The organism is Undibacterium sp. Rencai35W (genome assembly GCF_049340185.1).
Classification (GTDB): Bacteria; Pseudomonadota; Gammaproteobacteria; order Burkholderiales; family Burkholderiaceae_D; genus Undibacterium.
The window spans coordinates 230,686-461,371 of record NZ_JBMPPC010000003.1; the positions used below are offsets into that span (position 1 = coordinate 230,686).

The 230,686-nt window shown below is 49.0% G+C and carries 206 protein-coding genes, 5 tRNA genes, 1 other RNA gene and 1 riboswitch (1 of these 213 cut by a window edge); of the genes, 116 read left to right on the plus strand and 96 right to left on the minus strand.

What is annotated here, in order from left to right:
* Positions 1–9 precede the first annotated feature (9 nt).
* On the plus strand, positions 10–906 hold the full coding sequence (locus ACO0K3_RS08085) for an AraC family transcriptional regulator (protein WP_422983527.1): 897 nt from the start codon (positions 10–12) through the stop codon (positions 904–906).
* 38 nt (positions 907–944) lie between these two features.
* Here ACO0K3_RS08085 and ACO0K3_RS08090 read toward each other — a convergent pair whose 3' ends face one another.
* Together ACO0K3_RS08090 and rarD are read right to left on the minus strand one after the other, a co-directional pair.
* Complete coding sequence (locus ACO0K3_RS08090; RefSeq protein WP_422983529.1) at positions 945–3,074, minus strand: TonB-dependent siderophore receptor; 2,130 nt, start codon at positions 3,072–3,074, stop codon at positions 945–947.
* A gap of 47 nt (positions 3,075–3,121) precedes the next feature.
* Positions 3,122–3,241, minus strand: a riboswitch (TPP riboswitch).
* A gap of 107 nt (positions 3,242–3,348) precedes the next feature.
* Positions 3,349–4,227, minus strand: coding sequence for an EamA family transporter RarD (gene rarD / locus ACO0K3_RS08095; protein ID WP_422983531.1), 879 nt, complete (start codon positions 4,225–4,227; stop codon positions 3,349–3,351).
* Between the two features lie 266 nt (positions 4,228–4,493).
* On the opposite strand from rarD, the gene ACO0K3_RS08100 reads away from it, so the two are divergent.
* Entirely contained in the window at positions 4,494–5,315 is an 822-nt protein-coding gene (locus ACO0K3_RS08100; RefSeq protein WP_422983533.1) for a zinc-dependent peptidase, read from the plus strand.
* 95 nt (positions 5,316–5,410) lie between these two features.
* On the opposite strand, the gene ACO0K3_RS08105 is transcribed toward ACO0K3_RS08100, so the two are convergent.
* The 10 genes from ACO0K3_RS08105 to ACO0K3_RS08150 all read right to left on the minus strand — a co-directional run bounded on the left by ACO0K3_RS08105 (position 5,411) and on the right by ACO0K3_RS08150 (position 11,929).
* On the minus strand, positions 5,411–6,304 hold the full coding sequence (locus tag ACO0K3_RS08105) for a cobalamin-binding protein (protein WP_422983535.1): 894 nt from the start codon (positions 6,302–6,304) through the stop codon (positions 5,411–5,413).
* Entirely contained in the window at positions 6,304–7,143 is an 840-nt protein-coding gene (gene panC, locus ACO0K3_RS08110) for a pantoate--beta-alanine ligase (protein ID WP_422983537.1), read from the minus strand. Before panC ends, ACO0K3_RS08105 begins: the two co-directional genes overlap by 1 nt.
* Before the next feature lie 52 nt (positions 7,144–7,195).
* Positions 7,196–8,053: a segregation and condensation protein A gene (locus tag ACO0K3_RS08115; protein WP_422960347.1), complete on the minus strand. Its 858-nt coding sequence runs from the start codon at positions 8,051–8,053 to the stop codon at positions 7,196–7,198.
* Positions 8,054–8,068: 15 nt separating this feature from the next.
* Positions 8,069–8,278 carry a DUF3460 family protein gene (locus ACO0K3_RS08120; protein WP_422960348.1) on the minus strand — a complete coding sequence of 70 codons (210 nt, stop codon included), beginning with the start codon at positions 8,276–8,278 and terminating at the stop codon, positions 8,069–8,071.
* Positions 8,279–8,385: 107 nt separating this feature from the next.
* A complete protein-coding gene (locus ACO0K3_RS08125; RefSeq protein WP_422984039.1) occupies positions 8,386–8,967 on the minus strand; it encodes a TIGR00730 family Rossman fold protein in 582 nt (193 codons plus the stop codon).
* Between the two features lie 4 nt (positions 8,968–8,971).
* Entirely contained in the window at positions 8,972–9,640 is a 669-nt protein-coding gene (locus ACO0K3_RS08130; RefSeq protein WP_262835865.1) for a TetR/AcrR family transcriptional regulator, read from the minus strand.
* Between the two features lie 84 nt (positions 9,641–9,724).
* A complete protein-coding gene (locus ACO0K3_RS08135; RefSeq protein WP_422983539.1) occupies positions 9,725–10,258 on the minus strand; it encodes an RDD family protein in 534 nt (177 codons plus the stop codon).
* Positions 10,259–10,260: 2 nt separating this feature from the next.
* Positions 10,261–10,941, minus strand: a complete 681-nt coding sequence (locus tag ACO0K3_RS08140) for a DUF3106 domain-containing protein (protein WP_422983541.1) — start codon at positions 10,939–10,941, stop codon at positions 10,261–10,263.
* 2 nt (positions 10,942–10,943) lie between these two features.
* Positions 10,944–11,360 (minus strand): DUF3619 family protein, encoded by a 417-nt coding sequence (locus tag ACO0K3_RS08145; protein ID WP_422983543.1) that lies wholly within the window; start codon positions 11,358–11,360, stop codon positions 10,944–10,946.
* Entirely contained in the window at positions 11,357–11,929 is a 573-nt protein-coding gene (locus tag ACO0K3_RS08150; protein ID WP_422956071.1) for an RNA polymerase sigma factor, read from the minus strand. Before ACO0K3_RS08150 ends, ACO0K3_RS08145 begins: the two co-directional genes overlap by 4 nt.
* Before the next feature lie 552 nt (positions 11,930–12,481).
* Between ACO0K3_RS08150 and ACO0K3_RS08155 the strand changes: the two genes are divergently transcribed.
* From ACO0K3_RS08155 to ACO0K3_RS08310, 32 genes are all read left to right on the plus strand, one after another.
* Positions 12,482–14,209, plus strand: a complete 1,728-nt coding sequence (locus ACO0K3_RS08155) for an acetolactate synthase 3 catalytic subunit (protein WP_422956070.1) — start codon at positions 12,482–12,484, stop codon at positions 14,207–14,209.
* A 1-nt stretch (position 14,210) separates the two neighbouring features.
* Positions 14,211–14,702 carry an acetolactate synthase small subunit gene (gene ilvN / locus ACO0K3_RS08160; protein ID WP_422956069.1) on the plus strand — a complete coding sequence of 164 codons (492 nt, stop codon included), beginning with the start codon at positions 14,211–14,213 and terminating at the stop codon, positions 14,700–14,702.
* Positions 14,703–14,830: 128 nt separating this feature from the next.
* Positions 14,831–15,847, plus strand: a complete 1,017-nt coding sequence (gene ilvC / locus ACO0K3_RS08165) for a ketol-acid reductoisomerase (protein ID WP_422983545.1) — start codon at positions 14,831–14,833, stop codon at positions 15,845–15,847.
* A gap of 401 nt (positions 15,848–16,248) precedes the next feature.
* Complete coding sequence (gene pssA / locus ACO0K3_RS08170) at positions 16,249–17,109, plus strand: CDP-diacylglycerol--serine O-phosphatidyltransferase (RefSeq protein ID WP_422983547.1); 861 nt, start codon at positions 16,249–16,251, stop codon at positions 17,107–17,109.
* 385 nt (positions 17,110–17,494) lie between these two features.
* Positions 17,495–19,033 carry a 2-isopropylmalate synthase gene (locus ACO0K3_RS08175; protein ID WP_422983549.1) on the plus strand — a complete coding sequence of 513 codons (1,539 nt, stop codon included), beginning with the start codon at positions 17,495–17,497 and terminating at the stop codon, positions 19,031–19,033.
* Positions 19,034–19,192: 159 nt separating this feature from the next.
* A complete protein-coding gene (gene rpsO, locus ACO0K3_RS08180) occupies positions 19,193–19,462 on the plus strand; it encodes a 30S ribosomal protein S15 (RefSeq protein WP_422960357.1) in 270 nt (89 codons plus the stop codon).
* 206 nt (positions 19,463–19,668) lie between these two features.
* A complete protein-coding gene (gene pnp / locus ACO0K3_RS08185) occupies positions 19,669–21,801 on the plus strand; it encodes a polyribonucleotide nucleotidyltransferase (protein ID WP_422983551.1) in 2,133 nt (710 codons plus the stop codon).
* A 130-nt stretch (positions 21,802–21,931) separates the two neighbouring features.
* Entirely contained in the window at positions 21,932–22,918 is a 987-nt protein-coding gene (locus tag ACO0K3_RS08190; RefSeq protein ID WP_422983553.1) for an NAD(P)H-quinone oxidoreductase, read from the plus strand.
* Between the two features lie 256 nt (positions 22,919–23,174).
* Positions 23,175–23,924 carry a triose-phosphate isomerase gene (gene tpiA, locus ACO0K3_RS08195; RefSeq protein WP_422983555.1) on the plus strand — a complete coding sequence of 250 codons (750 nt, stop codon included), beginning with the start codon at positions 23,175–23,177 and terminating at the stop codon, positions 23,922–23,924.
* A 110-nt stretch (positions 23,925–24,034) separates the two neighbouring features.
* Positions 24,035–24,406, plus strand: a complete 372-nt coding sequence (gene secG / locus ACO0K3_RS08200) for a preprotein translocase subunit SecG (protein ID WP_422983557.1) — start codon at positions 24,035–24,037, stop codon at positions 24,404–24,406.
* Between the two features lie 85 nt (positions 24,407–24,491).
* A tRNA-Leu gene (locus tag ACO0K3_RS08205) sits at positions 24,492–24,576 on the plus strand.
* A gap of 111 nt (positions 24,577–24,687) precedes the next feature.
* The gene (locus tag ACO0K3_RS08210) at positions 24,688–25,047 is read left to right on the plus strand and encodes an NADH-quinone oxidoreductase subunit A (protein ID WP_422983559.1); all 360 of its coding nucleotides are present in this window, start codon (positions 24,688–24,690) and stop codon (positions 25,045–25,047) included.
* 6 nt (positions 25,048–25,053) lie between these two features.
* On the plus strand, positions 25,054–25,530 hold the full coding sequence (locus tag ACO0K3_RS08215) for a NuoB/complex I 20 kDa subunit family protein (protein WP_262835880.1): 477 nt from the start codon (positions 25,054–25,056) through the stop codon (positions 25,528–25,530).
* Positions 25,531–25,569: 39 nt separating this feature from the next.
* Positions 25,570–26,166, plus strand: a complete 597-nt coding sequence (locus tag ACO0K3_RS08220; protein ID WP_422983561.1) for an NADH-quinone oxidoreductase subunit C — start codon at positions 25,570–25,572, stop codon at positions 26,164–26,166.
* Complete coding sequence (locus ACO0K3_RS08225) at positions 26,166–27,419, plus strand: NADH-quinone oxidoreductase subunit D (RefSeq protein WP_422956059.1); 1,254 nt, start codon at positions 26,166–26,168, stop codon at positions 27,417–27,419. Before ACO0K3_RS08220 ends, ACO0K3_RS08225 begins: the two co-directional genes overlap by 1 nt.
* A gap of 40 nt (positions 27,420–27,459) precedes the next feature.
* Complete coding sequence (gene nuoE / locus ACO0K3_RS08230; RefSeq protein ID WP_422983563.1) at positions 27,460–27,948, plus strand: NADH-quinone oxidoreductase subunit NuoE; 489 nt, start codon at positions 27,460–27,462, stop codon at positions 27,946–27,948.
* Complete coding sequence (gene nuoF / locus ACO0K3_RS08235) at positions 27,948–29,243, plus strand: NADH-quinone oxidoreductase subunit NuoF (RefSeq protein WP_422960365.1); 1,296 nt, start codon at positions 27,948–27,950, stop codon at positions 29,241–29,243. The genes nuoE and nuoF overlap by 1 nt, the downstream gene beginning before the upstream one ends.
* A gap of 32 nt (positions 29,244–29,275) precedes the next feature.
* Positions 29,276–31,603 carry an NADH-quinone oxidoreductase subunit NuoG gene (nuoG, locus tag ACO0K3_RS08240; protein WP_422983565.1) on the plus strand — a complete coding sequence of 776 codons (2,328 nt, stop codon included), beginning with the start codon at positions 29,276–29,278 and terminating at the stop codon, positions 31,601–31,603.
* Positions 31,603–32,667: an NADH-quinone oxidoreductase subunit NuoH gene (gene nuoH / locus ACO0K3_RS08245; RefSeq protein WP_422983567.1), complete on the plus strand. Its 1,065-nt coding sequence runs from the start codon at positions 31,603–31,605 to the stop codon at positions 32,665–32,667. The genes nuoG and nuoH overlap by 1 nt, the downstream gene beginning before the upstream one ends.
* Before the next feature lie 12 nt (positions 32,668–32,679).
* On the plus strand, positions 32,680–33,168 hold the full coding sequence (nuoI, locus tag ACO0K3_RS08250; protein WP_422983569.1) for an NADH-quinone oxidoreductase subunit NuoI: 489 nt from the start codon (positions 32,680–32,682) through the stop codon (positions 33,166–33,168).
* Between the two features lie 27 nt (positions 33,169–33,195).
* Positions 33,196–33,843: an NADH-quinone oxidoreductase subunit J gene (locus tag ACO0K3_RS08255; protein WP_422983571.1), complete on the plus strand. Its 648-nt coding sequence runs from the start codon at positions 33,196–33,198 to the stop codon at positions 33,841–33,843.
* A complete protein-coding gene (nuoK, locus tag ACO0K3_RS08260) occupies positions 33,844–34,152 on the plus strand; it encodes an NADH-quinone oxidoreductase subunit NuoK (RefSeq protein WP_262835889.1) in 309 nt (102 codons plus the stop codon).
* A gap of 101 nt (positions 34,153–34,253) precedes the next feature.
* On the plus strand, positions 34,254–36,305 hold the full coding sequence (gene nuoL, locus ACO0K3_RS08265; RefSeq protein WP_422983573.1) for an NADH-quinone oxidoreductase subunit L: 2,052 nt from the start codon (positions 34,254–34,256) through the stop codon (positions 36,303–36,305).
* A 21-nt stretch (positions 36,306–36,326) separates the two neighbouring features.
* Positions 36,327–37,820, plus strand: a complete 1,494-nt coding sequence (locus ACO0K3_RS08270; protein WP_422983575.1) for an NADH-quinone oxidoreductase subunit M — start codon at positions 36,327–36,329, stop codon at positions 37,818–37,820.
* 158 nt (positions 37,821–37,978) lie between these two features.
* Positions 37,979–39,454: an NADH-quinone oxidoreductase subunit NuoN gene (nuoN, locus tag ACO0K3_RS08275; protein ID WP_422983577.1), complete on the plus strand. Its 1,476-nt coding sequence runs from the start codon at positions 37,979–37,981 to the stop codon at positions 39,452–39,454.
* 22 nt (positions 39,455–39,476) lie between these two features.
* On the plus strand, positions 39,477–39,785 hold the full coding sequence (locus tag ACO0K3_RS08280; protein ID WP_422983579.1) for a DUF2818 family protein: 309 nt from the start codon (positions 39,477–39,479) through the stop codon (positions 39,783–39,785).
* Complete coding sequence (locus ACO0K3_RS08285; protein WP_422983581.1) at positions 39,778–40,353, plus strand: NUDIX domain-containing protein; 576 nt, start codon at positions 39,778–39,780, stop codon at positions 40,351–40,353. The genes ACO0K3_RS08280 and ACO0K3_RS08285 overlap by 8 nt, the downstream gene beginning before the upstream one ends.
* Before the next feature lie 393 nt (positions 40,354–40,746).
* Complete coding sequence (locus ACO0K3_RS08290) at positions 40,747–41,001, plus strand: hypothetical protein (protein ID WP_422983583.1); 255 nt, start codon at positions 40,747–40,749, stop codon at positions 40,999–41,001.
* Positions 41,002–41,092: 91 nt separating this feature from the next.
* Complete coding sequence (gene dapA / locus ACO0K3_RS08295; RefSeq protein ID WP_422983585.1) at positions 41,093–42,100, plus strand: 4-hydroxy-tetrahydrodipicolinate synthase; 1,008 nt, start codon at positions 41,093–41,095, stop codon at positions 42,098–42,100.
* Between the two features lie 37 nt (positions 42,101–42,137).
* Positions 42,138–42,806 (plus strand): hypothetical protein, encoded by a 669-nt coding sequence (locus tag ACO0K3_RS08300; protein WP_422983587.1) that lies wholly within the window; start codon positions 42,138–42,140, stop codon positions 42,804–42,806.
* Positions 42,807–42,825: 19 nt separating this feature from the next.
* Complete coding sequence (locus ACO0K3_RS08305) at positions 42,826–43,485, plus strand: MarC family protein (RefSeq protein WP_422983589.1); 660 nt, start codon at positions 42,826–42,828, stop codon at positions 43,483–43,485.
* 10 nt (positions 43,486–43,495) lie between these two features.
* Positions 43,496–44,068, plus strand: coding sequence for a hypothetical protein (locus tag ACO0K3_RS08310; protein WP_422983591.1), 573 nt, complete (start codon positions 43,496–43,498; stop codon positions 44,066–44,068).
* A gap of 293 nt (positions 44,069–44,361) precedes the next feature.
* Here the strand turns inward: ACO0K3_RS08310 and ACO0K3_RS08315 are convergent, their stop codons facing one another.
* On the minus strand, positions 44,362–45,984 hold the full coding sequence (locus tag ACO0K3_RS08315) for an electron transfer flavoprotein-ubiquinone oxidoreductase (protein ID WP_422984041.1): 1,623 nt from the start codon (positions 45,982–45,984) through the stop codon (positions 44,362–44,364).
* A gap of 395 nt (positions 45,985–46,379) precedes the next feature.
* Here ACO0K3_RS08315 and ACO0K3_RS08320 point away from each other — a divergent pair, with 395 nt between their 5' ends.
* The gene (locus tag ACO0K3_RS08320) at positions 46,380–47,156 is read left to right on the plus strand and encodes an SDR family oxidoreductase (protein WP_422956042.1); all 777 of its coding nucleotides are present in this window, start codon (positions 46,380–46,382) and stop codon (positions 47,154–47,156) included.
* Positions 47,153–47,617 (plus strand): acyl-CoA thioesterase, encoded by a 465-nt coding sequence (locus ACO0K3_RS08325; protein WP_422983593.1) that lies wholly within the window; start codon positions 47,153–47,155, stop codon positions 47,615–47,617. Before ACO0K3_RS08320 ends, ACO0K3_RS08325 begins: the two co-directional genes overlap by 4 nt.
* 40 nt (positions 47,618–47,657) lie before the next feature.
* Here ACO0K3_RS08325 and ACO0K3_RS08330 read toward each other — a convergent pair whose 3' ends face one another.
* The gene (locus ACO0K3_RS08330; protein ID WP_422960469.1) at positions 47,658–48,218 is read right to left on the minus strand and encodes a LuxR C-terminal-related transcriptional regulator; all 561 of its coding nucleotides are present in this window, start codon (positions 48,216–48,218) and stop codon (positions 47,658–47,660) included.
* 270 nt (positions 48,219–48,488) lie between these two features.
* Between ACO0K3_RS08330 and ACO0K3_RS08335 the strand changes: the two genes are divergently transcribed.
* Positions 48,489–49,190 (plus strand): CoA transferase subunit A, encoded by a 702-nt coding sequence (locus tag ACO0K3_RS08335; RefSeq protein ID WP_422960375.1) that lies wholly within the window; start codon positions 48,489–48,491, stop codon positions 49,188–49,190.
* Positions 49,191–49,200: 10 nt separating this feature from the next.
* The gene (locus ACO0K3_RS08340; RefSeq protein ID WP_422983595.1) at positions 49,201–49,842 is read left to right on the plus strand and encodes a CoA transferase subunit B; all 642 of its coding nucleotides are present in this window, start codon (positions 49,201–49,203) and stop codon (positions 49,840–49,842) included.
* 222 nt (positions 49,843–50,064) lie between these two features.
* Here the strand turns inward: ACO0K3_RS08340 and ACO0K3_RS08345 are convergent, their stop codons facing one another.
* Together ACO0K3_RS08345 and ACO0K3_RS08350 are read right to left on the minus strand one after the other, a co-directional pair.
* Positions 50,065–50,616, minus strand: a complete 552-nt coding sequence (locus ACO0K3_RS08345; RefSeq protein WP_422983597.1) for a DUF3617 domain-containing protein — start codon at positions 50,614–50,616, stop codon at positions 50,065–50,067.
* A gap of 392 nt (positions 50,617–51,008) precedes the next feature.
* Positions 51,009–51,803: a 3-hydroxybutyrate dehydrogenase gene (locus ACO0K3_RS08350; RefSeq protein ID WP_422983599.1), complete on the minus strand. Its 795-nt coding sequence runs from the start codon at positions 51,801–51,803 to the stop codon at positions 51,009–51,011.
* A gap of 240 nt (positions 51,804–52,043) precedes the next feature.
* Between ACO0K3_RS08350 and ACO0K3_RS08355 the strand changes: the two genes are divergently transcribed.
* The 3 genes from ACO0K3_RS08355 to ACO0K3_RS08365 all read left to right on the plus strand — a co-directional run bounded on the left by ACO0K3_RS08355 (position 52,044) and on the right by ACO0K3_RS08365 (position 55,564).
* Positions 52,044–52,907, plus strand: a complete 864-nt coding sequence (locus ACO0K3_RS08355) for an alpha/beta fold hydrolase (RefSeq protein ID WP_422983601.1) — start codon at positions 52,044–52,046, stop codon at positions 52,905–52,907.
* 64 nt (positions 52,908–52,971) lie between these two features.
* The gene (locus ACO0K3_RS08360) at positions 52,972–53,322 is read left to right on the plus strand and encodes a RidA family protein (protein WP_422983603.1); all 351 of its coding nucleotides are present in this window, start codon (positions 52,972–52,974) and stop codon (positions 53,320–53,322) included.
* A 4-nt stretch (positions 53,323–53,326) separates the two neighbouring features.
* Positions 53,327–55,564, plus strand: a complete 2,238-nt coding sequence (locus tag ACO0K3_RS08365) for a RelA/SpoT family protein (protein ID WP_422983605.1) — start codon at positions 53,327–53,329, stop codon at positions 55,562–55,564.
* 206 nt (positions 55,565–55,770) lie between these two features.
* On the opposite strand, the gene ACO0K3_RS08370 is transcribed toward ACO0K3_RS08365, so the two are convergent.
* Entirely contained in the window at positions 55,771–56,721 is a 951-nt protein-coding gene (locus ACO0K3_RS08370; protein ID WP_422983607.1) for a cation diffusion facilitator family transporter, read from the minus strand.
* Positions 56,722–56,929: 208 nt separating this feature from the next.
* On the opposite strand from ACO0K3_RS08370, the gene ACO0K3_RS08375 reads away from it, so the two are divergent.
* The 10 genes from ACO0K3_RS08375 to ACO0K3_RS08420 all read left to right on the plus strand — a co-directional run bounded on the left by ACO0K3_RS08375 (position 56,930) and on the right by ACO0K3_RS08420 (position 66,405).
* A tRNA-Val gene (locus ACO0K3_RS08375) sits at positions 56,930–57,006 on the plus strand.
* A 238-nt stretch (positions 57,007–57,244) separates the two neighbouring features.
* Positions 57,245–59,155, plus strand: coding sequence for a threonine--tRNA ligase (gene thrS, locus ACO0K3_RS08380; RefSeq protein WP_422983609.1), 1,911 nt, complete (start codon positions 57,245–57,247; stop codon positions 59,153–59,155).
* 43 nt (positions 59,156–59,198) lie between these two features.
* Positions 59,199–59,735, plus strand: coding sequence for a translation initiation factor IF-3 (gene infC / locus ACO0K3_RS08385; protein ID WP_262835906.1), 537 nt, complete (start codon positions 59,199–59,201; stop codon positions 59,733–59,735).
* 157 nt (positions 59,736–59,892) lie between these two features.
* Positions 59,893–60,090, plus strand: coding sequence for a 50S ribosomal protein L35 (gene rpmI, locus ACO0K3_RS08390; protein WP_262835907.1), 198 nt, complete (start codon positions 59,893–59,895; stop codon positions 60,088–60,090).
* Positions 60,091–60,117: 27 nt separating this feature from the next.
* Positions 60,118–60,477: a 50S ribosomal protein L20 gene (rplT, locus tag ACO0K3_RS08395; protein ID WP_262835908.1), complete on the plus strand. Its 360-nt coding sequence runs from the start codon at positions 60,118–60,120 to the stop codon at positions 60,475–60,477.
* A 130-nt stretch (positions 60,478–60,607) separates the two neighbouring features.
* Entirely contained in the window at positions 60,608–61,624 is a 1,017-nt protein-coding gene (gene pheS, locus ACO0K3_RS08400) for a phenylalanine--tRNA ligase subunit alpha (RefSeq protein ID WP_422983611.1), read from the plus strand.
* Between the two features lie 191 nt (positions 61,625–61,815).
* Positions 61,816–64,242, plus strand: a complete 2,427-nt coding sequence (gene pheT / locus ACO0K3_RS08405) for a phenylalanine--tRNA ligase subunit beta (protein WP_422983613.1) — start codon at positions 61,816–61,818, stop codon at positions 64,240–64,242.
* Positions 64,243–64,347: 105 nt separating this feature from the next.
* Entirely contained in the window at positions 64,348–64,761 is a 414-nt protein-coding gene (locus ACO0K3_RS08410; protein ID WP_422956028.1) for an integration host factor subunit alpha, read from the plus strand.
* Positions 64,762–64,769: 8 nt separating this feature from the next.
* Complete coding sequence (locus tag ACO0K3_RS08415) at positions 64,770–65,141, plus strand: MerR family transcriptional regulator (RefSeq protein WP_422983615.1); 372 nt, start codon at positions 64,770–64,772, stop codon at positions 65,139–65,141.
* A gap of 403 nt (positions 65,142–65,544) precedes the next feature.
* Positions 65,545–66,405, plus strand: coding sequence for a class I SAM-dependent methyltransferase (locus tag ACO0K3_RS08420; RefSeq protein ID WP_422983617.1), 861 nt, complete (start codon positions 65,545–65,547; stop codon positions 66,403–66,405).
* A 149-nt stretch (positions 66,406–66,554) separates the two neighbouring features.
* Here ACO0K3_RS08420 and ACO0K3_RS08425 read toward each other — a convergent pair.
* The 3 genes from ACO0K3_RS08425 to ACO0K3_RS08435 form a co-directional block, all read right to left on the minus strand.
* Positions 66,555–66,630 (minus strand) — tRNA-Asn (locus tag ACO0K3_RS08425).
* Positions 66,631–66,694: 64 nt separating this feature from the next.
* Positions 66,695–66,770 (minus strand) — tRNA-Asn (locus tag ACO0K3_RS08430).
* 130 nt (positions 66,771–66,900) lie between these two features.
* Positions 66,901–68,115 carry an aromatic amino acid transaminase gene (locus tag ACO0K3_RS08435; RefSeq protein WP_422983619.1) on the minus strand — a complete coding sequence of 405 codons (1,215 nt, stop codon included), beginning with the start codon at positions 68,113–68,115 and terminating at the stop codon, positions 66,901–66,903.
* 121 nt (positions 68,116–68,236) lie between these two features.
* Between ACO0K3_RS08435 and uvrB the strand changes: the two genes are divergently transcribed.
* Positions 68,237–70,351: an excinuclease ABC subunit UvrB gene (gene uvrB / locus ACO0K3_RS08440; RefSeq protein WP_422983621.1), complete on the plus strand. Its 2,115-nt coding sequence runs from the start codon at positions 68,237–68,239 to the stop codon at positions 70,349–70,351.
* Positions 70,352–70,709: 358 nt separating this feature from the next.
* Here uvrB and ACO0K3_RS08445 read toward each other — a convergent pair whose 3' ends face one another.
* The 7 genes from ACO0K3_RS08445 to ACO0K3_RS08475 form a co-directional block, all read right to left on the minus strand.
* Positions 70,710–71,921, minus strand: coding sequence for a hypothetical protein (locus ACO0K3_RS08445; RefSeq protein WP_422983623.1), 1,212 nt, complete (start codon positions 71,919–71,921; stop codon positions 70,710–70,712).
* A gap of 54 nt (positions 71,922–71,975) precedes the next feature.
* Entirely contained in the window at positions 71,976–72,743 is a 768-nt protein-coding gene (locus ACO0K3_RS08450) for a hypothetical protein (RefSeq protein WP_422983625.1), read from the minus strand.
* Between the two features lie 5 nt (positions 72,744–72,748).
* Positions 72,749–73,327, minus strand: coding sequence for a hypothetical protein (locus ACO0K3_RS08455; RefSeq protein WP_422983627.1), 579 nt, complete (start codon positions 73,325–73,327; stop codon positions 72,749–72,751).
* Positions 73,324–73,602: a DnaJ domain-containing protein gene (locus tag ACO0K3_RS08460; protein WP_422956020.1), complete on the minus strand. Its 279-nt coding sequence runs from the start codon at positions 73,600–73,602 to the stop codon at positions 73,324–73,326. Before ACO0K3_RS08460 ends, ACO0K3_RS08455 begins: the two co-directional genes overlap by 4 nt.
* A 169-nt stretch (positions 73,603–73,771) precedes the next feature.
* Complete coding sequence (gene pcp, locus ACO0K3_RS08465) at positions 73,772–74,485, minus strand: pyroglutamyl-peptidase I (protein WP_422983629.1); 714 nt, start codon at positions 74,483–74,485, stop codon at positions 73,772–73,774.
* A 416-nt stretch (positions 74,486–74,901) separates the two neighbouring features.
* A complete protein-coding gene (locus tag ACO0K3_RS08470; RefSeq protein WP_422983631.1) occupies positions 74,902–77,166 on the minus strand; it encodes an OPT family oligopeptide transporter in 2,265 nt (754 codons plus the stop codon).
* Between the two features lie 182 nt (positions 77,167–77,348).
* Entirely contained in the window at positions 77,349–78,626 is a 1,278-nt protein-coding gene (locus ACO0K3_RS08475; protein ID WP_422983633.1) for an MFS transporter, read from the minus strand.
* A gap of 303 nt (positions 78,627–78,929) precedes the next feature.
* Between ACO0K3_RS08475 and ACO0K3_RS08480 the strand changes: the two genes are divergently transcribed.
* From ACO0K3_RS08480 to dcd, 5 genes are all read left to right on the plus strand, one after another.
* Complete coding sequence (locus tag ACO0K3_RS08480) at positions 78,930–79,811, plus strand: DUF1653 domain-containing protein (protein WP_422983635.1); 882 nt, start codon at positions 78,930–78,932, stop codon at positions 79,809–79,811.
* Positions 79,812–80,375: 564 nt separating this feature from the next.
* Positions 80,376–80,843 carry a (2Fe-2S)-binding protein gene (locus ACO0K3_RS08485; RefSeq protein WP_422983637.1) on the plus strand — a complete coding sequence of 156 codons (468 nt, stop codon included), beginning with the start codon at positions 80,376–80,378 and terminating at the stop codon, positions 80,841–80,843.
* 10 nt (positions 80,844–80,853) lie between these two features.
* Entirely contained in the window at positions 80,854–82,992 is a 2,139-nt protein-coding gene (locus ACO0K3_RS08490) for a molybdopterin cofactor-binding domain-containing protein (protein WP_422983639.1), read from the plus strand.
* 169 nt (positions 82,993–83,161) lie between these two features.
* Positions 83,162–84,190 (plus strand): XdhC family protein, encoded by a 1,029-nt coding sequence (locus tag ACO0K3_RS08495; protein ID WP_422983641.1) that lies wholly within the window; start codon positions 83,162–83,164, stop codon positions 84,188–84,190.
* Positions 84,191–84,328: 138 nt separating this feature from the next.
* Entirely contained in the window at positions 84,329–84,895 is a 567-nt protein-coding gene (gene dcd, locus ACO0K3_RS08500; RefSeq protein ID WP_422983643.1) for a dCTP deaminase, read from the plus strand.
* Between the two features lie 67 nt (positions 84,896–84,962).
* Here dcd and ACO0K3_RS08505 read toward each other — a convergent pair whose 3' ends face one another.
* Both ACO0K3_RS08505 and ACO0K3_RS08510 read right to left on the minus strand, forming a co-directional pair.
* On the minus strand, positions 84,963–85,661 hold the full coding sequence (locus ACO0K3_RS08505; protein ID WP_422983645.1) for a substrate-binding periplasmic protein: 699 nt from the start codon (positions 85,659–85,661) through the stop codon (positions 84,963–84,965).
* Positions 85,662–85,708: 47 nt separating this feature from the next.
* Positions 85,709–86,422: a hypothetical protein gene (locus ACO0K3_RS08510; RefSeq protein ID WP_422983647.1), complete on the minus strand. Its 714-nt coding sequence runs from the start codon at positions 86,420–86,422 to the stop codon at positions 85,709–85,711.
* A 192-nt stretch (positions 86,423–86,614) separates the two neighbouring features.
* Here ACO0K3_RS08510 and ACO0K3_RS08515 point away from each other — a divergent pair, with 192 nt between their 5' ends.
* Entirely contained in the window at positions 86,615–87,547 is a 933-nt protein-coding gene (locus ACO0K3_RS08515; RefSeq protein ID WP_422983649.1) for a glutaminase, read from the plus strand.
* A gap of 54 nt (positions 87,548–87,601) precedes the next feature.
* Here the strand turns inward: ACO0K3_RS08515 and ACO0K3_RS08520 are convergent, their stop codons facing one another.
* The 23 genes from ACO0K3_RS08520 to ACO0K3_RS08630 form a co-directional block, all read right to left on the minus strand.
* Positions 87,602–89,047, minus strand: coding sequence for a DUF1501 domain-containing protein (locus tag ACO0K3_RS08520; protein ID WP_422983651.1), 1,446 nt, complete (start codon positions 89,045–89,047; stop codon positions 87,602–87,604).
* 13 nt (positions 89,048–89,060) lie between these two features.
* A complete protein-coding gene (locus tag ACO0K3_RS08525) occupies positions 89,061–90,830 on the minus strand; it encodes a DUF1800 domain-containing protein (protein WP_422983653.1) in 1,770 nt (589 codons plus the stop codon).
* A 226-nt stretch (positions 90,831–91,056) separates the two neighbouring features.
* Positions 91,057–91,980 carry a flagellar brake protein gene (locus tag ACO0K3_RS08530; RefSeq protein ID WP_422983655.1) on the minus strand — a complete coding sequence of 308 codons (924 nt, stop codon included), beginning with the start codon at positions 91,978–91,980 and terminating at the stop codon, positions 91,057–91,059.
* Between the two features lie 182 nt (positions 91,981–92,162).
* The gene (locus ACO0K3_RS08535) at positions 92,163–94,433 is read right to left on the minus strand and encodes an Orn/Lys/Arg decarboxylase N-terminal domain-containing protein (RefSeq protein ID WP_422983657.1); all 2,271 of its coding nucleotides are present in this window, start codon (positions 94,431–94,433) and stop codon (positions 92,163–92,165) included.
* Between the two features lie 225 nt (positions 94,434–94,658).
* Complete coding sequence (locus ACO0K3_RS08540) at positions 94,659–95,447, minus strand: MipA/OmpV family protein (RefSeq protein ID WP_422983659.1); 789 nt, start codon at positions 95,445–95,447, stop codon at positions 94,659–94,661.
* Positions 95,448–95,468: 21 nt separating this feature from the next.
* The gene (locus ACO0K3_RS08545) at positions 95,469–96,038 is read right to left on the minus strand and encodes a DUF4337 domain-containing protein (RefSeq protein WP_422960409.1); all 570 of its coding nucleotides are present in this window, start codon (positions 96,036–96,038) and stop codon (positions 95,469–95,471) included.
* Positions 96,039–96,127: 89 nt separating this feature from the next.
* Positions 96,128–96,610, minus strand: coding sequence for a dihydrofolate reductase (locus ACO0K3_RS08550; RefSeq protein ID WP_422983661.1), 483 nt, complete (start codon positions 96,608–96,610; stop codon positions 96,128–96,130).
* Positions 96,611–96,651: 41 nt separating this feature from the next.
* Positions 96,652–97,446 (minus strand): thymidylate synthase, encoded by a 795-nt coding sequence (locus tag ACO0K3_RS08555; protein ID WP_422983663.1) that lies wholly within the window; start codon positions 97,444–97,446, stop codon positions 96,652–96,654.
* Between the two features lie 256 nt (positions 97,447–97,702).
* Positions 97,703–99,313, minus strand: coding sequence for a sensor histidine kinase (locus tag ACO0K3_RS08560; protein ID WP_422983665.1), 1,611 nt, complete (start codon positions 99,311–99,313; stop codon positions 97,703–97,705).
* 249 nt (positions 99,314–99,562) lie between these two features.
* A complete protein-coding gene (iscX, locus tag ACO0K3_RS08565) occupies positions 99,563–99,757 on the minus strand; it encodes a Fe-S cluster assembly protein IscX (RefSeq protein ID WP_422983667.1) in 195 nt (64 codons plus the stop codon).
* Positions 99,758–99,792: 35 nt separating this feature from the next.
* The gene (gene fdx / locus ACO0K3_RS08570; protein ID WP_422960414.1) at positions 99,793–100,131 is read right to left on the minus strand and encodes an ISC system 2Fe-2S type ferredoxin; all 339 of its coding nucleotides are present in this window, start codon (positions 100,129–100,131) and stop codon (positions 99,793–99,795) included.
* A gap of 137 nt (positions 100,132–100,268) precedes the next feature.
* Positions 100,269–102,131: a Fe-S protein assembly chaperone HscA gene (gene hscA / locus ACO0K3_RS08575; protein ID WP_422983669.1), complete on the minus strand. Its 1,863-nt coding sequence runs from the start codon at positions 102,129–102,131 to the stop codon at positions 100,269–100,271.
* Between the two features lie 169 nt (positions 102,132–102,300).
* Positions 102,301–102,813, minus strand: a complete 513-nt coding sequence (hscB, locus tag ACO0K3_RS08580) for a Fe-S protein assembly co-chaperone HscB (protein ID WP_422983671.1) — start codon at positions 102,811–102,813, stop codon at positions 102,301–102,303.
* A gap of 38 nt (positions 102,814–102,851) precedes the next feature.
* Positions 102,852–103,175, minus strand: coding sequence for an iron-sulfur cluster assembly protein IscA (iscA, locus tag ACO0K3_RS08585; RefSeq protein WP_422955995.1), 324 nt, complete (start codon positions 103,173–103,175; stop codon positions 102,852–102,854).
* Between the two features lie 26 nt (positions 103,176–103,201).
* Positions 103,202–103,597 carry a Fe-S cluster assembly scaffold IscU gene (iscU, locus tag ACO0K3_RS08590; protein WP_262836631.1) on the minus strand — a complete coding sequence of 132 codons (396 nt, stop codon included), beginning with the start codon at positions 103,595–103,597 and terminating at the stop codon, positions 103,202–103,204.
* Between the two features lie 104 nt (positions 103,598–103,701).
* On the minus strand, positions 103,702–104,955 hold the full coding sequence (locus ACO0K3_RS08595; RefSeq protein ID WP_422983673.1) for an IscS subfamily cysteine desulfurase: 1,254 nt from the start codon (positions 104,953–104,955) through the stop codon (positions 103,702–103,704).
* Positions 104,956–104,994: 39 nt separating this feature from the next.
* Positions 104,995–105,483: a Fe-S cluster assembly transcriptional regulator IscR gene (gene iscR / locus ACO0K3_RS08600; protein WP_422955992.1), complete on the minus strand. Its 489-nt coding sequence runs from the start codon at positions 105,481–105,483 to the stop codon at positions 104,995–104,997.
* A gap of 290 nt (positions 105,484–105,773) precedes the next feature.
* Positions 105,774–105,995, minus strand: coding sequence for a VF530 family DNA-binding protein (locus tag ACO0K3_RS08605; RefSeq protein ID WP_422983675.1), 222 nt, complete (start codon positions 105,993–105,995; stop codon positions 105,774–105,776).
* Positions 105,992–106,612: a glutathione S-transferase family protein gene (locus tag ACO0K3_RS08610; protein WP_422983677.1), complete on the minus strand. Its 621-nt coding sequence runs from the start codon at positions 106,610–106,612 to the stop codon at positions 105,992–105,994. The genes ACO0K3_RS08605 and ACO0K3_RS08610 overlap by 4 nt, the downstream gene beginning before the upstream one ends.
* Positions 106,609–106,902: a helix-hairpin-helix domain-containing protein gene (locus ACO0K3_RS08615; protein WP_422983679.1), complete on the minus strand. Its 294-nt coding sequence runs from the start codon at positions 106,900–106,902 to the stop codon at positions 106,609–106,611. Before ACO0K3_RS08615 ends, ACO0K3_RS08610 begins: the two co-directional genes overlap by 4 nt.
* Positions 106,903–106,939: 37 nt before the next feature.
* Positions 106,940–107,773: a substrate-binding periplasmic protein gene (locus tag ACO0K3_RS08620; protein ID WP_422983681.1), complete on the minus strand. Its 834-nt coding sequence runs from the start codon at positions 107,771–107,773 to the stop codon at positions 106,940–106,942.
* 275 nt (positions 107,774–108,048) lie between these two features.
* Positions 108,049–109,551, minus strand: a complete 1,503-nt coding sequence (locus tag ACO0K3_RS08625; protein ID WP_422984043.1) for an aldehyde dehydrogenase family protein — start codon at positions 109,549–109,551, stop codon at positions 108,049–108,051.
* 274 nt (positions 109,552–109,825) lie between these two features.
* On the minus strand, positions 109,826–110,917 hold the full coding sequence (locus tag ACO0K3_RS08630) for a saccharopine dehydrogenase family protein (RefSeq protein ID WP_422983683.1): 1,092 nt from the start codon (positions 110,915–110,917) through the stop codon (positions 109,826–109,828).
* Between the two features lie 158 nt (positions 110,918–111,075).
* On the opposite strand from ACO0K3_RS08630, the gene ACO0K3_RS08635 reads away from it, so the two are divergent.
* Positions 111,076–111,522, plus strand: coding sequence for an Lrp/AsnC family transcriptional regulator (locus ACO0K3_RS08635; protein ID WP_422955986.1), 447 nt, complete (start codon positions 111,076–111,078; stop codon positions 111,520–111,522).
* A 177-nt stretch (positions 111,523–111,699) separates the two neighbouring features.
* Here the strand turns inward: ACO0K3_RS08635 and ACO0K3_RS08640 are convergent, their stop codons facing one another.
* Both ACO0K3_RS08640 and ACO0K3_RS08645 read right to left on the minus strand, forming a co-directional pair.
* Positions 111,700–112,011, minus strand: a complete 312-nt coding sequence (locus tag ACO0K3_RS08640; RefSeq protein WP_422983685.1) for a hypothetical protein — start codon at positions 112,009–112,011, stop codon at positions 111,700–111,702.
* A gap of 94 nt (positions 112,012–112,105) precedes the next feature.
* Positions 112,106–112,435 carry a hypothetical protein gene (locus tag ACO0K3_RS08645; protein ID WP_422983687.1) on the minus strand — a complete coding sequence of 110 codons (330 nt, stop codon included), beginning with the start codon at positions 112,433–112,435 and terminating at the stop codon, positions 112,106–112,108.
* A gap of 496 nt (positions 112,436–112,931) precedes the next feature.
* Between ACO0K3_RS08645 and ACO0K3_RS08650 the strand changes: the two genes are divergently transcribed.
* The 3 genes from ACO0K3_RS08650 (at position 112,932) to otnI (ending at position 117,098) form a co-directional block, all read left to right on the plus strand.
* Positions 112,932–115,076, plus strand: a complete 2,145-nt coding sequence (locus ACO0K3_RS08650) for a TonB-dependent receptor (protein WP_422983689.1) — start codon at positions 112,932–112,934, stop codon at positions 115,074–115,076.
* A gap of 223 nt (positions 115,077–115,299) precedes the next feature.
* The gene (locus tag ACO0K3_RS08655; protein WP_422983691.1) at positions 115,300–116,301 is read left to right on the plus strand and encodes a bile acid:sodium symporter family protein; all 1,002 of its coding nucleotides are present in this window, start codon (positions 115,300–115,302) and stop codon (positions 116,299–116,301) included.
* A 2-nt stretch (positions 116,302–116,303) separates the two neighbouring features.
* Positions 116,304–117,098: a 2-oxo-tetronate isomerase gene (otnI, locus tag ACO0K3_RS08660; RefSeq protein WP_422983693.1), complete on the plus strand. Its 795-nt coding sequence runs from the start codon at positions 116,304–116,306 to the stop codon at positions 117,096–117,098.
* A 100-nt stretch (positions 117,099–117,198) separates the two neighbouring features.
* On the opposite strand, the gene ACO0K3_RS08665 is transcribed toward otnI, so the two are convergent.
* On the minus strand, positions 117,199–118,227 hold the full coding sequence (locus ACO0K3_RS08665; RefSeq protein WP_422983695.1) for an NADP-dependent oxidoreductase: 1,029 nt from the start codon (positions 118,225–118,227) through the stop codon (positions 117,199–117,201).
* A 354-nt stretch (positions 118,228–118,581) separates the two neighbouring features.
* On the opposite strand from ACO0K3_RS08665, the gene purU reads away from it, so the two are divergent.
* The 3 genes from purU (at position 118,582) to ACO0K3_RS08680 (ending at position 121,124) form a co-directional block, all read left to right on the plus strand.
* The gene (gene purU, locus ACO0K3_RS08670; protein ID WP_422984045.1) at positions 118,582–119,451 is read left to right on the plus strand and encodes a formyltetrahydrofolate deformylase; all 870 of its coding nucleotides are present in this window, start codon (positions 118,582–118,584) and stop codon (positions 119,449–119,451) included.
* Positions 119,452–119,825: 374 nt separating this feature from the next.
* The gene (locus ACO0K3_RS08675) at positions 119,826–120,365 is read left to right on the plus strand and encodes a YaeQ family protein (RefSeq protein ID WP_422960430.1); all 540 of its coding nucleotides are present in this window, start codon (positions 119,826–119,828) and stop codon (positions 120,363–120,365) included.
* Positions 120,366–120,380: 15 nt separating this feature from the next.
* The gene (locus ACO0K3_RS08680; RefSeq protein WP_422983697.1) at positions 120,381–121,124 is read left to right on the plus strand and encodes a spermidine synthase; all 744 of its coding nucleotides are present in this window, start codon (positions 120,381–120,383) and stop codon (positions 121,122–121,124) included.
* Positions 121,125–121,160: 36 nt separating this feature from the next.
* Here ACO0K3_RS08680 and ACO0K3_RS08685 read toward each other — a convergent pair whose 3' ends face one another.
* The 4 genes from ACO0K3_RS08685 to yjgA all read right to left on the minus strand — a co-directional run bounded on the left by ACO0K3_RS08685 (position 121,161) and on the right by yjgA (position 124,266).
* The gene (locus ACO0K3_RS08685; RefSeq protein WP_422983699.1) at positions 121,161–121,823 is read right to left on the minus strand and encodes an esterase/lipase family protein; all 663 of its coding nucleotides are present in this window, start codon (positions 121,821–121,823) and stop codon (positions 121,161–121,163) included.
* A gap of 180 nt (positions 121,824–122,003) precedes the next feature.
* Complete coding sequence (locus ACO0K3_RS08690; protein ID WP_422984047.1) at positions 122,004–122,675, minus strand: alpha/beta hydrolase; 672 nt, start codon at positions 122,673–122,675, stop codon at positions 122,004–122,006.
* A 315-nt stretch (positions 122,676–122,990) separates the two neighbouring features.
* Positions 122,991–123,626 carry a molybdopterin adenylyltransferase gene (gene mog, locus ACO0K3_RS08695; RefSeq protein ID WP_422984049.1) on the minus strand — a complete coding sequence of 212 codons (636 nt, stop codon included), beginning with the start codon at positions 123,624–123,626 and terminating at the stop codon, positions 122,991–122,993.
* Positions 123,616–124,266, minus strand: coding sequence for a ribosome biogenesis factor YjgA (yjgA, locus tag ACO0K3_RS08700; RefSeq protein WP_422955975.1), 651 nt, complete (start codon positions 124,264–124,266; stop codon positions 123,616–123,618). Before yjgA ends, mog begins: the two co-directional genes overlap by 11 nt.
* An 83-nt stretch (positions 124,267–124,349) precedes the next feature.
* On the opposite strand from yjgA, the gene pmbA reads away from it, so the two are divergent.
* Positions 124,350–125,702, plus strand: coding sequence for a metalloprotease PmbA (gene pmbA / locus ACO0K3_RS08705; protein WP_422983701.1), 1,353 nt, complete (start codon positions 124,350–124,352; stop codon positions 125,700–125,702).
* Positions 125,703–125,929: 227 nt separating this feature from the next.
* On the opposite strand, the gene ACO0K3_RS08710 is transcribed toward pmbA, so the two are convergent.
* The 5 genes from ACO0K3_RS08710 to ACO0K3_RS08730 form a co-directional block, all read right to left on the minus strand.
* Positions 125,930–126,526: a phosphatase PAP2 family protein gene (locus ACO0K3_RS08710; RefSeq protein WP_422983703.1), complete on the minus strand. Its 597-nt coding sequence runs from the start codon at positions 126,524–126,526 to the stop codon at positions 125,930–125,932.
* A gap of 134 nt (positions 126,527–126,660) precedes the next feature.
* Entirely contained in the window at positions 126,661–127,578 is a 918-nt protein-coding gene (locus ACO0K3_RS08715) for a CopD family protein (RefSeq protein ID WP_422983705.1), read from the minus strand.
* Between the two features lie 2 nt (positions 127,579–127,580).
* Positions 127,581–127,931, minus strand: a complete 351-nt coding sequence (locus ACO0K3_RS08720) for a copper resistance CopC family protein (RefSeq protein WP_422983707.1) — start codon at positions 127,929–127,931, stop codon at positions 127,581–127,583.
* 241 nt (positions 127,932–128,172) lie between these two features.
* Complete coding sequence (locus ACO0K3_RS08725; protein WP_422983709.1) at positions 128,173–129,222, minus strand: DMT family transporter; 1,050 nt, start codon at positions 129,220–129,222, stop codon at positions 128,173–128,175.
* A gap of 65 nt (positions 129,223–129,287) precedes the next feature.
* Positions 129,288–129,716 (minus strand): DUF4440 domain-containing protein, encoded by a 429-nt coding sequence (locus ACO0K3_RS08730; protein WP_422983711.1) that lies wholly within the window; start codon positions 129,714–129,716, stop codon positions 129,288–129,290.
* A 530-nt stretch (positions 129,717–130,246) separates the two neighbouring features.
* On the opposite strand from ACO0K3_RS08730, the gene ACO0K3_RS08735 reads away from it, so the two are divergent.
* Positions 130,247–131,332: a TRAP transporter substrate-binding protein gene (locus ACO0K3_RS08735; protein ID WP_422955965.1), complete on the plus strand. Its 1,086-nt coding sequence runs from the start codon at positions 130,247–130,249 to the stop codon at positions 131,330–131,332.
* Between the two features lie 84 nt (positions 131,333–131,416).
* On the opposite strand, the gene ACO0K3_RS08740 is transcribed toward ACO0K3_RS08735, so the two are convergent.
* The 5 genes from ACO0K3_RS08740 to argH all read right to left on the minus strand — a co-directional run bounded on the left by ACO0K3_RS08740 (position 131,417) and on the right by argH (position 138,644).
* Entirely contained in the window at positions 131,417–131,926 is a 510-nt protein-coding gene (locus ACO0K3_RS08740; RefSeq protein WP_422983713.1) for a lipocalin family protein, read from the minus strand.
* Between the two features lie 37 nt (positions 131,927–131,963).
* Positions 131,964–134,240 carry an ATP-binding protein gene (locus ACO0K3_RS08745; RefSeq protein ID WP_422983715.1) on the minus strand — a complete coding sequence of 759 codons (2,277 nt, stop codon included), beginning with the start codon at positions 134,238–134,240 and terminating at the stop codon, positions 131,964–131,966.
* A 282-nt stretch (positions 134,241–134,522) separates the two neighbouring features.
* On the minus strand, positions 134,523–136,190 hold the full coding sequence (locus tag ACO0K3_RS08750; protein WP_422983717.1) for a TRAP transporter large permease: 1,668 nt from the start codon (positions 136,188–136,190) through the stop codon (positions 134,523–134,525).
* A 25-nt stretch (positions 136,191–136,215) separates the two neighbouring features.
* A complete protein-coding gene (locus ACO0K3_RS08755; RefSeq protein WP_422983719.1) occupies positions 136,216–136,800 on the minus strand; it encodes a TRAP transporter small permease subunit in 585 nt (194 codons plus the stop codon).
* A 437-nt stretch (positions 136,801–137,237) separates the two neighbouring features.
* Positions 137,238–138,644, minus strand: a complete 1,407-nt coding sequence (gene argH / locus ACO0K3_RS08760; protein ID WP_422983721.1) for an argininosuccinate lyase — start codon at positions 138,642–138,644, stop codon at positions 137,238–137,240.
* A 186-nt stretch (positions 138,645–138,830) separates the two neighbouring features.
* Here argH and ACO0K3_RS08765 point away from each other — a divergent pair, with 186 nt between their 5' ends.
* The gene (locus ACO0K3_RS08765) at positions 138,831–139,880 is read left to right on the plus strand and encodes a sensor histidine kinase (protein WP_422983723.1); all 1,050 of its coding nucleotides are present in this window, start codon (positions 138,831–138,833) and stop codon (positions 139,878–139,880) included.
* Positions 139,877–140,716 carry a LytR/AlgR family response regulator transcription factor gene (locus ACO0K3_RS08770; RefSeq protein ID WP_422983726.1) on the plus strand — a complete coding sequence of 280 codons (840 nt, stop codon included), beginning with the start codon at positions 139,877–139,879 and terminating at the stop codon, positions 140,714–140,716. The genes ACO0K3_RS08765 and ACO0K3_RS08770 overlap by 4 nt, the downstream gene beginning before the upstream one ends.
* Before the next feature lie 108 nt (positions 140,717–140,824).
* Here the strand turns inward: ACO0K3_RS08770 and ACO0K3_RS08775 are convergent, their stop codons facing one another.
* The 3 genes from ACO0K3_RS08775 to trpS all read right to left on the minus strand — a co-directional run bounded on the left by ACO0K3_RS08775 (position 140,825) and on the right by trpS (position 144,178).
* On the minus strand, positions 140,825–141,709 hold the full coding sequence (locus ACO0K3_RS08775) for a dienelactone hydrolase family protein (protein WP_422983728.1): 885 nt from the start codon (positions 141,707–141,709) through the stop codon (positions 140,825–140,827).
* A 43-nt stretch (positions 141,710–141,752) separates the two neighbouring features.
* Entirely contained in the window at positions 141,753–142,988 is a 1,236-nt protein-coding gene (locus ACO0K3_RS08780; protein ID WP_422984051.1) for a winged helix-turn-helix domain-containing protein, read from the minus strand.
* Positions 142,989–143,122: 134 nt separating this feature from the next.
* On the minus strand, positions 143,123–144,178 hold the full coding sequence (trpS, locus tag ACO0K3_RS08785) for a tryptophan--tRNA ligase (RefSeq protein ID WP_422955950.1): 1,056 nt from the start codon (positions 144,176–144,178) through the stop codon (positions 143,123–143,125).
* 425 nt (positions 144,179–144,603) lie between these two features.
* Between trpS and hemC the strand changes: the two genes are divergently transcribed.
* The 5 genes from hemC to ppa all read left to right on the plus strand — a co-directional run bounded on the left by hemC (position 144,604) and on the right by ppa (position 149,436).
* Entirely contained in the window at positions 144,604–145,608 is a 1,005-nt protein-coding gene (hemC, locus tag ACO0K3_RS08790) for a hydroxymethylbilane synthase (protein ID WP_422983730.1), read from the plus strand.
* Positions 145,592–146,428, plus strand: a complete 837-nt coding sequence (locus tag ACO0K3_RS08795; protein ID WP_422983732.1) for a uroporphyrinogen-III synthase — start codon at positions 145,592–145,594, stop codon at positions 146,426–146,428. The genes hemC and ACO0K3_RS08795 overlap by 17 nt, the downstream gene beginning before the upstream one ends.
* Positions 146,425–147,588, plus strand: a complete 1,164-nt coding sequence (locus ACO0K3_RS08800) for a uroporphyrinogen-III C-methyltransferase (protein WP_422983734.1) — start codon at positions 146,425–146,427, stop codon at positions 147,586–147,588. The genes ACO0K3_RS08795 and ACO0K3_RS08800 overlap by 4 nt, the downstream gene beginning before the upstream one ends.
* A gap of 14 nt (positions 147,589–147,602) precedes the next feature.
* Positions 147,603–148,799: a heme biosynthesis protein HemY gene (locus tag ACO0K3_RS08805; RefSeq protein WP_422983736.1), complete on the plus strand. Its 1,197-nt coding sequence runs from the start codon at positions 147,603–147,605 to the stop codon at positions 148,797–148,799.
* 109 nt (positions 148,800–148,908) lie between these two features.
* Positions 148,909–149,436, plus strand: coding sequence for an inorganic diphosphatase (gene ppa / locus ACO0K3_RS08810; protein ID WP_422960453.1), 528 nt, complete (start codon positions 148,909–148,911; stop codon positions 149,434–149,436).
* Positions 149,437–149,550: 114 nt separating this feature from the next.
* Here the strand turns inward: ppa and ACO0K3_RS08815 are convergent, their stop codons facing one another.
* Positions 149,551–150,588 carry a serine/threonine protein kinase gene (locus ACO0K3_RS08815; RefSeq protein WP_422983738.1) on the minus strand — a complete coding sequence of 346 codons (1,038 nt, stop codon included), beginning with the start codon at positions 150,586–150,588 and terminating at the stop codon, positions 149,551–149,553.
* A gap of 65 nt (positions 150,589–150,653) precedes the next feature.
* Entirely contained in the window at positions 150,654–151,820 is a 1,167-nt protein-coding gene (locus ACO0K3_RS08820) for a GNAT family N-acetyltransferase (protein WP_422983740.1), read from the minus strand.
* 82 nt (positions 151,821–151,902) lie between these two features.
* Here ACO0K3_RS08820 and ACO0K3_RS08825 point away from each other — a divergent pair, with 82 nt between their 5' ends.
* The 3 genes from ACO0K3_RS08825 to ACO0K3_RS08835 are packed head-to-tail and all read left to right on the plus strand — an operon-like array spanning position 151,903 to position 155,097.
* Complete coding sequence (locus ACO0K3_RS08825; RefSeq protein WP_422983742.1) at positions 151,903–153,531, plus strand: NAD+ synthase; 1,629 nt, start codon at positions 151,903–151,905, stop codon at positions 153,529–153,531.
* A 54-nt stretch (positions 153,532–153,585) separates the two neighbouring features.
* A complete protein-coding gene (locus ACO0K3_RS08830; protein ID WP_422955941.1) occupies positions 153,586–153,924 on the plus strand; it encodes a P-II family nitrogen regulator in 339 nt (112 codons plus the stop codon).
* Between the two features lie 21 nt (positions 153,925–153,945).
* Positions 153,946–155,097 carry an ABC transporter substrate-binding protein gene (locus ACO0K3_RS08835; protein ID WP_422983744.1) on the plus strand — a complete coding sequence of 384 codons (1,152 nt, stop codon included), beginning with the start codon at positions 153,946–153,948 and terminating at the stop codon, positions 155,095–155,097.
* A 60-nt stretch (positions 155,098–155,157) separates the two neighbouring features.
* On the opposite strand, the gene ACO0K3_RS08840 is transcribed toward ACO0K3_RS08835, so the two are convergent.
* On the minus strand, positions 155,158–155,799 hold the full coding sequence (locus ACO0K3_RS08840) for a Smr/MutS family protein (protein ID WP_422983746.1): 642 nt from the start codon (positions 155,797–155,799) through the stop codon (positions 155,158–155,160).
* A 21-nt stretch (positions 155,800–155,820) separates the two neighbouring features.
* Positions 155,821–156,774: a thioredoxin-disulfide reductase gene (gene trxB / locus ACO0K3_RS08845; RefSeq protein ID WP_422983748.1), complete on the minus strand. Its 954-nt coding sequence runs from the start codon at positions 156,772–156,774 to the stop codon at positions 155,821–155,823.
* A 386-nt stretch (positions 156,775–157,160) separates the two neighbouring features.
* Between trxB and ACO0K3_RS08850 the strand changes: the two genes are divergently transcribed.
* The 3 genes from ACO0K3_RS08850 to ACO0K3_RS08860 all read left to right on the plus strand — a co-directional run bounded on the left by ACO0K3_RS08850 (position 157,161) and on the right by ACO0K3_RS08860 (position 161,554).
* Positions 157,161–159,494 carry a DNA translocase FtsK gene (locus tag ACO0K3_RS08850; protein WP_422983750.1) on the plus strand — a complete coding sequence of 778 codons (2,334 nt, stop codon included), beginning with the start codon at positions 157,161–157,163 and terminating at the stop codon, positions 159,492–159,494.
* Between the two features lie 84 nt (positions 159,495–159,578).
* Complete coding sequence (gene lolA, locus ACO0K3_RS08855; protein ID WP_422983752.1) at positions 159,579–160,253, plus strand: outer membrane lipoprotein chaperone LolA; 675 nt, start codon at positions 159,579–159,581, stop codon at positions 160,251–160,253.
* Complete coding sequence (locus tag ACO0K3_RS08860) at positions 160,250–161,554, plus strand: replication-associated recombination protein A (RefSeq protein ID WP_422983754.1); 1,305 nt, start codon at positions 160,250–160,252, stop codon at positions 161,552–161,554. The genes lolA and ACO0K3_RS08860 overlap by 4 nt, the downstream gene beginning before the upstream one ends.
* A gap of 180 nt (positions 161,555–161,734) precedes the next feature.
* Here ACO0K3_RS08860 and ACO0K3_RS08865 read toward each other — a convergent pair whose 3' ends face one another.
* Positions 161,735–162,538, minus strand: coding sequence for a DUF2145 domain-containing protein (locus ACO0K3_RS08865; protein ID WP_422983756.1), 804 nt, complete (start codon positions 162,536–162,538; stop codon positions 161,735–161,737).
* 87 nt (positions 162,539–162,625) lie between these two features.
* Entirely contained in the window at positions 162,626–163,084 is a 459-nt protein-coding gene (locus ACO0K3_RS08870; protein WP_422983758.1) for a hypothetical protein, read from the minus strand.
* 414 nt (positions 163,085–163,498) lie between these two features.
* Between ACO0K3_RS08870 and serS the strand changes: the two genes are divergently transcribed.
* The 4 genes from serS to ACO0K3_RS08890 all read left to right on the plus strand — a co-directional run bounded on the left by serS (position 163,499) and on the right by ACO0K3_RS08890 (position 167,783).
* Positions 163,499–164,797 (plus strand): serine--tRNA ligase, encoded by a 1,299-nt coding sequence (serS, locus tag ACO0K3_RS08875; RefSeq protein ID WP_422983760.1) that lies wholly within the window; start codon positions 163,499–163,501, stop codon positions 164,795–164,797.
* Positions 164,798–165,303: 506 nt separating this feature from the next.
* The gene (locus ACO0K3_RS08880; protein ID WP_422983762.1) at positions 165,304–166,191 is read left to right on the plus strand and encodes a hypothetical protein; all 888 of its coding nucleotides are present in this window, start codon (positions 165,304–165,306) and stop codon (positions 166,189–166,191) included.
* A gap of 179 nt (positions 166,192–166,370) precedes the next feature.
* A complete protein-coding gene (locus ACO0K3_RS08885; protein WP_422983764.1) occupies positions 166,371–167,615 on the plus strand; it encodes a hypothetical protein in 1,245 nt (414 codons plus the stop codon).
* A gap of 78 nt (positions 167,616–167,693) precedes the next feature.
* Positions 167,694–167,783 (plus strand) — tRNA-Ser (locus ACO0K3_RS08890).
* Positions 167,784–167,891: 108 nt separating this feature from the next.
* Here ACO0K3_RS08890 and ACO0K3_RS08895 read toward each other — a convergent pair.
* Both ACO0K3_RS08895 and ACO0K3_RS08900 read right to left on the minus strand, forming a co-directional pair.
* A complete protein-coding gene (locus tag ACO0K3_RS08895; protein ID WP_422983766.1) occupies positions 167,892–168,218 on the minus strand; it encodes a hypothetical protein in 327 nt (108 codons plus the stop codon).
* Between the two features lie 711 nt (positions 168,219–168,929).
* A complete protein-coding gene (locus ACO0K3_RS08900) occupies positions 168,930–169,355 on the minus strand; it encodes a DUF4148 domain-containing protein (RefSeq protein ID WP_422983768.1) in 426 nt (141 codons plus the stop codon).
* A gap of 396 nt (positions 169,356–169,751) precedes the next feature.
* Between ACO0K3_RS08900 and ACO0K3_RS08905 the strand changes: the two genes are divergently transcribed.
* A complete protein-coding gene (locus tag ACO0K3_RS08905) occupies positions 169,752–171,944 on the plus strand; it encodes a protein kinase domain-containing protein (RefSeq protein ID WP_422983770.1) in 2,193 nt (730 codons plus the stop codon).
* 27 nt (positions 171,945–171,971) lie between these two features.
* A complete protein-coding gene (locus ACO0K3_RS08910) occupies positions 171,972–172,367 on the plus strand; it encodes a hypothetical protein (RefSeq protein WP_422983772.1) in 396 nt (131 codons plus the stop codon).
* 255 nt (positions 172,368–172,622) lie between these two features.
* Here ACO0K3_RS08910 and ACO0K3_RS08915 read toward each other — a convergent pair whose 3' ends face one another.
* Positions 172,623–174,155, minus strand: a complete 1,533-nt coding sequence (locus ACO0K3_RS08915; RefSeq protein ID WP_422983774.1) for a sigma-54-dependent transcriptional regulator — start codon at positions 174,153–174,155, stop codon at positions 172,623–172,625.
* Between the two features lie 352 nt (positions 174,156–174,507).
* Here ACO0K3_RS08915 and ACO0K3_RS08920 point away from each other — a divergent pair, with 352 nt between their 5' ends.
* The 3 genes from ACO0K3_RS08920 to ACO0K3_RS08930 all read left to right on the plus strand — a co-directional run bounded on the left by ACO0K3_RS08920 (position 174,508) and on the right by ACO0K3_RS08930 (position 178,063).
* Positions 174,508–176,508, plus strand: coding sequence for a PatA/PatG family cyanobactin maturation protease (locus ACO0K3_RS08920; RefSeq protein WP_422983776.1), 2,001 nt, complete (start codon positions 174,508–174,510; stop codon positions 176,506–176,508).
* A 524-nt stretch (positions 176,509–177,032) separates the two neighbouring features.
* The gene (locus ACO0K3_RS08925) at positions 177,033–177,545 is read left to right on the plus strand and encodes a hypothetical protein (protein ID WP_422983778.1); all 513 of its coding nucleotides are present in this window, start codon (positions 177,033–177,035) and stop codon (positions 177,543–177,545) included.
* Positions 177,546–177,805: 260 nt separating this feature from the next.
* Positions 177,806–178,063 carry a hypothetical protein gene (locus ACO0K3_RS08930; RefSeq protein ID WP_422983780.1) on the plus strand — a complete coding sequence of 86 codons (258 nt, stop codon included), beginning with the start codon at positions 177,806–177,808 and terminating at the stop codon, positions 178,061–178,063.
* Positions 178,064–178,275: 212 nt separating this feature from the next.
* On the opposite strand, the gene ACO0K3_RS08935 is transcribed toward ACO0K3_RS08930, so the two are convergent.
* Positions 178,276–180,111, minus strand: coding sequence for an AMP-dependent synthetase/ligase (locus tag ACO0K3_RS08935; protein ID WP_422983782.1), 1,836 nt, complete (start codon positions 180,109–180,111; stop codon positions 178,276–178,278).
* A gap of 528 nt (positions 180,112–180,639) precedes the next feature.
* On the opposite strand from ACO0K3_RS08935, the gene ACO0K3_RS08940 reads away from it, so the two are divergent.
* Positions 180,640–183,927 (plus strand): amidohydrolase family protein, encoded by a 3,288-nt coding sequence (locus ACO0K3_RS08940; protein ID WP_422983784.1) that lies wholly within the window; start codon positions 180,640–180,642, stop codon positions 183,925–183,927.
* Between the two features lie 171 nt (positions 183,928–184,098).
* On the opposite strand, the gene ACO0K3_RS08945 is transcribed toward ACO0K3_RS08940, so the two are convergent.
* The gene (locus ACO0K3_RS08945; RefSeq protein ID WP_422983786.1) at positions 184,099–184,833 is read right to left on the minus strand and encodes an energy transducer TonB; all 735 of its coding nucleotides are present in this window, start codon (positions 184,831–184,833) and stop codon (positions 184,099–184,101) included.
* A 599-nt stretch (positions 184,834–185,432) separates the two neighbouring features.
* Between ACO0K3_RS08945 and ribBA the strand changes: the two genes are divergently transcribed.
* From ribBA to ACO0K3_RS08965, 4 genes are all read left to right on the plus strand, one after another.
* Positions 185,433–186,539: a bifunctional 3,4-dihydroxy-2-butanone-4-phosphate synthase/GTP cyclohydrolase II gene (ribBA, locus tag ACO0K3_RS08950; protein ID WP_422983788.1), complete on the plus strand. Its 1,107-nt coding sequence runs from the start codon at positions 185,433–185,435 to the stop codon at positions 186,537–186,539.
* 119 nt (positions 186,540–186,658) lie between these two features.
* Entirely contained in the window at positions 186,659–187,156 is a 498-nt protein-coding gene (gene ribH / locus ACO0K3_RS08955; RefSeq protein ID WP_422983790.1) for a 6,7-dimethyl-8-ribityllumazine synthase, read from the plus strand.
* Between the two features lie 29 nt (positions 187,157–187,185).
* The gene (nusB, locus tag ACO0K3_RS08960; protein ID WP_422983792.1) at positions 187,186–187,650 is read left to right on the plus strand and encodes a transcription antitermination factor NusB; all 465 of its coding nucleotides are present in this window, start codon (positions 187,186–187,188) and stop codon (positions 187,648–187,650) included.
* A 169-nt stretch (positions 187,651–187,819) separates the two neighbouring features.
* A complete protein-coding gene (locus ACO0K3_RS08965; RefSeq protein ID WP_422983794.1) occupies positions 187,820–188,992 on the plus strand; it encodes a pyridoxal phosphate-dependent aminotransferase in 1,173 nt (390 codons plus the stop codon).
* A gap of 106 nt (positions 188,993–189,098) precedes the next feature.
* Here the strand turns inward: ACO0K3_RS08965 and ACO0K3_RS08970 are convergent, their stop codons facing one another.
* Positions 189,099–189,485, minus strand: coding sequence for a DUF3224 domain-containing protein (locus tag ACO0K3_RS08970; RefSeq protein WP_422983796.1), 387 nt, complete (start codon positions 189,483–189,485; stop codon positions 189,099–189,101).
* 604 nt (positions 189,486–190,089) lie between these two features.
* Between ACO0K3_RS08970 and ACO0K3_RS08975 the strand changes: the two genes are divergently transcribed.
* The gene (locus ACO0K3_RS08975) at positions 190,090–190,998 is read left to right on the plus strand and encodes a LysR substrate-binding domain-containing protein (protein ID WP_422983798.1); all 909 of its coding nucleotides are present in this window, start codon (positions 190,090–190,092) and stop codon (positions 190,996–190,998) included.
* A 95-nt stretch (positions 190,999–191,093) separates the two neighbouring features.
* Here ACO0K3_RS08975 and ACO0K3_RS08980 read toward each other — a convergent pair whose 3' ends face one another.
* Entirely contained in the window at positions 191,094–192,038 is a 945-nt protein-coding gene (locus ACO0K3_RS08980) for a transglycosylase SLT domain-containing protein (protein ID WP_422983800.1), read from the minus strand.
* Between the two features lie 494 nt (positions 192,039–192,532).
* On the opposite strand from ACO0K3_RS08980, the gene ubiD reads away from it, so the two are divergent.
* Positions 192,533–194,017, plus strand: a complete 1,485-nt coding sequence (gene ubiD, locus ACO0K3_RS08985; protein WP_422983802.1) for a 4-hydroxy-3-polyprenylbenzoate decarboxylase — start codon at positions 192,533–192,535, stop codon at positions 194,015–194,017.
* A 334-nt stretch (positions 194,018–194,351) separates the two neighbouring features.
* Here the strand turns inward: ubiD and ACO0K3_RS08990 are convergent, their stop codons facing one another.
* The gene (locus ACO0K3_RS08990) at positions 194,352–194,924 is read right to left on the minus strand and encodes a hypothetical protein (protein ID WP_422983804.1); all 573 of its coding nucleotides are present in this window, start codon (positions 194,922–194,924) and stop codon (positions 194,352–194,354) included.
* Between the two features lie 130 nt (positions 194,925–195,054).
* Between ACO0K3_RS08990 and ACO0K3_RS08995 the strand changes: the two genes are divergently transcribed.
* Entirely contained in the window at positions 195,055–195,711 is a 657-nt protein-coding gene (locus ACO0K3_RS08995; protein WP_422983806.1) for a glutathione S-transferase, read from the plus strand.
* Positions 195,712–195,762: 51 nt separating this feature from the next.
* Here ACO0K3_RS08995 and ACO0K3_RS09000 read toward each other — a convergent pair whose 3' ends face one another.
* From ACO0K3_RS09000 to ACO0K3_RS09015, 4 genes are all read right to left on the minus strand, one after another.
* A complete protein-coding gene (locus tag ACO0K3_RS09000) occupies positions 195,763–196,038 on the minus strand; it encodes a barstar family protein (protein WP_422983808.1) in 276 nt (91 codons plus the stop codon).
* A gap of 415 nt (positions 196,039–196,453) precedes the next feature.
* Entirely contained in the window at positions 196,454–197,038 is a 585-nt protein-coding gene (locus ACO0K3_RS09005) for a LysE family translocator (RefSeq protein ID WP_422984053.1), read from the minus strand.
* Positions 197,039–197,303: 265 nt separating this feature from the next.
* Positions 197,304–200,873, minus strand: a complete 3,570-nt coding sequence (locus ACO0K3_RS09010; RefSeq protein WP_422983810.1) for an ABC transporter permease/M1 family aminopeptidase — start codon at positions 200,871–200,873, stop codon at positions 197,304–197,306.
* Positions 200,874–200,882: 9 nt separating this feature from the next.
* The gene (locus ACO0K3_RS09015) at positions 200,883–201,797 is read right to left on the minus strand and encodes an ABC transporter ATP-binding protein (RefSeq protein WP_422983812.1); all 915 of its coding nucleotides are present in this window, start codon (positions 201,795–201,797) and stop codon (positions 200,883–200,885) included.
* Positions 201,798–202,249: 452 nt separating this feature from the next.
* Between ACO0K3_RS09015 and ffs the strand changes: the two genes are divergently transcribed.
* From ffs to ACO0K3_RS09040, 5 genes are all read left to right on the plus strand, one after another.
* Positions 202,250–202,348: signal recognition particle sRNA small type (ffs, locus tag ACO0K3_RS09020), an RNA gene on the plus strand.
* Between the two features lie 194 nt (positions 202,349–202,542).
* Positions 202,543–203,004: a cache domain-containing protein gene (locus ACO0K3_RS09025; RefSeq protein WP_422983814.1), complete on the plus strand. Its 462-nt coding sequence runs from the start codon at positions 202,543–202,545 to the stop codon at positions 203,002–203,004.
* Between the two features lie 431 nt (positions 203,005–203,435).
* Positions 203,436–204,671: an MGDG synthase family glycosyltransferase gene (locus tag ACO0K3_RS09030; RefSeq protein ID WP_422983815.1), complete on the plus strand. Its 1,236-nt coding sequence runs from the start codon at positions 203,436–203,438 to the stop codon at positions 204,669–204,671.
* Complete coding sequence (locus tag ACO0K3_RS09035; protein WP_422983817.1) at positions 204,668–205,231, plus strand: hypothetical protein; 564 nt, start codon at positions 204,668–204,670, stop codon at positions 205,229–205,231. The genes ACO0K3_RS09030 and ACO0K3_RS09035 overlap by 4 nt, the downstream gene beginning before the upstream one ends.
* A gap of 458 nt (positions 205,232–205,689) precedes the next feature.
* Positions 205,690–207,480, plus strand: coding sequence for a diguanylate cyclase domain-containing protein (locus tag ACO0K3_RS09040; RefSeq protein WP_422983819.1), 1,791 nt, complete (start codon positions 205,690–205,692; stop codon positions 207,478–207,480).
* Positions 207,481–207,643: 163 nt separating this feature from the next.
* Here the strand turns inward: ACO0K3_RS09040 and ACO0K3_RS09045 are convergent, their stop codons facing one another.
* Complete coding sequence (locus ACO0K3_RS09045) at positions 207,644–208,522, minus strand: MBL fold metallo-hydrolase (protein WP_422983821.1); 879 nt, start codon at positions 208,520–208,522, stop codon at positions 207,644–207,646.
* Positions 208,523–208,587: 65 nt separating this feature from the next.
* Entirely contained in the window at positions 208,588–209,235 is a 648-nt protein-coding gene (locus ACO0K3_RS09050; protein WP_422983823.1) for a DsbA family protein, read from the minus strand.
* Positions 209,236–209,369: 134 nt separating this feature from the next.
* On the opposite strand from ACO0K3_RS09050, the gene ACO0K3_RS09055 reads away from it, so the two are divergent.
* Positions 209,370–210,269 carry a LysR substrate-binding domain-containing protein gene (locus ACO0K3_RS09055; RefSeq protein WP_422983825.1) on the plus strand — a complete coding sequence of 300 codons (900 nt, stop codon included), beginning with the start codon at positions 209,370–209,372 and terminating at the stop codon, positions 210,267–210,269.
* A 337-nt stretch (positions 210,270–210,606) separates the two neighbouring features.
* Here ACO0K3_RS09055 and ACO0K3_RS09060 read toward each other — a convergent pair whose 3' ends face one another.
* Positions 210,607–211,392 (minus strand): AraC family transcriptional regulator, encoded by a 786-nt coding sequence (locus ACO0K3_RS09060; RefSeq protein ID WP_422983827.1) that lies wholly within the window; start codon positions 211,390–211,392, stop codon positions 210,607–210,609.
* Positions 211,393–211,852: 460 nt separating this feature from the next.
* Here ACO0K3_RS09060 and ACO0K3_RS09065 point away from each other — a divergent pair, with 460 nt between their 5' ends.
* Together ACO0K3_RS09065 and rraA are read left to right on the plus strand one after the other, a co-directional pair.
* Complete coding sequence (locus ACO0K3_RS09065) at positions 211,853–213,121, plus strand: MFS transporter (protein ID WP_422983829.1); 1,269 nt, start codon at positions 211,853–211,855, stop codon at positions 213,119–213,121.
* Between the two features lie 294 nt (positions 213,122–213,415).
* Positions 213,416–213,910 (plus strand): ribonuclease E activity regulator RraA, encoded by a 495-nt coding sequence (gene rraA, locus ACO0K3_RS09070; RefSeq protein WP_422983831.1) that lies wholly within the window; start codon positions 213,416–213,418, stop codon positions 213,908–213,910.
* Positions 213,911–213,992: 82 nt separating this feature from the next.
* Here rraA and ACO0K3_RS09075 read toward each other — a convergent pair whose 3' ends face one another.
* Entirely contained in the window at positions 213,993–214,913 is a 921-nt protein-coding gene (locus ACO0K3_RS09075) for a LysR substrate-binding domain-containing protein (protein ID WP_422958647.1), read from the minus strand.
* 111 nt (positions 214,914–215,024) lie between these two features.
* Between ACO0K3_RS09075 and metE the strand changes: the two genes are divergently transcribed.
* The 9 genes from metE (at position 215,025) to ftsB (ending at position 227,789) form a co-directional block, all read left to right on the plus strand.
* A complete protein-coding gene (metE, locus tag ACO0K3_RS09080) occupies positions 215,025–217,322 on the plus strand; it encodes a 5-methyltetrahydropteroyltriglutamate--homocysteine S-methyltransferase (protein WP_422983833.1) in 2,298 nt (765 codons plus the stop codon).
* Between the two features lie 572 nt (positions 217,323–217,894).
* A complete protein-coding gene (locus ACO0K3_RS09085; RefSeq protein WP_422983835.1) occupies positions 217,895–218,701 on the plus strand; it encodes a TatD family hydrolase in 807 nt (268 codons plus the stop codon).
* Positions 218,702–218,704: 3 nt separating this feature from the next.
* Positions 218,705–221,269: a DNA internalization-related competence protein ComEC/Rec2 gene (locus ACO0K3_RS09090; protein ID WP_422983837.1), complete on the plus strand. Its 2,565-nt coding sequence runs from the start codon at positions 218,705–218,707 to the stop codon at positions 221,267–221,269.
* A 103-nt stretch (positions 221,270–221,372) separates the two neighbouring features.
* Entirely contained in the window at positions 221,373–222,200 is an 828-nt protein-coding gene (locus ACO0K3_RS09095; RefSeq protein ID WP_422983839.1) for an alpha/beta fold hydrolase, read from the plus strand.
* A gap of 14 nt (positions 222,201–222,214) precedes the next feature.
* Positions 222,215–223,159, plus strand: a complete 945-nt coding sequence (locus ACO0K3_RS09100) for a lipid A deacylase LpxR family protein (protein ID WP_422983841.1) — start codon at positions 222,215–222,217, stop codon at positions 223,157–223,159.
* Positions 223,160–223,275: 116 nt separating this feature from the next.
* Positions 223,276–224,925, plus strand: a complete 1,650-nt coding sequence (locus ACO0K3_RS09105; RefSeq protein WP_422958641.1) for a CTP synthase — start codon at positions 223,276–223,278, stop codon at positions 224,923–224,925.
* A 10-nt stretch (positions 224,926–224,935) separates the two neighbouring features.
* Positions 224,936–225,790: a 3-deoxy-8-phosphooctulonate synthase gene (gene kdsA / locus ACO0K3_RS09110; protein ID WP_422958640.1), complete on the plus strand. Its 855-nt coding sequence runs from the start codon at positions 224,936–224,938 to the stop codon at positions 225,788–225,790.
* Positions 225,791–226,099: 309 nt separating this feature from the next.
* Positions 226,100–227,383 carry a phosphopyruvate hydratase gene (eno, locus tag ACO0K3_RS09115; protein ID WP_262838444.1) on the plus strand — a complete coding sequence of 428 codons (1,284 nt, stop codon included), beginning with the start codon at positions 226,100–226,102 and terminating at the stop codon, positions 227,381–227,383.
* A 70-nt stretch (positions 227,384–227,453) separates the two neighbouring features.
* A complete protein-coding gene (gene ftsB, locus ACO0K3_RS09120; protein ID WP_422956272.1) occupies positions 227,454–227,789 on the plus strand; it encodes a cell division protein FtsB in 336 nt (111 codons plus the stop codon).
* 100 nt (positions 227,790–227,889) lie between these two features.
* On the opposite strand, the gene hslO is transcribed toward ftsB, so the two are convergent.
* Together hslO and ACO0K3_RS09130 are read right to left on the minus strand one after the other, a co-directional pair.
* Entirely contained in the window at positions 227,890–228,816 is a 927-nt protein-coding gene (gene hslO, locus ACO0K3_RS09125) for an Hsp33 family molecular chaperone HslO (RefSeq protein ID WP_422983843.1), read from the minus strand.
* A 66-nt stretch (positions 228,817–228,882) separates the two neighbouring features.
* Positions 228,883–229,407 carry a gamma carbonic anhydrase family protein gene (locus tag ACO0K3_RS09130; RefSeq protein WP_422983845.1) on the minus strand — a complete coding sequence of 175 codons (525 nt, stop codon included), beginning with the start codon at positions 229,405–229,407 and terminating at the stop codon, positions 228,883–228,885.
* 69 nt (positions 229,408–229,476) lie between these two features.
* Between ACO0K3_RS09130 and ACO0K3_RS09135 the strand changes: the two genes are divergently transcribed.
* Both ACO0K3_RS09135 and ACO0K3_RS09140 read left to right on the plus strand, forming a co-directional pair.
* Positions 229,477–230,337: a ferritin-like domain-containing protein gene (locus tag ACO0K3_RS09135; RefSeq protein ID WP_422983847.1), complete on the plus strand. Its 861-nt coding sequence runs from the start codon at positions 229,477–229,479 to the stop codon at positions 230,335–230,337.
* Between the two features lie 92 nt (positions 230,338–230,429).
* Positions 230,430–230,686 carry the 5' end (the start) of a flagella assembly protein FlgT middle domain-containing protein gene (locus tag ACO0K3_RS09140; protein ID WP_422983849.1) on the plus strand. Its footprint extends 703 nt past the window's final position, so 257 of the gene's 960 nt are visible here — the first part of the coding sequence; its start codon is at positions 230,430–230,432; its stop codon lies off the right edge, out of view.

The window sequence follows — 230,686 nt, forward strand, 5'->3', positions numbered from 1 at the left end:
TACATATTAATGAACGTGATGAACAAGGCTGCTGAGACAAAATATTTATCGCGATTTCGTCAGGTGTTTGATTATATTGATCAGCATCTGGATGAAGATTTGTCCATCGAAATATTGAGTGCGGTTGCTGTATTTTCTCAGTATCATTTCCACAGACAATTTTCAGAAATATTTGGCATCAGCGTACATAAATATGTGCAGCTGGTTCGTCTGAAACGCGCGACTCATACGTTGGCTTTTCGGGATCACGGGCGCATCATTGATCTGGCTCTGGCGTGCGGATATGAGGGGCCGGAGGCTTTTTCTCGTGCTTTCAAAAAGATGCTGGGGCAATCACCCTCTGCCTTTAAAGACGATCCGCTGTGGACTTCCTGGCACTCAAGCTATCAAGCAGTTCACACTATAAGGATCAAGCATATGCAACCCGAACATACTATAGAGCGCGTCCAGATTCTCGATGTAGCGCCAATCAAAATCGCGGTACTGGAACATCATGGCGCACCAGATCGTATCAGCCATTCTATACGGCAGTTTATAGACTGGCGCAGGCAGCATCGCTTACCACCTGGCGTGAGTGCGACATTCAATATTTTTTATTCAGATCCACACCAGACGCATCCCGCCGATTACCGGCTCGATCTGTGTGCCGCAGTGAAGTATGAGATTGCAGAAGATAATGAGTTTGGTATTGTGAACAAGACGATACCGGGCGGTCGCTGCGCGGTATTACGGCATATTGGTTCTGATGATAATCTGGAGCAGACGATCCGGTTTATTTATGCAGAATGGTTACCTCAGAGCGGAGAGGAGTTAAGAGATTTTCCCCTCTATGTTCAGCGAGTCAAATTTTTCCCTGATGTAGCCGAACATGAGGCGATCATTGATGTTTTCCTCCCCATTCAATAGAGCGCGTGAGCGCATTGAATGGGGGGAGGTGATACTGATTAGAAATCAAACTGAGCAGAGACTTTGACTACTCTAGGTGCACCTGGGAACAGATAGCCTCCCAATGATTGGGTGACATCGCGCCAGTAGAATTTATCAGTCACGTTATCAATGTTTATGCGCAATGTCGTGATAACACCGGCTACTCTGGTGTTGTAGCGTGCCCCTAGGTTGAATACACTATATCCGGGCACCATCACGCTATTATCCGGCTGAAATGCTTTATTTCCTGCGTAATTCCAGCTTCCGTTCACACTTAGTCCGGGTAAATCAGCGACCATATAATCGAGGTACACAACAGACTTTAGTGCGGGGACATTGGTGACACGTTGATCGTCAAGACCGCTGACGCCAGTACCGGATTGACGCGCATCGAGCGCCGTGAGGCTGACGCCGGATGATAATGCCGGTATCAGGCGAGCCTGGAGTGTTAATTCCAGTCCCTTGTGTATGGCGGTGCCATTGCTCACATAAACATTGCCGGTGTTCGTGTATTCGAGTGGTTTCTTGATGCGGAAGACTGCGGCGCTGATGCTGAAATCACGGGTCAGATCGGCTTTGATACCGACTTCGACTTGTTTAGATGTAGCCGGATTCAACATTTGGTTTTCATTGACTGTGCCAAATGGAGCGATGCCGCCATGTTCCAGACCTTCGCTGAAAGATCCGTAGATACTGATCGTGGATTGCGGTTTAAATACCAATGCCAGACTCGGTAACTCATAGCTGCGATCATAGCCGGGATTGTCAGCCTGGTGACGCTGGATAGCGACGTGACGCAGGCCTGCATGGAGCTTCCACGCATCGTTGATATCAATAATGTCTTGCGCAAATAAGGACCATTCTTTATCCGTTCTGCGCACCGATACCGGTCCGGTCACATTGCTGGATGGCGGTACGACGACGGGATGAAATACATTACTGGCACCTGCATAGTCATAGACGTAATCACCAAAGCGATCGCGTCTCTGGAAGCTTGAAAAACCCAGGGCAAGATGATGCAGTACAGCGCCGGTCGTCAATTTACCGTTCAGTATCGCTTGTGTGGCAACCGGTGATTTCGATTCATTCACGCTCTGGTAGTCGTACACATCATAGTCACCGTTTGCGCAATAGCCAGGATAGAGGTTGGCAGCAGAGCAGCCATACGGAAATGCGGTGTAATCATCACGTTTGAAATCATGACGGTTCGCAGAAAAGCTCGCACGCCAGTCGTCATTGAACTGATACTCAAAACGCAAGCCGATATTGCTGCTCCGTGTAAATACGGGTTTTGCCCAGGGCTGGTCGTTGAGCATCGTATCAGGATTAATCCCGCGCGGTAGGTCGGTGCCGTTAAATAGCTGATAGCCAGGAACTGTGAGTTGCGATTTGCGCTGGTAGTCGAGATCGAGTTGAAGCAGCGCTTTAGATGTGATGTGCCAGTCAAATGCACCTGAGATGAATTGACGATCACCATCTGCACCATTGACGTAAGAGCGGATTTTTTCTGCAGCGGCATTGATGCGGTAACCAAATTGTCCGTCGTCCGACTGACCACCCAGATCCACTGTGCCATATAAGGTACCGCGTTCACTAGCCTCGACGGTGACTGAATGTAATGGCGTCACAGTAGGGCGCTTTATGACGTAATTAATAATGCCACCTGGCGTAGCGAAGCCTGCCTGGAAACCCGCTAAACCTTTAAGAATTTCGATGCGCTCTTTATTTTCTAGCGGAATCGAGGCATCACCCGGGATCGCCAGCCCGTCTTTACGGTAGCTGCTGGTGTTATCAAGAGCAAAGCCGCGAATCGAAAATTGCTCTGCATAACCAACAGCGTTATACGCATCATTGACACTCGCATCAAACTTCATTGCATCTGTGCTGCTGCGGATACGTAAGTCTTGGATTTGCTGCTGAGAGAATACGGTAACCGCGACTGGTGTGTCCTGCAGCGGTGCATCGACAAATCCTGCAACCGTATTAGTAAGCGGTTTTTCTTTCAACTGTTTATTGGCGCTGATAACGACCTCAGGCAATACTCTGTCGTTGCTTTGCGCATAGGCTGAGGGTATGGAGATACAGGTCTGCGCGATTGCTGATGCAATTAGTGTCAGGCGCAGGGAAGGTGATGTTAATTTTTGCATAGTTTGCTCTTTTTTGCGAAGTCAGCGCAGGAGCAAACAAAGAGACGGAAGGAGACTTTGCGCTTCCCTACGCTGGCATTATCCAGATCAGGTTCAAGGGTATTTCTCACCTGCAAGGGACGATATGAGCATGTCATTGTCGTCAAGCAGGACCCCTAGCGAGGTCACCATTTTACTACGAATCCCGATAGTCGCCGGATTCAGGCACCGGCCAGCATGCTGATTCCAGTTTTTTGCGCACTTTGAGGTGTGCAATCCAGATAGCAGGCGGCTGTCAGGCGGGTTGTCGTTTGAAGGTATGACGTAATCCTTCGATGGAATACACGACCAAGGCAGTCCAGATCACAATAAAGCCAATTAATCTGTCACCGCTGAACGGTTCATGATAAAGATAGACGCCGAGCACCAATTGAATTGACGGCGCGATGTACTGCAATAAACCCAGAGTTGCCATCGGTATGCGGCGTGCACCAGCAGCAAACATCAGGAGAGGAATCGCCGTAATTGGCCCTGCGGCCAGTAATAAGGATTGAGTGCTTGTTGTACCACTGATAAAAGCGTTATGCCCTTGCAGGGTCAGGTAGCTAAGATAAGCAAATGCAAACGGAAATAGAATAAAAGTTTCCAGAGATAATCCCTCTAGCGCGCCTAGCGCAGCGGTCTTGCGCAATAAGCCATAAATACCAAAACTGATTGCCAGAGACAAACCGATAACCGGTGGATGCCCTGCCTGCACCGTCAGCCAGATGACGCCGCAGGCAGCGAGTGCAACGGCGACCCATTGACCTATACGAAGCCGCTCACGCAGCAGTACAAAGCCGAGTAAGACATTCACTAAAGGTGTCATGAAATACCCGAGGCTGGCATCGACGACTCTGTCGTTATTGATTGCCCATATGTAGATAAGCCAGTTCACGGAGAGCAGTAATGCACTTGCCGCAAATCCTGCAATCAGTTTTGGCTGGCTCAATAAATTGTTGAGCCATGACCATTGTTTGCGAATTGCCAGTACCGTGACGAGAAATACTAAAGACCATAGCATCCGGTGCAATAGGATTTCCATTGCAGGAACGCCATGTAACGATTTGAAATAAACCGGAAATAAGCCCCAGACGATATAAGCGGATGCTGCTAAGAGTATGCCTTTACGCATGAATGTACGATCAAGAGAAGAGATTGCAGTGTCGAAAACCAGAAGGCAGAGCGCTGCAGTATCCAATTCTATGGACAATTGCGATGACGCCGAAGAGTTGACATTATCGCAGCAATTCGGGGAGTGTGTCCTGATCTCAGCCAATTCAGCGGTCTACCCTTGCGTTTACTCGCTTTGTCCCAAATTGGAAGGTAGTTAAAAATCACTATGTTGGTGAATCGCTGCTGCCGGATCCTTTATGGCACTGCGCTATCAGGAGTCCTGTTATGAATGCCTTACCTTTAATCCTTTTCCTGGCGTTGCTGGCTATTGCCATATTAGCCGCAGTATATTTGCCTGCGTATTTGTTAAAGCGTGCAATACAGCAGCCATTTCCATCCCATTACGCGAAGATTTTACGTAAAAATATCCCGGTGTATTCGCGTATGCCGGCTGATATCCAATTGCAATTGAAGCGACTGATTAAGCAATTTTTATATCAGAAAAAATTTATTGCCTGTGATGGCTTGCAAATGTCGGACGAGATTAAAGTTACGATAGCGGGCAGGGCGTGCATGCTGCTGCTTAATCGCACGACGGCAGTCTATCCGGCATTAAAAACAGTACTGGTTTATCCTAGTCCGTTTGTCGTACCTCGACTCGAAACGGGTATTGGTGGTGTGGTCACCCATGCGCACCAAAGCTTATCGGGAGAGTCGTGGAGTGATGGACGCGTGATTGTGGCGTGGGATCATGTACAGCGTCGCGGAGGTGAGCAGGCCGAAGGTCACGATGTCGTACTGCATGAATTTGCACATCAGCTCGATAGCGAGACAGGGGTAACGAATGGGGCTCCTGCTCTGGGCAGCAAGGCTAAATATCAGCGATGGTCAAGAATTTTGTCTGAAGAATTTGCTGCTTTACAGCAGGTGCTTGCGTTGGGTGAGGATACGGTGATTGATCCCTATGGTGCAACTAATCCAGCCGAATTTTTTGCGGTCGTTACGGAAACATTTTTTGAAAAGCCTTGGGCCATGGCACGTCGGCATACGGCTTTATTTGAACAGTTCAGGGCGTATTATCAGGTTGATCCGCGCGACTGGAGTTAAGTGCGTGTGATGAAGTTTGTGTCGACGCATATCTCCGCTTTGCATGCTGTTCACTTAACAGGAGTGCCGGTGAGCAGAGAGTTTGCAGCAGAAATTTATTTTGCTCGGGCCGTCGCCAGATGTTTGCAGAGCATTTCGGTGCCATCCAGAATGCGCGGACCTGAGCGATTCAGCCAGTCGCCTTTGACTGTAAATAAATGCTCCTTCTTGATGGCGGTCATATTGCTAAATTGACGCCAGTCTGCAAACACATCCTGCTTGTCGCTACTACCGGTAATGATGACATCGGGATTCGCAACCAGTACAGCCTCAGCAGTGACGGTAGGACTGATTTCTTTGAGTGAGCCAAAAATATTTTGTCCTCCGCATAAGCGGATTGCTGCCGACACCATATGCTGATCATTGAGTGTCATCAGCGGCTTTCGGGCGATCTGGTAAAACACACTGACGGGTTTTTGTTTGTCCGTGAGCAGATAAGTTTGACGTAGTTTTTCCAGTCTATTTCTAAATTTTTCTGCTGCGTTTTTTCCGGTTTCTGCATTACCTGTCAGGATTGCCAGACGTTCTATCGAGCTGGCGATATCTTCATAATGATGTGGTTCGCTTTCAAATACCGGTATGGCGGTGTCACGTAGTTTATTTGCTAGCGTCTTTGCGTTGCCAGTGCCCCATATCACGATCAGGTCAGGCTTTAAGGCAATGATACGTTCCAGATCGAGTGCAAATACATTGCCGATAGGCGCAATCTTTTTTGCGGCCTCCGGATAGTCGCTGTAGTCACTGACGCCGACTATTAATGCGCCTGCACCTGCTTCAAATAGTAATTCTGTTGTGTGTGGCGCCAGACTGATGATGCGTTGAGCTGGTTTGGTCAGCGTAATTTTGCGTTGAGCATCATCCGTTACACTTACTGCGGCATGGCTGAGCTGTGCGGTCAGCAATACTGTAAATACAGCGATTTTGCAGAGGCTCCAGTTTGCTCTGGACATCAGACTTCCAGATTATCAATTAAGCGCGTGTTGCCCAGTTTAGCGGCAGCTATGACGACTAATTCGGCTTTTTGTGCAATGTCACCTGCAGATGGGGGTTGTAAGTCGGCACGTTTACGCACAGAGATGTAATCAGGTTTCCAGTGGCGATTCGCCAGTTTTGCCATTGCTTGTTTCTCTAGTTCAAAAATATCTAGGTGACCCGCACGGATTTCCTGAGCAACCTCATTTAGCGTTTGATACAAAACCGGTGCTTCGGCACGTTCTGGTTCTGATAGATAACCATTGCGTGAAGATAGTGCGAGGCCATCTTCGGCACGCCAGGTTTCGGCAGCGATGATTTCTGTCGGTAATGCAAATTGCTTCGCCATATTGCGGATGATCATCAATTGCTGATAATCTTTTTTACCGAAAACGGCAACACGCGGCTGTACACAAGAAAATAGTTTCAGAACGACCGTGGTTACACCGGTAAAAAAGCCCGGACGGAATTCGCCCTCAAGAATATTGCCCAAGTCGTCTGGCGGACGCACGCGATATTCTTGCGGCTCTGGATACAAATCTCTTTCAGTAGGCGCGAATAAAACATAGACCCCTTCTTTTTCCAGCTTTTCTACGTCAGCTTGAAATGTTCTGGGGTATTTATCAAAATCTTCGTTTGGACCAAATTGCAAACGATTTACAAAAATAGAGGCTACAACCGGATCACCATGTTTTTTCGCCAGGCGCATCAGTGACAAATGACCTTCGTGCAAATTGCCCATCGTCGGAACGAAAGCAGTACGTAATTGGCCGCGCAGCTGATCGCGTAATTCTTCAATGGAGGAGATGATTTTCATTGGATGAAGATGTGTATGAGGTGTGAGATGTCTGGATTCTTACCCGTGCTGATTAGGCGGGAGAGTACGATAGACGGACATAAATTGGCGCAAATGCTTCCGCTTGCGTGATTTCGATCAGGGTTTCTTTCGCTAATTCGAGAAGCGCAACAAAGTTGACAACCAATACCGGTGCACCTTTTGCAGGATCAAATAATTCTGAAAACTCAACAAATTTAGCTGACTGGAGTTTACGTAAAATTCCCGTCATGTGCTCGCGCACGGATAGTTCTTCACGACTGATTTTATGATGCGCAACCAGCGTCGCCCGTTTGAGTACGTCAGCCCAGGCAGCTTGCAGATCGGCGACTTCCACATGCGGCCAGTGCAGCACAGTATTTTGCTCAATAAATACTTGCGCATGCAAAAAGTCACGACCTAGCTGGGGTACCGCATTCAGATCATAAGCGGCTAGTTTCATTTGTTCGTATTCAAGCAGGCGCCTTACCAACTCTGCACGCGGATCTTCGGCCTCTTCACCTTGCTGGCTCTTGGTACTTGGCAGCAGCATGCGGGATTTGATCTCGATCAGCATTGCCGCCATCAACAGATATTCTGCTGCCAGTTCCAGATTATGTTTGCGGATTTGTTCTACGTATTCCAGATATTGCAGTGTGACTTGCGCCATCGGAATATCGAGAATGTTGAAATTTTGTTTGCGTATTAAATACAGCAATAAATCCAGCGGCCCTTCGAAGGCCTCTAAAAAAATCTCAAGCGCATCGGGCGGGATATACAGATCGTTGGGCAGCTTAAACAGTGGCTCACCATACAATTTAGCAAACGCGAGACCGTCAACGACATTGGGCGTGCTGTCATTGTTGCCTACGAGAGGTAAATCGGTTGCAGGTAATGTGGCGCTTGCTGTCACAGCATGTCGGGCTTGTTAGCCCTTGTTTTGGTAAACGTAAGCTTGTTGCTCTACGCGCGATTCTTTGCTGCGTTGCTGCGTATCTAGGTCTGTCGGTGCTTTATCCCATAGCAGGGCGCGGCCATCACGCTGGCTCTGCTCTAAAGCAGGATTTGCTTGTTTCAGGCTTTTGATGAATTGCGTAGCTTCGGATTCGTAGAGCGAAAATTGTTTGGAAAACTTCATGATGTCGCGATCAGCAGGTAAATGAACAATCAAAACCGCATTTTACCCTGTAATCAGGGCGAATTTTGCTTGTTGCGTTGGAATAAGCGGTGATTCTTACTGACGCATTAAAGATCGTCTTGATTGATCCATTTTGTTAAATGCGGAGGGTGTGCTTGCTGGAGTGCGTCCAGCAATGTCAACGGATCAGCCTCATTGTGCAGCAGAGCGAGATGTTCTTGCTTTAAAAAGCCGGCATTTACGGTGTGCTGCAAAAAATCGACTAAGCTGTCATAGAACCCATGGATATTTAGCAGGCCTAGCGGTTTTTCATGGAAGCCCAACTGTGACCAGGTGAACATTTCAAAAAGCTCTTCGAGAGTGCCGATGCCACCGGGCATGGCGACAAAGCCATCGGACAGTTCAGCCATCATCGCTTTGCGCTCATGCATATTACTGACAATATGCAATTGACTCAAACCTGTATGCCCGACTTCCTTGTCCATCAGGGCCTGCGGAATGACGCCGGTAACGTTGCCGCCCAGACGTAGCACTTCATCTGCAATGATGCCCATCAACCCGACATTGCCGCCACCATAGACCAGTGCAATGTTGCGAGCCACCATCGCTGCGGCTAATTGCTTTGCCCCTTTTGCATACTCATCCGTCATCCCGGCGGATGAGCCGCAATAAACGCATAAGGACTGGATCGATCTAGGCATTAATTTTTTTCAGATATTCTTGCGAAAGTTTTTCAAAAACATTTTTGGTTTCACCGCGCAGATAGGGGCTGATCAGTACGATTACTTGATAGCATCCGCGTGCCAGTGACTCAGACATGGTCTGCAATTCCGTATATTTGCGGGGGTTGCGTACGTATTCGTAAGATAGCCAATAGGTCGCAACTACCACCATATTCGTAGCGAGAGCATCAATTTCTATGTCACCGGCTTCAAACTCACCGTCCGCACGTAAACCGTAACAAAGTTCAGTTGCCACCTTGATTTTATGCGTCAGAATTTGTTTGAAATTTAACTCTAATTTTCGATTTCTTGATAGCAGATCATTCAGATCACGATAGAAAAAACGGTAGCGCCAGACGAGTTCAAACGTCAGGTGCAAATAGGTCCAGATATCCTGAATATTGGCTTTGCGTCCTTCGGGGAAGGCAAGTTTCTTATTAATTTCTTCTTCAAACTGGACGAAAATCGAGTTGACAATGTCGTCTTTATTGCGGAAGTGATAATACAGATTGCCCGGAGAGATATTCATCTCTTCAGCAATGACCGTCGTGGTGATATTGGGCTCGCCAAATTCATTGAATAAGCGCAGTGATAAATCCAGGATGCGTTCCCGGGTGCGACGAGGAGCTTTGTGTTGCATGCCGACTCTCTAAAATTATTTTTTAATAGAATAACATTGAACCGGCAAAGCACAAAAAAATGCGTCAGATTTCTCTATGGGAAATTAATTAGCCTGTCGGGTGTCGGTACTTAATTTGACTTCCACATGAACCAAGCGTGTTTTTGCAAGCTTGTCATGCAGAAACTGCCCATCTTTATCTAGTTTGGTTGTTAGCGCCCATAGAATCACATTGATTGTGACTGCAGCAACTGCGTACCAGGCTTTCAGCTCAAATTGATAGGCAATAGCTAAACCAGGTAAAAACCACATCCATGCCAGGCAATAGCGTACGATTGCTTTTGTCACCGGTAGCTTTGGCCGTGTATCGTCGATGACTTTGATGCTCCAGGTTTTCATGGCTAGAGTCTGGCCGCTTCTTGACCAGAAAAACACAAAATATATACCCAGAACAAAAAACAGCCAGGTTTCCCGGGCATGTCGCAGGGTCAGTGCATGTCTGCTTTGAGTCCAGACGTCAAAGATCATCCCAGCTACAAACACTACGCCAAACAGCAGCATCGCTTCATATACCATACAGATGAGGCGACGACGCAGTGCCGGGGCTGCGGTGGCAGCGGTAAAATTTTGCTGAACCACTTTTACTTAATCGCAGCTTGAGATGCAGGAGCGCTTGTTGCTGGAGCTGGCGCAGCCTGACTGATGGCTTGTGCGGCTGGCGGAACTATGGCTACTGGCTGCGGCAAGATCGTTGGTGCTGGCTTCTGAATGGCTTTGATCGGTGCCAGGGTAGGCGCTTTTCTTTGTGCTTCAGGAGGCAGATTGGTGACGCTCTTTTTCTTGTTTGCTTCGGCAGCCAATTGTTTTTTCTGCTCTTCGCTGAGTTGCTGATATTGCTGCCATTGAGCGGATTTTTGCTCTGGCTTTAATTGTGTTGTACGAGCAAAGTTCTCTCGCGCTTCCATCCGCTGTTCTGGGGATAATTTAACCCAGGCGCGCATGCGCTCTTGTACGCGAACCTGTTCATCTGGCTTCATGAGGGCATACTTATTCGCGATTTCCAGCCATTTCTTTTTGCCTGCTTCGCTCATCTTCGACCACTCAGGTGATAGCGGCGCCAGAGCTGTTTTTTGTGCTGGAGTGAGTTCTTGCCATGCGGGTTTGCTAGTCGCTACCGCTGCCGGTGCTGTCACTTTATTCGCAGTGGCGGGTGGGGTACTTGTAATGGATGCACCGCCAGCTAAGGCCAGCGGTGACAATATTGCTAATACAAAGGTAAATAGCGACAATTTTTTTGAAACAACTACAGCGGAAAAAGACACTACTACTCCTCCGCTTTGTTTAAATAGGCGCTAAAGCCGGTATCCAGATAAGCATCGGGAGGCAGCTCATCTGCCAGCACGGCAACATCGATGTCGGCGAGATCGCTGATGCGACGTTGTTGCTCATATTCATAGATGCCCATTAAACCTGCAATCAGTACCAGCATCGGTAAAGCAACACCGAGTTTGCCTAACCAGGAATTAGGACCGCCGAATGAAAATCCGTGAGCACCTGCTAAAACGCCGCCAAAAGCCAATACGGCACTTGGAGAAGATTGCTTTTTACGTGACATAGCAATTTTTCGCGCATTTGCCAGCCGGTCTAAGGTAGGTGCCGGGAGTCGTTCTGCGGATTCGTTTAATGCATGCCTTACTTTGTAGGCAAAATCCAGATCCTGGGCTTCTCTAGAGTAGTTCATAATGTTATTCCTTTTGCCTTGAGCGATGCTGCCAGTGCATGTGTTGCACGCGAACAGTGCGTTTTTACACTGCCTTCCGAGCAGCCCATTGCGGCTGCCGTTTCTGCTACATCCATATCTTCCCAATAACGCATGAGGAAGGCTTCTCGTTGACGTGCTGGAAGTTTTTGTATTTCACCATCGATTAAGTTGAGAACTTGCTCACGCTCTATTTTATCAGCACTGGACTCAGATGCCTCTGTTCCTTCTTCGGATGCGTAGCTTTCTAGCAAGTCAAAATTATCATCATCCTGATTATTATTTGGTGTAATGCTCGAAAACAGGCTGACCCAGGTGTTTCGTACTTTTTCCCTGCGGAAAAAATCGAGGATAGTATTTTGCAGAATACGCTGGAATAAAAGGGGAAGTTCGGCAGCAGGTTTGTCGCCGTATTTTTCGGCAAGCTTGATCATCGACTCTTGTACGATGTCTAGTGCAGATTCTTCGTTACGCACTGTATACACTGCGTGTTTGTAAGCGCGACGTTCTACGCCTTCAAGAAAACTCGATAATTCTTTGTCTGTGGCCATTTCTTGGCAGTAATGATAGGTAACTTTGATAAGGTGGTGCTATGACAAAGGAAATTCCTGTGGCAATCTGTTCTTAATTTGGGAAAATGCCGTGAAGTAGTGCGGTTTTTCTCTTTAAAAGTGCGCCCATGCTAGCAAAAAACCTTTTCCATGTCCTGCTATTTTGTAGGAAACCTCTGATTTGCAAGCATTTTATGCTCAAAAACATGGAATTTGTCTTGACCAAAATGGTGCGACGCAGTACCGTATCAGTCCGCCTCACGATCTCGAGGCAATCAATACCTGTTCGAACCGGCTCACAATGCCGTCCTCAACAGGTGCTCTAATGAAGCTGTTTGTTCTGACCCATGCCACAAGCGTGAGAAGTTGTCGTAGTAAAGCCTAAACACTGACTGAACGAGTGCCATAAGCCTCATCTGGAAATATATCCAACGGATGTACCAAGGATGGTGTGACCGCACAAAAAGGAATGCCAGCTTAAAGCCTAGCCTCGCAAGTTCGACAGGAAAGAACATCCGATCAATCTCCTATGGACCTTGAAAGGAAACGAAAATGAGTTCAGAAACAAATGCAGAAATAACCGGTGCAGAGATATTAGTTAAATGTCTGGCCGAAGAGGGTGTTGAGCATGTGTTCGGATATCCGGGCGGTGCTGTACTCTATATCTACGATGCAATTTTTAATCAGGACAAGTTTCAACATATTCTTGTTCGTCATGAGCAGGCGGCGATTCACGCAGCTGATGCTTATTCCCGATCCTCGCAAAAAGTCGGTGTTGCGCTTGTGACATCTGGCCCTGGCGTTACCAATGCGGTAACTGGCCTGGCGACGGCTTACATGGATTCGATCCCTATGGTGATCATTTCCGGCCAAGTCCCAAGTCACGCAATTGGTCAGGATGCTTTCCAAGAATGCGATACCGTTGGTATTACACGTCCTTGCGTCAAGCACAATTTTTTGGTGAAAGATGTCAGAGATTTAGCGACGACCATTAAAAAGGCGTTTTTTATCGCTACAACGGGTCGTCCTGGTCCAGTGTTGGTCGATATCCCTAAAGATATCAGCATGCATAAGACCACCTACTTCTATCCAAAAGAAGTTGAAATGCGCTCCTACAAGCCTGTAGACAAAGGCCACTCTGGCCAGATCCGCAAGGCGGTACAGCTATTGCTGCAAGCAGAGCGGCCGATGATTTATACCGGCGGTGGCGTAATTCTGGCCAACGCTGCGCCAGAACTAAACAAACTGGTGAATCATCTCGGCTTCCCTTGCACTAACACGCTGATGGGCTTGGGTGCTTTCCCTGCTTCGGATGAAAAATTTGTCGGTATGCCGGGTATGCACGGCACTTACGAAGCCAATATGGCGATGCAGCACTGCGACGTGCTGATTGCGATCGGCGCACGCTTTGATGATCGTGTGATTGGTAACCCAAAGCATTTTGCGTCAAATCCACGCAAGATCATCCATATTGATATCGACCCCTCGTCGATTTCTAAACGCGTCAAAGTTGATATTCCCATCGTCGGTAATGTCAAAGACGTATTGCAAGAGTTCCTGTCGCAACTCAGCACGGTCGAAACCAAGTCAAACCCCAAAGCGCTGGCCGACTGGTGGAAGCAGATTAATGAGTGGCGTAAGCGCGAATGCCTGAAGTTCCCGACCTCAACTGAGCTCATCAAGCCGCAGTCAGTTGTGCAAAAAGTTTGGGAAATCACCAAAGGAGACGCTTTCATTACGTCCGATGTTGGTCAGCATCAAATGTGGGCTGCACAGTATTACGGATTTGATAAACCGCGTCGCTGGATCAATTCTGGTGGTCTGGGCACTATGGGTGTTGGTTTGCCTTATGCAATGGGTGTGCAAATGGCGAACCCCGATGCGACTGTTGCCTGTATTACCGGTGAGGCGTCGATACAAATGTGTATCCAGGAGCTCGCAACTTGTAAGCAATATCATTTGACACCAAAAATTATTTTGCTGAATAACCGCTTCCTTGGCATGGTCAGGCAGTGGCAGCAAATTGATTATGGTTCACGTTACTCCGAGTCTTACATGGATTCCTTGCCTGACTTTACCAAACTGGTTGAGTCGTATGGTCATGTCGGTATGAAGATAGAAAATCCGGCAGATATCGATGGCGCATTGAAAGACGCATTCGCCATGAAAGATCGCTTGGTATTTATGAACTTCATTACGGATCAGACCGAAAACGTCTGGCCTATGGTCAAGGCGGGCGCTGGCCTGACTGAAATGTTGCTCGGTTCGGAGGATCTCTAACATGAGACATATCATTTCTGTTTTGCTGGAAAATGAAGCCGGTGCCCTGTCGCGCGTAGTGGGTTTGTTTTCAGCCCGTGGCTACAACATTGAAACCTTGACGGTAGCGCCGACGGAAGATGCGACCCTGTCGCGTATGACGATCGTCACTACTGGTTCCGATGACATCATCGAACAAATTACCAAGCATCTGAATCGCCTCATCGAAGTCGTTAAGGTCGTTGATCTGACCGAGGGGGCGCACATCGAACGCGAACTGATGCTGATCAAAGTCAGGGCAGTGGGTAAAGAACGTGAAGAGATGAAGCGCACAGCAGATATTTTCCGTGGACGCATCATTGATGTCACTGAAAAAACTTACACCATCGAACTGACCGGCAATAAAGGCAAGCTGGATGCTTTTATCGACTCCATCGACCGTACGGCAATCTTGGAAACGGTACGTACCGGTGGTTCAGGTATCGGTCGTGGTGAACGAATTTTAAAAGTCTAAAGCATCAAAAAATAAAGTAACACGCAATATCCACGGGCTTTTCCGGGCGAAAACGTGCCACAAGGCGCATGAATAGTGCGGATGCTGTTTCAAATAACTGAATTAAATTAAATAATTAAGGATACAAAATGAAAGTTTTCTACGATAAAGATTGCGATCTGTCCCTTATCAAAGGCAAAAACGTAGCCATCATCGGCTACGGCTCACAAGGCCACGCGCATGCGCAAAATTTGAATGACTCCGGCTGTAAAGTGACCGTCGCTTTGCGTAAGGGCGGCGCTTCATGGGATAAGGCAAAAAATGCTGGTCTGAACGTGGCTGAAGTGAATGACGCAGTCAAAGTCGCTGACGTCATCATGATCTTGCTGCCAGATGAAAACATTGCTCAGGTTTACGCTGAAAATGTAGCGCCGCATGCCAAGCAAGGTGCTGTACTGGCATTCGCGCATGGCTTCAACGTTCACTACGGTCAAGTCGTACCACGCGCTGATCTGGACGTCATCATGATCGCTCCGAAAGCGCCGGGTCACACAGTACGCGGTACATATTCTCAAGGTGGTGGCGTTCCTCACCTGATCGCTGTGTATCAAGATAAATCCGGCTCTGCCCGTGACATCGCTTTGTCATACGCAATGGCAAACGGTGGCGGCCGTGCTGGCATCATTGAAACTAACTTCCGCGAAGAAACTGAAACGGATCTGTTCGGCGAGCAAGCAGTATTGTGCGGCGGTGCAGTTGAACTGATCAAAGCAGGTTTCGAGACCTTGGTCGAAGCTGGTTATGCGCCAGAAATGGCCTACTTTGAATGTCTGCACGAATTAAAATTGATCGTCGATCTGATCTATGAAGGCGGTATCGCCAACATGAATTATTCGATCTCCAACAATGCAGAATATGGCGAATATGTGACTGGTCCTAAGGTTGTAACATCCGCAACCAAAGATGCAATGCGCCAATGCCTGAAAGATATCCAAACAGGCGAATACGCAAAGAGCTTCATCCTGGAAAACAAAGCGGGCGCACCTACTTTAATTTCTCGCCGTCGTTTGACAGCAGAGCATCAGATCGAAGAAGTCGGCGCGAAATTGCGTGCCATGATGCCTTGGATTGCTAAAAACAAACTGGTTGATCAATCCAAGAACTGATCTTTCGGATTGACGGGCACCATACTGCGTGCGCTGGTAAGTATACGTAGCTCGAAAACAAAAAATCGCCCGCAGGGGCGATTTTTTTATTTCTTCAAATTTATCTCAATCGAGAAAATTTACTTGGACGATTTATTTTGGAGCGTGTTGACATCCCGGATGTTACTTAGCAGGCTCGTGTTAGCGTGCAATTTAAAAATCGTCCGGCAATTCGGTTTGGGTGACTTTCTATAGCCTGACGCCGTTGAATTTCTAGCCAATAGCGGGATTCTCTACGTAATAGCTGACCTGAAAGTGGAGTAAGTCCAGAGGAAGGCTGGATTTTGGCAGCATGAAATGGATTTAATTGAGGTCTAATCGCGGTTATACTTTCAGCTTACTTTTATTTTATCGATTAACGCATGTCCTCTTTTAAACGACGTAAGCCCAAGGGTAGTTTTAAGCTTTTTCCACGTGGCGCACGCAAAAATCAACAAACAGAGTCGGGCGGGGCAGAGCAGTCCTATCCTGTTAAAAGAAGGCGTGGCATCTATCTGCTGCCCAATGCTTTTACGACGGCGGCTTTATTCTGCGGTTTTTATGCCATTGTGATGGCGATGAATTTACGCTTTGATCAATCTGCATTCGCTATTTTTGCCGCTATGGTGCTGGATAGTCTTGACGGTCGCGTAGCGAGGATGACGAACACACAAAGTGAATTCGGTGCCCAGTACGACAGTTTGTCCGACATGATTTCTTTCGGCGCAGCCCCTGCGCTGGTGGCGTATGAATGGTCACTCAGGGGGATGGGTAAACTTGGCTGGCTCGCCGCTTTTGTTTATTGTGCCGGTGCTGCTTTGCGTCTGGCTCGCTTTAACACCAATATAGCCGTTGTGGACAAGCGCTATTTTCAGGGTTTGCCAAGCCCTGCTGCCGCAGCATTGGTAGCGGGATTTGTATTGCTGATGACGGACTTGAATTTCAAAGGAAGTGATTTGAGCTGGAGTGCCTGGTGCATTACTTTGTTTGCCGGATTGACGATGGTGACGAATGTACCTTTTTACAGTTTTAAGGATGTCAATTTACGCCGCTCAGTGCCATTCATTGCGCCATTTCTGATCGTTCTGGCGTATGTTGCTGTTGTCAGTGACCCGCCTAAAGTGTTGTTTGGTTTGTTTGTTCTGTATGGATTGTCTGGTTATGTGGTCTTATTATGGCGCTGGCGTAAAGGGCGTCCTGTGAGTTTGGTGCAGACCACCGTTGAGACTCACGAGGAAAAATAAATCAGGATGTAAATAGGGAAGAAATACGGTGGAAATAGGGAAGAAATAGGTGAGCTGCGCGGTAAGAATACTGCGCAGCTTTTTTCATTTTTACCGAGAGAAGCGCTAAGAATTTTTAAAAAAATAGGAATCATAAAATCTTGCGCTTTGAGGTAATCGCGCTTATAGTCATTCGCAGGTATTTACTGCTCAAATTTTTAGCAATGTGGTCTCTTGCGGATCTATCAGATTTGCCAGCTTCATGACTGGTACGCTGACACCATGGCGTACTTATAACTCCACCTCACAATTTGCGTAGCTCTCACCCATGTGCACGGCAAGGGTGGACGAAAAGCATTGGCAGTATTGAAATCAAATAATCACATTTAAAAATCAGGAGCAGATCATGGGCGATAAGCTGATCATATTTGACACAACTTTGCGTGACGGCGAACAGTCACCCGGCGCGTCGATGACTAAGGATGAAAAAATTCGTATTGCACGGCAATTGGAACGTTTAAGAGTTGATGTGATTGAGGCTGGTTTTGCAGCAGCATCACAGGGTGACTTTGAGGCGATTCAGGCAATTTCTGCCGCGGTCAGGGAACCGATCATCTGTTCTTTGTCGCGTGCTAATGATAGAGATATTTCTCGCGCAGCAGAGGCGCTAAAGGATGCGCAAAGAAAACGGATTCACACCTTCATTGCGACCTCACCTTTGCACATGGAAAAGAAGCTGCGTATGACTCCGGATCAGGTGTTTGAGCAAGCGAAACAGGCAGTGCGTTTTGCGCGTCAATTTACTGATGACGTTGAATTTAGTCCGGAAGATGGTAGTCGTTCGGATATGGATTTTTTATGTCGCGTGATTGAAGCGGTGATCAATGAGGGAGCGACGACGATTAATTTTGCTGATACGGTTGGCTATGGTGTTCCGGGCTTGTACGGCAATATGCTGAAGTCTCTGCGTGAGCGTATTCCTAATTCCGACAAAGCGATCTGGTCGGTACATTGTCATAACGATCTTGGCATGGCGGTAGCGAATTCGCTGGCCGGTGTGATGATTGGCGGTGCGCGTCAGGTGGAATGTACGATCAATGGTCTGGGTGAGCGCGCAGGCAATACTGCGCTTGAAGAAATCGTCATGGCGGTGAAAACCCGTCGCGACCATTTCAATCTGGATTTTGGCATCGATACAACGCAGATCGTGGCAACCTCTAAGCTGGTATCGCAAATCACCGGATTTGCCGTGCAGCCGAACAAGGCTGTCGTCGGCGCAAACGCATTTGCACATGCCTCTGGCATTCATCAAGACGGTATCTTAAAAGCCCGTGATACTTACGAAATCATGCGTGCGGAAGATGTAGGCTGGAGCGCGAATAAGATCGTTCTGGGTAAATTATCCGGTCGTAATGCATTTAAGCAGCGTCTTGAGGAGCTCGGTATCAAACTCGATTCTGAGGCGGATATCAATGCCGCATTTGCGCGCTTCAAGGAATTGGCTGATCGTAAATCTGAAATTTTTGACGAAGACATCATGTCGCTCGTATCGGACGAGGAGCATGCTCACGATAATGAATACTATCGTTTCGTTTCTCTGGCGCAGCATTCTGAGACAGGGGAGAGACCTGCGGCAAAAATCGTATTTGCGATTGATTCCAAGGAGGTTACTTGCGACGGACATGGCAATGGCCCGGTTGATGCCATCGTTAACGCAATCGAGTCGAAAACCCAGAGCGGTTCCGAATTGTTGCTGTTTTCGGTCAATGCAATTACGACCGGAACGCAGTCGCAAGGCGAGGTCACGATGCGCCTCTCCAAGGCTGGACGTATTGTGAATGGTGTGGGAGCTGACCCGGATATCGTTGTGGCGTCGGCAAAGGCGTATTTGTCTGCCTTGAATAAGCTGCATTCCAAAGTGGAAAAACTGAATCCTCAGATTTAAGCTACGGTTTTGTCTAGTTTTATCCGGTTTTGCCATTAAGCACAGTTTTGATTGCAGGATAAATCTGTGCTATAGTCACGCGTCTTACCATTTTGGTGAGATTATTGTTATCACGATGCTAAGGGTTAGTTCTCTTTGCATCGCATGTTAAGGAAAATCATGTCTTTCGAAAAAAGTACTAAAGCCGCTATCGTTGCGGACAATGCCCGTGGCGCAAATGACACTGGCTCCCCAGAAGTGCAAGTCGCTTTGTTGACTGCACGTATCAATGACTTGAACGGTCACTTCAAGGCACATGCTAAAGATCACCACTCACGTCGTGGTTTGATCATGATGGTTAACCGTCGTAAAAGCTTGTTGTCCTACCTGAAGGGTAAAGACTTGAACCGTTATCGTTCACTGATCGAAAAACTCGGCTTGCGTAAGTAATTCATTGCTATATATTTATTACATAGCAAAAGTGTTGTAGCAGAAAGCCTGCCTCAGTTCGCTGTCGCAGGCTTTTTGTTGTTTGTAGCCGTTGTTTTGAAAATTTTTAGTAGTTGCAACTTGTAGTAAAGCGAATGAATTATTCGCTCGCGGTGAGGTGAACGACAGCGCCTGAAAATCTGTCGGCAAAATAGAAAGGACACATTGTGTTTAATAAAGTTACGAAAACCTTCCAGTATGGTCAACATCAAGTGACACTGGAAACAGGCGAGATCGCTCGTCAAGCTTCTGGTGCGGTCATGGTATCGATTGAAGATACTGTCGTACTGGCAACCGTTGTTGCAAAAAAAGATGCAAAACCCGGTCAAGATTTCTTTCCATTGACTGTTGACTACCTCGAAAAAACCTATGCTGCCGGCCGTATTCCCGGTGGTTTTTTCAAGCGTGAAGGTCGTCCATCTGAAAAAGAAACACTGACTTCCCGTTTGATCGACAGACCTATCCGTCCTTTGTTTCCAGAAGGTTATCTGAACGAAGTGCAGGTCATTGTGCATGTTTTGTCCGTTAATCCTGAAATTGATCCAGATATCGCTGCCATGATCGGCGCATCGGCTGCGATCTGTGTTTCCGGTATTCCATTCAGCGGTCCTGTCGGTGCGGCGCGCGTTGGTTACATCGAGGGTCAATACGTACTGAATCCAACGGCAACTCAGTTAAAAACGTCGGCAATGGATCTGGTTGTTGCTGGTACTGAGCAAGCTGTTTTGATGGTCGAATCTGAAGCGCAGCAGTTGTCTGAAGAAGTTATGCTGGGCGCCGTAGTGTACGGCCACGAGCAAATGAAGGCTGTGATTGACGCAATTCACGAATTAGTCCGTGATGGTGGCAAGCCTGAAGTTGAATGGGTGCCAGCTGCTAAGAATGAGCCTTTGATTGCTGCTGTCAGCGCAGTCGCAGAACCATTATTGCGTGCTGCCTATCAGACCAAAGAAAAACAAGCACGTACCCAATTGCTGAAAGATGCGACAACAACAGTGAATGCTTCTTTGGCTGAGCAAGCTGCAGCTAAGGGTGAGTCCGCTCCTGACTCATCTGAAGTTGGCAATATCTTGTTCGATCTGGAAGCGAAAATCGTTCGTTCCCAGATCCTCGACGGCGAGCCTCGTATCGACGGTCGTGATACCCGCACAGTGCGTCCTATCTCGATCCGTACCGGCGTACTCCCGCGTACTCATGGCACGGCTTTGTTCACCCGCGGTGAAACACAAGCATTGGTGATTGCTACTTTGGGTACGGCACGTGATGAGCAAAAAATTGATGCGTTGATGGGTGAGTACTCAGATCGCTTCATGCTGCATTACAATATGCCTCCGTTTGCTACTGGCGAAACAGGTCGTGTCGGTACGCCTAAGCGTCGTGAAATTGGTCACGGTCGTTTGGCGAAACGCGCATTGCAAGCAGCATTGCCGTCACCGGAAGATTTTAGCTACTCCGTACGTCTGGTGTCTGAAATTACAGAATCCAATGGGTCTTCTTCCATGGCGTCGGTATGTGGCGGCTGCCTGGCTTTGCTGGATGCAGGTGTGCCGATGAAGGCGCATGTTGCCGGTATCGCGATGGGTTTGATTAAAGACGGCAATAAATTTGCCGTGCTGACCGATATTCTGGGTGATGAAGATCACCTCGGCGATATGGACTTCAAAGTGGCTGGTACTGCTGAAGGTATTACTGCCTTGCAAATGGACATCAAAATCCAAGGTATTACAAAAGAAATCATGCAGGTCGCTTTGGCGCAAGCTAAAGAAGGTCGCGTACATATCCTGGCAAAAATGCAAGAGGCTGTGCCTCACGGTAAGGCTGAATTGTCCGACTTCGCACCACGTCTGATTACAGTCAAAATCAATCCTGAAAAAATTCGTGATGTCATCGGTAAGGGCGGTGCGGTAATTCGTGCCCTGACTGAAGAGACAGGTACGCAAATCGATATCAGTGATGAAGGCGTCGTTACTATCGCTTCCGTAGATGCAGCAGCAGGTCAAGAAGCCAAGCGTCGCATTGAAGAATTGACGGCAGAAGTTGAGGTTGGTAAGGTCTATGACGGCACAGTGTTGAAACTGTTGGATTTTGGCGCGATCGTTCAGATCATGCCAGGTAAAGACGGTCTGCTGCACATCAGTCAGATCGCCAATGAGCGTGTGAACGCAGTTGCTGATTACCTCAAAGAAGGTCAGCAAGTGCGCGTTAAAGTGCTGGAGACGGATGATCGTGGTCGTTTCAAATTGTCCATGAAAGCCGCCGTTGCTGAGGGTGAGCAGCCGCAACAGCAGCAACAGCAATAAATTAGTCAAACTCGTTTGACCTGCAAAAAAGCCTGTGTGAAAACGCAGGCTTTTTTTATCGGCTTACAATCATGCATCATGCAATTACACGAATTTTAAGTCAGCCAAATTTCACGCGAATGGAGTAGTCATGCGAGCAATTCAAATTACGCAATATGGCAAGCCAGAAGTATTGCAGTTATGCGAGAGACCTGTTCCGGAGCCGAAGACCGGTGAGGTGTTGATCCGCGTAAAGGCCGCAGGTATTAATCGTCCTGATGTGTTGCAACGCCTTGGCCACTATCCGGTGCCAGCGGGAGCTTCTGATTTGCCGGGACTGGAAGTTGCCGGAGAGATCATAGGTGGGAATTTGCAGAACTCAGGTTTTGTTATCGGTGATAGCGTGTGTGCGCTGGTGCAGGGCGGCGGTTACGCAGAATACTGTATTGCGCCCGTTTTGCAGTGCTTGCCTCTGCCTGCCGGGTTAAGTCCCGTTGAGGCCGCATCATTGCCTGAAACTTATTTTACGGTCTGGAGCAATGTATTTGATCGTGCCAGATTAAATGAGGGTGAGAGTTTGTTGGTTCAGGGAGGTACGTCGGGCATCGGTGTGACGGCGATACAGATGGCCGTCGCCCTGGGGCGCCGGGTATTCGCCACGGCTGGCTCGGATGATAAATGCAGGGCTACGGAGCAGTTAGGTGCCGAGAGGGGGATTAATTATCGTAGCGAAGACTTTGTAGAGATACTGAAATCTTTGACTGCTGGCCGCGGTGTGGACGTCATTCTGGATATGGTGGCAGGGGATTATGTCCCGCGCGAGATTAATTGTCTTGCTGATGATGGTCGTCTGGCAATCATCGCCTTGCTTGGTGGTGCCAAAGCTGAAGTGGATCTGGCTCAGGTGCTGCGGCGCCGGTTGACTATAACGGGATCTACGCTGCGTCCGCGTTCTGTGGCATTTAAGGGGGCAATTGCTGCTAGTCTGCGGGAAAAAATCTGGCCTTTGCTGGAATCTGGTCAAATAAAACCTGTCATTCATCAGATTTTCCCTCTCTCTGATGCTGCTGCGGCACATGCTTTAATGGAGACCAGTTCGCATGTGGGGAAAATTATGCTGCAAGTTTCAGATTCCTAATATTTCTGATATGTAGGGGCAAGATACTCCCGGTATTTTTAATAAAAACCTGGCTGAATGCGCTTAATAGTCAGGTGAGTTAGAAAAATACTGATGGGTAGTATCTATTTAGTGTGTGACTTAGAGGGGTGTTGACGGTGTTACTTTGTAGCTCCTCGAGAAATTTAATGTTGTAGTCCTGATTTGTCTCGGTAGGGGTTTGCCCCTTGTGCATAGAAGGGCTACAATAGACGGTTTATTAAATTTTTGGGCTGCTATGCGACGTAAATTGATTGCTGGTAACTGGAAAATGAATGGCAGTTTCGCTTCTAATGAAGCGCTGTTGTCTGAATTGCGTGCTGGTTTAAGTGCTGGCGCGGCTTGCGATGTTTTGGTTTGCGCGCCGTCACCATATTTGATGCAATGTGCGAATTTGTTATCTGGTAGTGATATTGGCTGGGGTGCGCAGGATGTTTCTGTGCATCTTTCGGGAGCTTATACTGGTGAGGTTTCTGCGCCGATGCTGTCAGACTGCTCTTGTACTTATGCAATCGTTGGTCACTCTGAGCGTCGTGCTTATCATGGCGAAACGGATGAGCTGGTGGCGCAAAAAACCTTGAGGTTGCTTGCGTCCGGCTTGAAGCCGATTGTTTGTGTTGGTGAGACGCTGGAGCAGCGGGAGTTGGGGCAAACCAATTCCGTCGTTTCTGCACAATTGCGGGCGGTGTTGGATGTCATTGATGTGGATGCGCTGACAAATCTGGTAGTTGCCTATGAGCCAGTCTGGGCAATTGGTACAGGTAAGACGGCGACGCCGCAAATGGCGCAGGATGTTCATGCGGTGTTGCGTCAGCAATTGGCGTTGAAAAATCCTCCGGTAGCGGAAAAAGTGCAGATTCTGTATGGCGGCAGTATGAAGCCTGAAAATGCGCAAGAGTTGCTGGCGATGCCGGATATCGATGGCGGCTTGATTGGTGGTGCTGCTTTAAAGGCGGCAGATTTCCTGGCAATTATTCAAGCAGCTTAATTTTTTTGCGACTTGTCATGGTAGGTTCGTTGGTTGATGTGATTAATGATGGGCCGGCATTTTTACTGGCTTATATTTAGTTTTAAAATTAATTAATTTAGGTGTTTTGAATGCATACTTTGTTTACGGTAGTTGTGGTTATTCAGGTTTTGTCCGCGCTGGCAATTATTGGTCTGGTGCTTTTGCAGCACGGCAAGGGCGCTGATATGGGCGCTTCATTTGGCTCAGGTGCTTCCGGTAGTTTATTTGGCGCGACGGGCTCGTCTAACTTTTTATCTAAATCGACAGGCATCGCCGCCGCAGTATTTTTTGGCGCGACCCTCGCTCTGGCATTCATAGGTGGCAATCGCACTAGCACTGGTGGTGTGCTGGATAATTTGCCTACGGCGGCAAAAGTAGTACCGGCGTCGGCAGCTGCTTCGGCCAGCTCGGTTGCTGCTCCTGCTAATGCAGCGGGTCAAGCTAATCAAATACCGAAATAAAACGGTTTTACTCTGCAAAAAACGTTGAATGTCTGCAATTGTGCGTTGAACAATTGCGCTAGACATAGTAGAATGCAGGGCTTAAGCCGACGTGGTGAAATTGGTAGACACGCTATCTTGAGGGGGTAGTGGCGAAAGCTGTACGAGTTCGAGTCTCGTCGTCGGCACCAAAAAAATACGACCAGTTTTCTTGCTGGTCTGGTCGGAGGGGTGGTGGTAATGCTCCTCTTGCTTTTAGAGTGAATCACTTCAATGTGGCGTTCAAATACAGGTAGCCTAACGTGAACCTCGAAAATTATTTCCCTGTTCTTCTCTTCATTCTGGTTGGTATTGCGGTTGGTGTAGTTCCGCAAATTCTTGGTCGCATTCTTGCTCCATTTAAACCGGATAGTCAAAAAACATCTCCATACGAATGTGGCTTTGAAGCCTTCGAAGACGCACGTATGAAATTTGATGTGCGTTATTACCTGGTTGCGATTCTGTTTATCCTGTTTGATCTTGAGACAGCTTTCTTTTTTCCTTGGGGCGTAGCAATGCGTGACCTGGGTTGGTCTGGTTTCTTGATAATGCTGGGTTTTGTCCTGGAATTCGCAGTTGGTTTTTGGTACATCTGGAAAAAGGGCGCCCTGGATTGGGAGTGATCGATTATGGCAATTGAAGGTGTATTGAGCGAAGGCTTCGTCACTACGACGGCTGATAAGCTAATTAACTGGACGCGCACAGGCTCGATGTGGCCAATGACTTTTGGTCTGGCTTGTTGTGCGGTCGAAATGATGCATGCAGGTGCGTCGCGATATGATCTGGATCGTTTCGGTGTGGTGTTTCGTCCATCGCCGCGCCAGTCGGATGTGATGATTGTGGCCGGAACGCTGTGCAATAAAATGGCGCCCGCTTTGCGTAAAGTGTACGACCAGATGGCCGAGCCTCGTTGGGTTATTTCCATGGGATCGTGTGCCAATGGTGGTGGTTATTATCACTACTCTTACTCCGTGGTGCGTGGTTGTGATCGTATTGTGCCAGTTGATATTTATGTGCCAGGTTGTCCGCCAACTGCAGAGGCTCTGTTGTACGGCATTATTCAGTTGCAAAACAAGATCAAACGCACCAATACGATTGCGCGCTAATCTGTTCAGTTCAAGCGAATTTAGGGCGGCACTTACACTATGACTACAAAATTAGAAATCCTCGAGGCAGCGGTAAAAGATGTCTTGGGCGATCGTTTGCTGCAATCCACTATGGCTTTGGGTGAGCTGACCGTTGTGGTCGCGCCTCAGGTCTATTTGCAGGTCATGCAGGATCTGCGTGATCACTCTTCCACTGCTTTCGAGGAATTGATTGATTTGTGTGGCGTTGATTATTCAGCATATGGCGATGGTGAATGGACTGGCGCACGTTTTGCTGCAGTGTCTCACTTGCTGTCGATTAAGCATAACTGGCGTTTGCGCGTCCGGGTATTTGCTGCTGACGATGAAATGCCAGTTTTGCCATCCGTAATCGACGTCTGGAATGCCGCAAACTGGTATGAGCGCGAAGCATTTGATTTCTTTGGTATTTTGTTCGACGGTCATAATGATTTGCGTCGCATTTTGACTGATTATGGTTTTATCGGTCATCCTTTTCGCAAAGATTTTCCTGTATCTGGTTATGTTGAAATGCGTTATGACTCTGAACAAAAGCGCGTTGTCTATCAGCCCGTTACGATAGATCCGCGTGAAAATGTGCCGCGTATCATTCGCGAAGAGCACTACGGAGTGAAATAATGGCTGAGATTAAAAATTACACACTGAACTTTGGTCCCCAACATCCCGCTGCCCACGGTGTCCTACGTCTGGTGCTGGAGTTGGATGGCGAGGTGATTCAGCGTGCCGATCCGCATATCGGTCTGTTGCATCGTGCGACCGAGAAGTTAGCTGAGCAAAAAACTTTCCTGCAATCGGTTCCATACATGGATCGTCTTGACTATGTGTCGATGATGGCCAATGAGCACGCCTACGTCATGGCAATTGAAAAAATGCTTGGCTTGGAAGTGCCTTTGCGCGCGCAATACATCCGCGTAATGTTCGACGAAATTACACGTTTGCTGAATCATTTGCTGTGGATAGGTGCGCATGCATTGGACGTCGGTGCGATGGCAGTATTTTTATACGCATTTCGCGAGCGTGAAGATTTGATGGACTGCTATGAGGCAGTGTCTGGCGCGCGTCTGCATGCTGCTTACTATCGTCCAGGTGGTGTATATCGCGATTTGCCAGAGCAAATGCCGAAGTTTACAACATCGCAATTAAAGAACGACAAAGCAATGCGTGCCCTGAACGAAAATCGTCAGGGTTCTCTGCTCGATTTTATCGAAGATTTTACAAATCGCTTTCCGACCTATGTTGACGAGTATGAGACTTTGCTGACGGACAATCGTATCTGGAAGCAACGACTGGTTGGTATCGGTGTCGTTTCTCCTGAGCGTGCTAAAGCAATGGGCTTTACTGGTCCGATGTTACGTGGTTCCGGCATTGAGTGGGATCTGCGCAAAAAACAGCCGTATGAAGTTTACGACTTATTGGATTTCGATATTCCCGTTGGTGTTAACGGCGATAGTTATGATCGTTATCTGGTACGCGTAGAAGAGATGCGTCAGTCAAACCGTATCATCAAGCAATGTGTCGAATGGCTGCGTAATAATGCTGGTCCGGTGATTACAACAAATCACAAAGTCGCACCGCCTTCACGTGTAAATATGAAGTCCAATATGGAAGAATTGATCCATCACTTCAAATTATTCACTGAAGGCTTTCATGTTCCGGCTGGCGAAGCTTATGCTGCGGTAGAGCATCCAAAAGGCGAGTTCGGTATTTACCTCATGTCTGACGGCGCGAACAAGCCGTATCGCTTGAAAATCCGTGCTCCTGGATTCGCACACTTGCAAGGACTGGATGAGATGGCAAAGGGTCATATGATTGCCGATGCGGTGACGATTATCGGTACGCAAGATATTGTGTTTGGTGAGATTGACCGCTAGATTACTCAATCAAAGCGTGTCAACAATAGAGGCAAAAGCTATGGTGTTATCAGAGCAGGCATTTAAAAAAATTGACCGGGAATTGGCAAAATTTCCAGGTGACCAACGTCAGTCTGCCGTCATGGCGGCTTTGGCGATTGCACAGGATGAAACTGGTTGGATCTCGCCGGAAGTGATGCAAACTTTGGCTGATTACATCGGTATGCCTGCAGTTGCAGTACAGGAAGTTGCAACCTTTTACAATATGTACAATACCAAGCCAGTTGGTAAATTCAAAATTTCAGTTTGTACGAACTTGCCATGCGCCTTGTCTGGTGGTGAGCGCGCAGCGCATCATCTGAAGGCAAAATTAGGTCTTGATTATAAAGATACCAGTCCTGATGGTTTGTTCACGCTTGTTGAGGGGGAATGCATGGGTGCATGCGGTGATGCGCCAGTCATGCTCGTCAATAACAAGCGTATGTGCAGCTTCATGTCGAATGATAAAATCGACTCACTGGTTACGGAACTCACAGAGGCGGGCAAATAATGACGAGTCTGCATAATCGCCATATTAATCCTTTAATTCTTGCCGGCTTGGACGGCAAAAACTGGCATCTGCAAGACTATGTTGCACGCGGTGGCTACCAGTCCTTAAAACGCATTCTTGATGAAAAAATTCCGCCAGAGCAGGTAATCGCTGAGCTGAAGGCATCTTCTTTGCGCGGTCGCGGCGGTGCAGGTTTTCCTACGGGTTTGAAGTGGAGCTTCATGCCACGTCAATATCCCGGGCAAAAATATCTGGTCTGCAATACCGATGAAGGCGAGCCCGGTACGTTCAAAGATCGCGATATTATCCGCTACAACCCACATGCATTGATTGAGGGTATGGCAATCGGTGCCTACGCTATGGGCATTACGGTCGGTTATAACTACATCCACGGTGAAATTTTCGCTGACTATGATCGCTTTGAAGAAGCGATTGAAGAGGCACGCGCCGCCGGTATGCTCGGTGACAAGATTCACGGTTCTGAATTTTCTTTCCAGTTGCACGCATTCCATGGTTATGGTGCGTATATATGTGGTGAAGAGACGGCCTTGCTGGAATCTTTAGAGGGTAAAAAAGGTCAGCCACGCTTTAAGCCGCCTTTCCCTGCGAGCTTTGGCCTGTATGGCAAACCAACCACCATCAATAACACCGAAACGTTTGCAGCAGTCCCGTTTGTCTTTGCCATGGGCGGTGAAAAATACGCAGCTCTAGGTAAGCCAAACAATGGCGGCACTAAGATTTTCTCCATGTCTGGCGATGTGGCTAAACCGGGTAACTACGAAGTTCCGCTTGGTACACCGTTTGCGACTTTGCTGGAGCTCGCGGGTGGCATGCGTGATGGAAAGAAAATTAAAGCAGTTATTCCTGGTGGCTCATCCATGCCAGTATTGACCGGCGACGTGATGATGGCAACAGATATGGACTATGATTCGATCGCTAAAGCAGGTTCGATGCTGGGTTCCGGTGCTGTGATTGTGATGGATGAAACCCGTTGCATGGTCAAGTCGTTACTGCGTTTGTCTTACTTCTATTTTGAAGAGTCTTGCGGTCAATGCACACCTTGTCGTGAGGGTACGGGCTGGCTCTATCGTATGGTGCATCGCATCGAACACGGGCAGGGCAGGGCAGATGATCTCGACATGCTGAATTCGATTGCGGACAATATTCAGGGACGTACTATTTGTGCCTTGGGTGATGCTGCTGCGATGCCAGTACGTGCCTTCATCAAGAATTTCCGCGAAGAATTTGAATATCACATCGAGCATAAACATTGCTTGGTTCCCGCTTACATTTAAGCCAGCTCAGGTAGCGTACTTCAGAGTAAACCATGGTTGAAATCGAAATAGACGGCAAAAAAGTTGAAGTGCAAGAAGGCAGCATGGTAATGGATGCTGCCAACAAACTTGGCACATATATTCCGCATTTTTGCTATCACAAAAAATTATCCATTGCGGCGAACTGCCGTATGTGTCTGGTCGAAGTGGAGAAGGCGCCTAAGCCTTTGCCTGCTTGCGCGACTCCTGTAACTGCCGGCATGATCGTGCGCTCTAACAGCGATAAGGCGGTTAAAGCACAAAAAGGCGTGATGGAATTCCTATTGATTAATCACCCTCTGGATTGTCCGATTTGCGATCAGGGTGGCGAATGTCAATTGCAGGATCTGGCAGTAGGATATGGTTCCACTAGTTCACGTTATGAAGAGGAAAAACGGGTAGTTTTTCATAAGAATGTCGGTTCATTGATTTCTATGGAAGAAATGAGCCGTTGCATTCACTGTACCCGATGTGTTCGTTTTGGTCAGGAAATTGCCGGTGTGATGGAGCTGGGCATGTTGGGTCGCGGTGAGCATTCCGAGATCACTTCTTTCGTTGGCAAGACCGTTGATTCCGAGTTGTCCGGCAACATGATTGATCTTTGTCCGGTTGGCGCATTGACATCCAAGCCTTTCCGTTATTCAGCACGCACCTGGGAATTATCCCGTCGTAAGTCGATTAGCGCACATGATGGACTAGGGGCCAATTTGATTGTTCAGGTGAAGAACAACAAAGTGATGCGTGTCGTACCTTTGGAAAACGAAGCGGTCAATGAATGCTGGATTTCCGACAAGGATCGCTTTGCTTATGAAGGTTTGAATAGCGAAGAACGCCTGACTAAGCCAATGATTAAACAAGGTGGCCAGTGGCAGGAAACTGACTGGCAAACAGCCTTGGAATATGTAGCGCATGGCTTGCGTAACATCAAACATGAACACGGCACTGCGGCTATTGCGGCAGCAGCCACGCCAAGTTCGACCTTGGAAGAGCTCAGTTTGCTACAAAAGCTTGTTCGTGGTCTGGGTTCTGATAGTGTGGACTTCCGCTTGCGCCAGTCTGATTTCTCGTTAGAGAGCAAAGTAGTACCTTGGCTGGGTATGTCGATTGTTGATTTTGCGCAATTGAAGAATATTTTTGTCATTGGTTCCTTCTTGCGTAAGGACCATCCTTTGCTAGCGGCACGTTTGCGTCAGTCGGTCAAAATGGGTGCTAAGTTGAGTGTCCTGCATGCGACAGACGATGAGTTGCTGATTAAATTGGCAAACAATGCCGTGCTCGCGCCGTCTGCCTGGTTGAATTTCCTCGCTGAGATTGCAGTTGCTGTCGCTGTTAAAAAGGAAATCGCAAAACCGACTGGCTTTGAGCAAGTCCAAGCTTCTGAAAAAGCAGCATTGATTGCTGATGGTATCTTGAAAGCTAATGCGGGCGTATTCTTGGGCAACGCTGCTGCACAGCATCCTGATGCGGCAAAGCTACACGCTTTGTCACAATGGATTGCGCAGAATGCTGGTGCAAGTTTCGGTTATCTGACCGAAGCCGCGAATACGGTTGGCGGATATCTTGCCGGAGCTGTGCCAAATAATGCGGCGAATGCGCAAAACTTATTTGCACAAGCAAAAAAAGCATATGTGCTTTTGCATGCAGAACCTGAATTAGATTGTGCTAATCCTCAGCAAGCAAGGTCTGCCTTGGATCAGGCTGAAATGGTTGTTTCTTTGTCTGCCTACAAACACGGTTTAGATTACGCTGATGTATTGCTGCCAGTATCGCCCTTTACGGAAACTGCCGGTACTTTCATTAATTGTGAAGGTCGCGTACAAAGTTTCCATGGCGTTGTGAAGCCGCTGGGTGATACCCGTCCGGCTTGGAAAGTATTGCGCGTGCTCGGCAATCTGCTTGACTTGCCTGAGTTTGAGTTCGAAACTTCCGAGGCAATTCGCGATGCTTTGCTGGGCAAGGATGTCGCGACGGTAGTGACAAGCCTCAATAATATGGGTACTGCTGGCGTTCCTGTGCTGGCGGGTGATGCTATTTCTCAGGGCCTGGAACGTATTGCCGACGTGTCGATTTACAGTACGGACGCCATTGTCAGAAGATCTGAGTCCTTGCAAAAAACCAGAGATGCAAAGACGCCTGAAGTTCATCTGAGTGCGGCGCAGTTTGCAAAGTTAAGTTTAAAAGACGGCGATTACGTTAAGATCACTCAAGGTCAAGGTTCTGCAGTATTGCCAGCGGTTTTGGGTAAAAACTTACCTGATAATGTAGTCCGCCTTGCTGCAGGTCATATCTTGACTAAGTCATTAGGTCCAATGTTTGGTGCAGTTACTGTGGAGCGTGCGTAATGAACTTATTACTCACTATTCAGACATACGGACAGCAATATCTGGGTGCCTTATGGCCTCTGGTATGGACTCTCGTGAAGATAGTCTGCATCACTTTACCTGTAATGGGCTGTGTTGCTTACCTGACCTTATGGGAACGTAAGATGATAGGCTGGATGCATATCCGTCTTGGCCCGAATCGTGTGGGTCCCGCTGGCTTATTGCAACCAATCGCTGACGCACTGAAATTATTGCTTAAGGAAATCATCGTTCCTGCCAAAGCCAATAAAGTATTATTTATTCTGGCTCCGATCATGACGATTATGCCGGCATTGGCTGCTTGGTCAGTGATTCCATTCGGACCGGAAACAGTACTGGCAAACGTTAATGCCGGTCTTTTGCTAGTAATGGCGATTACTTCGATGGAAGTCTACGGCATCATTATTGCTGGCTGGGCATCCAACTCAAAGTATGCTTTTCTCGGTGCGATGCGGGCGTCTGCGCAAATGGTTTCGTATGAAATTGCGATGGGCTTTGTACTGGTCATCGTACTGATGGTCTCTGGCAGTTTAAATTTGACAGATATCGTGAATAGTCAAACTCATGGCTTTGCTGCCAGCCACGGGTTGAATATTTTTTCATGGAACTGGTTGCCTTTATTGCCAGTATTCGTAGTCTATGTCATTTCAGGTATTGCTGAAACGAACCGTCATCCGTTCGACGTGGTTGAGGGTGAGTCAGAGATTGTTGCTGGTCATATGGTGGAATATTCAGGGATGTCATTTGCAATGTTTTTCCTTGCTGAATATGCAAACATGATCTTGATTTCTGCAATGGCCTCTCTGATGTTCCTTGGTGGCTGGTCTGCACCGCTAGGTTTCTTGGATTTCATTCCAGGCTGGATCTGGCTTGGCATCAAGACTTTCATCGTAGTTTCCATGTTTATCTGGGCACGCGCATCTTTCCCTCGCTATCGCTATGATCAGATCATGCGTCTGGGCTGGAAAGTATTTATTCCGCTAACCCTAGTGTATCTGGTGATTGTCGCAGCATGGATGCAAACTCCATGGAATATTTGGAAGTAAGAGGCTAAAAAAATGGAAGCAATCAAGGATTTTTTTGGCAGCCTGATGCTGCGCGAATTACTAAAGGGACTGGCTTTGACTGGTCGCTATATGTTCGCACGCAAAATTACAGTGCAATTCCCAGAAGAAAAAACACCGCAATCCCCACGTTTTCGTGGCTTACATGCCTTACGTCGTTATCCGAACGGAGAAGAGCGTTGTATCGCCTGTAAGTTGTGTGAAGCAGTTTGTCCAGCAATGGCAATTACGATTGAATCTGACCAACGGGAAGATGGTTCACGTCGTACGACGCGTTACGATATCGATTTAACTAAATGCATTTTTTGCGGATTTTGCGAAGAATCATGTCCGGTAGATTCGATTGTAGAAACTCACGTATTGGAATATCACGGTGAAAAGCGTGGTGATTTATATTTCACCAAAGAAATGCTGTTGGCTGTAGGTGATCGCTACGAGACAGAAATCGCTGCCGCCCGCGCCGCTGATGCGGCTTACCGTTAATTCGGTATAACTAGGATTTAGCTCGCTATGGAATTTACCACTGCTTTATTTTATGTGTTTGCTGCGATTCTGATTTTCGCATCGATTCAAGTTATTACCGCACGAAGTCCGGTACATGCTGCATTGTTTTTAGTTCTCGCTTTTTTTACTGCTGCAGGTATCTGGTTGTTGTTGAAAGCTGAATTTTTGGCGATTGTACTGGTTCTGGTGTACGTTGGTGCTGTGATGGTGTTGTTCCTGTTTGTTGTGATGATGCTTGACATTAATATGGATAAGTTACGTCAGGGCTTCTGGAGTCATTTCCCTCTTGCTGCTTGTGTGGGTGTAGCTATTGTTCTGGAAATGTCAGCAGTGTTATGGCGCGGATTTTTGCGCCCTGATAATCATGTTCCTGCTGCATCAGACAATATTGGCAATACCAAGTCATTAGGTATAGAAATCTTTACTCATTATATGTTCGCTTTTGAGGTTGCTGCTGCGATCCTTTTGCTAGCGATCGTAGCCGCAGTCGCGCTGACTTTACGTCGTCGTAAAGATAGTAAATATTTTGATCCTGCCGAAGCCGTCAAAGTTAAGCGTAATGACCGTGTTCGCATGGTCAGTATGGTTGCCGATTCTGACCGTGCCCGCGACAGAGCTGGTTTGGGCGTAACAACAGAACAGACAGAGGCGTAAATGACTTTAACATTGACACATTACCTGATATTAGGTGCGATTTTATTCGCGATCTCTATCGTCGGTATTTTTCTGAATCGCAAAAATATTATCGTTCTATTGATGGCAATCGAGTTGATGCTGCTTGCTGTTAACATGAATTTCATCGCGTTCTCGCATTATCTTGGTGATGCAGCAGGACAGATTTTTGTATTTTTTATTCTGACCGTGGCTGCTGCAGAATCTGCGATTGGTCTGGCTATCCTAGTGGTGATGTTCCGCAATATGGATACCATTGATGTAGAAGATCTGGATGCGCTCAAAGGATAACGAGTTTTGCCGGTTGCCTTGTTGTGATCTTTGGACACAACGACAACCAGATTAAACTCACTGGCGATTTAAAAAAAGTAATAAGCTAACAAAGGGTCATCATGGCGGGGCAACTTAACCCACATTTACTACTGGCTGTACCATTGGCACCTCTTGCGGGTTCTGCCATTGCGGGTCTGTTAGGTACAAAATTTTTTGGCAATCTGGTAGGTCGTAAGGTATCTCATACTGCGACTATTTCAGGCGTGTTGATTGCGTTCATTATTTCTTGCATGACTTTGTCAGCAGTGGCGGATGGCGCAACTTATAACGGTACTTTATATCAGTGGATGCAAGTCGCAGGTTTGAAGTTGGAAGTCGGATTTTTAGTCGATAGTCTGACTGCGATGATGATGTGTGTCGTCACTTTCGTTTCTTTGATGGTTCACATCTACACAATTGGTTATATGCAGGATGACGAGGGCTATAACCGCTTCTTTTCATATATTTCCTTATTTACGTTCTCGATGCTGATGCTGGTCATGAGCAATAACTTCCTGCAGTTATTCTTCGGCTGGGAAGCGGTTGGTCTGGTCTCTTACTTGCTGATCGGTTTTTGGTATACCAAACCAACTGCGATTTACGCAAATATGAAAGCCTTCCTGGTGAATCGCGTCGGCGACTTTGGTTTCATTTTGGGAATTGGTTTGTTGTTAGCCTATGCAGGTTCGATGAACTATGCGGAAGTGTTTGCTAAAAAAGAAGAACTGGCGAAGGTTTTATTGCCGGGAACAGATTGGATGCTGATTACTGTTGCGTGTATCTGCTTGTTTATCGGTGCAATGGGTAAATCTGCGCAATTTCCTTTGCATGTATGGTTGCCAGATTCCATGGAAGGTCCCACGCCAATTTCTGCCTTGATTCACGCTGCAACGATGGTGACGGCAGGTATTTTCATGGTATCGCGCATGTCGCCGTTGTTTGAATTGTCTGATACCGCCTTATCCTTTATTTTGGTCATCGGCTCGATTACCGCGTTGTTCATGGGATTCCTGGGTATCATCCAGAATGACATCAAACGCGTCGTGGCGTATTCAACTCTGTCGCAGCTAGGCTATATGACCGTTGCTCTGGGTGCTTCCGCTTACTCCGTAGCTGTATTTCACCTGATGACTCATGCGTTTTTTAAAGCGTTATTGTTCTTAGCCGCCGGTTCCGTGATTATTGGTATGCACCATGATCAGGATATCCGCAACATGGGTGGCTTGCGTAAATATATGCCAATTACCTGGATTACCTCTTTGCTTGGTTCCTTAGCATTGATTGGGACACCGTTTTTCTCTGGTTTCTATTCCAAAGATAGCATTATTGAAGCGGTACAGGCATCCCATTTGCCAGGTGCAAGCTTTGCGCAATTTGCGGTACTTGCCGGTGTGTTCGTGACCGCTTTTTATTCTTTCCGTATGTATTTCCTGGTGTTCCACGGGAAAGAGAATTTTGGTCATGTGCATCATCATGACGATCATGAGGCAGATGCGCATGATGACCATGATCATCATCACGGTTTGGCGCCGGGTCAAAAACCACATGAGTCACCAATGGTTGTCTGGTTGCCCCTAGTCTTGCTGGCTATTCCCTCTGTCCTGATAGGTTTCCTCGCGATAGAGCCAATGTTGTTTGGTGAGTTCTTCAAGGGCGTTATTTTTGTTGATGAAGCGCATCATGCGATGGAAGAGCTTAAACACGAATTCCATGGCCCGGTAGCAATGGCAATACATGCACTGACATCTCTGCCATTCTGGTTGGCTCTGGCTGGCGTGGTGACTTCTTATGTGTTTTATATGGTTAAGCCATCAATTCCTACGGCGATTAAAAAGAACGTCGGTCCAATCTACGCTCTGCTTGACAATAAATATTACATGGACAGATTCAATGAGATCGTCTTTGCTGGTGGCGCACGCTTACTGGGTGGTGGTTTGTGGAATGTCGGCGATAAAAGCTTGATTGATGGTCTAGTCGTTAACGGCAGTGCCAAACTGGTTGGATGGTTGTCTAAGGGAGTGCGTTTGTTGCAGACTGGTTATCTGTACCACTATGCGTTTGTGATGATTCTTGGAGTATTAGGCTTCTTGTCTTACTTCATGTTTCCCTTCATGTTCCCGTTAGCTAAATAAGTAATTCATAAAAAAGAACTCATGATGCAGTCAACTTCTTACTTACTCAGCCTCGCAATCTGGTGTCCCATTATTTTTGGACTCTTTGTGCTGGCATTTGGTCGCGATAGCAATCCCGGACTGACACGTGGTGTCTCGTTAATCGGCTCGCTAGCCAGTTTGCTGGTAACCATCCCTCTAATTGAGCGCTTTGATAACGCAGCGCATGGTATGCAGTTCGTGGAAAAGAGTGCCTGGATAGAGCGCCTGAACGTCTTCTATGCATTAGGCGTTGACGGTATTTCATTATGGCTGGTGCCATTGACTGCCTTCATTACGGTAATTGTTGTGATTGCTGCCTGGGAAGTCATTGAAAAACAAGTTGCGCAATATATGGGGGCTTTCCTGATATTGTCCGGCCTAATGATTGGTGTTTTCTGCGCCACGGACGGATTGCTGTTTTATGTATTCTTTGAGGCGACTCTGATACCGATGTTTATCATCGTTGGTGTCTGGGGTGGTCCAAATCGTGTGTATGCCGCATTCAAGTTTTTCCTCTATACGTTGATGGGTTCTCTGTTAACTTTGGTCGCGATTATCTACTTGTATTTTAAGGCAGGGAACAGCTTCGATATTTTGGCCTGGCACCAGTTGCCATTGCCATTGTCAACACAGATTATGATTTTCCTGGCTTTCCTGATGGCGTTTGCGGTCAAAGTGCCAATGTGGCCAGTGCATACGTGGCTGCCTGATGCTCACGTAGAAGCGCCAACCGGTGGTTCGGTTGTTCTGGCAGCCATCATGTTGAAATTGGGTGCCTATGGTTTCTTGCGTTTTTCTCTGCCGATTGCACCGGATGCGAGTCATTACTTATCTGGCTTTATTATTACCTTGTCCCTGATTGCCGTTATCTACATTGGTTTAGTGGCACTGGTACAGGCAGATATGAAAAAACTGGTGGCGTATTCTTCGATCGCTCATATGGGTTTTGTCACACTAGGTTTCTTCATGTTTAACGACATGTCGGTACAAGGTGCGATTGTTCAGATGATTTCACACGGCTTTATTTCCGGAGCAATGTTCTTGTGTATCGGTGTCTTGTACGATCGCGTGCATTCTCGTCAGATCGTTGATTACGGTGGCGTTGTGAATACGATGCCTAAGTTTGCTGCTTTATTCGTTCTCTTCTCAATGGCAAATTGCGGCTTACCGGCGACATCGGGATTCGTTGGCGAATTCATGGTGATCCTTGGTGCGGTCCAGTTTAATTTCTGGATTGGTATGCTAGCGGCGACCGCGCTGATCTTCGGTGCTGCTTACTCTCTCTGGATGGTGAAGCGGGTTGTGTTCGGTGCGATTGTGCATGAGCATGTCGCACAGTTGGCAGATCTTAATAAACGCGAATTTTTCATGTTGGGTGTTTTAGCGATCGCGGTCATTGCAATGGGTTTGTACCCAGCGCCATTCACTGATGCAATGCAGGTTTCTGTTGCAGACTTATTAAAGCATGTCGCAGCGACAAAAATCACACCCTGAGTACGTTGAATAATTAGCTGGACAATGAATTGAGCGATTAACTGAGCAATAAGCCGGATGATACGCTTAGAAATAACAAAAGACTGAATTGTGAGCGGGCATACAAAATGCTCGTGCAACTACAGATCGATGCTAGTACTTAGTACAAACGAAACTATATGAACCTGATACCACTTTATCCTGAAATCTTTTTGCTCCTGGCGATCTGCGTGATTTTGTTGATCGACATGTTTTTAGCAGATGATAAACGTAACGTGACATACGCACTGAGTATCTTGACTCTGGCGATATGTGGCGTGTTGACGGTGATGAATCCTAGCGGAGATATTTCGGTTTACCTAAGTAATAAAATGTTTGTGTCCGACCCGATGTCGAATTTGCTTAAATTATTTTCCTATATCGCAGTCGGTTTGACATTGATTTATGGCCGTCAATATGCGGCTGATCGTGGCATGACAAATGACAAATTAGGTGGTGAGTTCTATGTACTTGCCCTGTTTTCATTGCTTGGTCAGATGGTAATGATTTCGGGGAATAATTTCCTGGTCATTTATCTTGGTCTGGAATTGATGTCTCTGTCTCTTTATGCCTTGGTTGCATTGCGCAGAGACCATACTGTATCAACAGAAGCGGCGATGAAGTATTTCATTCTTGGCGCTCTAGCATCCGGTTTCCTGTTGTACGGTATATCCATGTTGTACGGTGCAACTGGATCGCTGGATCTGGCAGAAGTAGCTAAGGCTGCTGCTTCGCCTGCTGCAAACAAGCAGATTCTAGTATTCGGTATTGTCTTCCTGGTCGCTGGTCTGGCATTTAAACTCGGTGTTGTACCGTTCCATATGTGGGTGCCTGACGTTTATCAGGGATCTCCTACCGCAGTCACGCTCTTGCTGGGTGGTGCGCCGAAGCTCGCTGCTTTTGCTATCTGTTTTCGCTTGCTCGTTGAAGGACTTTTCCCACAAGCGATAGACTGGCAGCAAATGCTGGTCGTATTAGCTGTGATGTCCATGGCCATTGGTAATATTACAGCGATCGCTCAGACAAATCTGAAGCGCATGCTTGCTTACTCAACGATCTCCCAGATGGGATTTATGCTATTGGGCTTGTTGTCAGGCGTGGTGGGTCACAATACAAGTTTTGCTGCCGAAGCTTATAGTGCCTCTATGTTCTACAGCATCACTTACGTGTTGACGACACTGGGTACTTTTGGCGTGATCATGTTGTTGGCACGTTCAGGTTTTGAAGCTGAAAATCTCGATGATTTGAAAGGCCTCAATAAACGTAGCCCATGGTTTGCACTGGTGATGTTGTTATTGATGTTTTCACTGGCTGGCATCCCGCCAATGATGGGTTTCTACGCGAAATTGTCTGTATTAAAAGCTGTGCTGGCAACTGGCCAGGTATGGCTCGCTGTGGCAGCGGTTCTGTTCTCATTGATTGGTGCTTTCTACTATATTCGCGTAGTGAAATTGATGTACTTTGATCAGCCGGCAGATCAACATGCGATCATCGCTAGTACAGATATGCGTATTGTTCTTAGCATTAACGGTATTGCTGTTCTGGTGATGGGCTTGATGCCAGGTTCTTTGATGTCGGCTTGCACCAATGCGATCATCAAGACCTTAGCGTCCTGATGTATTTTCCGGATACTCTTTAGTGGAAGTTTCTGCATCTGCCTGGCTGGTGATTATCTTGGCGATAATCGCGGCCAATCTGCCGTTTTTCAATGATCGCCTGTTTGCAATCATTCCATTGTCTAGCTGGCTCGCAAAGCCCTTTTGGTTCCGTTTGTTTGAGCTAACGGTCTTCTATTTCTCGCTTGGGTTCATCGCCAGCCTGCTCGAATCTAAAGCAGGTAATCGCTTTCCCCAGACCTGGGAATTCTATGCGATTACTTCATGCCTGTTCATTGTTCTTGCGTTTCCGGGTTTTGTATATCGTTATCTGAGAAAACAGCATGGATAAGCTGACACTGAGCCCGGATGCGAATCCTCATCTTGCTGAGATAAAAGTGAGTGGAGAACTCGCCTACTCAGGTAGTTTTCTCAAAGTCGAAAAAGATATAGTTCGTTTACCTGATGCTAATCAAGTTACCCGTGAATATATAAAACATCCTGGTGCGGTCGTCATTTTGCCATTGCTTGATGATGGTACTGTGCTGATGGAACGTCAGTTTCGCTATCCACTCAATCAGGTGTTTATCGAATTCCCGGCCGGTAAAATTGATCCTGATGAAGATGCCCTAGTTTGCGCTAAACGCGAATTGCTCGAAGAGACTGGGTACACCGCAACCGAGTGGCGTTACCTTTGTACGATTCATAACGCAATTGCGTACTCAGATGAGCATCTGGATATTTTTCTTGCCAAAGGACTGGTTGCCGGAAAAGCGCAGTTAGATGAAGAAGAATTTCTCGAAACGTTTACTGCGACTATTCCTGAACTTTTAGACTGGGTGAGGACAGGAAAAATCACGGACGTAAAAACTGTTATCGGCAGTTTTTGGCTTCAAAAAGTACTTTCTGAAAACTGGTGATTCTTTAATAGTCATCAGAAAAATTGATAATGTAGGTTGAAAATCTACATCAAGATCAAGCCAGCCACTTTGAGGAAAAGTGGCTTTTTTATTGTTGTGGTAAAAGCAGACGCAAATCATTTTTACGTCATGTTTATATCTTGAGCGGACCTTTTTAGAGAATCTTTACCGCGCTGGTGCTATCTTGGAATCACCACAACAACCCGTGTTAATTCCATGAATCGCATTACCTCAGCATCTAGTTCTTCGCGCTTTTCTTTGGTTTCCGCATTTACTTCAGCGAAGACTCTCTCATCGGATGGTAGCAACAGTAACCCGTCTCTCGCAAAACCAAAATACGCGTCAACAACAGTTACTTTTCCCAAGGTATCTTATCGCATTCAACGACAAGTTATGTCGCCAGAATTTATGATGCGGATTACCGTCGATAGTGATTGCGCTACCGAATTAAGGCATCTGATATTAAATCGTTGTGGCAAGTTGGTCACCTATATTCGCATGCAGCCTGTAGACCACGCTAGTCGCATGATCGTTTGGTTGTGCCTGGCAAAGCCAGCAGTTGAAACCATTATTCACGCAGTCATGATGGCTTTACCAAGTGCTGAGTTTGGAAAAATTACGCCATTATCTCCGACGCTTGTCCGCTAAGTTTTAGATCTGATCAGTGAGAAGAAGAGAGACTAAAAGCTTAGCCCCATCTCTTAATCAATCCCTCTTGTATCGATGAAAGAAAACGATTATGACTACATTTGATGGTATTTGGGTGCCCTTGGTCACGCCTTTCCGACAACAAAAAATTGATTTGAGAGCCGCGCAGCAACTCGCTCTGCAAATGACTGATGCTGGTGTCAAAGGTCTGGTTGTTTGTGGTACTACCGGCGAGTCAGCGACCCTTGATGATGCAGAACAAGCGCGATTACTCGCTGCGATTCAAGAAGCGGTTCCCGCCAATTTTCCTGTTGCATTAGGTTTAAGTGGTAGTGGCACGCATGCAATGGTGGAGCGCTTGACGCGCTTCGGTATTACGCCAGCGGCTTATCTGATTTCTGCACCAACCTATGTCCGTCCATCGCAAGAAGGCATACGCTTACATTTTGAGGCCTTGGCCGCAGCGAGTGACCGTCCCATTATTTTATATAACATTCCTTCCAGAACTGGCGCCAATATTGACTTGGAAACAGTCGCCACACTTGCTGCTAATCCTAAATTTGTCGCGATCAAAGATTGTGGCGGTCAATTAGACCAGACCAGCGCATTACTCAGTCAGGCTAGACTCAATGTTTTATGCGGTGACGACGCATTGATGTTTGATGTATTTGCCATGGGTGGGCATGGTGCTATTTCTGCATCTGCACACATACGCCCAGATTTATTTGTCCATTTGTTGCATTTAATAGGGCATTCAAAAACGCGAGAGGCCTTAGTCTTATTCAGCCAATTATTACCATTGATTAAAGTCTTGTTTTCGGAACCAAATCCGGCACCGGTCAAAGCTGCTTTATCTATGTTGTGGGGTACAGAAGACAGTATGCGTTTGCCGATGACACCTATGTCCAATAAGGGAAAACTCCAGTTAGCAAAAGCCCTTGAGCAAGTAATGGCCATACCTAGTCCTAACGTATCAAATTTTAGCTCGCTGAAAATATCACAGCGCGAATTGGAATTGCAATTAATCACCGAGACGACATTTTCTCCTAAGTGTTCTGCTGAGCTTGCTTCAGAACCCAGTAAAGAACTAGTTCATTAAATCCCGATTAAAGCAGAGTTTGCAAAAAAAGAACATTATGATAATTACGATTGCCAATCAAACTGGCGGCACCGAAAAATCCATGCTGGCAGATAGCCTTGCTGCCTTGCGTACTCAGACCGGACGTAAGGTATTGCTGGTGGATAATGATCCTAAACAGTCGTCCTTATGCTGGTGTACCGAGCGCAATGCCAGTGGTATTAGTCCTGCGGTCATGGCGCGAGCTGTTAGCGGTAAGGGAATGCAGCCAGAGTTGGAAAATTTAGGCTACCGCTTTCAAGATATTGTCATTGATACCGAAGCTCGTGATTCTCTGGGCAGCAGGTCCGCATTGATCGCTGCACGCTTGGTAGTCATTGCGTTGGATTCCGATCAATTTAATACAGATAGGATTGATTCTGTAAATTCAAATTGCTTTAGCGAAGACAAACTGACCGCAAGAATCGTCGCCGCTCGTGAATTTAACCCTAGTCTGCGTATTCTTGTTGTGATTACCTACCGTTCTACCTATCCCACATCTGACTGTTTAGACGCCGCCAAACAATTTGTTGCAGGCGTTCCTTTTGCTGAGTTGTTTACTAGACCAATACATGCAGATGCGGTTTTGCATGCGGCCTACAAGGAGGGACTGGCAATCAGCGAATGTGCGGACAGGCAAACAGCGCAAGAGATACAAGATTTATACATTGAAGTTTTTGGTGATTAAGTGATCATTCAGCGCCGCTATGTCATTTACCTTTTCATTTTTCATTGTTTTACTTTTAGTACTTAATTCCATGTTAGGCATGTCGCCTCAGTTGATCGTAAATTCTCAGTCCGATTTGTTAACGACGTCGGGAGTAAGTCCGGGAGTAGCGTCCTCACCAAGCAATAACCAGATTTTCATGGCGTGTACTTGCTTGTTGTTGATACTGCTTTTGCTCTCATTATTCGGACAATCGTTTCGATATTGGGTACCAATATCAGTAGCCAATAGGGCTAGCCTGCAAGTGAGCGCTGGATTGATCTTATTGTTGGCTGCGCTGGGAATGGTATTTTTTTCTAAGACAAAGAAAATATCTCAGCGCACTAATCATCAAGCCAATCAAATCCTTGATCCGTTTGATGATAAGCGCTGGTCTTTGTTGCGGCTTTTTAGCCCGACTGCAATGATGACAGTCTTGTTGTTAAGCGCGATACAGCCAGAGCACATGCAGCAAATTGTGGCTGCTTCGGCTGCCGCCACGGTGGTGCTTACCGTCCTTCTCGTTACGCTAAAAAATGTACAAAACTATCGCAGATTCGCATTAGTCGCTAATGGCTTTCAGATCTTGTTAGGTTTGATTCTGGCGGTGATTGCGATCGATAGAATGTTGACTGGTCTCCATCTGTATTTTCAGCATTGATGGGACTCCGATGATTTTGACCATGGTGGCTGATCCCTCTCTGCATTCAATGCGCGCAAGCGCCACGTTGGCGAAGGCTGTTGCACAACAGCGGGCAGATGCTGGTAGAAATGTACTGCTGGTTTCTCAGCAGTCTGATACTGAGCTTGGTTGGAATGCGATCGAGCTGAAAGCTGGCGCGGCATTGCATTCAATTTGTGCCGGTAGTCTGGCAGCCAAGCTGGAAACGACTTACTGCGCTTATCACACAACCTTGATTCATTTATATCAGGATCAAGACCGGCATCAACATCTCGAACACCATGCGCTGATGGCGTCCTGCGATGTGGCTGTATTCCATTTGCATGCGGCACATTTTGATAGCCGGGCGCAGCAGCGTTTACTCACGCAGATTGCCGCGGTGCGCCTTCATCGTTGGGATCGCCCGGTCCTGTTGGCGATTGAATCTACGTCGGCCAGTCTTGAGCAAATTGCCAGTCTCATCGCAATGGAGAAAAATCTGCAAATCAAAATCGTTTTGCTACCAGCCGGGGCAGATAGTCCTGATAGATGCAAGAGTCTGTATCGAGCGCTATTTCTTTGACTTCAGCTGTTTTTATATATTCTGAGTAACACTGATTTTAATGAGTCTCTAATATGAAACATTTAATATGCTTTAGCATTTGCATCTAATAGTCATATGGACACCTGATATATTCAAGTCGGCATTTTATTGTAGAAATAATTTGCTATGCGAGGTATTACTAAGTAGCTTGAACCTTGATGTCGCAAAATAATTCAAGGAAACCGATAAACGACGTAGATATAAACTGCATACAAAAAAACCACGATTTTTCGTGGTTTTTTGTATTTATGTGAAAGCAAACAGGCAGCGTTTTACATACTCGGATAGTTAGGACCACCACCACCTTCGGGAGTAACCCATACAATATTTTGTGTCGGATCTTTGATGTCGCAAGTTTTGCAATGGACACAGTTTTGCGCATTGATTTGCAGGCGGTCTGCGCCTTCTTCCGTCTTCACAAACTCATACACGCCAGCAGGACAATAACGGGACTCTGGCCCGGCATAGGTCGCCAGATTGATGCCGACCGGGACGCTTGCATCTTTTAAGGTTAAATGAATCGGCTGATCTTCGGCGTGGTTCGTATTTGAAATAAATACCGACGACAGGCGGTCAAACGTCAGTTTGCCATCCGGTTTCGGATACACAATCGGCTGGAATTCGGACGCAGGGCGCAAACATTCATGATCGGCTTTTGAGTGATGCAAGGTCCATGGTGCCTTGCCTCGCAAGACAACCTGATCCAGCCAGACTAGCGGAGAACCATAGGTTCCCTTTTTCAGTAAAGGCTTTACATTGCGCGCGGTATGCAATTCCTCATGTAGCCAAGACTGTTCAAATGCTGTTGAGTAGGCTGTCAGTTCATCGTGCTGACGTTGTGCACCCAATGCATCAAAAGCGGCGGTCGCTGCCAGCATGCCTGTTTTAATCGCGGCATGGCTACCCTTGATACGGCTCATATTCAAGAAGCCAGCATCACAACCAATCAAAGCGCCACCTGGGAATGTCAGTTTAGGCAGCGATTGCAAGCCGCCAGCAGTAATCGCACGTGCGCCATAAGAAATACGCTTGCCACCTTCAAAGAAGCCGCAAATTGCCGGATGCGTTTTGAAACGCTGAAACTCCTCATACGGTGACAGGTAAGGGTTTTCATAGGCGAGACCAACAACATAGCCGACGGCAACTTGATTGTTTTCCAGGTGATACAGGAAAGATCCGCTGTATTGATCCATTAACGGCCATCCTGTCGTGTGAACCACCAGACCTGGCTTATGTTGCTTAGGATCGATTTCCCATAATTCTTTGATGCCGATACCGTATGACTGTGGATCTTTACCTTTGCTCAGATCGTATTTTGCGATTACTTGCTTGCCCAGGTGACCACGCGCACCCTCGGCGAATAAAGTGTATTTTGCATGCAGCTCCATACCCAGCTGGAAGGCCGGAGAGGCCGCGCCATGACGGTCTACGCCCATATTGCCTGTCGCTACGCCCTTAACCGATCCATCGTCGTTGTACAGCACTTCAGCGGCGGCAAAGCCTGGAAATACCTCGACACCCAGCGCCTCGGCTTGCTGACCTAGCCAGCGAGTGACATTTGCCAGTGAGACGATATAGTTGCCATGATTCTCAAAGCAGGCTGGCAACATCCAGTTTGGTGTTTTGTACGCTTTTTTCTCGGTCAGAACGAGGACACGATCTTCGGTGACTTCGGTATTTAACGGCGCGCCCATTTCCTTCCAGTTCGGAAATAATTCGCTTAGCGCTTTGGGATCCATGACGGCACCGGACAGGATGTGCGCACCAGGTTCTCCGCCTTTTTCAAGAACGCAGACCGACACTTCATTGCCTTTTTCTGCAGCGAGTTGTTTGAGCTTGATCGCAGCGGACAGGCCGGCAGGGCCGCCACCGACGATGACGACGTCATATTCCATCGCATCGCGCGGACCGTATTGCTCTACTAGGCTTTGTGTCATGGTGATTATCGCTTTCAGAAAATTTACGAACGAACGTGCTTATTTGTTGTCGGTATGTTATATGCTGTGACTTTATTCTGCAAGCTGAGCATCTGTTCTAAAAATTATGTGATGCCTGCTTTTATTGTGGGTGAATTATCGCAGAGCACTTGGCAAGATGCAGCATTTTCATGCTTTTTCTCTCTTCAGTTTGAGAAAAATAGTCGTGAAACCGGGAATTTATAAAACACAAACATGGTGACTATGTCATCATAGCGGCACATTTAGAGTGGTACGCTTACTCAAGCTTTTAGCAGGATTTCGATTACAGTTTTTGGCCGATATTTTGGCAGTATTTTCATCCGGAGAATCAAATGGGTATTGAAGTTAATTTTGAGGGAAAAATTGCATTAGTCACAGGAGCGTCCAGCGGCCTCGGTGCCCGGTTTGCCAAAATTCTTGCGCAGGCTGGTGCTCAGGTAGTGCTGGCATCGCGTCGTATCGATCGCTTAAAAGAATTGCGTGCAGAGATCGAGGCAGAGGGCGGTGCTGCCCATGTTGTCGCGCTTGATGTGACAGATTATGCGAGCATCAAATCGGCGATTGCTCACGCAGAAACCGAAGCGGGTCCGATTGATATCCTCATCAATAACTCCGGCGTTTCAACGACACAGCGTCTGATTGACGTGACGCCAGAAGATTATGCGTATGTGATGGATACCAATCAACGCGGTGCTTTTTTTGTTGCCCAGGAAGCTGCTAAACGGATGATTGCACGCTATAAAGGTGATCCAAAAAAACAACATCGCATCATTAATATTGCCTCGGTAGCTGGCTTACGAGTCTTGCCGCAAATTGGCATTTACTGCGTCAGTAAAGCCGCAGTCGTGCATATGACGAAATCAATGGCTGTTGAATGGGGTAAGTTTGGTATCAACGTCAATGCAATTTGTCCGGGCTATATTTCTACAGAAATTAATCAAGATCATTTCAGCAGCGAGCAAGGCCAGAAACTGATCGACATGTTGCCGAGAAAACGCGTTGGCGTGCCGGAAGATCTTGATGGTTTATTGTTGCTGCTGGCTGCAGAAGAGTCGCGTTTCCTGAACGGAGCGATAGTGACGGCAGACGATGGAATGAGCGCGCAATGATCGATCAGAAAGTGCCTGATAAAAAATTGGTTTATACCGTGACCATTCCTATTCGCTGGGGCGATATGGATGCGATGGGTCATGTCAATAATACGGTGTACTTTCGCTACATGGAGCAGGCGCGTATCGAGTGGCTGACGATGCTGGGCTGTTTGCCTGATGACAAAGGTAATGGGCCAGTGATCGTGAATGCGCATTGCACTTTCAAGCGTCCTCTGAAATATCCTGACCAGGTCGAGGTCTGTACTTATATCGGTGATGCCGGGCGTAGCAGTTTTGAAACAATTCAAGAAATGCGCAGCGTAGGTGACGGTTATGCTTTGTACGCCGAGGGCGGCGCCAAAGTTGTCTGGGTAGATGCGCAAACGCAAAAATCGACGGCATTACCCGAGGCGATCAAGCAAAAACTGACGGAGTTAAAATCAGCTGCCAAGCCACAGCGTCGCGCCAGAGCTGCGTAACTGCCTTGAGGTGATATTTGCTGTCGTAATTAATGTGGTATTAGCTGACGATACGTAATAATTTGTGCACCAGCTCACTTGAGGTCGATGCTGTAAATTTGCGCATCAGCTTAGCCCGGTGCATTTCCACCGTTCTGGGACTGAGTCCGATTTGACGAGCGATCAGCTTACTGGTTTTACCCTCAACGAGTAAGGCGGCAATCTCTCTTTCGCGTGGTGTCAGTTCGGCGGTCACAGAACGTTTTGAGCTCAGATCTTCAAAGGTCCATATGCCAGCGGCATGTGCATCTTCTTTGTGTAGCCCACGTCCTGATACGTGGCACCAGAAGAGTTCTTGATTGGCGCGCTTCATGATGCGTTCGTCGGAATAGTAGCCTTTGCTGCTCATGATCGGTGTGATGCGGGCACCTGTCCGTTCGAACTCATCTGGAGTCGGGTAGAGTACGAGAAATGATTGGCCGAGCAACTCTTCTTTTTGATAGCCAAACATGTTCGCTAAATCATCGTTGCAGGCGCGGATGATGCGGTTTTGAGAGACGCACATACCGACGGGAGCCTGCTGAAAAATAGTTTCAAAATTGATGGCCTGCGCTACATTCATAGTGAGTAATCTGGTCTCGAATGGGTATGGGAATTTCGTCTTCGCATCATGGGCGCTGTCATTGCTTTTGTCTGCGCAGCCATGATTGATCAATGACATAAAGGTCAAAAAAATTAAATAAAAATCAGGTATTTTTACGGTATTGCGCGGCATAGAGTAGCATCTTATGCTGTGTGTATCATAAGAGATGCGCATTAAAAAAAGTATAAAAAATTTCCGTCTGGACGGAATGCGTGTGACGAGACGTTTTCATCATTAAAAAGGGACAAAATGAATAAGGTTTATCCTGACGCTGCCTCGGCTCTGGCAGATATCGTCAAAGATGGTCAAACCATTGCGGTCGGCGGTTTTGGACTCTGCGGTATTCCCGAGGCGCTGATTGCCGCCTTGCGCGATTCTGGTGTTCAGAACCTGACAGCGATTTCGAATAATGCCGGTGTGGATGGCTTTGGCCTGGGGCAATTGTTGACTACCCGTCAGATCAAAAAAATGATCGCTTCTTACGTTGGTGAAAATAAAGAGTTTGAACGTCAGTATCTGGCTGGCGAACTGGCACTTGAATTTACACCGCAGGGCACTCTCGCTGAGAAATTACGTGCAGGCGGCGCGGGTATCCCCGCATTTTTTACGAAAACTGGCGTCGGCACGATTGTGGCGGATGGTAAAGAGATCCGCGAATTTGACGGACAGCGTTATGTGATGGAGCGTTCTCTGGTTGCCGATGTATCGCTGGTCAAAGCCTATAAGGCCGATAAGTCAGGCAATCTGGTCTATCGCAAAACAGCACGCAACTTCAATCCGAATGTCGCTATGGCAGGCAAGATCACCGTGGTTGAAGTGGAGCAATTGGTAGAAACAGGTGAGATTGATCCTGATGACGTTCATACGCCAGGCATTTTTGTTCATCGCATCGTTGTGAATGCAACGCCTGAAAAACGCATAGAACAGCGCACTGTTCGCCCAGCAGAATAAGGAGAACAAGATGGCTTGGAATCGTGATGAAATGGCTGCACGTGCGGCAAAAGAATTACAGGACGGATATTACGTCAATCTGGGTATTGGCTTGCCAACCCTGGTTGCGAATCATGTGCCGCAAGGGATGGAAGTCTGGTTGCAATCTGAAAATGGCTTGTTGGGAATCGGCCCGTTTCCGACGGAAGCAGAAGTAGATCCCGACATGATTAATGCCGGCAAGCAGACCGTGACGACATTGCCTGGATCATCGATATTCAGCTCGGCAGATTCTTTTGCGATGATACGCGGTGGCAAGATCAATCTTGCTATTTTGGGGGCAATGCAGGTCAGCGAGCATGGCGATCTGGCGAACTGGATGATCCCCGGCAAGATGGTCAAAGGCATGGGCGGTGCGATGGATCTGGTTGCCGGCGTTGGTCATGTTGTGGTCTTGATGGAGCACGTCGCAAAAGGTGACACGCACAAAATCCTGAAATCCTGCAATCTGCCTTTAACCGGTGTAGGTGTCGTGAATCGCATCATCACTGATCTTGGCGTGATCGATGTGACACCGGCAGGATTGAAATTGATCGAACTGGCGCCCGGTGTCAGTATAGAAGAAATTACTGCGAAAACAGAAGCCGCATTGGATATCAGCGCATGTAGCTGATGAGATTCTGCTAATCCGGTCGTGTTAATGCAAAACGCCAGCAGATATTGCTGGCGTTTTTTATTTAAAGAGGTGATTCCGGTCTAATGGTGAAAATGGTGAATCCAGATTGAATATACTGGATGGTGTATAGGGGATAATGCCTTATTTCTCTATGATTGACGGGCACATTCGGGCATTTGAGGGCGATACTCCCTGTTTTTTTAAAAAATTGAAGTATTTTTACTGTTTTTTCTTTGCCATCTCGCCGACTGGTTTGACATCGCCACAATCAGCTGACAACCACTTGCCTTTGGTTTCCATATGTTGACTGATAGGTTTTCCATGAGTAACCCCTTTAAAGTCATAGGTCGATTGCATTGCGCTATCTCCGCTATACATGCCTTTGACCGTTCCTGTGCCCTTCATGTCGGGACTGTCGCAGATCAGATCCATCGACCATGTACCCCCGCTGTTTTGGATGTTTTTGGGCTGGCAGGAAGCATCTTCTTTTTGCCCCGTGCCGGGGTGATCACGCTCTGCCATTTCCTTCGTGATACAGACCTGATGTGTCATGCCACCATTTTGCATCATGGGTATTTTGATGCCCATTTGCTTCATTTTCTCTAGCTGTTCTGGAGGAATCGCCGGCATATTTTTCATCGTATCCGACTGCATGGTCATCTCCCACAAGCCAGGCTTCATTTTGCCTGCGGCAAAAACAGCAGGAGTTGCTGTAGCGATGAATAAGCCTAGTAAAGAGGTCAGGATGACAGATGTCGGTTGTGTGCGCATAGCTTGCCTCATGGACAGATAGTGGAGCGAAGGAGCATCAATATGACTGACGAAAAAACCAAGACCTCTCACCACAGTGACACAGAGGCGCTGTGACGCAGAGACACAAATACAAGGCAGGGGTAAGCAGTTCCATAGGATGTCGGTTGAAGAATTTTTAGAAGTTCCTCAAATGAATCCGTAAGCCTGATGCGCCTGTTGGCGCAAAATGTCTCTGGAAGCCGCACCCAGCCTGCGGATTCAATATGACTAGTGGCAAGCAAATGTCGTTTTGCGAAAGTCCCGATCAGCTAAACAGATGATGAATTATTAATATAGTTCGCTAAGGGAGAAATTCAAAGTTATTTCGCCCCTGATCCGTTCAAACTCCCGCCCTTTTTTGCTATAAGCCGTTATTGGGCGACCCAGCCACCATCCATATTCCATGCCACGCCGCGTACCTGATTGGCAGCGTCGCTACAGAAAAACACAGCAAGAGCACCTAACTGTTCAGGCGTAACAAATTCGCCTGAGGGTTGTTTTTCAGCGAGCAGGGCTTTCTTGGCGTCATCATTACTCAGCTTGTCGGCGGCTGCGCGCGCATCGACTTGCTTCTGGACCAGTGGTGTCAATACCCAGCCCGGGCAAATTGCATTACAGGTGATGCCTGTATGGGCAGTTTCTAATGCCGTAGTTTTGGTAAAACCAACCAAGCCATGTTTGGCGGCGACATAGGCAGATTTCTGTGCTGACGCGACCAGACCATGGACTGAGGCGATATTAATGATGCGACCCCAGTTTTTGGTTTTCATGCCAGGTAAGGCCAGGCGTGTCGTATGGAACGCTGAACTCAGATTAATCGCAATGATGGCGTCCCATTTTTCGACCGGAAAATCCTCAATGTTCGCCACATGCTGGATGCCAGCGTTATTCACCAGGATATCGACGCCGCCAAATTGACTCGTCGCATAATCCATCATTGCCGTGATCTCGGCGGCTTTACTCATATCGGCATTGTGATAGGCCGTTTTTACCGAAAATTCTTGAGCCACAGCAGCTTGCAGGGCCGCTATTTCCTGCGCATCTCCGAAACCATTAAAAATAATATTGGCACCGGCTCCGGCAAACGATCTGGCAATACCCAAACCAATACCGGAGGTTGAGCCGGTAACCAGTGCTGTTTTACCTTTGAGTGAATGATTTTGCATCGCGACCCCTTGTATATGTTTAAAATGATGGTTGTAGAACTTACCTATGTTATCCGGCATACCCTCGCTATGAGGCCGGTAGATGACGTGAACCCTAAGCATTCAAATGACGTCAATGATTTTAAGCGCTAGCCTAGTGAAATAGTGCGACGACTTGATGACATAGTAATACTACTAGAACTCTGCTATTGATATTCTTCGTATCCTCTTCGCTGCGCTCATTCTTGAAAGGTGCTCCTCATGTCAGCCCAACGCAAGTCAGTTCAATGTTTGTCTCCTGCTGGATTGCATCGGGTCTCGTATAAGGAGTGGGGCGACCCCCGTAATTCTCGCGTGCTGTTATGTGTGCACGGTGTAACGCGGGTAGCAGACGATTTCGATGCGCTGGCCGAGGCAATGTCTGACACTTACCGCGTGGTCTGTCCTGACATTGTCGGGCGCGGGCAATCAGACTGGTTGCGTAATCCACAGTTTTATCAGATACCGCAATATGTCAGCGATATGGTGACATTACTGGCGCGACTGGATGCGGATGTGATTGACTGGTTTGGTACTTCAATGGGCGGTTTGATCGGTATGGGGATGGCGGCGCTGCCAGATAATCCGATCCGGAAATTGCTGCTCAATGATGTCGGTCCCGTACTCAATCCCGCAGCGATTGCGCGGATTGCTGATTACATCGGACAAGATATGCGTTTTGCCAGCTTTGATGAAGGCGCTGCTTATATTCGCCTGGTATCTGCGTCATTTGGTCCGCATACGGAAGCACAGTGGCATAAGTTGGCCACTGATGTTTTACGTCAGAATAAAGAAGGGCAGTGGATACGCCATTATGATTTAAATTTATCCATACCGATTAAGGCGACCACACCGGAAATGGCATTGGCCGGTCAGGCCATGTTGTGGGCGACCTATGATGCGATTCGGTGCCAGACACTGGTCGTGAGGGGCGCTGACTCCGATTTGCTGAGCGCAGAAACAGCGGCAGAAATGCAGCAACGTGGACCACGAGCGAAGGTGGTTGAACTGGCAGGAGTAGGGCATGCACCGACTTTTGTCCAGCCTGAGCAAATCGCTATCGCCAGAGAATTTTTATTAACGTAAACTGTTTGGGCGAGTGCCCGCAGTCATGTTGTTATCAACTAGTTTTGCTGTCATCAGGAATGCAATGAGCTTACAACGTTTTCATGTCGGACAGCGTCTGTCCGAGACCGCTATTTTTAATAAAGTAATTTATCTTGCCGGACAAATTCCTGAAGATACGAGCAAGGATATTATCGGCCAGACCGCTGAAGTATTAGGGCATGTTGATCGCTTATTGGCGGAAGCCGGCAGCGATAAATCGCGCATTTTAATGTGTCAGATTTTTTTATCCGATATCCAGCAAATTGGCGGCATGAATCAGGCATGGGATGCCTGGGTTGCGTCAGGTAATGCGCCGCCACGTGCGACAGTTCAGGCTGCGCTGGCAAATCCTGCATGGTTAATTGAGGTTGTCGTCACAGCCGCACAGAATTAAGTATATGGTTTCCATTTCGGCGACAGGGTCGCAATCTCAACTACTTGAGGGTTTGTCTGAAAACGAGTGTGATCGCGTCATGGCGGCACTGGAATTCATCACACCTTTGTATGCACATCGTCAGGTTGTTACTGAACAAAATGCATTGCAGTTTGTTCAGGGCGTCGTCGCTACTCTGGCGATGTTGCGTACGGATGTCGATACCCGGATCGCAGGTCTGTTATTTGAATTGCCTGAGCTGAGTCCTGTCGCCGCCGAACAGATTGAATCAAGGTTTGGTAAGGAAATTGCTGATCTGGTCAGCGGTATCCGTCGCCTGATGCGTCTACGTGAAGCCGCATTGACGCAGCATGATGTCGGACGCGGTAAAGATGCCGCTGAAAAAGCAGCAACGCAAATGGAGACGCTGCGCAAGATGGTTCTGGCGATGGCGACCGATATGCGCGTAGTGCTAGTAAGGCTGGCTTCGCGTGTCACGACCTTGCGTTATTTTGCTGATTGCAAGCGTGACGACGGGGCTGCGCAGCAATACGCGAGTGAGACCATGGATTTGTACGCACCGCTGGCGAACAGGCTAGGGGTGTGGCAATTAAAATGGGAGTTGGAGGATTTGTCATTCCGTTTTCTGGAGCCAGAACAATATAAGCGTATTGCAAAAATGCTCGAAGAGAAGCGACTCGAGCGCGAAAGTTTTGTGGTCTCCGCTATCGCTCGCCTGAACACAGAATTGAGGGCGGCTGGTGTCAAGGCAGAAGTGTCTGGTCGCCCCAAACACATTTACAGCATTTGGAAAAAAATGCGTGGCAAGGATGTCGATTTTGACGAGTTGTATGACGTGCGTGCTTTCCGCGTCGTCGTTGATGATATTCGCGACTGCTATACCGTATTGGGAATCGTCCATAACGCCTGGACGCCCATTCCCAAAGAGTTTGATGATTATATTTCCCGGCCTAAGCCGAATGGTTATAAGTCACTGCATACAGTGGTGATCGTCGAAGATGGTCGTCCGCTTGAAGTGCAGATCCGCACACGCGAAATGCATCAGTTCGCCGAATATGGTGTCGCGGCACACTGGCGCTATAAGGAGTCTGGCGGATCGAATTTTTCTGCGCAGGAATATGACGAAAAAATCGCTTGGCTGCGGCAACTGCTGGCATGGAAAACCGAGGTCGCCGACGTCGTTGTCGGACAAGAAGAATTGCAGCGTGAATGGGTTGAAAAAATCAAGGCAGCAAGCCTGGACGACCGAATTTATGTGCTGACACCGCAGGCGCGCGTGATTGAATTACCGAGTAATTCAACCCCGGTCGATTTTGCGTATCACTTGCATACGGATGTCGGACATCGTTGCCGTGGTGCACGTGTCGATAACGTAATGGTGCCTCTGAATACGCCGCTGAAAAACGGCCAGACGATAGAGATCATTACACTCAAAGCCGGTTCTCCGCAAACCGGACCGTCACGTGACTGGCTCAATGCAGAGTACTCGGCAAGTACCAGAACACGCAGCAAGATCCGCGCGTGGTTCAACGTGATTGATCAGCAAGAAACCTTATCGAACGGTCGTGCCCTGGTTGAAAAAACCTTGCAGCGAGAAGGAAAGACGGCAGTTAATCTGGAAGACCTCGCACACAAGCTGGGCTTTGCCAGTGTCGATGAATTATTTTTATCCGTTGGTAAAGACGAATTCAGCTTACGTCAGATTGAAAATGTCTTGCGCGAAAACGTAGAGGTTGTCGATCCGGACGAAGTCAGTATCACCAATAAAAGCCGGGCATCAAGTGTGACGCAAGGTGCTAAGTCAGGTGTGCTGGTAGTAGGCACCGAGGGGTTGATGACGCAACTTGCGCGCTGCTGTAAGCCCGCGCCGCCTGATGAAATCGTCGGTTTTGTGACGCGAGGCAAAGGCGTTTCCATTCATCGACTGAACTGCAAAAATTTTGCAGAGATGCGTCATAAAGCACCGGAGCGCGTCATTCAGACGACATGGGGCGAGCACGGCAAAGAAACGGTTTATCCGGTCGATATTTTTGTCCTGGCGCAAGACAGGCAAGGCCTGCTGCGGGATATTTCTGAAGTATTTTCTCGTGAAAAAATCAATGTGATTGGCGTAAATACCCAAAGTGCAAAATCGCAGGCAAGGATGTCATTTACTGCCGAGATTGGTGGCACCGCACAATTACAAAAAGCATTGACCGTGATTCGCGAAGTCAGTGGCGTACTTGAGGTTCGCAGGCAGTGATGTGTGTTTGCAAGCGGATTTACTCTCTTATTGAGTCCGCAATGTGAACGCGCCTTCTGGCAGTATTTGGTGCCAGGAGGCGCATGAATACTGGGGTATGTCTGTCGCGCTCTGAAATAAACCTTGAGCGTATTGCGTCAAGGCAGAGCAACTTTTTTTCGCCCGATATCTCAATTTACTTTTTCCAGACTCTGTCTGGCGACAGTTCAACTGTAATCGTCTACACCCTCATCTTCTGCCATGCCTGGCGCTTCTGCCTGCAAGGTGATGTGATCAATTTTATGTTTTTCCAAGAGCATATTTTTGACGCTTTCAAGGATGCGTGGCCATGCACTCAGATCGTCAATTTCTAAATGCCCGATCAGTGCAGGGTAGCCGGGCGACATTTCCCAGACGTGTAAATCATGTACGGAAAGTACGCCGGAAATAGCTTCCAGGTCATCGCCAATCTGCACATAGTCGATATGGTGCGGAACGCCTTCCATCAAAAAATGGTATGACTCACCTAAGACACCAAAGGTCGATTTCAAAATCAGAAGAGAAACAAAGATCGATAAAATAGGATCGATCTGCATCCAGCCAACATAGTAAATGACGGCGCCGGAGACAATCGCTGCAACAGAGCCAAGCAAATCCCCCATGACGTGTACCAGTGCAGCTTTTGTATTCACGCTTTCTTTGTCGTGGGACAGTACCCATGCCACTACGATATTGATTGCAAGACCAATACTAGCCACCAGCATGACAGCGCCACCTTGAACCGATTCCGGATGTGACAGTCTTTGTACTGCCTCAAATACGATCCACCCCACGACGGCCAGCATCACCAGGCCATTGACGAACGCTGCCAGTGCTTCAGCCCGGCCGAAACCGAAGGAGTTTTTGGCAGTAGGCGGACGTTTGGCAATCATTTGGGCGAGCAGCGCCAAGCCCAGAGCAGCGGCATCCGTTACCATGTGTCCTGCATCTGAGATCAGCGCCAGAGAATTTGACCAAAAGCCAAAGCCGACTTCAACCCCCGCAAAACTTAAAGTGAGACCAAGCGCCCAGGCGAGGATTTTTTGACTGCGGTTTTCAAAAAAGTGCTGATGCTGTGCATCGCCGCGACGATGTGCATGCAGGTGTTCGCTTTTCTGTGTAGATGTTTTTTGATGCATGAGTAAGAGAATGATAAATACGATGACTATCGTCAGTGTAATCGTGATACGTGACAATGTGGTGAAAGCCCGTAAGAGATTGAGGGGGACTGAGGGTTGGCTGGTGGTCTTATCTCGGTGAAACTTCCCCAAGAATTTTACAAAATCAATAAAAACACAGAAAAGGTGTTTACGTTTTCGTCTTGGTTTGCTATAGTCTCGGCTCTTCGGGCGGTTAGTTCAGCTGGTTAGAATACTTGGTCGACATCCAAGGGGTCGCAGATTCGAATTCTGCACCGCCCACCAGAATTTTTATCATGCAATGCTAGCATTGCTACATAGGTAAGAGCGAGAAAGGCAGCATGGTTATGACACCGCGAACTACGATCACAGCAATTTGTGAGCGACGTTAGTCGAGGGTCTTTTTCGTTTGTAATTTTTGAAAAAAACGCGGCTAGCCCGCGTTTTTTTTCGTCCGCGTTTTCTGCTATTTTTTTTGAACGTTGTAGGTATTCGGCAAATATTGCCGGCATGGAGACTTAAAATGGTTTCAGTTCGACTTCCCGATGGTTCGCAGCGTCAGTTTGATGCCCCAGTCACTGTTGCTCAGGTGGCGGCAAGCATTGGTGCGGGTCTTGCCAAGGCGGCATTGGCTGGCAAGGTTGACGGTAAATTGGTAGATACCTCACATTTGATTTCTTCCGATGTGGATCTGGCGATCGTGACAGACAAAGATGCGGATGGTCTTGAGGTCATTCGTCACTCGACAGCCCATTTGCTGGCATATGCAGTGAAAGAGTTGTTTCCTGAAGCGCAAGTCACTATTGGTCCAGTCATCGAAAACGGTTTTTACTACGACTTTTCATACAAGCGTCCATTTACTCCGGATGATCTGGCTGCGATTGAAAAGAAGATGCAGGAATTGGCTAAGAAGGATGAGCTGGTTACTCGTAAGGTCTTGCCGCGTGATGAGGCTGTTGCTTACTTTAAATCGATTGGTGAAGCCTATAAGGCGGAAATTATTGAATCGATTCCGGCGGATCAAGATGTGTCGCTGTATTCAGAGGGTGGCTTTACCGATTTGTGCCGTGGCCCGCATGTGCCTTCAACTGGCAAGTTGAAAGTATTCAAGCTGATGAAACTGGCGGGCGCGTACTGGCGAGGCGACTCTAAGAATGAAATGCTGCAACGGATTTACGGTACAGCGTTTGCAAAAAAGGAAGATCAGGAACAATACCTGCATATGCTGGAAGAAGCTGAAAAGCGCGACCATCGTAAGCTGGGTAAGGCACTTGATTTGTTTCATTTCCAGGATGAGGCACCGGGCCTGGTGTTTTGGCACGCTAAAGGCTGGACGATCTGGCAGCAAGTAGAGCAATACATGCGCAAGGTGTATCAGGAGTGCGGTTATCAGGAGGTGAAGGGGCCGCAGATTCTTGATAGTAGCTTGTGGGGTAAGACTGGCCACTGGGATAATTATAAAGACAATATGTTTATCACTGAGTCGGAAAACCGCTCTTATGCGTTAAAGCCGATGAATTGCCCTGGTCATGTGCAGATTTTTAATTCTGGCATGAAGAGTTACCGCGACCTGCCGTTGCGTTTCGGCGAATTTGGACAGTGTCATCGTAATGAACCTTCTGGTGCTTTGCACGGCATCATGCGTGTACGCGGCTTCACTCAGGATGATGGGCATATCTTCTGTAGTGAAGAGCAGATTCAATCAGAAGTGATCGCATTTCATCCGCAAGCAATGAAAGTGTATAAAGACTTCGGTTTCGAGCACATTCAAGTCAAGCTTGCTTTGCGTCCTGATAATCGTATTGGTAGTGATGCAGTCTGGGATACCGCGGAAGAAACGCTGCGGGCTGGCTTGCGTGCCTGTGGTCTGACTGATTGGGAGGAGTTGCCAGGTGAGGGCGCATTCTACGGACCGAAAATCGAATATCACCTGAAGGATAGCCTCGGACGTCCTTGGCAGGTAGGTACTATGCAGGTTGATTTCTTTATGCCTGGTCGCCTCGGAGCTGAATATGTGGCGGATGATAATAGCCGTAAAGTGCCGGTAATGTTACATCGTGCTATTGTCGGTTCGCTCGAGCGTTTTATTGGAATGTTGATAGAAAATCACGCTGGTGCGATGCCGGTATGGCTGGCACCAGTACAAATTGCGGTCTTGAATATCTCTGAATCACAGGCCGAATACGCTAAATCCGTTGCGGAAAACCTGAAGAAACAAGGGTTTAGGGTGCACACAGATTTGCGTAATGAGAAAATAACCTATAAAATACGCGAGCATTCAATGCAGAAATTACCTTACATCATCGTGATCGGTGATAAGGAGCGGGATGCAAACACAGTGGCTGTGCGTACACGTGGCAATCTGGATCTGGGTGTAATGACCCAAGATGCCTTCTTGGAACGTCTGAAAAATGACATCGACACCAAGGCTTAACCAGAACTGTTACGCAAAGAAGCACAGCCAAATTATTTAATTTTTGAAGGAAACTGCAATAGCTACTGACAAGTCACATCGCATCAACGGTGAAATTACAGCGCCAGAAGTGCGCTTATCCGGCGTTGAAAACGAGCCGTTAGGTATCGTTAAACTAGTTGAGGCCTTTCGCTTAGCGGAAGAGGCCAATGTTGATTTGGTGGAGATTGCGCCTACTGCGCAACCCCCGGTTTGCCGTTTGATGGATTACGGCAAATTCAAGTACCAGGAACAGAAGAAGGCGCACGAAGCAAAGCTGAAGCAAAAAGTCATTCTGGTCAAGGAAGTAAAATTCCGCCCTGGTACAGATGATGGTGATTACAACATTAAGTTGCGTAATCTGACCAAGTTTTTGGATGATGGCGACAAAACCAAAATTACTTTGCGTTTCCGTGGTCGTGAAATGGCGCATCAGGAAATTGGTATGCGTATGTTGGAGCGTCTGAAGCTGGATCTGGAGCCGTATGGCCAGGTTGAACAGTTTCCTAAGATGGAAGGTCGTCAGATGATCATGATTCTGGCACCGAAGAAAAAGAAATAAGATTTGCGAGAATCATTGATGCAAGTCAGTGGTTGTTGCGATGAGTATGGACTCGATTTCATGCTCCAACAAGTGAGAGTAGGCATCCAAGTGCATCGTAATCGTTGCCACCTACAATCATGTTAAAAAGGAACTGTCCTAAACAGACAGGTGTTTTATGCCTAAAATGAAAACAAAAAGCTCTGCCAAGAAGCGCTTTCGCGTTCGCCCAGGTGGAACTGTTAAATGTGGTCACGCTTTCAAACGTCATATCTTGACTAAGAAAACAACCAAGAACAAACGCCAATTGCGCGGTATCACGAACGTTAATGCAGCAGACGTAACATCAGTCATGCGCATGATGCCAACAGCTTAACCTCTACTCACTATTTAAGGAGTTACTATGCCTAGAGTAAAACGTGGGGTTACAGCTCGTGCCCGTCATAAGAAAGTTCTCGATTTAGCCAAAGGCTATCGTGGTCGCCGCAGCAAGGTATACCGTATTGCCAAGCAAGCAGTTATGCGCGCTGGTCAATATGCCTACCGTGATCGTCGTAACAAAAAACGTGTATTCCGCGCTTTGTGGATCACGCGTATCAATGCAGCTAGTCGTCAACATGGCCTGACATACAGCGTGTTCATGAATGGCCTGAAAAAAGCCTCTATCGAACTGGATCGTAAAGTCCTGGCCGATATGGCAGTGACTGATAAGCCAGCTTTTGCTGCGATTGTCAATCAAGTTAAGGCCAACCTGGCAGCATAATTGCTAGGTGCGGTTTGCCTGGCAGATATAGGTCGGGCAATATCGCAAGATGAGCGGGGCAGAGGTTGAATCCTGTGCCCCGTTTTATTTTCAGTAATCAAATTTCAGCTTCCCTGTCGGGAATAATCGCATGAACCCCTTAGATCATCTTGTAATTCAAGCGCGTGCAGACTTCTCTGCCGCACAAGACGCTGCTGCACTGGAAAACGCCAAGGCACTATATCTTGGAAAAACCGGACAGATAACAGAGCAAATGAAAAGTCTGGGCAAGTTGGCGCCAGATGAGCGCAAAGCGCAAGGCGCGATTATCAATGCTGCAAAAGAACAGATAGAAAATTTATTGACAGAGCGTCGTGACGCTTTGTCGAACGCACAAATGCAATCCCGCTTAAATGCTGAGGCGATTGATGTGAGCTTGCCTGGTCGCGGTCGTGGCATGGGGGGTATTCATCCTGTTATGCGCACCTGGCAGAGAGTCGAGGAGATTTTTCGCTCGATTGGTTTTGATGTGGCCGATGGTCCTGAAATCGAAAATGACTGGACTAATTTCACTGCACTAAACAGTCCTGAGAATCATCCTGCGCGCTCAATGCAGGACACTTTTTATGTCGAAGGTAACGATAGCGCAGGTAAGCCACTACTGCTGCGCACCCATACCAGCCCTATGCAGGTACGTTACGCTCGCATGAATCAGCCGCCGATCAAGGTGATAGCACCCGGCCGTACTTATCGCGTAGATAGTGATGCAACACATTCCCCTATGTTTCATCAGGTTGAAGGTTTATGGATTGATGAGAACATCAGTTTTGCCGACTTAAAAGGTGTGTACCTGAATTTCGTCAAAGCTTTTTTTGAGACTGATGATTTGCAAGTACGCTTCCGTCCTTCTTATTTCCCGTTCACAGAACCCTCTGCTGAGATCGATATTGCTTTTGGCAGCGGTCCGCTGAAAGGGCGCTGGTTGGAGGTGTCCGGCTCAGGTCAAGTACATCCTGCAGTGATCCGGAACATGGGATTGGACCCCGAAAAATACATAGGTTTTGCCTTCGGTTCAGGCCTTGAGCGCCTAGCGATGCTCCGTTATGGAATTAATGATCTGCGTTTATTTTACGAAGGCGATCTGCGATTCTTAAAGCAATTTAATTAATGTAAACATCTATAAATCCAATTCTCGGGCGCATATCTTCATTACAGAGCCTCGCAATACCGACGTATTGCTACGTTTTGCGCCTCAATCTGCATCCCGATAATTGAATTTCTAGACGCTCCATTTATATTGTTTAGACTGTATTAAATTTCCCGTACTGCAAAGTACACCATCAACATCACGGTTGAATTATGCAATTTTCTGAAAACTGGCTACGCACTATGGTTGATCCGAAGATGTCTTCGGATGAATTGTCTCATCTACTGACGATGTCAGGATTGGAAGTTGAGGAAGTGGAGGCGGTTGCGCCACCTTTTAGTCATGTGGTTGTCGCCGAAGTTCGCGAGATTGCCAAGCATCCGGATGCTGATCGCCTTAATGTGTGCCAGGTCGATGTCGGTATTGGGACTTTGCTCAATATCGTATGCGGCGCGCCAAACGTTCGCGTTGGCATGAAGGTTCCTTGTGCAATGGCAGGTGCTATTTTGCCACCAGGTCCAGATGGCAAACCTTTTGAAATCAAAGTTGGTAAATTGCGTGGCGTTGAATCGCAAGGCATGCTGTGCTCTGCACGTGAATTGAAATTATCTGAGGATCATGGTGGCCTGCTTGATTTGCCTGCCGATGCGCCCGTCGGTCAGAATTTCCGTGATTATTACCAACTGAATGATCTGAAATTCACTATTAAACTGACACCTAACAAAGCCGATTGTTTGTCTGTTCTGGGCGTAGCACGCGAAGTGTCTGCACTAACTGGCACTGTTTTGGTGACGCCGGAAATTAATCCTGTCGCTGTAACTTTGCAAGAAACGCTCAAAGTAAAAATCTCAGCCCCTGATTTATGTGGTCGATTCAGTGGTCGCGTTATCCGTGGTGTGAATGCAAAAGCGGCGACGCCTGACTGGATGAAGCAACGTCTGGAGCGTAGCGGTCAGCGCCCGATTTCGGCATTGGTCGACATTTCTAATTATGTGATGCTGGAGCTAGGGCGTCCAACCCATGTATTTGACCTTGATAAAATTCATGGTGACCTGGACGTTCGCTGGGGCAAAGCTGGCGAATCTCTCAAACTGTTGAATGGTAATACAGTCAGTGTTGATGAGTGGGTTGGCGTCATTTCTGATGATAAAGAGATCGAATCGTTGGCCGGTATCATGGGTGGCGACTCAACCGCTGTGAGTCTGGAGACACAAAATATTTATCTCGAAGCGGCGTTCTGGTGGCCTCAGGCAATACAAGGCCGGGCCCGTAAATATAATTTTTCTACCGATGCGGCACATCGCTTTGAGCGAGGTGTCGATTATGCGACGACCGTCGAGCATATCGAACGCATTACCGCATTGATCGCCGAAATCTGCGGTGGCTCTTCCCAAGTGAAAGTGGGGCCAGTGGATGACCAGATCGTTAATTTGCCTCAGCGTCCTGCCGTGCGTTTACGTACTGCGCGTGCCGTAAAGATTATTGGTGTAGCACTGGATGACGCACAAATTGCCGATATTTTTACTCGCCTTGGATTAGTCTTTACCCAGACACCGGGAGAGTTTCTGGTGACGCCGCCTAGCTATCGTTTCGACATTGAGATTGAAGAAGATCTGATTGAAGAGGTCGCGCGCGTTTATGGCTTTGAGAATATTCCGACCCGGCCACCAGTTGCCGCTAATGCGATGTTGATTGCGCCGGAAAATCATCGTTCCTTATTTACTTTGCGCCGTCAAATTGCGGATCTCGATTATCAGGAAGTCGTCAATTACAGTTTTGTTGAGGCCGCATGGGAAAAGGATTTTGCCGGCAACGATGCGCCGGTTAAATTACTGAATCCAATTGCAAGTCAGATGAGCGTCATGCGCTCGAGCTTGATCGGTAGTCTGGTTGCGAACGCTCGTTACAATCTGAATCGCAAACTCAACCGTATTCGTATTTTTGAAATTGGTGCGGTGTATCTGCGCGATGTGTCGATCCCCGATGGGCCCTTGACCGTTGCTGGTTATGATCAGCCTAAGCGTCTCGCTGCCTTGGCATATGGTCCTGTCGCAGACGAGCAATGGGGGCAGGCAACTCGTAATGTTGATTTCTTTGATGTTAAGGCTGATTTGGAAGCGCTGTTTGCGCCTAAAGTTTTGCGTTTTTCTAAAACCGAACACGTCGCTTTGCATCCGGGACGCTCAGCGACTATTGAATTTGAAGGTCAATTCGTCGGCATGATCGGTGAGTTGCATCCGCGTCTGCAGCAAAAATACGACTTGCCTTTAGCGCCTGTCGTTTTTGAAATCAGTACGAACGCTTTGCAAGCGATTCAGCTACCTGTTTATAAGGAAATTTCAAAATTCCAGATGGTGACACGCGATATGGCATTGCAGGTAAAACAGTCAGTATCGGTGCAAGATTTGATGGATGTATTTCATCATGAGGCGGCAAATAACGAAACATGTAAAATCTTGCAAGCCGTTGTTTTATTTGATGAATATCGCGGTAAGGGATTGGAATCTGACGAAAAAAGTCTTGCTTTCCGCTTTAGCTTGCAAGATACTCAAAGTACGTTACAAGACGATAAAGTTGAGGCAGCAATGGCCGCTTTGCTTGCTGCTGTAGCTGCTAAATTCTTCGCTAAATTACGTTAACAATTTGGTGCAATTCAGTTAAATAAATAAAAATTATCATGATCATATTTTGCATAGAAGCTTAAAATGATTGGGTATGTTTTCAGTAAGTAGGATACAAATATAATGAATGATCTGACTTCCGCAGAACTGCAATCGGTTCTTGATGCAGATTTGAATCGGGCGATGCGAGAAGCCAAAGCGCGCTCACAAGCGGAAAAAGAGCTGCCAACTCTGACGAAGGCTGAGCTGGCAGAACTCTTGTTTGAACAAGTCGGTTTGAACAAGCGCGAAGCCAAAGATATGGTGGAAACCTTCTTTGACGAAATCCGTGATGCGCTGGAGCGAGGTGAGGCGGTCAAGTTGTCTGGCTTTGGTAATTTTCAGTTGCGTGATAAACCTCAGCGCCCCGGTCGTAATCCTAAAACTGGTGAAGAAATTCCTATTACCGCACGTCGTGTAGTTACTTTCCATGCGAGCCAAAAACTCAAAGGTATGGTCGACTCTGTTGGTAATCAACCCCTTGCACATGCAGCCTGAATTCCCTTATGAGTGAAATCAAGTTAGACGCGTTTGTGTTGCCTCCCATCCCTGCGAAACGTTACTTTACGATTGGTGAGGTGAGTGAACTGTGTGGCGTCAAGCCGCACGTACTGCGCTATTGGGAGCAGGAATTCACTCAACTAAAACCCGTGAAGCGGCGTGGTAACCGTCGTTATTATCAACATCACGAAGTTTTACTGATACGTCGCATTCGTGAGCTCTTATACGAACAAGGTTTTACGATTAATGGCGCACGTAATAAGTTAAATATGCATGCAGCAGTCATCGACGAAGTTTCTGATATCGAAGTAGCGCCGATTAATTTTTTGCGGATTCGTAATGAATTGAATGCTGTATTGACCCTGCTGAAGCGCTAAGGCCACTAGGCATCTCATTGACGCCATGCCGGATGCTCCTGAGCATGAAAAAAGCGATGATTGTTCACTCAATCATCGCTTTTTTACTCCTGTCTACTAAGTTATGTCGATATGCCCATTGAACGATATGCTCATGTTAAATCATGTGGCGAGTTAATTTGAGAACGAACTATTCGCTTGCTGGTCTGAGCGGTAATGGCCTTCGCCAGTTGCTTGCAGCGATGACTTCACCGTACGCCTTGTATCCCTCATTCAGCCTCATTCTCGCTTCGGTTGCAGGTGCTCAGATATGAATTCTTAATCTGTCGTATGATGAATTCCGTTGCTATTCACTTTCTAGAGTCGCAATAATTAATTGAACAAACACGCATCGACACAGTCTATAAAGATTTGGAGCGAATCAATGAATACAATGAAATCTCAATCAATACAAAAATTACGTCGTTTGATCATTTTGGGTTCGGTCATGTTCGCCACATTCCATTATTCAACCGCAATGGCGGCTGAGGTAAACAGTTTGGATGCGGCGATTAATGGCAATTGGCGTTCGGATGAGAATCGTGCCCGTGATCCATTTCGTCATCCAAAGCAAACGCTGGAATTTTTCGGTATTAAAGCGGATGCGCGGATCATAGAAATCACCCCCGGTGGTGGTGCCTGGTATGGAGAAATTCTTGCGCCATATCTGAAAGATCGCGGCCAGTACATTGCAGCTAATGCGGCTAGTGAAAAAGCACCGGCTAGCACGATGACTTATTACAATCGTGTTAAAGCGACTCAGGAGAAGAAGTTTTCAGCGGATCCGGAGCGTTATAGCAAAGTCCAAACTATTAGTTTTGACCCATCTGCGCCGCAGTTTGGGGCTGTAAGTTCGGCAGACTTTGTACTGACTTTCCGTAACGTACACAATTGGGTCGCCGATCACAATGAGGCGATCATCTTTAAAGCCATGTTCGACGTGTTGAAGCCGGGTGGTGTGCTTGGCGTTGTTGATCATCGTGCTAAAGCTGGTAAAGTGCTCGACGCTAAACTCATCGACTCGGGCTATTTGCCTGAGGATTATGTCATTACGCTGGCTCAGCAAGCTGGATTTAAATTACTGGCAAAAAGTGACGTCAATGCGAATCCTAAAGATAGCAGCGATTATCCGAAAGGTGTCTGGACTTTGCCTCCAACTTATGCCGAAGGTTTGAAGGATAAAGAGACATATGCGGCAATAGGGGAGAGTGATCGCTTCACCCTCAGGTTCGTTAAGCCAAATTAATAATGTCTGTATGATTTTGCCTTATCGGTAAAAAGAGTGATGCCCACAATTGGCACTCTTTTTTATTTTGCATATGACGTCGGCATTGACTAATGTTGTCGCCATAAAGAAAAAGGTCTGACTAAAAAATTAGTCAGACCTTTATATTTTGGCTCCCCGACCTGGACTCGAACCAGGGACCTGCGGATTAACAGTCCGTCGCTCTACCAACTGAGCTATCAGGGAATAGAAGAAATGATGATCTTCGTTAAACTATTTTTGCAGCTGATGCTGCGTACTTCAAATTCTGTGGCTCCCCGACCTGGACTCGAACCAGGGACCTGCGGATTAACAGTCCGTCGCTCTACCAACTGAGCTATCAGGGAACAGAGACAAAGATTATATGCGCTTTTGCCCGAGCTGTCAAAATTTTTCTATTGGCAAATGCCTAAGCTCGCGGTATCCGGCACGAAAACGGCAACTTACTCCGCTCTCATACCGGCTACTTATGACTACTTAAAGCACGTTGGCAATCGCGTCGATGACCGCGTCAATATTACGGTTGTTGAGTGCGGCAACACAGATGCGGCCTGTGTCTACAGCGTAGATAGCGTTGTTGTCGCGCAGTTTTTCTACTTGTTCCTTCGTCAGGCCTGAGTAGGAGAACATGCCGCGCTGTTGCGTAACAAAATCAAAATTGTGAGCAGGTGCCCGAGCTTTCAGTTTTGCAACAAACGCCGTGCGCATTTCACGGATGCGTACGCGCATGCCTGCCAGTTCTTCTTCCCATAGCTGACGCAGTTCTGGTGTTGCTAACACCGTTGCAACGACTTGTCCGCCGTGGGTTGGTGGATTTGAGTAGTTAGTGCGAATGACGCGTTTGAGTTGCGACATGATGCGTGCGGCTTCCTCCGCACTGGAGGCGGCGATGCTCAGAGCGCCGACGCGCTCGCCGTACAGGGAGAAAGATTTAGAGAATGAGTTGGAGACGAACAGCGCACCACCTGCTTCAGCGAAGCGGCGTACAACTTTGCCATCGGACTCGATGCCGTCGCCAAAGCCTTGATAAGCCATATCCAGAAACGGCACCAGCTTGCGCTCAGTGACTACCTGGATCACTTTTGTCCACTGATCGTCGTTCAGGTCGGCACCGGTCGGGTTATGGCAGCAAGCGTGCAGTAACACGATAGAGCCTTCCGCCATAGTTTTGAGTGCGCCCAGCATGCCGTCAAAATTAACGCCTTTAGTGACGGCATCATAGTACGGATAGGCATTCACTACGAAACCTGCAGACTCAAACAAAGCGCGATGATTTTCCCAGCTTGGGTCGCTGATCCAGACCTGCGCATCAGGTGCGAAGCGTTTTAAAAAATCTGCACCGAGTTTCAATGCACCTGTGCCGCCAATTGCCTGCGCCGTGATAGCACGTTTTTCCATAACAACAGCGCTATCAGCACCGAATACCAGCTCTTGTACGGCTTTATCGTATGCGGCCAGACCTTCGATCGGCAAATAAGTGCGTGGGGCATATTTTTCCATCAAAATAGCCTCTGCTTTTTTGACGCATTCCAGCAGAGGTACTTTGCCGTTGTCATCGTAGTAGACGCCAACGCCGAGATTAACTTTTGCAGGATTTTTGTCTGCGTTAAAGCCTTCGGTGATGCCTAATATCGGGTCGCGTGGCGCCATTTCGATGGCGGAGAACAGGGAGGAAGAAACAGGAGCGTTCATCGTGATAATATGAAAAATTAGCCGTCAATTTTCTGACAGTGAGGTTGGAATAATGCCAATTGGTAATAATCTGGTAATGCCTTAAATTTCAACCATCCATTCTAACAAAGGTAAGCGCCTCATGGCTGTAGCATCGACAATTTCTGCTGAAAATAATAGCAACGCCACTATGCTGGACGAAGCGAAGTTTGTGAGCTTCCCCGATTCGCCGTTTCAGTTATATCAACCATTCCCGCCTGCGGGTGATCAGCCGACTGCTATCTCGAAACTGGTTGAAGGCGTTAATGACGGTTTGTTTTTTCAGACCTTACTTGGTGTAACGGGGTCTGGTAAGACCTACACGATGGCCAATGTTATTGCGCGCAGCGGTCGTCCGGCGATTATCTTTGCGCCGAACAAAACATTGGCCGCCCAGCTGTACAGCGAGTTCCGTGAATTTTTCCCGCGTAATGCGGTGGAATATTTTGTTAGCTACTACGACTATTACCAGCCGGAAGCCTATGTACCGCAGCGCGATTTATTTATCGAAAAAGATTCGGCGATCAATGAACACATTGAGCAGATGCGTTTGTCCTGCACCAAATCGCTGATGGAGCGACGCGACGTGATTATCGTTGCGACTGTTTCAGCCATTTACGGTATCGGTAATCCTAACGAGTACCACAAGATGATCCTGACCTTACGTGCCAAGGACAAGGTCAGTCAACGTGAAGTGATTGCCCGCCTGATCCAGATGCAATACACGCGCAACGAAATCGATTTTGGACGCGGTACGTTCCGGGTTCGTGGCGATACCATCGACATCTTTCCCGCGGAGCATGCCGAGCTTGCCGTGCGCGTTGATATGTTTGATGATGAGATTGAAAATCTCCAATTGTTTGATCCGCTGACAGGCCGCGTCAAACAAAAAATTCCTCGCTTTACCGTCTATCCCGGATCACATTACGTGACGCCGCGTGAGACCGTATTGCGTGCGGTAGAAACGATTAAAGAAGAGCTGCGCGAGCGTCTCGAATTTTTCCGCAAAGAGAATAAACTCATTGAAGAACAACGTATCGAACAGCGTACCCGCTTCGATCTGGAGATGATGGCAGAGATTGGTTTTACTAAAGGGATTGAAAATTATTCGCGCCATCTTAGCGGTGCCAAACCCGGAGATCCGCCGCCGACACTGGTTGATTACTTACCCGCTGACGCACTGATGTTTCTGGACGAATCGCATGTGCTGACAGGGCAGCTTAATGGTATGTATAACGGCGACAGAGCACGTAAAACTAATCTGGTTGACTATGGTTTTCGCCTGCCGTCCGCACTTGATAACCGGCCGCTGAAGTTTGCCGAGTTCGAGAGCAAGATGCGCCAGACTGTGTTCGTCTCGGCGACGCCGGCTGAATATGAAAAGCAACATGCGGATCAGGTGGTTGAACAAGTCGTGCGGCCAACCGGTCTGGTAGATCCGCTGATTGAGGTGCGTCCCGCCTTGACTCAGGTAGATGATCTGATGAACGAGATCACGCTGCGAGTCAGTAAGAATGAGCGCGTTCTGGTCACGACATTGACCAAACGTATGTCGGAACAACTCACGGATTTTTTGAGTGATAACGGTGTCAAGGTTCGTTACCTGCATAGTGATATCGATACGGTGGAGCGGGTTGAAATTATCCGTGATCTGCGTCTAGGAACATTCGATGTGCTGGTCGGTATTAACTTGCTGCGTGAGGGTTTGGACATTCCTGAAGTCTCGCTGGTCGCTATCCTCGATGCAGATAAAGAAGGCTTTCTGCGTTCAGAGCGCAGCCTGATTCAGACCATCGGTCGCGCTGCGCGTAACCTGAACGGTATGGCAATATTGTATGGCGATAAGATCACCGATTCCATGCGCAGGGCGATGGATGAAACGGAACGTCGCCGCACCAAGCAGGTTGCCTTTAACCTGGCAAATAACATCACGCCAGTCGGTATCAAAAAGCAGATCAAAGAGTTGATTGATGGGGTCTACAATCCGCAAGAAGCCAAGCAGGAGCTAGAGGTCGCTCAGGAGCATGCGCGCTACGAAGTCATGAGCGAAAAACAAATCAGCCGTGAAATTAAACGTCTCGAAAAACTCATGCTCGATCACGCCAAAAATCTCGAATTCGAAAAAGCCGCTCAAGTCCGCGATCAGTTATCGCATGTGAAAGAATTGGTATTTGGTGCCGGTGGCAGTGACAATGTGTTGACGCTGAATCCAAAATAATCAATTCAGTCGAACTTGCGCTACATCAGAGAATGGGTTCTCTGCAGACAGGGTTTTTAGAAATTTTCCATAGAGAGTTTCTGAAAACTCTGAGGGCGATACTCGATGGAATGGCATACTCCTGTCTATTCTCTGCGCTTTAGTGCCTCAGTGCTTCAGTGTCTCTTTGGTGAGAGCTCTTGGTTTTTGCGTAGGCCCAATGGGTGTAATTTTTAATGGGAGTTTTTTAGAAATTTCCGAAAAGTCTACGCAATGTTTGTGCGCCTCTTAGACCAAAAAGCCTCTGAAAGCCGCACAGACATTGCGGGAGGCTGTTTGACTATGTAAATATTTCAATATGTGAAGATACAGAAATTACTTATTTTTTCGACTTTTCAATATCGCAATGCTTGTCCAGAAACCGCAGCGCGCCGCTAAAGGTGTTGTCCCAATCGTCGAGCAGATAAGTGTCGGCTTCTTGTACGAAATCAGCCCATTCTTCTAGCAGACTCTCTTGCTTTTCATGCGGTGCTGCATTGTTGATGAAGTCGATGGCGATGTCGGGATGGAAACCATCTTTGCGAACTTTTTTGACCAGCGTCCTGGCGTTGGCTTCCGTGATGACGGTCTTTGGCGTGCCACCTGCGGCGATACAAAAAAACAGGGTGAGCAGGGCGTAGACATCGGTCTTGCCTTTAGTGAGCTTTGTCCATTCTTTCGACACCAGCGCATCATATTCGGACGTATCTTCCATCTCGTAATCGCGGATGAAATAACGGTCCTTGAGTTCAAACACGACCGTATCTAGAGGCATGGCGGTATTCAGGATTTTGGGTAAATCATGGGCTTGAATTTCTTGCGAAATCCGCTCGGCGATGGCTTGATAATCGTCTGGTATGGCGTCGAGCGAGTCTTTGCTTCGTTTGTTGATTTTTCCTTTTTTACGTACTGCATCAACCAGCTTGGCAAACTCGACCTGATTGACTAAAGTTTCGTCAGATTTGCCCAGAATGCGTAGCAGCATGGCGGTACGGATGACTGAGCCGGCATCCGCATCTTGCTCTTGCAATGAGGAGCGTGAGACATCCAACTGATCGCCAAACCAGTACGCCGCAGCGATCTCCACTGCATTCGCCTGACGTTGTGCGAGTACATTCAGGTAATCGGCATCACCGTCTTTGCGTGACCAGATATCTAGAAAATCTTCAACACGACCTTTTTCTTCTCTGCCGAGCAGCGCATATTCTGGCATGGCGAACAGCGCTTTGAGTAAACCTGAGCCGCCGCGTGACAGGGTCAAGAAGGTATTGTCAGCGATCATCTTGGCCGCCAGAGCAAGGTCACTTTGCGTGGTTTGCTTCAGGTATAGGCTGACCAGATTGACGATACGTTTTTGCGCCATGTCGATTTCTGGTCGTAGATATTTACTGCCAAAGGCTTCAGCGATTTGTACCATGCCTTTGGGGGCTTCATTCTCGATCGCAGTGATTTTTTCGGGTGTGATGAGACCTTGCTGCACGCCGTAGCGCAACGCGCTTTCAAAAAAAGAGCGATTGTCTACGGTGGCGACTTGAAATGAATTGTCTGACATAGATTTCTATTAAATTAAGAAAATGAACGTGCCTGAATCGTGCGCAGCTACCGGTTAAAGCGCAGACTCTTCGTCATCATCCTTGTCATCGCCATCATCATTGTTTGGCTTGTCCTGCTCGTCATCTTCATCCTCCTCAGCCAGTTCGGCCGCGGCGAATTGCAGGCTGGCTTTGTAGCGGGCGCGCAGCTTCATCATCACTTCGCGGAAAATTTCTGGCAATTCATAGCGCAGCAGGTAGGTGACTTCCATCCAGTCGTGATCGACCAGATTTGCCATGTCTGATGAGGCGCCACGCGGTTCTTCATCACGGCTAAGATTCATCAGGTCGTCGTCAATCGCCTGGACCTTGGCATCGTCACCGTAGTGAAACAGGTCGAATGTCGCATAGCGATAAAAATGCTCAACCATTTCCACTCGGTCATAGAGGTAGTCAACCAGCGCATCGTAGCCGCCGTCGACTTCGGCAATCTCGTACAAAAATTCTGCCGGATCGCCACCTTCGCGAAAGATCACGGAGTTGACCATGCTGCGTAATTGTTCATGCGTCTGGTCGCCATAACGACGTTCCAGCACGACGGCCTGGGCGAATTGTTCCGGCGTCACCAGCAGGTTCACCAGCGATTCTTTTGATGCATCGTATTCGCGGATAATCGCCAGCAAATCTTTGGCCGGAAATTCATCCAGCGCAGCAACCAGGGCTTTGTCGCCTTCGGTTTCTGCGAGTGTCGCTAGTGCCGATTCTGCACCGACGATATCGCCGACTTTGACCAGATTTTGTGCTGCAATCAGTGCCGGGTAATGCATTTTTGTATTGTCCATCTTCATTAGTCCTTACGGTCAAAGCCTTGTTCTGCCAAAAAGTCTGCGCCTGCTTCTTCCAGATCGTAGCCATCTTCGCTGTCGCCGTCATCCATGTCGTTGCGTACACCGTGTACGTCATGTACGCCATCGTCTTCGTGCTCGGACTCGTCATCCTGATCATCATCTGCTACGGATGGACTGCTTGCGCGTGATAATTTGCTCTTGTTCAGGTACTCGAGCGCGGCAGCAATCACCATAAATTGTTCGCCATCGGCATGTTGCAGTACAGTTTTGCTCAAGCTTTCTGCCCACGCCTCTAAGCGCAAATGCTTGGATAGCTCAGCCCAGGGCGTTAGTTGTTGCAGGGGCTTGGACAGCAATAATTCGATTTTTAAAGGATTGAGATATTTAAATGCATCGTGAAAGGCGACCGCGACCATTTCGGGATTGCTCTTCATCATCGGCAATAAAAATGGTACTTGTTCGCGTTTTTCTTTCAGCCGATGTCGCAAAATATCCTTACCTTCGGAATCACTGGTTAAATCTTCCAGCTCGGCGTCATATACCGACTGAAGTTCTTGAAAATACTGGGAAAGCTTCACTGCAATACTCCTGATAAATAATTTTTCCAGATTTCGCTGGCAGTTTCCAGCGGATCATCGAGCAAATTACGACGACGGTTTTCATCATAAGCAGTGCGTGCTGCTTCATCGGATAAGACGTCGTAGGCTTCTTTGCATTCGTGGAATTTTTGTGGCGCCAGGGCTGAGCTGTTGCGGTCCGGATGGAACTCAGCGGCCTTTTGACGGAAAGCTTTTTTTACCTCGGCTAGTGTCGCAGTGGTCGCGATCCCAAGAACAAAATAGTAATCTTTCATGCAATCTCGTGTTGGGTAAGGTGGGTGCCAGTATGTCCCGCGGGACACAATAAATCACCTCTGGTAAATAACCCTACATCATACCATTTTTGCCGGGTAACCCTGTTTTAGCGGGGTTTTAGCTGGCCCTGGCCGGATTTGTACCCTGGCTAGGTTCGTTGTCGGATAGTTAGTGGAGCTGACCACCTGTTTCAACAAGATCGGTGGTGGTGTCGAGTGTGGTCTTGATGGCTGTCTGTATGCCTTTGATCATCGCGTCCAGGGACATGCTGGGCATGCTAGCTATACCCAGTGTAGTCGTGCTGGCCATAATTTGCGTCGATAAGTAGGGAAGGTGGATGAAGCCACCGCGTACCGGAGCTCGTTTTTTTGCTGCTCTGGATGGGCGGTTTTTCTGCCCAATGATATGCATCAGTCCGAAGAAGACATGGTTGCAGACAAACGTGCCTGCGGTGTTGGAGACCGAGGCGGCAATACCGGCATCATTCATCTGGCGCACGATTGCTTTGATCGGCAGGGTAGAAAAATAGGCATCCGGTGCCCCGGCAATGATGACGTGATCAATCGGTTGTTGGCCTGCATTGTCAGGGATCCGGGCGTCATCAACATTGATTGCGACCCGCTCAGGTGAGATGTCCGGCCTGCCGCCTGCCTGCCCAAGACAGATAACGATTGTGGGGGCAATATCGTCTATCGCCTGTTGCAGATCGCTGATTGCCTCATGAAATACGCAGGGGAGCTGGCGCGCTATGACAGTCAAACCGTTACATTGCCAGCCATCCAAGGCACTTGCAACTTCCCACGAGGGATTAATCGTCTGGTGCTCAAAGGGCTCAAACCCGGTCACCAGGATGTGTGCAGGAGATGCTTTGGCTTTGGTCATGGTGACTTTCTCAGGATAAATCTGGGACTGATACAAAAACAAAAACAAAAACAAAAACCACAACCTCTCACCACGGAGATACTTAGGCACAGAGAAAGACAATCAGAAAAGCAGGAGCACTGTCTTTCAGCGAGTATCGATACAAAATGAATTCGTAAGCAGAATGCACCTGTTGGCACAAAACGCCCCTGGGAGCCGCATCCAATTTGCGGATCCAATATCTAAGGTGATAAGCAATTTGTATTTTTTGTATAAGTCCTGGTATAGATAAAACCGGGGTCAATAATCCGTCATCAGAAAAAAAGAGCTTAAACGCGGTAGACGTTTAAGCTCTTTTTTAGTTTACGCTTTTTTTATTCCGATCATACAAAGAATCCAATGAATCTCTGTTTGAGGACTGGATTGTGATATCCGTTTTAAGCAGGTTTCTTTTCACGTGCTACATAGTAGAGCAGCAAGACGATTAAGGCATACGGGATCATCGACAGCGCGTTGGCGTTGACGCCTTCGAAGAATGGATTGTTCGCTGTTGCCCAGTCATTCAGTGACTTGTCGAAGTTCGTCAGAATACCGGCGCTGAAAGCGATGACAATGCCTGCCAGTGCGCCACCGGCAATATAGCCGGACGACAGCAATACGCCGGAGCTGCTGTCGCCAGCTGCTTGTTTTTCTTCTTCCGTCAGGTTCTTATTATGTTCGAGTTTGTTATTGCGGCGATCGACCAGCCAGCGGATCATGCCGCCGACAAACAATGGTGCTGAAGAGGACAGCGGCAGATAGACGCCGACAGCGAATGCCAGTGACGGAATGCCAGCCATTTCCAGGATGATGGCAATCATCACGCCGAAGATGACCAGGGTCCAAGGCAATTGCTGATCCAGGATCCCTTTGATGATATAGGACATCAAGACAGCTTTCGGTGCGTCAAATTTTTTGACCTTGGTGCCATCTGGCAAATCTGTGTAGGTGCCGTTGATGCCCGGGTCCACCATGTAGACGACTTTGCCAGTCTGATCGACCAGATATTTCCCTGCAGGACCGCCGACGGCATCGCTCTTTTGCCAGACTTTATAGGTGGCTTTGTCGCTATCGGCTTGCGGACCGCTGAGTTGCATGGTGCTGCTGAGCTTGGTGGCGTCTGTGGTCAGGTTAGGGGCAACTTGCGCGGCAGGTACGAAGGTCGTTGCGCTCTCGTTCAGCTTCAACAGGATCGGGCCGAGGATGAGAGCCGATGTGAGCGCGCCAGCCAGAATCGCGAACTGTTGCAGACGTGGCGTGGCACCCACCAGATAACCGGTTTTCAAGTCTTGTGAAGTAGAGCCAGCGTTACTGGAAGCGATACAGACAATCGCACCGACCGATAAGGCGGTGACGTAGTATTGACCGCCAGTCCAGCCCATGATCAGGAAAATCAGGCAAGTGAATAGCAGAGTGGCGACAGTCATGCCAGAAATAGGATTGGAGGATGAACCGATTTCTCCTGTGAGGCGGGAGGACACAGTTGCAAACAGGAAGCCAAATACCAGAATCAGGATCGCACCGAGGAAATTCATGTGCAATGGCGTGGCAGCTGTGATGATAGCGATAATTGTCAGCGCACCGATAACCACCCACTTCATCGGAATGTCTTTATCTGTTCGCAAAGTGGACTGCACAGTACTGGCGGTATTGCGCATGCCAGACAAACCGGCGGTCAGGCTGCGCCAGATCGTTGGCATCGCACGCAACAGGCTGATCAGGCCACCAGCAGCCACAGCGCCGGCGCCGATGTAGAGAATGTAGGCACTGCGGATGTTACCAGGGCTCATCTCGCTGATGAGTTTGGTGCCTGGGCTGACCGGCACACTCAGCGCATCACCGAAAAATTTGATCATCGGGATCAGCAACAGATACGACATCACGCCGCCGGCAGCCATGGTGGCCGCGATACGTGGTCCGATGACGTAGCCTACACCGAGCAATTCAGGAGAGATTTCAGCGCCGATAGAACCGGCTTTGAGAGGCGCGCCAAACGTCGCTTCTGGCGTATCTTTCCAGCCGCGCAGGGCGACGTTGGCGATTTTGTAGATCAGGCCAACGGCAAAACCACCGAAAATGATTTTCGCGCGTTTTGCTGCTTCTGCATGGGCGTTAGGGTTATTTGCTTCACCGGCGGCTTCGCGTGAGCTCTGGTCTGCGGCGGCTTTTAAGACTTCAGCGCAGGCAGTGCCTTCCGGGTATTTCAATATGCCGTGCTGTTCGACAATCAGGGCGCGACGCATCGGGATCATCAGCAAGATGCCGAGTAAACCACCGAGTACACCGACCAGCATGACGCGCCAGATTTCCAGATCAAAACCCAGAATCAGGATCGCTGGCATGGTCACGCCAAGACCAAACGCAATCGACTCGCCGGCAGAGCCAGCGGTCTGGGTAATATTATTCTCAAGAATCGTGGAGTCTTTACCCCCAAGTTTTTGTGTCAGGCGGAACAGCGTGATCGCGATCACCGCAACCGGAATAGACGCACTGACCGTCAAGCCGACTTTCAATACCAGATACAGCGACGATGCACCGAAGATCATACCGAGTATGACGCCCATTATCAGAGCACGGACGCTCAGTTCAGGGAGATTGGCCGAAGCGGGAATATAGGGCTTGAATGCGGGCTTCGAAGCGGTTGATGACAATTCTTTTGGCATTTGTTGTACCTTGTGTTTAGTCAAAAGTAAGCTGGCAGCATTGTGTGCCGCTGGCCGTGATGAGGTCGTAGTCAGCAATAGTCATTGCTTGTGAGCGTAGATTGTTTGCTAATCGGGCATTATGCGGTGAATTCCTTCCGCGGCGCAATGGGCGCAGCGGAGAACGAGGTGCAGACAGGGGTTTAGGCGTCGTGCCTGTTTAAATTTGGCAACACCGTGATGCCACGGATGATGGGATTGCGCCATGCCAGGACTGTCAGGATCAACGCACTGATTCCTGCAAATCCCAGTGAATATCGCAATCCCAGGTGCTCGCCCATCCAGCCGCCGATCAGTGCACCAGGACCAGCAGGCAGTAAAATCAGCCAGCGCATCGTCGATGTCATGCGCCCCAGCATCGGTTCCGGTGTCACCGCCTGACGCAGAGCCAGAAAATTAATAAAAATCAGGACGCCGCCGATCGAGAAACAAATCAGCATAAAACCAAATGCGGCGATGCCCCAATGATTCAGTGGTGCAATGGCGAGTAGAGACCAGCCCACGCCGCAGATGGCGATTCCTACGACCATACAGGGACCGGGACCCATGCTCCGGCTAATCCGGTTGCCATAAATACTGGCGATCACTGTGCCTACGCCCATCCCCATATAACTCAGACCCACCGCCTGCTCGGATAATCCCAATAGCCGGGTAGCGAACAGAATTTGCACCACCAGCGCTGCGTTGTAGCAAAGCTGCCAGCCGCCGACTGTCAGGGCCAGCACAATCAGGAGTCGTTTGTTGGAAACGAAACTGACGCCAGCTTTCAGGTCGCGCCAAAAATGTGCATCTGCTCTGACCGGACGAATTTCATTCACATGAATGCCGCGCAAAATACCGGCTGAACTCAATAGTAAAAAAGCGTCAGTTAACAAAGCCAATGGCGCACCCATCAAATTGATCAGTCCGCCAGCGGCTGCAGGGCCCGCGACCTCCGCTCCTGAGGTCGCCAGCGCATTTTTTGCATACGCCTCGATCAGGCGTTCTCTCGGCACGATCTGCGTCAGTACAATCTGCGCCGCCGTACCCGCAGTCGTATTGACTGCGCCGATGACGAAGCCGACCATATACAACCAGACCATCGTCAGCGAGCCCAGCCACCAGACCAGAGGAACGCTGGCAACGGCAATCGCCAGCAAGGTTTCGCCGACAAAGTACACCGGCAACTTGCGTACCCGATCTAGCCATACACCCGATGGCAGCGACAGGATGACGAAGGGGAGTGTTTCCATGAAAGTCAGGATGCCCATTTGTGTCGGACTCGCATGCATCAGGACGGCCGCTGTCAACGGCAGCGCGAGCATGGTGACTTGTGCCCCAAATGAGCTGATCAGAATCGATGTCCAGAGGCGACGATAGACAAGGTCACGCAGCAGATCTTTAGGGTGTAGCGTGAATTTGTCGAGCAAGTTTTTTATCATTTTTTATCGTTGCAGTGCATCTTGTGGAGCTACTGCACATGCTGATCAGGCGATTGCCTGACGCCTGACGGCTTATTTTTTTAGGTGTGTTGTTCAGTATGTTTGCACTGGCGACTGAGTGTGCTTTGTGGTGTCGCCAACGATTATTCACCAATTGCTTACTGACTGTCCCAGCACAATCAGAATCACGCGAATCATGACGCGGTTTACAATGAGCGAATCAGCTCATGCATCTTACACAGATTTTTGTCTTAAAAGATGGAGTCCAGAGCAAAAAATTAGTTCCCGAAAGCAGGTAAAAAAATGTTTGAAAAACCGATCGTCATGCTGGATTTTGAAACCTCCGGCATGAGTCCCGAACAAGGCGGGCGTGTCACTGAAGTCGCTGCATTACGTATCATGGGCGACCAGATCGTTGACCGTTACGTCTCACTCGTCAATTGCAATATCCGTATCTCCCCGTTCATTACAGAATTAACCGGCATCACACAATCGATGGTCAACAGAGCGCCGCCTGCATCGGAGGTCATTCCAGAGTTGGTCGAGTTCATCGGAAGCGATACCCTGGCAGCGCACAACGCCAGCTTCGATGAAAAATTTTTACAGGCGGAAAGTGATCGTCTGGGATTGTGGCCAAGTTATGACGGCGTTGTTTGTTCGGTTAAATTGTCGCGCCGGGTATTTCCCGGATTGAGTAGTTATTCGCTGGGGCGACTGGCATCGGATTTAGGTATCCGCTTCCATGGTGCAGCGCACAGAGCAGAGGCGGATGCCGAAGTATCTGCGTATCTGTTACTGCGTATCGCGGAAAAATTGCATCAGGATTATGGCATCCATCACGTTGATCCGCGCTTGCTGCAAGAAATTAACAAACTGACTGCTGCCAAGGTACCGGCATATCTCAAAAAACTCACGGCAAAACCCGTCTTGAAATCTCCCGGAATAATTGAATCTGCCAACCAGTCAAACGCGATTCCTGCCGTCAAGCGCTATCGGCACTACAAGGGCGGTGTCTATGAGTTTATCTGCGAGGCAACCCATGAGGCGGATTTGACACCCGTCATAGTGTATCGCTCTCAAAATGGCAGTGTCTGGACGCGTAACCGAGAGGTGTTTTTTGAAGAGGTCGATCTGGATGGCGTGATGACGCCGAGATTTGCTCTGATCGACGAGGGCAGTTGCTGACATAATGGGTATTGTATGCTGGCCAGCATCAGTATCAGTATTTGTTAGCATTCGTTACATCGTGTTTGTTCGTATGATTAGCCGACTGCGGCATCAGAAATAGGCGCGCTGTTTTTCCGCAGAATAGATGAAGATTTTTCGCTAGATGAATCGCTATAGTCCTGTCAGACTCCGAGATAAATTTACGTCTTTTTCTGCGCACAATCAGACAAAGGCAAAACGTGCGAGAATAAAAAATCTTACTGGTCTTCTTCTTTACTTTCTATCAGAAACTTCTATGTTGAAAAATGCGCCTAGGGCTGTTCTTATTGAACGAGCAGGCATGTTCTTTCAAGGCAATATTGAATATGCTGACTGAACAGATGAGCGTGGCTGAAGGGCAAAAGAAATTCGCGGAATTGGAAGTCAACGGGCCGTTTGATGCTTTCCTTCCTGTAAGAGATAAGTAGTTTCAGTAAAAATCCAGTATGCGTTGTAGATAGTTGTAAAAGGCGTGAATCAGTCGTAGCGGTGCCGTGCTAAAAACGGGTCAAATTGACACAAAATACAATCAGGGAGACAAAGATGAGTATCGGTTTTAATATTAATGGCAAGTCAGTATCGTCAAGTTCTGAGGTGGACACGCCGCTGCTCTGGGTGATTCGTGATGAACTTGGTCTGACCGGAACCAAATTCGGTTGTGGTGCCGCATTGTGCGGTGCGTGTACCGTACATCTTGACGGTGTACCGATTCGCTCATGCCAGACACCTGTTTCCGCGGTTGCGGGTAAAAAAATCGCCACGGTTGAATCGCTGTCTGCCGACAATACGCACGTATTACAAAAAGCCTGGATCGCGCATGATGTGCCGCAATGCGGCTACTGCCAGTCAGGTCAGTTGATGAGTGCCGCAGCCTTGCTCGCTGCGAACAAAAATCCTAGCGATACTGATATCGATAACGCCATGAGTGGCAATATCTGCCGCTGTGGTACCTACAACCGTATTCGTGCCGCGATTAAGTCTGCCGCTGCCGAAATGCGTAAATCAGCTTAAGGAGCGCGCCATGACAACGACAAGACGTGATTTCCTTAAAACTTCGGTGCTGGCTGGTGGTGGACTGATGATGGGAATCAGCCTACCTGCCGCAGTGGGTGTGAGCGAAGCTCAGGCCGCCGGTACGGTGTACACGCCAAATGCCTGGGTACATATTGCTGACGACAATACGATTACGTTGATCTCTGCGCGATCTGAAATGGGGCAGGGTGTCTATACATCCATGCCAATGCTGATCGCAGAAGAGCTCGACGTTGATCTGAAAAAAATCAAGGTCGATATTGCACCGCCAGATGCCGTGTATGTGAATGCATTGTTAGGCGCACAGATCACCGGCGGCTCGACTTCCGTACGTGATGCTTGGGAAAAGCTGCGTATTGGCGGTGCTCAGGTCCGCATGATGCTGGTATCTGCAGCAGCCCAAAAATGGGGTGTCGATGCCAGTAAACTGACGACCGCCAACGGGATCGTCAAGGGGCCGGATGGCAAGCAAGCCAGCTATGGTGAATTAGCCGCTGCCGCCTCTAAATTGCCGGTGCCTAAGGATGTCGTTCTGAGAGATCCTAAAGATTTCAAGATCATCGGCAAAGCGACCAAGCGTCTTGATACACCGAATAAAGTCAATGGCAAAACCCAATACGGTATTGACGTGAGCTTGCCAGGAATGGTGTATGCGTCACTAGAGCAATGTCCGGTGATTGGCGGCACGGTAAAAAGTGTTGATGCGACCAAGGCACGCAGTATGCCCGGCGTGATCGATGTGGTGCAAATCCCCGATGGTGTCGCGGTGGTTGCAAACAGCTACTGGCGAGCCAAAAAAGCTCGTGAAACTTTAGTCGTGCAATGGGATGAAGGTAGCGTCGCTAAAATCAATAATGCCAATATGATGGACGGCATTCGCGCGGCAGCGGCGACCGGTAAAAAAATCAATATCAAGAAGACCGGTGGTGATGTTGATGCCGCGATCAAAGGTGCGGCGAAAATGGTGCAAGCTGAATATAGCTCACCCTTGTTAGCACATGCCACGCTGGAGCCGATGAACTTTACGGCGGATTTTAAAGATGGTAAATGTTTGCTGATCGGGCCGACGCAATTCCAGCAAGGTGCGCAAGGCGCAGTGGCTGCTGCACTGGCGATTAAGCCTGAAGACATCACGCTAAAAACTACTTTCCTTGGCGGTGGCTTTGGTCGCCGCCTGGAGCTGGATTTTATCGTACAGGCAGCGCAAATTTCGAAAGCCGTCGGCAAGCCGGTCAAATTATTGTGGACTCGCGAAGATGATACGACCCATGATTTTTATCGTCCTATGGCTTTAAATCGTTTGTCAGCTGGTTTGGACGCGAGTGGCAAGCCGGTTGGACTGAAGTTTGAACTGACGTCGCAATCGGTAACGCAGCGCGCTTTTGGTTTGCCGAAAGATACGCTGGATCCGTTCATGGCGGAAGCCTCTGTCGTACCGTATGACATCCCGAACATGACGCAAGATATGTTTATCCATGATGCGGGTTTGCGTGTTGGCTACTGGCGCTCGGTAAGTCATGCATTGAATGCTTTCCCGAACGAGAGTTTTGTCGATGAGATGGCCAAGGCTGCCGGTAAGGATCCATACAGCTATCGCATGTCCTTGCTCGATAAGCAGCCACGTTTCGCGAATGTACTGAAGCAGGCTGCTACCAAGGCAGGCTGGGGCAAACCTTTGCCGGCTGGACACAAGCATGGCATCGCGCTGATGGAAGGCTACGATACCTATATGGCACAAATTGCTGAGATCTCAGTCAATAAAGCAAACGAGATCAAAGTGCATAAAGTCACTGTCGTCGCTGATCTTGGCCATATGGTTAATCCGGATACGGTCGAGGCACAGATTCAATCAAGTATTGCGTTTGGTCTCACCGCGGCTTTGTATGGTGATATTACGCTGATTGATGGCCGGGTTCAGCAAACTAATTTTCACAACTATCCGGTCTTGCGCATGAATGAAATGCCAAAGATCAATGTCACGCTGGTTCAGAGTAACGAAAAACCTGGCGGCATCGGTGAGCCGGCAACGGCACTGATCGGACCTGCGGTAGCAAACGCTTTATTCGCCGCGACCGGCAAGCGTTTGCGCAGTTTGCCTCTGACCCCGGAGAAAATCGCCAAGGCATGATGATGTCGTAAAAACGCTCTCTGTAAAACTCCCGGGAGCGTTTTTTCTGAACACTTCGTATGTGGAATTTTTAGAAGTTTCCAACTTTAACCACGTAGTATTGATGCGGCTTACAGCGCCTTTTTGGCCTGTAAGCCGCATCAATACTGCGGTATCTGCTTGAGTAATTATGGATAGCATCGATTTAGAAGTCCTCAAAGCATGCAATCGCTGGACACAAGCAGGGCTGAAATGCCAGCTGGTGACAGTGATTAAAACCTGGGGCTCCAGTCCGCGTCCCGAAGGCGCAATGCTGGCCATCTGCGAAGACGGGCAGGTAGTCGGATCAGTCTCGGGCGGTTGTATTGAGGACGATTTGATCGAGCGGGTCAGAAACGAAGGCATACAAAGAACCTTGCCTGACATAGTCACTTATGGGATTACCGCCGATGAGGCTCATCGTTTTGGTCTGCCTTGTGGCGGAACCATCCAGCTCGCTTTAGAGCCCTTATCCCCACAAAGCCGGATTAAGGAGTTATTGGAGCGCCTGAGTGCGCATCAGCTCGTTGCACGCCGGCTCGATTTGCAAACAGGAGAAGTCCGGCTTGATCAGGCCAGTTCTGGTATGAGCTTGCAGATTTCCGTCACTGCACTTACGACCATACATGGTCCGCGCTGGCGCCTGCTCATCATTGGCGCAGGACAATTGTCGCGCTTTCTGGCTAGCATCGCCGTAGGGATGGATTACCACGTGACGGTATGTGATCCTCGTGAGGAATACAGGAAAGGTTGGCAAGTCGATGGCGTCCAAGTCGTCCATGCAATGCCGGATGATCTGGTTATCGAAATGCAATTAGATAGTCGTAGTGCGGTTGTTGCGCTGACCCATGATCCCAAACTGGACGACCTCGCCTTAATGGAGGCACTGAAGTCAGACGCGTTTTATGTCGGTGCCATCGGATCCAGATCCAATAACGCTAAACGCCGCGAACGGCTGAAAGAATTCGACGTAACAGACTCAGAGCTGGCAAAACTACACGGACCGATCGGCCTATATATAGGCAGCAAAACCCCCGCAGAAATAGCAATCTCTATCCTTGCCGAACTGACTGCCGTAAAAAATAATATTCATCTGCCAGTTGAGGTGCAGGTGGAATATGCGAAAGAAGTTGCATCTCAGACTGCAACGGTACCTGCTTGTGGAGTGGAATTACCTTAGCTTTACGGTTTGTTGACGTCCACGATACGGTTAAAAATCGAATTTTCATAACAAATTCGCGTAAAATCTTACCCAAAATCAAACAAAGGCTCTTCTGCTGATTCAGCAAAGAAGAAACCTTTCACTAAGGTAGAGAATATGAGCATCAAATCAGACAAATGGATACGCCGCATGGCGCAAGAGCACGCCATGATCGAGCCTTTCGAGCCTGGTCAGGTTCGTACTCGCGGCGAAGAGAAAATTGTCAGCTATGGCACCTCTTCATATGGTTACGATATTCGGTGTGCGGATGAGTTTAAAATTTTTACAAATATCAACAGCACAATTGTTGACCCTAAGAATTTTGACGAAAAATCCTTTGTGGATTTTAAAGGGGATGTTTGCATCATTCCGCCCAATTCATTTGCGCTGGCCAGAACCATGGAGTACTTCCGTATTCCTCGCAGTGTGCTGACGATTTGTCTGGGTAAGTCGACTTATGCCCGTTGCGGCATCATTGTGAACGTGACGCCGTTTGAGCCTGAGTGGGAAGGCTACGTGACGCTGGAATTCTCTAATACGACACCGTTGCCAGCAAAGATTTATGCAGGTGAGGGTTGTGCTCAGGTCTTATTCTTTGAGAGTGATGAGATTTGCGAGACATCCTATAAGGATCGCGGCGGTAAATATCAGGGACAGCACGGCGTTACCTTGCCTAAGGCCTGATCTAAATAAACATGCCAGTAATCAGTAATTGTGCTGGCATGTTTTTCGGTTTTTATACTTTGTTTTTTCAGTGATAGTGCTGAATTAAATCTATCAATTTACCATTCTTGAGAATGGTGTCTATTGCTTTATTTACCTCGTCTGCCTTCACATTGCCATTCTTTGAAATGGCACATTGTGTTTTGAATTCTTTGATGGTTAGTGGTGCATGCAATGGCAGCGAAAAATCTTTTTGCATGGTCTGTGAATGCAGACCCGCTGCCGTAGTGGCTACGTGGTCGAAGCGGCCTGTCGCTAATTTACGCATAGAGGATTCTATCGATGGTGCATCATCACGTATAAAGTTTTCACCCAAAGCTTTTTCCAGATCAGGATAGACAAAGCCGATTAAGGTGCCAATTCTTTGCCCTTTGAGTTCAAGTATGCTTGCGGGTTTCTTTGCCCGTTTTGCCGTGACCACAATTTCTGCTACTGGCAGGAAGGGTTTGCTCCAGTCAAAGGCGCCTGGTAGCCAATCTGGTAAATAGCCGCACAGAATATCGCCTTCGCCTGCCTCTAGCGCCTCAGCAAAACGTTTGCGCGGCAAATCGAGATATCTGACCTTACGATTCATTTGTTCTGCCAGGGTTTGACCTAGTGCGGCTTGAAAGCGCAAGGGCGATGGTGTAGAGGAAGATTTTTGCTGTAGTTCCTCCTTTTGCATGACGATCAGTTCCGCTGCGTCTGCGTTGAGCAAACGTGCAAACAAGATCGCTATGATGAGCATGAATCGCAGAGCGGTGAATTGTCGGCACTGTCTCATCAAGAACAGACCTACTGAAGCGCTCGCTGCGAGGAGTCACAGCCTAATGATTTTAATTCGTTCTCGGTATTGCGACGCTGTTGGCTGAGAGTGTCCATGGTGCCAGCGCTACCGCCGGATTTTTGATCGAGCCGGGCAGTGGCTAACTGGTTTTTGAGCAAATCACATTGCATGCGTTTGCGTGACGCAGCATTCGTTGTATTTGTTGTGTCGTTTGTATTACTAATTGGCTTGTCCTGCTCTGCGTTTGCGGTTGCCCGCTGGGTGGCAGCACGTGCCTGACCCGGTATATCTTCATCTATTCTGGTGCCAAATTGCTGTGCCCGTGCTTTTTCAGCCATACAGTCATTTTCAATGGCACTTCTGACGTCGCCGGAATTGCCACGGATGGCATACACATCTGCGATCAGTTTGCGGCGCTCACTGGTACTGGCTTCTGCCATTAATTTATCTTGTAATGCGCCGCCCTCACGCATCCAGATGATTTTTTTTGCCTCTTCACCGCGACGGGTACAGCTCAGGTCTAATGCCGGTTTGTCTGATGGGCCTGGCGTTTTGATGGTGCCAATGACTTTTTGCTGACCGTTTTCACAAGGCTTGTCCTGAAAGACGCTGCCGCACCGGTACATTGTCTGCGCTTGCACCGATATCAGTGAGCCTGACGTAAGTGTCGCAAATAAGGCCAATGCCAGTGAGGAGCGATGGAGTGACGGGCTGTAGTTCATTGGAGGTAAGTCGATACGCTAATGCTTCACTTTATCATTTTGAGAAAGGCTTGTGATGCGCATTCTGGCATTGCCAGGCTTCTTTATTTCTTAGACTGTCAGAACTGTGGCAATTGGTTCACGAAATGAGTGATTCTTAACAGGCTCTTGTTCATATGCTAATCTGTGTGCCCGTTCCAGATTTGAGAAGCTATGCCCGCCATTCATTCACCTGATTATCAAGATATTCTGAGCACGATTTATCACGAAGTGCAGCCACTGTTATCGCAAGGCAAAGTTGCGAGTTATATTCCGCAATTATCCAAAGTGTCACCTCAGCAGTTCGGAATGGCGGTGTATTGTCTTGACGGGCGTCAGTTTTCGATTGGTGCTGCTGGAGTGAAGTTTTCATTGCAGAGTGTGACGAAGTTATTTGCGCTGGCGCTGGCTTTTTCACGAGAGGGCGATGCGATCTGGACTCGTGTTGGCCGTGAACCATCTGGTAGTCCATTTAATTCTCTGGTGCAGCTCGAATACGAGCGTGGCAAACCGCGCAATCCCTTCATTAATGCTGGTGCGTTGGTGATCAATGATATTTTATCCAGTCGTTTTGTTCAGTCAGATATTGCGATTTTGCAGTTTGCACGTTTGATTGCGGATCAGCTGGATATCGATTTTGATGTGACGGTCGCTCAGTCAGAGCGTGAGACTGCGCATAGAAATTATGCGATTGCGCATCTGATGAAGGATTTTGGAAATCTGCATAATCCGGTGAAGACGGTGATCGATAGTTATTGCCGTCAATGTTCTATCACGATGACATGTGCGGAATTGGCTAAAGCAGGAAGCTTTCTGTCTCAACATGGAACGATTCCCTGGAGCGGTCAGCAGATTCTTGATGCGAGCTCGGCGAAACGTCTGAATGCCTTGATGCTGACTTGCGGTACTTATGACGCCGCGGGTGATTTTGCATACCGGGTTGGTTTACCTGCCAAGAGTGGTGTTGGCGGCGGCATTCTGGCGCTGGTGCCGGGAGAACTCGCTGTCGCAGTCTGGTCCCCGGGCTTAGATCCGACCGGTAATTCGCTGGCTGGTACCTATGCGTTGGAACGTTTTACAACCTTGACAGCACGTTCAATTTTTTAGTGAAAATCCATACCTGTACTTAAGATTTTTCTGACGAATTCCAGCTTATGAATTTCAGGTCATGAATCCTAGATTACGATTGGTGAAGTTTGTAATATTCGGGAATACGTCGTTGATTTGTGTGGTGCTAAGACCAAACCAATTTGCCAGCGTTGCACCATATTGATCTACTGAGAATTGCGGTAATAAACTTCCGGAACCTACGTCCTGGTCATGTTTGAGACCGGTGACAGGGAAGGTGCCATAGATGTCCTTACCTTTGACTGCGCCACCGACAATAAAATGGTGAGAGCCCCATCCATGATCGGTACCGTCGCCGTTACTCGTGAAGGTACGACCGAAGTCAGATGCGGTAAATAGAGTGACTGAGTTACGCACGTCAGCACCCTGCAGGTTCCCCATAACACCATCGAAATAGGCAATTGCGTGCGACACTTTTGCTAGCAAATCCGCTTGTGAGGTCCGCTGGAAATCGTGTGTATCGAAGCCGCCCATGCTGACAAAAAACACCTGACGCTTCGCGCCCAATGCACTGCGTCCCGCAATAATCCGCGCGACAGTTTGCAATTGAACTGCTAGTGAGTTGGTCGCGAGTGCACCGGTGTTGGGGTTCGTGTATTGAGTTGGATTAGGAACGCCGGTGCCACCTGCCGGTGCCATCGATGGACTGAGCAAACTTTGCGCATTGATGGAGCGACTGGTAACGACGGCATGTTCTTTCTGAAGTAAATGTGGTGAATCTGCGGTGATGATTGCTTTTAAAGGATTGGCACCGGCACTGGATCCGAATAAGGCGCCGCTGAGGCCGCCAATCGGCACTGCGCCGGATGCATTGACCTGATATTGATTGACCGTTCTGCCCGCCAGAAATACGGCATTACCGGAAGCAGAAATCGACGTGAAAATCGGATTACTGTTATTGGCTGCCATTAAGTCACCCATGCGGCCACCCCAGCCATAAGCGGCGCCTTCGGGTGCATAGGCTTGCCAGAGTGATTGCTGATCGTTGTGTGAGAATAGTTTCGGTGGAAGCGGCACACTGGCGGCTTTGTATTGGGCGAGTGTCGTTGGTACGACCAGAGGTCCGACGTTACTGATAACCGCCGCACGACCGTTGTCGAACAAGCTTTTTAACTCAGTCATGCTTGGATGCAAAGCAAACGTACGTCCTGCTTGCGTCGAATTTGGCGTGATAGGAAGAACACCGCCAGCTGTACCGACGGCGGGCAAAGCAATTGAACCAGCTTCGTTAGTCGTGCGTACCGACAAATATTGTGACCAGGATGTACTGTCGGTTGCTAACACGGTATTCGCATGATCATTCGCACCAAACATAAACAGGCAGACCAATGCCTTGTAGTCGTTCGGTACAGTTTGTGCGGCTGCTGACGCCATGGTTGCCAGATTCAGCGCAAAAGGCGCACCGGCAGCGCCCACGACGGACAGGGCTGAGGACATACGCAGAAACTCGCGGCGTGACGCATTAATTTTAGAAGTCATCTTATTCTCCGGATTATTTTTGCGTCAGGTATTCTGGTGATGCCATCGTCAGGAAGATACTGAGATAGACACGATTTTTTCTGGCCGCATCGGCATTAGTCGTGCTGTTGGTCGGTATTGCAACCGAATTTACGGCAGTCAGTATCTGATTACGTAGCGTTGCGCTCATCTGATTTGCGGTGAGTAGCAGGCTGATTTGATCCAGTAATTTGTCGGGCGTATCTGCCAGGGCGATCAGGTTTGTGTAGTCAGCCTTGACGTCGCGTGTTGAGGTACTACCGCTCTGGACAACACCACTTGATGAGCCTACACCATTAGGGATCACGTCACGCATGAAATTGAGATAGCCGACCACCGACGTCTCGCCTGTAATTTGAAATTCCGGTGCAACCAGATTGGCACTGGCAATCGTGGTATTTGGTGGTACGTAACCGGGGCGGTAAAAATTAAATACGGTAGGCGACCGCATCGGAGTCTGGCTGATCGCGCTCAGTGGATCATCCAGATTAGTCAGTAGGAATCGTGTCGTCGTTGATTTTGCACTGAATGACCTCATCCAGTTGGCTAAACGTAGAACAGGCTCACGTAGTTTTCCTGCACTTGTTGTTGTAGCACTGGCATCTGTTCTAGCCTCTGTATCCAATAACACTGCCTTGATGACAGCCCTCATATCGCCACGAACACCTTGTCCGTTATTAGCAAACGCGGCGGCAACCCGTGATACATACTGCGGGCTTGGATTGCTTGTGACCAGACGTTGAATTAACTGTTTTCCAATAAAAGGGCCGACATTCTCATGATTATAGAGTTGGTCTAAAGCAGTTTTTAAACTGGCTTCAGGATTGGCTGCTGTTTGAGCGGGTATCGTCACTCCCAGAAATGTTTTGTCGGAAGTTGAATGGTATTTGGGATAACTCTGCATAGGCTTCCAGTCCCGGTCGGGATCTGCATTACCACCAAAGAAGCGGTTATCGCTTTTATCTGGGCCAGCCCAACTCCATCCTGTGAATACTTTTGCCAGGCCGGTAATGTCTGCATTGGAATAGGTTTCCAGTGGTTTGCCGTTATTGAGTTTAGGTGTGCCGTCCTGATTTAGTTGTGTCAGGCCGATCGTGAAAAGCTGCATCACTTCCCGGGCATAGTTCTCGTCCGGGACACGCGTTCCAGATTCCTTTTGGTTACGCAGGGATGTCAGGTAAATTCCCATCATGGGATGAAGCGAGACATTTTCCAGGAGTACACGAAAATTTCCAAAGGCACCGCTGGCCAATGTGTCGTAGTAGGAGGCTACGCCGCGAGGATAATTATTGACAGTGCTATCTTGGAACGACACAACAAATATCTGCGACAGAGCATACGTGACCCTTTGACGCAATTGATCGTCTCCTGTAATAGCTTGTTGCCAGAACGACTCAAAGAATTGGTTTTGGCTAAGTGATGTACCTGTAGGCAAAGTCGCACTAATCGTATCCATATAGCTACGGTGCATTTTTTGCGGTGCATTAAATTGTGTATCGATCCAGCTACCGTAACCACTGGCAACGACTTTGTTGATGTCGTCACTTGTTACGCCAAAAGTGGTCTGGCCAAGGAACCTTGCTGCCTGCGTTGACGTCAATGGTACGACAGGATCTGGCGTCGGCGTCGGCGTCGGGGTTGGATTCGTACTACCGGTACTGCCACTGGCAACCGCACCGGAAGAGCCGCCGGAACCACCGCCACATGACGCCAATAACGCGATGATCGATGTAATAACAAAAATTCTGATCAGACTGGACGACATTATTTCTCTCCGCGAGGTTTTAGCAACACTTAGGCAAAATGATATTGAGTAGTTTTACAGCATGACTGGCCTGACTACGCTGTCACACCGTTGATTTATCGCATCGATACAGCAGACAGCAATCAATATCACGGCACTCGAATTAACATATTAAGGGTAAAACTTTGTGTCGAGAAACTCTTGAAGTGTAATAAATGGTAAGTGCGATGTGCTTGCGACAACAGGTTTATTCTGTCTCCGCAAGCGTCTGATGAACAAACGCCGACAGGATTAACTTCGCTTGAGTCGGTACGTCGATAAACTCAAATCCATGGCGGTACTCATCGCCTGTTTCAGTGGGGCTGACAGAGCGCAATATGACTTTTAAAACCAGGAACTCATCGTTGCCTGCGGCATTAACTTTAAATTTTATTGTGCCGATATCATTCTTTTTGCCGAGTGGTTTTTTAATCACGCCAGAGGAACCGCCCATGCTCAGATCGCCCAGCGTGGCAGCCGCTGTTTGCTCTGGTTCGCCAATGGTTACTGCCGCAATGATTTTTACAGTGGCGCGCGAATTTTGGCGAATTGTGGTGGAGCGTACCTGTTTGGGATACGTTAAATGTAAGTAGGCATGCGGGCTAAAAACAGATTTCACTGCCGATGCAGTAAAGGCGTAAGCTCTTTTGCCCGGGAAGGCTCTGACAATAAATGTTTGACCATCTCTGATGAGCGCGCCTTTACCATCGATCATGGGCGCGGTGACCAGAATTGATTTGTTTTTGACGAAGCCTATCAGGCGAACGGTATAGCGTAAATTGGCATTGTCATGCACTTGTAGATAAAAAATTTCTCCTACATGCCAGCGTACGCTGTCGAGCTCAATCATTGCTTCTTTATTGAGTTCGGATGTTGGTTTTTCAGGAGCTGTTTCGGGTTTGCTATTGACCGCGCTGGCTACCGCAGTGGTGGTTTTTTTTCCGACGTCAGTCCAAAGGGTATCTGAACAATAGCCGTTTTCTAACAAATCATTGAGTTGTGCTTCGTTTGACACGATGCCGCCAGATTCCAGCAATAAATTTCCCCAGGCATCGTACACCGGCCACGGGACTGCCTGACCAATTTTGACTTCAGCTTGATTGACGGGAGTTAACGAGGACAATTCATTCATGTATCAACTTTGACGCTTATATAGAATTGGATTTCATTGTATCCTGAAATTAGCAGTCTTATGACAGCATAGGTTTGACAGGTGTGTATAAAAAAAGCACTTGTACACACAAGTGCTTTCTTGTTTGCGTTCTGGTCATGAGCTATCAATCACAGAAATAATCGCACGAGTTCAATCTGCAGTTATGCTGCCAGTTCTGCACCCAGTTGCACGCAGTCGACAAAATAACCTCGCTTACCATTTACTTCTGCCTTGACCAGGCCGTGACAGTCCGTCTCGAAGCCAGGGAATTTTTCGTTGAAATCACGTACAAAGCGCAGGTAATCAACGATGGTTTTATTGAAGCGCTCACCTGGAATCAGCAACGGAATACCTGGTGGATAAGGTGTCAGAAGGATTGCTGTCACACGGCCTTCCAGCTCTTCAATCGCTACCCGTTCGATCTCTTTATGGGCCATTTTTGCGAACGCATCCGATGGTTTCATTGCGGGTTGCATGTCTGATAGGTACATTTCTGTCGTCAGTCGCGCCACATCGTGCGATTTATATGCTTCGTGGATGTTCTGGCATAAATCGCGCAGACCCATGCCTTCGTAGGTCGGATTCGCCGCCGCGAACTCAGGCAGAATGCGCCACATTGGCTGATTCTTGTCGTAGTCGTCCTTGAACTGCTGCAGCGCAGTCAGCAGCGTGTTCCAACGACCTTTAGTGATGCCGATCGTGAACATGATGAAGAAAGAATACAGACCGCATTTCTCAACGATAACTCCGTGTTCTGCCAGATATTTCGTGACGATTGATGCCGGAATCCCGGATTCCCCGAATTTGCCTTCTAGCGATAGACCCGGGGTGACAATGGTTGCTTTAATCGGATCTAGCATGTTGAAGCCAGGAGCGAGCTTGCCGAAGCCATGCCAGTCATCTTCTGCGTGGATCATCCAGTCGTCACGTGAGCCTATGCCATCTTCTGACAGCGCATTTGGCCCCCACACCTGAAACCACCAGTCTTGCCCCCATTCCTGATCGACCTTGCGCATGGCACGGCGGAAATCGAGCGCTTCCAGGATCGATTCTTCGACTAATGCGGTGCCACCCGGTGCTTCCATCATCGCTGCTGCGATATCGCAGGATGCAATAATCGAATATTGCGGGGAAGTCGAGGTATGCATCAGATAAGCCTCATTGAAGCTATCTCTGTCCAGTTTAACGGTCTCTGATTCACGTACCAGAATTTGTGATGCCTGTGAGATGCCTGCCAGCAATTTGTGTGTCGATTGAGTCGAAAAGATCATCGACTTTTTGGCGCGTGGCCGCTCTTTGCCAATCGCATGCATATCTTTATAAAAGTCATGGAAAGTCGCATGCGGCAGCCACGCTTCATCGAAATGCAGGGTGTCGATTTCGCCATCCAGCAGCTCTTTTAAGGTCTCAACGTTATACAGCACGCCGTCATAGGTCGATTGCGTGATCGTCAGAATACGCGGTTTTTTATTCTTGGCTTCACGTGCAAACGGATTGGCCTCGATCTTTTTACGGATACTTTCCATGGAAAATTCTTCCAGCGGAATGGGTCCGATGATGCCAAGATGATTGCGGGTTGGCATCAGGAAAACCGGGATTGCACCGCACATGATGATGGAATGCAAAATCGATTTGTGGCAATTGCGGTCAACTACGACGATGTCCCCCGGCGCTACCGTGGAATGCCACACCATTTTGTTCGAAGTGGACGTGCCATTTGTCACGAAGTAGCAGTGATCTGCATTAAAAATACGTGCCGCATTGCGCTCGGATGCTGCTACTGGGCCGGTGTGGTCAAGCAACTGGCCGAGTTCTTCTACCGCATTGCAAACGTCGGCACGTAACATGTTTTCGCCAAAAAATTGGTGAAACATTTGTCCGATAGGTGACTTCAGGAACGCGACGCCGCCTGAATGCCCGGGGCAATGCCATGAGTAGGAGCCATCATTGGCGTAATGCACCAGTGCACGGAAAAACGGTGGTGCCAAGCCATCCAGATAAGACTTTGCCTCGCGGATGATGTGACGGGCGACGAATTCTGGCGTGTCTTCAAACATATGAATGAAGCCATGCAATTCGCGCAGGATGTCATTTGGGATGTGGCGCGAGGTACGTGTTTCACCGTACAGATAAATAGGAATGTCGGCGTTTTTGTAACGGATTTCTTCGACGAAGGCGCGCAGGGATTTTAGTGCGTAATCGGTTTCTTCGGTCGAGCCGCCACCGAACTCTTCATCGTCGATAGATAAGATAAATGCGGAGGCGCGTGATTGTTGCTGGGCGAACTGCGACAGATCACCGTAGCTGGTGACACCCAGCACTTCCATGCCTTCCTTTTCCATTGCGTCAGCAAGTGCGCGGATGCCTAGGCCAGAGGTATTTTCAGAACGGAAGTCTTCGTCAATGATGACGATGGGGAAGCGGAATTTCATGAGGTCTCCAGAGAGCTTGTTACGAGGGAGACGCCTGGGCAAGTGAAGCCGGAGATAAAACAAGTGCCGACTTAGATCAACCGCTTGCGCGCCGAAAAATTCAAAGAGCGAATTTTCTCAGATATGGGGGCGAAGATGTGAAAAAAAATCCTCAATCATGGGCGATGGACGAAAATTTCATCCACGCGTCATATTGAGGACTCGTATTGTCAGCCTGGAACCACGTTAGAAGCGGTAACTTGCTGCTGAAAAAATGGTAACGGGTGTTTTTTGAAACACAAAAGGGCTCTTGGCAGCATCACCGGTTAGGTATTTAACCGAGGCGCCTGTGGTCAGTGACCAGTTCGAATCGATACTCCAGTTCCAGCTTGCGCCTACCTTGACGTCTGTCAGACCTGCTGTCGGCGTGTATTGATTGTATCCACTCGCCGCAGATTGTGTTGCATTCACGCCAAAATAGGATTGTGCAAATGAGGTGTTCGCCCAGTTTGCACCAAAGCTTGCAGATAAACGATGTTGCGTATTCAACGACGTCGTTGCTCGTCCGCCAAGACTGAGTTGTAGCCCGTTGTGGTCAACACCGGAACCGTAACGGATAGACGAGGTGAGTGAGTAGTTCTGATTAACGATGTAGTTCAGGAAGGCTCCTGGCTCAATTGCAGTACCTACATCCCCAAGTCCATGAAGGCGGTCTGAACGGGATTCATCACGGGCAGCTTCGACCGTCATTCTGAGGCCGTATTGCAGGCTGGGGTCTTTTGAAAAATTGTAGCCGATGCCAGAAATCGTACTGGCAAAAGCACCGTTTCTCCATTGGGCATCGAGCAAAGGATAAGCAGCAAGCCGGCGCTCATCAGAGCCGGTATAGCGGGCGGCAGAAAAAGCAGCCGCACCTAGCGAAAAATTCACATCTTTCGGTAAATAAGGACTAGGAACCAGTTGTGCATACTCTGAGGTCTGTGCGTGAGCCGCAAAGCTGGTATAGATGAGTAGCAAGGGTAGGAGTTTTTTCATGTTATGCCCTGAATCAATCGCTTAGATATGTAACCAGGCCAGCACTGCCAATACTACACCTACTCCAGCAACGCCATATGAGGCAAATTGTAACCATTTCTTTTTGGTCAGCAAGGTGATTGCCGCCAGTGAAATGGCAATTTGTACACCGGTCATTGCTTGTGCCCAGCGATGATGCTGATGCAAGGCACCCTCGGATTTGTGATCCCATTCCTGCGATTCTGCCTCTAATTTTTCGGCATTGACCTTGATGGTTTCTTTTTCGGTCTCGTATCTCGCGACCTTTGCCTTGTATTTTTCTACATCAGCACCGGGCAAGATCATCGCTAATTCGGCTAAGTTTTGCTTACTCGATTTAGCCTGGTAAAAATTCCATTGATTAGCTGCCTCAGTCTTCTTGATGGCCGCTTCGTTTTTGAACATCGCCGCGTCGTTTTGCGTGGCGCCGCCCTGGTAGCCAAACAAGGCACCGACAGTTGCCATAATGGCGGTCATAACCGCGATTTTGCTGGCGAAATCATCGTTACCGTGTGCTGCATGCTCAAGTTCGTGATCATGGGGGCCGTGTACGTGAAAACCTTCACTGGACATAATGGTAATTCCTGTTTGTAATTGTTATTGACGTTATTTATTGCTGTTGCTTATGGGTACGAATTGCTTAGGTTAATTTTCAGGACAAACTACTGGCGCTGATAAGTAACAAAAGCATAAGCTAATTGATTCTTTTCTGACACGAATTCTTCTCTCGTCACTTCTTTCCATTCTGCGCGATTGATTGCCGGAAAAAAAGCATCACAATCAAAAATTTGTTGTATTTCCGTCACGATCAGACAATTTGCCAAGGGGAGCGCCTGTTGGTAAATTTCCGCTCCTCCGATAATAAATGCGGATTGTCCTGCCACCAATGCCTGTGCCGCTGCCAATGACGCTACGGATTCGACGCCGTCATGCTGCCAGTCAGGATTGCGGGTAATCACAATATTGCGCCGGTTTGGTAAAGGCCTGCCGATCGATTCAAAGGTCTTGCGCCCCATCACGATAGGGTGACCACTGGTGGTGCGTTTGAAATGGGCAAGATCTTCTGGCAAATGCCAGGGCAGGGCGTTATTGATGCCGATGCCATTCTGGCGATCCGTCGCTACGATAATGGTGAACGATGACATAGTGATGAAATGAACTGAGTTTGACTGCAGGCGGCGCGAATCTAGACTGCAACCGGCGCTTTGATATGCGGATGAAACTGATAATCGATGAACTCAAAATCATCAAATTGATAGTCAAAAATAGACTCTGGCTGACGTTTGATCTTGAGTTTTGGCAATGGCAAGGTGTTGCGTGACAATTGCTCTGCTACCTGATCCATATGATTCGAATACAGATGGCAATCACCCCCTGTCCAGATAAAATCTCCCACATCCAGCCCTGTTTGTTGAGCAACCATGTGCGTCAGCAGCGCATACGAGGCAATATTAAACGGTACACCAAGGAAGATATCGGCACTGCGCTGATACAGCTGGCAGGATAATTTGCCGTCAGCAACATAAAACTGAAACAAAGCATGGCAAGGTGGTAACTTCATCTGAGGAATGTCCGCGACATTCCACGCAGAGACTATCAGGCGGCGAGAGTCGGGATTGCTTTTGATCTGAGCGATTAACTGACTGATCTGATCGATATGTTGACCATTCGGCGCGGGCCAGTTGCGCCATTGCGAGCCATAGACCGGTCCCAGATTGCCGTTCTCATCTGCCCATTCGTCCCAGATTGAGACACCGTTTTCTTTCAGATATTTTGTATTTGTCGAGCCTGCCAAAAACCAGATCAGTTCGTGAATGATGGACTTCAGATGAAGTTTTTTTGTCGTCAGCAGGGGAAATCCTTCCTGCAGGTTAAAGCGCATTTGATAGCCAAAAACGGAGACGGTGCCGGTGCCGGTACGGTCGGTTTTGGTGGTGCCATGTTGTTGCACATGGCGCATAAAGTCGAGATATTGGCGCATGATCAGCTTTGGAAAAATTTGTGAGATTGTAACGGGTATTCGTGTGCTTGGTGCTGTGTCGAGGGTGACAGGCTAATAGTCGGCGATGAATTTACGGTGAATTGGCGATCAATTAGAGATGAGTTGGTTGTGACTAAGCCGTGACTAAGCGGTGATTAGGCAGTGAATTTTAAATACTCCCCTAAATATTAAGAGGAATACCCACTTATCCGCTTATTTTATATAGGGATTGAAAATATACTTGGTGGGAGTATGTTTAGTTGTTGAGTAAAGGATCTTGCGACTCTATTTGCCCCGGAGCTGTCAGCGGAATGCTGATTTCAAAGCGTGCACCCTGACCAGCGGTGCTGGTCACACGGATTTCTCCGCCCAGTACATTGGTGATGATGTTAAAGGTGATGGAGAGACCGAGACCGCTACCGCCCTGGCCGAATTTTGTCGTGAAGAACGGTTCAAAAATACGCTTGATAATCTCTGGCGGAATACCTTTGCCGTTATCTTCAAACACGATCAGTACATGATCGCCCTGGCGCTGTGCCATGCAGCGCATGTGACCTTCGTTACATCCATCCAGACCGTGTGATACAGCGTTATTGACCAGGTTTGTAAATACCTGACCGAGCGGGCCGGGATAGCTGTCGAGCTCAATATCTGCCGGGATATCCAGCTCTAGCGTAAATGGTGTTTTACGTAAGCTCGAATTCAGCAGGGCGGCAAGCTCTTGCAGCATGATCAGCAGGCCAAACTGGCGCCGTTGGGCGCTCGACTGGTCAACCGCGACCTGTTTAAAATCACCAACCAGACGCGCTGCATGTTGCAGACCGCGTAACAATAATTTAGTCGATTCACTCGCCATCGCCGCATAACGGGTCAAATCCGATTTGCGCATGCCGCCTTCGTCCATCATGCGGTTCAGATGCCTTGTTTCTTCTTCCAGTGTACTGGCGACCAGCAGGCAATTGCCCAGCGGCGTATTCAGTTCATGCGCAACACCCGCCACCATCGATCCCAGTGCCGCCATGCGCTCAATGCGTGCCAGTTCGTTTTGGGCGCTGTTGACGTTGGTCAAAGCTGTTTCCAGTGTCATATTCACAGTTTCAAGCTCTTGCGTGCGCTGCCTGACTTTAGATTCCAGCGTGCCGGAATACTCAAGCAACTGCTGATTCTTCACTTCTAGTTCGGAGAAAGAGCGTTGCAAGGCCTGCCTGGTCGCTTCCAAGCTCAAGGCCAGGTGACCTAATTCATCTTCCCGTTTGAGCGAGATCGGCTCATTGAGCTGGCCGTTAGCGAGCCGGTCCGACTCGCCCATCAAGAGTTTGATCGGTTCAACCAGGCGCCACTGCAATACCATCAAAATAAATACCACCGCAACGACCAGAGAGACCAGAGCGGAACTGGCATAACGCTTAAATTCCGAGGCAAGATTCTCACGCAGAATATCCTCTGCGAGAGTCAGCTCGACTTCGCCGATGATCTGTTCACCATGCTTGATCTCGCGTTTTTCGACTTTGAACGGACCTTCCTGTGTCTTTCTGCGGATATTGTTTTTGATAAATTCTTTATGATCGGGCAGGGTAACAACGCGAATTTCTGCGACCCGCGGATCTGAATACACTACTTCGCTAGAGACATTCGCAATTTCTGGTGTGATTTGCCACAGTGGCTCGCTTAAGATGACCGCAAGAATATCGGCCAGCCGCTTGTGATCTGCATCGGTACGTTCGCGTGCGACGTGTTCAATACTGGTTTGGTAATACGGAATCAATACAACGAAGGGGGCAAGAAGGCCGAAGACGACAGCAAGGATGATGGCAAGCCTGAGCGTGAGCTGGCTGCGGATTGCAGATAGTAGATGTCGAAACTGCATTGCAAGATCCTTGTACATCACTTCTTGTTAGCGAGTGCTGGAGGCGTTTCTCGTAGCGTGGATGACGTGTCAGCATCAACCCGGAGCGCGCAAGACTGGCGTGCGTCTACCCTCCATGCCGGGCAATACAAATGCCGCTTTGCAGCAGATATATCAAAGGCTTGTTGATATTAAAATATTTTTTGCGCTTAGGCAAGACGCGAGTTTGATCTCCGCGGTGTTTTGCGGGTTTTCACAACTGGCAGAGAATTATCTGGCCTCTTCTATCCATGCCATTTGTATGGCTTCCAGAATTTTTTCACCAGAATGATTCGGATCATCATCAAATTCATCAAGCTCGCAGACCCAGCGATGCAGGTCGGTGAAGCGTATCTTCAGCGGATCGACATCAGGATATTTGTCGTACAAGGCTTCTGCGATTTGAAAAGTGTCTATCCATTTCATACTCGTCTCCTGATGTTGCTATGAATCATTGCGTTCTAGTGATTCTCGCGCGCGTGATTGATCGTGTATTTAGGGATTTCGATCGTGATGTCCTCTTTGCCCAATTTTACCTGGCAAGACAGACGTGAAGTCGCTTCTAAACCCCAGGCGGCATCGAGTAAATCTTCCTCATCATCTGTAGATTCGTTCAGTGATTTGAAGCCTTCACGAATGACCACATGGCAGGTAGTGCAGGCGCATGACATTTCGCAGGCATGTTCGATTTCAACATCACTTTCGACCAGTGCCTCGCACAAGGATTTACCTTCAGCAGCGTCGATCACGGTTCCCTCAGGACATAAAACCGGGTGAGGCAATACGATAATTTGTGGCATGGTTATCTCAATTCTTTCTTCATTCAATCTGCATCATCCTCTGATGCGCCATTACTTAACACGTCGACAGATAGATGATTCGTATCTGACCTCATTCATTCCTGGCGTTCCTTACCTCAGGTATGAATGAGCGACACTTAAATATCATCCAGTTTTTTACCTGCCAGAGCAGTACGCACGCTTTGATCCATTCTGCGGGCGGCGAATTCCTCCGTACCATCAGCCAGCGCGCTGATTGCTGCTTTCAGGCGATTGTGGTCATTGCCTTGCATCTGCTCGCGCACGGCTTGCATCAGGCCAGTAATACTCGCGTGCTCTGCGTCACTGAGTAATGCAGAGTCACCATCTAATGCCGATTGTGTCGCTAATAAAATTCGTTCGGCTTCCACTTGTTCTTCTTTTAGTGCGCGTTGTTGCATATCCTCAGATGCTGACGTAAAAGAGTCTTGCAGCATACGCGCAACCTCATCATCACCCAGTCCATACGACGGTTTGACGCTGATTGATGCTTCAACGCCGGAGCGTAATTCACGAGCCGATACCGATAACAGTCCATCCGCGTCAACCTGATAGGTAATTCTGATACGGGCGGCACCTGCTGCCATCGGCGGAATGCCGCGCAGTTCAAATCGCGCCAGTGAGCGACAGTCGCTGACCAGTTCGCGCTCACCTTGAACAATATGAATCGCCAGCGCTGTCTGACCGTCTTTGAATGTCGTAAATTCCTGAGCGCGAGCGCAGGGGATAGTCGAATTGCGGGGGATAACTTTTTCTGCCAGACCGCCCATGGTTTCTACGCCCAAAGACAGCGGGATTACGTCCAATAACAGCCAGTCGTCGCCAGCGGCACGATTGCCTGCCAGCAGATTCGCCTGTATCGCGGCTCCAAGAGCGACTACCTTATCCGGATCAATATTGGCCAGCGGCGTAGTCTGGAAAAAATCGCCAACCGCCTTGCGCACATGTGGCATGCGGGTTGCGCCGCCGACCAGCACTACACCGTCGATATCATCGGCAGACAATTCCGCATCGCGCAGCGCTTTGCGGCAAGGTGTAATCGTTTTCACGACCAGATTCTGCGTCATCTCAGAGAACGCGGCGGCACTGATTTGCAGATGAACGCTTTCGCCTGAGCTTAATTTGGCATCGATGAAGGTTGACGGTTTGCTCGATAAAATCTCTTTGGCTTCACGCGCCTTGACCATCAGCAGGCTGGTATCTTCATCAGATAGCGGCGCTAATCCGGCTTCCTGCAAGATCCAGCAAAACAGGCGATGATCAAAATCATCACCGCCAAGTGCAGAATCACCACCTGTCGACAAGACTTCAAAAACACCTTTGCTCATTTTCAGGATCGAGATGTCAAAGGTGCCGCCGCCGAGATCATAGACTGCATAAGTGCCTTCCGATGCATTATCGAGACCGTAGGCAATTGCTGCCGCCGTCGGTTCGTTGAGCAAGCGCAAGACATTGAGTCCTGCCAGTTTGGCAGCATCTTTGGTTGCCTGTCGTTGAGCATCGTCAAAATAGGCAGGGACGGTAATGACAGCGCCAACCAGATCATCGCCAAGCGCATCTTCCGCTTGCTGGCGCAACGTTGCCAGAATCTGAGCAGAAATTTCGACCGGACTTTTAAGACCTGCAATTGTCTTGATCTGTAGCATGCCCGGTTCATCATGAAAATCGTAAGGCAGATTTTCTGCGTAGGCGATGTCTTTCAAGCCGCGCCCCATAAACCGCTTTACGGAAACGATGGTGTTCTTAGGATCATTGCTTTGTTCCGCCTGTGCCTTGAAGCCGATATGTGCATGGCCATTGGGCAGATAGCGCACAATCGATGGCAAAAGCGGACGACCCTCTTCGTCGTTCAGGACTTCGGGAATGCTATTGCGGACGGTCGCTACCAGGGAGTTGGTCGTGCCTAGGTCGATGCCTACTGCCAGTCGATGTTGGTGCGGGGCGGTGGACATGCCCGGTTCAGAAATCTGCAGTAATGCCATGATGGTATGGTGATGATGGCGAGCCATCGAAATAGAGCAATAAAATTGCCGGGTTATTCGAAATTACTTACTTGAGTTATGTGTGTTGATTGCTTTAGGTCGCATTCGACCGCATTAGTTACGTGCAGACACGGCAGAGTTGACAGAGATCAGGTGATGAATCAGCCAGTTAATCTTCTAAGGCGGCAATGTCAGCGATATCGGCGATGAATTTTTCCAGAAACATGCAGGCGCGAATCTGTTGCGCTGCCAGATTAAAATCATGCGCATCCAGCGTGGCGCCAACCAGAACAAGTTGCCGTTTTAGCGCTGTGCGTAGTTCGTTTTCCAGTTTGTCCATTGCTTGCACATCACTTGCCTGCCTCGCATCATCGAACGCTTCGCGCCATTCCATTTGCTGCATTAGGAAGGCCGCGGGCATGCTGGTATTCGACTCCGTCTGTAAATCAACGCCTTGCAGTTCACACAAATAGGTCGCACGCTTTAACGGTTTTTTTAACGTTTGGTACGCTTCATTTGCGCGTGTTGCCCATTGCATGGCAACACGTTTTTCTGCATCGCTTGCCTGCACAAATTTATCGGGATGTACTTTATTCTGTACCTCGCGGTAAGCGGCATTCAGCTTGTCCTGATCTATGGTAAATTGTTGTGGCAACTGGAACAGCTCGAAATGATTCTGCATCCGCTATCAACTTTCTATTGCATTAGCTTAAAACCAGATTAAATACGGAAGCTCTCGCCGCAACCGCATTCGTCCTTGACATTGGGGTTGTAGAACTTGAAGCCTTCGTTCAAACCCTCGCGTGCAAAATCGAGTTCGGTACCGTCGATGTAAGGCAGGCTTTTAGGATCGACAAATACTTTTACACCATGCGATTCAAATATTTGATCATCGCTGCCGATTTCATCGACGTATTCAAGTTTATACGCCATGCCGGAACAGCCGGTCGTACGCACGCCAAAGCGCAGGCCTATCCCTTTGCCACGTCTTTCCATATAGCGGCTAACGTGCTTGGCCGCTTTTTCTGTCAATGTGATTGCCATGATGGCTCCTGTACTTGATGCAAAAATCAGGCGCTTTGTTCTGTGCCGTGCTTGGTTTTGTAATCGAGTACAGCGGCTTTGATCGCGTCTTCTGCCAAAATCGAGCAATGAATTTTGACTGGCGGTAATGCCAGTTCTTCAGCGATCTGAGTGTTCTTGATATCCAGCGCCTGATCGAGCGTTTTGCCTTTGACCCATTCTGTTACCAGAGAAGAGGAGGCAATGGCGGAGCCGCAGCCGTAGGTTTTAAACTTAGCATCTTCGATGATGCCGTTTGCACCGACTTTGATCTGTAATTTCATGACGTCGCCGCAGGCTGGTGCGCCGACCATGCCAGTGCCGATAGTGTCATCACCTTTGTCGAACGCGCCGACATTGCGTGGATTTTCGTAGTGATCCAATACTTTTTCTGAGTAAGCCATTTTGATGCTCCTGACAAATCTGTTGATGCAAATATAAATACAAATAAGTGCAAATGGTGCAAATGAAGCAGACTACATCGCCTGCACGAAATCAATTGCGTAAATTAATGTGCTGCCCACTGGATAGTGCTGATGTCTATTCCGTCTTTGTACATATCCCATAGCGGCGACAGTTCGCGCAATTTTGCGACTTTAGTTTTCAGCAGATTGATCGTGAAATCAATATCTTCTTCTGTCGTGAAGCGGCCAATAGTAAAGCGAATCGAGCTGTGCGCAAGTTCGTCGCTGCGGCCAAGAGCACGCAATACATAGGATGGTTCCAGACTCGCTGATGTACAAGCGGAACCGGAGGACACAGCGATATCTTTAATCGCCATGATCAGGGATTCGCCTTCGACATAATTAAAGCTGACATTCAGATTGTGTGGGACACGATGTTCCATGTCGCCATTGACATAGGTTTCTTCAATATCGCTTAAGCCTTTTGCCAGACGGTCGCGCATGCTTCTGACGTGAGCCAGTTCGCTGTCCATCTCTTCTTTCGCCAAGCGGAATGCTTCACCCATACCGGCGCATTGATGTGGTGCCAATGTGCCGGAGCGGAAGCCGCGTTCATGTCCGCCACCATGCATTTGTGCCTCAAGGCGTACACGCGGTTTGCGGCGGATATACAGGGCGCCGATACCTTTAGGGCCATAAGATTTGTGGGCAGAGAAAGATACCAGATCGACTTTGGTATTTTCGAGGTCGATCACCACTTTGCCTGTTGCCTGTGCCGCATCCGAGTGAAACACAATGCCTTTTTCGCGGCACAATTCACCGATTTCGGCGATAGGCTGGATGACGCCGATTTCATTATTAACCCACATCACGGATACCAGAATCGTATCCGGACGGATTGCTGCTTTGAGTTGTTCCAGCGTAATCAGACCATTATCCTGGGGTTGCAGGTAGGTCGCTTCAAACCCCTGACGCTCCAGCTCACGGACTGTATCCAGCACGGCTTTATGCTCAGTTTTTACCGTGATGATATGTTTGCCTTTGGATTTGTAAAACTGAGCGGCACCTTTGAGTGCGAGGTTATTGCTCTCCGTCGCGCCTGAGGTCCAGATGATTTCGCGTGGATCGGCTTTGACGAGCGCTGCTACGTGGCCGCGTGCTTCTTCGACGGCTGCTTCTGCATCCCAGCCATACATGTGGCTGCGAGACGCAGGATTGCCGAATTGCGCACGCAAGAACGGAATCATTTTGTCCGCAACGCGGGGATCTACTGGCGTGGTCGCCGAGTAGTCCATGTAGATAGGGAAGTGCGGTGACCTGATTGTATCAATCAAGCTTTTTTCCAACGGGGCATTCATGCGTTACTCCAAAATGGCAACATGGTTAAGACGAATAATTTAAGAAGCTATGTGCAGATTCGGTACAGTTTTATGCTGTACCAGCACGACATTTTTTTCTGCGTTTCTCTGTTGTTGCTGATTCACTAAATCTTGTAAGGACACAGAATCCAGATAGTCGACCATCTTCACATTCAGGGTTGCCCATAATTCATGGGTCATGCAATGAATGCCGTTACTGTGATCGCTGCCGTGACAAGAGCCTTTGCCGCCGCATTGCGTGGCGTCCAGTGGCTCGTCAACGGCGATAATGATGTCTGCTACGGTAATTTTTTGGGCTTTGCGTGCCAGGGTATAACCGCCGCCAGGGCCGCGCACTGATTCGACGATCTCGTGGCGACGTAACTTGCCAAACAGCTGCTCAAGATACGATAAGGAAATATCCTGCCTCTGGCTGATGCCTGCCAGCGTGACAGGTCCTTTGTCCTGGCGTAATGCCAGATCAATCATTGCTGTCACAGCGAAACGGCCTTTAGTAGTCAGGCGCATGAGTGGTTTGCTCCAAGCGAAAATTCACAATACCCTGAGTGGTTGAGTATTTTATTCAAGTATAGCAAACTTGAGTGATTCTGTCAGGTATAGGCCAAAAGCGAAACTTGCGGTAGCGAGGCCCGGAGGCTTGACGTAGTGAGGAAGGAACTTTTTAGAGGTTTCTAAAGAGTAAGACGCATATTGTATGCGCCTCACGGAGTCATTATAGCCTGAGAGCCTTATGGGTGCTGCGGTAAGAAATGTTTGTGAGCAAACTGAGGCGCGCTCAATTTGCCGACTCAACTACTTCAGCGCTCGCCTGAGTGTAGATACATCTGTTCTACTTTTTCTCTGGCCCATGGTGTTTTGCGTAAAAATTTCAGGCTGGATTTGATACTGGGATCAGAGGTGAAGCAGCGAATGTTGACCTGCTTGGCCATTTCTTCCCAGCCATGTAGCGCGATCAGATGAGTCAGGATCGCTTCGAGGGTGACGCCTTCAAGTGTCGGTTTTTGTTTAGTCTGGTTCATGATTGCTGATCAAATGCCTGCATGCTGAGATAACCGGTTTGCTGTTCTACCCTCTGTAACCAAGCCCTGATTGCCGGATACGCATTCAGATCAAAGCCTCCCTCATGGGCGACGTGCGTGTAGGCATACAGGCCGATATCTGCAATGGTGTAGCGCTCCGCGACAAAGAACTGATGTTGTTTCAGATGTTGCTCCATGACGTCCAGAGCGTGATAGCCTGGCGTCATTTTTTGTTGCAGGCGTTCTTCGTGTTCTGCCGGACGTCTAAGATAGCGCACGATGTAGCGGGCGGTCGCGATATAGGGCTCATGACTGTATTGTTCGAAGAAAAGCCATTGCAACACTTGCGCGTGGTACAGGCGTTCTTCTGGAAGCAAAGATGAGCCTTCGGCCAGATAATGCAAAATCGCGTTCGACTCAGAGAGGCAGGTACCGTCGGCGAGTTCGAGCAAGGGGACTTTGCCATTCGGATTTTTTTGTAAAAAACTGTCGGTCTGCGTTTCATTATTCAGAATATTGATGCTGACCCAGTCGTGCGGAATCTGAAGTTGCGCCGCCGCCAGTTTAATTTTGTAGCAATTGCCTGAATAAATGTCGCCGTAAATTTTAATCGTCATGATGAGAGCGTGAGTAAATGAGCTTTGCGTTCGTTAGTGTAATCCCACCATGGCAAGGCAGGAGCACCCTCCATGAATCGGACTGCTGAAATAAAAGTATCGATCACGCAGGGATCGTGTCTGACATTGGTCAGAATACAGAGATCTTCATGCATCGCGTAGGGATCGCGACCTTTGAGTTGCGCTGGCTGATGGATGCCTAGCAAGCGTAAATCTGCTGCGCAGGCTTTGCCAATATTAGGAATCTGTTCGAGCTGACGGGCGTCCTGGTATTGTGTCGCTTTTTTCATTGTGAGTAGTCGTGCTTGAAGGCGTGTTTGAGTTAGTTCATTTCGCGTCAGGGTGATACCAGAGTTCGGGCCGATTAAAAGGTGCTTTGTCAGTTTTCAGCAAAGGATTGTGTAGCTCAATGACGGTTCTTTGTTTGATGCCTGCGTTTTTTAACGGGATACCTAAATGCTTCTGAAAAGTTTTTTCAAAGCTGCCATTCCTAATCATTTCTTCGAAGCCGTTTTGTAAGGCCTCTGCCATTTTAGGCTCTCTTGGTGTGACGAAAAAATACATTGCTGAAGGATAGTGCAGGACAATGTTTTTATCGATGAATAAGTCTAAACCCGGGTGCGCATCAAACTCAGTTTGAATTTCAAAAATAGAGCGCGGAAAATAATCGAACCGGCCAGCTTTTAGCATGGAGAAAAGGGGTTCATAGGAGTTCGAGGTTTGTACGCGCAACCCGTTGCTTCTTAGTATGGATACGTCGGGCCAGTCGAAACCTTGTCCTGCTGAAAATCCGCTTAAATCTTTAAGCGACCTGACCTCATGCAGCAGGTTGATATTTGCTGTCGTGACGAGAGGAATGCGCCAGCCGATCAATCCCTTGTCAATGGGTACTTTGATGGCAATAAGCTGCGATTCCCTTTCATCGGTGGTCATGGTCCACATGATGTCAATACTGCCGAGACCTGACACCATTTCATAAATTGCCCGCGCTTGTTGCATGGGATCGTTATTGGGTACGAGCCGGTAAGACTGGCCGCTATATTTGATGGCGAGTTGTAGTAGCTCGACAATATATTCACCATGCGGATCGGCATTTACCGAGAGGCGTGGGTAGCGTATCTGTTTTGCTGTGTCGGCTGATACTTGCAAACACGTTGTCATACACAGCAGCAGTGTCGTTAATGACAATAACTTCCTGGTTTTCATCTCATGCCGCTTATGGTTGTCTTATTGTTCGTATAATTTTTTTGGGTTGGCACTATTAGTGTATGTCGTTCGTATAGTGATAGCGAATTATTTGTATTTGCTATTGTGGTTTTTCCATAAAAAAACCGCCAGCAGGGTGGCGGTTTTTTGTCCTCAATTAAGGTCAATCAATGTTAATAAATATTAATGAATATTAATGAATATCAATGATTGCTAATTGATGATGTTGGCTAAATATCAAAACTAATTCCCTGTGCGAGCGGCAATGCATTGCTGTAGTTGACGGTGTTGGTCGATCTGCGCATGTAGGCTTTCCATGAATCGGAACCCGATTCGCGACCGCCGCCGGTCTCTTTTTCGCCGCCGAAAGCACCACCGATTTCAGCACCGGAAGGACCGATGTTGACATTGGCAATACCGCAATCACTGCCGCTGTCGGACATGAAGCGTTCTGCTTCACGCATGTCGGTGGTGAAGATGGACGACGACAAGCCTTGCGGCACGTCGTTGTTCCAGTCGATTGCCTGTTGCAAATCAGTGTAGCGAACGATGTACATGATCGGTGCAAAAGTTTCGTGATGCATGCTCTGGGTTTGCGTTGGCATTTCTATCAGCGCTGGCTTGACGTAAAAACCGCTTTCACAACCCTCGACGATCACGCGCTCACCGCCAAATACTTGCCCTTGTTCGCTGCTCGCTGTCGCTAATGCGGTTTGCATTGCGTCAAATGCGGCGCTGTCGATGAGTGGGCCGATCAGGGTGGATTTGCTGCCTGGATTGCCGATAGGCAGGCCAGCATAGATTTTTTTCAGACGCGGTACCAGCGTGTCATAAATGCTGTTGTGGACGAACAGACGGCGCAAGGTAGTGCAGCGCTGACCGGCGGTGCCGACGGCGGAGAACGTGATGCCGCGAACTGCCATCTCCAGATCGGCGCTGGCTGTCACGATCATGGCGTTGTTGCCACCTAGTTCAAGAATGGTACGCGTGAGGCGTTTCGCACATGCTTCTGCTACCTGGCGACCCATGCGGGTGCTGCCTGTTGCGCTGACCAGAGCGACGCGCTTGTCATTGACCATTTGCGCGCCGGTATTGCGGTCACCGATGATCAGTTCTGCCAGACCTTCCGGGGCATCGCTGCCGAATTTAGCGACGGCTTTCATGAATAAAGCATGGGTTGCTAAGGCGGTCAGTGGCGTTTTTTCCGATGGCTTCCACGTCACACTATTGCCACAAACGAAGGCCAGTGCTGCGTTCCAGGCCCATACGGCAACCGGAAAGTTGAAGGCGGAGATCACGCCGACGACGCCGAGCGGATGCCAGACTTCCATCATGCGATGGCCGGGACGTTCAGAGGCAATCGTCAGGCCGTACAATTGGCGTGACAAACCGACCGCGAAATCGCAGATGTCGATCATCTCCTGTACTTCGCCCAAACCTTCCTGAAGAATTTTTCCGGCTTCCATCGTGACCACCAGACCAAGCGCCTCTTTGTGCTGACGCAATTCTTCGCCGAACAGGCGGACTAATTCACCACGGCGTGGTGCCGGGACATTGCGCCATTGTAAAAACGCTGCTTGTGCGCGGGTAATTTTCGCGTTGACCTGATCGGCATTGTCAGCGCGCAAAGTCGCGAGAGTTGCGCCGTTGACCGGCGATACGCTAGGGATGTCCTGGCCTTGGTAATCGGCGAGATTGACGCCAAGCTGGCTCAGGATGGTGGTGATATTCATATTTTCCATATTGGTCTCCAAAATGGTCTGTCTGGTTCCGGCAGCGTATCTGGATAAGATGTGCTGAGTGGAGTGATTGTTGTGATTATTAAGGCGCTTGCTAAACTTTGATGGCTTTGGCATATCAAAGAAACGCTAAATAAGCAGGGTGAGCATTGTCAGACAGTGCTCACCCTTAGCGACAATATTGTAATCGTTAACGACTCGTTGCTTGTTAGCTTGCTCCCTAGTTCTTGCTGTCAGCCGACTAAAGGGAGCCAACCACCGTCGTTACTTATACAGCGTAATATTGTCCGAAACGGTTTGCCAGGAAATCAGCCAGATTGGCTTGTTCCTGACGGACCATGCCATGTTTAGGCAGCTGACCGTTGACAACCATATCGACCATGGCGCAGATACCGGATGCTGTGGTCAGCTGGATAGCGGACAGCAACTGACCGTTAACAACTTGTGCGTAAATTTTCTTTGCATAAGATTCTTGTTCCAGGCGACCATCGCGCATGCCGACGACGCTGACAAAGACTAATACCACGTCTTGCTTGGTCATCGGAATCGATGTTTCCAGCACGTCTTTCAAGATAGGACGACGTTCGAGTTTGCCCAGTTCCAGATCACGAATCAGCATTTTAACGATATCGCGGTGCCCTGGGTAACGCACGGTTTTGTAGTTCAGGTTTTGCACTTTGCCTTGCAGGCTTTCGCACAATGTGCCCAGGCCGCCGGAGGTATTGAAGGCTTCGTAGTCAATACCGTCGAGAGAGAAATGTTCAATTTCTTCCAGTGCAGCGGTTTCGCGCAATTGACCGTCAACAATCGCTTCGCATGGGTTGCAGTATTCATTGATCAGACCGTCGGTACTCCAGGTCAGATTGTATTTGAGTGCGTTGTTGGGGAAGGTTGGCAGCGCGCCGACGCGCATACTGACATCGCGCAGGCTGTCGAAACGTTTTGCGACATCATTTGCAACGATAGAGATGAATCCAGGTGCAAGACCACATTGCGGAACGAATGCGCAATCAGCGCCCTCTGCAAGTTGCTTGACGATGCGTGTGCTTTCTACGTCTTCGGTCAGATCGAAATAATGGGAATTCGCTGATTTAGCCGCATTCGCGATGATTGGCGTCAGGAAATAAGGGCAGGCTGACAAAGTGACCTGGTGACCGCGGATTAATTCTGTGACCGCATTTTTATCGCCAAGATCCAATTGTACGGTTTTAACATTTGGAAAGCCTGCCTGATCCACGTATTTCAGACGTTCGACATCGCGATCGGCTACGGTAATCAGATAGTCGCCTGTGTGGGACAGCAGGTTCAGGATGGCATCGCCGATTTTGCCTGCGCCTAGCAGAATAAGTTTGGTTGTCATGGTGTCTCCAGAGATTGTTGGGTTTAAGTCAAAACAAATCGATGGAGTGAGTTTAAAAGCAATTTTTGTCAGATAATAGAGTGTAAATTATCGTCATATTGAACTATGTAACTACATTTTGACTAAAAAATGCTGCAAATTGACTAAATGGTGAATGGATGAAGCCGACTCTGGATGAGATTGATAACAAAATTCTTGCGTTGTTGATGGATAACGCGCGATTGCCCGTCAGTACGATTGCCAAGCAGGTCGGGATTGCCAGAACTACCGTGATTGCCCGTATCGGTGCGCTGGAGAAGCGAGGTGTAATCGCGGGTTACGGCTTGAGACTGAGCCAGACTATGTACCAGCCTGCCGTGCGTGCTTATGTGGGCTTGTCAGTGGAGGCGCGCATGGCACCGGGCTTGATGAAGTATCTGCAGCAATTACCCGAAGTTGAGACACTTTGTGCGGTGAGCGGTGCGATCGACTATATGCTGACCCTGCGTTGCGCGACGACAGAAGTTCTGGATAAGTTACTTGATCAGATTGGTGCGCAAGACGGTGTCAGACAAACGTCGACATCGATTATTCTAAGTAAGCGTATAGACAGGGCGGCGTTGTAGCGGGCAATATTTATACTCACCCGGAGTATATTTTAATTGCGTTTATAAACAAGCGTGAATAAGCCTGTTTTTAGGAATTTTTAGGGGAGTATATGTTTTTCTGTCATATTCAGCGATTGGGTAAAACAAATATCAGCTAGTGTCACCAGCACAAGGAAGGCGCATCAAAACAGCACATCAAGAATTGTTTGCTGGTTTAAGCGTCGCTTTTTTATCTTCGCCAGGCAATTTCTTTGGTGGGTTGCTATCGGCAAAATGCGGTGAGGTTTGCTGCAAAATTTGCAAATGTACCGAGGCTCTGTCCATACCGCCACGCTCCAGCATCACCGATGATTGCGCGGAGGCACTCGTTGCCGAGCCTTCTTGCGCCTGACTGCTGGATTGCACTGTCGGCGCAGAGATCGCCATCGAGGCAGAATCCTGACTGAACGTGATGCCAGCCAAAAATGCCAGTGTTACAGCGCCGAAGTAAGTGATGTGTTTTAACATGATTGCCTACTATTTTAAATGAATTGCGATCAACAAAACGCCTCAATGCAAAACTTTGTTACTAAATTCTTTTTGATCTGGAATCCGCCAGAGATTAGACGGATTGCTGTATCGTTTTTGCGTACTTAGCTGCTGCCTGGCGTTGTGCAAGTGTATCTCTGTCCATCGCGAGCTTTTGCTCAGTATTCATGCGCTTGGCGGAGATCATGACTGTCTGGATGCCAGATGCTGATTGCAGATCATACGCGAGTTTTTCGTCGGCATTCAGGCGTTTCGCCGCAATTGTCACGGTTGGCATCGCTTTATCGCTGTTGCTATTGATCTCGCCAGGTGCCGGTGCTTTGTAAGCGGACGATACGGCCAGAACGCTGGCGATCACTGCGACGGAATAGATGACTTTACTGAATTGATTCAATGTGTTCATGGTAGTGCTCCTATGTGTGTACGTGTGAACTTGAGGTTAATTACTGAAATTGACATCTCGTGTTGCGATGTCATCACTTTAGGCAAATGCCCCTGTGCTTGCCAGTTGCATGCGATGAAATGCATAAACTCGGGGATAAAGCAGGGTAAAAGCATGCTGGATTGCGGCAGCTTCGTTGAAAAAAATGAATGAAAATAAAGAAAGCTGCAGGAATTGGGTCCAATTTTCTGCATTGATTTGTTTTGCATCAATCTTGTGAAGATCGTAATTAGTCTTCCTGGCAGAGGAGGGGAGTGACGCAATCTTCCCGCCAAATCTCTAAAAATCCCTGATGCAGGTCATGTTGTTCTAATTTTTAGATGCAATTGTTAATCGTTCTCATTTATAATTACGTCATCACGCCAGCCAAGAGATTCACTATCTAGCCAACAGACTCTTCTCCCAGCCAGCCATCACCTTGTTTATTGAATTGCTGAAATCGCTGATTATGAGAAAGATGTCCATGAAGTTTCCTGTCGTTACTCCCGCCCCCGCCTTGCGTTTTCGTCCTGCACTGTTGCCAGCTTTGCTTGCCAGTGTCGTCATTCCTGCTTTTGCACAAACTGCTCCGCCAGCGTCGGATACCGTGTTGCCTGAAGTAAAAATTACTGGTGCAGCAGAGCAAAAGTACAGCGTGAAACGCAGTGCTACCGGTACAAAAACAGATACCTTGCTACGTGATACACCGCAAGCCATCACAGTCGTGACCAAAGAACTGATGCGCGATCAGGCAATGCAGAGCATGGCCGATGTGATCCGCTATGTGCCTGGTGTGGTCACTGCGCAAGGCGAAGGTAATCGTGATACCGCTGTATTCCGCGGTAATAGTTCGACCGGTGATTTCTACGTAGACGGGATTCGCGATGACGTCCAGTACTATCGCGATTTTTACAATATCGAGAGCGTTGAAGCCTTAAAAGGCTCAAATGCGATGATCTTTGGTCGTGGTGGTTCCGGCGGCATCATCAATCGTGTGACCAAGCAAGCGGAATGGCGCAGTATCGGCGAAGCATCGCTGACGTTGGGGTCGTGGAACAATCGCCGTGCTACCGCAGACCTAGGACAGGCAATCAATGAAACAGCCGCTTTCCGTGTCAATGGACTCATTGAAAATTCGGATAGCTATCGCAATGGATTTAACCTGAAGCGCTCTGGTATCAATCCAACCTTATCGATACGGGCCGGTGCAGATACCAGCGTGGTACTGGGCTATGAGCATTTTAAAGACGAGCGCACAGCTGATCGTGGTGTGCCTTCATTTAACGGTGTACCTCTAAACACAGATCCGTCGACTTTTTTCGGTAACGCTGCTCTGAGCCAGACTTGGTCCAAAGCCGACGCCTTCACCGCGCTGATCGACCATGATTTTGGTAATGGCCTTAGCTTACGTAACCGCACCCGTTATGCGGATTATGACAAGTTCTATCAAAACGTATTTCCTGGTGCGGTGAATGCGGCTGGCACCAGCGTGGCGATCTCTGCGTACAACAATGCAACCCAGCGAACGAATATCTTCAACCAGACTGATGTCATGTTCAATCTGAACACAGGTTCGGTACAGCACAAGTTGGTCGCTGGGCTGGAACTGGGGCAGCAGACTACGGATAATTTCCGCAATACCGGTTATTTCCTGTCTGTCGGTACGAACGCGACATCGATCAATGTGCCGGTATCAAATCCGGTGACCAATGCCACTATTACATTCAAACAAGCGGCGACTGATGCGAACAATCACGGCACGGTGACGACCAAGTCAGTGTACATCCAGGATCAGATCGAATTTTCGCCACAATGGCAATTGATTGCGGGTGTGCGTCGCGATAATTTTGACGTCGACTTTACCAATAACCGTACCGCTGAAAATATTAAAACCACTGACACGCCGTTATCACCGCGCGTCGGCCTGGTCTATAAACCGATGACGGATGTTTCTTTGTATGCGAGCTACAGCATTGCGTTTGTACCGCGTGCAGGGGATCAGTTGTCTTCGTTGACGGCGACCAACAAAGCTTTTGATCCGGAAGAATTTAAAAATCTGGAAGTCGGTGCCAAATGGGATATCCATCCTGACCTGAGCACCAGTGTCGCGATCTATCAGCTTGATCGCAGCAATGTCGCGATTACCGATCCGGCAGATGCCACTAAAACGATTCTGGTCGACGGTCAACGCAGCAAAGGTGTCGAATTCGGCATCAGCGGCAAGCTCACACGCGAGTGGAGTGTCATGGGCGGTTATGCTTACCAGGACGCTAAAATCACCAAGGCACAATCTGCAACAGTGAAGGCCGGTGCGATTCTGGCACAAGTGCCTCAGCATAGCGCCTCACTCTGGAATCGTTATGATTTCAGCTCGGTCTGGGGTGCTGGCTTAGGTATCGTCTACCGCAGTAAAATCTACACCTCTACGGATAATACAGTCGTGCTCCCAGGGTTCACGCGTCTTGATGGTGCTGTGTATTACGTCGTGAATAAAAATATTAATCTGCAAGTGAATATCGAGAATTTGCTGGATAAAAAATATTATGCATCGGCGAACAGCAATAACAACATTACGCCAGGCTCACCGCGTGCTTTGCGTGTTGGCTTAAATATGAAGTTCTGATCGGGCCAGGTAGCTTGGCTCAGTGAGTTAGTTCACTGAGCCAGCTCATTAAGCCAGCTCGCTAAGCTAGGCCACTGGGTTGGCAGAAGTCCGGACTATCCCAACTCCGCTCCTAACTCTCGGCCCTCCCGTGTACGCGCGGGCTGTTTGTCCCATCATCCAAAACACGCCGGATAAAGTACAATCGGATCAACCCTCTTTGATCTCCGTTACTGATCCCATCATGAAGCGTCCCCGTTTTTTACCTGACAACATGACCTTGTTGTTATTGGCTGTAGTTTTGACAGCGAGTATTTTCCCTTGTACTGGCAACGTTGCCATCGGCTTTGACTACCTGACTACCCTGATGATCGGTCTGCTGTTCTTTATGCATGGCGCTAAGTTGTCGCGTGAGGCTGTCGTGGCGGGGATGACACACTGGCGTTTACATCTGACAGTGCTGTTGTTCACCTTCGCTGTTTTTCCTTTGCTGGGGCTGCTGCTGAAACCGCTGATGCTATGGATGATTACGCCCGAGCTATATGTTGGTATTTTATTTTTATGTGTATTGCCGTCGACTGTGCAATCGTCCATTGCCTTTACCTCGGTGGCGCGGGGCAATGTCCCTGCTGCGGTATGCAGCGCCTCAGCATCGAATCTCCTGGGTATTTTTTTGACGCCGATGCTGGTCAGCCTGATTGTGGTGGCGCATGGTGACAGTCATTCTTCGTTCGATGCAGTATTGAAAATCGTCTATCAATTGCTGGCACCGTTTGTGCTCGGCCAAATCGTCCGGCCCTGGATTGCTGCATGGATTACCCGTCACCAGAGTGTGCTGAAAATGGTGGATCAAAGCTCAATTTTGCTAGTGGTTTATGTTGCCTTTAGTGAGGCGGTAGAGCAAGGCTTGTGGAAGCAATTGCCACCGATGATGTTAATAAGCCTGCTCCTGATCAGCGCATTGCTGCTGGCGTTGATTATGCTAATGACGACCTATGCCAGCCGGCGTTTTGGCTTTACTAAAGAAGATGAAATTACCGTGGTATTTTGTGGCTCTAAAAAAAGTCTGGCCAGTGGCGTACCGATGGCCAAAGTTTTATTTGCCAGCCATGCAGTGGGTATGGTGTTGCTCCCCCTAATGTTATTTCATCAGTTGCAGCTCATGGTCTGTGCCGTTCTCGCGCAACGTTACGCGCGAAGACCCGTTGATCGGCCCGATCAAAATTTGACTAAGTCGAAGGAGTAAGGATGCCACGTTTTGCCGCCAATCTCAGCATGATGTATAACGAACATGCATTCATTGATCGCTTTGCCGCTGCTGCTAAAGATGGTTTTACAGGTGTCGAATACCTGTTCCCTTATGAGGTCCCAGTCGCGCAATTACGCCAGCAACTCGATGAGCATGGCTTGCAGCAAGTCTTGTTTAATCTGCCACCGGGCGACTGGAGCAAAGGCGAGCGGGGTATTGCATCGCTTCCCGGGCGGGAGGATGAATTTAAACAATCGCTGGATCAGGCATTGGCCTATGCCCGTGTGTTAGGCAATGATAAGCTGCATGTCATGGCGGGTTTGCTGGATGATGAGAATGACAGACAGCGTCATCGTGCCGTGTATTTAAAAAATCTCGCGTATGCCGCTTTACTCGCAGCCAAAGAAAATATCACGGTCTTGATTGAACCGATCAATACACGCGATATCCCAGGCTATTTCCTGAATCGTCAGGATGAAGCGCAAGAGATCTGCGCCGAAATCGGGGTGGAGAATTTGCAAGTGCAATTTGATATCTATCATTGCCAGGTGGTTGAAGGCGATATCGCGGTCAAGCTACAGCGCGACATGCAACGCAAACATGGTGGTATCGGCCATATTCAAATAGCAGGGGTGCCAGATCGTCACGAACCTGACCTTGGTGAAATCAATTATTCCTATTTATTTACACTGATCGACCAGCTCGCTTATCAAGGCTGGATCGGTTGCGAGTATCGGCCGAAAGCCGCGACATCTGCAGGGTTGGATTGGCTGAAACCATGGCTGGCCAAATAAGCTAACTGCTAATAAAAAAAGCCCTTACTCAGACGAGAAAGGGCTTTTTTAATTCAACGTACGATTGATTCAAGGCTTTAATTGAGCTGCAATTTTCGTATTATTCCTCACCGATCTGCAGTATCAGTTTGCCGAAATTTTTACCGTCAAACAGCATCATCAAGGTGTCCGGGAAAGTCTCTATTCCTTTGACGATATCTTCGCGTGTGTGGAATTTACCTTGTGCCATCCATGCGCCCATTTCTTTGACTGCATCGCCATAGCGTGCCGCATAATCGAAGACGACGATACCTTCCATGCGGGCACGATTGACCAGCAGAGACAGGTAATTTGCAGGGCCTTTGACCGGTGTCGTATTGTTGTACTGAGAGATTGCGCCGCAAATAATGATGCGGGCTTTCATGTTGATGCGGGTTAACACCGTATCCAGAATCTCGCCGCCAACGTTATCGAAATAAATGTCGACGCCGTTCGGACAATGTTCTTTTAAGCCATCTTTGACCGAACCGTTTTTATAGTCGATACAGGCGTCAAACCCTAATTCATTGACGACGAACTCACATTTGTCCTTGCCGCCGGCGATGCCTACTACGCGGCAACCCTTTTGTTTGGCGACCTGACCAACCGTCTGACCTACCGCACCGGCTGCACCTGAGACCACGACGGTTTCTCCTGCTTTTGGCATACCGACATCGAGTAAGCCAAAGTACGCCGTCATACCTGGCATGCCGAGAGCATTCAGATATTTAGGTAGCGGGGCGAGTTTTGGATCAACCTTGTAGAAACCTGCGTACTTGTCATCCGCCGCACCTACCCAATAGTTTTGTACGCCGATACTGCCAGAGACATAATCGCCGACCGCAAAGCGCGGTGATTTTGATTCGACTACCTTACCCAAGCCACCTGCACGCATCACTTCGTTGATCGCTACCGGACGGATATACGATTTGCCTTCATTCATCCAGCCGCGCATTGCCGGGTCGAGTGAGAGATAGATGGCTTGCACTGCGATTTCACCGTCGGCGATCTCGCGTACTGGCTCGGAGGTAAATGTCCAGTCGCTGTGCTTTGGCGTGCCTACCGGACGTGCGGCTAATCTATATTGCTGATTGATACGTGTTGTTGTCATGATGTCTCCAGATTGATGGCGCAAATAGAGTGGTCGGTAAAAAAACTCAATAAGTTGAGGTGCACTACTATACCTCAATTAGAACGGTCGTGCTTTTTAATTCTATTCTGGTTGGCTCATGCGACAATACGGTATTGGGTATAGCGATATTACGGCATCACCTAATCGCGTGTTTCCTGAAATGCACAAGATCATCAGGATCAATACAAAGCAGACATTGCTGTGATTGTGATTACCGGCAATGTCTGCGAGTGGTCGAACAAGAGGCTTATCAAGCCGCTCGTTGCCATCTCAGCTAACGTCAACAGATCAGGCATCAAGCCACACTCATTTATATTGAATTATTAACTACGCATTATGCACCCAGAATATATCCTCACCATCTCTTGTCCTGATCAACGCGGCATTGTTCATAACGTTTCTGGTTTCTTGGCGAACCACGGTTGCAACATCATCGATTCTGCCCAGTTTGGCGATGCGCAGTCCGCATTGTTTTTTATGCGTGTCCATTTCGCGGCAGAAGATACCAGCTTTGGTGACGCGCTATTGCGTACGGATTTTGCCGCATTGGGAACGCAGTTCAAGATGGACTGGCAATTGCATGATGCACGCCACAAACCCCGTGTGATGCTGATGGTGTCTAAAATCGGACACTGCCTGAATGATCTTCTGTTCCGTTATAAAAGTGGATTGCTGCCGGTCGAGATCAAGGCGATTGTGTCGAATCACACAGATTTTTATCAGCTCGCTGCCAGCTACAATATTCCATTTCATCATCTGCCACTCGCTACAGGTTCGGGTGCCGACGCCAAACGCGTGCAAGAACAAAAAGTTCTGGATATCGTCGATAGCAACGACATCGAACTGGTCGTGCTGGCGCGCTATATGCAAATCTTGTCGCCGGAGTTGTGTAACGCGCTCAAGGGCAAAGCAATCAATATCCATCATTCTTTCCTGCCGAGTTTCAAAGGCGCAAAACCTTATTATCAGGCGCATGAGCGTGGAGTTAAATTGATCGGCGCAACGGCGCATTTTGTGACGGGTGACCTTGATGAGGGACCGATTATTGAGCAGGATGTCGAGCGCGTTGATCATGCGATGGAGCCGGAAACCCTGACCGCTATCGGGCGCGATGTTGAATGCGTGGTGTTAGCTCGGGCTGTCAAATGCTTTGTAGAACATCGTATTTTATTGAATGGTCATAAGACGGTTGTATTCAAATAAGTTAGGCGTCACTGAGTTATGCGTCACTAAGTAATACGTCACTAAGTAATACCTAACTAAGTAATAAACAAATAAATCAGGGCTTACGCAAAACGGTCGATTCCTTATCTCCATATATATTCAACCCGCAGGCTGGATGCGGCTTCCAGAGGTTTTTCGTGCCAACAGGCGCATTCAGCCTGCGGAGTCGTTTTGATCTTACTGTTCTGCGGAATCGCATACGTCGGCCTTTGCTCTGTATGTCTTTGGTGAGAGGGTTTAGTTTTTGCGTAGTCCGCTCAGTAATGTTGTTTTTTTCGATGCGTATACAGTATTGCGCATCACTACCGGGGTGGTCTCCACCCTTTTGTTTTTTCTAATAAAGTAGAAGTTGCATGGCACTCAAATCCACCATTTATAAAGCCGATCTGAACATCTCTGACATGGACCGCGGCTATTACGCGGATCACAGTCTGACGATTGCACGTCATCCCTCCGAGACAGACGAACGCATGATGATACGGGTACTGGCGTTTGCTATCCACGCGAGTGAAAAGCTCAGCTTTGGTAAAGGGATCTCCGATACCGAAGAACCGGATCTGTGGGAAAAAGATTACACCGATGCTATTCAGTTATGGGTCGAAGTCGGTCAGCCTGACGATCGCCGCCTGCTCAAAGCCTGTGGCCGTTCCGAGAAAGTACTGGCTTACAGCTATGCCAGCACCAGCGACATCTGGTGGAAGCAAATGAACAGTCGTCTTGATCGCGCAAAAAATTTGCGCGTGATGAATGTGCCAGCCGCGGCCAGTCAGGCATTGGCAAAAATGGCGCAGCGAAATATGCAGCTTCAATGCACGATCCAGGATGGACAGATCTGGATGACAGCAGGTGAGGACTCGGTACAGATCGACCTGGAAACGTTCAAGGCTGACTAAGTCATGTCGAATCGCATGATGCAATTTCCACCTGTGACCACGTCGGAAGACGATGGCGTACGCTTTTTGCATCTGGGTACGCCGATGGTGCAGGGCGCAATGCGCTTGCGTAAGCCGGATGCGATTGAGCTGGAATATGTGCAGAACATGATGGTCTGGATGTTGTTTCAGCACGCTCCCTCAAATGTCGTGCAACTTGGTCTGGGCTCGGCCGCACTGACCAAGTTCTGCTACCGCCAGTTCACGCAAAGCAAGGTCACTGCCGTTGAATTGAATCCTGCTGTCATCGCAATATGCGAAACCATGTTTGCATTGCCGCAAAATGACGGGAGATTGCGCGTATTGAATGCAGACGCGATGGACTTTGTACTGGATCCGGCGCATCACGCTTGCATCGACATTCTGCAGGTCGATTTGTATGACGAAATTGCGAATGGCCCCGTACTCGATAGCCCGGAGTTTTATCAGGCATGCTTCGAATGCCTGACGCCGAATGGCATCATGACGACCAATGTATTCGGCAGTTACGACAGCTTTGAAAAAAACATTCTGGCAATGGAGCAGGTGTTTGATGCAGTTGTCTGGCTGCCCGCGGTGGATGATGAAAATCTGGTCGTGATAGCGTTTAAGAATGCTCCGCAAATGGATTTCAGCGAGCTGTATGAACGTGCTGGCATGATTAAGAAAAAATATAATCTGCGTGCCAAGGTCTGGGTAGATGGTCTGAAGCAGTGGATGAAATCACAATTGACTGAATAAACGGCGCGCTGTTTCGCGGGTGCGCTCATGCACTGGTCAGGCAGGCCTGGCCGGATGCAAATGCGCAATCAGCGTCTCGCTCACCAGACGATTTGACGGCATCAAGGTATGCATGACGGGTAACAGAATCTCTTTTTCTGCCCACGCTGCATAGGCTTCCGAAATCGAGACCACGCCGTCGTTATCTTCATCACCAAATGGACTATATTTACCCTTAATACCTTTGTTGCCGACGATGGCGATTGTCGGTACGCTGACGGCACCAATCGCAGACATGCGCTCTGGACTCGACAGCAATTGTCCGCAGTCACCACTAATGAGTTGGAACGGCAGGAGATTGCGGATGCGACCGGCGACTCGTGATGCTGTGACTGGCGAGCCCAGCAGAAATAATTGTTGCGGTTGACGAGTGCCCTCAGGCAGGGCGTTCAGAGCGGCGCGTAACAGGACGCCGCCGAGCGAGTGTCCAATCACGATGTAGTCACCTTTGGCCGCGATCGCGCTGATCTGCCTGACGAGCCGGTCTTTTATCGTCGCAAAACTTTCCAGAGCAACGAAATAGTGAAAGCCATATGTCTGCAAACCGTGGTCGCGCAATCGCGACAGCAAGGGAAATGCGGACAAGGGCGTGCGTCCCATGCCGTGGACAAACAGGGCTTGTAAGGGTTGGCTGACGGGTTTGTTCTCTGATGCGCTCATAGACTCGTATTCCGTACATGTAAAAATGCGGGAGTATATGTAAAAACATACCGATTCCCGCACTGTTTATCTAGGCATTTATAAATACTCTAGAGGAGTATGTGTTTCATCTGGAATGCCGGTATCTGCCTTGTATTCAGCTACTTATTCAGCGAATTAATGAACGAATTCATAAGCGAATCATGCGCTTAATACCTTCTTTAACCATGCGCTGATATCGTCGATTTCTTCCTGGCAGACCGAGTGTTGCATCATGTATTCATGCCATTCGACTGGATAGCCCAAGGTCTTGAGCAGATCACGTGATTGTTCGGCGCGGTCAATGTGAATCACCGGATCAGCACGGCCATGTGCCAAATAAATCGCTGTGTGCTGGTTGGCGGCATGGCGCTCGCTGGCTACCACATCGCGCAGAGGGACATAGCCAGACAGGCACAGCAGGCCGGCAAGTTTTTCGGGATAACGCAATCCGGTTTGCAGAGTCATCGCGCAGCCTTGCGAGAAGCCTGCGAGGATGATGCGGTTCGCCGGAATACCACGGGTTTTTTCGCGTTCGATCAACTGTTCTACGGCGACTTGAGAACTGCGCAAGCCTTTTTCGTCTTCGCGCCGGGCGATGTCCGTGCCAAGGATGTCGTACCAGGCGCGCATTACATAGCCTCCGTTGATCGTCACTGGCATGGTCGGTGCGTTCGGGAATACAAAGCGGATCGCCGGACAGCCTTTGAGATTAAGCTCTTTGACGATAGGCACAAAATCATTGGCATCGGCACCGAGGCCATGCATCCAGATAATGGCAACGGTCGGGTTCGGTGCGCTTTCGAGTTCTATGGTGTCGAGTAGTTGGCTCATGTTGGACTTTGGCGTAGTTTTGTTGAGGGGACGTTGTTTGATTTTGCCTGAAGCAGACGTGTTTATCTGTGCCTCAGCCGTAAAGGCAGTGCTAGCGCTGATACCGGCACCAAGACTGCCCAAGGCCAGAGCGGCAAGCCAGCGTCGTCTGGCTGGATTCAGACTGGTTTTGCTTTTCATGAACGTATCAGGCTTCGTGCTGGTTGCATGGCGTTATCGCGGATCGCGAGAGAATAATCGGAGTGAAAAATCGGAGCGAAAAATCGATGTCAGATTGCCGTATCGGATCGTTGTTTCAGATCGCCGCATCCTGCATCAAGATTTGTTGCGGATCGCCGCCTTTGGGCGAAACGCTTTGCAGATCGCTTCATGTGTTTCGATATACGGGCCGCCGATCAGATCAATGCAGTAAGGAACCGCAGCAAAGATGCCGGACACCAGTTGCTTGCCATCGGCGTCTTTTAAGCCTTCCAGCGTTTCTTTGATCGATTTTGGCTGACCTGGCAAATTTAGTATCAATGCCGCATGTTCGTCTGTCTCGCGGATCACCGCGACCTGACGTGACAAAATTGCCGTCGGTACAAACTGTAGGCTGATTTGACGCATCTGTTCGCCAAAACCGGGCATCTCTTTGCTTGCTACTGCGAGTGTCGCTTCCGGCGTGACATCGCGACGCGACGGACCGGTGCCGCCAGTGGTGATCACCAGATGGCATTGCGCCTGGTCGACCAGCTCAATCAAGGCTTGCTCTATGGCTGCGCGTTCATCGGGAATCAGGCGGGTTTCCATGCTCCATGAACTGCTTAGCGCATGCCCGAACCAGTCTTGCAGGGCCGGTAAGCCCTGGTCTTGATAAATACCTGCCGAGGCGCGGTCAGAAATCGATACCAGGCCAATTTTCAGATGGTCTGGTCCGTGGCTGTCTGCGCTGCTGCCAGAATCAGTCTTCATGCTGCTCGTGATCGCCGTCAACATCGTCAAACTCTTCTTCGTCATCGGCATCGTCAGTGTCGCCAGCATCACCAGCGGCTTTTTTCTGTGCGGCACGCTGGGCGACCTGAATTTCTTTCAGAATCTGAAAAATCTCACGATAGGCTTTTGGTGGCTTGTTCTCGGCTTGCTCTTTACGTGCATTGCGAATCAGCGTGCGCAGATGCTGTACGTCGAGTTCGGGATTTTGTTCCAGCAGCTCAGTCAGGGCTTTGTCGTCTGTCAGCAGCTTCTCGCGCTTGCGCTCCAGCGCATGCATGGCAGCCGTGTCGGATTTGGACTTGCCTTTCCAGCTATCGATGGTTTTCTGGATTAGCGCAACTTCGGCTTCATCCAGGGTGCGCATTTTTTTACCGACAAACTGCAACTGGCGGCGACGGCCTTCGTGATCCTTGATCGTCTGACATTCGAGAATCGCATCGCGTACATCTTCTGGCATCGGTACGCGTTTAACGCGGTCACGTGGCTGATCAATCAATTCTTGCCCGAGCTTTTGCAAGGCATCGCTCTCGCGTTTGAGCTGGGATTTTGATGGGCGTTCGTATTCTGGCTCGAATTCGCTGGATTGGTAGCCGCACGAGCCTCTATTTGGATTTGGCATAATGTATGCGCCTTTATTCTATAAACTAATGAAACGGCTGCTATGATACCCTTTTTATCTTCGACTCCAAAGAAACCCAGCCTATGAGCAAGCCAGTTTTTACCCATACGCAAGATCAATTAAAGCAAATTGCACAAGATGTTTTGCGCTTTTCCCGCGAAAAAGGGGCTTCTGACGCCGCAGTCGAGATCAGCGAAGGCGGCGGTTTGTCGATCAGTGTACGTAAAGGCAAGGTCGAAACCATCGAACAAAATCGCGATAAAGGCATCGGTGTGACGGTGTACATCGGCCAAAAACGCGGCAACGCGAGCACCTCTGATTTTTCCAGCGCATCGCTGCAAGCCACTGTCGACGCGGCTTACAACATTGCTCGCTTCACCGCTGAAGATGATTGCGCAGGTTTGCCCGAGGCAGACTTGCTAGAAAAGCATCCGCAAGATTTAAAGCTCTGCTACCCCTGGCTGATCAGCGCCGAAGAAGCCATCGAGCTCGCTGCCCGTACTGAGGCCGCAGCTTTTGCCGTGGATAAACGGATTACGAATAGCGAGGGCGCTGGCGTCTATGTACAGCAATCGCATTTTGTCGCCGCGAATTCGCGTGGCTTCATGGGTGGTTACCCTTTTTCACGTCACACAATCTCAGTCGCGCCGATTGCCGGTAAAGGCGCACGGATGCAGCGTGACGACTGGTATTCATCGCAACGCAATGCAAAAAAACTCGCATCGCCAGAAGCGATAGGACGGTATGCAGCGGAGCGTGCTCTGGCACGCCTGAATGCGCGCAAGCTCGATACGCGTAAATGTCCAGTCCTGTTTGAGGCGCCGCTGGCTGCAGGTTTGCTTGGTACCTTTGTGCAGGCGGTTTCCGGCGGTGCTCTGTATCGTAAATCGACATTTTTGCTGGATAGTCTGGGTACACAGGTTTTCCCGTCTCACATTGAAATTACTGAAGACCCGCATGTCATCGGCGCTGTAGGCTCGTCACCGTTTGATGATGAAGGCGTTAAGACGCAACGTCGCGATGTCGTGAAGAACGGTATCGTGCAAGGATATTTTTTATCGACCTATTCAGCTCGCAAGCTGGGAATGAAAACTACTGGCAATGCGGGCGGTTCGCATAACCTGTCGATGACCTCGGCACTCACGCAGCGTAGTGACAATTTTAAAGCCATGTTAAAAAAAATGGGCACGGGCTTGCTGGTCACTGAACTAATGGGCGAAGGCGTGAATTATGTGACAGGCGATTACTCACGCGGTGCCTCTGGTTATTGGGTAGAGAACGGCGTGATTCAGTATCCGGTCGAAGAGATTACGATTGCCGGCAATATGCGCGACATGTTCCAGCAAATTGTCGCGATCGGTGCCGATACGCTGACACGCGGCACCAAACAAACCGGATCGATTTTGATCGAAAGCATGATGGTCGCCGGGAATTAAACTCTTCACCTCGGGTCTGGATACAGTTCACAATGAATCCGCTAATCAAAAAGCCCAAAAGCCCTCGCGATGAGGGCTTTTTGATTATTTGCTCTGGAAATCTTAGTCTGGCTTTTGTGCGAATCACTTTGATGGCCAATTAAGATCCCGTCCCATATTTCAAAAAGACGGCAATGTCTTCTCTCCTTATGCAGCAGGGACCTATCTTAGCTAGGTTCAGGTAGCGGCTAGCTGTGTATCCATCCACGTGAAATGAGCGGAGCTAAGACAGCGCGATATATCTGCTCGCACCACTGAGTAAGCGGATCGCCGACTCTGCTCCATATCAGCTTAATGCCTATCCATGCGAGGCCGGAGACGACGACTGCTCCAAGCATATCCAAAGGAAAATGAACGCCCAGAAAGATGCGCGACCAGGCGACCAGTGTTCCCGCTACAGCGACTATCCATCCGGTCAGCGACCAAACAGAGGACAGTAAAAACGTCAATGCAATGGCGGCAAATACAGTTCCATGATCACTCGGGAAAGAGGCATCTGCTGTATGCGGAATAAAGCTGTGTCCCAGACTAATCATGAACGGCCTGGGGTGCGGCCAATACGCAATGATCAGTTGATTCATTCCTAATGCCGTTAGCGTTACCGCCGTCGACTTTAACGCCAGATTACGTGCTGGCGTATCACCTCTGCACCAAAGCATTACGAGCATCAATGGCACAAACAGAATAACGTAATCTGCAATAACACTAGCGATCGTTATTATCCAATGAGGTGTTGTGAGATCTGCGTTGAGATAGAGAAAAAGAGCTTGATTAAAATCTTCCATACGATGTTTATGATTTTGATAAATGTAAGCTAAGCATTACAGGGGTAAGGTTTCAAAAAACTGAGTAAATTAAACAGGATGATCAGAAGGAACAGAAGAAACAAAATTAATAGAACCAAATATTTTTTATCTGGCTAACCGGTAGCGGCGGGACCAGTAATCGTCGTAAAACTTGCCGTGATCAGCAAAATGATTCCGGCAACTACCATTTCCATCACAATGGATAATCTCAGTGTCGCAATGGCACTTTGTTCACCATGCCGTAACTGCGGCGTCAGCCGGAATTTATTCAAAGCCGCGAGACCTGATAATAGCGACACAGACACTAATTTTAGTATCATCAATTGACCATATTCAGCTTGCCAGGCTTTTGCAGAAAAACTCTGTAGCAGCCACAACAAGCTTGCACCAGCGAGTAGCAGAATACCGACGATGATAACGGCGAGCTTACTAAACTGATGAGCGATTGCCGCAACTTGTAAAGTGTTACGGTCATACGTGATGTGGAGTAACGGCCACAGTGCGCCAACCCAAAAGCTCACGGCCAGTACATGCAGCACAATGAGTAATTGCGCCAGAAGCCGGGTTTCTCCCTCTAATTCATTCACATGCCCAACTGCACTGAATGATGCGGATGTCAGAAGGGCAGCTAGTAATGGCAAGGCGGGATGTATGTTTCGCTCTCCGGCATGTGCCCATATGGCCAGCAAAAACAAACAGGGCAAACGCAAGCTCAGTGCGAGTCCTTCTTTGGATCCTAGTACCATGTGTAAAAATTGGATATCCCACATTCCTCTGAGATCATCGCTCAGCATGCCGCTCATCATAAAAATCCGGGCGATTGAGAGTGCCGCGGCGATAAGTGTCATGACGCCAGTAAAGCGTTTTATGGTGTGCACTTCAGCCGCATCCAGGTAAGCCGCAAAAATCATTAAAAAGAATACGCCTCCACTCATCGTCAAACAGGTGGCATAGGTAATGGCTTTGATCAGGATGGCGCATATTTGCCACCCATCGATACTGGCCAATAAATGCAGGAGTGTGGAATCCAATCTTATTTTCCGGTAATAGTAAAGGTGATGCTTCCTTTCATGGCGTGTCCATCACCAGACAAAGTACTCCATGTAGCAAGGTACTTCCCAGAAGTTAAAGCCGGTAGCGCAACAGAAAAGGTTTTTGCGCTTTGTCCATTGTCAGTAAGCAATGGAATGACCTCCTGGTCTTTAAGCAATTTCAACATAACCAACTTGGTTGGATGCCCAAAACTCAGATCGATTGTTCTTGGTGCAGCAGAAAGGACGGCATTATTAGCTGGTGAGCTACGTTCCAGCATCGCATGGGCATGGACTTGCCCTGAATTCATCAGACAAAAAGTGGCGATGACGATCAAGATGCGCTGTATCAATTTTTACTCCATTCAAGTTAATGGGGATTTGTTTTACGGTAAGGCCATATCTTTATATCGACCTTACCATACATGGTTTAAGTGCAAAAATATGATGACATCAAACTCAGCTAAGACGCCGGTTAATGCAATGAAACCGACGTCACTGGCGACTTAAACGTGATGCCTAAGCTGTTACAGCAATCTACAGCAAGCAGATTCCGCCAGCTAAGGCAAACGGTCGTGTGCTCATAAGGTAATTTTAATGACGATGCCCATGATGCAGATCAGGTGTATGAGGGTGCCGGTGCACTAATGATTCGTGTCTGTGTCGATGGCTATGTACCCCTTGTGGCATGACTTCATGCGTGTGCGTATGGTGGCCGTCATCATGAGTATGAGCATGTTCATGGTCTATATTGTCGTGCTCATGGTCATGCTCGTGTTCTTCCAACAGATGTAAAGCGACACCTGCAATCATCAATAGGACTCCGCCAATCAGTAGCGCACTGGTTTGCCTTTCGCCTAGTCCAAATGCGATGGCTGCGCCAATGAACGGTGCAGCGGCGAACATTGATCCCGTCCGCGCTGATCCGAACTCTCGTTGAGCCAGCAAATAAAAACGCAGACTCAATCCATAACCGATACCGCCGATCAGGAACAGGCCTACTCCGGCGTAAAGTGACACTACCGTTTGCCCCAGAGATAGCGCGATGAGTAGTGAGCAACTGGCACCCAGAACCGCTTTACCAAAAACAACTTGGCCGGGGTTGACATCAGCCAAAGCGCGCGACAGTGTGTTGTCAATTCCCCAGGCAATCGTTGCTGACATCACCGCCAATAATCCGATCACCTGCGATGCGTCCGTATCGGACTGATCAACGACTAACAGGGCGCCGCCAGCAGACAATAAAATAATGGCCAACACGACTCTCTTACCTATCTGCTCACGATAGAGTAAATACGATAGCAAAACGGTAAATACGGCTTCCAGCGTTAACATCAATGATGCCCCAACGCCGCTGGTGTGCTGCAATCCCCATGCAAGCGCCGCCGGTCCTAAGACAGCACCAAACAAAGCCATCAGAAACAATCTGGGCCAATGCTGTTTTTGTAGCGATGCTTCCGTCGTCTGGTCTGAGCGTAATAAAAAACCTGCCGTGGCAGCACCCGCATAGAGCAAGGCCGCCGTCATCCATCCACCAATACCGACGCCAATACCTTGCACGAACGGAGTGCTGGCACCGAACAGGATTGCCGCCAGTAGCGCGAATGTGGCGCCTTTGAGTGCAGGAAATTTTTTAAATCGCATAAGTTAATGTCGGCGGTAGAGAATGGTACTTATCGTAAGGGCTGATTTTGAGAGGAGACCGGTACTTATTTGGACTTACGCGATGACCAATGCAGATGCGTGATCAACCATGTATCACCTGATTTTTGCAGAAGTGCGGTTTCAGTACCCAGTATTTTGACAGCTTTCCCTTTGATCCTTGCCGTCGTTGCAGTCTCTTCCCAGATCATTGCGAGCTTGCCGTCAATTTGCTGACTATGCTGTAACACCGTACGTACCGATGTCTTAGCAAAAGCGATATCTTCCGGCAGATGATGCCAGGCATACTCTGCCCGAGTACGTTCGACGTAACCAGACTCATAAATCGTAACATCAGGGGCAAGCAGCTCCGTGGCTTTAGCCTGATCTCCTGCGGCCAATGCAGCGTAGAAAGCCGCGAGTGTTTCTTTCGGCTCGCTGGCATAGCTCAAGTTTGTCAGAAAAACTAAGATGAGCAGAGGTAACACTTTAGACATATTATTCATCTCCAGATTTTGGATAAATACCTCAACTGAGTTTGCACTGCCGGCGACTGAGGTGGACAAGAGTCACGGCAAAGAGTATTTCATGATTTATGTAAACGGTGAGTATGTTGCCATCGTAATCGATAGAATTTAATTGATCATCGGTGAAAGCGTAGAGACTTCGGCAGATTCAGCACAGCAAAAGAGAGATTGAATATTTGTCGCTTCTTCCATCATTAGTATGGGTATGTTGAGTGTCGTAGTTTGTGATACGTAGAAATACGCAATGCTAAACACGCAGTAATTTGTTGACGGTGCTCTTTTTTTCTTAAGCTGTTGAATTAATTGAGCTTTGTGTGACTTGTCAGGTACTTATAGGCAGTCAGGCCTTGAATGAAGTCGGTATTTGTTGCGTTGCAATATAAACATTGATTGCGGCTTAACGGTGACGCCCATAGAATGATTTTCGGTTTTTAATTTGCTATTTATCTGCATCTTATGGCCGGAAAATTGTCCGGAGTCCTTCTCACATTGGAGACAGCATGGAACGTCGTTCCTTTCTAAAAAAAGCAGCCGTAGGCGCATCCGTCGGAGCAGCAAGCCTGCCCGCACTCGCAGCAGATACCCCGACACTCAACTGGCGTCTGGCATCCAGCTTCCCTAAAAGCCTGGATACGATTTTTGGCGCAGCAGAAGTGTTTTGTAATCGTGTCAAAGAATTGACCGATGGTAAATTTAATATTCGTCCTTTTGCCGGCGGTGAGATTGTCCCAGGCACACAGGTTTTGGATGCGGTACAAAATGGTACGGTAGAGATCGGCCATACTGCGTCTTACTATTATTTCGGTAAAGACCCCACATTCGCTTTTGATACTGCGGTACCTTTCGGTCTGACTTCACGTCAGCAAACTGCGTGGATGATGCATGGTAACGGTATGAAGCTGATGCGCGAATTCTTTGCCGACTACAACGTAGTGAATTTTTTGGGCGGAAATACCGGTACGCAAATGGGCGGCTGGTTCCGTAAAGAGATCAAAACAGTTGAGGATCTTAAAGGCTTGAAATTCCGTGTCGGTGGATTCGCGGGCAAAGTCATGACCAAGCTGGGAACCGTACCGCAGCAAATCGCCGGCGGTGATATTTATCCAGCCTTGGAAAAAGGCACGATTGATGCTGCCGAATGGGTAGGTCCTTATGACGATGAAAAACTTGGTTTCTACAAAGTCGCCAAGGTTTATCACTATCCTGGCTGGTGGGAAGGCGGTGCCCAGTTGTCTTTCTATGTTGGTAAGAAAGAATGGGAGAAATTACCAAAATTGTTCCAGGCAGCGATTGAGGTAGCGAGCCTGGAAGCGCATCTGGATATGCAAGCTAAGTATGATGCAAAAAATCCGGCCGCTTTGGGACGCTTGTTGCAAAACAAAATTTCACTCAAACCTTTCCCGCAACCGGTAATGGAAGCCTGTTTTAAAGCAGCGCAGGAAACTTTCACAGAAGAAGCAGCCAAGAATCCTAAATTCAAAAAAGTGTACGATGACTGGGTTGCCTTCCGTAATAATCAGGGACAATGGTTTAATGTCGCTGAGCAGTCATTCGCACGTTTTAGCCTGGCACGCGCGATGAAATAGTGCTTGGTCTATAGGAATAAAAAAACCGCACCTGGCGTGCGGTTTTTTATTATCTAAACGATGACATGGACGGTGATGTGGTGTTTATTCCTGGTTGACCATGATCAGTTTTGATGTGTCGAAGCCGAGAGATTTTGCTTTATCGAGTAAGCGTTGTTGGAGTGCCGGATCAAGTCTCGGTGTACGTGATAACAACCAGAAATAGGACTTGTCCGGGCCGCTGACCATCGAGTATTGATAGTTCGGATCTAGGTCAAATACGATGTAAGAACCATAGAACGGGCCGAAGAAAGAAACTTTTAAAAATCCCTGATCTGCCTGTTGTACAAAGTAGGCTTTGCCTATGGATTCTTTCCAGACATTGTCCGCTGCATTAAAGCCACGGTTGAGTACCTTTAAACCGCCATCGTCACGCAAGCTGTATTCAGCACTGACTTTGCTCAGACCTTTTTCAAACGAATGTTCAAGTCGTGCAATTTCATACCATTTACCAAGATATTTGGCGGTATCGAAGTGCTCAACCGGCACGATATTGTCTGGCCGCGTGACACAGGCACTAAGTAAGATACAGAGCGAGAGTAAGAGTTTTTTCATGGGCAATAGTAAGCTGGGGATGCAGGTATGGGTTTGCTTAGATTACAGGAAACTCAACATAAAACATAGAGCCGACACTGACTTCTGATTCAAAGCCGATTTTTCCCTGCATTTGTTCCACCATGGTTTTGCAGATGCTGAGTCCTAACCCAGTACCGCCTTTTTTCTTGATATTTGAGCCATCAACTTGTGAGAATTTTTGAAAAATTTTATTATAAAAATTCTTGGGAATACCGCAACCCTGATCACTCACAGCGATTCTGGCAATACCATTCACGCTACTTAATGACACACTGACACTACCGCCTGTGCTTGAAAATTTGATCGCGTTTGAGATCAGGTTAATGATGATCTGCGTGAGCCGGTCTTTGTCTACATTGATCATGGAGTTTTGCTGGCTGGACGAATCTGGTTCCAGATGTAACGTCACGCCGTATTGTTCGGCAAATGAGATGCTGGCAGCGATACTATCTTGCAGAATCGGTTGTAATTCAGTAGGTCGCAGTTCAAATTCCATGCTGCCGGATTCGATTTTTTCAATATCCAGGATGTCGTTGATGAGCCGTAACAAGCGCTCTGAATTGCGAGATGCAATGGCGATCAGGTTCTTGGCTTTTTCAGTCAGCGCACCAGCTAGTCCGGCGCCGATCAGGCGCAGTGCGCCGTTGATTGACGTCAGCGGTGTGCGTAATTCATGACTGACTGTGGCGACGAATTCGCTCTTCATTAATTCAATTTTTTTTCTTTCGGTGATGTCAAATGTCATTGCATAAAAACCTTCAACATCACCTGCCTGATTTTTTGCCGGTATGTAGTTGAACTGGTAAGAGTGCGGGATACCACTCACAATACGATTACTTTCAAAACTCACTGCTTCACCACCTAGCGCTGCCTTGATGTGAGGTGAAAATTCTGCATAGCGTTCTTCCCCATTGATCTCACGCAGTGTTTTGCCTAGTAACTCTTCTGGCTGTGCATCGTACATCGTACTGATGTAGGCGTTGACAAACACATGACGCTCATTCGCATCAATATAGGTGATGATGGAGGGGAGATTGTCTGCGATGGCTTGCAATCTGTTTTGCGCGCTTTGTTGCTTGAGTAAAGACTGTTCTAACTCTTGCGCTTTTCTGGCGATTTCTCTGGTCCGTATTTCTACGGTCGACTCTAGTTTTTCGTTGATATCCAGAAGCGCTAGCCGGCTATTTTCCTGGGCTGTGACCATCTCGGATAAGGTCACGGATAATAAATGCGCCTCATGAAAACCATAGACGATGGGAATACTTGTGGTCAGTTGATTTGTCGCGCGGGCTTCTATGGCAGAACTCAGCAGATTCAGCGGTTTTGACAAGCGGCGCGACAGGAAAGAGGCGAGTGCTGCCATCATCAGTCCGAGCAGACCACCAAGCAACAAGATATTTTTTTGCAACTGGTATGAATTTGCCAGCGCAAGTGATTCGCTCTGGCGCACTAAGACGGTCCAGTTCAGGCTTGGGTAATTCTTGCTCTGACCTGTTTGTGCATAGCCAATCAGATAGTCTTTGCCATCGGCCCATCGTTCAGACGTGGTACCGGTTACTTTGGATTTGATATGAGCCAGGATGCCGGGACTGAGTTTGGTCTCTTCCATTGATTTTGGACCAAGGATCACAGCGCCATCCTCACGGATAATCAGGATATCTACGGCATATTGACTATCGACTGGTGCGAGCAGCTTGTGGGCAGTCTCTCTCGCCCATGCCCAGCTCAGATGAACGCCCATCACACCGCGATAGGTGCCATTTGAGTTGGTGATGGGAATCGATACATCGACAAATCGCCACGGCTCTACGCTGTAAGGCAACTTCTTTTCCAGTAGCAGCGCCGGGTGATAGTCGCCTGTGTAGAGAGATTTTTGGCCATTTTTAAACCAGGGGCGCTGGCTGACATCTTGATTTTCCAGTAGACCTTGTGTCGCGACCAGTACTGAGCCTTTAGGATCCGCCAGTCCGATCCAGGCATATGAAGGAAAAGTCTTTTGCAGATTGTTCAGAAGCTTTCTTGTCTCCGCCAGATCACGGACATCTTTTACCTGGCTGAGATTAGACAGTAATTGCACATCACCGACGGCTTTTTGCATGACCAGGTCAAGAGAGTCCCGCATTTGCCAGGCTAATTGCTGTAGTCGTTGTTCCGCTTCTTTTTGTGCGTAATTGAAAGTGAAATGGCTGACCAGAAGCAGCAACGAAAAAACCGTCAGTAATACGGTCGTAAAGATGCTGATCGTCAGCAAGGCTGGTAGGCGTAATAGTGGGAAAGATTTTTTGATCAACATAAAATCAGGTGCTGATGCCTTAGGGTATGTTAAGTAGTTCTTACTTTCCACTATAAAGTGTATGCAAACTGCTTGCTAGAGTTTGGCATGACGTTAGGCTTGAGGTCACGCCTATGTGACGCCAATATTCAGATATTCAGATGAACAGCATAGCATGCGATTGAGCACTTGCCACATCGATTGTGTATCCATTCGTTATTCATTATCTACTGTCGTTAAGCGATAAAGAAAAAACCCGCCGTAGCGGGTTTGAATATTCGGTGAGACTGTAGAAACTTTTATTTATTGCGTGAACTTCGGAGGTGGGGTCTCTTCTTGTTTTTCTTCTTCCTGATTATTGGCTCCCGGTGGCAAGTTAGTTACCTCACCGTTATCAACCGGTGCCTGAATATTCAATTGCACCTCTTCTTTCATATTCGATTTTTTATCGACGGAGACAATGCTAGGAAAGGAAATTATCAGCGATACCATGACTATCTGAGCAATCACGAAAGGGACGGCACCCCAGTAGATATGCGAGGTTTTAACTTCTTTCGGAGCGACTGAGCGCAGATAGAATAGGGCGAAGCCGAATGGAGGATGCATGAATGATGTTTGCATATTCACGCCTAGTAAGACGCCGAACCAGATCAGATCGATGCCCATTTTTTCTGCCACCGGACCGACTAGCGGCACCAGGATGAACGCTAGTTCGAAGAAATCAAGGAAGAATGCCAGCACGAAGAACATGATGTTGACCACGATCAGGAAGCCCGTATTGCCGCCCGGCAGGGAGGTCAATAAATGCTCAACCCACAGGTCGCCGTTGACGCCTCGGAATACCAGTGAAAACACGGTAGAGCCAATCAGGATAAACACCACGAAGCAAGACAGGCGTGAAGTCGAATTCATTGCCTGTCTGGTCAGATCCCAGGACAGACGACGGTTCATGATCGCCAGTACCATCGCACCAAACGCGCCCATGCCACCACCTTCAGTCGGTGTCGCAATGCCGACGAAAATAGTACCAAGTACTAAGAAGATCAATGCGAGCGGCGGGATCAACACAAAGACAACTTGTTCAGCCATTTTGGACAACAGGCCGATTTTTAATTTGCGATTGATCAGCGCCAGAATAAAGGCACCGGCAATTCCTATTCCTGCGGAATAAATACCGACTTCATCGGCTGCAGCTTCTGGATGTGTCGTTCCATAATATTTGGCAAACGCAAAACTTGCACCGACGCTGACCACAATCAAGGCCAGCAAGGACAAGACGCCGCTGTCCCCGTTTGGCTGGCGCAGATTGCGCGCTTCTGGTGGCAGGGCAGGCACCCATTGCGGCTTGACGATGGAGATGATCAGGATGTAAGCGGCATACATTACAGTCAGCAGTAAGCCAGGTACAAAAGCGGCCTGATACATATCGCCAACAGAGCGTCCTAACTGATCAGCCATCACGATCAGGACCAGCGAAGGCGGAATAATCTGCGCCAGTGTTCCTGAGGCTGCAATCACGCCGGAGGCGACTTTTTTATCATAGCCGTAACGCAGCATGACCGGTAAGGAAATCAAACCCATCGAGATCACCGAAGCGGCAACTACACCAGTGGTCGCTGCTAGTAAGGCACCGACAAAAATGACGGCATATGCGACACCACCGCGCAGCGGACCGAATAACTGACCGATGGTATCGAGCAGATCCTCTGCCATGCCAGAACGCTCTAAAATCAATCCCATGAAGGTAAAAAAAGGAATCGCCAGCAAGGTGTCGTTCGACATAATGCCAAAAATCCGGTTCGGCAAGGCTTGTAGCAACTCAGGCTTGATCAGGCCAAATTCAATTCCCAGAAAACCAAAAAATAAGCCGTTCGCCGCTAAAGAAAAAGCGACAGGAAATCCCGATAACAGAAAAATCACCAGAGTGGCGAACATGATCGGTGCCATGTTCGCAATAATAAATGCCGTCATTTTGTATTGTCTCCGCTGTGCTTTTTTATTTGAGATTATTGGCGGCTTTAATCGCCTCAATTTCTTCTGCTGGCGTACTCGCGTGTTTTTCGAATTCGCTGGCGTCGACTAAGCCTTGCAAGAAGCCGATACGCTTGATGAGCTCTGAAATACCTTGCAGCGTCAGCATCAGGAAGCCGGCGGGGATCAATAATTTTGCGGGCCAGACAATCAGGCCACCAGCGTTGCTTGACATCTCTTGATTACGTATTGACTCCATGGCGTAAGGTGCTGCGAAATACAGAATCAGGGTTGCCATCGGTAATAGGAAAAATAAAAAGCCAAAAATATCGATCCAGACCTGCGTGCGCTTGGAAAAGCGACCGGCAACAACGTCAATACGGACGTGCTCATTTCTGCGCAAGGTCGCTGAAGTGCCGAGCAAAAAAATCGCTGAGAATAAATACCACTGAATTTCCAGCCAGCCGTTTGAGCTGATATTGAAGGTGTAACGTATCAGGGCATTGCCCGTACAGATCAGCACAGCGGCCAATAATGCCCAGCTAACTGCCTGACCGATTTTTTCATTGAGCGCGTCAATGAGTCTCGCGAAAGCGATGAATAAGCGCATAAGGTGTCTCCCTTTAGTCTTTAAATTTTTATGGATTGCATGAGTTACTGCATCCTCTTATGGTCGGGGCAAGTATAAGACATTTCTTTTTGCAGACAAGCATCTGGTGCTCAGATGATGCATGTTTTGGGGATGAAAGAGACAAAAGCCGTATTTCTACTTAGAGCCTATTTAGGGTCTATTCAGAGTCTGTTCAGGATCTGTTTGAACGGTGTCCGTAGTTCGGCGTAATTCTTATTTCTGGCGCAAAGAAATTTGACTCTGCTGTGGCTCTGCTGAGACTCTGCTTATAGCGAGTTGATACGGGCGGCGCGGTGTGGAATTTGATGAACAGGTGTGCTTGGACTATTTGTTTCGCACACCTGTTGTGAGTGTGACTGGACGCAGCTGGTGAGGTTTGGGTTTGCGTCAGTGCTTTTGTGTCTGTTTGCTGTTGATTAACTCAATGATGCGAGCAGTTTGCTGCGAGCGCGTGCGATTGCTGCTTTGACCTGATTCGGTGCCGTGCCGCCAATATGGTCGCGTGCGGCGACCGAGCCTTCGAGCGTCAGTACAGCGAACACATCATCATCAATCAGGTTTGAAAAAGCACGTAAATCCTGCAAACTCATATCGCTCAGGTCACAGCCTTTATCGACACAGGTTTTGACTGCATGTGCCACTGCTTCATGCGCATCGCGGAACGGCAGGCCACGCTTTACCAGATAATCCGCCAGATCGGTTGCGGTTGCGTAGCCTTGCAACGCTGCTGCACGCATCGCCTCTGGTTTGACGGTGATGCCGCCTGCCATATCGGCAAAAATCCGCAGTGTGTCCGTGATGGTGTCGACTGTGTCGAATAACGGTTCTTTGTCTTCCTGATTGTCTTTGTTGTAGGCTAGCGGCTGGCCTTTCATCAAAGTTAGCAGGGCGACCAGATGGCCATTTACTCGGCCTGTTTTGCCGCGAGCTAATTCGGGTACATCAGGATTTTTCTTTTGCGGCATGATCGATGAGCCGGTACAAAAGCGATCCGCAATATCGATAAAGCCAACCCGCGGACTCATCCAGATCACCAGTTCTTCTGACATGCGTGAGATATGCGTCATGATCAGAGCGGATGCAGCACAGAATTCAATCGCAAAATCACGGTCGGATACCGCATCCAGTGAGTTATGGCAGACGTCGTCAAACCCCAAGGTCTTTGCTACCCGTTCACGGTCAATCGGAAAAGTCGTGCCGGCCAGGGCCGCGGCACCCAGCGGCAGGCGATTCACCCGTTTGCGGCAATCAATCATACGCTCGGCATCGCGGCTGAACATCTCTACATACGCCAGAATATGGTGGCCGAAGGTAATAGGCTGAGCGACCTGCATATGGGTAAAGCCGGGCAAAATCGTGTCAGCATTTTTCTCTGCCAGATCCAGCAGGGCAGAGCGCAGATCGCCGAGCAGGCCAACGATATTATCAATCGCAGCGCGCACATATAGGCGGATATCGGTCGCAACCTGATCGTTGCGCGAGCGGCCTGTGTGCAGGCGCTTGCCTGCATCGCCAACCAATTCGGTCAGTCGTTTTTCGATATTCAGATGCACGTCTTCCAGATCGAGCAGCCATTCAAACTTACCGGAATCGATTTCCGTCTGAATCTGCGCCATGCCGCGCTGGATATCGGCATAATCCTGTGCTGTAATAATTTTCTGGGTAGCCAGCATTTCGGCGTGAGCCAGAGAGCCTTGGATGTCGAAGGATGCCATGCGGTTATCAAAGAACACCGACGCTGTGTAACGTTTTACCAGATCAGAGACAGGTTCAGAGAAACGGGCAGACCATGCCTCGCTTTTTTTAGAGAATTGTGATGTCATAGCAGAAAGTTAATGAAAAGCGAGTCGATGTACATTCGACGGATATCCAGATTAAGGGCTTACGCAACACAGTTCCAGCAAGGAGCATCGACGAGGGCTATACGAAATATGTACGGCGAGGAGATGTAACGCGGCTGGGGTTTCGTGCGTGAACCCCGATTATAAAACACCGAGGCGGTTTTCCCTATGCATGAACAAACAAAGTACACGTCGGCAGATGTATTGATCCCTGATTGCTGCAATATCGGTATCGTATTCCGTGTCCTGATTGTCGTGAATGGTGCTGTATTGCTGGGTTTGCTGGCGCGTGGGCAAGGCTGGCTGCTGAATGTGCAGGAATTCATCGAGACCGCCATGCTGGTTGAAATGATCAGTCTGTTATCACTATTTGTACTTTGCGGCGTACGTCGTCTCGCCGAACTGGATCCCCAGCGCGATAAGTCGCCGGCATGGCTGCAACGCCTGGCATGTGGCCTGGTACCAGCGCTGGTCGCCGTGTTGCTGTTGCGTGCTCTGGAACCATTTGAGTGGTTTGTTTTTAGTTTTCCGCATCTGAGTGATGTTTTTACGGTCATTCTGTGTTTTATGTTTGGACTCGCGTTTCAGCATTATTTTGAATTACGCAGCCGCGCCTTCTCTCCTGCGCTAGGAGAGGCGCGGCTGCAAGCCTTGCAAGCGAGGATTCGTCCGCATTTTTTATTTAATAGTCTGAATGCTGTGCTCTCACTGATCCGCGCGGAGCCGCGTCGTGCCGAAACTGCCCTGGAGGATCTGGCCGATCTGTTTCGCGTCCTGATGCGTGATACCCGCGACATCACTACCTTGAAAGAAGAAATTGATTTATGCCAGCAATATCTCTCGATAGAAAAAATCCGACTCGGCGACCGTCTGCATGTGGAGTGGGATACTGTGAATCTGGCGCCGGAAGAATTGCGAGAGATTAAGATTGCGAGTCTGTTGCTGCAACCCCTGCTGGAAAATGCCGTGCATTACGGTGTCGAACCATCCCAGACTCCGGCCTTGATCAGTATTACCATGCAGCGTAGTTTAGATAAAATAGAAATCCGCATCAGCAATCCTTTTCATGCGGATCAGACAGTGCCCGGCGGCAATCACATGGCGCTGGATAATATTCGGCAGCGCTTGCTGCTGCTATATGATATCGAGGCACAAATGACGAATCACATTATCAATGATCACTTTGTCGTGCAATTGTATTTTCCGTATAAAAAATGACCAAGCCCAGCCTATTTATTGTCGATGATGAAGCGCCTGCACGACAAAGACTGACGACCTTATTGTCGGATATTCAGGCAGAGTGCCCCTGTGATCTGCTCGGAGAGGCCAGCACAGCGCAAGCTGCGCTGGATGGCATACAGACGCTCCGGCCAGATATCGTATTGCTCGATGTGCAGATGCCCGGCATGACAGGGCTGGAGCTGGCGCAGCACTTGCAACAACGAGCGCTGGAATCAAAAAAATCAGCATCCTCATTAGCGCCAGCCATCGCTTCGCCATCGATTATTTTTGTCACTGCTTACGACGAATATGCACTGAAAGCGTTTGAAGTTCACGCCATGGATTATTTGCTCAAGCCCGTGCGTGCGACCCGGCTGGCCGAGGCGATTCGCCGGGTCAGCGAATTGCGACGGGTCATCAACGCCTCCCCTGATGCTGTGTCAGCACAACCTGCACTCGTCTTGCCGACCAGACGGCAGGCATTTTCCGTACTGGAGCGAAATCGCGTTCTGCTGGTGCCGGTTGCTGATATTTTATTTTTAAAGGCAGAGCAAAAATACGTCACCATCCACACTAGGGCGCGCAACTACCTGCTCGAAGAATCGCTGACCTCGCTAGAGGAGGAAATGTCAGACCGGCTCGTCCGCGTACATCGCAATGCTCTGGTTGCACGCAATGCGATCATGGGCGTCGAACGAGCGACAACGATCGTCGATGCCGATAGCGAAAACGAAAAAATTTCCGAATCCTGGCAAGTGATCGTGCGTGATTGTGACGAGCGCTTACCGATCTCCCGCCGGCAATGGCCAGTGATCAAGGCGCTGGTACGGTAATTTTCTTCACTTATTTTTACTTAATCTGTGAAATTGAAAAGCCAATCCGCAAGCTAGATGCGCCTTCTGGCGCATTATTGGCCTGTAACCCGCATGAACAGTGCGGGATCATTTTAAATTCTTTTCTAAAAATTCTGACATTGCTTGATAGGCCGCTTCTCTGGCAACGGGGTTGCTGCCGGTAGTCACACCCATGCCGGGATGAGCGCCGTTGGGGATGTCTTTGCGCAAGCGGATAGGCTGATCTGGGGCATCAAAGTCATGATAGGAGTCCGGATAAATGCTCACGCTGAGCGGCGCCGGGGATAGTTTTCTTTGCAGGCTCTGGCACGCTGCCGGTGGCGTCCAGTCATCGAGCTCGCCGACCAGGATGAGTAGCGGGCTATTGATCTGATACGATTTTTTAAGGTAAGCACTGCAACCCGGATAAAAAGCGACGCCTGCTTTGAAGGCGGGCAGAGCGATATTCAGTTTATCTTGATGTTTTTGATTTAGGGTATTCAGTGTGCTGGATCCGCCATTGGACCAGCCAAGCAGGACGACACGATGTGGATCAACTTCTTTCTGTTGGGTTGCCCACAGCATGGCGCCTAGTGCGTCGAGACGACGATTGTCTGGTGTGATGTCGCGGGTTTTGTAGAGCGTCGTGCAAATCGAGCGTACGCCGCGAGCGGTGAAACTATCGACCAGCAAGACATGATATCCGCGAGCCTGCAATAGCTCGGCCATTGCCTGATGACGGGGATGAACGTCAGCCTCATGTCCTTTTCGTGCGCTGTACAGGCCGCCACAGCCATGCAGGGCAATGATCAGTGGGCGTACGCCGTCACTGTTAGCAGTATAGAAAATGCCGTTTAATTCAATCGCCGTATCGTCTCTGGTATCAAGACTAGGGAACTGCACCGGACGACCAGTGGTCGCGGCCATCAGCGATGTACTGATCAGCAGTAGCGTTGATAGTAGCGTCAGCAGAAGAGAGCGAGGAGGTGACATTGGCTTTCCTTGTGTGACCCATACAGGTCATCAAATTACATCGTCAAAAATGGACTGCCAGTGAGGTTTTCGGTAAGTTTCTCAATAAGGCTTCCAACATGGCTCCCAATTGCTTTGAGTTGCAATAAACGATCTCAATGGCCTTGCAGGCATGCCAGCTGGCAAACTCTTCGACGACTTTTGCTAGATCGTTCGCCAGCGCCTGACTGATGCGGATGCCTGGCTCTAGATGCAGTGCTTTGATCTCGAAGCGGCCCTCTTTGCGATGGGCTTTGGCATCCATTCTGGCAATCAGTGCACCATTGCGCAAAATTGGTAAGGTGAAGTAGCCGTATTGCCGCTTCGGTGCCGGCGTATAACATTCAAGCTTATAGTCAAAACCGAACAATTCGATGGCGCGCTTTCTATCCCAGACGACCGGGTCAAACGGCGACAGGATACGTGTATTGGTTGCTTTGAGCGTGCCTGCCGCCGCACGTTCCAGCAGCCCGGCGTGATCAGGATGAACGTACACCGGCTGGTCCCAGCCAGTGACGCTTGCCCTTAGTAATAATCCTTGTTCTGCCAGCGTCTCGGGATGGATGCGCTGATCCAGTTTGGCCATGCGGAAATAGTCAGCAACCCAACTAGCTTTTGCCATACCGAGTGCCCGCACGGCGCGCAGTACCTGCTGTTGACGGCAGTCCTGTTGTGACAGCAGATGCTGCTTGTCTTTCCAGGTCGGATGAACACGCTCGCGTAAGTCGTAAATGCGCTGGAAATTATGTCGCCTGGCGACCATGACGTCGCCCATGGTGAACAAGACTTCTAAGGCGCGTTTCTCTGGCTTCCATTCCCACCAGCCACCCGCCTTGCCGTCGGTGCGTTCAAAGTCGGCGGAGCGGGTTGCGCCGTTTTTTTTAATATGCTGCTTGACGCGGGTAACCTGATCCTGATTTTCACTGAGCCAGCGCTGATTGTATTTCCAGCCCATTTTATGCGGCGAAATCATCTGATGCCGGTACCAGCCGTAATCTTCTATCGGTAAAAAACAGGCTTCATGGGACCAATACTCAAAAATCTTGCCTTCTTCGAGTAATTCCTCCAGCCAGGTGTGCGGGTAGTGACCAAGTCTGCTCCACAGGACCAGGTAGGGGCTGCGGGCGACGACGCTGATGGTATCAATCTGTAGCGCCGACATACTGCGAATTGCTTGCAATACATCTTGCTTTGTTGCCGGTTGACGTCTTGGTGTCAGCAAGCCCTGTGCGGCGAGATGCAGTGCACGTGCGGATGTCATGCTGAGATTGGGGAGCAAATCCTGCGGCAAATCTGGCAGTAGATCCGGTAAGCGACTGGCGGGCGATTTTGTCATGCAGAAACGTCCATAAAAAAAGCAGGACCGCTATTCGCGTATCCTGCCCGTGTCATTGCTTAGAAGTGCTTCAGACCGATGGCGGCTTTGACTTCGTCGGTAGTCCTTGCCGCGACTTCCCTTGCTCTTTCTGTTCCTTGTTTCAGGATTTGCAGCACTTGTCCGCGGTCCTTGGCAAACTCTTCGCGGCGGGCGCGTATCGGTGCCAGCATATCTTGCAAGATACCTTCGAGACGAGCTTTGACTTTACTGTCTCCCAAGCCGCCCCGAACATAATGATCTTTCATTTCTTGCAGAGCGATTTTATCGGTATCGAAGGCGTCGAGATAGATAAAGGCGACGTTACCTTCCAGATGTCCCGGATCTTCTACACGCAGATGCAATGGATCGGTATATACGTTTTTGACCGCCGCTTTGATTTCTGCTGCGGTGGCGCCGAGGTTGATGGTGTTGCCGAGTGATTTACTCATTTTGGCTTTGCCGTCGATACCTGGTAAACGACCGATTTCTGGCACCAGGGCCTGGCATTCAACCAGAATGTCTTTTTTCGCCAGGCGATTAAAGCGGCGTACGATTTCGTTGGTCTGTTCGATCATCGGAATCTGATCATCACCGACCGGCACCAGACTCGCTTTGAATGCAGTGATGTCGGCAGCCTGACTGACAGGGTAGGTCAGAAATCCGGCGGGAATATCACGCTCGAAATTACGCAAGACGATTTCTTGTTTGATCGTAGGATTGCGTTCCAGACGTGCCACTGTGACCAGATTCAGGTAGTAGAAAGTGAGCTCTGTCAGCTCAGGAATTTGTGACTGAATAAAAATCGTGGATTTAGCCGGATCGATGCCTACCGCCAGATAATCCAGTGCGACTTCAAGTACATTGTTATGCACTTTTGCGGGATCATCCATATTGTCCGTCAAGGCCTGCGCGTCGGCCAGCATGATGTATTGCTGATATTCATGCTGATATTTGACACGGTTACGCAAACTGCCGACGAAATGACCCAGATGCAAAGGGCCGGTAGGGCGGTCGCCAGTCAGGATCAGATGCTGTTTGCCTGCTTCGAGTACGGTACTGCTTGAATTTTCTGCTGTTTGATTGATATCGCTCATAGTGTGCTCTGTTGATTCTGTACGGTTTCTTGTTTGATTTTTGCTTGATTCTTGCTTGATTTTTGTTTGACTATAGCGAACAGTTCTTCCGCTTCGTTTGCGCATAAAAAATGCCGCGGATCGGGGCGACATGGTGATGGACTGTAGGCCGTATGCGCTCGGAGCAAATTCTCTTTATCCCTGTCGCGCTGCTTTAACAGATTACCTGCTGTTAGATTACTTACTGTTCGATTGCCTGCCGTTAGCTTACCATATCGTGGGGGGTATATTTGTCGCATCATCACGCTGCCAGCCTCAATATTTTGTGATGTTACTTGCTTCTTACGCCTGATCCGGTTTGTGAATGATTGCCTGAGGCTGTTTTAATCCTTAGTCTTGGTGATGCCGGCTACTTCACTATCCGGATCTGATCACGGGTAATGCGCATGATAAAATTCAGCACTATTTTATTGAAGGTTCTTGTCTTGAACGCATCTCACCCTACCAAATTAGTTATTGCTTCCCGTGAAAGTCGTCTCGCCATGTGGCAGGCAGAACATGTCCGTGATCGCCTTGCCGCGTTGTACCCTGATTGCGAGATTGCCATTCTTGGTATGACAACGCGTGGCGATCAGATTCTGGATCGTGCTTTGTCCAAAGTCGGCGGTAAGGGTTTGTTTGTCAAGGAGCTTGAAGTCGCGATGGCAGAGGGGCGTGCCGATTTGGCGGTGCATTCGCTGAAAGACGTGCCGATGGATCTGCCTGAAGGTTTTGACCTGGCGGCGGTGCTGGAACGTGAAGACCCGCGTGATGCCTTTGTGTCTAATCAATATGCCGGTCTGGAACAGTTACCGGTAGGGTCGGTAGTCGGCACCAGCAGCCTGCGTCGCCAGGCACTGATTGCAGCTCGGTTTCCACATTTGCTTATCCGCCCTTTGCGCGGCAACCTGGATACGCGTTTGCGTAAGCTCGATAGCGGTGAATATGCCGCGATTATTCTGGCGGCGGCAGGCTTAAAGCGTCTGGGTTTGCCTGACAGAATTCGTGCTTATCTGGAGCCAGAGCAAAGTTTGCCAGCAGCAGGGCAAGGTGCTATGGCGATTGAAATTCCTGATCATCGTCCGGAATTAAAAACCTGGTTGGCTGCCTTGAATCATGCAGAAACGGAGCAGGCGGTCAGTGCCGAACGTACCGTGTCAAAAGCGTTTGGCGGTAGTTGCCAGATTCCATTGGCGGCATTTGCGACGATAAGCGACGGTGTGATGCAGTTGCGTGCCATGGTCGCGTTGCCTGATGGCAGTCGTATTGCGACTGCTGCGGTTAGTGCTGCGGTTCACGATGTAGCTAGCGCGCAAGCCCTAGGTGCGCAGGTTGCCGAGGCACTGGCTGCACAAGATGCAGCGGCGATTTTAGCTGCCTGTAAAGTGGAACCACTTGACACCGCTGGCTGAACTTTCCTCCTCTATGCCGAATCCTGTCGTTCTTACCCGACCTGTAGCGCAGGCGGCTGATTTTGCTGCGCGTATCGCTGCCAGCGGACGAATCGTGATTCCTTTTCCGTTACTGGAAATTCATGGCCTGGCGGATTACAACCTACTAGATGGGGTTCTGGCGAACTTATCGGATTTTGGCCTGATTGCGTTTGTCAGTCCGAATGCGATTCGTGCGGTTTTTTCTCGTATCCCTTGCTTACCTGTTCAGCTTCCTGTGGCAGTCATGGGACAAGGGAGCCTGGCGACGCTTGCTGAATTTGGGATCCGTCCGGCTGCTGCGATTGATGAAGGCTGCGGAAGCAATCAGCACGAGAGAGTGATTTTTTATCCACGCAATCCTGAACGTACCGATTCGGAAACCTTGCTCGACGAGCTGGATATTCCATCGCTGCGCTTAAAAAAGGTGCTGATTATTCGCGGCGAGACCGGACGCGAACTACTGGCAGATCGCTTGCGAGCGCAAGGCGTTGACGTCACGCAGGTAGCCGCTTACCGCCGTGCAGCCCCTATTTTTACTTTGGAGCGGCAACAACAGTTAGCGCAACTACTTGAGTCCAGCAATGACTGGCTTGTGACGAGCTCCGAAGCCTTACACACAGCGCTGAGCTGGGCGCAGCAGTCAGGCGGACAGAATTTCGTGGCAAAATTGCAACATCAACATTTGATCGTACCGCACGTCCGCATCGCTGAAACTGCGCAAAAATCAGGATTTCAATCGATAACTCTCTCAGGTTCTGGCGACGAACATCTACTTGTCGCGTTACAATCTCGTCTATGAACGATACGCACTCATCATCTGACACTACATCGATGGATAAAACGCCTGAAACACTTACGCCACAGCCCTTACCTCAGGTTCAGCCTGACGGCACAAAGGCGCTTGGCCTGACCCAACCAGCCTACATCGTAGCTGGCGTGCTTGCCGTTTTGCTGGCCGCTAGCTGGTGGTCATCGCAAAACCAGATCAGTGCCTTGCGCGAAGAGGTCGCCAAGCGGCTGCAAACAGCTGATTCGACCAGCAGCGAGACCAAAGTGCTCGCTAAGACAGTACAAGAAAGCAGCAAAGAAATTCAAGCTAAGGTGACTTTGCTTGAAGGTAAACAAACTGAAGCGCAGGGACAACAACTGGCGCTGGAGCAGCTTTATCAGGATTTGTCCAAAAACCGTGATGAATGGGCACTGGCGGAGATTGAGCAGGTGCTGGCGACGGCGAGTCAGCAACTTCAGCTGGCGGGTAATGTGCAGGGCGCGTTGATCGCGTTGCAAAATGCCGATAGCCGCTTGGCTAAATCTGAAAAACCCCAATTTATTACGATACGCCGTGCTATCGCTAAAGACATCGAGAAGCTGAAATCCTTGCCCATCCTTGATTTGACGGGCATTGCCCTGCGCCTTGATAGCGTGATTGCTCAGGTCGACCATATTCCTTTATGGGCAGATGAAAAATCAGTGGTCTCGGCAACGCCACCTAAAGCACCTTTACGGGTTTTGCCAAGATCCGCTAATGTAAATAAAAACGGTAAAAAGACGGCGGAGGAAGAGATTCCCGAAAACACCTGGAGCATGCGGGCTCAGGATGCCTGGCAGAGTTTTTCCAGCGAGATGTGGAACGAAGTCAAACAATTGATACGCGTTCGTAATGTCGAATCGCCGGATGCTTTATTGCTGAATCCTTCGCAGAGTTATTTTGCGCGTGAGAATTTGAAACTCCGTTTGTTGAATGCGCGCCTGGCACTTTTATCCAGAAATGAAAGCACCTTCCGTAGCGATATGATTGCCGCGCAAGATGCCATTACCAAATATTTTGATACGCGCGCTAAACAGACGCAAACGGTGCAGGCTTTATTGAGACAAGTGCAGGGCAGCAATCTGTCGATCGAAATGCCGACTCTGGCCGATAGCCTGAACGCGGTTCGTAATTACAAAGTGAAGCCTTAGGGATCGTTGAGAATATGCGTCTTTTTATCCGGCTTCTGATTTTATTTGCACTGGCAGTTGGTCTGGCTGTAGGTGCCCGCTTTAATCCCGGCAATGTGGTGTTGTTCTATCCGCCTTACAGGATAGATTTGTCACTGAATTTCTTCCTGTTCCTGATGCTGGTCTTGTTTGTGGTGATTTATCTGGTCATCCGTACCATCGTCGCGACGCAAAAAATGCCACGTAAAGTTGCGGCGTATCGCCAGAGCAAGCGCGAGCGCGACGGCAACAAAGCATTGAGAGAATCGCTTAAAGCCTTATTTGAGGGGCGTTTTGGTCATGCCGAAAAAGCCGCTTTACGTGCAATCGAATTGCCAGAAAATTCTGGCGTGGCGTCTTTGATCGGCGCGCGTGCAGCCCATCATATGAGCCAGTTTGAGCGTCGCGACTCCTGGTTTGCAAGTATCGAAGACGATATTCCGCACAAGACGGCTCGCTTGGTCAGTATGACAGAACTACTGGTCGACGAGCATAAGGCAGAACAAGCCTTAGAGGCAGTGAAGGAGCTGAATGCAAGCGGGACACGCCATATTCAGGTATTACGCTGGGCATTAAAAGCGAATCAGCAAGCCAAAAAATGGCCTGAAGTATTGAAGCTGGTCCGGACTTTGGACAAACACCATGCATTGCATCCGGCACTGTCAAATCGCTTGCGCGAACTCGCTTATGAAGATTTGCTCAAAGATCATGGTCATGATGTCGAATCCATTCGCCGCGTCTGGTATGAAATCCCTGCCAATGACCGAAAAAATCGCTTTGTCGCATTCACTGCGGCAAAAACATTTAATGCCCGCGGTTTGCACGAAGATGCGAGAGCCATTGTAGAAAAAACCTTGGCAGAGGAATGGGATGATCGCTTGATGCGGGTCTATCGTGATGCCTCTGCTGCAGAGGGTTCCGCTGCCTTGTTGTCCCAGATCGATCATTGCGAACGCTGGACCGAGCAGCGTCCTACTGATCCTGAGCTGGCGCTGACTTTAGGTACCTTGTGTCTGAAGCAAAAATTATGGGGCAAGGCGCAGCGTCACATGGAGCAGGCACTGTCCGATGCGATTGAATCCCGAACGGTACGCGAAGCTAATCTTAAGCTTGCGCAGCTCCATGAAGCTCTGGGGCAGACTGAAGAAGCAGCGCAGCATTATCGTCAGTGTGCGATTGCGACTTTGTTATAAGGCATGTTGGCGAGAGATGTTGTTACGCACAATTTGACACAAAAATCGTGCTTGAAAGCAGCTATAATCCAGCCCCATCACATTTTAATTTTTACTTTGAGAGAGCACTATGAGCTTGAATAACGTTCCTGCCGGCCGCGACTTGCCGAAAGATTTCAATGTCATTATTGAAATTCCGATGAATGCTGATCCGATCAAATATGAAGTCGATAAGGATACTGGCGCGATTTTTGTCGATCGTTTTATGGGTACGGCAATGCACTATCCGTGCAACTACGGTTATGTGCCGCAAACCATTGCAGGTGACGGCGATCCAGTCGATGTTCTGGTGATTACACCTTTCCCGCTGATTCCGGGTGTTGTTGTACGTTGCCGTGCAATTGGCGTGCTGAAAATGACAGACGAGGCAGGTAACGATGCCAAAGTGCTGGCAGTTCCTGTCGATAAAATTCTGTCAATCTATTCTCACTGGCAAAAACCGGAAGACATGAACGAATTGCGTTTGCGTCAGATCCAGCATTTCTTTGAACATTACAAAGATCTGGAAAAAGGTAAATGGGTCAAAGTCGAAGGCTGGGGCGGACCTGATGATGCACATAAAGAAATTATGGATGGCGTCGCTAACTACAAGCCGTAATCTTTAGTAATGTAGCGACTTTTAGCATCAGTAAGCATCAGCATTTGTGTTTGACGGATGCTGAATGCAGTGAAAAAGCACAGATTTCTGTGCTTTTTTTATTGGTCGTGCAGCCTATTTCAGTGAGTAAGCTGCCACCAGACCTATTGCTGCAATCAGCGCAAGCCAACTGATCCAGGAGATACTCGGCTTATCATCGTTGCCGACATCACTACTGTCTTTGCCACCTTGTTTGCGCTTGCGTTTTAAGCGTTGATCCCGCTCCAGGACTTTTTGTAAGGCATGCGCCATTTCTGCCGCACTTGCATAACGATCCGCAGGATTTTTCTGCATCGCTTTTGAGACAATATTCGACAAACTTACGGATACGTTCGGATTTAGTTCTGACGGCGGCTTGGCTTGTTTATGTGCGATCTGGTTTAGCAGCTTATCCAGGTCGTTTGACTGAAACGGCTTTTGTTGTGTCAGCATTTCGTACATCACTGCACCCAGTGAAAACACGTCGGTCAGATGATTAACCTGCTGCCCCATTGCCTGCTCGGGCGACATGTAATTCGGCGTGCCCAGAATATTATTGTTGAATAGGGTTTGCTCAGGATTGTCTGGATTCATCAGGATGCGATTCGGGGCACGGGCAATACCAAAATCGACTACTTTCGGCTGCTTATTCGGCAAGATGAAAATATTCGCGGGCTTGATGTCGCGATGTATCACGCCATTGTCATGTGCATAGGCTAGCGCTTCGGCGATTTTATGGATGATATTTGCTGTCTCTATGCTGTCAAAGCGCTTGCCGCTAGCCAGCAATTCACGCAGATCCTTACCTTGTAAAAATTCCATCGCGATAAACGTCGTGCCTCCCTCGCTGGAGGCATCAAATATGGTGACAATATTCTGATGAGAGAGACGGCCGGCGGCGCGAGCTTCATTAATAAATTGTTGCTCACGTTGTTTTTTATCTGCAATGCCATGGCTAGTACCAAGGATTTTGATCGCAACAGCACGATCAATGACAGGATCATGGCCTAAAAATACGGCGCCATTCGACCCTTTGCCTAACTTGTCTGTCAGATAAAAGCGGCCAATTCGGCGCACAGGAAGTCCTTGTGCCGAGCTTTGCGCGCTAGATGGGGTCGTCGATGAAGATGTCATTGATACAGCATGCCTTGGACCGGGAAGAAATTCAAGTGTTTACAGAATTCATTCTTTTTTTGCCTTTACCCGTTCAGGCTTTTATCCGCATTTTTAAAGGGTATACGATCATTCAGCTCGTTGTAGTAATGGGCGATTCCCTCGGTTTCTCTCTCCAGGAAATGAGCAACCGCATCTGAGAATTCCGGCCGTGCTAAAAAATGTAGTGAGCAGGTTTTTTGCGGTAAAAACCCTCTCGCCATTTTATGTTCGCCTTGTGCACCGCCTTCAAATATACCGATGTTGTTTGCAATGCAAAACTCAATCGCCTGATAGTAGGCGGTCTCAAAATGTAAACAAGGAACCTCTTCAATGCATCCCCAATAGCGGCCATACAGGCGCGCGTCGTCATACACCAGTAGTGACGACGCAATTCTTTTGCCATGACGTTCAGCGAAGATAAGATGAAGATGTTCAGGCATGCTTGCCCCGATCCGCTTGAAAAAATCGAGATTCAGGTAAGGTGAGGAATGGTGATCAGCATAGGTATGGTCATAGCAGCGTTTAAAGAATTGCCAGTCCTCCGTCTGCATATCTTTGCCTGCGATATGTTGGAAAGTCACCCCGGCATCCCTAACCTTGCGTCGCTCGGCACGAATATTTTTTCGTTTTTTTTGTTCCAATTGGGAAAGAAATTGCTCAAAATTGAGGTAATCTCTGTTTGTCCAGTGAAACTGAATGCCAGTCCGAAGTAAATAACCCCTGGCTTGTAATAACTCCGCCTCTGATTGAGCAGGAAAAAGTATATGCGCTGACGAGTAAGCGCCGCTTACCATATGCTTTTCAAGCGCATCCAGTAGCGCTAGCCGCGCATTCTGATCTTGAGCAAGCAGGCGATTGCCGGCAACAGGAGTGAATGGAATTGCCGACAGTAATTTAGGATAATAGTGAAAACCATGTCTTTGATAGGCATCGGCCCAAGCCCAATCAAATACATACTCTCCGTAAGAATGCATTTTTTCATATAACGGCATAGCGGCAAGTAAATGATCTGCATCCCAAATCGTCAGATATTGAGGATGCCAGCCAGTGTTAACTGATGCGGATCCGGATTCATGCAATGCATGCAGGAACGCGTGTGACAGAAATGGATTGCCGTCAGCTTGCTGGTCAAGTAAGGCATCCCATTGGTTTGCTGATATCTCTGACAACGAATCGAGCACTCGCGTGCGATAATGTATCTGTTTCGACATGTTGTCTGTGTTATTCATAGTTCAGCATCAATTCAAACTCAGTTTTCATCACTCATTTTTTTCAAAAGTCAGACCAGGTACCATGACAGTAAAAGTTGCAATCGCCCAGATGAACAGCGTGGTTGGTGATCTCGCCGGTAACGCTACTCAGATTATCGACTATGTTCAGCGCGCTTATAAACAAGGCGCTGATATCGTCGTCACGCCTGAATTATCGCTGGTCGGTTATCCGCCTGAAGATTTATTGCTGCGCAGTGCATTCTACGCAAAAACTCAGGAAACATTATTGAGTCTTGCGACAAGTCTGGCCAGCATGCCGGATGTGCACGTGCTGATCGGCTATCCGGAAGAGAATAACGGTGCGCGTTATAACGCGGTGGCGGTTCTGTGCAACGGTATTGTCGCAGGCCGTTACTGGAAACATGACCTGCCAAATGACATGGTCTTTGACGAGAAGCGGTACTTCTCGTCCGGTAAAGATACCTTGGTGTTCGATGTAAAAGGGACTCGTTTCGGCGTCAATATTTGTGAAGATACCTGGTATCCCAATGCGCCTGGTCTGGCGCGCCAGGCGGGTGCAGAGGTATTGCTGGTACCGAATGGTTCGCCATACCATATGAGCAAACAGCATCAGCGCTACGACGTGATGCGTGCCAACGTTACGGATCAGGGAATGTCCCTCGTCTACGCGAATCTGGTGGGTGGGCAAGATGAGTTGATTTTTGACGGTAATTCTTTTGTCATGGATGAGCATGGTGCATTGCTGACCCAGCTAAAACATTGTGAAGAAGATTTGCAGATCATCGAATTTCATGGGGCGACACCTAAGATAATTCATGCTGAGCAAGCAGAACAGAGTAGTCCGCTCAGTATAGAGGCACAGGTATATCAGGCGCTGGTGCTGGGCGTTCGTGATTATGTCAGTAAAAATGGATTTCCTAGTATCGTCCTCGGTTTATCTGGTGGCGTCGACTCCGCGCTGGTGCTGGCGATTGCCGTTGATGCTCTAGGTGCCGATAAAGTCAGGGCGGTCATGATGCCATCCCCGTATACCGCAGAAATTTCCTGGCTGGATTCACGTGAAATGGTCGATGGTCTTGGTGTGCGCTACGACGAAATCTCAATTGCAGACTGTTTCAGCGCATTCCGTACCACATTGAGCCAGGAATTTGCTGGCTTGGCTGAAGACACTACTGAAGAAAATATTCAGGCACGGATACGTGGCACCATTTTGATGGCCTTGTCGAATAAATATGGATCCATCGTTCTGACGACGGGTAATAAGAGTGAAATGGCGGTAGGTTATTGCACTTTATACGGTGATATGGCGGGCGGTTTTGCAGTGATCAAAGACATTGCTAAAACCTTGGTATATCGTTTATGTGCTTACCGTAACAGCCTTTCACCAGTCATACCTGAGCGCATCCTGACCCGTGCGCCATCTGCTGAATTGCGGCCAGATCAGACGGACCAGGATTCTTTGCCGCCGTACGAGGTGTTGGACGGCATCATGCAGCGGTATATGGAAGAAAATCAAAGTCGCGCGGAGATTGTCGCTGCCGGTTACCGTGAAGAGGACGTTGAAAGAATCACACGGTTGATTAAAATCAATGAGTACAAACGCCGCCAGGCCCCAGTCGGCATCCGGGTCACGCACCGTGCATTTGGCCGCGACTGGCGTTATCCGATTACGTCAAAATTCCGCGATTGAGTCAGTGTCTTTTTATCGATCATATTTCAAACTATAAAATTCAAGGATAAAAAAATGAAACAAATTACTGCAGTGATTAAACCTTTTAAGCTCGATGAAGTTCGTGAGGCGTTGGCAGAAGTTGGCGTCACCGGATTGACTGTAACGGAAGTCAAAGGATTTGGCCGTCAAAAAGGACACACCGAACTTTATCGTGGTGCTGAGTATGTTGTCGATTTTTTGCCGAAAGTTAAAGTAGAAGTCGTTGTTGATGACAATGTATGCGATCACGTTGTTGACGCTATCATTAAAGCGGCACACACCGGTAAAATCGGTGATGGCAAAATTTTTGTACAAAATGTAGAGCAGGTCATCCGTATCCGTACGGGTGAGACCGGTTCTGACGCTGTTTAACCCCAATTAAACAGGTTGATTATGCAAATTATCCGTCGACGCTTGTCACGCTCTCTGGCGAGCCTTTTATTACTCGGCGTAACGGCCTCTGCGGTTGCAGAGCAGGGCGTTACAGAACAAAAGATTATTCTGGGACAATCGGCTGCGTTCTCCGGCCCCGCAGCGCAGCTAGGTATTCAGCTACATGCCGGTGCAAAAGCCTATTTTGATCAGGTTAACTCAACTGGTGGCGTGCATGGCCGTAAGATCGAGATCATCAAAATGGATGATAAGTATGAGGCCGAGCTTGCTGCAGCCAATACCAAAAAATTGATCGAGAACGAAGATGTCTTCGCGTTATTTGGTTACGTCGGAACGCCGACCAGTAATGCTTCGCTACCGATTTTTACTGCAGCAAAGGTACCATTCTTCGCTCCGTTTACTGGTGCACAGTCTTTGCGTGAACCGTTAAATCGCCAGATTTTTAATATCCGAGGTTCTTACTTTGATGAGACGGAGCATCTGGTCGAGCGTCTGGTCAGAACCGGGATAAAAAACATTGCCGTGTTTTATCAGAACGATGCTTACGGCAAAGCTGGCTTGGCTGGCGTTGAACGTGCTCTGAAAAAAATGAACGTACAGATGGTAGAGACTGCAACGGTGGAGCGTAACAGCACCGATGTCGCCAAGGCCATTGAAAAAATCTTACCAAAGCGTCCGGACGCGATTATCCAGATCAGTGCGTACTCTTCATGCGCTGCCTATATCAAAGAAATGCGTAAGGCGGGTTATACCGGTCAATTTTACAATGTGTCGTTTGTAGGTAGTCAGGCGCTGGCAGATGCTTTGGGCAAAGAAGGTCCGGGGATTGTGATTTCTCAGGTTGTCCCTTTTCCCTGGCATGCTGCGACACCTGTCGTCGCTGAGTACACCAAGGTCATGCAAAAGGCGGGCATTACCGATCTTAATTTTTCTAGCTTGGAGGGCTTTATTGCGGCCAAGGTCTTCGTTGAAGGATTGCGTCGCTCAGGCCGTAACCTGACACGTGAAAAACTGATTTCATCTTTAGAATCTATCAATAGTGCGAACTACGATGTTGGCGGCTTTGATGTGAATTTTTCACCGACGAGCCACAATGGGTCAAAATATGTCGATATGACCGTGATTTCTAAAGACGGTAAATTCCGTAATTAAATTCAGGCAAAGTTCCACTGTGTCGGTTTGAATCGGCACGGTGATAGCACGACGCAGTTTTTAGCTGGATTTAAGCAGTACAATCAAAGCGCCGGAACCACCATCCGGCGCTGTCGCTTGGCTAAATGCCAGTACCTCATCTTTTTGTATCAACCAGTTTTTAACCTTGTTCTTTAAGACAGGTTCTTTATTGACTGATCCCAGACCTTTGCCGTGAATAATCCTGACGCAGCGGTGTTCATTGCGCAAGCATCGACGTAAAAACTCACCAAGACTATCTCTGGCCTGATCGCGTCGCATCCCGTGCAGGTCAAGCTGTGCCTGTATCGTCCAGTGACCAGTGCGGAGTTTTTTTGCGACATCTATCCCGACACCTGCCCTTGTATAGCTCAGGCCGTCATCGGTATCTAGCAGGCTGCTCGCATCGAATTCGTCGGATAACGATTCCTGTAACGCTGCGCGCTCGTCGGCAATGTGCTGAAAGGGAATGGGTTGAGGTCGGACTAATGGAGCAGTGTGCTTGGCGGCCGTCTTCAGCGGCGCTACCTCGCCCACACTATTGCGGAAAATATTTGCTTCCAGCTTCGCCTGATGCTCCCGCTTAGCGCGTTCAGCATCTTCTTTTTGACGAAGCTCTTCTTGTTGTTTTAACTGCTGACCTAAGTTCTTCAGGTCAGCAAAGTTTTTTAATGAAGCAGGCATGGATTGATACGATTAACTGGATTAAGTTTCCAGATAGCGTTGCGCATCCAGTGCTGCCATACAACCCGTACCGGCGCTGGTGATGGCCTGGCGATAGATGTGATCCTGCACGTCACCGGCAGCGAATACGCCAGGGATGCTGGTCGCTGTTGCCATGCCTTCTAGGCCGGTTTTGGTTTTGATGTAGCCGTTATGCATATCGAGCTGTCCATCGAAAATACCGGTATTAGGTTTGTGTCCGATCGCAATAAACACGCCATGTAAAGTCACGTCGCTGATGTTGCCATCTGCGGATTTGATCTTGATGCCAGTCACGCCGGAATCATCGCCGATGACTTCTTCCAGTGTGTGATTCCACTTGATCTCGATTTTGCCTTCTGCGACTTTGGCCATCAATCTGTCGATCAGGATCGCTTCTGCACGGAATTTATCGCGGCGATGTACTACCGTGACTTTGCTCGCGATGTTCGATAAATACAGTGCTTCTTCCACCGCCGTATTGCCGCCGCCAACGACGGCGACTTCTTTAGCACGATAGAAGAATCCGTCACAAGTTGCGCAGGCAGACACACCTTTACCCATGAATGCTTGTTCAGACGGTAGGCCGAGATATTGGGCGGACGCACCTGTGGCGATAATCAGTGAGTCGCAGGTGTATTCGGCCTGATCGCCGATCAGGCGGATTGGTTTTTCGTTGAGTTTAGCGGTATGAATGTAGTCGAAAATGATTTCAGTGTTAAAGCGCTCTGCGTGTTGCAAAAAGCGTTGCATCAATTCCGGTCCTTGCACCCCCATAGGATCCGCTGGCCAGTTTTCTACATCGGTCGTCGTCATTAATTGGCCGCCTTGTTCTACGCCGGTGATCAATACCGGTTTCAGGTTTGCGCGTGCCGCATACACTGCTGCTGAGTAACCTGCAGGGCCAGAGCCAAGGATCAAGACATGAGCGTGTTTTGGAGTAGTGGTAGTTGACATAGGCTAGCCTGAAAATGATGTTGGGATGACGTGCTATCAATAATAGCGTAGTAAAAAGTGCTTACAAAACCTGCCGGAAGTTAATACAAGATACCGATAATTTATTTGTTAATGTCATTTGGAAATGGCGCTAAACAGCATAATTTCAAGATAAATCAGTGATTTACATTCCTGTGATAAAGCCGGGCAGTGACAAGCCAAGATTATAGTCGATTACGGCGCGACGGACTTTTCGCTCGTTTTTTTCGGAAAGGTATTTAGATGTTGTTTTAATGCTAAATCTGAAGAATCGTGTAAGAAGCGCAGTCAGATTTGGCGACACTTATCAAGCATGCTATCTTATGGTGGTTTTCCACTTGATTGCGTCTGGCTGTTTACCCTGAAATATGACTACTAACAATAACGAAGCCTACACACGCAACCGCAATAAAACGCCAGCACCGCCTCTGCCGAACCGTCTGGTGATTTTATTGACCGAGGCGCGCTGGATGGTGTTTGCCGCTTTGTGCGTTTATCTGGTCTTGATTTTGTTCACGTATAACAAACTAGACCCGGCCTGGTCACATGCCAGCGTGGTACCCAAAATTCATAATCTCGGTGGCAGGGTCGGTGCCTGGTTTGCAGATTTGTTCCTGTTCATTTTTGGCTTGTCTGCCTGGTGGTGGTGTATCGTCTTGATCCGGCTGGTGTGGGAAGATTATCGTCAGTTAAGCAAGCGATTTTTAGTAGAAGCTGATCAGGAAAAAGCACATCAGTACGAAAAATTCATTCAGGCTGCGGGATTTACCCTGCTCATGATTGGCAGCATGGGAATTGAATACCTGCGTATGTATTCCCTGAAAACACCACTGCCGCGAGCGCCGGGCGGAGTACTTGGTGAATTGGTTGGCGGCGCAGCCTTCAATGCTTTCGGCTTTACCGGATCGACCTTGTTGCTACTCCTGTTTTTTGCGCTCGGGCTGAGCCTGTATTTTCATGTCTCGTGGTTGCAGATCGCCGAAAAAATTGGTACCGGTATTGAGGGTATGTTTAGCTTCATTCAAAATAAATATGCTGCACGTGAAGACCGGCGCGTTGGTCAGACTGCGGCTGTCAAGCGTGAAGAAATTGTCGTTACCGAGCGTGCCAAGATCGTTGAAGCGCCGCCGATTCGCATTGAGCCGCAAGTCGTATCGGTACAAAAATCCGAGCGGGTCGAGAAAGAGCGCCAGGTCTCTTTGTTCAACGATATGCCAGATAGTCATTTGCCACCGCTGTCATTGTTAGACGAAGCCCCGCCAGCGCAAGAGACAGTCAGTATTGAAACGCTGGAATTTACCAGCCGCCTGATCGAGAAAAAACTCTCGGACTTTGGAGTCGATGTAAAGGTGGTTGCCGCTTATCCGGGGCCAGTCATTACCCGCTATGAAATTGATCCTGCCACTGGCGTCAAAGGCAGTCAGATTGTTGGCCTGGCACGAGACCTGGCGCGCTCTCTGTCGTTAACTTCCATCCGTGTCGTAGAAACGATTCCCGGTAAAAACTACATGGGATTGGAATTGCCTAATCCTAAGCGCCAGATAGTACGTTTAACAGAAATCCTTGGCTCCAAGGTCTATAACGACAGCGCATCCAGTCTGACGGTTGCTTTGGGTAAAGACATTGGCGGACACGCCGTGGTAGCTGATCTGGCCCGCATGCCGCACTTGCTGGTTGCCGGCACTACAGGCTCCGGTAAATCCGTCGGTATCAATGCCACGATTTTGTCACTGCTATATAAGTCCGATCCGAACGATGTGCGCATGATACTGATTGATCCTAAGATGCTGGAAATGTCGGTGTATGAAGGCATCCCGCATTTGCTGGCGCCGGTCGTCACTGATATGCGTCAGGCGGGTCATGCCCTGAACTGGGCAGTGGCAGAGATGGAGCGCCGCTACAAGCTGATGTCCAAGTTAGGTGTACGTAATCTGGCAGGTTATAACACCAAGATTGCGGAAGCGACCAAGCGCGAAGAACATATTCCAAATCCGTTTAGCCTGACCCCGGATGCTCCGGAGCCGTTAGAAAAATTACCGACGATTGTCATCATCATTGACGAGTTGGCCGATCTGATGATGGTAGTCGGTAAAAAAGTTGAGGAATTAATTGCCCGTATCGCACAGAAAGCCCGTGCCGCCGGTTTGCATCTGATCCTGGCAACTCAACGTCCATCGGTTGACGTGATTACTGGTCTGATCAAGGCGAATATTCCTACCCGTATCGCGTTTCAGGTCAGCAGTAAAATTGACTCAAGAACGATTCTCGATCAGATGGGTGCAGAAGCCTTGCTGGGTATGGGCGATATGCTATACATGCCGCCGGGTACTGGTTTGCCTATTCGTGTACACGGCGCTTTTGTGTCGGATGAAGAAGTGCATAGAGTGGTGCAGCATCTGAAGGCGCAAGGCGAGCCAAATTACATTGAGGGCATCCTTGAAGGTGGCGTGCTGGAGGAGGCTGGAGAGGCAGGTGCCGTAACGGGTGAGGGCGGTGGTGAAGCCGACGCACTGTATGATCAGGCGGTTGCGATCGTTCTCAAGAATCGTCGTGCTTCGATCTCATTAGTACAAAGGCATTTGCGTATAGGCTACAATCGCGCCGCGCGTTTGCTGGAGCAGATGGAGACCAGCGGCGTCGTCTCTACAATGCAATCGAACGGTAATCGTGAGATCCTGGTACCTGCCGGTAATACAGAGTAAGTTTTAACGGCAAATATAAAGCAAGTTCAACATACGTTGTCCGCGGCACTGGCAAAACAGCACCGCACATGAAATGGAATCATCGTGAAAAACCAAGTAACAGGCATTAAAAAGGGCACTCAATCAGGTCGCTGGCTGGCAGCAATCGTATTCAGTTCAATCAGTACTCTAGCATTACCGCTCTTTGCACAAGCGTCAGCAATAGAACAATTTAAATCCTTCGCCGCCGGAAGTAAAAGCGCCAAAGGCGAGTTTGTCCAGCAGCAGGTTAAGCTGGTCGACGGGAAGCCTAAAGTGACTAAAACCTCGACTGGCAACTTTGTATTTGCACGGCCAGGCAAGTTTATCTGGACCTACCTCAAGCCATACGAACAAACCTTGCAGACCGACGGTGAGCAGCTCTATATCTACGACAAAGACCTGAATCAGGTGACGATCAAAAAGATTGGTAATGCTTTGAGTGCGTCTCCCGCAGCGATTTTATTTGGCGGCGGAGAAATAGAAAAAAGCTTCACCCTCAAAGAGATCGGTAACAAGCAAGGACTGGACTGGCTGGAAGCTGTGCCAAAGGAAAAAGATCCCAACTTCGAGCATATCGGCATCGGTATGAAAGATGGCGTGCCCGTTGCACTGGAGCTGCGTGACGGCTTCGGTCAGGTGTCCTTGCTGACACTAAAAAATATAGAAAAGAATCCGGCGATCAAAACAGATCAATTCAAGTTTATCGTGCCTGCCGGAGCCGATGTTTCTCGTCTATGAGTGCACCACGTAAAAATCCAGTGCCGCTGGCGGAGCGCATGCGACCTGCCAGTCTGGATGAAGTCATCGGTCAGCAACATCTGTTAGGCGAAGGCAAACCGCTGCGCATGGCGTTCACCTCCGGTGATCCGCATTCAATGATCTTATGGGGTCCGCCAGGCGTTGGCAAGACCACGCTGGCACGCTTGATGGCGAACGCATTCCATTCAGAATTTATCGCGTTATCGGCAGTCTTGTCGGGTGTCAAAGACATCCGTGAGGCGGTTGAGCGGGCGCAAATTTTGCAAGCCACATCGCAGCGTCGCACGATACTTTTTGTCGATGAAGTGCATCGATTTAATAAAAGCCAGCAAGATGCTTTCTTGCCGCATGTGGAGAGCGGTTTGTTCACCTTTATCGGTGCAACGACAGAGAATCCCTCGTTTGAAGTCAATAGCGCTTTGTTATCCCGTGCTGCCGTCTACGTATTGAAATCCCTGACAGATGCCGATTTGATGTCGATGGTTGATCGTGCCTGTGAGCGCGAGCTTGGTGGACTGACATTTCATCCCGATGCTAAAGCCAGCCTGATCTCCAGCGCCGATGGTGATGGTCGCAAACTGTTGAATAATCTGGATATCGTCGCGCGTGCCGCTGCGGCAAAAGGTTTGCAGGAGGCCGATACAGCGCTGCTGGCGGAGTGTCTGGGTGACGCGTTACGTCGCTTCGATAAAGGCGGGGACGCATTTTACGATCAGATTTCTGCTTTGCATAAGTCGGTGCGCGGCTCTAATCCCGATGCGGCCTTGTACTGGATGGTGCGCATGCTGGATGGAGGCGCAGATCCACGTTATCTCGCCCGTCGTATCGTGCGCATGGCGAGCGAAGATATCGGCCTGGCCGATCCACGCGCGTTACGACTTACTTTAGACGCTGCGGAAACCTATGAGCGCCTGGGCTCTCCCGAAGGGGAACTGGCGCTTGCGCAAGCCGTGGTTTATCTGGCCTGCGCGGCAAAATCGAATGCAGTCTATAAAGCCTATAACGCGGTACGTGCTTTCATCGCGAAAGACAAGTCACGCGCAGTCCCGGAGCATCTGCGCAATGCACCGACCAAGCTAATGAAGGAACTGGGTTACGGCAAACTGTATCGCTACGCACATGATGAGCCTGATGCATATGCAGCGGGTGAAACCTATTTGCCAGAGGGACTAGAGGGGGAGTCCTGGTATCAGCCGGTTCCGCGTGGGCTGGAGATTAAAATTGCCGATAAGCTCGCGTACTTGCGTTCGCTTGATGAAGAGGCTGGATCCGGTTCTTGACCGGCGTCAGCTTGAGAATCGGCGCTGTCAGTCAGCTTGGCGACATATAGCTATTTCGGCCGGGCTAAGCCCGCTTAATTTAACCCTAGATTGAATATACTCCCTCATAGTATTTTTTAATGCACTAATAAGCGTATGCGGCTTAGGGCATATTTTTAAAAAACATAGGGGAGTATATTGCTATGGATAACTTAAAACCTGTTTGCTGCTGATAACCTTACGTTGCTCCATGAAGCTGATAACCGAATCCACCGTAATCGTATCTATCTGTCCGGCCATGCGACGATCAAACGGATGATCGTCGAATGCAACGTTTGCCCGGAACATCCGCGCACCTAGGCGTGTCATCGATGGAATATTCAGTGTCCCGGCCCGATAATTTGCCATACTCAGCCAGCTTTGCGCCTGCTTGCGATCACCGATGTTGACATCGTTCGAGCTTGCGGCGGCTAACAATTCCAGGATCCATTGATTCGAATTCTGATACATCGTTGAATAAGGAAAAGCCAGCATGTTGTAGTGCGGCTCATGCAGCTTTCTTGGTGTATCAGATTTCAGCAAGGCTACTAACTTTTGTTGTAGCGCTGCATCTGGCAATACGATCAGAGTCTCATATGCAAAGGGTGTGTCCATGAAAAAATTACCTAAGCCCTCATCGTACAATTGCGAATTCGCGGTGCCACATTGATTTAATTCATGGACCACCAGCCACTTGCCATCGGGATGGTCGCGCCAGACGATGCCCATGTGCGAGTAGCGCAACTGGTATTTCGATAAATCTTGTCCGACACGCGCAATCATTGCGATTTGTGCACCGCTGGCATCGAGCGCGTTGCGGGTTTTTAGCGCCAGTTCCATCCCTTTCATCAGCGTGCTCGGGTCAAGCGCTTTTTCTTCGCATGAGCGACCTGCGTAACTGCTGGCGGACGTCAGTAAAGCGCTTGCCAGCAGAAGGCTAGCTGTCAATTTGGCGAAAATATTCATGGGTGTGATGAATGTGGTGGCTGTAATGAGAAGGCGTTTGTCGTGTGTCTGGACTGATATTAATGCTGATCGGCTGCCTAAACGCAGTTATCGTGCAACGGAATGGTGGACCAGGCTGCGACCGATTTCATTGGGAATATATGCAATAGCTTGACCCGATACGACCAGCATCGTGCCTGCAGACAAGGCTGTGACCTGCACCACCGTGCCTGCAACGACCGAGACGTTACCTATGGCTTTTTCAGTCAACTTGACTGAGTACCTGGCGCCATCCGAGACGCCTTTAAAAACGACGATGACGCCATCGGCTATTTTTTCAACGGAGACGGCCAGTAAAGTCCCCGATGCTTGTATGCCCTCGGCGGATCCTTCAATCAACACTGCGCCTGACAGAGCCGACAACAAAGATAGACCGGATGCGCCGCAGGAAGGGCAGGACTCTGCCTGTGCAGCCTGAGTCGTCAAGCCGACAGTGCTGCAAGCCAGCATCAACGCCACTGCGCTGGTACGTATCATTGATGTGATCTGCGATGTGAGATGTGTCATACGAGTTCCTGTCAGATGAGCGAGGCAAGTGCGTCTATTGACGATTCACTATTCGCGGCTTGCCCGCAGCCTGTTGTCTGTCGTAAAAAATTTACGCATTCAACAACAAGTCAGCGCATTATTGGTTGCGGAACTTGCCGGGTCAATTTTGATTTGAGTAGCGGCGCTTTCATCACCTTGAGGTGTCGTATTTCGATACTTGCTGTATTTTTACGATGGTCGGTATTCATTGGTATTGAATCTTTCGCTGCTTGACTGCCTGATTTCTTATGCCGATAGTCGGGTGCTAAGAATATGAATGATCCTCGAGGTAACGGTGGAAGTTTGGGGAATCAAGCCCGCCTTGGTACAATATGCGGCTAATTATCTTTGCATTATTTTTGCATCTACCTCCTAACCTGGCTTAAGCATTCCATGATCGACATTCAACTCCTACGCAAAGACATCGACACCGTTGCCGCCCGTCTGGCGACGCGCAAGTTTCAACTGGATGTAGCGACTTTTAATGCCCTCGAAGCTGAGCGCAAGCAGATACAGACGCGTACCGAAGAATTGCAGGGCAAGCGTAATTCGCTGTCTAAACAGATTGGTATGCTCAAAGGTAAAGGCGAAGATGCCTCAGCGCAGATGACCGAGGTTAATAGTATCGCTGATGAGTTAAAAGCCTCTGAAGTACGTCTGGGTGAAGTACAAGCGTCCATGAGCGAGTTCATGTTGACGATTCCGAATCTCCCAGATGAGTCCGTGGCTGTCGGCGAAGATGAAACCGGTAACGTCGAAGTCCGTAAAGTCGGTACGCCGCCAGCATTTAATTTCGCCGTCAAGGATCACGTCGATATCGGCGCTGGCCTTGGCCTGGATTTTGAAGTGGCGGTTAAGTTGACGGGCTCTCGCTTCGCCCTGCTAAAAGGCGGTATCGCTCGCTTACATCGCGCACTGACGCAGTTTATGCTCGACACCCAAACACTGGAGCACGGTTATACAGAATGCTACACACCGTATATCGTGAACGCAGACTCCATGCGCGGTACCGGCCAGTTGCCTAAGTTCGAAGCAGATTTATTCGCAGTTAAAAAAGGCGGGCAAGAAGGCGAGGGCGAGACGCTGTATCTAATCCCGACGGCCGAAGTGTCACTGACCAATACCGTGCGCGATGAGATCGTTAGCCTGGAAAGTTTGCCCATCAAAATGACGGCGCACACACCATGCTTCCGTTCCGAGGCCGGCAGTGCGGGGCGCGATACGCGCGGCATGATTCGTCAGCATCAGTTTGATAAAGTCGAATTGGTACAGATCGCCCATCCTGAAAAATCGGCGGAAGCGCTGGAAGACATGGTGGGTCATGCCGAAGCCATCCTGAAAAAACTTGGCCTGCCTTACCGAGTGATGAGCCTGTGCACTGGCGACATGGGATTTGGTTCGACCAAAACCTATGATCTGGAAGTCTGGTTGCCCGCACAAAATACGTATCGCGAGATTTCATCGATTTCGAACATGGGTGCTTTCCAGGCACGCCGTATGCAAGCGCGCTTCCGCAACGCCCAGGGCAAGCCCGAACTCGTACACACGCTGAACGGTTCAGCCCTGGCGGTTGGCCGTACGCTGGTTGCGGTGCTGGAGAACTATCAGCAAGCGGATGGCAGTGTGGTGATACCGGAGGCACTGCGTCCATATATGGGAGGCGTAGAGGCTTTATTGCCCGCAGAAAAATAAAGCAGATTAGTACGAATGACTGTGCGTAATGGCATGTAATGAGCGCTCAATAAGCGCTCAATAGATAGTCCATTAATGTTCAATCAGCAGTCATAAAATTTCTCAAAAAAAGAGCCTGGATGCGCAATCATCCAGGCTCTTTTTTTTCGTCACTCCAGCATATTTCTGATGCGGGTTGAACGTATTTTTACTGAAAGGGGCCCCTTGAATAGTCGATTAATTCCATGTGAACAGACCTTGCTACGGGCATTAGAGTTTTTATACTAATGATGTTTTTATTAAGCCGTTTGCCTATGCGCACCAATGAAGAAGCGTCGTTTTTTTACCTCATATTTTGTTGCGTTGCAAATTGACAATGACGTCTGCTCATTCAGATACTGCGCTCCGGTCAGCTGATGTGCATCTCAACTTCGCTGATTAATTTGTTCCCGTTTCTGCGTCATGGTTCTTAGGTGGATTTACTTCAAGTGGTTTTACTTGTCCATGTTTTATTCGAGGGGATGTAAATGGCGAAATTATGTAAATTATTTGCGGCAGTGTTATTTCTGTCGTTGAGTGCGATGTCCAGCATTGCCAGTGCGACCAACTACACCTTATGGGTGAATGGTCGTACCGGTGGTGGTGTGGTCGGCGATTACAACAGCTTCACATACTGGGGCCCATCATCCACGGCAGCGGGTATCAACAAAAAATCGGTTAACTGGGACGGCTACAACAGTATCTCTTCCCAGAACGGCAAAATCCGCGATGCGCTCGATTGCTTCTGTACTGGTTCTAACTGGTGCTATGTCGCGACGCACAGTGCCGGTGATTTGATGATGGGTTACACCATGGCGAATTATGGCGGATCAACCCGGACCGTCAAAAATGCCACGGCCAATTCATCAGGCCAGTGCGGTGATGCAGGTAGCGGAACCCAAGTCGGCTGGAATATTAAATGGGTGCGTACCGCATCCGGTGCCGGTGGCGGATCAGAGTTATCTGATGCCGGCTCCTGGACAACGTCAGAGCCTTTGGTGAAAGACCTGAAAACTACCACAGCACGTGCCATGTACAACCATAATGAAACCCGTAACGTTTGGTTCTACATGTACGCCGGTGCTAAAGGTACTGTTTATTCTGGCATCTTGCCAGGTCAGGACGATGAGGCGGTGGCCTATCATAGCTCTGGCGGTGTATCCGGCTCTTCCGGTGCCGCGTTCTGCAATCCTAGCGACTGGTTTTGCAATGATTTAACGATGGGTACTGCAGCGAACGAAGGCGGCAGCACCAAGTGGAGCTATCACTCGGTTACCTTCCGCGATGATGCAGAGGCCTATAACCACTACTCGAACGGCAACTGGCAAGGCATTATCTCCGTAGTACGAACGGCGATGGTCAGCACTGCGATTTAAACCAAGCGACACGTAATCTATTTGATGAGACTTGATTAAATTCGATTGAAATAAACGCGATTGACATCATGCGATCTAAAAAAAACGGCTCCGGGCAGAGATCAAAACAAGGATCTAAGCAAGGATCAACATCAAAGCACGGAGCCGCTCTTGAACCATTCACTGACAAGCGTCCCTGGATGGCACGTCATTGGCGTTCATCATTGATTGCACTGACCCTACTGGTGCTGGCAGGCGTCTGGTGGTTTTCTGCCGGCATGGAGTCGAGTCTCGCTAGCACTGCGCCCAAACAAGCCAGTTCCACCTTCTTAAACATGCCAGAAGGGAAGGGCGACAGCGGTCAACTGATATCCGCGGCAGAGCGCGAGCAACGTCTGGCCGCACTAGCAAAACAAGTAGAGCTGGCAGACCATACTTTGTGCAGCTATCGTAAAGGCAGTCAGTACCCGCAAGAATCCCGGCCAATCGCCGAGCATCCTGATCAGGTCTATCCTAATCAGCCTGTCGAAGAACGACATGCAATGCGTAAAGAAAACGGTCAGGCCGACAAGCATGTTCAGATCCAGACATCGCAATCCCACATTTTTTTAGCCAGCCGTGAGAGCGTGGTTTTCTCACTCAAAGCCAGCGATGAAGACGGAAAGATGTTACCGATTTTTGTCACGCGCGCCGTGGCTCGCGGGCTGGCTTTTCAGGGTAGCAGGGAAGCGCCGCAAGTACCGGTCAGCTTTAGTGATGATGGCAATAACGGCGACCTGGTTCCCGGTGATAACACCTACACAGGCACCTTGTCGCCTGCCATGACAGGCTTTGCACAATTCAATGGCACGATCAGGCTAGAGGTGAAATATAACGTCGGTGACCGTGCAGGCCTCGTATTCTTCGACGTGATCTATTCACCAGAAATTCCCGCTACCTGGGCCGGGTCTATTCGCGAAGCCGTAGAGCAGGGCTCCCTTAATTTTTATATGAAAGCCGATATCCGCCAGGCCGGACGCTATGTCGTCAGCGGCAGAATCGATGATGCTAAAGGAAAACCATATGCCCTGGCCACTTTCAACGACGTTTTGCCGCAAGGTGTCACCGAAGTGAAGCTCACCGTCTTTGGTAAATTAATGCGAGATCAGGAGCCAACTTTTCCTCTCACTCTCAGGGATATTGACGCGTATCTACTCAAGGAGAACGCCGACCCCGACCGCGCCCTGATGTCACGCATCATCGGTCCGGCATACACCTCCAAGACCTACAGCACAAAAGCCTTCTCCGACGCCGAGTGGCAAAGCCAGGAGCGCTCCCGCTATCTGACTGAATTTACTAAGGATCTGGATCAGGCACAAACCGCCATGCTGGAAATGAACCCCGCAATGACAAAAGCCGCATTGCCACGCAGCGATTGCACCGTTGCACTGGACGCGAAACGCTAAGCAAAGCGCGACCGAACTATTAAAACCAAAGTTTCTTTGCTATAATCGCATGCTTACTTTTGACCATCAAAGTAAAACGGAGAGGTGGCAGAGTGGTTGAATGTACCTGACTCGAAATCAGGCGTACGTGCAAACGTATCGGGGGTTCGAATCCCCCCCTCTCCGCCAGTATTCATGCGGGTTTCCGCAGATTTAAGAAGATCGCTAAATGCGGTCTTTTTTGTTTTCCTCTGGTAGAAATCTGCCATTCGTTCCAGACGTTGTAAATTACCTTTATCAGGCTCCGTCGGCAGATCGCTGTATCGCTTTGTAGACCGTACGCTTTTGTGACCGAGCACTCCAGCTAATGTAGATAAATAACCCCGCATTAATCATTTTACTGGCAGCGCTATACCCCATTCGTAACGTATATTTGCCTCGTGTCTCTAAGGTCCCATTCAACTTTGCTGCAATATAGACATTTTGTAAGGCTTTATTTTTCTCTGATAATTTTGGCTTGTTTCTCACTAACCCCAAAATGGCATAGTCGGAGAAGTTGAGCATGCGGATTAGCTTCGCCACATCCAGGGGATGTTGCCTGCTAGTGCGTTGTTCGTCGCTCAAGGTGTATATTCTTTTGTCTAAGTTCGGCCGTCATGTTTATCATACGATGTTGTTCAAGGATGACCGTGAGAATTACAGATCCTTAGTGGTGTCCTATTCGTATGCTGATGACTTTGTTAGTCAATTTCATTGAATCAGGAGTTATACATGACTGAAGAAACATCAATCCTGCAAGGTTCTTGTCACTGCGGTGCTGTGCGCCTGACCTTACCTTACCTTCAATGCCGGAGACGGCAATAAAATGCAACTGTTCTTTATGCCGACGCCTAGGCGGTCTGTGGGCGTACTATCCGTTCGGCACGGTACAAATTGTGGGTCATCCTGAAAATACAACCGACTACGTCTGGGGAGACAAGACCCTGAGAACCGTCCGATGCAAAACCTGCGGATGTCCAACGCATTGGGAGCCTATTGAAGGGAAGCTAGGGGATAGGCATGGTGTGAACTTAAGCAATTTTACACCTCACCTGCAAGAGTCGGTCCAAGTGCGCTACTTCGACGGAGCGGATACCTGGACTTTTATTGACCGTTAACGTCTGTTGACAAGTGGTTGATCCTCTGAGGCGTTCCTAGGCCTCAGATTCTTCGTGGTCGCAAGATAGTTGGTGCAAGTGTGTCCCTGGTGCTAGGTTAATTTATTTTTTGTCATTCAACTAAATTGGCAGAACTACAGCGAGTATATAAATAAAAAAATCCATTCAAAATTTGAATTTATTTTGCCTTTTGCGGTGTATCGGGCAAATCAAGATTCTTATTTAATTCTCCTGCTTTTCCTGCGGCCTTCGTTTCTGCTGTTACTTCGGCACGTGTTTTTCCGGTATTTTTATCCGTTTTCATTGGAATCGGATCGAGATCCAGATTCTTGGTCGCTGTGCCACTCTTCACCGCAGTGCGAGCTTCTGCTTTCACCTCTGCACGTGTTCTCCCCGTAGTTTTATCTGCTTTACCTGGAATCGGATCCAAGTCTTGGTTCTTATTCAATTCTCCAGATTTTCTTGCTGCTTTGATTTCTTCTTTGACTTCGGCTTTGGTCTTTCCTGTTGATGCCGTTGCCACACTTGCGGGGGCAGTTTGTGCTGATACTGCCGATACAAAAATAGCGAGTGGGAGCGCTAATACAAAAATAGTTTTATTCATTTTTTTCTTCCTGGATGGTTGTGGACTACGACAAAACAGTGATTTCCTGAGTGGCTGACTTTATTTAAGCGACCTATTATTTATATCTGGTTTTTGTATTGATTTATGTGCGCTGTGCCACAGAAGAGAAAATTCTGCTCACTGCCTTATTCTCTGTTAAGCAAGTGGTTGCTATGATTTTTGCGTTTTGAGGAGGCTAAAAAACGTATTGGCTTGGATGAATTAAATTGTCTCATTTTCTACTTTTGTTATGCCAATGACGTGTAAAATAGGCAATAAGTTGAGTATTGGCAATGTTTGGTTTTGTACAAATCGGCGATTGCCCTTGTAGCGCTGGGAGTGGTTCAAATAAGACTGAAAATTTTTTATATTCAGAACATAGGGACATGGTCGGCAATGACTGCATCGAAATTCCAGCTTGAGCCTGGCAAGGCGTCAGGCGTCACTTCAACCGGTTTGATACGCCTGAGTCATTACGAGATTCGTGCTTGTCTCGGGGAGGGCGGCTTCGGTGAGGTTTATGAAGCCTGGGATAGCAAACTCTGTCGTAGTGTCGCAATCAAGCGGTTAAAAAACCTGTCAACGGATCAGCATCCTGAAGGTTTGATCAAAGAGGCGCGTTTAGCGGCTTCGTTACAGCATGCTGCTTTTGTCAAAATTCATGCAATAGAAGAAGACGGTGACAGCCAGTCCATTGTCATGGAGCTGGTACCAGGTATCACGCTCAAGGAATGGGTGCAGACACAAGGCGGGCGTCAATTACAGGATCAACCGGCTGCATTGGAATTGGTACGCCAGATTGCTGAGGCCATGCAAGAAGCGCACGCCTCGGGGTTGATTCATGGTGATTTAAAACCCTCAAATCTCATCATTGAACCTTCAGGCAAGGTGCGTATCCTCGACTTCGGTCTGGCCAGCAAAACCGATCCACAAGCCACTAGCTCGCTCAATCAACTTGATCCGCAAGGCACCATCGCCTATATGGCACCGGAACGCTTGCTAGGCGCGCAGCCAGCTCCGCAATCGGACATCTATGCGCTGGGTGCCATTTTGTATGAGCTACTGACAGGCGCGCGTCCTTACGCAGCACTAAGCGGCCTGGCACTGGCAGCGGTGCATATGCAGTCGTCATCCGATAGCTGGAATTATCCTGACACCATTTCTCCCGCACTGGTTAAGCTGATCCGTGCAATGACAGCACGCCAACACGGGCATAGGCTGCATAGCATGCAAGAAGTTTGCATTCAGATAGCTGCCCTCGGTTCGTCAGATAAGTTGCTGATACCCGGACGTGCTACACGGCTAGTGCATCGGTTGCAGCGACTGATTAAAAAACAGCGCATCGTTTTCGGCGCAATGTTGATCTCTCTCTTGCTTGTTACCGGTATATGGCAACTTACCCCTTATATAGCGACTTTACAAAGTTCGCTGATACCTTATTCACAAGCGCTGGAGATGAAGAATGGTTTGGCCGCACTCCGGCTTTTTGACAGACCGGGCAGCCTGGATGCTGCCAGCAAGAGCTTCACCACCATACTGGAACACAGCCCGGATAACGCAGCAGCGGTGGCAGGTCTATCCATGGTGTACAGTTTTCGGTATCTGAGCGACGGGCAGGATGAGATCTGGATGCAGAAGGCTGATGCAAGTGCGCAGCAGGCTCTGAAATTGAATGACCAGTTGGCATTAAGTCAGATTGCTAAGGCTTGGGTGCTGAATAACCAAGGGAACAGTGAACTCGCACTCTCCGTGATAGAACGGGCGCTAGCCCTGGATCCGGAAAATATATTTGCATGGTATGGTAAAACGGCAGCACTGACAAAATTACGTCGCTTCGAACAAGCCAAAACGATTGCGAGGCTGGGCTTGCAGCAGTTTCCGCAAGAGCGAGTCTTTGCAGATGAGTTAGGCGCTATGTATTACGAAGAGGGTGAGTATGCCGCTGCGGAACAGGCCTTCCGGCTCAGCATACAGATACAGCCGGATGCAGTCTTTGCTTACGCTAATCTCAACGCGACATTATTACGGCTGAATCGTACTGAGGAAGCTTTACAGGTCTTGCAACAAGGTTTGCAAATACGTCCTAGTGCCCGGCTTTATACCAATTTAGGCAATGCCTTGTTTGTACGTGGCGATTATCTCGCAGCCGCTACTGCGTTTGAAAATGCGGTGTCACCCGACAAAGGAAATCCGGAAAAATATGTAGGCTGGGCTAATCTGGCCGATACCCTATTGTGGATCCCCGGTCGGACTGAGCAAGCGCGTAATGCTTATAACAAAGCCAGAGAATTACTGATGCCGCGTTTGGAGCGCGCACCCAATGATGTGACCTTGGTGTCACGGATGGGTTTGTATTCGGCCAGAGTGGGCGATAAATTAAAGTCTGAAGAATTGATGCGACGTGCAGTGCAACTAGCGCCGAAAAGTGCCGACGTACACTTCCGGGCAGGGCTGGCATATGAATTGCTGGGAAACAGAAAACTAGCTTTGGCAGAAATTGCCAGGGCAAAGTCTCTTGGCTATCCAGCCAAGTTAATTGAGGCCGAGCCTGATCTGATAGAGCTCAGACGCGATCCCTCTTATTTTTAATCGCAGGCATTTTTTTGGGACTTTATCATGATTGCATATCGTTTTTTAGTCGACTTATCTATTGGCGGCCCTACGCCACCCTATCAGGTGATTAGCGGTGATTTTCATTTGCCGGCGAACACCATGCCTCCTTTGTTTAATCCGGGTGATAGCTTGCAATTTGAATTTATCGGACGTAATACTCAAGCGTGCAAGCTCTATGCACGTCCTCTGGAAGCTAGCGAGGAACCGGCACCGTTTAAAGACGACCAATGGAGTATCAACCTGGAGAATGGGCAAGTGGTCACCATAGGTAAACGTTTGGGTTTTTGGACCTTTACCATCGCTGGCACCTACGATGCAATCATCACTACTGGATTGCTAGTGAAAATGCCTTTCCTGGTCGATCCCGAATGTGAGGTTGGTTCTGGTATCCGGGCATAAACTTGTTGAAGTCATTCATGTTCAGCGCTGCTAATTCATTCGAAACTTGTCAGAATGGGGTAATGAAATTAGGCGTCACACACATTAGTCATATACGTGACAAGTGACACAATTCTGGTTCAATAAAGCCACGTATGAAAAATGAAGTCGTCTCATTCACTATGCTGTCAGGCGCAGTTAAGTGTTATCTGAGAAAGGTACTTTTTGAAGGTGACTGACAGTCTTGAATGGCGGATCAAACGGGATCAGGTGGCTTTACTCCAATAAGCCAAGTCCGCGCAAATGACGCCGTAAAGCTTCACTCGGTGTTCTTAGCATTGATGCACAGCGTTCTACAACGCCAGCGTTGGTCTCCAGCGCCTGGCGTATCTCTTCTTCCGGAATTTGTTCAGCTCGTCTGATCTGCGTGTGTGTTTCAAGCAGTTTGTACATTGAAGGACGCGAAATTCCTAACTCTTGTGCTGCGGCCTTGATGCGCCAATCGTTATGTTCCATCGCAGCCAAAATCGTTTGCTCACCGAGTTCGGCCGGTTTTTTATGATGTGCTTTGGATGCCGGCATCGGGGGTGCCGGCTCTGATTTTAATTCGCGGCTATCGCTACGGCTGCGCTCTGATTGTGCCCTCACTAAATTGTCAAAACTAACGGCCTCACCCATTTGTAAGGCAAGGACAGCGCGCTTCAGGACATGGGCCAGTTGGCGTATATTGCCTGGCCAGTCGTAGTTGGCCAGTTGCGTAATTAAGGATGTTGGTAAGCTGATGGCGGCGTCTGCAACTTGCAGTGGCACGCTGGAATTTAACAGGTGCACAATCAACACGCCGATGTCTTCACGTCTGGCACGCAGGGGCGGCAGGTGAATGACAAAACTTTCTAGCCGTCGTAACAGTGCTTGATTAAAAGACCCGCTATCAAGATCTTGATCCGTGGCGGCAATGATACGCGCGCTTGAATGTTGATCCTTATGCGCACCCAATGGGCGGTAATCGCCACCTTCCAATACTCTCAGCAACATCGGCTGCACCGTGGATGGTGTATTGCCGATTTCATCAAGAAATAAAGTTGCGCCCTCCGCTTCGGCAAACAAGCCTTTACGCGTTGTTTGTGCTCCGGTGTAAGCCCCTTTTACTGCGCCAAATAAATCTGCTGCTGCCAGTGATTCATTCAGCGCCGCCATATTGACCGTCACCAAATCTGTCGATGTGCGTTTGCTGAGCGCATGAATTGCGCGCGCGGCGATTTCTTTACCTGTCCCTGTTTCACCCAATAGCAAAACAGGGACATCCGTCGCAGCAACCTGATGGATTTTGTCGCGCGCCATGATCGCCGCGCTGCTGACACCGAGCAAACCGCTGATAGGATTATTTTTGGGCAGACAACGCATCCAATGTAAGCACACAAGGATGGTTCTGCCTAGTCCAAGAATCTGACCTGCCGCTATATGTTCTGCACTCAGGTAGCGTGTCTCATGGATTTCGCTGCCATTAAGCTCGACCACCATTCTGCTAGCCGGCAGGAGTATCTCTACGCCATTTGTATTGTCGCGCACGATGCGGATGGGATCGCGTGAGACACCGCTATGTCCTAGCGCTAAACCATCTTTGCCAGGTTTACAAAATAAGGGCAAGAAGCGACTAAGTTCAATAAGTCCGGCACTGTTACCACCCACAAATTGCTCGCCAATACGACTCTGATCCGTATGCCACACGATGGTCAGACCCAATAAAGGATTAGCTCCTTTGCTAATGACTTGCATAGGGGAGGTGAGAGTGAAATCGGTGTCTGTCATAGGGGGGCTAGTTACCAATACTACGTAATGAAACGATTTTGCAATGCTGCCAAGCCAGTTATTCCACGATTTAGCCCTTGCGCTTCCGGCGCTGCCGGTGCGCCAATTTGCTTACCAAGGATAAAAATGCAAATGAATTATTTACATGTAAAAAAATCACTATTGACATGTAAATAGTTGCTCATCTTACACAAAATTGACCAAAAATTCATAAAAACCCGTGTTTATCTGTTGGCATGTGATTTGCAAACATAGCTATAAAAAATAGCAACGGAATGTTTTCAGATAAGTACGGGCTAAGACTCAATTTTTTGATTCAGGCACGTAGTTCATCTGGAAAGCAGGAATGCAAATGACCCTCGGTCAAAGCCTGCCCAATTTGTCGAATGAATTTCTCTGGAGTCACGTAGTGAATAAAAATAACCCTCACTTGTCGCCGTTGCCGAATACCAGCAATCACGGCTTACTACACGGCTTCGACGTCATATGGCAAATGACAAAAGGCACATCTGACATCTGTGTTGCGGTACTGGATGGTTCCGTCGATCTCACGCATCCTTGTTTTGCCGGTGCCAATCTTGAAGTCATCGAGACCATGGCATCTGATTCTAGTCATACGACTCTGGCATCGGAACATGGTACGCATACAGCCAGCATCATCTTTGGCCAGCCTGATAGTCCGGTCGTTGGTTTTGCCCCGCATTGCCGGGGTTTGATTGTACCTATCTTTTCAGATGCGCCTAATGGTGGTCTTGTGCCTTGCAGTCAAATTGATTTGGCACGCGCTATTACACAAGCGGTTGAGCATGGCGCGCACATTATCAATGTCAGCGGCGGTCAGTTATCTGACACCGGAGAAGCGGATGCACTACTGCTAAATGCAATCAATCTTTGCAAAGAAAAAAACGTTTTACTCGTTGCCGCCGCCGGTAATGATGGTTGCGAATGTCTGCATATCCCCGCATCTATATCACCAACTTTGGTTGTTGGTGCATTAGATCAAAGAGGGAAACCGATGAGCGTTAGCAACTGGGCTAAAGGCTATCAGCATCGCGGCATTATGGCTGTCGGTGCCAATATCCTGGGCGCATTGCCCGGCGGTCGGACCGGATTAAAAAGTGGCACTAGCTTTGCCACACCCATTGTGTCGTCGGTCGCAGCACTGCTGTTGAGCCGGCAACCCCAACATGGGGATCGCCCTGATCCCCGTGGCGTTTGCGCTGCACTCTTGCAAAGCGCAATACGTTGCAACACTAACGGTGATATCGACTGTCGCCGCCTTTTGACGGGGACATTACATGTTCTTGGCGCATTACAACTTATCCTTAGGAGGAAAATTATTATGTCTGAAGAAAACTTGGTTGAAGCAAGCGATACCTTGAGTAGTGTTGCTGCATCCGAATACCACAATCCAATAAACATCGTCGCCACAGAGGTGATGTCATCTGCAGCGGTGGCATTCAATCCCGGCCAGGCTTCCCTGACGCCAATTCAGTCAGTGATGCCATCAGATTGTGGTTGTGGCGGAACCACTGCCACCACTAAATCCGGCCCAGCCCTGGTCTACGCTTTGGGAACAATTGGCATCGACTTCGGAACCGAGGCGCGACGAGATTCGTTTGCGCAAGCGATGCCTGCTAATGCAAATAATCCAAATGATCCCAACCAATTACTAGATTTTTTGGCTAAAAATCCTTACTACAAACAGTCTCTGATCTGGACGCTCAGTCTCGATGCCACACCAATTTATGCGATTGTCCCGACAGGACCTTATGCACTTGATGCTTATGAAAAATTATTCGATGCGTTGACTGGCACGATCGGTCCGCTCAAAAACATCTTGATGAATTCTTTTCCAGGCGTTGTTCTTGGTAGCGTGAAACTGATGTCCGGCCAAGTCGTTCCTTTAATTGAGCCCGCCGTGCGTGGCATTTTTAGCTGGAATATCGATGAACTGTGCCAAATGGTTTTTGGCGCCTCGCCCGCAGCAGGAGATGTCGCGTTCACAAAATATCAGGTCGATGTCACACGAATGACAGATTACCTGAACCGTATTTATTACAGCTATCGCAATTTGGGTATAAGCGGTGCCGACCGCGCCTTAAATTATGCTGCGACAAATGCGATACAAGCCGCTTTGGTATTCGAAAAAACCGGTGACATGGAATTGGATGCCATCACGGTTGAAAAAAGTCCTATCTGTCGGCCAGGTTCAGAGTGCTACGACATTGTCATGAGATTTTTTACTCCCGCCAACATGAACGTTGCTCGCGTAGCGATGCGTTTCGGTGTCGACGTCAGCGATGTCATTCCAGTGACTGTCGGCACTATACGTCACTGGTCCGAACGCTGACATAAGCGAGCTAGCCCGCTTCATTGGGTTACCTCAACTTCTTATCGAATTATCGAATTGTTGATGTGCGTGAATTGACATTAAAAAATGTACTCACGTATGTCTGCAAACGGTCGTTAGCGGGAAGCGATCTCTATCGTACCGGTTGGTACATTCACATCAATTGCCGTCTCCCGCAGCGGCTATATTCGAAAGAGAACTGAAATGAAAAATCTGCCACTTCAAGCATTGCCTGTGCAACGTTCTATCAGCACATCGAGTATCAGTCAAAGCGTCGCTCCTTCGGGCATCGCCTGCACTATTTGCCAAACAGGCTGCAGCCTCTTAAGCGGTTTAGCACAAACCATTTGTATGGCTGGCTGCGCAGCGACAGTTTGCTAAAAATGTCGCGTTTTTAGTATCAACTTTGGCGATGCTGAACTAAGTCAGTATGAGAAGCGAATTCGCTTTTTACCCTTTCCTCATTTTGCATTGCCAATAAAAACTGAATAAGCAGAAATCACAATATTTTATGAGGTTAAATTATGTCAACCGTTCAAACAACCAATATCAACGTTAACATTATCAATTTTCAAGACGCCTATACCTCTTTAGGAATGGGGACTATTCCAGCAGGTACTAGCGTAGCGAATGGTGTCGCTGCCATCGAAAAAGCATTGATTGCTAATCTGATGTCCAAATGGCCTGCAAGTTATCCTGCATCCGAGCCGAATCAAGTGGATGACGGCATTATGGAGCCCTGGAGTAGTAACGTTGCCGGTACTGCACCCGTATGTCTGGTGAACCAAATTACTACGGATTTTAATAGCTGGCAGCTTCCGTATAACAGCGATCTCCTGATGCAGATGGGGAATGAAATTACTACCGAGATTGCCGCTAACGGAGGTCAGACAGGATATTTTTATGGACAAACCTCTCTGGCAGGTAGCGAAAAAATATACTGGGGTGTTGCTTACACGACTGCGGTTGTCATTGGTCCGCCAAGCAATGCTACCGGTGTGATTTACGCTTTTTCTGCGGTTCTGGGACTTAACTGATGACGACACATATAATCCTTTGAAAGATAAATTTCTTCCTAGGAATCGAGTCTAGTCAATAGGTAGTCAATAGGTAGTCAATGTGCTGACCAGTCGTCTTTACGATAAACCGAGATGATTAAAGCGTATCAAATACTTCCTGTATTTTTATGAAAATGGTTATCCAAAAATCGTTGGCAGGAAGCTTTTTTCTTTTTTTTCGGGTAAGCACAACATTTTTTTTCGTCACGCAAGACGGTCAAACAGAAAAGAGAATTGAAATGAAAAATTTACCAACTCAAGCATTGCCAGTACAACGCTCAACTGGCGTTGCCAGTGTAAAAAATATGATTGGTGCTGATGGTTATGGCGGTATTCTGGCAGCGGCATGTGGTCCTGGTGCCGTCGGTCAGGGACAATGCTTCGATCAGAACGGCCCAATCGGTGGACCAACTGCTTTTAATTGTGCAGCTTGTTGCGCTCTGCGTACGTCGACACACTGGCAAAATGCTGCCGGAGCGTTCGCAATCTGTCATTGAGAAAACATCAAGTACATCCGGAGTGAACAGAACAACTGGAAGTACTTGATGCCATTGAACAAACCGATTCGTAAATGCGCTTATATGCGTCTATATAGCCTCAATGACTGAGATACAAATTATGATCGAAAGCCATCTGCGTTAACTCGCTTTTGAGTTTTAGCGACTACCCTAATTGTGCTGATGATTCTCTTGGTGTGCGGGGGCATTGTTTACTTTGGTTTGCGTGAGTAAATATCTTTGATACTTTCCTCAAAATGACTCGCCAGGTTATTACGTTTTAGTTTGAGCGTTGGCGTGATCAGGGTGTTTTCTATTGTCCATGGTTCCAGACTAAGGATGACTGCTTTGGGTTGAGCATAGTAAGGGAAGGACTCTGTCAATCCACGTATGCGCTTGAGTACGGCATCAATAGCCTTAGGTGATCGTAGGCTCTCGCTGTCGTCAGGATTTAGGCCTGACGAGTTTGCTAATTCGATCCAGTAACGTCGATTCAGAACGACGGCGCAACTGATGAAGGGATGATTTTCTCCAAAGGCATAAGCTTGCTCAAATACAGAGTCGTTGGTGATCGCCAGCTCCAGATCGACCGGAGCGATTTTTTCGCCAGTAGAAGTCACGATGATTTCTTTCACGCGTCCTAAAATGCGTACCCGGCCGGACTCGATGGCTGCCTGATCCCCTGTACGCAGCCAGCCATCGATGAAGGTTTTTGCGGTGTCTTCATCACGCTTCCAGTAACCACGCATGACATTAGGACCCCTTACCAAAAGCTCGGCGTTGTCACCGATTCTGACTTCTACCTCCGCAACGGGGCGTCCAACTGTTGCCGGGTCGTTGTCGTCAGGGGCATTAAACGCAACTACCGGTGCAGTCTCAGTCATGCCATATCCTTGAACAATCGGAATGCCCAGTCCGAGGAAGCAATGTGAGATCGCCGATGATAATGCAGCACCGCCGCTGACGGCAACCCGTAGGCGCCCACCGAACTGCATTTGTAATTTTTGCGCAATTAATTTGTCGAAGATGATCCAGGCAGAGGCATCGATCGCGGCGTTGAGCGAACCATCCGATAAGCGGCCCTGAGTGCGACAAAATCTGCGCCAGCCTACACTCATTGCGGTATTGAATAACCAGGATTGTAGCTTTGATAAAGCGAGTTTATTTTGTATCGCACTGAAGACACGTTCGTAAATTCTCGGTACGGAAATCAGGATAGTCGGACGTACTTCAAGCAAGTCCTGTGGCAGTTGTTTGGTCGAACGCGAAAATGCTACACAGGCGCCGGCAGCGATGGGTAGGTAGTAACCTGCTGTTCGCTCAAAGGTGTGAGAGAGCGGCAAAAAGGAGAGGAAAACATCGGTGATGACCGGCGCTACACGCTGTACGACAGCTTTGACATTTGACATCACGTTTGTGTGGGTCAGCATCACGCCTTTGGGCTTACCTGTGGTGCCGGATGTGTACACAAGTGCGGCAAGCTCATTCGCCACCGGCGTTTGCACTAAAGCGGTGTTATTGCTGCCGGATGCCAGCCATTCGTCTAAGCTTGTTACGGGAACTGAGGACATGACGACAGGTATCGACGATTTTTCGAGGACGACGACCTGGCGCAATGCAGGTAAATCGAGACCTGCTGAAGCAATATCTGCCCACTGCCGATCGCTTGCGGCAATCAAAAAAGAGGCGTCGCTATCGCTCAGAATGTAAGCAATACTGGCGGGGTTATCAAGCGCATGCATAGGTACAGGCACATACGCAAGCGCAAGACTAGCCTGATCTATGCAGACGGCATGCAGGCCGTTCGGTAGCAAGATCGCTATACGAGATCCGGATACTAGGTTTAATCCGGAGAGCGCTTTAACAAACCCGGTTACGCGCTCACTGGTTTGTTGCCATGAATAGCTCTGCCATTGCGCATTGGCCTCATCGTATTGTCGATACGCTTCAGCATCAGGTGTTTGTTGTACGCGCCATGAAAATAATGCTGGCAAGGTCTGAAGCTCAGAAAACTGAGTATTTTGCATATGTAAATTTGAGTTTGACATAGGTTTGTCAGAAAAATGAATTGAATTGGGACGTAACAGCGACGTAATAGCGAGAACGTGTATCGCTTGCAGGGTGTTACACCGCTCATAATTCGTTACTTTACCAGTTCGCTCTGCATCGGTATTGTGCGTAATTAAATGAAATGCTGGCAGAACTGGTGGGTTGGATTTTTTTGCAGTGCCTTAATAGGAACAGATTCAGGACAGAGTTACGATGGATTTACAATAAATTCACCATAGATTAAAAAGATTTATCAGATTTAATAAAATTATCGTTGGTGGAAAGGGCTCGGCGCGAAACATTATGGTTTTTATTTACTCCGGCCTGATTTCCAGCAGTTCCGACTAGACTTTCGTCCTCCTTGAGGCAACAATCTGGGTTCGATTTATGCCGCAACACTACTCGTTTAAGGCTGCCTATACGGGTCACTGCATACTGTGTGCGTGTACGCGCGGTGTTTATTTGTTTTCGCCTGCTAAACGACCGATATCAAACGAAAGCACTACCCCATTTCTAACGGAGATCAGATGCAAACGCTCAAAAAAATACAGTTATGCAGCGCTTTATTCTTCACTTTATGTAGCGTAGCAAGCATCGGTGCAGAGGCCGGTAAAGACGTCGCGGATGCCAAGAAAAAATGGGATGTGAATGCGCCTGCCGGTACAGGTTCTACGGTCAATATTGATACCAGAACGGGTACCTGGATGAGTGTCGATGTGAGCCCGGACGGTAAGCAGATTGTTTTTGATCTCTTGGGGGACTTATATCTGCTGCCCATCGAGGGAGGAGAGGCGAAGGCATTGACTCACAGCATTGCCTGGGAAATGCAGGCAAGGTTTTCGCCGGATGGCAAACAACTGACCTATATGTCTGACGCTGGCGGTGGCGACAATATCTGGATCATGAATGTGGACGGAACAAACGCCCATGCACTGACCAAAGAAGAGTTCCGCTTGCTCAATAATCCGGTATGGCATCCGAACGGCCAGTACATTGCTGCGCGCAAGCATTACACGGGTACCCGTTCGCTGGGATCTGGCGAAATCTGGTTGTATCACGTTGGCGGCGGCGCGGGAGTGCAGTTGAACGAAAAGCCTAATTGGCAGAAAGATCTGGGGGAGCCTGCATTCTCTCCTGATGGGCGCTACGTCTATTATTCTCAGGACACGACCTCGGGCAATTCATTTGAGTACAACAAAAACTCGAATGCACAGATTTATCAGATTTTTCGTAAAGATTTAAAAGATGGTAAGACCAAGGCTTTTGTGAGTGGCCCTGGTGGTGCTGTACGTCCAACGCCATCGCCAGATGGTAAGTATCTGGCATTTGTGCGCAGAGTGCGCAACCAGAGTACCTTGTTCTTGAAGGATCTGGAGACTGGCGAAGAGAAGGTCGCATGGAGCGAGTTAGAACGTGATATGCAGGAGACCTGGGCAGTGCATGGCGTGTATCCGTCGATTAGCTGGCTACCCGGAAGTAAGCAATTAGTGATCTGGGCAAAGGGTAAGCTCTGGCGTGTTGATCCATTTGCCAAGTCTTCTAAGGAAATCGCATTCCACGTAAAAGATACCAGGGAGATTCGTCCTGCGTTACGGTTCGACACCGCGGTAGCACCGGATAAATTTGATGTGCATCAATTACGATGGGTGAATGTCTCGCCACAAGGCGATAAAGTCGTGTACTCGGCGCTGGGGCAACTGTATATCCGTGACCTGCCGAATGGTACGCCGCAACGGCTGACTAAGCAGCAGGATCATTTTGAATTCTTTCCGTATTTTTCACGTGATGGACGCAGCATTGTCTTCACCACCTGGGATGATGAAAAACTGGGATCAGTCCGCAGTATCGATATTCGCAGCGGTCAGGAAACCGTTTTGACGAAGAAGCCAGGAAAATATCTCTCACCACAATTCTCTCCCGATGGTAAGCAAGTGACCTATGAAAAGTCGCGCGGTGGTTATCTGACCTCGCCATGGTATGGGCTGGAAACAGGTATCTTTGTTGTGAATGCTGATGGAAAATCAGCACCGCGCCTGCTCACTGATGACGGATCCTCGCCGCAATTTGGTAAAGATAATGATGTCGTTTATGTGTCTAGGATGCAGCGCTCCGGCGAGGTCGATTGGAGTACCTCATTGGTCAGGATCGATATCAATAAAAACGAAGAGCAAGCAGTCGCCAAGGGGGAATTCGCCAGTGAGTTCAGTATTTCTCCGGATGGTAACTGGCTGGCGTTTGGTGAGCGTTTTCATACATTCGTCACACCCTTGCCAATGGCAGGAAAACCGGTGACTATCGGCCAAAAAATGGATGGACTGCCAGTCAGACAATTGGATGTGAATGCAGGTGACTACGTGCATTGGTCCGGTGACAGCAGCAAGATTCATTTTGCGCTTGGCGATGAATTATTTAGTACCGAATTAAAAAACGCCTTCACGTTTTTACCGGGTTCACCAAAAGAAATCAGCAAGCCTGCAGAGACCGGTCTGAAAATTGGTTTTCAGGAAAAAGCCAATAAGCCTACTGCAACGACCGTCATTTCAGGTGCGCGCATCGTGACCATGAAGGGGGATGAAGTCATTGATAACGGTCGCATCGTCATAAAAGAAAACCGGATTATCGCCGTTGGCAGTGCCGCCGATATTGCCGTGCCGTCTGGCGCGATGCAGATTGACGCGGCAGGTAAAACAATTATCCCCGGCATTGTGGATGTGCACTGGCATGGTGGTATGGGGGAGAGTGAAATTATCCCTCAGCAAAGCTGGATTAACTACGCCTCGCTGGCCTTTGGTGTCACGACTTTGCATGATCCGTCGAACGACACATCAGAGATTTTTAGCCAGAGTGAATTGCAGCGCGCTGGCAAAATTGTTGGTCCGCGAATTTTCTCTACTGGGACGATTTTGTATGGTGCCAAGGCAAATATCAGTGCCGTAGTCAACAATCTTGATGATGCTTTAACGCACCTGAAACGCTTGAAAGCTGCAGGTGCTATTTCAGTGAAAAGCTATAACCAACCGCGTCGCGAGCAGCGTCAGCAGGTCTTGGAAGCGGCGCGTCAGACCGGCATGATGGTCGTGCCGGAGGGTGGCTCCCTGTTTCAGCACAATATGAGTATGGTGATTGATGGTCACACCGGGATTGAGCATGCGATTCCGGTCGCGAATGCTTACGATGATGTAAAACAATTGTGGTCGCAGACGAAAGTCGGCTACACGCCGACCCTGATCGTTGGCTACGGTGGTCTTGATGGTGAGCATTACTGGTATGCGCGTACGGATGTCTGGAAGCATCCTCTACTGTCGCGCTATGTTCCGCGTACTGTGCTTGAGTCACGCAGCGTAAGGCGTGAAACAGCTCCCGAAGAAGATTTCAATGTCTTTAATATCGCAAAGACGGCGACCGAGTTGCAGCGTGCAGGTGTGCCAGTCAATCTCGGTGCGCACGGTCAGCGCGAAGGTCTGGGCGCGCATTGGGAAATGTGGACGCTGGCACGTGGCGGTATGAGTTCACTTGAAGCGATCCGTGTCGCGACGCTGAACGGTGCAAAATACCTAGGCATGGATAAAGATATCGGCTCACTGGAGTCCGGTAAGCTGGCTGATCTGGTGATGATCGACGGTGATGTGTTGAAAGATATACGCCAATCCGACAAAATCTCCCATGTGATGCTGAATGGCCGTTTGTATGACTCGGCAACGATGAATGAGGTCGGCGCGACACCTAAGGCTCGTAAGCCGTTTTTCTTCGAAGGAAAAGATGGAGCAGGTATGCCAGTCGACACATCAGCGCATACTGACGGTCACGGGCACTGATGAGATGAGCTTCGATATCGATGTGGCAGGCTTGGTTTTTTTGCCGCTTCGATGACAAACGGAAGAATAAAAAAAGCCGCAATCTGCGGCTTTTTTATTTGGAATGGATTTCCAGATGATGTCGGTATTTTATTGCCTGAATTAATTATCTGAATTAATTATCTGAATTAATCAGTTTTCCTGCCTAAAATTGAATTCTAAAACCTTGGTTTGTGGGCTAGATATCGGAGCGTATTTCCATTGCGTCACCGCTGCAATCACCTCAGGAGGAAAGTGTTTGGCTGGCTTTGCCTGAAGAATATCCACGCTGGATACTTTACCGTCCGTTTCAATGTGGAGGCGGGCGCTGACAGTACCTTCAACGATGCCGAGTTTCTCCGCACTTTTAGGAAAACGTGGTTGCACGCTGGACAGTAGCTTGAGTGTGACAGGCTCGGGTGCCGGTGCTGGCTTAGGTGCTGCGACCGCAACGATAGGTGCAGCTGCAGGGACTTCGACCGCTTTTTGTACGACCGCCGGTGTCTGAGCGATCGTTGTTGCTGCTGCCTTGACCGAGTCGCGGGAGTTGATGGCTGTTTTTGCTGCCAGTGCTTTGGCTTCTGCTGCTAGCTTGGCATCCTTAGCGTCTTTTGCCTGCTTCTCTTCTAATGCGATCTGGGTTGCAGTTTTGGTCGATGCCTGATCCATCCATTTAGTAACATCAGCGGTCTCTTCGGTATGTCGTATCGCATTTTTGACCAAGCCTGTTGGTTGCGATGAGATGGGTTCTGCGGCTGAGGGAGGCGTACTTGCTGCCTCTTCGGGCGGTGAAGTTTTCTGGCATGCGGTGATGAACATGCTGATACAAAATAAATTGAACAGCAGAACACAAAATTTTCTTATTTCGTTTTGTACTACCTTATTCATAGCGCCCCTCATGAAAAACGGATAACAATAGATAACAGCAGATAACTAAAACCAAGTTGCCTAACACAATTACTTCCGCACTCAAATGATGCAAAAAAACAAAAAATCGCCCCATTAAAATGCGCTATTACATTGCCAGAAGCTAAGATTACCACTCAAAATGTTTCAAAGTGTAAATATTAATGCTGACACGAGTAAGCCGGTTTAGCAATATCCAGATTACAAAAACCTCGCTAAGCGCAGGCTGGATGAGTAAGGTGACAAGTCTTGATAATACTTGCCATGCAGGAACTGTGCCAAATTTTTCTATTTACTTTTTTTCGCGTTTATTCGTGGTGTAAATGTAAATTTTTTATTCAATTGGTAGAATTTTTTGATTTGACTGAAGTGATTTTTAGTAAACTCAGTCGGGTATTCTCAATTGCCATTCTGTCTGGCGGGCTAAATCCATTACAATAGAGGGTTACATATATACAGTCGCACAAAGAATTTCTGATAACTGCTAAAAATTGATATCCGGTATGTCGTACGGATAACGAATTGTTAAAAATTTCTGTAAATTCATTTGCGACGAGCCGTACATCGACTAGGAAATCCTCATGAGCATGTCAAATACCCAAGAAATCGTTGAAGAATTGCGCGCAGGTCGCATGGTCATACTGGTCGATGAAGAAGACCGTGAAAACGAAGGCGACCTGGTATTGGCTGCCGAGTTTGTAACGCCGGAGGCGATTAATTTTATGGCGAAATTCGGTCGTGGCCTGATTTGCCTGACGCTGACAGAAGAGCGGTGTGATGAGTTGAATTTGGCAATGATGTCGAGTCGTAACGGCACCGCCTACGGAACTAACTTCACGGTATCTATCGAGGCAGCCGAGGGGGTAACGACGGGTATTTCGGCAGCAGATCGTGCGCGCACAATCCAAGTCGCTGTAGATAAAAAAATGACGGCAAATGACATCGTTCAGCCTGGTCATATCTTCCCCCTGAAGGCGCAAAAAGGCGGCGTGCTGATGCGTGCCGGTCATACAGAGGCAGGTTGTGATTTGGCGGATCTGGCTGGCTTGACTCCGGCAGCGGTGATCTGCGAGATCATGAAGGACGATGGCACCATGGCGCGCTTACCGGATTTGATGGAGTTTGCCAGAGAACATGGATTGAAAATTGGTACGATCGCCGATTTGATTCACTACCGTAGTCAGACGGAGAGTATTGTCGAACGCGTTGCCGAGCGTGAAATGCAAACTGTCCACGGCAGCTTTAAGGCCGTTGTCTATCGTGATAAACCAAGCGGTTCGGCGCATCTGGCTCTGGTACATGGTCACATTACACGCGATAAAGAAGCATTGGTGCGGGTACATCAGCCAGTCTCGATACTTGATCTGCTGGAAAGTAAAATTACTACGCATTCATGGAATGTTGCCGCAGCGATGGCCGCGGTGCAGGCCTCTGACTCAGGCGTCATTGTCTTACTGAATTGTGAAGAAACTGCGGAACAGATGTTTGATCAATTCAAAGCATTGAACACCCCGGATGCACGTCCACAAGGTCGTGCGGCGCGGATGGATTTGCGTAACTATGGTATCGGCGCACAGATTTTGAAAGATGTTGGAGTCGGTCGTATGAAGCTGCTAGCGAATCCGAGAAAAATGCCCTCAATGACGGGCTTTGACCTTGAGGTGGTCGGTTACATGGACAAGCCTTGATACCGCCGGTATCAACTAAAAAAGCCAATCAGAACTAATGTAAAAAATATCCGGGCGTCAGTTTGTCGTCCATACTTGAATAATGACATAGCAGCGCACAAGCGCAAAAAGGGAAGATCATGACTGTAGGACATTACGAATCAAATTTGGACGGCACTGGTGTGCGCGTAGGTATTGTGCAGGCTCGCTTTAACGAAACTGTGGGCAATGGCTTGTTGTCTGCTTGTCTGGCTGAATTGACGCGTCTGGGTGTATTGAACGAAGATATTTTGCACGTCACCGTACCTGGCGCACTGGAGGTGCCGCTTGCATTGCAAAAGTTGGCTGAGACAAACCAGTTTGATGCGTTGATTGCTCTGGGTGCAGTGATTCGCGGCGAGACCTATCATTTTGAGCTGGTTTCTAATGAGTCCGGTGCCGGCATTACACGCGTCGGTTTGGATAGCGGGATCCCGATTGCGAATGCGATTCTGACCACAGAGAATGATGCGCAAGCCGAAGTACGTATGGCGGAGAAGGGTGCCGATGCTGCCCGTGTTGCCGTTGAGATGGCAAACCTGACACTGGCGCTGGAAGAACTGGCCGAAGCCACTGAAGATACGGGTTACGACGCGTAAGAGCGTCACCCAATTAAGTAGAGATGACTATGACGAACAAAACCCTGCACGCTAATCCCAGCAAAAGCCGCTCGCCCAGACATCGTGCGCGTGAATTCGCCTTACAAGGTTTATACCAGTGGCTGCTGAATAACGAAGACTCAGGTGTAATCGACGCCCACATTCGCGAGGCGCATGGCTTTGATAAAGCGGATCGTGAGCATTTTGATGCCTTGCTGCATGGCGCGATCAACCAGTCAATACAGTTGCGTGAAGAAATCACGCCTCTGATCGACCGTACGATTGCTGAGCTGTCGCCAATTGAGCACGCGGCTTTGTTGATTGGTGCTTACGAATTAAAACATCATATCGAAATTCCTTATCGCGTCGTGATCAATGAGGCTGTTGAATTGACCAAATCCTTCGGCGGATTAGACGGACATAAATACGTGAATGGCGTGCTGGATAAATTGGCCGCGAAATTGCGGACAACCGAAATCAGCGCTGGAAAATAATGAACGTGTTATCGAAGCTCTGATGAATATCAGATTCTGATGCGATGACTTACAGATAAACCGTTTTATTTCTGAATGAAGTGAGACGGTTTTTTTGTGTCTGATCATTGTTTGAATTACGTTGGAATCTCGCAAACCTATCAAACGACAACTACAAAAAAGGTAGCTCATGGAAAAAAATCTCGCCTCCCGCCTGGATAATATCGCTCCTTTTCATGTAATGGAATTAGCCAAAATGGCGGCTGATCTTGAGGCGCAAGGGCGTCATATTATCCATATGGGAATCGGTGAACCGGACTTTACTGCGCCGCAGGTTGTGATTGATGCTGCTGGCAAAGCCATGGCAGACGGGCGCTTGCAATATACCTCTGCCCTTGGCGTGCCTGCCTTACGTGAGGCAATTGCCCGGCATTATCTTGATACGTTTGGCTTGGTAATCCCTGCCAGTCGCATCATTGTGACGGCAGGGGCGTCCGCCGCATTATTGCTGGCGTGCGCCGCGCTGGTCGAACCCGGGGCAGAGGTCTTGATGCCAGATCCCTGTTATCCGTGTAACCGCCATTTTGTCGCGGCATTTGAGGGGAAAGCTCGTTTGATTGAGAGCGGTCCTCAGCAGCGCTTCCAGTTGTCAGATGCAGTGGTGAATGAACACTGGAGTGAGGCAACTAAAGGGGTATTGCTGGCTTCTCCCTCGAATCCGACGGGGACGTCCATTAACCATGGCGAGCTTGCACGCATCATCACAAGCGTTAAAGCGCGCGGTGGATTTACGATTGTGGATGAAATTTATCAGGGCTTGTCTTATGAGGGGGCGCCATTTTCGGCGCTATCTCTGGATGATGATGTAGTGGTGATCAACAGCTTCAGCAAATATTTCAATATGACAGGATGGCGTTTGGGCTGGCTGGTGGTACCGGAGCGTATCGTGCCGCATATTGAGAAGCTTGCTCAGAACTTGTTTATATGTGCTTCATCCGTGGCGCAGCATGCAGCGGTTGCCTGTTTTTCACCAGAGGCTCTGACTGTCTATGAAGAGCGTAAAGCAGAATTTAAACGCCGACGCGATTACATCGTTCCCGCCTTGACTGCTCTAGGTTTTGAGGTGCCCGTGATGCCGGATGGCGCGTTTTATGTCTATGCGGATTGTTCGCGTTTTTCTGCTGATGCCGATCAGTTCACCCGAGATTTATTGCAAGAGGCCGGTGTCGTGATTGTGCCAGGACTGGATTTTGGCACCTCAGGTGCGCGACGCTATGTCCGCATCTCGTATGCGACCTCGATGGCGAATTTACAGGAGGCCGTACGGCGTATCGCAGAATTTCTATCGCGGCCAGCCGTGTAAACTTGCAGTAAAAACGCTGACGTAAATAACGTGCCTTTCATTTTGTTGCGATGCTGCTTAGTCTGCCTTAAGTGGTTTTATTAGACTTAATTTGACTTAATTTGACTTAATCAAAGGTATATTCCAGCAATACTTGAGATAGCTGGCCATTGATACCGCTCCAGGTGCTGCGGCCATGTCCCTTGATCCCTGCCAGTTCGCCTGTGCCAGAGCCGCTCAGTACGTTCAGTGTGCTCTCTGACTTGCCGGATTTAATGCTGCCGACGTGTTGCAAAATAAATCCACCGCGACGATTGCCGATCTTACCGGTCAGGTATTCGAGTCCGACGAAGTTTGCGGACTGCGCTGTGGCAGAGAAGGTCAGGCACTCAAAACACGATTCAGCCTCAATATCGCCTGCATAGCGATGCTTCACTTTGGACTGGGTAAGCCCGGTGAGCAGGTTGAATTTTTCGTCCATCCCTTTTAATTTGATAGTTCCTAAAGCAAGCATATTCTCCCTCATACTGTTAAACAACAGACAAATAGTGTCCAGACTTGATTCATCGACAGTCAGAATATGATCTGTGTGTCGTGCTGATGAAGAGTCAAGCCAGCGTGAGTCAATCTGCTTATGGAAGACGAAGACACGCTGATTTTTCACCTTGTGGGTATCACTGAACTTGCCAAAGGGAACAATTGCCTGATAGGGCGATATGTCTTGATTGGTGGATCAGTGGGCTAATTATTGCGGAAAATAAAAACAAATCGGCGACAGGAAATTGGATCCTTTTGCCTAATGTTGTCATCATGTAACAATTAGGTAACGAAGTATTTCAAAAATGCCATATCATGTCCACTCACAAATTCGCATACCTCATGTATTTTTGTTATAGGCTGCGGGTGAATTTAATTTGCCGATTCTTTTTGAGAGGCAAACATTCGGATGACATTGTGAGCGATTTTCAGGCAATTTTTCACCATATAATTTGCATACTCCCCAATAAATTATCTTGGAATGCCTTAATTCCGCTTGATTATATAGTGCGTTGAAAAAATACTTGGGTGAGTATGCTGATATTGCTCTATTTGAATGTCGAATAAATAAGGAGTAAGGGATGATCCAGTTCAGACAAATCGAAGCTTTTCGTTGCCTCATGATTGCAGGCACCAGTGTTGGTGCCGCGCGGAAAATGAACATCACGCAACCTGCGATTAGTCGCTTGATTGCCGATTTAGAAGAAACGCTCGGCTTCAGGTTGTTTAATCGCGACAAAGGGCGGCTGGAGCCGACTTTGGCGGGCGTGCGTTTTTATAGCGCTGTCGAGGAAAACTTTCTTGGGCTTGAGCGTTTGTCGCAGGTCGCCAGCAATATTCGTAATGAGGCACCTCAGGGCATCACGATAGCCTGCTTACCGATCTTGTCCTCCTCCATCTTGCCGCTGATCCTGCGTGAGTTCTTTAAATACCATCAGGACGTACCGGTGACTGTGGATAGCTCAAATGCACCAGAAATCCTGGTGCGCTTGCAGGATCAAAAAGTCGATATGGCGATTTGCATGGCGTTCCCGCCGCTGGCAGGGATAGAACAAGAGATTTTCAAGGAAGCGAGTGTGATGTGCGCGATGCCAGTCGGTCATCATTTAACTAGTAAGGAAGTAATTGAGCCGATGGATCTCGATGGAGAAGACATCATCGGATTTTTTCCTATCGTATCGCAGAGCTATGAATTAGAAACCCTGAGACTGAGTGAGGCGGGAAGCCGTCCAATCCACCGGGTCAAGACACAAACCTCACACACGCGCTATGCCATGGTTGCAAATGGTCTGGGTGTCTCGATTGTTGAGCCGTTTGGCGCAAAGCTCTGGCTTAATAATGGGGTCGTGGTGCGTCCTTTTTCCAGCGATATACGTCATCAGTATGTATTAGCTTGTCCTAGCGGCGGTAAACGCTCTGAGCTGATGCATGATTTTCGCGAGGCGGTACTGAAGGTCGCGAAGGATTATGATTTTGGCGTTGAACAATAAAAAAAGCCGTCTGCTGATGCTGACGGCTTTTTCACAACCAGAACATCCCCGTTCTGTTGGCAATGCTTAATTACTGACTGCAAACTACAAACTGCTTATAGCTTGGCAATTTGCTCAGGATGCGCAGGTTTCGATTCTGCAGCTTTTGCCTCGGTGACGGCATCACTCTTAGGTGCCGGTGCGCTCTGTGGCGCTGGCGTAGGTACTGATACGGGAGCAGAGGTGAATGTTGGTACATTTTTACCCGTAGCGACATCCTTCAGACGACGGTATTCCGCCATCACACGTGAGCCATAGCCTGCATCGTTTTCAAAAGCGGCCGCACCCACGTAGAGTTTCAGACCTGCTTCAACCGAACCGCCACGCAGGACATAATCTTTCAAAATCAATGCACCGACCTTGATGTTTGCCACCGGATTCAGCGCTGCTTTGACGCCGCCCATTTCCTGAAACTTGTCGTGGTGGACCTTGGACATGACTTGCATCAGACCCTGCGCGCCTACTGGGCTTTCAGCAAAGGGATTGAGGCCAGATTCAATTGCCATTACGGACAAGATCAACAGAGGATCCAGTTTGATTTCTTGCGCGGTAAGGTAGCTTGCTGATACCAGCATATTCGTCGCGTCGCTGGCGATGCGATAACGTTTTGCCAGCCAGTTCGTCACCCATTGCTGCTGACGCTGGTTGCCCAACATTTTGGTGTCGTCTTCAGTCAGTTCGGCATTTTTGATTGTGTCTGACTGAGCAACTTGCTCTGGTGTTGCCATCAACATGGCGAGGCTTGGTGGTGTAGCTTGTTCAGCAACGCTTTCTTCGATCGTGACAAACGGGGAAAGTTTTTTAAATTTTTCAACCAGATCTGGTTTGATAAACATCAGGCCAAGGACGAATATGGCCGAAATACCCAGCAACATCAGCAGATGGTGCATGGTAGTCATGAAGCCGCTGCGCGTATCGCGTGCTGCGATGGACAGTGCTGTGGTCTTGCTGGCAAGCAGAGTGCTGCCTTGTTGTACTGCTAAAATAAAACCTTGAAACATTTAACCTCCTGAACTTTCGTAGTGCTTGTCTGTTCAGTAAAGAACAACACGCAAATAAAAAACTACGAATCAGAAACATCGTCTCCGTCGCTGGCGCGATCAAAAAGACGCCGGAGTTATTTGTCTGTTGAGCTTTATGTAACTCAACCTAGGGTGGGAGATTCGTAATCTCGCTTGTGACAAACAACTATTTTCGGGTCAAGGCAGTCGCCTTTTGAAAACAATCCTTACAATGTTATGTGGGGCCCGATCCCCGTGAATGATGTTACCTTTTGGCGTTGCAATCTTTGTTCGACTGCGCCGGAGTTCTAGCCTCTTCATCAAGTTGGGCGAATTGTAGGGTCGGTTTTATATCAAGTCAATACTATAGAAATTGATTATCATTACTTTTAAATCTAGAAATTTCTGCTGCGTCGCAGCAAAGTACAATGAAATCAAGTACTTGCCGAATTTATTTGCTTTATTAAGTTCAAACTCATAAAAAGCTAAAAAACATGAAATATGCAGATTTACGGGATTTTATTTCTCAGCTTCAACAACAAAATGAATTAAAACAAATAGTTACGCCTGTTTCACCGTATCTGGAGATGACAGAGATCTGCGATCGCACCTTGCGCGCAGAAGGACCGGCGCTTTTATTTACCAAGCCAGCTGGTCATTCAATACCGGTACTTGGCAATTTATTTGGTACGCCGCACCGAGTTGCGATGGGCATGGGAGCCGACAATATCAGCGAGCTGCGCAAGATCGGGCATGTGCTGTCGTCTTTAAAAGAGCCGGAACCACCGAAGGGTTTTAAAGACATTCTCGGGCTCGGTTCTCTCATCAAGGCCGTATGGGACATGGCACCAAAAGAAGTGCGTGGTGCGAAGTGCCAGGAAATCGTCTGGGAAGGCAATGATGTCGATCTGGCGAAACTGCCGATCCAGCATTGCTGGCCGGGTGACGTGGCGCCTTTAATTACCTGGGGTCTGGTGATTACCAAGGGGCCTTATAAGAAGCGGCAAAATCTGGGTATCTATAGACAGCAGGTTTTAGGTCGCAATAAGGTCATCATGCGCTGGCTCGCCCATCGTGGCGGCGCGCTAGATTTTCGTGAGCATGGCATCGTCAATAAAGGGCAGCCGTATCCGATTGCTGTCGCACTCGGCGCTGATCCCGCGACCATTCTTGGTGCCGTCACACCAGTGCCGGATAGCTTGTCGGAATACCAATTCGCAGGACTCTTGCGCGGTAGCCGTACCGAACTGGTCAAAGCCATCGGCAGCGATTTACGGGTGCCTGCCAGTGCTGAGATTGTGCTGGAGGGTCATATATATCCGGACGAATCGCATCCGACCGGCTACGAGCACGCGCTCGAAGGGCCGTATGGCGATCATACTGGTTACTATAATGAGCAAGACAGTTTTCCCGTGTTCACGATAGACCGCATCACTATGCGTCGTGACCCTATTTATCACTCAACTTATACAGGTAAGCCGCCGGATGAGCCTGCCGTGCTCGGTGTGGCGCTCAATGAAGTCTTTATCCCTTTACTGCAAAAACAGTTCAGCGAAATCACCGATTTCTATTTGCCACCCGAGGGCTGTAGCTACCGCATGGCCGTAGTGCAGATCAAAAAAGCCTATGCAGGCCATGCCAAGCGCGTCATGTTTGGCGTCTGGAGCTTTTTACGCCAGTTCATGTATACCAAATTCATTATCGTCGTGGATGAGGACGTGAATATCCGTGACTGGAAAGAAGTGATCTGGGCGATTACTACCCGCGTCGATCCGCTACGTGATACCACGCTCGTCGACAATACGCCGATTGACTATCTGGACTTTGCCTCGCCAGTTAGCGGTCTGGGCAGCAAAATGGGTCTGGATGCAACCAATAAATGGCCGGGTGAAACCAGCCGCGAGTGGGGGACAACGATCCAGATGACGCCAGAAGTCAAGGCGCGCGTTGATGCGATCTGGCAGGAGTTAGGTATCTAGTAATTAAATACAATCTATATCGTATTTTAGGACTGACGCAAAGCGGAGAGCCACAGACGGTCATTCACATTGCATTGGAAATTGGAAGGCCAGATGAAAAAGCTCAAGATAGCCCTCAAAACACCGGCACAGAGGTGCAGAAGTTGAACTGATCCAGATAACATCAGAACATCGCAATATCTGTGAATCGCTGCTTTTCTCGGCCTTTGTTGTTCCTCAGTGCCTCTGTGGTGAGAGGTTTTAATTGTTGTGTGAGCTCAATATTTAAGCAGCCTATCCCATCAAACCAGCCTGCTCATGCAAAAGACTCCGTTCAATGATCCGGGATTGTTGATCAATGCCGGATCAAAGAGCTTCCCAAGCCCTGCAATGGACCCAGAGGATTTTTCTCATCTTCCAATTGCTGGATATTGGATTTACCGCTCCAGAGGGTATACATCACCACGTCGTTCTGAATAATGATCAGCGCTGTGAATTGCCAGCCAGTGATCTCCACCTTGCGCTCAAAATTCAAAAAATCCTTAAAAAAACTCCCGTAACGTTTTTTATCTAGATGTTTCTCCTCAATCTCATACGCGTAGCATGCGGTATGTGCAGCGAGGCAGGTGCGTACCTTAGGCGGAATCAGGCTGCTATTCGACGATTCGCTGGCAAACAGGCGACGATTGATATCCGCATGATTGAGCAGGGCGATATTTGGTGAGACTTTAGGATTAATGCCCCTGCTGTGCAGATCAGCCAATGTGGTTTTTTCAGGAATAATATTGGCAAATTCCTGCTCGCCGACCTGATAGGTAGTCCAGGGCAGATCCGAGCTCTGCTTAGCATTGGGTAACAAAGATTCGCAGGCACTCAGACTCCAGGCGATGAATGCAACGCTGACGAAATGATATGGGCGAGATGCCATCGATTTGTCCTGATGAGTGAGCGAGGTAAGATTCGGAGATAATACCCAGACCAGTTTGCTCCTTATTTCATTGTAGGCAGCAAATGGCCGAATGCAATATTCCCTCAGTTTATAAAGAACGATCACCACGATGCTGTCGAATCGCAAAGACCACTCAGTTAGCCCGGAAAAACCTCTGTTGTACAGTTTTCGCCGCTGTCCCTACGCAATCCGAGCCAGGCTCGCCATCCGGATGAGCGGCATCGAGGTACAGATACACGAAGTCAGCCTGCGTAATAAGCCACAAGCGATGCTCGACCACTCACCCAAAGGCACAGTACCAGTTCTGGTCTTACCTGATGGTCGCGTGATCGATCAAAGTCTCGACATCATGTGCTGGGCACTGGCGCAACAGCCGGCATCGCCATGCTTAACACCTGACGGCAACATACCTGCTGATGCGCAGGCATTGATACTACAAAACGACAGCACGTTTAAACAAGATCTCGACCGCTATAAATATGCAGAACGATTCCCTGAGCATCCGTCGGCGACATATCGTGAGAGAGCAGAAGTATTCTTGGATGTACTTGATTGTCGCCTGCAGCAACATAGTTACCTGACAGGTGCGCAATTAGGTATCGCCGACCTGGCAATCGCGCCATTTGTGCGGCAATGCGCATTGGTAGACGTAGAATGGTTTTATGCCAGCCGCTATAAGCACTTGATTGAATGGCTGGATGCGATATTGCAGTCAGCGTTGTTTGTTGCTGTGATGGAGAAGGTGGCCACATCTTCAGCAACTTAGTATTTAGTAAATCATCATGATTTAAATATGGAGTAATTTTTGGACTTACTTTTACTCAATGAATATCTGAATTGTTTTTGATTTTTTGGCGAGTTTACATAGCTGTTCATAAAATAGACAGTCATTCAACGTACGTAGTGATTGTGTATTTATGAAATGCAATTCACAAAGTCCGGGCCAACCAGGGCCACCGTTTACTCCATCCCAGAGTGCGTGAAGATTTTTACCGAAGTAGTGAGTCCCCTCTGGTTCGACAGTTTGTAAATATATCTGCCAAAAGTCAACTTCACTTAGAACGTCTTTACAATCAATTGTATAAATTTGCATATCTCTATGGCTCCAGCAATTAAATATTTTTATCCATTCAATTGAACTCTCACAGCATCGCTAGGGTGAGGCAGAATTCGGGCTGTAGTGCTTGCCTGAAAACGAGGATTTCTGGTGCTATAGCATGAGAGTCCAATGTATTCGTTGATCAGCCTAAACCGCTAGATTCCTGCTAACGGCGCGCAGTAATAACACACTTTACCGATCACTCAATGTTCTGTTGTGCTCTAAATTTTTGGACATTGGAACATATTTAATCGCTAGGTCAATAAACAAAGCGAAACTCATCCCGCACTATCCATGCGCCTCACAAGCCAAAAACACTCGCTAAGCCGCACCAGCTATGCGGATACGTTTTTAAATATCCATTTTTACCAGCTTTAACGCCTTTTTATCAATTGATTCAGCGCCGCACTCAGCGGCTCACAATTAAACGCAATCCTAGTGCCACAAAGATTGTGCCGGCGATGCGATCCAGCCATTGTCCTGCCTTTGGATTGCGATTCAGCCACAAGCCTGCTGCACCGGAAAAATAGCCGAGTAAGCCGAATAATACGGCGGCCTGTGCGGTGAAGACCAAGCCGAGCTGGGCGGTTTGCCAGCTGACAGCGCCGCGTTCTGCGATCACGAATTGCGGTAAAAACGAGAGAAAGAACAACACGACTTTGGGATTAATGCTATTCGCGAACAGACCTTTGGCGAACAGTTTGCCAAGTGATTCATCCGGTATGCCTGTCGTCGCCACTTGCGCGCTGCCGCGACTGCGTAAAGCTTGGATGCCGAGATAAATCAGATACAGTCCGCCGCCGGTTTTGAGTGTGGTAAAAGCCAGTGGTGACGCCGCAATCAGTGCGCTGATGCCAAGGCTGGCAAGAATGGTATGGCTGATGCAGCCAAGTGCGCAGCCGAGGCCGAATACCATGCCTTGTGTGCGTCCCCGTGAGATGCCGACGCCGAGTACCATCAGATTGTCAGGGCCGGGCGATGCGGTAATTAACATGGCGGCGAGCAGGAAGCCAAAAAATTGTTCGGGAGCGAGTAACACAGGACACCTTGATTGTTCGGACGGAGGCTGTATGTTACCGCAGGCATGCTAGGGCTGAAATAAAAAATGAGGCTACAGCTTGCGCCATCGCCTCATTTTGTTACCGCTAACTCCCAGAGATTGGCAGCAGAAGTGTTTGGTCAGACAGTCCCTGTATGGTCTGTTGCGTGAAAATGATGCTGCTACCACTGACCTCAGCAACAACTATTCTTAGCAACAACTATTTAGCGGGCATCTCCACCTTGATCAGATTGTCTTCCGGTTTGCGGTCGATATATTTGTTATCTGGATCAATCCCGGCTTTGGCTGGTTCGCCTTTGACCAGCATGGTGTAGGTGACGTCCTTGCTGTCAATGAGTTTGCGCTCTCTGAACAAAGGTTTTCCGTCTTTATCATCCACGCCGATATCGATCCAGTCATGCAGGAGTAGCTCTTTTTCTACACCGAGTTCATCGGCTTTTAGCTTGTTGCTGCTTGCGGTCAGAGTGACCTCGTACTGACCGTTGCCAACAGATTTTGCACTTGCGGTCAGGGCACGATTTTCGAATAACACGATGGACTCAAACAGATCGGTGATCAGCCCCTGTTTGTCCTCCGGTGTGACCTTGCGCAAGGCATCGACCAGTACTTTGCTACTTGGGTAAGGCGCACCTTGATTCGCATATTGGGCGATCACGTCGCGCAAGGCAGCATTGACTTTGTCTTGGCCAATCTGATCCTGAAGCAGGTACATAACCAGACTGCCCTTTGCATAATGGATATAGTCCTGATTTTCATTAAAAGCGATAGGCAATTCCTTCTTGCGCTCCCGACTACGACCCATCAGATAACGATCCAGTTCGTACTTCAGGAACTTGCGCATTTTGTCTTTGCCGTAGGTCTTTTCCATCACCATTAGTGCAGAATATTGGGCCAGCGTCTCGACCAGGATCGTTGCGCCTTTGGTATTGCCCGAGACGACCTGATGTGCCCACCATTGATGTGCGACTTCATGCGCTGTCACATAAAAAGGATAGTCCAGATCTTTCGGATCCTGATCATCGACCTTGGCAATAAAGCCGATACTTTCAGAAAACGGAATCGTGTTCGGGAATGCCTGGGCAAAGCTCGCATAGCGCGGGAACTCAATGATACGCACCATTTTGTGCTGATAAGGGCCGAAGTTCTGAGTGTAGTAGGTGAGCGACTCCTGTACGCCTTTGATCATGCGGTCCAAATTGTATTCATGACCTTTTTGGTAATCGATCTCGATCGCAACATCGTTCCATTGCGCTTTCTTCACGCTGTACCGTGCTGACATAAAGGCGAAGAAGTTTAATACCGGTTTATCCGGCGCATAGTGGAAATAACGTCGGCCATTTTCGGTCCATTCCTTGATCAGTCTGCCCGGCGCAATCCCGATCTGATCTGCGCTGGTGGAGACGGTTGCGTCAAAGCGTATCCAGTCTGCGTCATTGGCGATATAGCTATTTGACAGACCTTTAGGATCATCGCGATCAGCCATTCTTTCTTTTTCTGGCAGTCCGTGTTTCTTGCGTTCTTTCTCATCGCTCAACTCAGCTCTTGATTGATAGCCGATACTCGGAAAACTGCCACTGTTAAAAAAAGTACCGTTGTGCAGGATATGGCTGTCGCTGCCCATGCCGGCAATCCCTTTCGGTGCAAATGCCAGTTCGATGTCGAGACCGAGTTTATCGCCTGCTTCTAGTGCCGGAGTGAGTTTGTAGCTATAAAACCCTTTCTTATCCTGAATCACTGGCGTTGCCGTTCTGTCGAAATGCAGTTGCTTGATATCGACATCTTCTGCCTGCGAGATAAAAATTTCGCTGATCGCTGTCGTTCCTTTATTGACCAGTTGATAGCTGGCTTTGGCACTGGCAGTTCTTTGATCTGGAAAAATATCGACAGCGACCTTGATATCTGTAATGCGGGGTTGCGGCAGGGCTTCATATTTTTTATACTGCTTTTCATAGTTTGCCCTGTCAGCCTCACTGTCAAAGCTGCTCTGATAGTGATTAATGATATTCGTGTAATAGAACAATAAACCGCCGACGCCGGCAAACAACAGACTGCCTACCACCAGCACGGATGCGATCGCAGGCGTGACAGAGTGCTGTGCCAGGCGCAGTCGATTACGCCATTCGACAGTGGTGCCGCGTACCCACATCAGCATCGCTATACCTAGCAATATCAAGGCTGCACCGCTCCAGTACAGTTGGTACCAGAATACCTGTGGCAAGTTGTGACCAAAACCGTCCATATCGGAGTAGCGCGCAGTCGGACCGCCGCCGTACATCACCATAGGATGCTCGATACCCAAAGACGGTAAGGCAATCGTTGCGATGTAATACGCGATCATGACAAAGTAACCGACGTACTTATTGTTCAGAATAACTTGCACTGCCACTGCCAGCACCGCAATCAGAGCGTAGGCTGGCCATTGCATCAGGAACAGATGTTCCAGGTACTGGCTTAACTCATAATGCGTATAGCCTTTCGCGGTCTGGATGATGATCCCGCATATCATCAGCACGAATAACAGGATGCCTTGCAAGCTGATGAGCGCCACCAGTTTTGACAGTAAAGGCAGCCAGTTCGGTACCGGCAGGGCATCGAGTAACTGAGCAATCCGCGCATCGCGTTCGCGCCACACCAGTTCCCCTGCATAGAAGGTCGTGATGATCAGCATGAACAGGCTAAAGCTGGTACCGAGCAAATCCAGTACCGCATAGGTGACCGGGTAAGTCGTCGTGCCATACATTTTGCTAAGTGCGTTCGAGAGTGAAAACATAAACATCACACCCGTCAGGGCGATGACGATGAAGTACACGTTCTTGACTGTTTCGCGCAGGTTCAGCCAGCATTGACTGATAAATAGCGACAAGAGATTGACTCCGCCATAATTCGGGGTGACGACATGGATCTGAATCGATGTCGGTGCCACTTCTTTGGCGGCGATTTTCTTTTGCTTGCCGCCTGCGCTGATTGCCGCAAAATCAAAACGCCAGTAACAAAATACCATCGCGAGAATGCCGACAGCGCCCCAGATCAGGCGGTTATAGAGCAGCAGGCCTTGCAGAGGCACGATGCGGCTATTTTTATCTGCGATGCTCCAATATTCTGTGACACGGCTGATCGCGCGTGAGCCGAATGGGTCAATCAGCGCAGCCAGCGTTCTGTCATCAATGTCGCGGGCGAGGCCGCCAGCAACCAGGTAGCCAATTAGCAGAACCACACTTGACACATAGACCGGCAGCATGCGGCGATATAGGGCACCGAGTGTGAAGAAGAGCGCGCCGAAGATCATCAGATTCGGTATCAGCGAAGTAAAGTAGGGTGCAAGATAAGCTGCCGGAATCATCGTTCCCAGAAAATTTTTGCCCACGCCAGGCAGGTAGCAACCCAGCCATGCACCCAAACTGATACTGGAAAAAATCAGAATCAACGTCAGCAACGCCCCCACATAACGACCACCCAGATACTGAAGTTTACTGAGGGGGGCGCTGTAAAAAAAGTGCCAGATATTGTGTTCGGTATCTTGCTGGATCGCACGTCCCATCATCGCCGCGACGATCACCACGCCGAGATAGCCGAGAAAGGTCACGGTCTGTGAAATCGCCATCGGTGAATTGATATGTACCTTGCCGCCAAAATCAATCACGGCACCATCAAACACGCCACCCGCAGCGGCGATCCACAACATCGCCAGCGAGAAGAACATCAGAAAGTAGATGTAGGTAGAAATGCTGCGGGATTTTTGCCGCAGCTCAAACAAAATAATTGAGAGCATGGTCGTTCCTTATGCCGCGCGGGCAGATGAGGTCGACGTTGCGGTTTGCTGCGCCAGCAGCGTTGCCATCGCTGAGAAATACACGTCTTCCAGATTGCCCTGGGCTTGGGTAAAGCCATCACCCGGATGGTTATCCGCGTGGACATGTATCAGCGTGCGTCCTGAGGTCAGGCGACTGGAGATCACCTGGTATTGCGACTGGTAGGTAGCCAGTTCACTTTTTTCGATGAAGCGTTTCCAGATTTTGCCCTGGATCTGATCGATGAGCTGTAAAGGCTGGCCTGTCAGGATCACTGAGCCCTGATTGATGACCGCCATGTGATTGCACAGATCGGCAACATCCTCCACGATGTGCGTCGACAGGATCACGATTTTGTCGCTACCGATATCCGATAACAGATTGTGAAAGCGCACACGTTCTTCCGGATCGAGACCTGCCGTCGGTTCGTCGACGATGATCAGTTTTGGATTGCCCAATAAAGCCTGTGCGATACCGAAACGTTGGCGCATGCCGCCTGAGAAGCCGCCCACGTGTTTCGTTTTTACATTGAAGAGATTGGTTTGGTGCAGCAGACCTTCGACTACTTCTTTACGCTGTTTGCGGTTATTCAGTCCTTTGAGTATCGCAAAATGATCCAGCAAATCATAGGCACTGACTTTTGGATATAAACCAAAATCCTGCGGCAGATAGCCGAGCATGCGGCGCACCTCATCTTTGTGTGTCTTGATATCAATCGCATCCAGATGCGCCGTTCCCGAATCGGCATCCTGCAAGGTTGCCAGCGTACGCATCAGCGTCGATTTACCCGCACCGTTTGGCCCCAGCAAGCCGAACATGCCCGCCGGTATCGTCAGCGTAATATTGTTCAGCGCCTGTACACCGTTGCTGTATTGCTTGGATAAATTCTGTATGCGTAGTTCCATGACCATTCCTTATGGGAGTGTGATGACTTCGTGAGTTGAATGACTAAAAAGAATTTAAAAAATAAAAAGTGCTGCGAGATGTCAACGCGTTCAATTTGCGGCATTAATGCATTACGTATTAATTCAGTCCATCTTGCGTGATGGACATAATAGCAATAATGTTCAAATAGGCAATATATTTCGTTATTGCAATGCTGGTTTGCCCTCCACCCAGACTGCGGACGAAATCTAAACGGAATCCGATGATGACAATAAGCCTTAGGGTTTGCTTAAGCTATTGGCAAGTGACGAGACTGCCTCCAATGGGGACGAAATCCGTAAATCAAGGGACGAAATCTGATGCCGATCTGATGCCGCTGCGTCCAATGTTGGCTATTCGATCCGCTAAGCAAGGTGCCAGAGGTACAGAAATTGCCAGCACGAATTCGGCCTGATCAGTTATAATGTGATCTGGCGGGCCCCTGCGCATTGCGGCATGGCCAATCTGGTCAGGTCGGGAACGAAGCAGCCACAGTCATTTCCCGCAAGTGCCGCAGACCAGGCTCGCCTCTTTCTCTCAGGTCTTATCCCCCCCCAGCTTTTCCCGCCGTTGCTCTCACAAACTTCTCTTCTTACAAAATTTCCCTGACAACTGGCGTCGCGGCTTTGCGCCCTCAGACCACTATTTACTTGCTTTCGACAATATTTATCTCTACTCTGATTTAGCAGTTCTTTGTCCGGTACAAAATAACTAAAGGAGATACGAATGAGAATCTTGAGTCAGTTTTTAATATCCTGCGCCTTAAGTTTTGGCATGTTGTCGTCATCGATTGCCGCAGATGACAGAGGCAATGCGGATCAAGCTATCGCTATGGTGAAAAAAGCGATCGCAGCGATTAAATCGCAAGGTAAAGAAAAAGCCTTCGCAGAATTCGCCAATACATCGAATAAAGATTTTCATGACCGCGATCTGTATATCATCGTCTACGACTTGAACGGCATCAATTTATCTCACGGAAATAATCCAAAAATGATGGGAAAAAATCTGATTGAGCTGAAAGCCGGAGACAAGTTTGTCGTCAAGGACATGATTGCCGTCATCAAAGGCAAAGGTAGCGGCTGGGTTGATTATCAATGGCCGAATCCCATGACCAAGGTGCTAGAGAATAAATCAACCTATGTCGAAAAGGTCGATGACTATTTTGTCGGTTGTGGCGTCTATAAATAAACGCGTAATTAAATCAACAGAAAATGCAGCAAGCCATCCCGGCGCAAGTCGGGATGGCTTTTTACATTACAGCGTCTGATCAAGAAGACTGGTGATGGTGGGGCTTCTACTAGCCTTCAGGAGCAGTCTTTTACTGATGCGGCTCTTGTATTTCAATACTTTTAATGATCGCGTCGATACCCGTTCCCTTTTAATATTTCGGCTTGTGGCTGAAACACGACAATATCTACCCCTAGATGTTCACATCACACGCCTGACATATCTGCTCACTAAAATGCGGCGCATCTCATTGATGTGCTCATTAATGTGCTCGATGATGCGCTGAGTTAAAGCTTATTGAGTTATTTATCTGGTAAATACCTAAAAGCTTGCTTAGGTGATCACGTCAGTGCTCAGCGCTATGCTTGATTCGACTACCGGAACAGTGCCGTATGACTCAAAAAAAGATATTACTGCTGAGCGTTTCTGCGGGGGCCGGGCATATGCGTGCTGCTGAGGCGATTCGTGCTTATTCGCTTGATCCTCGTTATCGGGTCGTTGCAGATCATCTCGATGTGATGAATTATGTGACGGCGGGTTTTCGTAAAATCTATACCGATTTTTATCTCAAGCTGATCAATAAAGCGCCGACCTTATGGGGATACCTGTATCAGGTGTCGCATGAAGCACAGGCTGACGGTACGATAGAAAAACTGCGGCGTGCTCTGGAGCGGCTGAATGCGCGGGCGCTTTTGAAAGAGATCGCCGCAGTCAATCCTGATGCGATTATCTGTACGCATTTTTTACCGGCAGAAATGCTGGCGCGGCTGTTACGCAAGCAACGCTTGCACTGTCCGGTCTGGGTACAGGTTACTGATTTTGACTTGCACAGGATGTGGGTGCATGAGGGAATGGCAGGTTATTTTGCAGCGAATGACGAGGTGGCTTTTCGCATGCGGGCGCAAGGGATTGCAGCAGATACGATCCATGTAACGGGTATTCCCATCATGCCGGGCTTTGCACTGAGGCCGGACCGTGCAGTAGCGGCACGGCAGCTTGGTCTTGATGCCAGCAGAACGACGATTTTATTAATGGACGGTGGTGCCGGTCTTGGTAGTCTTGAGCAGATTGCTGCACGTTTGTTACGCATCGCAGGCGACTTTCAATTAATCGCCATGGCGGGAAAAAATGATCGTGTACACACAGCCCTGATGCAGTTAGCGGCGCAATTTCCGGGGCGTCTTGTCGCGCAAAAGTACACTGACCATATCGAACAATGGATGGCGTGCGCCGACCTGGTGGTGACCAAGCCCGGCGGTCTGACTTCTTCAGAATGTCTGGCGATGGGTTTGCCGATGATCGTCAACGCACCGATCCCCGGACAGGAGGAACGTAATGCCGATTATTTGCTGGAGCAGGGTGTGGCTTTAAAGGCCTTCGATGAGGTCACGCTGGAATATCGTGTGCGCTACCTGCTGGAGCATCCCGAAAAACTGCATGAGATGCGGCTCAAGGCGATGGCGCTTGGGCGTGCCGATGCGGCATGCAGGGTGCTGGAACAGGTGTGTCACTCTGGCTCCTCTTCACATCGTAGCGACATGACTATGTTGCCAGCGATGGATCTGACAGCGCAGCCAACAACGCAGCCGCCAAACTTGCTAACACTACGACTGACAATATCGCGATGAACGAGCGCATACCGTCCAAATCGCCCAAGTCCCGACACAACTTGCAAGCGGAGTCTGACATTGTGCCAGTCTGGCGGCGGCTGATCGTGTTGCTGACCTGGGTTGCTTTACTCGCCTTATTTTTTGCCCAGACCGAGATACAGATCGAGGGCAGTGCCGGATGGGGGGCGAACCTGCCGACCTGGCGTATAGAGAAGCATTGGTTGCTTGATATCTTTTGGGGCGGTCGTGCTATGACGGGATATCACGCCTGGGTATTTCCGTTTATCTCGCTGGTGTTCCATTTTCCATTATTCTTTTTCCATACCTGGACGCTGAAGCTGGAAGCAAGGGCACTAGCCAGCGTCATGAGTTTTTGGATCATGGAGGATTTTTTATGGTTTGTGTTGAATCCTGCATTTGGCCTGGCGCGCTTTGATCCGGCGTACATTCCGTGGCACAAGCACTGGCTCTGGTGCGCGCCGACAGATTACTGGACTTTTTTAACACTCGCGTGTGGCCTGTTCTGGTTTTCTTATTTTTCTGCTACGAGAGGCGAGAAAAAGGTTAACGAGGGGTGACCGAGTTGGGGATTATGAGAAGTTTCCTATAGGATGTTTCTAAAAATCCTCCAGTCCATATTTTGTGGAACGGCTTACTTCTGTTTTTTTCCATGTCTCTGTGCCTCCTTGCCTCTGTGATGAGAGGTCTTGGTGTCTGCATAAGTCTTCAATAGGATTTTTCAATTTGAAGCTTTTTAACCGTTCCCTGTATTGAATCCGCAGGCTGTATGCGGCTTTCAAAGGCATTTCGTGCCAGCAGGCGCACTCAGCTTGATATCGATATGCCACGGAGCCGCTTACTCCAGTCTTTACTTTGTGTCTCAGTGCCGCCATGTCAGCGTGGTGTTCCCGTATTTTTTTTGAGTGATTGTTTTTTGATGTGCTACATTGGACTATGCTTGCCTGATTGAAATAGTCTGTCATAGTTAATTCGATCAGTCAGGTCTGAATGGATAGCTTCCTTGCACTGATAGGCGATGACTACTATGCGACTAAAAAGCACTTCGCTGTTACGTATTCTCCTGATCCCTTTCCTGATTCTGATGCTGATACTGGCAGGTATCATTACGTCCGTCTTGTATCGCGCCGGGGAGGAAACGACCGATGCCGTCGCCCAAAAAACCCTGGATGCGATCAGTTCGCGGATTAATGCCGTCAGCGAAAAACAGCTCGCGAGCGCCTATGTCATTCTGAATTCGATTGCGCCGAATGCTATTCACTCTAAAGACAACCACTTTCGTCTGGACCTGGCTTTTCCTAAAGATTTGCTGAAGATAGAAGAGCGACTGTGGAGTGCGACTGGCTTGTTCCCTGATATCAATCAACTTGCGTATTTCGGTGCGGAGGATGGTGGTTTTGTCAGTGTCAGGCGCATGGTCGATGAGGGGCGGGTAGAGGTACGTTACCGGCAACCCGGCGCGACCCAAAGTGATGTGTACAGTATGTCAGCGCCGAATCAAAAAATCGCTTTGCTCAGAAGCGATCAGTTCGACCCCAGAGTGCGCCCCTGGTATAAAAATGCCGTCGCAAAAAACAAGGCAGCATGGTCAGCGGTCTACATTGATTTTACCAAGCGCGAACCATTACTGACGCTGACCAAACCCTTGTACGCGAGTGACGCCGACAGCGCGCAAGGCGAAAAGTTACTCGGCGTACTCGCGACTGACGTATCGCTCAAGCAGATCACTGCAGCATTGCAGCAGATGGCGATGCCGGATGGCAGCATTGCTTTTATTGTTGAGCGTTCTGGCGAGCTGGTGGCGACTTCCTTGAGTGAATTGCCTTATGTCCGTGTCAGCGATACCGCGTTGAAGCGTCAGTTCGCTTCTGAAAGCGTGTCGCCTCTGATGCGCAATGTGTTCAATCATGTGCAGCAAAGAATCATGCCACAAATGTCGGATCGTCTGCGGGACGGAGTAAGCGATGAGGCTCCCACGATTGACATTATTAGCACCCCGCAAGGGATCGTCCAAATTGCTGTTGGCCGCCTGATCGATCCGGCGGGACTGGAGTGGATCACGATTGTCGCAGTGCCGAGAGCGGCGATCCGTACCGAGATGCGTGGTCTGACCATCGGTAGTCTGGGCGTTGCTCTGAGCGCGATACTCGGGGCCTTATTACTCGGCTATCTGATTCTGCGCTGGACGATGGTCGATATCCGTAAACTCACCGAGGCAGCACGGCGGGTCGGTAGCGGTGAGCCAGTCAGGGATATCGATATTCAGCGGCGCGACGAGATCGGTGTACTGGCGGAGAGTTTGCAAGAAATGCAGCATAGCCTGCGCACCGACAGTCTCACGCATCTCTTGAACCGCGATACTTTTATTTCGCAGATCGACTTTACCCGGCGCCGCTCTACGGATTTAAAGAATCTGCGCTTTGCATTGCTGTTTATTGACCTTGATCACTTTAAAAAAATCAATGATGAGCACGGGCATGAGGCAGGCGATATCGTATTGATTGAGATAGCGAGACGACTGGAATCTGCAATCAGGAAAGAAGATGCCGCAGCGCGTTTCGGCGGTGACGAGTTTGTCGTCTATCTGCATGGTGTCGCGCAGCGTGATCAGGCGAATCAATTAGTCGAAAAATTACGTCAGGCAATCGAAGCACCGGTCCGCCTCAAAGAGGGCGTTACAGGTATTGTCGGTGCATCCATCGGATTAGCAATGTATCCGGAAGATGGTTTGGATATGGATAGTCTGCTACGGGCATCGGACTTGCGTATGTTTGAAGAAAAAAGTCGTCGTAAAGCGAGAGCACGCTGATGCTGAGAATGCTTTTTCGCGAGCGGGAGTGGGTGTGGTAATGGGAATGCGAATGCGAGGTGAAGTAGCGGATGATCCCGCTACTTCACTATCTCAGCGTCTCAATATCAATACCTCAATATCTAGACTTTACTATCCAGACCTTAGTATCTAGTTCTAACGATCACCACTTCATTTCACCCTTACTTACTTTTGCACCCAGATCCAGTGCGATGCCCAGGCCTGCGTTCGGGTAGGCTTTTTTCATACGGTCAATCAGTGCCGCGGCATTTTTACTTTGATCAAATTCCTGTTCAAATTTTTTCAGGTAATCGCGGGTATAGATCAGTTGTGAGGCATCAAGTTTTGCGCCGGATTTGAGATGGCCCGGTACCACCGTACTTGCTTGCAGCGACAGCATCTGATCCAGCGACTTGACCCAGTTAGCACGGGCTTCTTTTTGTGCGGTGTCTGCGGTCCAGACATGCAAATCGGCAAATGTTGTGACACCGCCAGCGATTGCTTTGATCGATGGGATCCAGACATAGTGCTTGTAGTCTTCCGGTGCATCGTAGCCGACTAATTCGAGTTTTTTACCTTCCAGGTCGATGCTGCTGGCTGTCCATACCTCAGGGATGACGGGTGTTTTAGGTCCGTTCACACCTAACTGCGGCCCCCATACCTGAAGTTTCTTTTGCAGATTTGCCTTGATGTGATCGACCGTGCCAGCGCTGGCGACGATTTTTGCGTCAGGAAAAATTTCCTTGATAACTTCTGCGCCGAAATAATAATCAGGATCTGCCTGGCTGATATAAACGGTGTTCAGATGCTTGCCGCTTTCTAATATCATCGCTGCAACCCGTAAAGCATTGGCGCGTGTGAATTGTGTATCCAGTAATACGGCTTCTTTTTCGCCAGTGACCAGTACCGAGCTGACATAGAAGCCGCTTTCTTCGGCGCTGAATACTTTTAATTCTAGTGGTTTGTTTTGTGCGATGCTGCTACCCGCGATTGTCATGCCAAGCAGGGCTGGAGCGGCGAATGTCAACAGAGATTTTTTCATATGATGTCTTTCTTGATGATGTGGTTGGTCGGGTACGTCTGCTACTGCTAAGGGTAAAAAAAGAACTAACCTGGGTGTTTGAGAATCGTGTCGATCTGTGCCAGTAGCCGCTCAGGATGCTGGTAGGCGTGGCTGTGATTCAGATGCGTTTTGATGCCACCGGCTTCGAGGATGAAATTCGGAAAACCACTTGCACCGAACGCATTCAGATAAGCCCGGGCGGTATTGACGTGCTGAGGCAGCGACGTCAATGCCTGTGCGTAATGGGATGCAAATGTCGTGGGAGTAATACCAAGCTGCTCGGCCAGCGTCGCCAGTAGCGCGACATTGCTGACGTCCTTGCCGTGGACATAATGCGCCTTCTGTATTTGTTCCAGCATTGCGTGTGCCAATCGTGGCGCCAGCTCTTGTACCGCCATCACCGCTGCCGCAGGAGGAACTGAATGGTATTGCAAGGGATCTGCAGTTTTGACGCGGTTCAGATAGGCTTCTCCAAACGTCATGCCTGCCAGCGCAGCGATACGCTGATCGGCTGCGACGATATGGTCGCGATAGGCAGGATCGATATTGGCAGGTGACGCAAACAACAAACCAGGGTGGAAGCGTATCGCTAAGTCGTCGCCAAAATATTGGCCGATGCTTTTTAGCAAAGGACTGGCGGCATAGCACCAGCCACAGAGCGGATCAACTATTGCGTGAAGCTTGATTGTCATGAGGGCTGTCCTTTTTTTGTGGAGTGCTGCAAATCGAAGAAGTGATGCCATTGTAGGGAGTGCGTCGCGGCAGAAAAAGAGCGTATGATGCAAATCATCTTTCTGTTTTTCAGAACAATCAAGTCGATATTTTTATGCAATTTGATCATTTGAGACGCATGGCCTTGTTTGCCGAGGTCGCACGTTATGGCTCGTTTTCTGCGGCTGCGAGAGCGCAGGATCTGGCGACCTCGGTTCTCAGTACGGCAGTCAGTCAGCTTGAAGACGAGCTGGGTGTGCGCTTATTGCACCGGACGACGCGATGTCTGTCGCTGACGGAAGTCGGCCAGGATTTTTATGCGAAATGTCAGGACATGCTGGCATCTGCCGATGCTGCGCAAGAACTGGTGGCGGAGCACTCGGGGGAAATTGCCGGACGCCTGCGGATCTCTGCCGCATCGGATGTTGCGGAGAAAATTATTTTGCCAGCGCTCGCACCGCTGGCGCGTGCCCATCCCAAATTGTTATTGGATATCATGGTCGACGATCACATCGTCGACATGACCACGCAGTCGATTGATCTGGCAATCCGTTCCGGTTGGATGCGTGATTCGTCGCTGGTGGCCCGCAAGCTATCTGATTTGCATGAAGTGTTGGTCGCCTCTCCCGCGTATCTGTCGCACTACGGTATCCCGCTTGCCCCCGACGATTTGCGTACACACCGGATTATTGGTTTGAGTCGTTTTGCGGATCCTACAACCTTGGTGTTTAAAAACGGACAGGGCTCGACTGCACGGATCAACATGACACCGGGTGCAATGACCGATAGTGTGCGTATGTTGTGTGAGCTGGCACTTGAGGGATTCGGAGTGGCACGCTTGCCTAGCTATACGGTCAGGGATGCATTGCAAAACGGACGTTTGCAAGTGCTGCTGACAGACTGGAGCTTACCGGGAGCGGGTATCTTTGCGGTGACCTTAAAACGTAATCTGCAACCGAAAAAAGTCAGCGCGGCAATTGAGGCTTTGAGTCAATTTTTAGCAAAATCATCCTGAGCGCGTAATTGAGCCGGGGTAAGGTGAGTTTACGCAAAAACCAAGACCTCTCAACACAGAGACCCCGAGGCACGGAGGCACGGAGGAAAAGCAAGAGAAACCAGTTCGGTTAATATTGATGAGAGAGTTTTTAGATGTTCCCATATTGAACCCGCAGGCTGAATGCGGCTTCCAAAAGATTTTCGTGCCAGCAACCGCACCCAGCTTGCGGATTCGTTTGAGGAGTTTCTAAAAATTCTTTCATCGATATTTGATGGAGCCTTTTCTCTGTGCCTCGGTATCTCTGTGTTGAGAGGTCTTAGTTTTTGCGCATTTCCATATTCAATTATCAACTGGCCTAGCTCTTTTTAAAAAAAGCCGAAGGTGATTTGCCAAAGGTTTTTTTGAACATGGCAGAAAACGCCGACTGGCTGGTATAACCCAGCTCCGCTGCAACCCTGGATAAGGGCAAGCCGCCAGAGATTAAAGGCGCTGCTCGCGCCAGCCGCATTTGCTGACGCCAGGTGCCAAAACTCATCCCCAGATCTTGTTCAAACAAACGTGCCAGTGTCCGTGCAGAGGCGCCAACCTCCTTTGCAAAATCGTCTAGTGTCAGAGCCGATGCCGGATCGGCTATCAGTGCCAGGCACAGGCTTTTCAGTCGCTTGTCGCGTGGCATGACGACATTCATCGGCAAGCTTTTTGCCAGACGCAATTCATCGAGTAAGACGGCAACCAGGTGGTCTTCACGCGGACCGGCCTGATCATGCTCGCTCAGACTCATTACGAGTTCCCGCATCAGTGCCGAGACTTCGAGCACGACACACTGTTCGCCATTGATCGGTACGGCATCCTGATGGACATAGATTGCCCGCAGACGTGCTTTTTCCAGAGTCCGTACCTCGTGCTCGACATTGGCCGGTATCCAGATCGCCCGCAATGGCGGCACAAACCAGGTACTGTCTTTGGCGAATACCTGCATTACCCCATCGATCGCATAGGTTACCTGTCCCCAGGGATGCTGATGGGCGCGTAAGAGTTCATCGGCCTCAAGATCCCGCGCGACGACCCGCACCGGGCGCTCGGTGCTGGGAAATAGCCTGGCAGGGGGTGCTTTTGTGTTGGTCAGAGGTGATGTGCGCATGCTTGTCCATTTTGCGATAAAGATTGTCTTTTTATCTTAAATCAGACGACGTAATTTTGCTTACACTTTGTGTGTTAAGCGTATTTATGTATTTATGTATTTTATTTACTTTCAGGACTGACGCAAAAACTAAGACCTCTCACCACAGAGACACCGAGACACTGAGACACTGAGACACTGAGACACTGAGACACTGAGACACTGAGACACTGAGAAAAGGTGGGGGAAACAGGCCTCATCAAATATTGATGAAGGAGTTTTTAGAAAATCCTCAAACGAATCCGCAAGCGGAGTGCGCCTGTTGGCACGAAAATCCTTTGGAAGCCGCATCCAGCCTGCGGGTGGCTCTGTGTCCGGTTGTTCTCTGCACCTCTCGGGGCTCACTATTTCTGTGGTGAGATGTCTTAGTTTTTGCGTAAGTCCTGATTCATTTCCTTTATCAACACAGCAGGTCTACACAATGACAACAACGATGACGGCGGCAACGCCTGCAAATAACGTGAGACAAGACGCTCTGGTGATCGGTCTGGTCGGACTGGCGCACAGCATCTCGCATTTTTTTCATTTAATACTGGCCCCTTTATTTCCCTGGATTAAAGAGGCGTTTAGCTTGTCCTATGCCGAGCTGGGGCTGTTGATGACGGTGTTTTTCATTGTGTCCGGTGTCGGTCAGGCTTTATCCGGTTTTGTGGTGGATAAACTTGGTGCGCGAGCCGTGTTGTTCTTTGGGGTGAGCTGTCTTGGTGTTTCTGCGCTGGCATTATCGATGGCGCAAAATTATCCGATGCTGCTGGCGGGATCGATGCTGGCGGGCTTGGGTAATAGCGTATTTCATCCTTCCGATTACACCTTGCTGAATAAGCGGGTATCGACTGCGCGGCTCGGTTATGCATTTTCCGTCCATGGCATTACCGGCAATCTGGGATGGGCGACAGCACCGGTATTTCTGATCAGTATTGCGGGTATCGCTGGATGGCGGAACGCCTTGCTGGCGGCGGCCTTGCTGCCCTTGATCGTGCTGGTTATTCTGTTCATTTACCGCGATGCCTTACGGACGGATGAGGTCGCGCAGACTAACCGTGCCGCTACTTCGGCAGGCACAGTGAATCCGGCTGGCGCCATCAATAAAAATGAGGGAACGATGGACTTCATGCGCTTGCCCGCTGTCTGGATGTGTTTTGCTTTTTTCTTTATGACGGCGATGGCACTTGGCGGAATACAGAGCTTCGCTTCTGTCAGTTTGCGTGAAGTGTATGGCATGTCGCTGGGCTGGGCGACGACGGCCTACACCGGTTATATGCTGGCATCGGCGGCGGGGATGTTGTGGGGCGGTTTTATCGCGGCGAAAACGACCCAGCATGACCGCACTATTACGATTGCGTTTTCGGTAGCGGGCTGTTTTGCGCTGTTATTGGCGACAGGCTGGGTGAATGCCGCCTTGGCGGTGGTGCTGATGGCGGCGATTGGATTTGGTTCTGGCATCGCCGGACCGTCCCGCGATCTGCTGATCCGTGCCGCAGCACCGAAGAACGCCACGGGGCGGGTGTATGGCGTTGTGTATTCGGGACTCGATACCGGGCTTGCCTGTTCGCCTTTGCTGTTTGGCGCGGTCATGGATGCTCATCATCCTGGCTGGATTTTTATCTGCATCGGCGTGTTTCAGGTGATGGCGATTTTGACGGCGGTGAATGTGGGAGCGAATACCAAAGCCAGAGCGCTGGCGGTGTAAAGGCTTCTTTGCGGGCGGCATCATCGGATGAGTGTGAAACATTCAGGTTCACTCAGGATGTACCTTGCCTCAGTTTCATACTGGCTTGGCACCGCAGAAGATGGCTGGCGCTTGGATAAAAACAACTGGCTGGTTAGAATAGTCTGTGCAATGACATTGATGCTGATGATTTATATACTCCTCATTAGTATATTTTTATCGCGCTTATAAAGCCTGCGGATAAAGCCCTATTTTATGCAATTGATGGGGGAGTATCGCTATTTCCTTTTTTTAAACACATTCTGAAAGAACGCCATGAGCCTGTCAACCTGCGATATCTGCGATGCCCATGAAGATCAAATTGCCAGCGGTGAGTTGCAAGTTTTTCCGCCGATTTTTATGAAATTTGGTCGTCACGCGCAATTCGCTGGCCGTGCCGTTACGTTGAAGCTGTTTGAAGAAAACGTCTTGGTACGCAATCAGCTGGAGACGCCTGGCAATGGCAATGTACTGGTGATTGATGGCGGCGGCAGTTTTCGCTGTGCGCTGGTCGGTGGTAATCTCGCCAAGCTCGCTGAGCAAAACGGCTGGGCGGGTATCGTCGTGAACGGTTGTATCCGCGATGTCGATGAGATCAACGCCTGCAACATCGGTGTCAGGGCACTCGCTGCTTTTCCTGTCAAAAGTGCTAAACGGAATACAGGACAAGAGAATGTCCGTCTGCACTTTGCCGGTATCACGGTCAATCCGGGGGACTGGATTTATGCTGACGCCGATGGTGTCATTGTGTCGCCGCTGGCCTTGAGCTAAGTTGAATTGAGTTGCGTTGAATTGAGTTCGGTCCGGTCTGCTCCCGTCGATTTAGGTTGACGAGGCATTGTACGATCAGATCCTAAATCAGCTCTACGCTTTGCAAATTCAAATAACTGCTTTCCCGTATCGTCTTTACAAAATCCGTCAGATACGCCTTGTCTGCCAGCTCCGGTAGACAGGCGGCATATAGTTTGCCTGTCAAGCCATCGGCAGTAATCCGCTTCGGCAAGACATAATCCCGGTTCACATAATTTTGCGCCGCCCACACGGGCAGCGTGGCGATGCCGCGTTTGCTGGCGACCAGTTGCAGCATGGCGACGGTAAGCTCGGTGGTGCGGCGGGTGGTATCGACACCGGCGGGTTTCAGCACTTGACGTACGATGTCCAGCATGTCGTCCGGCACTGGATACGTGATCAAGGTATCACTGGCAAAATCCTGCGCTACCAGATAATCGCGGCTGGCCAGCGCATGGTCCTTGGCGAGCAGGGCGACAATCTCGAAACGGAACAGCGGCTGATAACTGATGCTCTCGTCATGATCGATTTCGGACACGATTGCGACATCGGCGCGACCGTTGTACAGCAAGCCGACCGGATCCGCTTGAAAGCCGGACACAATATCCAGCTCGACCTCGGGCCAGCGATTGCGAAACACATCCATCGCTGGCATCAGCCAGTCAAAACAGGTGTGGCACTCGACCGCAATCCGCAATTGTCCGGCGACACCTTGCGCCAGCCGCGCCAGATCGCGTTCGGTATTGGCGATCTGCGGCAGCACGGCATCAGCGAGTTGCAGCAGTCTTTCACCTGCCGGGGTAAAGCGTATCGGGGTCGATTTACGCTCAAACAAGGCGCTTCCATGATGTTCTTCCAACAGTTTGATCTGGTGCGACAACGCTGATTGCGTGACATTCAGCAGGGTTGCAGCACGCAGCAAATTGCCGGCTTCGCGCAGGGCATGCAGGGTTTTTAGATGTCGGACTTCGAGGATCGATTGCATAGGAGACGCTGATTATTAGTAAAATTCAAGTTGATTCTTAAAATTTATCGTTTGAATCATAGTCGACACTCAACCATCATGGCAACACTTAAAAGATTAAAAGGAGTTGTCATGGCATCAGCACATATTTTGGGGTTTCCGCGCATCGGCGCGCAACGCGAATTGAAATTTGCCCAAGAGGCATTCTGGCGTAATGAATTGTCTGAGGACGCATTGCGTGATATCGGTGGCGATCTGCGCGCCCGCCACTGGGCGGTGCAAAAGCAGGCGGGGCTGGATCTGGTCAGTGTCGGTGATTTTGCCTGGTACGATCAGGTGCTGACGACACTGGCATTGCTGGGTGCGCTGCCGACCCGTTTTGGCTTTGATGCGCATGAACTTAGCCTGAGCGATTATTTTTGCGCAGCGCGTGGCAACAGCGCTCAGGTCGCGATGGAAATGACGAAATGGTTTGATACGAATTATCACTACCTCGTGCCGGAATGGACCGCCGATACGCAGTTTGATGGCGGTGTCGACTGGTTATTCGATGAGCTGGCGCAAGCGCAGGCCTTGGGGCTCAACGCTAAGGTGACACTGATTGGTCCGGTCACTTTGCTCTATCTGGGTAAGATTAAAAACGGCCTGTCTCATAAGCTCGATCTGTTGCATAAAATTGTTCCCGCGTATCAGCGACTCCTCGCCAGAGTCAAGGCGGCAGGTGTTGAGTGGGTGCAGATTGATGAACCAATTCTGTCGCTTGATCTGGATACGCAATGGCAAAATGCACTACAAGTAGCCTACGTCGCGCTGGAAAAACACGCGCCTAAACTGCTGCTGACCAGCTATTTTGAATCCATCGGCGATCATGCCGATATCGTGCATCGCTTACCGGTAGCCGGTGTGCATCTGGATCTGGCCAGAGCACCGCAGCAACTGGCGCCTCTGCTGGCAAACTGGCCGCAAGGCCGCGTACTGTCTGCGGGTGTGATTGATGGACGTAATATCTGGCGCGCTGATCTGTCCGCCTTACTGAAGCAGTTACAGCCTGTGCAGCAGGCATTGGGCGATCAGTTATGGATCGCGTCAAGTTGCTCCTTATTGCATGTGCCAGTCGATCTGGCAACCGAAACGGGTCTCGACGCCGAATTAAAAAGCTGGCTGGCATTCGCCACACAAAAGCTGGATGAAATTCAAGCGCTGAAACAAGCCTTAAACGGTGAGGCAGCATCGGTGTTACCTCACTTTAATGCAGCCCAAATCGCCCGCCACACGCGTGCCAGCTCGACCCGTATTCATAATCCTCTGGTGCAGCAGCGACTGGCCGCAACCACGGCTGCCGATGCGGAGCGCAAGAGCGTTTTCAATGAGCGTATCGGTAAGCAGCAGGCACGTTTTCAGTTGCCGCTGTTCCCGACGACCACGATAGGATCTTTTCCACAGACCAAAGCGATTCGTCAGGCGCGTGCCAGCTATAAACGTGGCGACCTGAATCATCTCGATTATCTGGAGGCAATGCGTGCCGAAATTCGTCTGGTAGTAGAAAAGCAGGAGCAACTTGGCATCGACGTACTGGTGCATGGCGAGCCCGAGCGCAATGACATGGTTGAGTATTTTGGCGAACAACTCTGGGGTTACGGTTTTACCCAAAACGGCTGGGTACAAAGCTATGGCTCGCGCTGCGTCAAGCCGCCATTTATTTACGGTGACGTATATCGTCCCGAGGCTATGACCGTCGCCTGGAGCATCTACGCGCAAAGCCTGACGGACAAGCCGATGAAGGGCATGCTGACGGGGCCAGTCACGATGTTGCAATGGTCATTTGTACGCGACGATCAGCCGCGCGCAACGACTGCGCTGCAAATCGCTCTGGCTCTGCGCGACGAAGTGACCGATCTGGAGAAAACCGGTATCGGCATGATACAGATTGACGAACCGGCTTTCCGCGAGGGTTTGCCTTTACGCAGTGCCGATTGGCCAGCGTATCTCGACTGGGCCGTGCGGGCATTTAAGATCAGCGCATCGGGCGTCGCTGACGATACGCAAATTCATACCCACATGTGCTATTCGGAATTCAATGACATCTTGCCTTGGATCGCAGCGATGGATGCCGATGTCATCACGATCGAGACCTCACGCTCCGATATGGAATTGCTGGAAGGCTTTGGCGAATTCGCGTATCCGAATGACATCGGCCCCGGCGTCTATGACATTCATTCGCCGCGTGTCGCCAAAGTCACCGAGATGCAAAGGCTGCTGCAAAAAGCCCGCAGCGTCTTGCCAGACCGGCGGCTCTGGGTTAACCCGGATTGCGGCCTGAAAACTCGCGACTGGCCAGAAACCATTGCGGCTCTGGAGAACATGGTGCAGGCCGCCAGACTACTGCGCGCCTCGGTCGAGGAGCATGAAGAACATCTCGATTGTTGCTGAGTACGGTAGGACTGAATCAAAAACCAAGACCTCTCACTACAGACACACAGAGATACAGAGATACAGAGATACAGAGACACGGAGACACGGAGACACGGAGACACAGAGGAAAGGCAAGAGTAAGCGGCTTCATGTGATGTCGGTATTGAAACGAATCCGCAATGTGGACGCGGCTTTCAGCCATATTTCAGGCTGAAGGCCGCATGAACATTAGCGGATTCAACTCAGAAGTTTCTAAACGCCTTCACATTAAAAATCACATGGATAGGATTGACGCAAAAGCCAAGATCTCTCACCTCAAATGCAAAGAGAAAAGGCAGGAGTAAGCGGCTTTACGTAATATCGATTCTATAGAGATCCTTGCTGCGCAGGGGCTAGCACAGGAACTCTTTTTGCGGAATCGATGTTTCATGCGGATGCTGCATAAAAATGGTGGAAGAACGGAATTGTCAGGGCAAGATGTTTTGTAAGTCGTTGCTGACATAGTTGACTGGGTAAAACGCATCTGGGCATAATCCCTGCATGCCTATTTCTCCCGCCATCCAGTTCATTACATTGACTGTCTTAGTCTGATGTGGATAGACACCCATTGCCATTTAGATGCCAGCGAATTTCAGGGTGCTTCGCTGGAGGTCGCACAGGCTGCGTCTGTGAAAGCGGTCTCCGGCATTGTTATTCCGGCAGTACATCCGAGTAATTTCGCTGTTGTTGCCGAGCTGGCGAGACAGCGTAGTGACTGTTTTTATGCGCTGGGCATTCATCCCATGTATGTTCCGACCGCGCATGAAAAGGATTTGCTTATGCTGCGTTCTGCGGTTGAACAACTCATGTCTGCGCCCGGTAATGCGGGGCGTTTTGTGGCGATTGGTGAAATTGGTCTGGACTTTTTTGTCCCGCAATTGACGCAGTCACCATTGCGGGAAAAGCAGGAATTTTTTTATAGCGAACAACTGAAGCTGGCGCGTGATTTTAATTTGCCGGTATTGCTGCATGTGCGCCGGTCGCAAGACACCATCCTCAAATATTTACGTCGCATTAAGGTTCCTGGCGGGATTGCCCATGCGTTCAATGGCAGCGAACAGCAGGCGCAGACTTTTATCAATTTAGGGTTCAAGCTTGGCTTTGGCGGTGCGATGACTTATACGCGTGCCTTACAGATCCGGCGACTGGCGACGCAGCTCCCGTTGAGCGCGATTGTGCTGGAAACCGATGCGCCGGATATTGCGCCAAGCTGGTTACACCCCGCGATTAATCGTCCGGCAGAATTGCCGCAGATCGGTGCGGTACTGGCTGAATTGCGTGCAATGTCTATCGAGGCAGTGGCTGCGCAGACCAGTGCCAATGCCTTTGAGGTATTGCCGCGAATGCGTGCCGTCTGAGATATGCGGCTGGCGATCATCAGTTTTGTGATTGGTGTCGCTTATGTGCAGCAACAGGCTAGCTTGCTGGCGTATTGGCCTCTGGTGATGCTGTTATCCGGCAGCGTCTTTATCTTGATGCTGGTTCGCTTTATATCGCGAAAAGAAGCGTCAGATAGTGGGCCGCAAGTTCTGTCTTTCCCTGCAAATTTTTTACTTCGTTGTCTGACTTCACTTTCATTGGCGAGCCTCGGATTTGTCTGGGCAAGTCTGTTCGCTCATTGGTATCTGGCACAAGAGCTGCCGTCCCGCTGGGAAGGGCGTGACGTCACCGTGATCGGCACGGTTGATAGTTTGCCTTTCCGTTTTGAGCGAGGAGTCCGGTTTAATTTTTCTGTCGAGCAGGTATTGCCGGATGGCGGTGAAAAGCCGTCATTGCCATCGAAACTGGCACTGTCCTGGTATGCCCCGAATCGCGTCAATGCCGATGTGGACATGGGCGATGAAAGCAGTGATCAGGCGGCAGATCGGGTGGTAGATGTACAACCCGGCGAACGCTGGCGCTTCACCGTCCGCTTGAAGCGCCCTCATGGCAACGCTAATCCTGAGGGCTTTGATTATGAAGTCTGGTTGCTTGAGCAGGGCTTACGCGCTACTGGCACCGTGCGGCCAGCCAGCTCAACTAGCTCAACTAGCTCAGCCAATCCGGCTCTCGTACCGAATCAACGACTGACTCCGTTTGTCTGGAGTGTCGGCAATCTGATTGAGCGCGCCAGAGGTGCGTTGCGCGATAAAATACATGCGGCAATTCCTCAGGCAACTTACGCCGGTGTCATCGTGGCACTGGTTATTGGCGATCAACGAGAGGTGGGGCAGTCCGACTGGAAAGTCTTTAACCGAACAGGGGTGGGGCATCTCTTTTCAATCTCTGGTTTACATATCACGATGGTTGCCGGTTTGTTCGCGAGCCTGGTGTATTGGTTGTGGCGGCATTCATTTTTCTTGCTCGATTATCTGGATGAGCCCTTGCCACTGCGCTTGCCAGCCCAAAAAGCTGCGGTATTGGCCGGTGCACTGATGGCCTTGTGCTATGTCGCGTTGACGGGATTTGGTGTGCCGGCGCAACGCACACTGTATATGCTCAGCGTCGTCGCATTCGCCTTATGGACAGGGCGTTTAACCAGTATCTCGCACATCTTGTGCGTGGCCTTGGGATTGGTTGTGGTGCTGGATCCCTGGGCGGTATTGTGGCCAGGATTCTGGTTGTCTTTTGGTGCGGTCGGGATGATTCTGTTCGCATCCGTCGGACGTGGCCAGCCAGAGAGGGTGGATAGTCATCGTGATCAGCTAAAGCAATTAAGTCGACTAAATCAACTAAAGCAGCTCTGGCATAGCGCTACCCATACACAATATGTGGTGACGATAGGGCTGATTCCGCTGACGCTCTTACTGTTCGGGCAGATCTCTTTAATCGGCCCTGTCGCGAATGCGGTTGCGATTCCGGTCGTGAGTTTTATCGTGACGCCGCTGGCATTGATTGGCAGTATTTTGCCTTTGCCGCTTGCAGGCTGGGTTCTGACGGTCGCACATGCTTGTGTCACATTACTGGCGTCGATATTGGGCTATTTGAGCGAGCAGGCACTGGCTGTATGGGCAACACCCGTGCCGCCCTGGTGGATGGCAGCGATTGCGATGCTGGGTGTGTTCTGGATGCTGGCGCCGCGTGGCTGGCCTTTGCGCTGGCTGGGGCTGTTTTGCTGTCTGCCTTTACTATGCCATCAGGCCAGTCATCCTGATGATGAGCAGATGCACGTGACAGCGCTGGACGTCGGACAGGGGATGGCCTTGCTGATAGAGACGGCACATCATCGCTTGTTGTATGACACGGGACCGGCATATTCACCAGAATCCGATGGAGGCAGTCGGGTAATTTTGCCGTATTTGCGAGCACGTGGTATCAGCAAACTCGATGCTGTCGTCATCTCGCATAATGACAATGATCATTCTGGCGGCGCGCTAAGTATTTTTAAGGAAATGCCGGTCAGCTGGGTGAGCAGTTCGCTGGCCAAAGACAGTCCCATCGTTGCCGCTGCCAGCCATCACAGGTCTTGCGTCGCGGGTCAGGCCTGGTCTTGGGATGGCGTCGATTTTGAGATGTTGCAACCAGGCGAGGCGAGTTATGCAAGCCAGAAATGGAAACCTAACGCCCGTAGTTGTACCTTAAAAATTTCGACGAAACACCATGCAATCCTCTTGCCGGGAGATATCGAGGCAGTGCAGGAGGATGAGTTGCTGCATACGATACCGGATAAGTTATCAGCCGATGTCCTGCTGGCACCGCATCATGGTAGCGGGACATCCTCTACGGCAGCATTTTTGAAAGCCGTCCATCCTGGTCTGGCTATTTTTCAGGTCGGCTATCTAAATCGTTACCATCATCCTAAACAGGAAGTCTTTGATCGCTACAGTGAATTTGGAATAAAACGTCTAAGGACAGACGAGGCAGGTGCAATCACATTACAATTCGGGACAGAATTACGCTTTTCCACTTACCGTAGCGAACATGCCCGTTATTGGTATCACCGCTGATTATTAATCCATCACGCCATTACTCCATCCATCACTCAGTTTTGCTAATGATGCTCCCCTGATTATTTCTCCCGATTGTGAATCCTGCTTATGTCTACTGCTTATGTCCACTGAATCTGTTAAACCTGTCATTCATTTTGCTCATGCAAATAGTTTTCCTGCCGGGACCTACCGCGTTTTTTTCGATTTTTTGCGCACTCATTATGATGTGCAGGCATTACCTCTGCATGGACATAACCCTGCGTACCCGGTGACCGATGGCTGGCCGCATTTGGTACAGGAGTTGATTGATACCTTAGAGTCGCGCTATCAGTCTCCGGTTATTTTGCTGGGTCATTCACTGGGCGGTATGTTATCGATGATGGCGGCCAAAGCGAGGCCTGACCTGGTGCGCTGTGTGGTGATGCTGGATTCGCCTCTGGTTGGCGGGTGGCGCGCGACAATGCTGCGATTGTTTAAATTGATCGGGCTGGATAAGAAATTTTCGCCTGCCAGATTTTCAGAAAAACGTCGTAATCAATGGAAGGATGCCGAAGAAGCCTACAAGCATTTCGCAAGCAAGGAAATGTTCGCTATCTGGCCGCCTGAAGTGCTGCGTGATTACATTAATGCAGGCATTCAACCGAATGAGAACGGCGAGGGCGTGACACTGCGTTTCACCCGTGAAGTCGAGACGGCGATTTATTCTACTTTGCCGGACGGGCTGGGTTATCTGGCTCGTAAAGGGCTTAAAGTGCCTATCGGCTTTGTCGGTGGTACTGAGTCCGTCGAATGTCGTCAGGCGGGCCTGAAGGCGACTCATCAGTTAGTGGGCAACAATTTTGTACAAATCCTGGCGGGACATTTGTTGCCGATGGAGGTGCCGGAACAAGCCGCAGCGGCGACGCATGCAATGATTCAGTCTTTGATTTCAACCACGTCACATCATTAAGCGAGAAGATCAATATGACACAGATTTTTTCAATACCGCAGGTGCAAAGGATGCTGGGGCTAGGTTTGCTGGCCGTGAGCGTGCTTTCGCATGCTGACGGACTTTCATGGGAAGAGTGGCAGGATGTGCGCTCCAAGGGTGTGACTACGCTGCAACTGACAATAGATAACGATAGTCTGCTTTTAAAAAAAGACGACGGTTTTTATACCAGCGGCAATCGCGTTGTGACGAGTTATGTGCTTAGTACAGCACAGCAATCCATCACTTATGGCTGGCAGTTAGGGCAAGATTTATACACGTCTTCTGACATCAAATTGCTGCCAGCTCAGATCGCGAAAAATGATCACCCTTATGCGGGCTGGTTGTTTGCTGGCCTGTATCGTGAGTTCGCGGATTTCAGCGGTACCGGCAGCCGGATTGCTTTTGACCTTGGTTGTCTTGGTCCTTGCGCGGGCGGTGAATGGTCGCAGACGCATTTGCATCGTCTGATCCAGCAGCCCTTGCCGCAAGGCTGGAGTACCCAGTTGCGTAACGAGTGGGGTGTTGTTGTGTCAGGTGACTGGACTCCGGTGCGCTGGTCGCCGGGAGCGGGGATTGATTTGACGCCGCGATTGAAAGGACGATTCGGTAATATTTTCACCGATGCGGCAACGGATGTGACCTTGCGTTTGGGAGCTTTGAATCCCTTGCCTCAGCAGTCAGCCAGTTATGCTTTTTTGCGGGGCGAAGCAAAATTGGTTGGCTATAACGCGACTTTGCAAGGCGGTTATTTCAATAATCAAGCCACCGGCATCACGCCTAAACACAGTGTGGGAGAGCTGGAGCTTGGCTATGTCTGGCGTGCTGGCAGTTATGGCGCCAGCGCCTCTATTTTGCGTCGCAGTAATGAAATAAAAGAGTTATCCAACGGGACAGGCGCACAAAATTTTGCCCGGTTGCAATTTGTCTATGCGATGTAAGTTCTCATCATTATGAACGGAGAAATCGGGCGCGATTTTTATCTAGTGCTTTGGCGAGCGGCGCTGTTTGAGGTATAATTCGAATTTCCCGCTCGTGCCGTCTGGCACCTTCTGCAATGACTAAGTTTGTATTCGTTACCGGGGGCGTCGTTTCCTCCCTAGGCAAAGGCATCGCCGCTGCCTCACTCGCTGCGATCCTTGAATCGCGCGGTCTCAGAGTCACCATGCTCAAACTCGATCCGTATATCAACGTTGATCCGGGTACCATGAGTCCATTTCAACACGGCGAAGTTTTCGTGACCGATGACGGCGCTGAAACTGATCTGGATCTGGGTCATTATGAGCGTTTCATTTCTTCAAAAATGAAGAAAGTGAATAACTTCACCACCGGTCAGATTTATGAATCTGTGATCCGTAAAGAACGTCGCGGTGAATACCTAGGCAAAACTGTTCAGGTCATTCCTCATATCACGAACGAGATCCAGGATTTTATCCATCGCGGTGCGAATGGTTACGATGTGGCGCTGGTTGAAATCGGCGGTACCGTCGGCGATATTGAATCCCTGCCGTTCCTGGAAGCCGCTCGTCAGCTGAGCCTGCGTGCTGGTCGCAATGCGGCAGCTTTCGTGCATCTGACGCTGGTTCCTTATGTGGCAGCAGCGGGCGAACTGAAAACAAAGCCGACACAACACAGCGTACAAAAATTACGTGAAATCGGTATTTTCCCGGATGCTTTGTTGTGCCGTGCCGATCGTCCTATCCCTGACGATGAACGCGCAAAGATTTCTTTGTTCGCCAACGTGCCCGAAGAGGCCGTGATCTCTGTATGGGATGCTGACACGATCTACAAAATTCCTCAAATGTTGCATGATCAGGGACTAGATCGCATCGTCTGCGACAAACTCGGCCTGGCACCAAAGCCTGCCGATCTGACGATGTGGGACAAACTCATTTACGCACTGGAAAATCCGAAAGAAGAAGTCACGATTGGTATGGTCGGCAAATATGTTGATCTGACTGAATCGTATAAATCGTTGACCGAGGCATTGCGCCACGCCGGCATTCACACCGAAAGCCGGGTGAATATTGAGTACGTCGATTCCGAAGAGATCGAAGCGCACGGCACCAAGTCGCTGGAAAAATACGACGCGATTCTGGTACCAGGCGGCTTCGGTAAGCGTGGTGTCGAAGGTAAGATCGTTGCAGCGCGCTTTGCCCGCGAAAATAAAATCCCTTACCTCGGTATCTGCCTCGGTATGCAGGTTGCCTTGATTGAATATGCGCGCAATAAAGCGGGCCTGACCGCAGCTAACTCTACTGAATTCGATCTGGAAACAGAGCAACCAGTCGTTGCGCTGATCAACGAATGGCAAAATCACGACGGCAAAGTTGAAACCCGCGACGAAAATTCTGATCTGGGCGGCACTATGCGTCTGGGCGCACAGACTTGCGCGATCAAACCAGGGACACTCGCAGCTGAGATCTACGGCAATGTCGTGACCGAGCGTCACCGTCATCGTTATGAAGCAAATAATCATTATCTTGGTCGTGTTGAGCAGGCGGGTCTGATTGTGTCTGCACGCACACCGACAGAAGATTTGTGTGAAATCATGGAATTGCCGCGCGAAGGCGCTAATTCACATCCTTGGTATCTCGGTGTGCAATATCACCCGGAGTTCAAATCGACACCGCGTGATGGTCATCCTTTGTTCATCTCCTTTGCCAAAGCAGCGATTGCGCATAAGTTAGCGAACAAAAAAGCTTAAGGAATACAACATGAAACTTTGTGGATTTGACGTCGGCTTGGATCATCCTTTTTTTCTGATTGCGGGTCCTTGCGTGATCGAATCGCATCAGATGGCGCTCGACACCGCAGGTGCTTTGAAAGAAATGACCGCTGCATTAGGTATTCCTTTCATTTACAAATCATCCTTCGATAAAGCCAATCGTTCTTCAGGTTCTTCTTTCCGCGGTCTGGGTATGGAAAAAGGTCTGGAGATCCTGGCGGATGTTAAAAAGCAATTGAATGTACCGGTCCTGACGGACATCCACGAAGTTGATGAAATCACGCCAGTTGCCGCGGTTGTCGATGTGTTGCAAACGCCAGCTTTTCTGTGCCGTCAAACAGATTTTATTGAGGCTTGCGGTCGTTCGGGCAAGCCGGTGAATATCAAAAAAGGCCAGTTCCTGGCGCCGCACGATATGGTTCATGTGATTGCTAAAGCACGCGCTGCGGCAAAAGCAGCAGGTCTGCCGGAAGATAACTTCATGGCATGTGAACGCGGTGCTTCTTTTGGCTACAACAATCTGGTCTCCGATATGCGCTCCCTAGCGATCATGCGCGAGACGAATTGCCCGGTTGTGTTCGATGCTACCCACTCTGTGCAGTTGCCTGGCGGGCAGGGTGCGACATCCGGTGGTCAGCGTGAGTTTGTTCCCGTGTTGGCGCGTGCTGCAGTCGCGGTGGGTATTTCCGGCTTGTTCATGGAAACTCACCCTGATCCGGCAAAAGCAATGTCAGATGGGCCGAACGCCGTGCCGCTAGGGCGTATGAAGGAATTATTATCGACGCTGATCGAACTTGATCGCGTGGTCAAAAAGAATGGATTCCTTGAGTCCAGTTTCGTGTAATTTTTGAGTCACTCTTTATTGTCTTGAGTGATCTTGAGTTGCCCTGAGTTGACTGAAGTTTTTCTGAAGTTTGCTTGTTGCGCTTAGTCCCGCTTTTGTCTCAACCTGACGCAAGGGCGGTGAGCATAAAATTGTTGATGGCATGCGCTTTGTCTGTTGAGCCAAAGTGTCGATGGTGATAACCGGAATCATGATTTTATCTGACAGCCTGTACCGATCCGGACGGCCGACTTTGCGTGCACATGGTCAAGATGAACTTCGCAGCTTGTTGAAATTTTGTTCGCTATATTGATTGTTTAGGAGAAATGAATGAGTGCCATCGTTGACATTATCGGTCGTGAAATTATTGATTCACGCGGCAATCCAACAGTTGAATGTGATGTTTTGCTGGAATCCGGCGTCATGGGACGTGCCGCTGTACCATCCGGTGCATCGACAGGTTCCCGCGAAGCGATTGAATTGCGTGACGGTGATAAGTCTCGTTACCTGGGCAAAGGCGTATTAAAAGCCTGCGAGCATATCAATACAGAAATCGCTGAAGCGATCATGGGTCTGGATGCGAACGAGCAAGCCTTCCTTGACCGCACTCTGATCGATCTTGACGGTACAGAAAATAAAGCACGTCTCGGCGCAAACGCGATCTTGGCGGTCTCTATGGCTGTTGCCAAAGCCGCTGCTGAAGAAGCCGGTTTGCCACTGTATCGTTACTTCGGTGGTTCAGGCGCGATGCAATTGCCAGTGCCAATGATGAACGTCATCAACGGTGGCGCCCATGCGGACAATAATCTGGATATTCAAGAATTCATGATTATCCCGGTAGGTGCACCTTCCTTCCGCGAAGCGATTCGTTACGGTGCCGAAGTATTCCATGCATTGAAAAAAATCCTGCACGACAAAGGTCTGACTACCGCAGTTGGTGACGAAGGTGGTTTTGCACCTTCCGTAGAGAACCATGAGTCAGCAATCAAGATGATCATTCAAGCGATTGAAGCGGCAGGCTATGAGCCAGGTACGCAAATCGCTCTGGGTCTGGATTGTGCCGCCAGTGAATTCTACAAAGATGGCAAATATCACCTTGAAGGTGAAGGCCTGACTTTGTCCTCTACCGATTTCACCAATCTGCTGGCAACTTGGGTCGACAAATATCCTATCATTTCGATTGAAGATGGTATGGCAGAAGGCGACTGGGACGGTTGGGCAATTCTCACCGAAAAACTTGGTAAGAAAGTTCAGATCGTGGGTGACGATTTGTTCGTGACTAATACCAAGATACTCAAAGAAGGCATACAAAAAGGTATCGCCAACTCCATCCTGATCAAGATCAATCAGATTGGTACTTTGACCGAGACTTTCGCTGCGATTGAAATGGCAAAACGTGCCGGTTACACCGCCGTTATTTCCCATCGTTCCGGCGAAACGGAAGACAGCACCATTGCTGATATCGCTGTCGGTACCAACGCGCTGCAAATCAAAACAGGTTCTATGTCCCGCTCTGATCGTATGGCGAAGTACAACCAGTTGCTGCGTATTGAAGAAGATCTGGGTGATATCGCCAGCTACCCTGGTCGTGATGCGTTCTATAATCTGAAGTAAGCGTCAATGATAAAGGGGAACGGCGTTCCCCTTTTTGCTGACTTTTTCTTTTTCTGGCTGCGTTTATCCGATGCGTCTGATCGCGTTATCACTTGCTGCATTGCTTTTACTGATCCAATTCCCGCTATGGCTGGGTAAGGGCGGTTGGCTGCGTGTCTGGGATCTGGATAAGCAAGTATCCCAAGTACAAAAGCATAACGACGAGCTGAAAGAACGCAATAGCAAGCTCGAATCTGAGGTTCAGGATTTAAAAACGGGGACCGGTGCTGTTGAAGAACGTGCTCGTTTTGAGTTGGGGATGATCAAGAAAGACGAGATTTTTGTGCAAATTCTCGCTCCGGGCAGTGCGGTACAAAAAACAGAAACACCGGCACCAGTGCTACAAAAAGAAAACGCTGCAAGATAAATTCGGCAGCGTTTTTTATTTTTCACTCGCTATTTGGAATGATTTTTGTGTTTGTGTAACACATACGTCTATACGCGTACACGAATCTAACACTGACTATCTAATGCTTACTTTGGCTCACAATACTGGTTGCTTCAACCAGGGTATTTGCCACAAATAATTGTGCACAATCGACTTTGTCAAAGCCGTAATGTTTGCCACAAAAATCGCAATGAATATCAAGCTTGCCGAGTTCCTCGACTGCCGTATTAATTTCAGTCTCTCCCAGCATACGCAACATGTCACCGACTTTTTCACGTGTGCAATTGCAATGAAATTCAGGATGTTGCGGCTCAAAAACCCGGATCGTTTCTTCCCAGAATAGTCGGTGCAACAGCGTTTCGATATCGGTAGTCAATAATTCATCTTGCTTCAATGTGCTACCCAATACGACAGCACGGTTCCATGCCTCAGCTTCATCCTCGACAGTCGATTCGATGCCGCCATGTTTCGGTAATTTTTGCAGCAGCATGCCACGTGCGACGGTGTCATCGGCAGCCAGCCATAATTTGGTATCAAGCTGCTCGGAGCGCATCATATAGTTTTCAATGATGACGGCAATACTGTCGCCATCGATAGGCACGATGCCCTGATACGCTTGCTGTCCTGGTAGTTTGTCATTCGGGTCCAGAGTAATCACGAAGCGGCCTTGTCCATGTGCATGGATCAGATCGGCTAGTGTCGCGTCATCAGAAATAACTGCATCCGGTGCCAGTTTTGCTGTCGCCCGGATATGCAGTTTGTCATTGCATTCGACGACTAACAATTTTAAAGGACCGTCACCGTGGATTTGCATGATCATGGTACCGTCAAATTTGAGATTCGCCGACAGCAGGGCAGATGCTGCAGTTAATTCGCCGAGTATGGTTTTAACCGCTTGCGGATAATTCTGGCGCGATAAAATTTGTTGCCAGGTATTCGATATTTCGACGAGCTCGCCGCGCACGCCTGCATGTTCAAACATGAATTTTTGTAATGAGTCTTGCATAGATAGTTGTGTACTTTATGTTGCTTTGGATCTTGATGTCGGAGAAGTTTCTTAGGTTTTTGTGTATTAACCGATACGTTTCAGCTCGGTTTTAAATGATTGTCCACGGCGCACATAGTTCTGGGTATTGCCGTGCATGCGCAGAATATCCTCTTGGTTCAAGGTGCGCACGGCTTTGGCTGGCGAGCCGATAATGAGTGAATTGTCTGGGAATTCTTTGCCTTCTGTGACTAGTGCACCGGCACCAACCAGACAATTTTTTCCTATCCTGGCACCGTTCAGAATAACGGCCTGAATACCCACTAACGAGCCTTCACCGATTGTGCAGCCGTGTAGCATCGCTTGATGCCCGATAGTCACGTTTTTACCGATCACCAGAGGGAAACCAGGATCGGTGTGCAGGATACAGCCTTCTTGCACATTGCTGTTCTCGCTAACGGTGATCAGTTCGTTATCGCCACGTATGGTCACGTCGAACCAGACACTGGCAAACGCTTCAATTTTCACTTTGCCAATAATATTGGCGGTGTCCGTGATGTATGCGCTCGGATCTATTTCTGGTGCAACGTCGCCTAACTGGTATATGGCCATGATTTTTCCGTAAAATAGAGAACATGTTGTAAACCCCTCTATTTTAACGCTCCTTGTATGAACTCACCGATGTCAACCGCAAATCCCTCCTCAATCACGCCAGATGTTGCCAATGCAGGCCAGACTCAGGCAGATACGAGGGAACTGCGTCGTGCTGCACTCAACTGGCTGGCAGAGTCACATATCGACGCAAAAGTTGGCGGGGTATTGAAATTACGGCAAGACTGGCTGGCGGGAGCATTGAGTCTGGATGCTTCTGCCAGTCTATTGGCAGATCAGCCTATCCCGGGCCGCCCCGATCGACCTGAGCTGGTGCCGCCGCTGCAAGTCAAGCGTAGAGCGATGAATACAGTGGAAGGGCGGGCAGTGTTAATCCATGCTCTGGCGCACATCGAATTTAATGCCATCAATCTTGCGCTCGACGCGATCTGGCGTTTTGCTGATATGCCACGTGATTATTATGTTGACTGGTTACAGGTTGCGCAAGAGGAAGCTTACCATTTCAGTTTGCTGGCAGATCACTTGCGCGTACTGGGTTATCAGTACGGAGATTTTCCCGCACATCACAGTTTGTGGGAGTTAGCCGAAAAAACACAGGAAGACGTATTGGCCAGAATGGCGCTGGTGCCACGTACCATGGAAGCGCGCGGACTCGATGCGACACCCGCGGTCAGAGCCAAGCTGGCACAGGCCAAAGACATCGCCGCTGCTGAGATTCTGGACATTATCTTGCGGGATGAAATCGGTCATGTGATGATAGGCAATCGTTGGTTCGCCTATCTGTGCGAGTTAAGACAACTAGCGCCGGTCGCAACCTATGCTGCCTTAGCCCAGCAATACAAGGCACCGCAAATGCGCGGCCCATTTAATCTCGATGCACGCCGTGCCGCTGGTTTTAGTGAAGAAGAATTGATCGCATTACAGGCTTAGGATTTTTTAACCCAAATTTTCCATTAGAACAGCGACTAGCGGTCTGATAGACAATCTGGAGTCAACGCCATTACATTTCAGAGGCCAAGAGAATGAAACATCTCATCACGCTGCTTACGAGTGTCCTGCTTATATCCTCTGTGTTTGCACAGAATGCGACTATACCCGCGCCTGCTGCGGCACCACAGCCCGCGGCAGAAATGCCTGTGCCTGCCAGCGACTATCGCCTACCTGAACGAAAATTTAAAAAGAAGATTCTGGCAACGGCGTTCACAGTCGGCAAAAATGTACAGATCGACGATATCGATGAGGTAGGTCAAAATTTTCCGAAAGAGTTATTACACCGGCT

Coding starts and splice junctions, on each gene's coding strand:
- ACO0K3_RS08215 (WP_262835880.1), top strand. CDS start 25,054: ATGGCAATTGAAGGTGTATTGAGCGAAGGCTTCGTCACTACGACGGCT.
- dcd (WP_422983643.1), top strand. CDS start 84,329: ATGAGCATCAAATCAGACAAATGGATACGCCGCATGGCGCAAGAGCAC.
- ACO0K3_RS08620 (WP_422983681.1), bottom strand. CDS start 107,773: ATGACAACGTGTTTGCAAGTATCAGCCGACACAGCAAAACAGATACGC.
- ubiD (WP_422983802.1), top strand. CDS start 192,533: ATGAAATATGCAGATTTACGGGATTTTATTTCTCAGCTTCAACAACAA.
- kdsA (WP_422958640.1), top strand. CDS start 224,936: ATGAAACTTTGTGGATTTGACGTCGGCTTGGATCATCCTTTTTTTCTG.
- iscX (WP_422983667.1), bottom strand. CDS start 99,757: ATGAAATGGATAGACACTTTTCAAATCGCAGAAGCCTTGTACGACAAA.
- mog (WP_422984049.1), bottom strand. CDS start 123,626: ATGAAGACTGATTCTGGCAGCAGCGCAGACAGCCACGGACCAGACCAT.
- ACO0K3_RS08505 (WP_422983645.1), bottom strand. CDS start 85,661: ATGCTCATCATAGCGATCTTGTTTGCACGTTTGCTCAACGCAGACGCA.
- iscU (WP_262836631.1), bottom strand. CDS start 103,597: ATGGCTTACTCAGAAAAAGTATTGGATCACTACGAAAATCCACGCAAT.
- ACO0K3_RS08305 (WP_422983589.1), top strand. CDS start 42,826: ATGTCATTTACCTTTTCATTTTTCATTGTTTTACTTTTAGTACTTAAT.
- ACO0K3_RS08650 (WP_422983689.1), top strand. CDS start 112,932: ATGTCCATGAAGTTTCCTGTCGTTACTCCCGCCCCCGCCTTGCGTTTT.
- ACO0K3_RS08480 (WP_422983635.1), top strand. CDS start 78,930: ATGTTTGAAAAACCGATCGTCATGCTGGATTTTGAAACCTCCGGCATG.
- ACO0K3_RS08335 (WP_422960375.1), top strand. CDS start 48,489: ATGAATAAGGTTTATCCTGACGCTGCCTCGGCTCTGGCAGATATCGTC.
- hemC (WP_422983730.1), top strand. CDS start 144,604: ATGATAAAATTCAGCACTATTTTATTGAAGGTTCTTGTCTTGAACGCA.
- ACO0K3_RS08905 (WP_422983770.1), top strand. CDS start 169,752: ATGACTGCATCGAAATTCCAGCTTGAGCCTGGCAAGGCGTCAGGCGTC.
- ACO0K3_RS08175 (WP_422983549.1), top strand. CDS start 17,495: ATGGGCGATAAGCTGATCATATTTGACACAACTTTGCGTGACGGCGAA.
- ACO0K3_RS08120 (WP_422960348.1), bottom strand. CDS start 8,278: ATGAAGTTTTCCAAACAATTTTCGCTCTACGAATCCGAAGCTACGCAA.
- pheS (WP_422983611.1), top strand. CDS start 60,608: ATGAACCCCTTAGATCATCTTGTAATTCAAGCGCGTGCAGACTTCTCT.
- hscB (WP_422983671.1), bottom strand. CDS start 102,813: ATGCAGAATCATTTCGAGCTGTTCCAGTTGCCACAACAATTTACCATA.
- ribH (WP_422983790.1), top strand. CDS start 186,659: ATGACTGTAGGACATTACGAATCAAATTTGGACGGCACTGGTGTGCGC.
- ACO0K3_RS08540 (WP_422983659.1), bottom strand. CDS start 95,447: ATGAAAAAACTCCTACCCTTGCTACTCATCTATACCAGCTTTGCGGCT.
- ACO0K3_RS08085 (WP_422983527.1), top strand. CDS start 10: ATGAACGTGATGAACAAGGCTGCTGAGACAAAATATTTATCGCGATTT.
- nuoE (WP_422983563.1), top strand. CDS start 27,460: ATGGTGTTATCAGAGCAGGCATTTAAAAAAATTGACCGGGAATTGGCA.
- ACO0K3_RS08225 (WP_422956059.1), top strand. CDS start 26,166: ATGGCTGAGATTAAAAATTACACACTGAACTTTGGTCCCCAACATCCC.
- ACO0K3_RS08630 (WP_422983683.1), bottom strand. CDS start 110,917: ATGACAACCAAACTTATTCTGCTAGGCGCAGGCAAAATCGGCGATGCC.
- ACO0K3_RS08130 (WP_262835865.1), bottom strand. CDS start 9,640: ATGCAACACAAAGCTCCTCGTCGCACCCGGGAACGCATCCTGGATTTA.
- ACO0K3_RS09005 (WP_422984053.1), bottom strand. CDS start 197,038: ATGTTAATTACCGCATCGCCCGGCCCTGACAATCTGATGGTACTCGGC.
- ACO0K3_RS08410 (WP_422956028.1), top strand. CDS start 64,348: ATGAATGATCTGACTTCCGCAGAACTGCAATCGGTTCTTGATGCAGAT.
- ACO0K3_RS08145 (WP_422983543.1), bottom strand. CDS start 11,360: ATGAACTACTCTAGAGAAGCCCAGGATCTGGATTTTGCCTACAAAGTA.
- ACO0K3_RS08675 (WP_422960430.1), top strand. CDS start 119,826: ATGGCACTCAAATCCACCATTTATAAAGCCGATCTGAACATCTCTGAC.
- ACO0K3_RS08635 (WP_422955986.1), top strand. CDS start 111,076: ATGAAGCCGACTCTGGATGAGATTGATAACAAAATTCTTGCGTTGTTG.
- rplT (WP_262835908.1), top strand. CDS start 60,118: ATGCCTAGAGTAAAACGTGGGGTTACAGCTCGTGCCCGTCATAAGAAA.
- ACO0K3_RS08770 (WP_422983726.1), top strand. CDS start 139,877: ATGACCAAGCCCAGCCTATTTATTGTCGATGATGAAGCGCCTGCACGA.
- ACO0K3_RS09085 (WP_422983835.1), top strand. CDS start 217,895: ATGTGGATAGACACCCATTGCCATTTAGATGCCAGCGAATTTCAGGGT.
- ACO0K3_RS08925 (WP_422983778.1), top strand. CDS start 177,033: ATGTCAACCGTTCAAACAACCAATATCAACGTTAACATTATCAATTTT.
- ACO0K3_RS08920 (WP_422983776.1), top strand. CDS start 174,508: ATGACCCTCGGTCAAAGCCTGCCCAATTTGTCGAATGAATTTCTCTGG.
- ilvN (WP_422956069.1), top strand. CDS start 14,211: ATGAGACATATCATTTCTGTTTTGCTGGAAAATGAAGCCGGTGCCCTG.
- ACO0K3_RS09030 (WP_422983815.1), top strand. CDS start 203,436: ATGACTCAAAAAAAGATATTACTGCTGAGCGTTTCTGCGGGGGCCGGG.
- nuoK (WP_262835889.1), top strand. CDS start 33,844: ATGACTTTAACATTGACACATTACCTGATATTAGGTGCGATTTTATTC.
- ACO0K3_RS08470 (WP_422983631.1), bottom strand. CDS start 77,166: ATGCCAAAAGAATTGTCATCAACCGCTTCGAAGCCCGCATTCAAGCCC.
- ilvC (WP_422983545.1), top strand. CDS start 14,831: ATGAAAGTTTTCTACGATAAAGATTGCGATCTGTCCCTTATCAAAGGC.
- ACO0K3_RS08560 (WP_422983665.1), bottom strand. CDS start 99,313: ATGCAGTTTCGACATCTACTATCTGCAATCCGCAGCCAGCTCACGCTC.
- ACO0K3_RS08155 (WP_422956070.1), top strand. CDS start 12,482: ATGAGTTCAGAAACAAATGCAGAAATAACCGGTGCAGAGATATTAGTT.
- ACO0K3_RS08290 (WP_422983583.1), top strand. CDS start 40,747: ATGTCGCCAGAATTTATGATGCGGATTACCGTCGATAGTGATTGCGCT.
- dapA (WP_422983585.1), top strand. CDS start 41,093: ATGACTACATTTGATGGTATTTGGGTGCCCTTGGTCACGCCTTTCCGA.
- ACO0K3_RS08735 (WP_422955965.1), top strand. CDS start 130,247: ATGGAACGTCGTTCCTTTCTAAAAAAAGCAGCCGTAGGCGCATCCGTC.
- ACO0K3_RS09075 (WP_422958647.1), bottom strand. CDS start 214,913: ATGCAATCGATCCTCGAAGTCCGACATCTAAAAACCCTGCATGCCCTG.
- ACO0K3_RS09015 (WP_422983812.1), bottom strand. CDS start 201,797: ATGGAACTACGCATACAGAATTTATCCAAGCAATACAGCAACGGTGTA.
- ACO0K3_RS08615 (WP_422983679.1), bottom strand. CDS start 106,902: ATGAAAAAAGCGACACAATACCAGGACGCCCGTCAGCTCGAACAGATT.
- ACO0K3_RS08595 (WP_422983673.1), bottom strand. CDS start 104,955: ATGAATGCCCCGTTGGAAAAAAGCTTGATTGATACAATCAGGTCACCG.
- rpmI (WP_262835907.1), top strand. CDS start 59,893: ATGCCTAAAATGAAAACAAAAAGCTCTGCCAAGAAGCGCTTTCGCGTT.
- ACO0K3_RS09050 (WP_422983823.1), bottom strand. CDS start 209,235: ATGACAATCAAGCTTCACGCAATAGTTGATCCGCTCTGTGGCTGGTGC.
- ACO0K3_RS08865 (WP_422983756.1), bottom strand. CDS start 162,538: ATGAATATTTTCGCCAAATTGACAGCTAGCCTTCTGCTGGCAAGCGCT.
- ACO0K3_RS08665 (WP_422983695.1), bottom strand. CDS start 118,227: ATGACAACAACACGTATCAATCAGCAATATAGATTAGCCGCACGTCCG.
- ACO0K3_RS08355 (WP_422983601.1), top strand. CDS start 52,044: ATGTCAGCCCAACGCAAGTCAGTTCAATGTTTGTCTCCTGCTGGATTG.
- ACO0K3_RS08645 (WP_422983687.1), bottom strand. CDS start 112,435: ATGAACACATTGAATCAATTCAGTAAAGTCATCTATTCCGTCGCAGTG.
- ACO0K3_RS08495 (WP_422983641.1), top strand. CDS start 83,162: ATGGATAGCATCGATTTAGAAGTCCTCAAAGCATGCAATCGCTGGACA.
- ACO0K3_RS08420 (WP_422983617.1), top strand. CDS start 65,545: ATGAATACAATGAAATCTCAATCAATACAAAAATTACGTCGTTTGATC.
- ACO0K3_RS08780 (WP_422984051.1), bottom strand. CDS start 142,988: ATGACATCCGCACGTGCACTGCATCTCGCCGCACAGGGCTTGCTGACA.
- ACO0K3_RS08255 (WP_422983571.1), top strand. CDS start 33,196: ATGGAATTTACCACTGCTTTATTTTATGTGTTTGCTGCGATTCTGATT.
- ACO0K3_RS08640 (WP_422983685.1), bottom strand. CDS start 112,011: ATGTTAAAACACATCACTTACTTCGGCGCTGTAACACTGGCATTTTTG.
- tpiA (WP_422983555.1), top strand. CDS start 23,175: ATGCGACGTAAATTGATTGCTGGTAACTGGAAAATGAATGGCAGTTTC.
- ACO0K3_RS08300 (WP_422983587.1), top strand. CDS start 42,138: ATGATAATTACGATTGCCAATCAAACTGGCGGCACCGAAAAATCCATG.
- argH (WP_422983721.1), bottom strand. CDS start 138,644: ATGACATCACAATTCTCTAAAAAAAGCGAGGCATGGTCTGCCCGTTTC.
- ACO0K3_RS08940 (WP_422983784.1), top strand. CDS start 180,640: ATGCAAACGCTCAAAAAAATACAGTTATGCAGCGCTTTATTCTTCACT.
- ACO0K3_RS09040 (WP_422983819.1), top strand. CDS start 205,690: ATGACTACTATGCGACTAAAAAGCACTTCGCTGTTACGTATTCTCCTG.
- ACO0K3_RS08745 (WP_422983715.1), bottom strand. CDS start 134,240: ATGTTGATCAAAAAATCTTTCCCACTATTACGCCTACCAGCCTTGCTG.
- ACO0K3_RS08710 (WP_422983703.1), bottom strand. CDS start 126,526: ATGGAAGATTTTAATCAAGCTCTTTTTCTCTATCTCAACGCAGATCTC.
- ACO0K3_RS08625 (WP_422984043.1), bottom strand. CDS start 109,551: ATGAATATCACCACCATCCTGAGCCAGCTTGGCGTCAATCTCGCCGAT.
- ACO0K3_RS08325 (WP_422983593.1), top strand. CDS start 47,153: ATGATCGATCAGAAAGTGCCTGATAAAAAATTGGTTTATACCGTGACC.
- pmbA (WP_422983701.1), top strand. CDS start 124,350: ATGAGCAAGCCAGTTTTTACCCATACGCAAGATCAATTAAAGCAAATT.
- ACO0K3_RS08775 (WP_422983728.1), bottom strand. CDS start 141,709: ATGTCACCTCCTCGCTCTCTTCTGCTGACGCTACTATCAACGCTACTG.
- ACO0K3_RS08545 (WP_422960409.1), bottom strand. CDS start 96,038: ATGTCCAGTGAAGGTTTTCACGTACACGGCCCCCATGATCACGAACTT.
- pssA (WP_422983547.1), top strand. CDS start 16,249: ATGTCCTCTTTTAAACGACGTAAGCCCAAGGGTAGTTTTAAGCTTTTT.
- ACO0K3_RS08900 (WP_422983768.1), bottom strand. CDS start 169,355: ATGAATAAAACTATTTTTGTATTAGCGCTCCCACTCGCTATTTTTGTA.
- trxB (WP_422983748.1), bottom strand. CDS start 156,774: ATGTCAACTACCACTACTCCAAAACACGCTCATGTCTTGATCCTTGGC.
- ACO0K3_RS08685 (WP_422983699.1), bottom strand. CDS start 121,823: ATGAGCGCATCAGAGAACAAACCCGTCAGCCAACCCTTACAAGCCCTG.
- ACO0K3_RS08840 (WP_422983746.1), bottom strand. CDS start 155,799: ATGCCTGCTTCATTAAAAAACTTTGCTGACCTGAAGAACTTAGGTCAG.
- ACO0K3_RS08815 (WP_422983738.1), bottom strand. CDS start 150,588: ATGACATCTTCATCGACGACCCCATCTAGCGCGCAAAGCTCGGCACAA.
- ACO0K3_RS09045 (WP_422983821.1), bottom strand. CDS start 208,522: ATGAAAAAATCTCTGTTGACATTCGCCGCTCCAGCCCTGCTTGGCATG.
- ACO0K3_RS08935 (WP_422983782.1), bottom strand. CDS start 180,111: ATGTCAAACTCAAATTTACATATGCAAAATACTCAGTTTTCTGAGCTT.
- ACO0K3_RS08190 (WP_422983553.1), top strand. CDS start 21,932: ATGCGAGCAATTCAAATTACGCAATATGGCAAGCCAGAAGTATTGCAG.
- ACO0K3_RS09095 (WP_422983839.1), top strand. CDS start 221,373: ATGTCCACTGAATCTGTTAAACCTGTCATTCATTTTGCTCATGCAAAT.
- ACO0K3_RS08550 (WP_422983661.1), bottom strand. CDS start 96,610: ATGTCATCGTTCACCATTATCGTAGCGACGGATCGCCAGAATGGCATC.
- ACO0K3_RS08915 (WP_422983774.1), bottom strand. CDS start 174,155: ATGACAGACACCGATTTCACTCTCACCTCCCCTATGCAAGTCATTAGC.
- ACO0K3_RS08320 (WP_422956042.1), top strand. CDS start 46,380: ATGGGTATTGAAGTTAATTTTGAGGGAAAAATTGCATTAGTCACAGGA.
- nuoH (WP_422983567.1), top strand. CDS start 31,603: ATGAACTTATTACTCACTATTCAGACATACGGACAGCAATATCTGGGT.
- ACO0K3_RS08610 (WP_422983677.1), bottom strand. CDS start 106,612: ATGACGATTAAAATTTACGGCGACATTTATTCAGGCAATTGCTACAAA.
- eno (WP_262838444.1), top strand. CDS start 226,100: ATGAGTGCCATCGTTGACATTATCGGTCGTGAAATTATTGATTCACGC.
- ACO0K3_RS08825 (WP_422983742.1), top strand. CDS start 151,903: ATGACAGTAAAAGTTGCAATCGCCCAGATGAACAGCGTGGTTGGTGAT.
- ACO0K3_RS08830 (WP_422955941.1), top strand. CDS start 153,586: ATGAAACAAATTACTGCAGTGATTAAACCTTTTAAGCTCGATGAAGTT.
- rpsO (WP_422960357.1), top strand. CDS start 19,193: ATGTCTTTCGAAAAAAGTACTAAAGCCGCTATCGTTGCGGACAATGCC.
- ppa (WP_422960453.1), top strand. CDS start 148,909: ATGAGCTTGAATAACGTTCCTGCCGGCCGCGACTTGCCGAAAGATTTC.
- ACO0K3_RS09055 (WP_422983825.1), top strand. CDS start 209,370: ATGCAATTTGATCATTTGAGACGCATGGCCTTGTTTGCCGAGGTCGCA.
- otnI (WP_422983693.1), top strand. CDS start 116,304: ATGCCACGTTTTGCCGCCAATCTCAGCATGATGTATAACGAACATGCA.
- ACO0K3_RS09035 (WP_422983817.1), top strand. CDS start 204,668: ATGAACGAGCGCATACCGTCCAAATCGCCCAAGTCCCGACACAACTTG.
- fdx (WP_422960414.1), bottom strand. CDS start 100,131: ATGCCACAAATTATCGTATTGCCTCACCCGGTTTTATGTCCTGAGGGA.
- thrS (WP_422983609.1), top strand. CDS start 57,245: ATGGTTTCAGTTCGACTTCCCGATGGTTCGCAGCGTCAGTTTGATGCC.
- pheT (WP_422983613.1), top strand. CDS start 61,816: ATGCAATTTTCTGAAAACTGGCTACGCACTATGGTTGATCCGAAGATG.
- ribBA (WP_422983788.1), top strand. CDS start 185,433: ATGAGCATGTCAAATACCCAAGAAATCGTTGAAGAATTGCGCGCAGGT.
- ACO0K3_RS08555 (WP_422983663.1), bottom strand. CDS start 97,446: ATGCGCCAATATCTCGACTTTATGCGCCATGTGCAACAACATGGCACC.
- ACO0K3_RS09100 (WP_422983841.1), top strand. CDS start 222,215: ATGACACAGATTTTTTCAATACCGCAGGTGCAAAGGATGCTGGGGCTA.
- rarD (WP_422983531.1), bottom strand. CDS start 4,227: ATGCGTAAAGGCATACTCTTAGCAGCATCCGCTTATATCGTCTGGGGC.
- ACO0K3_RS08980 (WP_422983800.1), bottom strand. CDS start 192,038: ATGTTTCAAGGTTTTATTTTAGCAGTACAACAAGGCAGCACTCTGCTT.
- ACO0K3_RS09010 (WP_422983810.1), bottom strand. CDS start 200,873: ATGCTCTCAATTATTTTGTTTGAGCTGCGGCAAAAATCCCGCAGCATT.
- ACO0K3_RS08945 (WP_422983786.1), bottom strand. CDS start 184,833: ATGAATAAGGTAGTACAAAACGAAATAAGAAAATTTTGTGTTCTGCTG.
- ACO0K3_RS08370 (WP_422983607.1), bottom strand. CDS start 56,721: ATGCATCAAAAAACATCTACACAGAAAAGCGAACACCTGCATGCACAT.
- ACO0K3_RS08315 (WP_422984041.1), bottom strand. CDS start 45,984: ATGGAATATGACGTCGTCATCGTCGGTGGCGGCCCTGCCGGCCTGTCC.
- iscR (WP_422955992.1), bottom strand. CDS start 105,483: ATGCGCCTGACTACTAAAGGCCGTTTCGCTGTGACAGCAATGATTGAT.
- ACO0K3_RS08090 (WP_422983529.1), bottom strand. CDS start 3,074: ATGCAAAAATTAACATCACCTTCCCTGCGCCTGACACTAATTGCATCA.
- metE (WP_422983833.1), top strand. CDS start 215,025: ATGGCATCAGCACATATTTTGGGGTTTCCGCGCATCGGCGCGCAACGC.
- ACO0K3_RS08345 (WP_422983597.1), bottom strand. CDS start 50,616: ATGCGCACACAACCGACATCTGTCATCCTGACCTCTTTACTAGGCTTA.
- ACO0K3_RS08870 (WP_422983758.1), bottom strand. CDS start 163,084: ATGACACATCTCACATCGCAGATCACATCAATGATACGTACCAGCGCA.
- ACO0K3_RS08105 (WP_422983535.1), bottom strand. CDS start 6,304: ATGTCCAGAGCAAACTGGAGCCTCTGCAAAATCGCTGTATTTACAGTA.
- panC (WP_422983537.1), bottom strand. CDS start 7,143: ATGAAAATCATCTCCTCCATTGAAGAATTACGCGATCAGCTGCGCGGC.
- ACO0K3_RS08520 (WP_422983651.1), bottom strand. CDS start 89,047: ATGACTTCTAAAATTAATGCGTCACGCCGCGAGTTTCTGCGTATGTCC.
- ACO0K3_RS08515 (WP_422983649.1), top strand. CDS start 86,615: ATGCCCGCCATTCATTCACCTGATTATCAAGATATTCTGAGCACGATT.
- ACO0K3_RS08445 (WP_422983623.1), bottom strand. CDS start 71,921: ATGTCAGACAATTCATTTCAAGTCGCCACCGTAGACAATCGCTCTTTT.
- ACO0K3_RS08975 (WP_422983798.1), top strand. CDS start 190,090: ATGATCCAGTTCAGACAAATCGAAGCTTTTCGTTGCCTCATGATTGCA.
- ACO0K3_RS08220 (WP_422983561.1), top strand. CDS start 25,570: ATGACTACAAAATTAGAAATCCTCGAGGCAGCGGTAAAAGATGTCTTG.
- ACO0K3_RS08835 (WP_422983744.1), top strand. CDS start 153,946: ATGCAAATTATCCGTCGACGCTTGTCACGCTCTCTGGCGAGCCTTTTA.
- nuoI (WP_422983569.1), top strand. CDS start 32,680: ATGGAAGCAATCAAGGATTTTTTTGGCAGCCTGATGCTGCGCGAATTA.
- hscA (WP_422983669.1), bottom strand. CDS start 102,131: ATGGCATTACTGCAGATTTCTGAACCGGGCATGTCCACCGCCCCGCAC.
- nuoF (WP_422960365.1), top strand. CDS start 27,948: ATGACGAGTCTGCATAATCGCCATATTAATCCTTTAATTCTTGCCGGC.
- nusB (WP_422983792.1), top strand. CDS start 187,186: ATGACGAACAAAACCCTGCACGCTAATCCCAGCAAAAGCCGCTCGCCC.
- ACO0K3_RS09090 (WP_422983837.1), top strand. CDS start 218,705: ATGCGGCTGGCGATCATCAGTTTTGTGATTGGTGTCGCTTATGTGCAG.
- ACO0K3_RS08535 (WP_422983657.1), bottom strand. CDS start 94,433: ATGAAATTCCGCTTCCCCATCGTCATCATTGACGAAGACTTCCGTTCT.
- ACO0K3_RS08850 (WP_422983750.1), top strand. CDS start 157,161: ATGACTACTAACAATAACGAAGCCTACACACGCAACCGCAATAAAACG.
- ACO0K3_RS08910 (WP_422983772.1), top strand. CDS start 171,972: ATGATTGCATATCGTTTTTTAGTCGACTTATCTATTGGCGGCCCTACG.
- ACO0K3_RS08460 (WP_422956020.1), bottom strand. CDS start 73,602: ATGAAAGATTACTATTTTGTTCTTGGGATCGCGACCACTGCGACACTA.
- ACO0K3_RS08755 (WP_422983719.1), bottom strand. CDS start 136,800: ATGCGCTTATTCATCGCTTTCGCGAGACTCATTGACGCGCTCAATGAA.
- ACO0K3_RS08740 (WP_422983713.1), bottom strand. CDS start 131,926: ATGAAAAAACTCTTACTCTCGCTCTGTATCTTACTTAGTGCCTGTGTC.
- yjgA (WP_422955975.1), bottom strand. CDS start 124,266: ATGCCAAATCCAAATAGAGGCTCGTGCGGCTACCAATCCAGCGAATTC.
- ACO0K3_RS08100 (WP_422983533.1), top strand. CDS start 4,494: ATGAATGCCTTACCTTTAATCCTTTTCCTGGCGTTGCTGGCTATTGCC.
- hslO (WP_422983843.1), bottom strand. CDS start 228,816: ATGCAAGACTCATTACAAAAATTCATGTTTGAACATGCAGGCGTGCGC.
- ACO0K3_RS08765 (WP_422983723.1), top strand. CDS start 138,831: ATGCATGAACAAACAAAGTACACGTCGGCAGATGTATTGATCCCTGAT.
- ACO0K3_RS08970 (WP_422983796.1), bottom strand. CDS start 189,485: ATGCTTGCTTTAGGAACTATCAAATTAAAAGGGATGGACGAAAAATTC.
- ACO0K3_RS09060 (WP_422983827.1), bottom strand. CDS start 211,392: ATGCGCACATCACCTCTGACCAACACAAAAGCACCCCCTGCCAGGCTA.
- ACO0K3_RS08270 (WP_422983575.1), top strand. CDS start 36,327: ATGATGCAGTCAACTTCTTACTTACTCAGCCTCGCAATCTGGTGTCCC.
- serS (WP_422983760.1), top strand. CDS start 163,499: ATGATCGACATTCAACTCCTACGCAAAGACATCGACACCGTTGCCGCC.
- ACO0K3_RS08285 (WP_422983581.1), top strand. CDS start 39,778: ATGGATAAGCTGACACTGAGCCCGGATGCGAATCCTCATCTTGCTGAG.
- ACO0K3_RS08415 (WP_422983615.1), top strand. CDS start 64,770: ATGAGTGAAATCAAGTTAGACGCGTTTGTGTTGCCTCCCATCCCTGCG.
- pcp (WP_422983629.1), bottom strand. CDS start 74,485: ATGACCAAAGCCAAAGCATCTCCTGCACACATCCTGGTGACCGGGTTT.
- ACO0K3_RS08150 (WP_422956071.1), bottom strand. CDS start 11,929: ATGGCCACAGACAAAGAATTATCGAGTTTTCTTGAAGGCGTAGAACGT.
- ACO0K3_RS08680 (WP_422983697.1), top strand. CDS start 120,381: ATGATGCAATTTCCACCTGTGACCACGTCGGAAGACGATGGCGTACGC.
- ACO0K3_RS08800 (WP_422983734.1), top strand. CDS start 146,425: ATGAACGATACGCACTCATCATCTGACACTACATCGATGGATAAAACG.
- ACO0K3_RS08435 (WP_422983619.1), bottom strand. CDS start 68,115: ATGAACGCTCCTGTTTCTTCCTCCCTGTTCTCCGCCATCGAAATGGCG.
- nuoG (WP_422983565.1), top strand. CDS start 29,276: ATGGTTGAAATCGAAATAGACGGCAAAAAAGTTGAAGTGCAAGAAGGC.
- ACO0K3_RS08365 (WP_422983605.1), top strand. CDS start 53,327: ATGGTTTCCATTTCGGCGACAGGGTCGCAATCTCAACTACTTGAGGGT.
- ACO0K3_RS08360 (WP_422983603.1), top strand. CDS start 52,972: ATGAGCTTACAACGTTTTCATGTCGGACAGCGTCTGTCCGAGACCGCT.
- ACO0K3_RS08880 (WP_422983762.1), top strand. CDS start 165,304: ATGGCGAAATTATGTAAATTATTTGCGGCAGTGTTATTTCTGTCGTTG.
- ACO0K3_RS08485 (WP_422983637.1), top strand. CDS start 80,376: ATGAGTATCGGTTTTAATATTAATGGCAAGTCAGTATCGTCAAGTTCT.
- ACO0K3_RS08860 (WP_422983754.1), top strand. CDS start 160,250: ATGAGTGCACCACGTAAAAATCCAGTGCCGCTGGCGGAGCGCATGCGA.
- nuoL (WP_422983573.1), top strand. CDS start 34,254: ATGGCGGGGCAACTTAACCCACATTTACTACTGGCTGTACCATTGGCA.
- ACO0K3_RS09025 (WP_422983814.1), top strand. CDS start 202,543: ATGAGAATCTTGAGTCAGTTTTTAATATCCTGCGCCTTAAGTTTTGGC.
- iscA (WP_422955995.1), bottom strand. CDS start 103,175: ATGGCAATCACATTGACAGAAAAAGCGGCCAAGCACGTTAGCCGCTAT.
- ACO0K3_RS08510 (WP_422983647.1), bottom strand. CDS start 86,422: ATGAACTACAGCCCGTCACTCCATCGCTCCTCACTGGCATTGGCCTTA.
- ACO0K3_RS09000 (WP_422983808.1), bottom strand. CDS start 196,038: ATGCAAATTTATACAATTGATTGTAAAGACGTTCTAAGTGAAGTTGAC.
- ACO0K3_RS08655 (WP_422983691.1), top strand. CDS start 115,300: ATGAAGCGTCCCCGTTTTTTACCTGACAACATGACCTTGTTGTTATTG.
- uvrB (WP_422983621.1), top strand. CDS start 68,237: ATGGCTGTAGCATCGACAATTTCTGCTGAAAATAATAGCAACGCCACT.
- nuoN (WP_422983577.1), top strand. CDS start 37,979: ATGAACCTGATACCACTTTATCCTGAAATCTTTTTGCTCCTGGCGATC.
- ACO0K3_RS08340 (WP_422983595.1), top strand. CDS start 49,201: ATGGCTTGGAATCGTGATGAAATGGCTGCACGTGCGGCAAAAGAATTA.
- ACO0K3_RS08525 (WP_422983653.1), bottom strand. CDS start 90,830: ATGTCGTCCAGTCTGATCAGAATTTTTGTTATTACATCGATCATCGCG.
- ACO0K3_RS09065 (WP_422983829.1), top strand. CDS start 211,853: ATGACAACAACGATGACGGCGGCAACGCCTGCAAATAACGTGAGACAA.
- ACO0K3_RS08805 (WP_422983736.1), top strand. CDS start 147,603: ATGCGTCTTTTTATCCGGCTTCTGATTTTATTTGCACTGGCAGTTGGT.
- ACO0K3_RS08820 (WP_422983740.1), bottom strand. CDS start 151,820: ATGTCGAAACAGATACATTATCGCACGCGAGTGCTCGATTCGTTGTCA.
- ACO0K3_RS09130 (WP_422983845.1), bottom strand. CDS start 229,407: ATGGCCATATACCAGTTAGGCGACGTTGCACCAGAAATAGATCCGAGC.
- ACO0K3_RS08350 (WP_422983599.1), bottom strand. CDS start 51,803: ATGCAAAATCATTCACTCAAAGGTAAAACAGCACTGGTTACCGGCTCA.
- ACO0K3_RS09135 (WP_422983847.1), top strand. CDS start 229,477: ATGTCAACCGCAAATCCCTCCTCAATCACGCCAGATGTTGCCAATGCA.
- ACO0K3_RS08725 (WP_422983709.1), bottom strand. CDS start 129,222: ATGCGATTTAAAAAATTTCCTGCACTCAAAGGCGCCACATTCGCGCTA.
- ftsB (WP_422956272.1), top strand. CDS start 227,454: ATGCGTCTGATCGCGTTATCACTTGCTGCATTGCTTTTACTGATCCAA.
- ACO0K3_RS08885 (WP_422983764.1), top strand. CDS start 166,371: ATGGCACGTCATTGGCGTTCATCATTGATTGCACTGACCCTACTGGTG.
- trpS (WP_422955950.1), bottom strand. CDS start 144,178: ATGAGCGATATCAATCAAACAGCAGAAAATTCAAGCAGTACCGTACTC.
- ACO0K3_RS08750 (WP_422983717.1), bottom strand. CDS start 136,190: ATGACGGCATTTATTATTGCGAACATGGCACCGATCATGTTCGCCACT.
- ACO0K3_RS08330 (WP_422960469.1), bottom strand. CDS start 48,218: ATGAATGTAGCGCAGGCCATCAATTTTGAAACTATTTTTCAGCAGGCT.
- ACO0K3_RS08730 (WP_422983711.1), bottom strand. CDS start 129,716: ATGTCTAAAGTGTTACCTCTGCTCATCTTAGTTTTTCTGACAAACTTG.
- ACO0K3_RS08990 (WP_422983804.1), bottom strand. CDS start 194,924: ATGGCATCTCGCCCATATCATTTCGTCAGCGTTGCATTCATCGCCTGG.
- ACO0K3_RS08965 (WP_422983794.1), top strand. CDS start 187,820: ATGGAAAAAAATCTCGCCTCCCGCCTGGATAATATCGCTCCTTTTCAT.
- ACO0K3_RS08310 (WP_422983591.1), top strand. CDS start 43,496: ATGATTTTGACCATGGTGGCTGATCCCTCTCTGCATTCAATGCGCGCA.
- ACO0K3_RS08995 (WP_422983806.1), top strand. CDS start 195,055: ATGCTGTCGAATCGCAAAGACCACTCAGTTAGCCCGGAAAAACCTCTG.
- secG (WP_422983557.1), top strand. CDS start 24,035: ATGCATACTTTGTTTACGGTAGTTGTGGTTATTCAGGTTTTGTCCGCG.
- ACO0K3_RS08450 (WP_422983625.1), bottom strand. CDS start 72,743: ATGGACAATACAAAAATGCATTACCCGGCACTGATTGCAGCACAAAAT.
- ACO0K3_RS08475 (WP_422983633.1), bottom strand. CDS start 78,626: ATGATAAAAAACTTGCTCGACAAATTCACGCTACACCCTAAAGATCTG.
- ACO0K3_RS08490 (WP_422983639.1), top strand. CDS start 80,854: ATGACAACGACAAGACGTGATTTCCTTAAAACTTCGGTGCTGGCTGGT.
- ACO0K3_RS08690 (WP_422984047.1), bottom strand. CDS start 122,675: ATGAGCCAACTACTCGACACCATAGAACTCGAAAGCGCACCGAACCCG.
- ACO0K3_RS09105 (WP_422958641.1), top strand. CDS start 223,276: ATGACTAAGTTTGTATTCGTTACCGGGGGCGTCGTTTCCTCCCTAGGC.
- ACO0K3_RS08605 (WP_422983675.1), bottom strand. CDS start 105,995: ATGAACCAGACTAAACAAAAACCGACACTTGAAGGCGTCACCCTCGAA.
- ACO0K3_RS08530 (WP_422983655.1), bottom strand. CDS start 91,980: ATGAATGAATTGTCCTCGTTAACTCCCGTCAATCAAGCTGAAGTCAAA.
- rraA (WP_422983831.1), top strand. CDS start 213,416: ATGAGCCTGTCAACCTGCGATATCTGCGATGCCCATGAAGATCAAATT.
- ACO0K3_RS08930 (WP_422983780.1), top strand. CDS start 177,806: ATGAAAAATTTACCAACTCAAGCATTGCCAGTACAACGCTCAACTGGC.